Origin of the sequence: Gillisia hiemivivida, assembly GCF_007997295.1 — a bacterium.
GTDB classification, from domain to species: Bacteria; Bacteroidota; Bacteroidia; order Flavobacteriales; family Flavobacteriaceae; genus Gillisia; species Gillisia hiemivivida.
This window is the reverse complement of record NZ_VORY01000001.1, coordinates 346,029-525,729: the sequence shown is the minus strand read 5'-3', so window position 1 is coordinate 525,729 and position 179,701 is coordinate 346,029. Positions and strand designations below refer to the sequence as shown.

145 protein-coding genes and 1 tRNA gene (1 of these 146 running past the window's edge) are annotated in these 179,701 nt (G+C 35.6%); 60 read left to right on the top strand and 86 right to left on the bottom strand.

Going from position 1 to position 179,701, the window contains the following annotated elements; all coding sequences use genetic code 11:
- Positions 1-149: 149 nt before the first annotated feature.
- Positions 150-836, bottom strand: a complete 687-nt coding sequence (locus ES724_RS02245; protein WP_026837286.1) for a zinc metallopeptidase — start codon at positions 834-836, stop codon at positions 150-152.
- A 229-nt stretch (positions 837-1,065) separates the two neighbouring features.
- Here ES724_RS02245 and pyrH point away from each other — a divergent pair, with 229 nt between their 5' ends.
- The 8 genes from pyrH to ES724_RS02205 all read left to right on the top strand — a co-directional run bounded on the left by pyrH (position 1,066) and on the right by ES724_RS02205 (position 12,420).
- Positions 1,066-1,773, top strand: a complete 708-nt coding sequence (pyrH, locus tag ES724_RS02240; RefSeq protein ID WP_026837285.1) for a UMP kinase — start codon at positions 1,066-1,068, stop codon at positions 1,771-1,773.
- 222 nt (positions 1,774-1,995) lie between these two features.
- The gene (gene frr / locus ES724_RS02235) at positions 1,996-2,550 is read left to right on the top strand and encodes a ribosome recycling factor (RefSeq protein ID WP_026837284.1); all 555 of its coding nucleotides are present in this window, start codon (positions 1,996-1,998) and stop codon (positions 2,548-2,550) included.
- A 124-nt stretch (positions 2,551-2,674) separates the two neighbouring features.
- A complete protein-coding gene (locus ES724_RS02230) occupies positions 2,675-5,143 on the top strand; it encodes a DUF5686 family protein (RefSeq protein WP_146928949.1) in 2,469 nt (822 codons plus the stop codon).
- A 218-nt stretch (positions 5,144-5,361) separates the two neighbouring features.
- On the top strand, positions 5,362-7,785 hold the full coding sequence (locus tag ES724_RS02225; RefSeq protein ID WP_146928946.1) for an efflux RND transporter permease subunit: 2,424 nt from the start codon (positions 5,362-5,364) through the stop codon (positions 7,783-7,785).
- 158 nt (positions 7,786-7,943) lie between these two features.
- Positions 7,944-9,386: an asparagine--tRNA ligase gene (gene asnS, locus ES724_RS02220; protein WP_146928943.1), complete on the top strand. Its 1,443-nt coding sequence runs from the start codon at positions 7,944-7,946 to the stop codon at positions 9,384-9,386.
- Between the two features lie 10 nt (positions 9,387-9,396).
- Complete coding sequence (locus tag ES724_RS02215) at positions 9,397-10,251, top strand: RluA family pseudouridine synthase (protein WP_146928940.1); 855 nt, start codon at positions 9,397-9,399, stop codon at positions 10,249-10,251.
- Positions 10,252-10,357: 106 nt separating this feature from the next.
- Positions 10,358-11,815 (top strand): RNA polymerase factor sigma-54, encoded by a 1,458-nt coding sequence (rpoN, locus tag ES724_RS02210; RefSeq protein WP_146928938.1) that lies wholly within the window; start codon positions 10,358-10,360, stop codon positions 11,813-11,815.
- Positions 11,815-12,420 carry a hypothetical protein gene (locus tag ES724_RS02205; RefSeq protein ID WP_146928935.1) on the top strand — a complete coding sequence of 202 codons (606 nt, stop codon included), beginning with the start codon at positions 11,815-11,817 and terminating at the stop codon, positions 12,418-12,420. The genes rpoN and ES724_RS02205 overlap by 1 nt, the downstream gene beginning before the upstream one ends.
- On the opposite strand, the gene ES724_RS02200 is transcribed toward ES724_RS02205, so the two are convergent.
- The 9 genes from ES724_RS02200 to ES724_RS02160 form a co-directional block, all read right to left on the bottom strand.
- Positions 12,415-13,119 (bottom strand): porin family protein, encoded by a 705-nt coding sequence (locus ES724_RS02200; protein ID WP_146928932.1) that lies wholly within the window; start codon positions 13,117-13,119, stop codon positions 12,415-12,417. The genes ES724_RS02205 and ES724_RS02200 overlap by 6 nt on opposite strands.
- A gap of 106 nt (positions 13,120-13,225) precedes the next feature.
- The gene (locus ES724_RS02195) at positions 13,226-13,705 is read right to left on the bottom strand and encodes an ExbD/TolR family protein (RefSeq protein WP_146928929.1); all 480 of its coding nucleotides are present in this window, start codon (positions 13,703-13,705) and stop codon (positions 13,226-13,228) included.
- 31 nt (positions 13,706-13,736) lie between these two features.
- Complete coding sequence (locus ES724_RS02190; protein ID WP_146928926.1) at positions 13,737-14,348, bottom strand: ExbD/TolR family protein; 612 nt, start codon at positions 14,346-14,348, stop codon at positions 13,737-13,739.
- A gap of 3 nt (positions 14,349-14,351) precedes the next feature.
- Positions 14,352-14,789: a hypothetical protein gene (locus tag ES724_RS02185; RefSeq protein WP_146928923.1), complete on the bottom strand. Its 438-nt coding sequence runs from the start codon at positions 14,787-14,789 to the stop codon at positions 14,352-14,354.
- Positions 14,790-14,802: 13 nt separating this feature from the next.
- Positions 14,803-15,597, bottom strand: coding sequence for a MotA/TolQ/ExbB proton channel family protein (locus tag ES724_RS02180; RefSeq protein WP_034919787.1), 795 nt, complete (start codon positions 15,595-15,597; stop codon positions 14,803-14,805).
- A 71-nt stretch (positions 15,598-15,668) separates the two neighbouring features.
- A tRNA-Ser gene (locus ES724_RS02175) sits at positions 15,669-15,756 on the bottom strand.
- A gap of 73 nt (positions 15,757-15,829) precedes the next feature.
- A complete protein-coding gene (locus ES724_RS02170) occupies positions 15,830-16,858 on the bottom strand; it encodes an asparaginase (RefSeq protein WP_146928920.1) in 1,029 nt (342 codons plus the stop codon).
- Positions 16,842-17,984, bottom strand: a complete 1,143-nt coding sequence (locus ES724_RS02165) for a 1-acyl-sn-glycerol-3-phosphate acyltransferase (protein ID WP_146928917.1) — start codon at positions 17,982-17,984, stop codon at positions 16,842-16,844. Before ES724_RS02165 ends, ES724_RS02170 begins: the two co-directional genes overlap by 17 nt.
- Positions 17,985-18,039: 55 nt before the next feature.
- Positions 18,040-18,807, bottom strand: a complete 768-nt coding sequence (locus ES724_RS02160) for a TatD family hydrolase (RefSeq protein ID WP_146928914.1) — start codon at positions 18,805-18,807, stop codon at positions 18,040-18,042.
- A 51-nt stretch (positions 18,808-18,858) separates the two neighbouring features.
- On the opposite strand from ES724_RS02160, the gene ES724_RS02155 reads away from it, so the two are divergent.
- Positions 18,859-19,296, top strand: coding sequence for a retropepsin-like aspartic protease (locus tag ES724_RS02155; RefSeq protein WP_146928911.1), 438 nt, complete (start codon positions 18,859-18,861; stop codon positions 19,294-19,296).
- Between the two features lie 259 nt (positions 19,297-19,555).
- Here the strand turns inward: ES724_RS02155 and odhB are convergent, their stop codons facing one another.
- Both odhB and ES724_RS02145 read right to left on the bottom strand, forming a co-directional pair.
- Complete coding sequence (gene odhB / locus ES724_RS02150; protein WP_146928908.1) at positions 19,556-20,857, bottom strand: 2-oxoglutarate dehydrogenase complex dihydrolipoyllysine-residue succinyltransferase; 1,302 nt, start codon at positions 20,855-20,857, stop codon at positions 19,556-19,558.
- Between the two features lie 75 nt (positions 20,858-20,932).
- Positions 20,933-23,710 carry a 2-oxoglutarate dehydrogenase E1 component gene (locus ES724_RS02145; RefSeq protein ID WP_146928905.1) on the bottom strand — a complete coding sequence of 926 codons (2,778 nt, stop codon included), beginning with the start codon at positions 23,708-23,710 and terminating at the stop codon, positions 20,933-20,935.
- 110 nt (positions 23,711-23,820) lie between these two features.
- Between ES724_RS02145 and ES724_RS02140 the strand changes: the two genes are divergently transcribed.
- Positions 23,821-24,369, top strand: coding sequence for an alpha-ketoglutarate decarboxylase (locus ES724_RS02140; RefSeq protein WP_146928902.1), 549 nt, complete (start codon positions 23,821-23,823; stop codon positions 24,367-24,369).
- Here the strand turns inward: ES724_RS02140 and ES724_RS02135 are convergent.
- A complete protein-coding gene (locus ES724_RS02135) occupies positions 24,366-25,340 on the bottom strand; it encodes a polyprenyl synthetase family protein (RefSeq protein ID WP_146928899.1) in 975 nt (324 codons plus the stop codon). The two genes, ES724_RS02140 and ES724_RS02135, sit on opposite strands and share 4 nt — an antisense overlap.
- 201 nt (positions 25,341-25,541) lie before the next feature.
- On the opposite strand from ES724_RS02135, the gene ES724_RS02130 reads away from it, so the two are divergent.
- The 8 genes from ES724_RS02130 (at position 25,542) to ES724_RS02095 (ending at position 36,513) form a co-directional block, all read left to right on the top strand.
- Complete coding sequence (locus ES724_RS02130) at positions 25,542-26,087, top strand: TetR/AcrR family transcriptional regulator (protein WP_317129737.1); 546 nt, start codon at positions 25,542-25,544, stop codon at positions 26,085-26,087.
- On the top strand, positions 26,087-27,451 hold the full coding sequence (locus tag ES724_RS02125; protein WP_146928893.1) for a TolC family protein: 1,365 nt from the start codon (positions 26,087-26,089) through the stop codon (positions 27,449-27,451). The genes ES724_RS02130 and ES724_RS02125 overlap by 1 nt, the downstream gene beginning before the upstream one ends.
- 22 nt (positions 27,452-27,473) lie before the next feature.
- Positions 27,474-28,634, top strand: coding sequence for an efflux RND transporter periplasmic adaptor subunit (locus ES724_RS02120; RefSeq protein WP_146928890.1), 1,161 nt, complete (start codon positions 27,474-27,476; stop codon positions 28,632-28,634).
- A 13-nt stretch (positions 28,635-28,647) separates the two neighbouring features.
- A complete protein-coding gene (locus ES724_RS02115; protein ID WP_146928887.1) occupies positions 28,648-32,139 on the top strand; it encodes an efflux RND transporter permease subunit in 3,492 nt (1,163 codons plus the stop codon).
- A gap of 162 nt (positions 32,140-32,301) precedes the next feature.
- Positions 32,302-34,050, top strand: a complete 1,749-nt coding sequence (gene aspS, locus ES724_RS02110; RefSeq protein ID WP_146928884.1) for an aspartate--tRNA ligase — start codon at positions 32,302-32,304, stop codon at positions 34,048-34,050.
- Positions 34,051-34,182: 132 nt separating this feature from the next.
- A complete protein-coding gene (locus ES724_RS02105) occupies positions 34,183-35,973 on the top strand; it encodes a chloride channel protein (RefSeq protein WP_146928882.1) in 1,791 nt (596 codons plus the stop codon).
- 3 nt (positions 35,974-35,976) lie between these two features.
- The gene (locus ES724_RS02100) at positions 35,977-36,216 is read left to right on the top strand and encodes a hypothetical protein (RefSeq protein ID WP_146928879.1); all 240 of its coding nucleotides are present in this window, start codon (positions 35,977-35,979) and stop codon (positions 36,214-36,216) included.
- A 99-nt stretch (positions 36,217-36,315) separates the two neighbouring features.
- A complete protein-coding gene (locus ES724_RS02095; RefSeq protein WP_026837247.1) occupies positions 36,316-36,513 on the top strand; it encodes a cold-shock protein in 198 nt (65 codons plus the stop codon).
- 65 nt (positions 36,514-36,578) lie between these two features.
- On the opposite strand, the gene ES724_RS02090 is transcribed toward ES724_RS02095, so the two are convergent.
- Positions 36,579-37,541, bottom strand: coding sequence for an NAD-dependent epimerase/dehydratase family protein (locus ES724_RS02090; protein ID WP_146928993.1), 963 nt, complete (start codon positions 37,539-37,541; stop codon positions 36,579-36,581).
- Positions 37,542-37,688: 147 nt separating this feature from the next.
- On the opposite strand from ES724_RS02090, the gene ES724_RS02085 reads away from it, so the two are divergent.
- Together ES724_RS02085 and ES724_RS02080 are read left to right on the top strand one after the other, a co-directional pair.
- Positions 37,689-38,297: a hypothetical protein gene (locus ES724_RS02085; RefSeq protein WP_146928876.1), complete on the top strand. Its 609-nt coding sequence runs from the start codon at positions 37,689-37,691 to the stop codon at positions 38,295-38,297.
- Positions 38,298-38,328: 31 nt separating this feature from the next.
- Positions 38,329-38,892, top strand: a complete 564-nt coding sequence (locus ES724_RS02080) for a nuclear transport factor 2 family protein (RefSeq protein WP_146928873.1) — start codon at positions 38,329-38,331, stop codon at positions 38,890-38,892.
- 147 nt (positions 38,893-39,039) lie between these two features.
- On the opposite strand, the gene ES724_RS02075 is transcribed toward ES724_RS02080, so the two are convergent.
- The 9 genes from ES724_RS02075 to ES724_RS02040 form a co-directional block, all read right to left on the bottom strand.
- Positions 39,040-39,624: a Pycsar system effector family protein gene (locus ES724_RS02075; protein ID WP_146928870.1), complete on the bottom strand. Its 585-nt coding sequence runs from the start codon at positions 39,622-39,624 to the stop codon at positions 39,040-39,042.
- Positions 39,625-39,666: 42 nt separating this feature from the next.
- The gene (locus ES724_RS02070) at positions 39,667-40,707 is read right to left on the bottom strand and encodes a response regulator (RefSeq protein WP_146928867.1); all 1,041 of its coding nucleotides are present in this window, start codon (positions 40,705-40,707) and stop codon (positions 39,667-39,669) included.
- Positions 40,707-41,081, bottom strand: a complete 375-nt coding sequence (locus ES724_RS02065) for a response regulator (RefSeq protein WP_146928864.1) — start codon at positions 41,079-41,081, stop codon at positions 40,707-40,709. The genes ES724_RS02070 and ES724_RS02065 overlap by 1 nt, the downstream gene beginning before the upstream one ends.
- A gap of 3 nt (positions 41,082-41,084) precedes the next feature.
- The gene (locus ES724_RS02060) at positions 41,085-44,708 is read right to left on the bottom strand and encodes a sensor histidine kinase (protein ID WP_146928861.1); all 3,624 of its coding nucleotides are present in this window, start codon (positions 44,706-44,708) and stop codon (positions 41,085-41,087) included.
- A gap of 32 nt (positions 44,709-44,740) precedes the next feature.
- A complete protein-coding gene (locus ES724_RS02055) occupies positions 44,741-50,560 on the bottom strand; it encodes an ATP-binding protein (RefSeq protein ID WP_146928858.1) in 5,820 nt (1,939 codons plus the stop codon).
- 3 nt (positions 50,561-50,563) lie between these two features.
- Entirely contained in the window at positions 50,564-51,547 is a 984-nt protein-coding gene (locus ES724_RS02050) for a sensor histidine kinase (RefSeq protein WP_246136796.1), read from the bottom strand.
- 53 nt (positions 51,548-51,600) lie between these two features.
- A complete protein-coding gene (locus ES724_RS16445; RefSeq protein WP_170249832.1) occupies positions 51,601-51,753 on the bottom strand; it encodes a hypothetical protein in 153 nt (50 codons plus the stop codon).
- Complete coding sequence (locus tag ES724_RS02045; RefSeq protein ID WP_146928852.1) at positions 51,743-52,066, bottom strand: beta/alpha barrel domain-containing protein; 324 nt, start codon at positions 52,064-52,066, stop codon at positions 51,743-51,745. The genes ES724_RS16445 and ES724_RS02045 overlap by 11 nt, the downstream gene beginning before the upstream one ends.
- A 306-nt stretch (positions 52,067-52,372) precedes the next feature.
- The gene (locus ES724_RS02040) at positions 52,373-52,750 is read right to left on the bottom strand and encodes an endonuclease domain-containing protein (RefSeq protein WP_146928849.1); all 378 of its coding nucleotides are present in this window, start codon (positions 52,748-52,750) and stop codon (positions 52,373-52,375) included.
- 486 nt (positions 52,751-53,236) lie between these two features.
- Here ES724_RS02040 and ES724_RS02035 point away from each other — a divergent pair, with 486 nt between their 5' ends.
- A complete protein-coding gene (locus ES724_RS02035; RefSeq protein WP_146928846.1) occupies positions 53,237-55,309 on the top strand; it encodes a M13 family metallopeptidase in 2,073 nt (690 codons plus the stop codon).
- Positions 55,310-56,266: 957 nt separating this feature from the next.
- Here ES724_RS02035 and ES724_RS02030 read toward each other — a convergent pair.
- The 3 genes from ES724_RS02030 to ES724_RS02020 all read right to left on the bottom strand — a co-directional run bounded on the left by ES724_RS02030 (position 56,267) and on the right by ES724_RS02020 (position 61,898).
- Positions 56,267-57,901, bottom strand: coding sequence for a M28 family metallopeptidase (locus tag ES724_RS02030; RefSeq protein WP_146928843.1), 1,635 nt, complete (start codon positions 57,899-57,901; stop codon positions 56,267-56,269).
- A gap of 354 nt (positions 57,902-58,255) precedes the next feature.
- Complete coding sequence (locus tag ES724_RS02025) at positions 58,256-59,062, bottom strand: Rossmann-fold NAD(P)-binding domain-containing protein (RefSeq protein WP_146928840.1); 807 nt, start codon at positions 59,060-59,062, stop codon at positions 58,256-58,258.
- 583 nt (positions 59,063-59,645) lie between these two features.
- The gene (locus ES724_RS02020) at positions 59,646-61,898 is read right to left on the bottom strand and encodes a M28 family peptidase (RefSeq protein WP_246136795.1); all 2,253 of its coding nucleotides are present in this window, start codon (positions 61,896-61,898) and stop codon (positions 59,646-59,648) included.
- A gap of 202 nt (positions 61,899-62,100) precedes the next feature.
- On the opposite strand from ES724_RS02020, the gene ES724_RS02015 reads away from it, so the two are divergent.
- The gene (locus tag ES724_RS02015) at positions 62,101-62,568 is read left to right on the top strand and encodes a CBS domain-containing protein (RefSeq protein ID WP_026837240.1); all 468 of its coding nucleotides are present in this window, start codon (positions 62,101-62,103) and stop codon (positions 62,566-62,568) included.
- On the opposite strand, the gene ES724_RS02010 is transcribed toward ES724_RS02015, so the two are convergent.
- Positions 62,565-62,912: a hypothetical protein gene (locus ES724_RS02010; protein WP_146928991.1), complete on the bottom strand. Its 348-nt coding sequence runs from the start codon at positions 62,910-62,912 to the stop codon at positions 62,565-62,567. The two genes, ES724_RS02015 and ES724_RS02010, sit on opposite strands and share 4 nt — an antisense overlap.
- Positions 62,913-63,225: 313 nt before the next feature.
- Between ES724_RS02010 and ES724_RS02005 the strand changes: the two genes are divergently transcribed.
- Positions 63,226-63,924 carry an antibiotic biosynthesis monooxygenase gene (locus ES724_RS02005; RefSeq protein WP_146928834.1) on the top strand — a complete coding sequence of 233 codons (699 nt, stop codon included), beginning with the start codon at positions 63,226-63,228 and terminating at the stop codon, positions 63,922-63,924.
- 347 nt (positions 63,925-64,271) lie between these two features.
- Here the strand turns inward: ES724_RS02005 and ES724_RS02000 are convergent, their stop codons facing one another.
- From ES724_RS02000 to ES724_RS01980, 5 genes are all read right to left on the bottom strand, one after another.
- Positions 64,272-65,153, bottom strand: coding sequence for an MBL fold metallo-hydrolase (locus tag ES724_RS02000; protein ID WP_146928831.1), 882 nt, complete (start codon positions 65,151-65,153; stop codon positions 64,272-64,274).
- A gap of 38 nt (positions 65,154-65,191) precedes the next feature.
- A complete protein-coding gene (locus ES724_RS01995; RefSeq protein WP_170249831.1) occupies positions 65,192-66,094 on the bottom strand; it encodes an alpha/beta fold hydrolase in 903 nt (300 codons plus the stop codon).
- A complete protein-coding gene (locus ES724_RS01990; RefSeq protein ID WP_146928825.1) occupies positions 66,091-66,549 on the bottom strand; it encodes a PaaI family thioesterase in 459 nt (152 codons plus the stop codon). Before ES724_RS01990 ends, ES724_RS01995 begins: the two co-directional genes overlap by 4 nt.
- Positions 66,550-66,570: 21 nt before the next feature.
- The gene (locus ES724_RS01985; protein ID WP_146928822.1) at positions 66,571-68,751 is read right to left on the bottom strand and encodes a S9 family peptidase; all 2,181 of its coding nucleotides are present in this window, start codon (positions 68,749-68,751) and stop codon (positions 66,571-66,573) included.
- A gap of 62 nt (positions 68,752-68,813) precedes the next feature.
- The gene (locus ES724_RS01980; protein WP_146928819.1) at positions 68,814-69,392 is read right to left on the bottom strand and encodes a pentapeptide repeat-containing protein; all 579 of its coding nucleotides are present in this window, start codon (positions 69,390-69,392) and stop codon (positions 68,814-68,816) included.
- 235 nt (positions 69,393-69,627) lie between these two features.
- Here ES724_RS01980 and ES724_RS01975 point away from each other — a divergent pair, with 235 nt between their 5' ends.
- Positions 69,628-69,960 (top strand): single-stranded DNA-binding protein, encoded by a 333-nt coding sequence (locus ES724_RS01975; protein ID WP_026837234.1) that lies wholly within the window; start codon positions 69,628-69,630, stop codon positions 69,958-69,960.
- Between the two features lie 98 nt (positions 69,961-70,058).
- Here ES724_RS01975 and acs read toward each other — a convergent pair whose 3' ends face one another.
- From acs to metG, 4 genes are all read right to left on the bottom strand, one after another.
- A complete protein-coding gene (gene acs, locus ES724_RS01970; protein ID WP_146928816.1) occupies positions 70,059-71,966 on the bottom strand; it encodes an acetate--CoA ligase in 1,908 nt (635 codons plus the stop codon).
- A gap of 126 nt (positions 71,967-72,092) precedes the next feature.
- On the bottom strand, positions 72,093-72,995 hold the full coding sequence (locus ES724_RS01965) for a histone deacetylase family protein (RefSeq protein WP_146928814.1): 903 nt from the start codon (positions 72,993-72,995) through the stop codon (positions 72,093-72,095).
- 19 nt (positions 72,996-73,014) lie between these two features.
- Complete coding sequence (locus tag ES724_RS01960; RefSeq protein WP_146928811.1) at positions 73,015-74,406, bottom strand: hypothetical protein; 1,392 nt, start codon at positions 74,404-74,406, stop codon at positions 73,015-73,017.
- Positions 74,407-74,417: 11 nt separating this feature from the next.
- On the bottom strand, positions 74,418-76,487 hold the full coding sequence (metG, locus tag ES724_RS01955) for a methionine--tRNA ligase (protein WP_146928808.1): 2,070 nt from the start codon (positions 76,485-76,487) through the stop codon (positions 74,418-74,420).
- A 229-nt stretch (positions 76,488-76,716) separates the two neighbouring features.
- Between metG and ES724_RS01950 the strand changes: the two genes are divergently transcribed.
- The 7 genes from ES724_RS01950 (at position 76,717) to ES724_RS01920 (ending at position 81,638) form a co-directional block, all read left to right on the top strand.
- On the top strand, positions 76,717-77,292 hold the full coding sequence (locus ES724_RS01950; protein WP_146928805.1) for a hypothetical protein: 576 nt from the start codon (positions 76,717-76,719) through the stop codon (positions 77,290-77,292).
- Positions 77,293-77,352: 60 nt separating this feature from the next.
- Positions 77,353-77,712, top strand: coding sequence for a YraN family protein (locus ES724_RS01945; protein WP_146928802.1), 360 nt, complete (start codon positions 77,353-77,355; stop codon positions 77,710-77,712).
- Between the two features lie 354 nt (positions 77,713-78,066).
- Positions 78,067-78,645, top strand: coding sequence for a hypothetical protein (locus ES724_RS01940; RefSeq protein ID WP_146928799.1), 579 nt, complete (start codon positions 78,067-78,069; stop codon positions 78,643-78,645).
- A 43-nt stretch (positions 78,646-78,688) separates the two neighbouring features.
- Complete coding sequence (locus ES724_RS01935; RefSeq protein ID WP_146928796.1) at positions 78,689-79,414, top strand: hypothetical protein; 726 nt, start codon at positions 78,689-78,691, stop codon at positions 79,412-79,414.
- A gap of 13 nt (positions 79,415-79,427) precedes the next feature.
- Entirely contained in the window at positions 79,428-80,051 is a 624-nt protein-coding gene (locus tag ES724_RS01930; protein ID WP_146928795.1) for a hypothetical protein, read from the top strand.
- Positions 80,052-80,428: 377 nt separating this feature from the next.
- Positions 80,429-81,223 (top strand): hypothetical protein, encoded by a 795-nt coding sequence (locus ES724_RS01925; protein ID WP_146928792.1) that lies wholly within the window; start codon positions 80,429-80,431, stop codon positions 81,221-81,223.
- Positions 81,195-81,638 carry a hypothetical protein gene (locus ES724_RS01920; protein ID WP_146928790.1) on the top strand — a complete coding sequence of 148 codons (444 nt, stop codon included), beginning with the start codon at positions 81,195-81,197 and terminating at the stop codon, positions 81,636-81,638. Before ES724_RS01925 ends, ES724_RS01920 begins: the two co-directional genes overlap by 29 nt.
- Positions 81,639-81,695: 57 nt before the next feature.
- On the opposite strand, the gene mfd is transcribed toward ES724_RS01920, so the two are convergent.
- Positions 81,696-85,109: a transcription-repair coupling factor gene (mfd, locus tag ES724_RS01915; RefSeq protein WP_146928787.1), complete on the bottom strand. Its 3,414-nt coding sequence runs from the start codon at positions 85,107-85,109 to the stop codon at positions 81,696-81,698.
- Positions 85,110-85,287: 178 nt separating this feature from the next.
- Here mfd and ES724_RS01910 point away from each other — a divergent pair, with 178 nt between their 5' ends.
- The gene (locus tag ES724_RS01910) at positions 85,288-86,646 is read left to right on the top strand and encodes a dihydrolipoyl dehydrogenase family protein (protein ID WP_146928784.1); all 1,359 of its coding nucleotides are present in this window, start codon (positions 85,288-85,290) and stop codon (positions 86,644-86,646) included.
- Here ES724_RS01910 and ES724_RS01905 read toward each other — a convergent pair.
- From ES724_RS01905 to ES724_RS01890, 4 genes are all read right to left on the bottom strand, one after another.
- Entirely contained in the window at positions 86,643-87,437 is a 795-nt protein-coding gene (locus ES724_RS01905) for a tryptophan-rich sensory protein (RefSeq protein ID WP_146928781.1), read from the bottom strand. The genes ES724_RS01910 and ES724_RS01905 overlap by 4 nt on opposite strands.
- Before the next feature lie 12 nt (positions 87,438-87,449).
- Complete coding sequence (gene pdeM / locus ES724_RS01900) at positions 87,450-88,085, bottom strand: ligase-associated DNA damage response endonuclease PdeM (protein ID WP_146928778.1); 636 nt, start codon at positions 88,083-88,085, stop codon at positions 87,450-87,452.
- A gap of 13 nt (positions 88,086-88,098) precedes the next feature.
- A complete protein-coding gene (locus ES724_RS01895; protein WP_146928775.1) occupies positions 88,099-90,585 on the bottom strand; it encodes a ligase-associated DNA damage response DEXH box helicase in 2,487 nt (828 codons plus the stop codon).
- A gap of 85 nt (positions 90,586-90,670) precedes the next feature.
- Positions 90,671-91,345, bottom strand: a complete 675-nt coding sequence (locus ES724_RS01890) for a hypothetical protein (RefSeq protein WP_146928772.1) — start codon at positions 91,343-91,345, stop codon at positions 90,671-90,673.
- Between the two features lie 102 nt (positions 91,346-91,447).
- Between ES724_RS01890 and ES724_RS01885 the strand changes: the two genes are divergently transcribed.
- Positions 91,448-92,506 (top strand): hypothetical protein, encoded by a 1,059-nt coding sequence (locus ES724_RS01885; RefSeq protein WP_246136794.1) that lies wholly within the window; start codon positions 91,448-91,450, stop codon positions 92,504-92,506.
- Positions 92,507-92,538: 32 nt separating this feature from the next.
- On the opposite strand, the gene ES724_RS01880 is transcribed toward ES724_RS01885, so the two are convergent.
- Together ES724_RS01880 and ES724_RS01875 are read right to left on the bottom strand one after the other, a co-directional pair.
- Positions 92,539-94,131: an ATP-dependent DNA ligase gene (locus ES724_RS01880; RefSeq protein WP_146928766.1), complete on the bottom strand. Its 1,593-nt coding sequence runs from the start codon at positions 94,129-94,131 to the stop codon at positions 92,539-92,541.
- 6 nt (positions 94,132-94,137) lie between these two features.
- Positions 94,138-95,184 carry a ligase-associated DNA damage response exonuclease gene (locus ES724_RS01875; RefSeq protein ID WP_146928763.1) on the bottom strand — a complete coding sequence of 349 codons (1,047 nt, stop codon included), beginning with the start codon at positions 95,182-95,184 and terminating at the stop codon, positions 94,138-94,140.
- A gap of 164 nt (positions 95,185-95,348) precedes the next feature.
- On the opposite strand from ES724_RS01875, the gene ES724_RS01870 reads away from it, so the two are divergent.
- Complete coding sequence (locus tag ES724_RS01870) at positions 95,349-95,774, top strand: tellurite resistance TerB family protein (protein ID WP_146928760.1); 426 nt, start codon at positions 95,349-95,351, stop codon at positions 95,772-95,774.
- 1 nt (position 95,775) lies between these two features.
- Here the strand turns inward: ES724_RS01870 and fbp are convergent, their stop codons facing one another.
- Entirely contained in the window at positions 95,776-96,786 is a 1,011-nt protein-coding gene (gene fbp, locus ES724_RS01865) for a class 1 fructose-bisphosphatase (RefSeq protein WP_146928758.1), read from the bottom strand.
- 115 nt (positions 96,787-96,901) lie between these two features.
- Between fbp and ES724_RS01860 the strand changes: the two genes are divergently transcribed.
- From ES724_RS01860 to ES724_RS01835, 6 genes are all read left to right on the top strand, one after another.
- Positions 96,902-97,378, top strand: a complete 477-nt coding sequence (locus ES724_RS01860; RefSeq protein WP_026837214.1) for a GNAT family N-acetyltransferase — start codon at positions 96,902-96,904, stop codon at positions 97,376-97,378.
- 75 nt (positions 97,379-97,453) lie between these two features.
- Positions 97,454-97,927, top strand: coding sequence for a GNAT family N-acetyltransferase (locus ES724_RS01855; protein ID WP_146928755.1), 474 nt, complete (start codon positions 97,454-97,456; stop codon positions 97,925-97,927).
- 2 nt (positions 97,928-97,929) lie between these two features.
- Positions 97,930-99,183 carry an aspartate kinase gene (locus tag ES724_RS01850; RefSeq protein WP_146928752.1) on the top strand — a complete coding sequence of 418 codons (1,254 nt, stop codon included), beginning with the start codon at positions 97,930-97,932 and terminating at the stop codon, positions 99,181-99,183.
- 53 nt (positions 99,184-99,236) lie between these two features.
- Positions 99,237-101,036 (top strand): GNAT family N-acyltransferase, encoded by a 1,800-nt coding sequence (locus tag ES724_RS01845; protein WP_146928749.1) that lies wholly within the window; start codon positions 99,237-99,239, stop codon positions 101,034-101,036.
- Positions 101,037-101,138: 102 nt separating this feature from the next.
- Complete coding sequence (locus tag ES724_RS01840; RefSeq protein ID WP_146928746.1) at positions 101,139-101,783, top strand: SDR family oxidoreductase; 645 nt, start codon at positions 101,139-101,141, stop codon at positions 101,781-101,783.
- A 656-nt stretch (positions 101,784-102,439) separates the two neighbouring features.
- A complete protein-coding gene (locus ES724_RS01835) occupies positions 102,440-103,579 on the top strand; it encodes an alpha/beta hydrolase (RefSeq protein WP_246136793.1) in 1,140 nt (379 codons plus the stop codon).
- A gap of 948 nt (positions 103,580-104,527) precedes the next feature.
- On the opposite strand, the gene ES724_RS01825 is transcribed toward ES724_RS01835, so the two are convergent.
- The 13 genes from ES724_RS01825 to ES724_RS01765 all read right to left on the bottom strand — a co-directional run bounded on the left by ES724_RS01825 (position 104,528) and on the right by ES724_RS01765 (position 123,871).
- Entirely contained in the window at positions 104,528-105,475 is a 948-nt protein-coding gene (locus ES724_RS01825; RefSeq protein WP_146928743.1) for an NAD(P)-dependent oxidoreductase, read from the bottom strand.
- A 5-nt stretch (positions 105,476-105,480) separates the two neighbouring features.
- Positions 105,481-105,846 carry a cupin domain-containing protein gene (locus ES724_RS01820; protein WP_146928740.1) on the bottom strand — a complete coding sequence of 122 codons (366 nt, stop codon included), beginning with the start codon at positions 105,844-105,846 and terminating at the stop codon, positions 105,481-105,483.
- Positions 105,847-105,918: 72 nt separating this feature from the next.
- A complete protein-coding gene (mgtE, locus tag ES724_RS01815; protein WP_146928737.1) occupies positions 105,919-107,271 on the bottom strand; it encodes a magnesium transporter in 1,353 nt (450 codons plus the stop codon).
- Positions 107,261-108,130: a 16S rRNA (adenine(1518)-N(6)/adenine(1519)-N(6))-dimethyltransferase RsmA gene (gene rsmA, locus ES724_RS01810; protein ID WP_146928734.1), complete on the bottom strand. Its 870-nt coding sequence runs from the start codon at positions 108,128-108,130 to the stop codon at positions 107,261-107,263. Before rsmA ends, mgtE begins: the two co-directional genes overlap by 11 nt.
- Positions 108,131-108,171: 41 nt before the next feature.
- Entirely contained in the window at positions 108,172-108,480 is a 309-nt protein-coding gene (locus tag ES724_RS01805; protein ID WP_146928731.1) for a DUF4286 family protein, read from the bottom strand.
- 502 nt (positions 108,481-108,982) lie between these two features.
- Entirely contained in the window at positions 108,983-110,767 is a 1,785-nt protein-coding gene (locus ES724_RS01800; protein ID WP_146928728.1) for a tetratricopeptide repeat protein, read from the bottom strand.
- 319 nt (positions 110,768-111,086) lie between these two features.
- Complete coding sequence (gene serS / locus ES724_RS01795) at positions 111,087-112,358, bottom strand: serine--tRNA ligase (RefSeq protein WP_146928725.1); 1,272 nt, start codon at positions 112,356-112,358, stop codon at positions 111,087-111,089.
- 53 nt (positions 112,359-112,411) lie between these two features.
- On the bottom strand, positions 112,412-113,731 hold the full coding sequence (locus ES724_RS01790; RefSeq protein ID WP_146928722.1) for an HTTM domain-containing protein: 1,320 nt from the start codon (positions 113,729-113,731) through the stop codon (positions 112,412-112,414).
- Entirely contained in the window at positions 113,721-114,659 is a 939-nt protein-coding gene (locus tag ES724_RS01785) for a bifunctional riboflavin kinase/FAD synthetase (RefSeq protein ID WP_146928719.1), read from the bottom strand. Before ES724_RS01785 ends, ES724_RS01790 begins: the two co-directional genes overlap by 11 nt.
- Positions 114,660-114,667: 8 nt before the next feature.
- Positions 114,668-115,294, bottom strand: coding sequence for an aminoacyl-tRNA hydrolase (gene pth, locus ES724_RS01780; RefSeq protein WP_146928987.1), 627 nt, complete (start codon positions 115,292-115,294; stop codon positions 114,668-114,670).
- A 182-nt stretch (positions 115,295-115,476) separates the two neighbouring features.
- On the bottom strand, positions 115,477-116,115 hold the full coding sequence (locus ES724_RS01775; RefSeq protein ID WP_146928716.1) for a 50S ribosomal protein L25/general stress protein Ctc: 639 nt from the start codon (positions 116,113-116,115) through the stop codon (positions 115,477-115,479).
- Between the two features lie 111 nt (positions 116,116-116,226).
- Positions 116,227-117,168 carry a ribose-phosphate pyrophosphokinase gene (locus tag ES724_RS01770; RefSeq protein ID WP_146928713.1) on the bottom strand — a complete coding sequence of 314 codons (942 nt, stop codon included), beginning with the start codon at positions 117,166-117,168 and terminating at the stop codon, positions 116,227-116,229.
- 247 nt (positions 117,169-117,415) lie between these two features.
- Positions 117,416-123,871 carry an alpha-2-macroglobulin family protein gene (locus ES724_RS01765; RefSeq protein ID WP_146928710.1) on the bottom strand — a complete coding sequence of 2,152 codons (6,456 nt, stop codon included), beginning with the start codon at positions 123,869-123,871 and terminating at the stop codon, positions 117,416-117,418.
- 375 nt (positions 123,872-124,246) lie between these two features.
- On the opposite strand from ES724_RS01765, the gene ES724_RS01760 reads away from it, so the two are divergent.
- The 16 genes from ES724_RS01760 to ES724_RS01685 all read left to right on the top strand — a co-directional run bounded on the left by ES724_RS01760 (position 124,247) and on the right by ES724_RS01685 (position 140,762).
- Entirely contained in the window at positions 124,247-125,047 is an 801-nt protein-coding gene (locus ES724_RS01760; RefSeq protein ID WP_146928707.1) for a 2Fe-2S iron-sulfur cluster-binding protein, read from the top strand.
- A 64-nt stretch (positions 125,048-125,111) separates the two neighbouring features.
- Positions 125,112-126,098: an FAD binding domain-containing protein gene (locus tag ES724_RS01755; protein ID WP_146928704.1), complete on the top strand. Its 987-nt coding sequence runs from the start codon at positions 125,112-125,114 to the stop codon at positions 126,096-126,098.
- A gap of 22 nt (positions 126,099-126,120) precedes the next feature.
- Positions 126,121-128,301, top strand: coding sequence for a xanthine dehydrogenase family protein molybdopterin-binding subunit (locus ES724_RS01750; RefSeq protein ID WP_146928701.1), 2,181 nt, complete (start codon positions 126,121-126,123; stop codon positions 128,299-128,301).
- 669 nt (positions 128,302-128,970) lie between these two features.
- Positions 128,971-129,435, top strand: coding sequence for a (2Fe-2S)-binding protein (locus ES724_RS01745; protein WP_146928699.1), 465 nt, complete (start codon positions 128,971-128,973; stop codon positions 129,433-129,435).
- Between the two features lie 168 nt (positions 129,436-129,603).
- Positions 129,604-131,727: a xanthine dehydrogenase family protein molybdopterin-binding subunit gene (locus tag ES724_RS01740; RefSeq protein WP_394345063.1), complete on the top strand. Its 2,124-nt coding sequence runs from the start codon at positions 129,604-129,606 to the stop codon at positions 131,725-131,727.
- Positions 131,728-131,740: 13 nt separating this feature from the next.
- Positions 131,741-132,079, top strand: a complete 339-nt coding sequence (locus ES724_RS01735; protein ID WP_146928693.1) for a winged helix-turn-helix domain-containing protein — start codon at positions 131,741-131,743, stop codon at positions 132,077-132,079.
- Between the two features lie 132 nt (positions 132,080-132,211).
- The gene (locus ES724_RS01730) at positions 132,212-133,366 is read left to right on the top strand and encodes a cysteine desulfurase family protein (RefSeq protein ID WP_146928691.1); all 1,155 of its coding nucleotides are present in this window, start codon (positions 132,212-132,214) and stop codon (positions 133,364-133,366) included.
- Positions 133,363-134,517, top strand: coding sequence for an XdhC family protein (locus tag ES724_RS01725; protein ID WP_146928688.1), 1,155 nt, complete (start codon positions 133,363-133,365; stop codon positions 134,515-134,517). The genes ES724_RS01730 and ES724_RS01725 overlap by 4 nt, the downstream gene beginning before the upstream one ends.
- On the top strand, positions 134,514-135,119 hold the full coding sequence (locus ES724_RS01720) for a nucleotidyltransferase family protein (RefSeq protein ID WP_146928685.1): 606 nt from the start codon (positions 134,514-134,516) through the stop codon (positions 135,117-135,119). The genes ES724_RS01725 and ES724_RS01720 overlap by 4 nt, the downstream gene beginning before the upstream one ends.
- Positions 135,116-135,352, top strand: a complete 237-nt coding sequence (locus ES724_RS01715) for a MoaD/ThiS family protein (RefSeq protein ID WP_146928682.1) — start codon at positions 135,116-135,118, stop codon at positions 135,350-135,352. The genes ES724_RS01720 and ES724_RS01715 overlap by 4 nt, the downstream gene beginning before the upstream one ends.
- Positions 135,352-136,377, top strand: coding sequence for a HesA/MoeB/ThiF family protein (locus ES724_RS01710; protein ID WP_146928679.1), 1,026 nt, complete (start codon positions 135,352-135,354; stop codon positions 136,375-136,377). Before ES724_RS01715 ends, ES724_RS01710 begins: the two co-directional genes overlap by 1 nt.
- Before the next feature lie 136 nt (positions 136,378-136,513).
- Positions 136,514-136,957, top strand: a complete 444-nt coding sequence (locus ES724_RS01705) for a molybdenum cofactor biosynthesis protein MoaE (RefSeq protein ID WP_146928676.1) — start codon at positions 136,514-136,516, stop codon at positions 136,955-136,957.
- Positions 136,958-137,854, top strand: a complete 897-nt coding sequence (moaCB, locus tag ES724_RS01700; protein ID WP_146928673.1) for a bifunctional molybdenum cofactor biosynthesis protein MoaC/MoaB — start codon at positions 136,958-136,960, stop codon at positions 137,852-137,854. It abuts the gene before it with no gap.
- On the top strand, positions 137,847-138,839 hold the full coding sequence (gene moaA / locus ES724_RS01695; RefSeq protein ID WP_146928671.1) for a GTP 3',8-cyclase MoaA: 993 nt from the start codon (positions 137,847-137,849) through the stop codon (positions 138,837-138,839). Before moaCB ends, moaA begins: the two co-directional genes overlap by 8 nt.
- Positions 138,839-140,005, top strand: coding sequence for a molybdopterin molybdotransferase MoeA (locus ES724_RS01690; RefSeq protein ID WP_146928668.1), 1,167 nt, complete (start codon positions 138,839-138,841; stop codon positions 140,003-140,005). Before moaA ends, ES724_RS01690 begins: the two co-directional genes overlap by 1 nt.
- Position 140,006: 1 nt before the next feature.
- The gene (locus ES724_RS01685; protein WP_146928665.1) at positions 140,007-140,762 is read left to right on the top strand and encodes a sulfite exporter TauE/SafE family protein; all 756 of its coding nucleotides are present in this window, start codon (positions 140,007-140,009) and stop codon (positions 140,760-140,762) included.
- Positions 140,763-141,815: 1,053 nt separating this feature from the next.
- Here the strand turns inward: ES724_RS01685 and ES724_RS01680 are convergent.
- Positions 141,816-142,340, bottom strand: coding sequence for a hypothetical protein (locus ES724_RS01680; protein ID WP_146928662.1), 525 nt, complete (start codon positions 142,338-142,340; stop codon positions 141,816-141,818).
- A gap of 521 nt (positions 142,341-142,861) precedes the next feature.
- On the opposite strand from ES724_RS01680, the gene ES724_RS01675 reads away from it, so the two are divergent.
- Positions 142,862-143,812, top strand: coding sequence for a Fic family protein (locus ES724_RS01675; protein WP_146928660.1), 951 nt, complete (start codon positions 142,862-142,864; stop codon positions 143,810-143,812).
- A gap of 119 nt (positions 143,813-143,931) precedes the next feature.
- On the opposite strand, the gene ES724_RS01670 is transcribed toward ES724_RS01675, so the two are convergent.
- The 24 genes from ES724_RS01670 to ES724_RS01550 form a co-directional block, all read right to left on the bottom strand.
- On the bottom strand, positions 143,932-144,321 hold the full coding sequence (locus ES724_RS01670; protein ID WP_146928657.1) for a hypothetical protein: 390 nt from the start codon (positions 144,319-144,321) through the stop codon (positions 143,932-143,934).
- Between the two features lie 274 nt (positions 144,322-144,595).
- Positions 144,596-145,924, bottom strand: coding sequence for a capsule assembly Wzi family protein (locus ES724_RS01665; RefSeq protein ID WP_146928654.1), 1,329 nt, complete (start codon positions 145,922-145,924; stop codon positions 144,596-144,598).
- Positions 145,925-146,829: 905 nt separating this feature from the next.
- On the bottom strand, positions 146,830-149,202 hold the full coding sequence (locus ES724_RS01660) for a GumC family protein (protein WP_146928651.1): 2,373 nt from the start codon (positions 149,200-149,202) through the stop codon (positions 146,830-146,832).
- A 2-nt stretch (positions 149,203-149,204) separates the two neighbouring features.
- Complete coding sequence (locus tag ES724_RS01655) at positions 149,205-149,999, bottom strand: polysaccharide biosynthesis/export family protein (protein ID WP_146928648.1); 795 nt, start codon at positions 149,997-149,999, stop codon at positions 149,205-149,207.
- Between the two features lie 713 nt (positions 150,000-150,712).
- The gene (locus tag ES724_RS16865) at positions 150,713-151,840 is read right to left on the bottom strand and encodes a YjbH domain-containing protein (RefSeq protein WP_146928645.1); all 1,128 of its coding nucleotides are present in this window, start codon (positions 151,838-151,840) and stop codon (positions 150,713-150,715) included.
- Positions 151,821-152,618 carry a YjbH domain-containing protein gene (locus ES724_RS16860; protein ID WP_262712789.1) on the bottom strand — a complete coding sequence of 266 codons (798 nt, stop codon included), beginning with the start codon at positions 152,616-152,618 and terminating at the stop codon, positions 151,821-151,823. Before ES724_RS16860 ends, ES724_RS16865 begins: the two co-directional genes overlap by 20 nt.
- Positions 152,619-152,710: 92 nt before the next feature.
- The gene (locus tag ES724_RS01640; RefSeq protein ID WP_146928640.1) at positions 152,711-153,766 is read right to left on the bottom strand and encodes a hypothetical protein; all 1,056 of its coding nucleotides are present in this window, start codon (positions 153,764-153,766) and stop codon (positions 152,711-152,713) included.
- A gap of 51 nt (positions 153,767-153,817) precedes the next feature.
- A complete protein-coding gene (locus tag ES724_RS01635; protein WP_146928637.1) occupies positions 153,818-154,978 on the bottom strand; it encodes an MraY family glycosyltransferase in 1,161 nt (386 codons plus the stop codon).
- Positions 154,979-155,107: 129 nt separating this feature from the next.
- Entirely contained in the window at positions 155,108-156,208 is a 1,101-nt protein-coding gene (gene wecB, locus ES724_RS01630; RefSeq protein WP_146928634.1) for a non-hydrolyzing UDP-N-acetylglucosamine 2-epimerase, read from the bottom strand.
- 169 nt (positions 156,209-156,377) lie between these two features.
- Positions 156,378-157,595 carry a glycosyltransferase family 4 protein gene (locus tag ES724_RS01625; protein ID WP_146928631.1) on the bottom strand — a complete coding sequence of 406 codons (1,218 nt, stop codon included), beginning with the start codon at positions 157,593-157,595 and terminating at the stop codon, positions 156,378-156,380.
- A 35-nt stretch (positions 157,596-157,630) separates the two neighbouring features.
- A complete protein-coding gene (locus tag ES724_RS01620; RefSeq protein WP_146928628.1) occupies positions 157,631-159,094 on the bottom strand; it encodes an alginate lyase family protein in 1,464 nt (487 codons plus the stop codon).
- A 98-nt stretch (positions 159,095-159,192) separates the two neighbouring features.
- Positions 159,193-161,307 (bottom strand): bi-domain-containing oxidoreductase, encoded by a 2,115-nt coding sequence (locus tag ES724_RS01615; RefSeq protein WP_146928626.1) that lies wholly within the window; start codon positions 161,305-161,307, stop codon positions 159,193-159,195.
- Between the two features lie 44 nt (positions 161,308-161,351).
- Complete coding sequence (locus ES724_RS01610) at positions 161,352-162,134, bottom strand: AglZ/HisF2 family acetamidino modification protein (protein ID WP_146928623.1); 783 nt, start codon at positions 162,132-162,134, stop codon at positions 161,352-161,354.
- Positions 162,135-162,137: 3 nt separating this feature from the next.
- Positions 162,138-162,749: an imidazole glycerol phosphate synthase subunit HisH gene (gene hisH, locus ES724_RS01605; RefSeq protein ID WP_146928621.1), complete on the bottom strand. Its 612-nt coding sequence runs from the start codon at positions 162,747-162,749 to the stop codon at positions 162,138-162,140.
- Positions 162,746-163,882, bottom strand: a complete 1,137-nt coding sequence (locus ES724_RS01600; RefSeq protein ID WP_146928618.1) for an N-acetyl sugar amidotransferase — start codon at positions 163,880-163,882, stop codon at positions 162,746-162,748. The genes hisH and ES724_RS01600 overlap by 4 nt, the downstream gene beginning before the upstream one ends.
- A gap of 3 nt (positions 163,883-163,885) precedes the next feature.
- Positions 163,886-164,407, bottom strand: coding sequence for an acyltransferase (locus tag ES724_RS01595; RefSeq protein WP_146928616.1), 522 nt, complete (start codon positions 164,405-164,407; stop codon positions 163,886-163,888).
- On the bottom strand, positions 164,394-165,515 hold the full coding sequence (locus ES724_RS01590; RefSeq protein ID WP_146928613.1) for a glycosyltransferase: 1,122 nt from the start codon (positions 165,513-165,515) through the stop codon (positions 164,394-164,396). Before ES724_RS01590 ends, ES724_RS01595 begins: the two co-directional genes overlap by 14 nt.
- Positions 165,512-166,891 carry a polysaccharide pyruvyl transferase family protein gene (locus ES724_RS01585; RefSeq protein ID WP_146928610.1) on the bottom strand — a complete coding sequence of 460 codons (1,380 nt, stop codon included), beginning with the start codon at positions 166,889-166,891 and terminating at the stop codon, positions 165,512-165,514. Before ES724_RS01585 ends, ES724_RS01590 begins: the two co-directional genes overlap by 4 nt.
- Positions 166,892-166,910: 19 nt before the next feature.
- A complete protein-coding gene (locus ES724_RS01580) occupies positions 166,911-168,146 on the bottom strand; it encodes a Coenzyme F420 hydrogenase/dehydrogenase, beta subunit C-terminal domain (RefSeq protein WP_146928608.1) in 1,236 nt (411 codons plus the stop codon).
- Positions 168,143-169,231, bottom strand: coding sequence for a glycosyltransferase family 4 protein (locus ES724_RS01575; RefSeq protein ID WP_146928605.1), 1,089 nt, complete (start codon positions 169,229-169,231; stop codon positions 168,143-168,145). Before ES724_RS01575 ends, ES724_RS01580 begins: the two co-directional genes overlap by 4 nt.
- Before the next feature lie 92 nt (positions 169,232-169,323).
- Complete coding sequence (gene wzy / locus ES724_RS01570) at positions 169,324-170,727, bottom strand: O-antigen polysaccharide polymerase Wzy (RefSeq protein ID WP_146928602.1); 1,404 nt, start codon at positions 170,725-170,727, stop codon at positions 169,324-169,326.
- A 97-nt stretch (positions 170,728-170,824) separates the two neighbouring features.
- Complete coding sequence (locus ES724_RS01565; RefSeq protein ID WP_146928600.1) at positions 170,825-172,273, bottom strand: lipopolysaccharide biosynthesis protein; 1,449 nt, start codon at positions 172,271-172,273, stop codon at positions 170,825-170,827.
- A 19-nt stretch (positions 172,274-172,292) separates the two neighbouring features.
- Complete coding sequence (locus tag ES724_RS01560; RefSeq protein WP_246136792.1) at positions 172,293-173,744, bottom strand: nucleotide sugar dehydrogenase; 1,452 nt, start codon at positions 173,742-173,744, stop codon at positions 172,293-172,295.
- 463 nt (positions 173,745-174,207) lie between these two features.
- Positions 174,208-174,681, bottom strand: coding sequence for a UpxY family transcription antiterminator (locus ES724_RS01550; RefSeq protein ID WP_146928597.1), 474 nt, complete (start codon positions 174,679-174,681; stop codon positions 174,208-174,210).
- A 325-nt stretch (positions 174,682-175,006) separates the two neighbouring features.
- Here ES724_RS01550 and ES724_RS01545 point away from each other — a divergent pair, with 325 nt between their 5' ends.
- On the top strand, positions 175,007-175,342 hold the full coding sequence (locus ES724_RS01545) for a nucleotidyltransferase family protein (protein ID WP_146928595.1): 336 nt from the start codon (positions 175,007-175,009) through the stop codon (positions 175,340-175,342).
- A gap of 317 nt (positions 175,343-175,659) precedes the next feature.
- Here ES724_RS01545 and ES724_RS01540 read toward each other — a convergent pair whose 3' ends face one another.
- The 3 genes from ES724_RS01540 to ES724_RS01530 form a co-directional block, all read right to left on the bottom strand.
- A complete protein-coding gene (locus ES724_RS01540; protein ID WP_146928592.1) occupies positions 175,660-175,950 on the bottom strand; it encodes a type II toxin-antitoxin system RelE/ParE family toxin in 291 nt (96 codons plus the stop codon).
- The gene (locus ES724_RS01535; protein WP_146928589.1) at positions 175,947-176,180 is read right to left on the bottom strand and encodes a hypothetical protein; all 234 of its coding nucleotides are present in this window, start codon (positions 176,178-176,180) and stop codon (positions 175,947-175,949) included. Before ES724_RS01535 ends, ES724_RS01540 begins: the two co-directional genes overlap by 4 nt.
- A 231-nt stretch (positions 176,181-176,411) precedes the next feature.
- The gene (locus ES724_RS01530) at positions 176,412-177,632 is read right to left on the bottom strand and encodes an ATP-binding protein (RefSeq protein WP_146928587.1); all 1,221 of its coding nucleotides are present in this window, start codon (positions 177,630-177,632) and stop codon (positions 176,412-176,414) included.
- 572 nt (positions 177,633-178,204) lie between these two features.
- Here ES724_RS01530 and ES724_RS01525 point away from each other — a divergent pair.
- Both ES724_RS01525 and ES724_RS16645 read left to right on the top strand, forming a co-directional pair.
- Positions 178,205-178,426, top strand: coding sequence for a hypothetical protein (locus ES724_RS01525; protein ID WP_146928585.1), 222 nt, complete (start codon positions 178,205-178,207; stop codon positions 178,424-178,426).
- Positions 178,427-179,194: 768 nt separating this feature from the next.
- The gene (locus ES724_RS16645; protein WP_246136791.1) at positions 179,195-179,332 is read left to right on the top strand and encodes a hypothetical protein; all 138 of its coding nucleotides are present in this window, start codon (positions 179,195-179,197) and stop codon (positions 179,330-179,332) included.
- Between the two features lie 152 nt (positions 179,333-179,484).
- On the opposite strand, the gene ES724_RS16950 is transcribed toward ES724_RS16645, so the two are convergent.
- Positions 179,485-179,701, bottom strand: partial view of a helix-turn-helix domain-containing protein gene (locus ES724_RS16950; RefSeq protein WP_317129733.1) — the 3' portion only. It continues 161 nt past the right edge of the window; only the last 217 of its 378 coding nucleotides appear in the window; the start codon falls outside the window, past its right edge — the gene reads right to left on this strand; it ends in the stop codon at positions 179,485-179,487.

Genomic DNA, 179,701 nt, shown 5'->3' with positions numbered 1-179,701 from the left:
TATAAAAGGATAAGGTCCTATCTATCGGTCGATATATCTTATGATTATCTAGCCATCGGTTGACTCTTACCCCCTTTCACTTATATCTGTAAAACTAGAAATTTATTCCAAATGCAAACATAGGAGCCATTGGATTATTTCAGTATTCTTTAATCTCTTCCTAAATAAATACTTACAAAATAAAGCAAGGTTGCTAAAGAACCAATTGCAGCAACTACATAAGTTCTAGCTGCCCATTTCAAAGAATCTTCTGCTGCATCGTGTTCTACTGCGGTTAACATATTTTCAGTTTCCAACCACACCAAAGCTCTTTTACTTGCATCATATTCTACAGGTAAGGTTACAAAACTAAACAAGGTTCCCATCCCAAAAAGAATAATTCCAATTAATAATACAGTACTTCCTAAAGAAGTCATTGCCATTAACACCAGTCCACCCATGATCACCCATGTAGAAAGTTTAGACGCTACACTTACAATTGGCACAAGCTGGCTACGCATTCCTAACCAGCTATATGCCTGCGCGTGCTGTATCGCGTGTCCACACTCGTGAGCTGCAACTGCCGCGGCCGCTGCATTTCGTTGCGTATAAACACCTTCACTTAAATTGACGGTTTTTTTCTGTGGGTTGTAATGATCTGATAACATTCCAGGAGTAGAAATTACTTTCACATCGGTTATTCCATTATCAGAAAGCATTTTTTCAGCGATCTCTTTTCCGCTCATTCCGTTTTGAAGATGAACTTTCGAGTACTTTTTAAATTTGCTTTTTAATTTGTTGCTCACATACCAACTCACGGCAAATATGAGTCCTGCAATTATATAATATCCTATCATTTCTTTTTAATTTGTTGTTTTTTACAATTCAAATATAACAAAAACCCGGCCATTTTCATGTGTGTCAGTTCTTAGGGAGAAATGGCTAGAAGCCCAGTATTATCAACTTCAGCAAGATTACAAACTTAAAATTACCCTAAATATCAAAGCTTAATTACAATAGGGCGCCAGAGATTCTTTGCAATTTAAGATATTGTCTATATTTGCACCATTCATCTATAAACAGGATATGCACTACAAAAGAATTCTTCTTAAATTATCAGGCGAATCATTAATGGGCGAAAGACAGTACGGGATAGATCCTGACCGTTTGGCCGAATATGCACAGGAAATAAAAACTGTGATAGATAAAGGTGTTGAGATTGCCATTGTCATAGGAGGTGGAAATATTTTTAGAGGCGTTGCCGGCGCAAGTAAAGGAATGGACAGAGTACAAGGAGATCATATGGGAATGCTTGCAACTGTTATTAATGGACTTGCATTACAAGGATCCTTGGAAGATGCAGGCATACAAACAAGATTACAATCTGCCATCCAAATAAATGAAGTTGCAGAACCTTTTATAAGAAGAAGAGCAATTCGTCACTTAGAAAAAGGGCGTGTTGTAATTTTTGGTGGAGGTACAGGAAATCCATATTTCACTACAGATTCTGCTGCCGTTCTTAGAGCAATAGAGATCCATGCAGACGTTATATTGAAAGGAACCAGAGTAGATGGTATTTATACCGCAGACCCTGAAAAAGATAAAGAAGCTACAAAATTCGATTTTATCACTTTCGATGACGTAATTCGCAAAGGTTTAAAAGTGATGGATACAACAGCATTTACACTTAGCCAGGAGAATGAATTACCAATAATTGTATTCGATATGAATACCAAGGGGAATCTGTTAAAAGTGGTTACAGGTGAGACTATTGGAACTAAAGTAAATTTATAAGTAAAATCAATAACCTCGAGGCAAGCCCGCCTGAATGTTTCGGGCAGGCCTCGGGGAATTAAACCCTCAATGAGGGATTAAAAAATACAAACTTTTTTAAGTTAATTGTTGCCAAGTGCACAAGAAAAGAAATTTGAAAACTAATTTTTAAAAATCGAGGCATCCCGATAGCTGTCGGGTTGGAGAATTAAACACTTATTGAGGTATTAAAGTTTAAATAATATGAACGAAGATTTAAAATTTATTCTAGAGAGTACAGAAGAGAACATGCACAATGCTATTAAGCATTTAGAGAAACAGTTTCTTAATATTCGTGCTGGAAAAGCAACTCCTGCCATGCTTGGAAGTGTAATGGTAGAATATTATGGTAGCATGACTCCTTTAGCACAAGTTGCAAACATCAACACGCCAGATGCGAGAACACTTACTATCCAGCCATACGAGAAAAGCTCGATAACTGCCATTGAAAAAGGGATCATGTTCGCTAATCTTGGCTTTAATCCTATGAACAATGGTGAAAGTGTTATCATTAGCGTTCCGCCTTTAACTGAAGAAAGACGTAAAGAACTGGTTAAGCAAGCAAAAGCTGAAGCTGAAGAAGCTAAGATCGGGATTAGAAATGACAGAAAAGTTGCTAATAACGATATCAAGAAATTAGAGATCTCTGAAGATGAAACTAAAATTGCTGAAGAAAATATTCAGACTTTAACAGACACTCATATTAAAAAAGTAGATGCTAGTTTAGATGTTAAAGAAAAAGAAATCATGACGATCTAAACCTAAGATCCTCTTAAAATATATCAAAATCGGCTTTAGAATATTATATTTGGTTTAACCTAAGTATTATAAATATTTTAAAGCCGATTTTTTTAGGTCAACTAGCCTTAGGAATGATAAATCTATGCGAACACTACTTACCCTAGCTTTATTTATTATTTCATATTCTAGCCTTATCGGTCAAAACACTATTAATGGCCAGGTAATAAATTCTGAAAATGGTGATCCTCTAGCCTATGCTACCATAAAGATTTCAGAAAAAAAACAAACTCTTACCAATATAGACGGAAGCTTTAGTTTACAATTAACTGCACAAGACTCTATTTTGAAAGTTTCTTACATTGGTTTTTCCAGTAAAGAAATTGAAGTCACTAAGTTTTCAGATTTCTACATTATAAAACTGCAGCCATTTACTGAAGACCTTTCGGCTGTGATGTTGTATTCTGAAGAAAGCCCTACAGATAAAATTATTCGTAAAGCGATAGAAAGAAAAGATGACAATGACCCGGAGAAGGCTTTGAATAGCTTTCAATATAAAAGCTACAACAAATTTATTATAGATAATGATGCTTCAGGTATTAGTACCCAAACTGATACTTCTAATATCGAAATTAGGACGATCATCAATCAAGGTCGAGCCTATCTTTCAGAAAAAACTGCAACTCACTTATTTATTAAACCCAATAAGAGAAAAGAATTAGTAGAAGGCATCAAGACGGCAGGTTTTAACAAGCCAGTTTACGATGTATTGGCTTTAAAAGCAGAACCTCTTTCTCTTTACAAGAACAACTATCAATTATTTGATACAGATTATGCAGGCCCTCTTGCAAATGGGGCATTCAATAATTATTCTTATAAAATATTAGACACTACAAGCGTAGAAGGAAGACCTTCTTATATGATCTACTTTAAACCGAAAAGGGAAAAGAAAGTCGCAGGATTAGAAGGTGTTTTATACATAGACACCACGAGCTATGCTATTCAAAAAGCAACCGCACAACTGCTTGGTGCGGTAAATTTAGTGATAGATCATAACTATAATTATTATGATGACCAAGATTTGTGGTTCCCCAGCGGTCAAACCATCACATTAAAACCTGGTACAGGAGGTAAAGATATTTCTGTATTTGGCGGAAGTATTTCTTTAGGAACAGTGCAGCGTAAAAAATCTATTTTAAATACGGTTATTGGATCTGGAGAAGTGGAATCGGGTTTGTTTTTGGAATCCACTACAGTGAATTACGATGTTCAGTTCAACCAAGAAGTTTCCTTTCCAAAATATGCAGCCACTATAAATGTATTAAAAGATGCAAATGAAAAGTCTGTTAATTACTGGGAAGCCAAACGACAAATTCCTTTTACAATAAAAGATGAGCTTACTTCTCAAAAAGTTGACAGTATAATAAGAACTCGAAACATAGAGTCTAAGATCAGATTTAAAAAAGCGATTTCCAATGGTAGTTTACCTGCCGGAATGTGGGATTTCGATATCAGTAAATTTTTTAAATTCAACAATTACGAAGGGATTCGGCTAGGAGCTGGAGGAACAACTAATGCTGATTTTTCTGAAAAAATAAGACTACATGGTTATCTAGTTTATGGTTTTAAAGATGCAAAGTTCAAATATGGAATTGGTGCAGGAAAGTTGCTAAGAAAACGTAGCGACACTTGGTTAGATATTGAATATAGCGATGATATTAGTGAAGTAGGAGCCTATAAATATTTGAAAAGTGTCAATGATTTCTCCATCCTAGAACCCCGATTTGCAAACATTACTTTTTACTACAAGTATAAAGCACTACAAGCTGGACTCACCCATAGGTTCACTCCAAAACTAGCGACAGAATGGGTGATTAATAAAAGTGATATCTCACAAATAGGAGATTATGGTTTTGTAAATAGTAATCAACTATATACAGATTACACCATTACAGAAGCCACACTCGGTTTCTTATATCGTCCTTTTAGTACATTTTTGAATACCCCAGAAAGCAACCAGGTAATTAACAAAGGATATCCACAGTTCACAGGGCAGGTATCAAAAAGTTTTTCGAATATTTTAGGGGGAGATTTTGATTTCACCAAAGTTGGATTAAAAGTAGAATATCAAGTAAATAGGCTGGATCTTTCTAACACTCAATTTACATTAGAGGGAAATTATGCTTTTGGAGATATCCCGCTTACACATGCATTTCACGCCTTCCCGAACAATCCTAATAAAGCAGAAATCTTAAATAGATTCTCCATAGCAGGAAAGATCAGTTTTGAAACGATGTACTTTAATGAGTTTTTTAGTGATCGCCAAGCTGCGCTGCACATTAGACATCAGTTTCGTCCAATAAGAATTACCGATACTTACAAACCCGAACTGGCTCTTCTTAATAGATTTATAATTGGAAACTTTAATAATATTGAGGCGCATCAAAATATCGAATTCAATTCCTTAAAGCACGGTTATTCTGAAGCCGGCTTAGAACTCAACAAACTGCTTGGTGGTTTTGGGCTTAGTTTCGCCTACAGGTACGGCGCCTATCACCTACCAACCTTCAAAGAAAATTTCTCCTTTAAGTTTACCCTGAACCTAAAAATTTAGAAATTAGAATACTTGCTTAAAACCAGATCAAGAACCTCAGGACAAGCCATTCCGAAAGTTGAGGGAAGGCTCATAAGCGATATCTTGATAATAATCAGGATGGAAAATACTTTTGAAAATTCGAGGCCTCGCGACAGCTATCGGGACGAGAATTAAACCCTCAATAAGTGTTTAATACCAAGGCTTTTCTTAACTTTGCCCGCGCTCAAAAAACAGGCATGTCAAAAATTTTTAGTTTTGGATTTTGGAATTCCATCGCTCGGGTTATTCTTAGGAATAGGCTCGTTATTATTGCTATTATTATTGGTATTACCATATTTCTTGCCTTACAATGGCAAAATATGCGATTTTCTTATACCGAGGCAAATCTTTTGCCAGACGATCACGAGATAAACATCACCTATAATAGTTTTCTAGACAAATTTGGGGAAGAAGGGAACATTATAGTTCTTGCGGTAAACGATTCCACCCTTTTTACTCCTGAAAAATTCAATGCCTGGAATAAACTTTCAGAAAAATTACAAACTTATCCCGAATTAGAAAGTGTAATTTCTCTTGGCAACTTAAAGAAATTACAAAAATTCGATGACCCTAAGAGGTTTGAGATGGTTCCGTTACTCAAAAAGGGAAAATTGGATAGTACTCAAGTTGCTGGGTATAAAGATGAGATTTTTAATAAACTGCCTTTCTACGATAATCTGGTTTATAGCAATAATACCAATACCGTACAAACAGCACTTTATATTAAAGAAGAAATAGTTAACTCCAAAGAACGAAAGATCTTTGTTATAGAGGAGTTGGGTCCGCTTATTAAGCAATTCGAGCTAGATAATGACATCAATGTATACGTGTCTGGGATGCCATACATAAGAACATTGAACTCACAAAACATCATAGACGAAATAGGTTTATTTATTGGGGGAGCGTTACTTGTAACCTCTTTGATCTTCTTCTTTTTCTTCAGATCTGTTAGAGCAACTTTAATCTCAATGGTTACCGTTCTTATTGGCGTAATGTGGGCCTTTGGGGTAATTGGTTTATTGCATTATGAGATCACTGTACTTACAGCTCTTATCCCTCCTCTTATCATTGTAATTGGAGTCCCCAATTGTATTTTCCTGATCAATAAATATCAGCTGGAGATCAAAAACCACGGAAATAAGGCAAAGTCCTTACAACGCGTTATCACCAAGGTCGGAAATGCAACCTTACTTACCAACCTAACAACTGCTTCTGGCTTTGCAACCTTTATACTTACAGACAGTAAGCTATTAAAGGAATTTGGTATTGTCGCCTCCATTAACATTATTGCCATTTTTATTTTAAGCCTGGTAATCATCCCGATTATCTATAGCTATATGTCTTTACCAAAAGACAAGCACCTAAAGCATCTCAACAAAAAATGGATCGGCGGATTTGTAGATTGGGTGGAACGTATGGTTCGTGATCATAGGATTGCTATCTATATTGCTTCCATTTCGTTATTAGTATTAAGCATTATAGGTATTTATACCATTAAGACCTCAGGAAGTTTGTTGGAGGATATGCCACAGGATGCAGCTTTTTTCAAAGATATCGAATTTTTTGAAGAAGAATTCAACGGAGTAATGCCATTGGAGATCTTAATAGACACTAAGAAGCCTAAAGGTGCACTAAAACTTTCCACTTTAAAGAAAATGGAAAGATTGGAGAATACTATAGATGAGGTTCCAGAATTATCTTCTCCCCTATCCCTGGTAAGACTCGCTAAATATTCTAAGCAGGCTTATTATAATGGGAATCCAAAGTATTACCAATTACCCACTTCTCAGGAACAAAACTTCATCGCTCCTTATTTAAAAGGAATTTCTTCTGAAGGTAATCTGTTAAATTCATATGTAGACACCACAGGGCGATATGCCAGAATGACTACATTTATGAAGGATATTGGCACAGAAGAAATGGAGCGAATTGAAACCGGCTTATGGCCTCAGATCAATAAAATATTTCCTCCAGATAGATATGATATCTCCCTTACCGGGAAAGCACTGATTTTCCAAAAAGGAACCACCTATTTAGTGAAAAACCTTATCATTTCACTCTCGCTTGCTATATTATTGATTGCATTATTAATGGCATGGATGTTCAGATCTTTCAGAATGATCCTCATCTCGCTAATACCTAACTTGTTACCATTAATTATAACCGCAGGAATGATGGGCTTTATAGGAATACCTATTAAACCGTCTACAATTCTAGTATTTAGTATTGCTTTCGGAATCTCGGTTGACGACACCATACATTTTCTGGCAAAATATAGGCAGGAATTAAAAGCAAACAACTGGAAGATCAAAAGATCTGTGTATGCTTCTTTAAGAGAAACTACAGTAAGTATGTTTTATACTTCTATAGTCTTGTTCTTCGGATTTTCAGTATTTATGATTAGTAGTTTCGGAGGTACCGTAGCCTTGGGAGGATTGGTTTCAGCAACTCTTTTATTTGCCATGTTATCTAACTTGTTGTTATTGCCATCGCTGTTGCTTTCTTTAGAAAAGAGTATTGCCAATAAAGAGATCTTAAAGGAACCTTCTATGCAGATTATCGAGAATGAGGACGATGATTTATCAGATGACGAAAATGATGATCAGATACCTCGAGCTTAGCTTAAGAATCAATGTTCGAAACATAATTAAAATTTCGAGTCATCCCGATAGCTATTTGGATGGAGAATAAAAACCTCAATGAGGGAAAATAAATATGGGGTTCTTGTTAAGCTAGCAAGGAAAAATTATCTTTGAATCCCTATAAAAATATATGTAAAATGATAAAAGCAAAAATTGCTGATTTATTAAACAGCGATCAATTCTTACAGGAGGTTGAAGTAAAAGGATGGGTACGATCTTTTAGAAGTAATAGATTTATAGCCGTAAATGATGGTTCTACCATAAATAACATACAATGTGTTATTGATTTTGAAAACACTCCAGAAGATGTTTTAAAACGAATTACTGTAGGAGCTGCTTTAATGATCAAAGGGACTTTAAAAGAAAGTTTGGGGAGCCAGCAAAGTGTTGAAGTAGAGGTAACTTCTTTAGAGATTCTTGGTGATGCCAATCCAGAAGAGGTGAAATTAACGATCTTGTCTCCAAAAAAACATAGCCTTGAAAAATTACGGGAACAAGCACATTTAAGGATTCGTACCAATACCTTTGGAGCGGTGATGCGTGTTCGTAGCAAGCTGTCTTTTGCGGTACATAGTTATTTTCAGCAGAATAATTTCCATTACGTGAACACTCCAATAATTACAGGTAGTGATGCCGAAGGTGCTGGAGAAATGTTCAAGGTAACTGGAATGGATTTGAATAATCCTGAAAGAGACGAAAAAGGGAATATAAATTATAAAGAAGATTTCTTCGGAAAAGAAACAAATCTTACCGTCTCTGGTCAATTAGAAGCTGAAACTTATGCAATGGGACTTGGCCAGGTATATACTTTTGGACCAACTTTTAGAGCAGAAAATTCTAATACTTCCAGGCATTTAGCAGAATTTTGGATGATAGAGCCAGAAGTTGCTTTTTGTGACCTGGATGGAAACATGGATCTTGCAGAAGATTTTATAAAATATGTGGTTTCTTATGTTCTGGAGAATTGTAAAGATGATCTTGAATTTCTTGAAAACAGATTGAAGGACGATGAAAAGACAAAACCAGCTGCAGAGCGAAGTGAACTAGACTTACTAGAAAAATTAAAATTCGTAACAGAGAATAATTTCAAAAGAGTAAGTTATACTGAAGCGATAGATATCTTAAAAAATTCTAAGCCGAACAAAAAGAAAAAATTCCAATACCCAATTGAAGAATGGGGAGCAGATCTTCAAAGTGAGCATGAACGCTTTTTAGTTGAAAAACACTTTAAATGCCCTGTGATCCTTTTTGATTATCCTGCAAATATCAAGGCTTTTTATATGCGTCTTAATGAAGACGGTAAAACAGTAAGAGCTATGGATATCCTATTTCCGGGGATTGGAGAAATTGTTGGAGGCTCGCAAAGAGAGGAACGTTTAGATGTTCTTAAAGAGAAAATGAAGGCCTTAGACATCGACGAAAAAGAACTTTGGTGGTATTTAGATACCCGTAAATTTGGAACTTGTGTTCACAGTGGTTTCGGACTTGGTTTCGAAAGGTTGGTTCTATTTGTAACCGGAATGACAAACATAAGAGATGTGATCCCTTTCCCTAGAACACCTCAAAATGCAGAATTTTAAAATTATATAATTGAAAATTATCGAATCGCATATTGTTCCTGCAGTCGCTTCCAAAATACGACTGCAGGAATACGCGGTTGGAATATTTAGAATGCTTCCTTCCAAAAGCGGACTCAAAAAAGCCATCAAAAAAGAAGAAATTCTTTTAAATGGAAAGATTGCTCAAACTTCAGATTGGATAGAGGAGCTCCAGCAAATAGATTATATTCAGAAAGAAGAAAAACAACTTAAAATCTTCCAACTTAAATTGGAAGTGGTTTTTGAAGATGAGTATTTGGCAATTATCAATAAGCCATCCGGATATCCAACAAGCGGAAATTATTTTAAAACAATAGAACACGCTCTCCCTTTCAACTTAAAACGCTCCCTTCTTCCCGATGCTTTGCCCTACCCCGTTCCTGTTCACAGACTCGATAATCCCACAAGTGGTCTATTGATCATTGCAAAAACAAAGTCGGCGCAACTGCAGTTGCATCAGGATTTCGAGGAAAAGAAGATCCATAAGACATATTTAGCATTGGTTACTGGTGAAACTCCAATACAAGCATCCATTCAAACCAGTATAGAGGGAAAAGAGGCTTTTACTACTTATAAAACGCTGAAATCCTTTCAACATGAAGAGCGTATTTATTCCTTACTAGAAGTTGCTCCAAAAACAGGGAGAACCCATCAAATAAGAATTCATCTCTCCACTTCTAGCTTTCCTATAGTAGGCGATAAATTATATAGTTCTGGCGAGGACCCCTTCAGAAAAAAAGGACTTTATCTCGCGGCAATAGGTTTAGATCTCCATCATCCTATAGAAAAAATTCCTCTAAAATTAGAACTAAAATTTCCTTCAAAATTCAGCAAGGCAGTTAGTTAGCTTCTCGAGAGCCATTCTTAACAAAATTTTACGAAAGCAATATGAATGCCAAAGCTACAATAGCATGCTTTTTGCTTATTTTTGTGTAAAGCGCAATTTATTACCTATGCTAAAGCAGCAATTAAATTTTAAATTATCTCAAAAGCTCTCCCCTCAGCAAATACAGTTGATGAAGCTTATCCAGTTGCCTACGCAGGCTTTCGAGCAGCGTATCAAGGAGGAATTAGAGGAAAATCCTGCGCTGGAAGATGGGAAAGAAGACCTAGATGCAGAATTCGATGATGAGTTTTCCAACGACGAATATGATAATGATGATAACGACACTATAGATGCGGATATTAATGTAGACGATTATCTAAGTGATGATGAGACTCCAAATTACAGACTTCAGGCAAATAACTATAGTGCAGATGATGAAGAAAAAAATGTGCCTTATGCCTCTGGCACTTCTTTCGCACAACATTTAAAAACGCAATTGAGCACCTTCAGACTAACTGACCTGGAACAGGAGATCTCTGATTTTCTTGTGGGTAGTGTAGATGAAAGTGGTTATATAAGAAGAACTTTACAAGATATAGTAGATGATCTTGCCTTTACCCAGAACGTTTATACCGATGAAGAATCGGTTGAAAAAGTTTTAAAGAAAGTTCAGGAATTAGATCCTGCAGGGGTTGGAGCACGTTCGCTTCAGGAGTGTTTACTAATACAATTGAAGCGCAAGCAAGCAACTAAAGAGGTTTCATTGGCGACAGACCTGCTTGATAAATCTTTCGATCACTTCAGCAAAAAACATTACAACAAATTACTTGCAAAGCATGATATTACTGAAGATGAACTTAGAGATGCGATAGATGTAATCGAGCATTTGAATCCGAAACCGGGTGGTGCTTTTTCTGGAAACTTAAGAATGGTGGAGCATGTAATTCCAGATTTTGCCATTAAAATTATTGATGGAGAATTGGAATTGACCTTGAATGGTAGAAATGCTCCAGAAATGCATATTTCTAATGATTACAGTAATATGCTTAAAGGCTATAAGGAGTCAAAAGAAAAAACAAAGTCGCAAAAGGACGCGGTGATGTTTATAAAACAAAAGTTGGACTCTGCGAAGTGGTTTATAGATGCAATTAAGCAGCGCCAGCAGACTTTAATGGTTACCATGAGTTCTATAATGAATTATCAAAAAGAATTCTTCCTTAGTGGAGATGAGCGTAATTTACGCCCTATGATCTTAAAGGATATTGCAGATGAGATTGGAATGGATGTTTCTACTGTATCTCGGGTTGCAAACAGTAAGTATGTAGATACTCCTTATGGAACCAAGCTTATTAAAGAGTTCTTTTCTGAATCTATGACGAACGACCAAGGAGAGGAAGTTTCTACCAGAGAGATCAAAAAGATCTTGGAAATATCTATTGATGAAGAAGATAAGCGCAAGCCTCTAACCGATGATAAACTTGCAAAGTTATTGCTAGAAAAAGGATACCCTATTGCAAGGAGAACAGTTGCAAAATATAGAGAACAACTGGATATTCCGGTAGCTCGAATGAGAAAAGAGATTTAATGAAGTTCTTGATTAGAAGCGCTTCCTATATTTTTCATCCTTTATGGATGCCTTTTGCTGGGAGTTTATTTTACTTTGTAGTTACTCCAAGATTTTTTCCTTTTTCACTTATACAAGCCAAATTATTAGCTATTGCAATTACCACTCTGTTCATTCCAGTAGTCTTTTATTTTCTTCTCAAAAATTTAGGCAAAGCCGAGTCTGTATTTCTTAAAGATGTTAGCCAACGTCGTTGGCCCTTATTTTTTTATAGTTTACTTATTGGCCTAAACCTCTATCAGATCTTAAATATTTACAATTACCCAGCATTATATTATTTTTTTGTGGGGATCTTGTTTTCAATAATCACAGCATTTATTCTAGCTTGGCTCAAATTAAAAATAAGCCTACATATGTTAGGTCTCTCGGGGATTTTTATGTTCGTATTAGCTCTTAGTATTTACTATAGACTAAATCTAATATACGTTATAGCCTTTTTAATAGCAGCCTTAGGGCTAACCGCAACTTCCAGATTACATTATAAAGCACATACTTGGTTAGAATTATTACTTGGGTTCTTTATTGGCTTTTTACCTCAATTAATAGTACTTAATTACTGGTTATAGAATATAGAACATCAAGCCAAGTTTAAAGGTCGTAATTCCCACTGGAGTGTTATTGAGTTGAGCATCCTTAAAGAAAGGATTTAAGCTATAATACACGTGAAAATTGAAAGTATTGTAACCAAAGGTAAAAGTAGTTCCTAACCGCAATCTATCCAGTTCTGGGACATCGGTTTGAATGACTTGATTAGAGTCTTGTCTATAATTAGACTTAAAATAATAAATATATCCCAATCTAAATCCTGTATATATTCTCCAGAATTTATAAGAGTCTGGAGTAGAAGTTCGCCATCTAAATTCTATGGGCACCTCCAACAGTTGAGTAGAAAATCTATTAAAGTCATAATCCACTTCTGGATCACTTAGATTTCTGAAGATCGTATTATTATTTTCATCTTCCCCAATAAACATTTCTTGACCATAGGAATTTAAGGACCATCCCAATCCAGCTCCTAAAGCTATATTCCGGCGTTTATTGAGAGGAAAATCCCTAATGAAACCAAGATGCAATCCCCCAGAAAAACCTGACTGAGCAACAGATTCTGGGAGATCACTTAAAAGATGAAACGTTAGGCCCACATAAAACTGATCTTCCCTGTATAAACTATCTATTGGTTTTAGAAGAGTATCTACAACAACCGTTTGCGAAAATGAAGGCCACAATGTGAAAAGGCCAAAAGCAAAAAATAAGAGTTTTTTCATTTTCAAAAGCTTAGTTCCCGTAAATATTCAGAAAGTTAAATATAAAAAAAACATCCCATCCGGTAGATCCAGATGGGATGTTTTATAAACAGTAATATAACAGGTATTACCTATTCTTAGCTACCTCTCCAATACGGGTTGTGTAGTTAATTTTAAGTGCTTCTGCTTTTCTTAATTCTTGTTTAATATCAGACACTAATCCCATATTGGTTTCAACATCTACTTTTAAAGCAGTTGTTAAATAAGGAATTAATTCTTCTCGTTTAGTCTCTCTTTCTGCGTAGATAAATTTCTGGATTTCGCTTACCGCTGCAAATTTATCGTTTAACTGAATTCGAGCTTCACTACCAGCTGTTTTTTGATATCTTTCGCTTGGCTTGCCTGCATAAATATAACTTACCAATTCCTTTCTATCCAACTTTTCTACTTGGTCTGCAAAGGGTAACTTATTTTCAATCATCAAAGTATTTTGACGCATTACAGTAGCCACCATAAAAAAGAAAAGTAACATAAAAACGATATCTGGCAATGAAGCCGTATTTACCGCTGGTAATTCACCACTCTTTTTCTTTTTAAATTTAGACATATCTAGATTGAATTAAAAATATTATACTAATCTATGAGCTTTTTGGTTCTGCTTCAGATAATAACTGAGGATACATTACCTTCACTTGATCTATCTGCGTTTCCATCTTCTTCTTATTTCCTCTGAAATTAGGATCATTGTACTTAGCTTCCATTTCAGTAAAATCCATACCAAACAACCTTTGCGATTCTCTATTTCTTAACTCATTGTATGCAGCAACCAGTTCGTTTTGTACAGAAATATAAGTTCTATATTCAGTTTTACGGTCGTTTACCAATGAGATAATAGCTTTCTTCGGATTATCTGATGCTTGTGGATCTCTAGCTCCTTGACAGTAACTACATCCATCTTCACCAACTCCTCCTCCATTATCTAAGAAGGCCTTAGCAGCTTCACGTAGTTCGCTCAGTTCCATTTTTTCATCTTCCACAAATAAATCGTTATTTCTATTAACGATTACAGTAAAGATGTTTTTCTGCTTAATAACTGGCGGCTCAACTTCCTCATCTTGAATAGGGGGCAATTTACGGCTGATTCCCCTATCGGTCTCGATTGTTGTAGTAACCAGGAAGAAAATTAATAGCAAGAATGCTATATCGGCCATAGAGCCGGCATTAACTTCTGGTGCTGATCTTTTAGCCATAATTTATTTTATTAGTTTTCTTATTCCGGAAAGTACCATAGCTCCAACCGCAATTGCTGCTAGAATATAAAACATCACTAATCCGGCACCAACCCAATGGTCTCCGCTTGCAGACAGTGTATCACCATCTTTAAGTTGAACTTCAGTTCCATCAGTTAAGACGTAAGCTATAACTACTACAAGTAAAAATGCTCCTACAGAGATTAATGTGTTCTTAACGTTTCCGGAGAACAAACCTTTAATTACGAAGAAACATACAATTAATATACAAATACCTAGTACAAGATAGCCAACCCACATCATAGGTTCTAGTAAACTATTTTGATCTGCCGCTGAGGCGGAAATAGCATCATCACCAGCTATAATAATTCTACCCAAAAGGATAAGACCTATTACACCAATAACAAGTGCTAAATATTTTAAAACTTTGTGTATGGTCATGATTTATTATTTCTTAGATTCTTTTTTTGTTTTTGTAATCAACCAACATGTCGATCAATAAGATAGAAGCATCTTCCATATCATTTACAATACTATCGATCTTAGCGATGATATAATTATAAAAAATCTGAAGAATAATAGCTACGATCAAACCAAATACAGTTGTAAGAAGTGCTACTTTAATACCACCTGCTACCAATGAAGGTTGCATATCTCCTGCTGCTTCAATTTTATCAAAGGCTTGGATCATCCCAATTACTGTACCCATGAATCCTAACATAGGAGCCAAAGCGATAAATAAAGATACCCAAGAAACATTCTTTTCAAGTTGTCCCATCTGTACACCACCGTAAGCAACAACAGCTTTCTCAGCCGCTTCAATACTTTCGTCTGCACGATCTAGTCCTTGGTAATATATAGAGGCAACCGGTCCGCTTGTGTTTCTACAAACTTCTTTAGCAGCTTCTACTCCGCCATTATTTAATGCATCTTCAACATCCTGAGCTAATTTCTTAGTGTTTGTTGTAGATAAATTTAAAAAGATAATTCTCTCAATGGCTATGGCCAAACCAAGAATTAAACATAAAAGTACGATACCCATAAATCCGGCACCACCTTCTATAAAACGCTTTTTAAGTTCTTGGTGAAAACCTAAATCTTCCTCTTCTGTGTCGAGGCTTGCTTCGTCATCCTGAACAATCGTCTGGATATTATCAGGTAAGATGTTTACATTAATTGTCGCATTAGCTTGTGCTGCTCCAAATAACATAATCGAAGCGATTACCAAAGTTGAAAATAATCTTTTCATTACTGTTTGTCTTAAATTAATTAGTTAAAGGGTTAAAGATATAAAAATAAACTTTTAATAAAAATAAATTGCAGAGAGGAAGGGATTCGAACCCTCGATACGCTTTTGGCGTATACACGCTTTCCAGGCGTGCGCCTTCGACCACTCGGCCACCTCTCTAATTTGTTTATTTTAATTAGTGAGCCAAATAACAAAAAAAATAAATTACCATCAAAATAAGAATCGTTAATATTTATAACATTTCCCCACGTAAGGAAGTCTCATAGATGGTTTTGAATACTTTAGGTGATAATTTTTTTCCTAAAAGGTACATTAATTTTGCTATTGCGGCTTCTGTAGTAATGTCTTTACCAGACACCACTCCTATTTTCTTTAATTGCGTACTGGTCTCGTAATTGCCCATGGCCACACTGCCCGCAACACACTGAGTGACATTAATGACCACTAAACCTTTAGAAATATGCTTTTTTAGTAAGTTAATAAACCATGCATCTGTTGGTGCATTTCCGCTACCAAATGTCTCTAATATGACGCCTCGCAGATTTTTCTTCGCCAAAATATGCGCAACTGTACTTTCCGTTATTCCCGGAAACATCTTTAAAATAAGCACATCTGAGTTGAAATCTTTATGCAATTTCACCCTTTTCCTTCTATTTGTTGACCAAAGAGCCGAATGATTTACAGATAAATATACTCCAGACTCTGCTAAAGGTGGATAATTAGAAGATGAAAATGCCTGAAAATGTTCTGCATTTATCTTCGTAGTTCTATTGGCTCTATATAATTTATATTCAAAATAAAGGCAAACTTCAGAAATAACAGGCCTTCCTTGTTTTTGCAATCCTGCAATTTGAATACTTGTAATTAGATTTTCTTTGGCATCTGTTCTTAAATCACCAATAGGTAATTGAGAACCCGTAAAAACAACTGGTTTTGTAAGATTCTCAAACATGAAGCTTAAGGCAGAAGCAGTATAAGACATGGTGTCGCTCCCATGTAAGACCACAAATCCGTCATAATCCTCGTATCTCTCTTCAATGATTTCTGCAATTCGAATCCAATTCCCTGGGTTCATATTAGAAGAGTCTATGGGCTCCTTAAAACTCACGGTATCTATGGAATGTTCCAGTAGCTTTAACTCAGGAATATTTTGAAGCAATTCACTAAAATTAAAGGCCTTTAGAGCCCCGGTTTCAAAATCTTTAATCATACCAATGGTTCCACCGGTATAGATCAATAAAATATTAGATTTTGTTTTCATTTAGGGCTTCATGATTTATCACAGGATTAGCATACATTAAAAGGTAACTATTAACTTCAAGTGCATTTTTAACGTCCACTCGGCGGGATAACCTTCTCTCGAACTGCCTTTTCTCCTTGTCTGTATATCTGCTGGCGTGAGCTTCAGAATTATTTAGAAGGTCGCAGGCTACATAATTTGCAGGCCAAAGTTTGTAATTTTTATAAATCTTAGAATCAATAGCTCCAGCAATAGCCTGAAGTTGATCGTTAACAGAATGTTCTGTTTTCTCTAATTCATTAAACCAATTTTCATCTAGGATTTCTCCCGCAGTAATATGGATCCTTCCCTTATTACCCAAAGCACCCTTTAAAATAGAGTTGAAATCCTCGTGCTCAGATTTTTTATAAACCACTTCATTTCTTTTAGCCATCAATTCTGGCATTTTAAGAACATCTGTAGGGTCAAACTCGTATGAGATGGAAACTGGAACAATTTTAATTTTTGAAAAATATTCAGAAATACTCATGTCGCCTTTAGCCATAGCAAGCATTTTAAGAACTCCTTGTTGAGTAACATCATTGCCATCTTTGGTGCGACCTTCTCGTTGTGCCATCCAAACAGATCTATTCTCTTCTAGCAATAAATGCCGAATATATTCTGAAAGGTTTAATGAACTGCGAAGCATCTCCCTAGGGGTAAGTCCACGTTGAACAAGAAAATTTCTATTGAGTCTGGATAATAATAATAAAAATGGTTTTTGCACTAGATTATCTCCAATCGCTGAAGCAGTCATCACTAAATCTTGCTCATATAAAACACAATTAATTAGACTGGTATCTAATATGATATCCCTATGATTAGAAATAAACATATAAGATTCATCTTTTTTTAGCTTTTCAAAACCACTATAAGAAAGCCCCTCAGAGCTTTTCTCTAATACTTTTCTTACGGAATGATAAATGACTTTTCCTTGAAAATCTCGGATAGAATGGCAATCGTCTAAGATTTGTTTAATCTCCTCGAATGACATTTCAGGAAATGTAAACTGTAACAACGTTTTAACCATTGGGTGATTAGCATACTTATTTAGAGCAGCTTGCACCTCATTATCATTATAAAATCTTATTTCTTCGAAGTTGGACACGTACAATATTTGGTTAGCTTCACAAATGAACAAAATAATATGTTAATTCCCCACATTACACACCGAATATATCTTTGGAGTTTTTCGTGGTAATAGCAGCAACCTCCTCTAGATCGAGCTCGTAAAGAGCTGCTATTTTTTCTGCTATTATCTGAATGTAAGCACTTTCATTTCTTTTACCTCTGTATGGAGCAGGAGCTAAATAGGGTGAATCTGTCTCTAAAACTATATGCTCAATAGGTGTTTCAGCTAAAAATTTATCTAAACCCCCATTTTTAAAAGTGACAACACCACCTATTCCCAGTTTCATATTATAAGAAAGCGCTTTTAAAGCCTGTTCTTTATTACCGGTAAAACAATGAAAAATCCCAAAAAGATCATCTCCTTTTTCAGACTCCAACACTTCAAAAACCTCATCGAATGCATCCCTACAATGAATTACAATTGGCAGATTCTTAGCTTTGGCCAATTGAATTTGGCGCTTAAAAGCTATTTGCTGATCTTTAAGCAGCGTTCTATCCCAGTAAAGATCTATCCCTATTTCACCTACAGCATAAAAACTCCTTTTTTTAAATTGCTCCTCAATATGTAGCAATTCTTTTTCAAAATCTCCCTTAACAGAAGTTGGGTGTAATCCCATCATTAGAAAAACATTGTCTGGAAATTGAGTTTCTAGAGCATACATGCTTGTTGTATGAGAAGAATCTATAGCCGGGATAAAAAAGCGGCTGATTCCGTTTTCAATAGCCTTATTGATAGCTTCTTCCCTATCGGAATCAAAATCCTTACTATATAAATGCGTGTGAGTATCTGTTAAAATCATAATTGCAAAAATAATTTATTTTGAAGACCTATCTTTGTCAAAACATAACGAATGTCATCCCTTAGGAAATTATTAGAACGCAAAGGCTATTATCGCATTAAATTAAAATATACTGAAACCAATCACTTTGAATTGGTGGCAAAAATAAATGAAGTTCAGGGTAATTTTATTCTAGATACTGGTGCTTCTAGCACCTGTGTTGGTTTTGATGCTGCAGCTCATTTTAAGTTGTTGGGCGAAGAAAGTAAGATTAGAGCCGCAGGAGCTGGCGCTACCAATATGTTAACCCAGATCGCTTTAAAGAATAGTATTGAAATTGAGGGCTGGAAAACCAAAAAATTAGACCTCGTTCTTTTTGATCTTACCCATGTAAATGAAGCCTTAGTAAACCATAAAGCTGAAAAAGTACATGGAATTATTGGTGCAGATATATTAAAAAAGGGAAAAGCAGTTATAGATTACAAAAATAAAGCCCTGTATTTAAAATAATTTATAAAATGGGGAAAAACCCCCATTAAATTATCCATTCTTTCCAGCTAAATTTGAATATGAAAATAGATATCATAGAAAGTTTAGCTAAAAGAAAAGGTTTTACGAATGCGGCATTCGTTTTACTTGCAATAGCAATTATTGCAATACTTCTTTTGAATATACTAACATTGATAGCATTATTTTGATTGAAATAAGCCAAAAAAAAGCTCGCAACTTTGAAAGTTGCGAGCTTTTTTTATTTAATAATCTTATTGAACTATAGTTCCAAGGCTCTCTTCACATCGTTATCCATCAATAATTCCTCTGGACTTTCTAATGCTTCTTTTACCGCAACCAAGAAACCAACAGATTCTTTCCCATCTATCACCCTATGGTCATAAGACAAAGCAACAAACATAATAGGTCTTATCTCTACATGTCCATCTATAGCTACTGGTCTTTCCACAATGTTGTGCATTCCTAAAATCGCACTTTGAGGTGGGTTGATAATAGGAGTAGATAACATAGATCCAAATACACCACCATTGGTAATTGTAAAAGTACCACCCGTCATTTCATCTACGGTAATATTTCCATCTCTAGCTTTTAGGGCAAGACGTTTTACATCATCTTCTACAGCTCTAAAGCCCATATTTTCAACATTTCGCATTACAGGCACCATAAGTCCTTTAGGACCAGATACAGCAATACTTATATCCTTATAATCGAATTTTATTTGGTAATCCCCATCTATCATGGAATTCACATCTGGATATAATTCCAAGGCGCGAACTACTGCTAAGGTAAAGAAAGACATAAAGCCTAAACCAACACCGTGCTTATCTTTGAACTCCTCTTTATATTGTTTACGCAAAGAGAAAATTGCCGACATATCTACTTCGTTAAAAGTAGTAAGCATAGCAGTTTCATTTTTAACATTTACTAAACGCTCTGCAACCTTTCTACGAAGCATAGACATTTTCTTACGCTCTTCGCCTCGTTTTCCAGGCCCTGGAGTTCCCATAGAAGCTTTAGCCTGAACGGCATCTTCTTTGGTAATTCTCCCGTCGCGACCAGATCCGGAAACAGATTTAGAATCGATTCCTTTTTCATCCATAATCTTCTTAGCAGAAGGAGATGGAGTTCCGGTAGCATAAGTTTTATCTTGTACCTGAGAAGGAGTTGAAGGCTTAGAAGGTGTTTGTGTTAAAGCCTCTCCTTTATCGCTATTAGCTTTTGTAGAGGTTTCTTCCCTTTGCTCTTTAACTTCCTCTTCTGCAGATTCATCCTTAGAGTCATCTTTAGATTTAGTTTTTTCCTTAGTGTCCCCGCCAGGTTTTGGAGCATCTGTATCTATTAAACAAACTACCGAGCCAACAGCAACAGCATCACCTTCTTCAGCTTTTAATGTAATTATTCCACTAGCTTCAGCAGGAAGTTCTAAGGTTGCTTTGTCGCTATCCACTTCAGCAATTGGCTGATCTTTTTCTACATAATCTCCATCTTCTACGAGCCATTGAGCAATTTCAACCTCTGTAATAGATTCTCCCGGAGAAGGAACTTTCATTTCTAAAGCCATGATCTTTTATTTTATGTTTTTGAATCTTCCTTATTACTAAGAAAGAATGTTTTATTTATTAGTATTGGAATTTGATTAAACCATAGTTTTATCAAACACACTTGCAATTACTTTTTCATGTCGCTTTTTAAATCTTACTGAACTACCCGCTGCCGGAGATCCATAGAATTTTCTACTACATACTCTGAAGCTCTTTGCTTCATCAAAATGTAATAATAAGTAACTATATGCACCCATATTTCTTGGTTCTTCCTGAGCCCAAACAATATCGTCTGCATTCTTATATTTAGCCATTGCTTCTTTTATCTTCTTTTCAGGTAAAGGAAATAATTGCTCTACTCTAACCAGCGCTATATCATCTCGCTTATTCTCTTCTTGAAACTCTAAAAGATCATAGTAAAATTTCCCGGTACAAAATACTAAGGATTTTACTTTATCAACCTTTGCTGAAGCATCATCTATTACTGTCTGAAAAGTTCCTGTAGCAAATTCTTCTTTAGTTGAAAGAACTTTTGGGTGCCTTAACAAACTTTTTGGAGTAAATACAATAAGTGGTTTTCTATAGTTCACTTTCATTTGTCTTCTTAACAAATGAAACATATTTGCAGGGGTTGTAACATCGGCCACAAACATATTGTCTGTTGCACAAAGTTGTAAGAAACGTTCCATTCTACCAGATGAGTGTTCTGCTCCTTGCCCTTCATATCCGTGTGGCAATAACATTACCAATCCGTTTTGAAGTTTCCATTTATCTTCTGCAGCCGAAAGATATTGATCCATTATAATCTGGGCTCCATTTACGAAATCCCCAAATTGTGCTTCCCAAATAGTTAAAGTGTCTGGACTTGCCATGGCATATCCATAATCGAAACCAACTACTCCATACTCAGATAAAAGTGAATTATAAATAGAGAATCTACCCTTCCTATCTGGAATATTATTATGAAGTATGATCTCTTCTTCACTGTCTTCTACTTTTACAATAGCATGACGATGAGAAAAAGTCCCTCTTTCTACATCCTGCCCACTCATTCGCACACTATATCCTTCAGTCATCAACGTACCATAAGCAAGCAATTCTGCCATCGCCCAGTCTAACTTGTTGGTATCAAAATACATAGTCTCTCTTGCTTCTATAAGTTTTGTAATCTTTCTAAGGAATTTTTTGTCCTTAGGAAGCTTAGAGATCACTTTTGCAACCTTATCGAGCGTCTTTATATCTATAGTAGTATCTACAGGAGCCATCATGGTGTCTTCCCGTACATTCTCAAATCCTTCCCATTCATCTTGCATGAAAGGAGTGATCCTTGTAGTATCTTCTTTTCTGGAATCTTCCAGTTCTTCTTCTAGGTTAGCCTTATATTCTTCTTCCAGCTTTTTAACATAGCCTTCCTCAATTACACCACTTTTTATCAGTTTTTCTGCATAAATATCCCTAGGATTTTCATGCTTTGCAATTGCTTTATAAAGTTTGGGTTGTGTAAATCTAGGTTCATCCCCTTCATTATGCCCGTATTTTCTATAGCCTAAAAGATCTATAAAAACATCTCTTTTAAATTTCATTCTGAAGTCCAACGCGAATAAAACAGCGTGAACTACAGCCTCTGCATCATCTGCATTTACATGAAGCACCGGAGAAAGTGTCACTTTTCCAACATCTGTACAATATGTAGAAGAACGACCGTCTAAATAGTTCGTAGTAAAACCAATTTGATTATTCACTACGATATGGATAGTACCACCAGTTTTATAACCTTCCAATTGTGCCATTTGCACCAACTCGTACACCAAACCTTGACCAGCAATGGCCGCATCCCCGTGCACTATAATTGGGAGCACTTTAGAAAAATCATCTTTATAATGCCTGTCCTGTTTTGCTCTGGAAATTCCTTCTACAACTGCTCCAACGGTCTCTAAGTGAGATGGGTTTGGCGCAATATTTATATTTATTTCTTTACCGTTTGTAGTAGTTCTACAACTTGTCCATCCTAAGTGATATTTCACATCTCCATCAAAAATGTCCTGTTCGTAGTCCTTGCCATCAAATTCACTAAAAATATCTTTTGCACTTTTCCCGAAGATATTGGTTAGCGCATTCAGTCTTCCACGGTGAGACATTCCCATTACAAAATCTTTCACGCCAAAATCTGCAGCTTTTTCTATAATTGTATCCAATGCTGGGATCAAACTTTCGTTTCCTTCCAGAGAGAATCGCTTTTGACCTACATATTTGGTGTGTAAAAAGCTTTCAAAAGAAACTGCATTGTTTAGTTTTGAAAGTATATTTTTTTTCTCAGCGTCAGTAAACTTAGGCTGATTATCGTTTATATTTAATTTTTTCTGAATCCATTCTATTTCCTCAGGCTTTCGGATATACATATATTCTACTCCAATAGACTGGCAATAAATGGTCTCTAAATGAGACACAATATCTTTTAAAGTTGTGGTTCCAATACCAATAATTTCTCCGGCACTAAAAGTTTTATCCAGGTCTTCTGAAGAAAGACCGAAATTCTCTAATGCTAAAGTTGGTACATATTGTCTGCGTTCTCTTACCGGGTTTGTTTTAGTAAATAAATGTCCGCGAGTTCTATATCCGTCTATTAATTTAATTACCTGAAACTCTTTTCTTATGTTTTCCGGTACTTCCGCTAATGTAAACTCCTGTTTTGCAGCATCATTTTCTTGGTGCGTTTCTCTAGAAATCTCTCCATTTTGCTCCATTCCAAAGTCGAAACCTTGAAAGAAAGCTCTCCAGCTAGGTTCTATATTGTCCGGGTTTTGTAAATACTGATCGTAAAGATTGGCGAAATAGGCTGTAGGTGCAGCGTTAAGAAATGAAAATTTATCCATATTTGGAAACTAATGTTTCTTTTGTATTAAACAAAGCAAAAATACAATTTTTAGAATTTATAGCTTATAGAAATTCTTATATTTATCCTCTATCTTATAAGAATTTTAACATGTTTAGCTATACAAACCGCACCTCAAATATATTTTTGTTAGTTTTTATTATCTCTTTTTGTAGTTCTGGGAATCTTATTGCCCAAGATTCAAAGACCACTCAAGTCAAAGGAAAAGATTTTTGGCAATCTGTACGTTTTGGAGGAAGTTTGGGTTTAAATTTTGGCAATAATAGGTTTACCGGAATAATTGCACCTTCAGCCATTTACGATTTTAGTGAGATAGTTTCTGCAGGGATTGGCTTAAGTGGCGCCTACACCAAACAAAATAATTTTACGGCTACCAGTGTGGGAGGAAGTTTGTTAACTATGGTAAATCCAGTGAGATTTTTACAATTTTCTGCGGAATTCCAAGAATTGAACATCAACCGCAACTTAGAGCTAGACTGCGGGAATTCTAGAGAACAATACTGGGTACCTGCCTTATTTTTAGGTGCGGGATTTTCTTCGGGCAATGTAGTAACAGGATTACGTTACGATGTATTGCATGACGAAAACAAGAGTTTTTACAGCAGTGCGCTCATGCCTTTTGTAAGTATCTATTTTTAAACCTCACGCTCCATTAAAGAAGATCCAAAACTACGTAGCAAAGATTTCTTGTCTTCAGGAATTTCTATTTTATCAAGGATCGCAAAAGCCTCTTTCGTGTATTTTTTAATTTCCGCTCTGGTAAGTTCAGCTGCGCCGCTTTGTTCAAAAATAAGCTTTACTGCTTCAATTTTACCTGTTGCATCTACCGGGCTTATTGAGTAAAGATGTTCTAAATTACTAGCTTCATTCCTTTCAGAATTCTCTAATGCTTTTAAATATAAAAAGGTCTTTTTATTCTCTATAATATCACCCCCAACTTGTTTCCCAAAAGTATCTGGATTACCAAAGGCATCCAAGTAATCATCTTGTAACTGAAATGCAATTCCTAACAATCTTCCGTATTGATAAACAGAACGCTTACAATCTTCTGGAGCACCCGCAACTATAGCACCCATTTGCAAGGAAGCTCCCACAAGAACAGCGGTCTTATATTCTATCATTTTCAGGTAATCTTCTATTTCCACATCTTCCCTACTCTCAAAATCTATATCGTACTGTTGACCTTCACAAACCTGAATTGCCGTTTTAGTGAATAATTGTGCCAGTTCTTTAAAAATTGAACCTTCATAGTGTTCAAACAACTGGTAAGCATTTATAAGCATGGCATCACCAGAAAGTATCCCTGTATTGAGATCCCATTTTTCATGCACTGTTGCTTTGCCTCTTCTTATTGGGGCAGCATCCATTATATCGTCATGAACTAAAGAAAAATTATGAAAAACCTCGATCGCTAAGGCTGCTTGCAGCGCTTTTTGGTAAGGAGCATCAAAGATCTCAGCACTCATTAAAACCAAAACCGGTCTCAAGCGCTTTCCTCCCAAGTTTAGTATATAAGTAATGGGCTCGTATAAATTCTTTGGTTCTTTAGTTTCTAGAGTAGTATCTAAATACTCCAAAAAAGCGTCACGGTATTGGGCAATAGTGTGCATTATGCGGATTTTTCGGCTAAAATACCATAAATGAAAAGAATAATAATTCTAAGTGAATGTTAATTGATTTAAAACTAAGGAAACTTTTTTTGTTTTTAAAGTTTCCTTAGTTTATTTTTGCGTCAAAATTAAAAGTTGAGAGACAAGATTTTATTAAAGTCCGTTGAACTATTTTTGAACTTTGGGTTCAAGAGTGTTACTATGGACGACATCGCCAACGAATTAGGCATCTCAAAAAAAACAATCTACACTCATTTCTCTACTAAAACCAAATTGGTAGAAGCCGCATCGATCCATATTTTCGAACTAATTTCTACAGGAATAGATAAAATTAGCGCACAAAAATTAAATGTTATTGAAGAAACTTATGCTGTTAAAGAATTTGCGATGAAAAATTTAAACAACGAGCAGTCTTCACCTCAATATCAATTAAAAAAATATTATCCAAAAATAGCGGAGTTTTTAAGCAATAAGCAATTTTGTGTAATGCAGGATTGTGTTATAGAAAATTTAAAACGCGGAATTGAAACAGGTATCTATAGACCAGATATCCCAATAAATTTCACCTCTAAAATTTATTTTATTGGAATTACTGGAATTAGGGACAACGACATTTTTAACACATCAGAATTTTCGGTTCCTCAATTAATGGAAAATTATTTAGAATATCATATGCGCGCCATTGTTACTGAAAAAGGACTGGACACCCTCAATAAATTTATCAATAAACCAAGCTTAAAAAACTAATGAAAAGGATCTTTTTAATATTCTTTCTTCAACTAACTGCAATTGTTAGCGCGCAGGAATCAACCACTAGTGCTCCTCAAACCTTCACTTTAGAAGAAGCAATTGCCTATGGGTTAAAGAACAGTTATAATGCTGAAATTGCCAGTAAAGATATTGCCATCGCTCTTAAACAAAAATGGGAAATTATTTCGCAGGGTTTACCCCAAATAAGTGGTAATGCAGAATACATAAACAACCTAAAACAACCAGTTATTTTATTGCCTGGAGAAATTGCAGGGGGAGATCCTGGAACTTTTGTGCCCGTAACCTTTGGTACCCAACAAAATTTAACAGCCACTGGCACCTGGAACCAATTGATTTTTGATGGGTCTTATATAGTAGGTGTGCAATCTGCAAAAACTTTGCTTCAAATTTCGGAGAATGCAAAAGTGAAAACAGATTTGGAGGTAAAACTGGCTATTACCAATGCATATAGCAATGTTTTATTAGCTCGGGAAAGCGTAGAAATTTCTAAAAGGAACTTGGAGACAATTCAGAAAAACCTGAACGACACTAGAAAAACTTACGAAAATGGACTCATAGAAGAGGAAGCTGTAGAACAACTGGAAATTACTTTGTTAGGTTTGGAAACAAGTTTAAATAATGCAGAGAGAATGGAGGTAATTGCTTATGATATGCTGAAACTTAGCATGGGAATTCCTGTTAGCAACTATATTGAAGCATTAGATAATTTAGAAGAATTAAGTACAGAGAATTTTGATCTTCAATTACTTAATAAAGAAATTCCAATCGAGGAAAATATAGATTTTAGACTAGCTCAGGATCAAAGCAATCAGGCTGAAATTTTGGTTAAACTGGAAAAAAGCAAGGCTTTACCAACACTTACAGGATTCGTTAACTACGGGGCTCAGGGGAATAGTGATAGTTTCAGTTTTTTTACAAATAATCAGGTTTATTTCGATCAATCTATTTTAGGCTTAAGTTTAAATGTGCCAATTTTTAGCAGCGGAATGCGAAGTGCAAAAACTGCACAAAAAAGAATTCAATATGAGCAATCCCTTATTCAATTAGAGTTCACTAAGAATCAGGTTGAACTTAATATAGAATCGGCTAAAAACGATTATAGGTTTAGTTTAGAAAATTATGCCAATAAGCAAAAGAGTTTGGACTTAGCAGAACGAATAGAAAATAAAAATCAGGTGAAATTTTTAGAAGGACTTTCTTCCAGTTTCGATCTAAACGATGCACAGCAACAATTATATAGAGCACAACAAGATTATTTACAAGCTATGTTGAATGTTGTAACAAATAAAACCGAATTAGAAAATCTCCTTGATACCACCAAATATTCAAAAGAAAATTAGGAATCCCTTCAATTTTAAAAACATGAAAAAGCTATTATATATTTTAAGTATTACTCTTTTAGTTATTTCCTGCGGAGGGAAAACAGACTCTGTAGATTCTTTATTAGAAGGGGGAGATCTTAAAGCAATCAAGGCCAAAAAAGGCGAATTAAACCATCAGCAAAAACTTCTTAGAGAAGATATAGATAAATTGAACGCCTATATCCAAAGCGAAGAAAAAGATGATAAAGCAGTTCTGGTTACTACCCAGGTTGTGAAAGACACCACTTTTAAGCACTTTGTAGAGGTGCAAGGAAATGTAGAAACAGATCAGAACATTATTTTATATCCTGAATACTCCGGAGTTTTAACTAGGGTTTATGTAAAACAAGGCCAAAAAGTAACTAAGGGGCAGCGTTTAGCACTTATAGACGACGGTGGTTTATCCAGCCAAGTTGCTCAACAAGAAACTCAAATGGCGCTTGCAAAAACTACTTTTGAGAGACAAGAACGTTTGTGGGATCAAAAGATTGGATCGGAAATACAGTATTTAGAAGCAAAAGCGAATTATGAAGCTACTAAAAATGCCACAAACCAGTTAAGATCACAATTATCTAAAACAGTTATTACTGCACCTTTTTCCGGAGTTGTAGATAATATCATTGCAGATCAAGGGCAAGTTGTTAATCAAGGACAAACCGAAGTTATTCGACTAGTGAATTTAGACAACATGTACGTTAAAGCATCTGTTCCTGAAAATTATACCAAAACCGTAGAAAAAGGAACTGCTGTGAATGTAAATTTAGCTTCAATAGGGCAAACCTACAAAGGAATTGTGCGCCAAGTTGGTAACTACATTAATCCAGACAACAGGACTTTTGATGTTGAAATTGAAATCCCCAACAAAGATGGTTTTGTAAAGCCTAACTTGATAGCTACTGTTCAATTAAATGATTATTCCAACGCAAATGCTGTAACCATTCCTGCAAACATACTTCAGGAAAACTCTAAAGGAGAGACCATTGTTTTTTTATATGAGGCTGAAAATGATTCGATTGGAATTGCTAAAAAAGTGATTTTAGAAATAGGTTATACCTATGAAAACGAAATTGAGGTTAAAAGTGGTCTAAAACCTGGGGAGACTATTATTATTGAAGGTGCAAAAAGCATAAGGAACGGACAACGTGTAACTACTAATAACTAAGAAATAATTCAAGATGAGTAAAAATCCCTTTAAAGAATTTGGAATATCCTCTTGGGCCATAGACAATAAAATGACTGTGTATGTTATTATTGCTATTATCCTGTTTCTTGGTATTTTTTCCTATTACAGCATGCCCAGAGAGGCTTTTCCTGAAATAGTTGAAACCAAAATCTATGTAAGTTCCATCAACCCTGGAAACTCTGCAGAAGATGTTGAAAAATTTATTACCGAACCCTTAGAACAAGAATTTAACAATGTAGGTGGAGTAAAAGAAATTAGTTCTACAACTCTTCAGGACTATTCTATTGTAATTGTAGAATTTGAAGAAGATGTAGAAATTCCTGTTGCAAAACAGCTTATTAAAGATAAAGTAGATCAGGTAAAATCTGCTACTACTTGGCCAACCTTAGATAATGGTGCTAAGGTAGAGCCAAATGTGTTCGACCTTAATATTTCTGAAGAACAACCCATCCTAAACATCAATTTAACAGGAGATTATCCAGTACAAACGCTTAAGGATTATGCTGAATATCTTCAAGATAAAATTGAACTACTACCTCAAATTAAAGAAGCTAGTATTCGTGGTGCCGAAGAAATGGAGGTTGAAATCGCTGTAGATGTGTACAAAATGTCTGCATCTGTAGTAAGCTTTAATGACATTATTAATGCAGTAAGAGGTGAAAACAATACTATTTCTGGAGGTAACATAACCAGTAATGGTGTAGAAAAAAACATAAGGATCATTGGCGAAATAGACGATCCTAAAGAGCTTGAAAATGTTGTCGTTAAGAGAGACGGGGGCTTAATTTTCTTAAAAGATATTGCAACTATCAAATTTAAGGAAAAAGAACCTACTACTTACGCCAGAGAATATGGGGAACCTGTAGTAATGCTTGATGTAAAAAAGCGTGCAGGGAAAAATATGATTGAAGCCGTAGAGCAAATCAAAGAAATAATTAAAAAAGAACAAGACACATATTTACCTCAGCAATTAAATGTTTCATTAACCAACGACCAGTCTATTAAAACTCAAAACCAAGTAGACGACCTTGTGAACAATATTATATTCGGGGTTATCCTGGTAGTCTTGGTTTTAATGTTTTTCCTTGGGTTTAGGAATGCCCTTTTTGTAGGGTTTGCAATTCCGCTCTCTATGCTTCTGTCACTCTTTATCCTATCATCTTTAGGATTCACACTTAACACCATGGTGTTATTTGGATTGGTTATGGGACTTGGAATGCTGGTAGACAATGGAATTGTAGTGGTAGAAAATGTTTATTCTCTTATGGCCCAAGGTATGCCAAGGATAAAAGCTGCAAAACAAGGGATGGGAGAAATAGCCTGGCCCATCATTGCCTCTACCGCAACCACCTTAGCAGCCTTTTTCCCATTGGGATTATGGCCAGGAACAATTGGAAAATTCATGATCTATTTCCCTATTACCCTTTCTGTAGTTCTTGGGTCTTCCTTATTTGTAGCATTGATTATTAACGCTATGCTTACTTCTAAGTTCATGAAAACTGAAGAAGAATCCTTAACTAAAAAGAAACTTATTAGATGGAGTTTAATTATAGGAGGAATTGGTGTCTTAATGCTTATCGCTGGATTTGCAACAGATTCTGGAGCGCTACGCGGAATAGGGAACTTAAGTATTCTGGCGGCAATTATGTTATGGGTTTATAAATATTTCCTTGCGGGTGCAGTAGATTATTTTCAATTCAAAGCATTAAAAAAACTCGAAAATTTTTATGAAGGAATTTTAAAATTCGCGCTAAGGGGAAAAAAGGCTTATTATTTCTTCTTCGGAACTTTCATCCTACTTATTTTATCTTTTGTCCTTGTTGGGTTGGTACAGCCTAAGGTACTCTTCTTTCCTGAAAATGAACCAAATCAGATAATCACATATATTGAATATCCTGAAGGAACAGATATAGAAAAGACCAACGAACTTACCAAGAAAGTAGAAAATAGAATTTTTGATGCCATTAAAAAATATGAAGATGAGGATGGCTACAATTATATGGTAGAATCTGCTATCTCTCAAGTCGGTCAAGGAGCTGGTAACCCCCAAACAGATGCAGGCCAGTCTAATGAAATGCCGCAAAAAGGAAAGGTCACCCTTTCTATGCGCGACTTTAAATTAAGAAGAGGGGTGAAAAGTAGCACCGTACTTTCTGAAGTAAGATCTGCCGTTAAAGGATTTCCTGGAGCTTCTATAATTGTTGAAAAAGATGCTGCCGGCCCTCCGTCTGGATACCCTATAAATATTGAATTGAAGGGAGAAAACTACGATGAGATGCTCAAAGAAGCGGAAAAGATGAGAGCACACATAGAAGGTCTAAACGTCGCAGGTATAGAAGAACTTAAAATAGATGTAAATAAAGCGAAGCCAGAAATGGAAATAAAAGTTGATCGTGAAAAAGCGGGACAACTTGGGGTTTCTACAGCAAACGTTGGCCAAACATTAAGAAGAGCTATTTATGGGGAAGAAATATCTACCTATAAAGAAGGGGACGATGATTACGAGATAAACGTGAGATTTGCAGAGAAATATAGACATGACGAGAGTGCCTTGTTCAATCAGCCGGTTACTTTTAGAAATAATCAAGGAACCCTAATCCAGGTGCCAATTTCCTCTTTAATTTCCAAAAACAATACCGCTTCATTTAGTTCTATAAAACGTAGAGATTTAAAACGCGTAATTACAGTTTACTCTAACGTCTTAGGAGGTTATAATCCTACAGAACTTGTTGGAGAGTTAAAATCGGAATTAGAAGGTTATGAAACTCCACCAGAGATCACTTATGCTTTCACAGGAGAACAAGAGAAGCAAGAAGAAAATATGAATTTCCTTTTAATGGCTTTATTCTATGCCATGGGAGGAATATTATTAATTCTGGTAGGACAATTTAACTCTATATCTAAACCAATAATCATCTTAATGGCTATTATACTAAGTTTAGCTGGGGTATTTATAGGTTTAGTAGTTTTCCAAATGGATTTTGTGGTTATCATGACGATGATGGGAATAATATCTCTCGCAGGTATTGTAGTAAACAACGCTATTGTATTAATAGATTACACCCAAATTTTAATAGATAGAAGAAAACTGGAACTTGAAGTGGAGGAAGACGAACTATTAACGAGAGAACAATATTTCAATTTAATCGTTGCTGGTGGTAAGTCTCGTTTACGCCCAGTATTGTTAACAGCAATTACAACTGTTCTAGGACTTATTCCATTAGCAGTTGGATTCAACATAGATTTCTTTGGCTTATTTACAGATTATGATCCGGCAATATATATAGGTGGGGACAACGTGATTTTCTGGGGGCCATTGGCATGGACAGTAATCTTCGGACTTATTTTCGCCACTTTCTTAACCCTTATTGTAGTTCCTGTAATGTTCTATCTGGTAAATAGAGCTAAAGTTAGATTTTCAGATAAAAGAAAACAACGGGCTGAAAGAAAAGCGCGAGAAAAAGAAGAACTTGCCACAACTTAATTAATAAAATAAATAATTTTAAAAACCCGAGACCAAGAGTTTCGGGTTTTTAGTTTTTAAAAGAATCCCCACAAATTTTAAACACTGCTAATTTTACACTTAAATCCAAAAAGAAACCACCATATCTTCTTACTTTTGCAAACCAAAATTCAATAGTGCGTTATGTATAGAAGTCATACTTGTGGAGAATTAAGAGAAACTCATATCAATAATGAGGTTACGCTATCTGGTTGGGTTCAAAAGACCCGAAATAAAGGTTTTATGATCTGGGTAGATCTTAGAGATCGCTATGGGATGACACAACTTATCTTTGATGAGGAGCGCACTTCTTCAGAAATGATGGAAAAAGCAGCTCAATTAGGTCGTGAATTTGTGATCCAAGTTACCGGAAAAGTGATCGAACGTGAATCTAAGAACCCGCAACTTCCAACTGGAGATATTGAAATTTTGGTTGCTGAACTTAAAATATTGAATCCTTCTTTAACACCTCCTTTTACTATTGAAAATGAAACCGATGGTGGAGAAGAGCTTCGAATGAAATATCGCTATCTGGACATCCGTAGAAATCCAGTAAAAGAAAATCTAATGTTCCGACATAAAGTAGGAATGAAGGTGAGAAATTACCTTTCTGAGGAAGGTTTTATTGAAGTGGAAACTCCATATCTTATAAAATCTACTCCAGAAGGAGCTCGTGATTTTGTAGTACCAAGTAGAATGAACGGAGGACAATTTTATGCTTTACCACAATCTCCGCAAACCTTTAAGCAATTGCTTATGGTTGGTGGAATGGACAAATATTTCCAGATCGTAAAATGTTTTAGAGATGAAGATCTTAGAGCAGATAGACAACCGGAATTCACACAAATAGATTGTGAAATGGCATTTGTGGAGCAGGAAGATATCTTGAATATCTTCGAAGGATTAACTCGTCATTTACTTAAAGAAATTAAAGGTGTTGAAATAGGTGAATTCCCAAGAATGACCTATGCCGATGCTATGAAGAAATATGGAAACGACAAACCAGACATTCGTTTTGGGATGGAGTTTGCAGAATTGAATGATCTTGCAAAGAACAAAGGTTTTAATGTTTTTGATCAACAAGAACTTATTGTTGGAATTGCAGTTCCCGGAGCCGCTTCTTATACAAGAAAACAAATAGATAAACTTATTGAGTGGGTTAAACGTCCACAAGTTGGCGCCAACGGAATGGTTTGGGCAAAATACAATGAAGACGGAACTTTAAAATCTTCAGTAGATAAATTCTATTCTGAAGAAGACTTAAAAGCTTGGGCGCAAGAAACAGGAGCGAACGCAGGAGACCTTATTTTAGTTATGTCTGGAGATGCTAATAGCACTAGAGCACAATTAAGTGCTTTAAGAATGCATTTAGCTACTGAACTTGGATTGAGAGATTCTAAAGAATTTGCACCGCTATGGGTTGTAGATTTCCCTCTTCTAGAATGGGATGAAGAAACCAATAGGTATCACGCAATGCACCACCCGTTTACTTCTCCAAAACCAGAAGACATCAAATTACTAGAAACAGATCCTGGAACAGTAAGAGCAAATGCTTATGATCTGGTGATGAATGGAAATGAAATAGGTGGAGGTTCTATTCGTATTCACGATAAAGAAACTCAAGCTAAAATGTTCGATTATTTAGGCTTTACTCCAGAAGAAGCAAAAGCGCAATTCGGATTTTTAATGGATGCCTTCCAATTTGGAGCACCCCCACACGGAGGGATCGCTTTTGGATTTGACAGACTGGTTGCAATCTTAGGAGGCCACGAAACTATAAGAGATTATATAGCATTCCCAAAGAACAATTCTGGAAGAGATATTATGATAGATGCTCCGTCAAAACTTGATGATGCACAGCTTTCAGAATTGCATTTAAAAGTTACGGAATAGCGCAAAATTCATTTTAAAATAAGTACAAAAACGAATCAGGAGTTTTATTGACAAAGAATAGAACTCCTAAATCGTTTTAACTTAATATATTAGCACTAATTTTCTCACTGTTCAATAATTTCAACATCCTAGATGTTCGCACGAGCCAAACCCGGTTTTCAAAAATTTTTACTTTGGAAGACCAATAATCTTACTCAACATCAATTCATTTTGATTCTTAGTGCGCTCATTGGTTTGGCCAGTGGATTAGGGGCCGTATTGATTAAAAACCTAACGCACTTTATTCAGGAATTACTAGAAGGAAAATTAATTGCGAATGCACATCATGCATTTTACTTCATTTTCCCTATAATTGGTCTTGCTCTAACGCTTCTTATCCTCAAATACGGACTCAACAAAAAAATTGGTCACGGGATACCTTCTACGCTTTATGCTATTTCCAAGCGAAAAGGCCTTATGAAACCTTTCCAGATGTACGCCTCTTTATTAACAGCACCCATCACTGTAGGTTTTGGGGGATCTGTGGGACTTGAAGGACCAACCGTTGCAACTGGAGCTTCTCTGGGCTCTAATATTGCACGAGTATTTCAGATGAATCAGACTCACCGTACACTGCTAATTGGTTGTGCCGCTGCAGGAGCTATGTCATCTATCTTTAAAGCACCAATTGCTGCAATAATTTTTGCTATCGAAGTTTTTAGTTTAGATCTCACTTTGGTTTCTATGCTTCCATTACTTATCGCATCAGTTTCAGCAATACTCACCTCCTATTTTTTCTTTGGATCAGACATTATTTTACCTTTTCAGCTACAAGATAAATTCCTTATTTCTGAAGTGCCTTTCTATATTATTCTTGGAATTCTAGCTGCTTTTATTTCGATGTATTTTACCAGTGTCTATTTTAAAATGAATGAATTATTCAAAAAAATAGGTTCTCCATTGAAAAGACTTTTAATTGGGGGCATTGGGCTTGGAGTGCTAGTATATATGATTCCTCCACTTTATGGGGAAGGTTATAACGTAATAAATAACTTATTGACTGAAAACTATATAAAAGCCTTGGGCACCAATTTATTTAACGACTATCTTGACAACATCTGGATAGTGATCGCACTTTTAGCAGGCTTGGTGATCTTTAAAATAATTGCAACCTCGCTGACTTTTGGAGCTGGCGGGGTTGGAGGAATCTTTGCTCCGGTGCTTTTTATGGGGAGCGCAATGGGACATGGATTTGCGCTAATTGTAAATAATTTAGGGATCTTAAAAAACCCGATTTCGGTAAGTAGCTTTACCTTAGTAGGTATGGCAGGCCTCATGGCGGGTGTTTTACATGCACCACTTACCGCCATTTTCTTGATTGCAGAACTTACAGGTGGGTATGGCCTTTTTGTGCCTTTAATGATCACTGCTACCATTTCTTATATGATCACCAATCAATTTCAACCACATTCGGTTTATACCATGGAACTGGCAATGAAAGGTGAACTTCTGACTCATGACAAGGATAAAGCAGTGCTTACCTTAATGAATATTAGAAATCTTGTAGAAACAAATTTTATAAAACTGCAGATGGATATGACTTTGGGAGATGTAATCCATAAAGGAGTTACAAAATCTTCAAGAAATTTATATCCGGTATTGGATGATAAAGGTCGTTTTACAGGGATTATATTATTAGATGACATTAGGCCCATTATGTTTGACAGGGATTTATATGATAAGGTTACCGTTCAGGAACTTATGCAGCGAGCCCCGGAAATTATTGATATTAGAAAAGATGGAATGCAGGATATTATGAGGAAATTTCAGGAAAGCGATGCTTGGAATTTACCGGTAATAGAAAATGATAAGTATATAGGCTTTGTATCCAAATCTAAATTGCTCACCGCTTATAGACAGAAATTAATTGAGGTAACAGTTTAAACAATGAAATTAGTAATTAAAATACTGGCAATCTCTATTCTTATTGCCGTTGGAATTGGTTTTTATTTTAGAATGAATGACGACGTGATCTTGGGGGATAGAATTATAGGAATTGCCGTTCTTGCAAGTGCTTTTATCCTGATGCCCATCTTCTTATACGTTCGTTGGAAAGGAAAGAAATTAAGCGATTATACCCTTACAAAAGAAAACATGGATAAAATGCGTGGTAATCGCAGGGAGTAAGGGGATATAATTAAAAATGGTAAAAAATATTCTTAATTGAGCAAAAATGATAAATTATATTATGTAAGTTTGTTCTTTATTAATTTTTATTTTATTACAATGGAAGGTACAGTTAAATTTTTCAATGAGTCTAAAGGTTACGGATTCATTACTAACGACGATACAGGAAGAGACATCTTCGTGCACGTTACAGGTCTTAATGGAGAGTCTTTAAATGAAGGCGACAAAGTTGAGTACGTTGAAGAAGAAGGAAGAAAAGGACTAACGGCTGCTCAAGTACGTTTGATCCACGATTAATATATTTTTATATTTAATTCGAAGGTTTAAAAACCCGTCTAAATTAATTTAGACGGGTTTTTTTGTTACTTATTTTCTAAGGAAAAGGACTCTTTTAATCCCTCTAACATTGCTTGAGTAAGCTTTTTAAGGTCGTATTCGTGTTCCCAATTCCAATCTGCTCTCGCAGCACTATCATCTATACTACTTGGCCAAGAATCGGCAATTGCCTGTCTAAAATCTGGCTTGTAATCTATTTCAAATTCCGGTATTTCCTTTTTAATCGCTTCTGCTAATTCTTTAGGAGTAAAACTCATAGCAGATAAATTATAAGAAGATCTTACTTTAACATTCTCTGCCGGTTCATTCATGATATCTATAGTTGCTTTGATAGCATCTTTCATGTACATCATTGGCAAAGCAGTTTCTTCATTTAGGAATGATGTATATTTTCCAGATCTTAATGCTTCATGAAATATTTCTATGGCATAATCTGTTGTTCCGCCGCCAGGCAAAGTCTTATAACTAATTATTCCAGGGTATCTCATACTTCTAACATCTACTCCAAACTTATTGAAGAAATACTCGCACCAGCGTTCCCCGGTTTGCTTACTAATTCCATACACCGTGGTTGGTTCCATGATGGTGGTTTGTGGAGTATCTTGTCTTGGAGTGCTTGGTCCAAAAACAGCTATACTGGAAGGCCAGAACACTTTTTTAATCTTTTTTTCCTTCGCAAGGTTTAGAATTATGAATAGAGAATCCATATTTAAATTCCATGCTTTCATTGGCATTTTCTCAGCAGTAGCACTTAACATTGCAGCCATTAAATAAACATCTGTAATACTATATTTTTCAATAAGATTTGCAATTCCGTCTCCATCTGTAGCATCCATTATTTCGAATGGGCCACTAGTCATAAGCTCTTCACTACCTTCTTTTATATCACTTGCAATCACATTTTCATTTCCGTGCAGTTCACGCAGTCTTAATGCAAGCTCACTTCCAATTTGACCGGAAGCTCCAATAATTAATATTTTATCTGAAATCATTCTGTAAATTTTACTGCGCAAATATATCCATTTCAGAGATGATGCTATAACATTCTATATAAAAAAGGGAGTTAATCCCTACATCTTTAATGCGTCCTTTTTTGGCAATGCTTTTTCATTAACTTTGCTATACAAGATTAGCTTATGAAAACCTCCTTTTGGATTCTATTTATATTTATAATGGTTGGATGTAACCAAAAAAGTACTGAAAATTCTAATGAGTCAGACAGAAAGGATATTCAGTTGGCTCTCACTCAAAAATTAGAAGCTTCTAAAGTAGAGGTCATTCTTTTGCCCGAGGCTCAAGAGATCACTAATGAGTGGTTGGCTTATATCACTGCCCAAAGTGAGATTGAAAACTTAAAGAATTATACACTAAATGATGTGATCGCTAATACCACTCCAATAACAGAGATCATGAAGTCATTGCAAGAAACGGTGCCAGTAAGATTACAATCCAATGCCGTTAAAGCTAGACTAGGAGTACTTGTGACCAAATCTAAGATCTTGCAGCAACTTGCGGAAAAAAGAGAGGTTGATCCTGAAAAAATTTCTAAAACAGCTAAAGAGTTGCCTCTGGAGTGGAACAATTTTAAAATTCAGATAAATGAACTTTTCCTAAAAACCTTAGAGGAGTTTGAAGAAGAATTGGATGAAATTGAAAATGAAGAAGAGCAATCCCCAAAAAGAGTATTACCTGCATCACGAAAAAGAACGGTAGGCAATAATAGATCACGCGACTCTATATTATAGACACATTTTAAAATTTAACCATTTCAGACATATGAAAAAACTAATCCTTCTTCTTTTAATTTCAACTTTTGCCTGTAATAATACAAACTCTCAAAAAGATGAAACATCTTCAGAAAAATTAGATAATGAAAAGATGGCTTCCGAAGTAAATTCAAAAGAAAAAATAAATACTGCTTTAGAGAATTGGCATAAAGCAGCAGCTAATGCGAACTTTGATGAGTATTTTGGGTTAATGACAAAAGATGGGGTTTTTATAGGAACTGATGCTACCGAAAACTGGCAAAATAAGGAGTTTCGTGAATTCTCTAAACCTTATTTCGACAAAGGTAAAGCATGGAGTTTTACAACTTTGGAACGCAACATCTACACAGAAAAAGATAACAGTCTAGCCTGGTTTGATGAACTTTTGAGTACACAAATGGGAATATGCAGAGGATCTGGCGTGATGGAAAAGGTAGACGGAGCTTGGAAAGTGAAACATTATGTGCTTTCTATCGCTATTCCAAATGATGATGTTTCAGAAGTAACGGAGATGAAGAAACAAACCGATAGTTTACTAATTTCCAAGCTTAAAATGGGCATCCAAGTAAATTAAAACTGATAAAAATGAATTGAAGCAAGCTGCTTTTATGAAAAAATAGGTAAATGCTTAATTCAGCTCTTATTTTGCAAGAATTTTGTCTTGGATAATTTAGATTAAACAATATCCGTGTTTAAGGTAAAACAGAATATTTTAAAATGTTTATAACAGGCTTAGGATAAAATAATACACCGTAGAAATAAATATAATTAATAATCCAAATGCCAAAAACCAAATGGCTCTCTTAACATTGCTGAATTTCCAAGCTGCAATTTTTGAGATAATATAAATTTGTTCCCCCAATTGTTCAAAAAGTTGATCTTCATCAACACTAACCTGGTGAAAGGTTTTAGCAAATTCCTTGATGCTTCCAAACTTGGTGATCACATCCCCAAAAAAGAAAATATTCTTATCATAATCTCTTTCTATTTTTGGAATAAAGCATCTTACACAATTATAGATTGAGATTGCGGTGCATAGAAACCATAGGCCAATCAGCACATAAAAGAAATTGGCATTGGAAACTTCTGAAAGAACCGTTCCTATACTCTTGAATATAAAATTTAGTAAAATACCGTAAAAAGAAAGGATTAGTCCTGCTTTTAATTCAGAGGCCTTTATAAGTGTTGAAATATAGTTGATACTCCCCCAATAATGATCTATAAGATCATCTGTGTATTTATTTTTTGGCGTTAGAGCTTCAGGTATGCCTTGCAGGGTTGATTGTTTAGGTGCAGATTCTTCCATGACTGCTAGTTTAACTTTATTTTGAAACGAGCTTTAAAATTCCTACTCTAAAACTTTATAAATGGTTATTGGTTTTGCTTTATTTTTAAGCATGATGCTTCCAACCTTTTCACATTTAAATGATTCTTTGACTTTTTCGTAACAACTTTCGCAAATGATAATTTCATTTTCTTTTGCTGCATCCTGCAAGCGTGATGCAGTATTCACAGTGTCGCCAATAACGGTATAATCCAAACGTTTTAAACTAGCGGAACCTATATTACCAGAAATCATCTCGCCGCTCTTCATTCCTATAGAAACTTTAGGTTTAAATTTAAGGTCGCCTCCAATGGCAGGAATATTTGCCAACTTATGATTTAAGGCCAATGCTGCATCTATGGCTCGATCGAGATGATATTCCCCTTTAAAAACAGCCATGATAGCATCACCCATGAATTTATCTATATATCCTTTTTGATCAATTATTTCCTTAACCATTTCATCAAAATAACTATTGATGATTTCCACTACCGTATCTGCTGGTACGTTTTCACTTATAGCAGTAAAGCCACAAATATCTACGAACATCACCGTTGCATCAATAGTTTCATTTTCTGTAATGGTAGTTTCATATTCTTTATTTCCCATGAAATTAAGGACATTTTCATCTACGTACATTTTTAGAATATTATTTTCCTTTATGGCTTTTAAAGTTTCTTTTATATGTGTTGCATGCTTAAGCGTTTTCTCTATTGTTAGACTTAGATCTTCAAAATTTATGGGCTTTGTAATAAAGTCAAAAGCCCCTCGGTTCATGGCAGTTCGAATATTTTCCATATCACCATATGCTGAAACAATGACGGTTTTAATAAGAGGATTTGTTTCGCTAATTTTACCCAATAGCGTAAGCCCATCCATCTCCGGCATATTAATATCGCTCAAGATGATGTCAATTTGAGGTTCTTCCAGTAGCCTTTCTAAGGCTGCTTTTCCGTTTTTGGCAAAGTAAAACTGGTATTCTCCACCGCGTATTTTTTTTCGGAATTTCTGCTTGATAAGTGTTTCCAAATCGGCCTCATCATCAACTACTAGTATCTTTGACATTATATAACTTTTATTAATTTTTCTTTTAGTATCTTAAAATCTACTGGTTTGGTCAAAAAATCATCAGCTCCTAATCTTTGAGCAGTTTTATAATTTTCGTCATCTCCATAGGCAGTAATCATAATCACAATGGGTACCGGTTTTTGGAATTCTTGTTTAATGTATTCCAGAAGCTCCAACCCATTCATTCCAGGCATATTGATATCTGAAAGAATCAATAAGGCTTCTTTTTGGTTTTGTTTTAAATATGCAAGTGCTTCTTCCCCCGAAAAAGCAAAGTCAAAATACAGATCGCCATTTTTTATTTCTTTTCTGAAACGTTGCTGAAATAATGCCTGTACATCGCGTTCATCATCAACTACTAATATTTTCATAATCTAATTTTTAGGTAGTTTAATACTGAATTCTGTTCCTTCACCTTCTTTCGTTTTTACTAATATATCACCTAGATGCGCTTTTACAATATCATAACTTAAAGATAAGCCTAATCCCGTTCCCTGACCGCTCGGTTTTGTAGTAAAGAAGGGTTGGAATATTTTATCAAGTACAATCTGGGGCATGCCATTTCCATTATCTACCACGTGTATTTCCACACTATCTTTTAGCTGTTTGGTGCAGACCGAAACAGTAGGTTGATAATCTGGAGAATTGAGTTGTTTTCTTTCATTGACGGCATAAAAAGCATTAACGATCAAATTCAAAATTACTCTGCCAATATCCTGTGGAACTATTTCTATTTTCCCTATAGAATCATCATAATCGGTATTTAAGGAAGCGTTGAAGGATTTGTCCTTGGCTCTCAGCCCGTGATAGGCCAGTCGCAGGTATTCATCGGTCAACTTATTGATATCCACTAATTCGCGTACGCCGGTACTTACACGGCTATGCTGCAACATTCCTTTTACAATGGACTCGGCACGTTTCCCATGAAGATTTATTTTTTGTAAATTTTCAATCACATCATGGACTATTCCTTGGGAATCTTCGATATTGCCTTTCTCAAGTTCTGTTTTCAATTCATCCAACAGTTCTTTACTTACTTCAGAAAAATTATTCACAAAATTTAATGGGTTTTGTATTTCGTGTGCTATTCCTGCCGTAAGTTCTCCCAAAGACGCCATTTTTTCAGATTGGATTAGCAACGATTGAGTTGCCTTTAGCTCTGCAAAAGCTTTCTCAATTTCCCTGGCGTGTTTTAGCTCCTGTCTAATTCCCTTTTGGCGCTCCAAAAACAATACTCGGCGACGCTGAAAAGCATCAACATAATATATTCCCAAAAACAACAGTAAAACATAAAAAAAGTAAGCATACCATGCACGATACCACGGAGGTCTAATTGTAAACTGATATTCCAAAGGTTCGCTCCACACTCCTACAGGGCTTTGGGCTTTTACAAAAAAGGTGTAATTGCCTTCGTTAATATTGCCGAAAGTGGCTGTGCTAGACTGCGTTATAGGGTTCCAGTTTTCGTTATACCCTTCCAACATATATTGATAATTTACCAATTCTGGCCTTGTGGTTTCCACACCAACAAAATCGAAGCTGATGTTGTTTTTAGAATAGGGCAGTTCCAAATTTATTGGGATTGAGAAAAACGCTTGAAGACTGTCAAAGTGCACATTCCGATAGTTATGAACCATAGTGTCCATTGCTCTGGATGTGAGCTTTCTTTTAAAAGTGAGTAATTCGTCGGTAACATGTGAAGGTGTATTGGCGTTCTTCAATTTTACCGGGGTATCTTTTTTTCTAGCCCACTCAAGGCTACGCCAACTTATATTATCGTTGTTTATTTTGACATTTTGAATAAACACCTCTAATGGTTCTGTGTTTTTGCGAACACTGTTGTAATCAAAACGTACAAGTTTATCAACAGTACCTGCCCAAATATTGCCACGTCCACCTATATGCATGCTTTGGTTGTTGCTAATGTCTTTTATAGGGTATCCTGTTTTTTCGTTATAGTTTTCAAAGCCATTCTGCGCTATTTTTCCTACTTCTGAAGCTATGCCTCCCTTTAGTATTGTAAATCCTTTGTTGGTGCCTATTACTATATTACCATTATCGTCTTCCAAAAATTGGTAAACCACATCGTTTGCCAATCCTTGTGTAGTAGAAAAATTTTCAAAAATTGGTTCAATCTGGTTATCATTTGAAAGCTTCAGTTTTTCAAGCCGTTCTTTTTTAATGATGGATACACCGCCTCCCCAACTTCCAATGATTATGTTACCCTTTTTATCCTGGATCACCGCTGAAAGTTTGTTGTCCGGCAGGCCTTGTTCTGTAGTGAAATTCATAAAATTTTTGCCATCGTATCTACTTAATCCTCCTCGAGTAGCGATCCACATAATTCCGTCTTTATCTTCCAAGAAGTACCATACGGTTTTATGGACAAGGCCTTGTTCCGTAGAGGAATTACTAAAGGATTTACCATCGAACACGCTAATCCCACCTTCATAGGTTCCTATCCAAAGTTTGCCTGTTTTATCCATATATAAAGCAGTGATAAAATGATCTGGTAAGCCATTTTTGTTGGTATAATTAGTGATTTCTTTCCCATTGATTATACTAAGACCTTCATTGCTTCCAAAATACAGGTTGCCATCATTGTCTTTCGTCGCAGTGTAATGAGTATTAGCCAAAAGGCCCTGTTCTTTGGAATAAGTTGTGAAGATGCCGCTATAAGCTGAATTTCCATTTTGTTCGTATTTTACGATCCCTGCATTGGAAGGGGCTAGCCATATATTGCCTTCATTATCCTCAGTGGTGGCATAGATGGCATCTCCAATAAGCCCTTGTTTTGTGTTATATTCAATGACGCTTTCCCCATCGTACCTATCTAATCCACCCCCGTAAGTACCAAACCAAAGACTTCCGGAACTATCTTCGGTTATGCTGTTTACTTGGTTGAAGGTGAGACCTTGTTCAACTGTGAAATTTATAAATGATTCGCTGTTTTTATCGTATTTGGAAACACCTCCCTTTGTGCCTATCCAAACCATATCTTGCTTATCTATTGTAATGATCATAACAGCATTATTAACCAAACCATCCGAAACTGTTAGCGGTTTGAATGTTTTTTCTAAAAAACCTGATTTTGCCGGGGCATATCTACCAACCGCGCCATAGGTGCCCACCCAAATTATGCCGGCGTGATCTTCCATAAGAACAGTAGCAACCTTATCCTCTATGCCGAATTTATCTGAAAAATTCATGAACGTTCCTTGTTCTTTTGCACTGGTTGCTGGAATGTATTTCCATACCCCCTGATCGCCGGCAAACCAGAGTTGACCTTGGCTGTCCTCAAGAATGTCGATTACGGAAGCATTTAATAAAACATCTTCTTGGTTGTGGCTTGTTAAAAGCAACTTCCCGTCAGTTCTGTTTTGCGTGAAGCTGCACAATCCTTTTGCCGTTCCAATCCAAAGGGTGCCTTTGCTATCTTCCATTATTTTTAAAACATCAACATCCGGAATGCCATCCTCGGTTGTGAAATTTTGAAAAGTGACACCATCGTATTTGCTTATTCCCCCGTAGGTGCCAAACCAGATATTTCCTTTGCTGTCTTCGGTTATATGGTTGATGAGGTTGTGTATTAACCCATGTGAAGATGTATAATTAGTAAAAGATTTACCGTCATATTTGCTCACCCCATTGCCCGATGTGCCAAACCAAAGATTCCCAGCTTTATCCTTGAATCCAGAGAGGATACTGCTCATTGCCAGTCCTTGCTGTGTATTAAAGTTTTGCATGTTCACATAAAATCCAGCATTGGTTTTTACGGGTGCGGGTTTTTTAGAAAGCAAGGTGATTTTGGGTGGTTCCGTTTCTGTGAGGTAATTGATAATGGGTTTTCCTGCTGGGATGACCGCAGGTGGCGAAATGCTGTCTTGTTTTTCAAAAATGCTGTGCTGAACTTTTTCATGATTTTGATTGCAGGAAATAATAAACACTGCCATAAGACATTGCAAAATAAATTGTTTTATTTTTTTTATTCCTTTCATCTTTTTTATCTCCTAGAATTTTTCATTTTTTTTTAATACATTTTTACAGTTTGCTTTAGTGGTAATTCAATAATAAATTCAGTACCCTTGCCATTTTCTGTTAAAACTTTCAAGGAGCCTCCGTGGCCTTTTGTAATAATATCATAGCTCATACTCAAACCCAATCCAGTTCCTTGACCTGTCGGTTTGGTTGTGAAAAAAGGCTGGTATATTTTTTCCAAAACATGTTTTGGGATGCCATTACCATTGTCTGATACTTTTATTTCAACGCTACCATTATTATCTTTTGTTCCAATAGATACCTTAGGATTGTAGCCTGTTATATTTAATTGTTTTTTCTCATTTACCGCATAGAATGCATTGGTCAACAGGTTTAATATTACACGTCCCAATTCTTGCGGAAAGATGTTTACTTTTGGTAAGTTTTCATCAAAATCTGTTACCAGAGTTGCATTGAACGATTTATCCTTGGCACGCAATCCATGATAGGAAAGGCGTAAAAACTCATCACATAAGGTATTGATATCTGTTGCTTCTTTTACGGCGCTACTTTTTCGGCTATGTTGCAACATCCCTTTAACAATGCCATCGGCGCGTTTACCATGATGGGCTATCTTTTGAAGATTGTGGATAACATCATTCAAAATATCTTTTACACCATCCATGTGGCCAAGTTCCAGCTCTTCTTTGAGTTCGTCAATTAATTCCTGACTCACTTCGCTGAAATTATTTACAAAGTTGAGTGGATTCTGGATCTCGTGGGCAATACCAGCAGTGAGCTCTCCAAGACTCGCCATTTTTTCGGATTGTATTAATTGTTTTTGGGTCGCCTGTAAATCGGTTAGGGTCACTTCAAGACGTTTCTTTTCGGCTAACAACTCAATCGATTGCTTTTCTTTTAACTGAAGGTCTAAGAAACGGGTGTAGGTAAGATCAAATACCTTTGTAAAACGGGTACTTAGCTCAATTAAATCATCGTTGGGCTCTTTCGTAATCAATAACAGATACCCGTGTTTAAAGAAGCCAACATAATAACATTGTTGATCCGGTAAGGTAAGACCAGAATCCTTCATGATCTTAATTGCTTTTGCTACGGAAGGAATTGTTCTTAAGAAAGCGTAATGTTCCTTTAGCTCCTTTCCATTCCATACTTTATTATATGCTGGTTCTTTTCTTAGTGAAGCTTCATAAATATCTTTGTGGGTAGGTTCCTTTTTGTACGGAATGAGCATAGGCGGTAATAAGCCACCAGAATCTGCTCCCATCCATAACTCCACTTCATCGTTTTCTTGCCAGATACAAAAACCACAACTCCAGGTTTCGGTAGCGATTTCTTTTATTTGCTGAAAAAGCACAGCTGAAGTTTCAGCCAACTCATCAGATTTTTGCATCCCCATGGTTCGGGAACGAACTCTTTCTAAGGCAATTTCTATCTTGGCTTCCCTGATTTGTGCTTCTGAGATTTGCAAATCGTTAAAACGGGTATATGTCAAATTGAAAACTGATGCAAAACGTTCCAATAAATCTGTGGTCGATTCAGGCTGTTCTTCAGGAGCTGCAATTCCAATAAATCCTTTTGAAAAATATGCTATTGTTTGAAATCGTTTTTTTTGAGAAAGACCTTTTTGTACTATAATCCCTAGCTCTTCATAAATGTATTTCAAATAAGTTTGAAGTTCCTTTCCTTCCATAGTAAGGTTCAGTGATTTTTGTTGCTTTTTCCAGCCATCAAATATTTTAGAAATAGATTTATTCTTGGTGATGTCAAAATCAACTTTGCTGCCTATTTCAGTTGCATCTTCATCGGTAGCCCACATTTCTATAAGGCCATTGTCTTCTTTAACAATTCCAATATATAAGCGGTTGGGTTCAATACCTAAATCTATTAGTTGTTTGAATACCACGACTGCGGTTTCCGCCAATTCCCCACTCGATTGCATCGCCAATGTCCTGCTACGCACACGTTCCAATGCGGCTTCTATTTGTGATTCCCTTGTTTGCGCTTCTGCTTTTTGGAGATCGAGAAAACGTGTGTAGGTTTGTTCGAAAACTTTTGCAAATCGTTTGAATATGTCATGCGCATCTGGTGCTGGTTCTCTGGTAATAAATAGAAGGTATCCATATTTAAAATAAACTATATGATCAATTTGATACGTTGGGAAACCATTATTTGTTTCCTTTAATTTTTTTAGCACATCGCCTATAATAGGAAGTGAGCTCATATATTCATAATGAGCCACACATGCTTCACCTGAAAACTCCTTTATAATTAGTGACTCACCTTTCTGACCTTTTTGATAATATTCCTTGAATATTCCGGTCCTAGGAACCTTATATTTGGGAAGAACACCAGCTTCATTCCCAAACCATTCGGTAGATTCTTTTTCTCCGTAAATATTGAAGGCGCAACCCCAAGTTTTAATACCTAAACCTCTTACCTGTTGATCCAATAAGAATGAAGCTTCTTGCAATTCGTCACTATGCTGCATAGCCATAGTTCTTGCCCTCACTCGTTCCAAAGCCAGTTCAATTTCAGCTTCCCTTGCCTGTGCTTCTGCTCTTATAATATCTAGATAACGTCTATAAGTAAGTGAAAAAACACTGGTAAAGCGGTATAGAATCTGTTTTGTTTCTTCTGATAAGGCCTGTCTTCGATAAATAAAAATTGCGCCTTCATTAAAATAGAAGCTATTGATAATTTGAGTTTCCGGATAGTTTTCAATTTTTGGGAAACGGTAGTCGGGTGCTTTCTCCAACAGGGCATAATATTTTTTTAATTCCTTCCCTTTAAGTTCATAAGAATAATATTTTTTTTTACCTGACCATGCTTTATAACTTCCTTTTAATAGAGGATGAATATCAGTATTCAGATTGCCTGCGACAATATCAACAACCTCGGTAGAATTGTGCAATAGCGGGGTTGACCAGACTTCTATTACAGGGGTATCGTTAAAAATAGCGATCCCACATCGCTCAAAATCTATTCCCAATTTGCCCAATTCATTAAAAACAACAACTGTTGCCCCCGATATATCCTTACTGCTGTGCATGGCCATTGCTTTGGCCCTAACTCTCTCCAAGGCAACTTCTATCTGAGCTTCTCTGGCTTGTTCCTCTGCTTTTTGAAGATCTAGGAACCGTGTGTAGGTTTGTTGGAACACCTTTCCAAAGCGCATGAGAATGCTGTTTTCTTCATCTGTATAAGGAATACCCTTAAAGTTCTCGATATATAGGCCAATATTGTCCAATAAAACAGTTGAAATCGCAAGGCCTGGACAACTGAGATAATAGTTGATTGTTTCCTTTGGCACACCAGGAATAAGCTTAAAAAGTTGATTATAAAATTTATTTTTTTCTTCAAAAGTTAAATGATTGACAAAGAAATCCATTCCTTTTTCTTTAGCTTCAATAAAACTATTCCAATGGGCAGTATCAAAATAAGGAAAGCTTACCTCGGTAGGGACCTCGTGCAGATCGGCGAGCCAAATATGCATATCCTCCCTTTCCTTATAATCCAAAATAAAACCTGTATGCTCAATGTAAATATTTAATGTAACGAATTGATCATAGACAACCTGGATGACCTCTTTAAGCTCTTCACTTTCTTGCATTCCCATGGAACGACTTCGCACTTTTTCCAAAGCAGTTTCAATATGTGCTTCTCTTGCCTGTGCTTCTGCTTTTTGAAGATCGAGAAATCTTATATAACTCTGTTCAAAAATTTTTCCGAAGCGCTTCAAAATTTCATTATCCGAATCAGATAATTTTCTCCCGTTATGGTTAACGACAAATATTGTTGTGTAATGAGATACAAAAACAGATCTAGTATAATCACCTTCACGAGTCAATACCTGCTCTTTCCATTCAGAAGTAGATGAATTGAACGGAGGATGTTTAAACATGTGTTTAAAGAATTCTATTTTTTCCTCTCTTGTGTATTCTTCAGTAAAAAATCCCTTGTTTGTTTTAATCGCTTTTGCCAAAACAGTATAAATAGGCCGATCTAGAAAAGGAATTGTTGCTTTTTTTAGATAAGTTTCAGCTACGCCTGAAGATCCCCAAAATGTGAATTCTTTATCAATTTCTTGATTAGCAATGGCTATAAAAACTCCAGTTATATCCATTTTCATGCTATGGAATTGCTGAGCAAGTGTGTTCACAACCTCCTGAAGTTCAAATGTATTACGCATTTCCATACCCTTTGCTCTAACTCTCTCTAGGGCAGCTTCTATCTTTGCTTCCCTTGCTTGTGCTTCTACTTTTTGAAGGTCGAGAAAACGGGTGTAGGTTTGTTCAAAAACTCTCGCGAATCGTTTGAATATGTCATGCGCATCTGGAACAGGTTCTAAAGTAATAAACATGAGGTAACCCTTCGAAAAATAGGCACAATGAATAATTTGAAAAGTAGGGAAAGAAAGACCAGCTTCACTTAATTTCTTTACTTCTGGAATAGTTACCAAATACTTATAATGTTCTTCTAGTTCTTTACCTTTCTGTTCAAGAATAAATAAAGATTCGCCTCTTTTTTCTGCTTCGTGAAAAAGAACATAAACGTCCTCAGAAGAATTCGTTTTAAATGGAGGTTGAAGTCTATCTTTACTTGCCATCCACGCAGTAGCAGCTTTTTTATCATCGTCCCAGATATTAAAACCACAGGCAAAGGAATTTATCCCTAATTCTTCAATTTGTTGAAATAGGAGCATAGAAGTATCCGTTAACTCATCACTTCTTTGCATACTCATGGTTCTTGCACGAACCCTTTCTAATGCCAATTCAATATTTGTTTCTCTTACCTGTATTTCTGCTTTTTTGAGATCTTGATGGCGAATAAATGAGAGATGAAAAACCTCAGAAAAACGCTTCATCAAGTATTTAACTTCTTCAGAAAATCCTGTCTCCCTAAATGCAAAAAGACCGCCGGCGGGGAACATCGTACAATGATAATACTGAGTTTCTATGTTTTTATTTAAATCTGGAGCTTCAACGGGAAAGTTTGATTTTGAAGTTTTCTTATAGTAATCTATAAGATCCTTGTCTTTTAATATATAAGATAAATCCTTTTGAAGTAGCCAATGATCATAAATTAGCTCCAAGAGCGGATGTCCTTCTAAATTCTCATCTCCAGATAAATTAGCGATTTTTTCGGATTCATCAGATGAAGCTGTCCATACGTTTACCTTGTTGGTTTCATCATCGAATATGCCAATTCCGCAACGAATAGTATCCAATCCCAATTTCTCCAATTCCTTGAACACAGCGTTAACAGAATTAGTAATGCCTTTACTAGTATACATACTCATTGCAACCGCTCTCACCCGCTCCAATGCTGTTTCAACCTCTAATTCTCGATTTTTTTGCTCTAGTTCTGTGGTTCGCCTTTTTACAGCTTGTCTTAGTTGAAGATTTTCAGCACTTATTTGGTCAAAGCCTATGGTTTCTCCTTCTTGTGCTTTACTGTCTGTTGTAGAGAAATGTTGATAGATAAATCGCCAACCTTCTTTGTTGTTTTTTAATGCATTTGTAAATCGAAATCGTCCATAATAAGACCAGTCTGCTCCATTTAAAAACCAAGCATCAAACAAATGAGTAATAAACACAAGCTCTTCAAACTTCTCAATTATTTTGGTTTCATTTCTTAGTTGGGTTTTTCCAGCTAACTGGTTTGCAGTCGCTTTAAAGAAATTAGTGGTGCCTTTTCGGTTTAAAAACTCTTCGTTCTTGGTAGAGCCAATAAAGTGATAATCGTCATCAAAATAAAAATCGTAAGTTTCTACATCACCATTTAAGTAACTGTGCAGCCAAGTGTCATACACTTTCAGAACTTCTGTTTCTATTTTTTTGGTGAGTTTCATGATTTAGCTTTTGACTGGAATATGGATAGTAAATGTGGTTCCCTTTCCACCTACTGTTTTGACCTTCAACTCACCACCATGATTTTTAATTATATCATAACTCAAACTCAAACCTAAACCTGTGCCTTTTCCTGTAGGTTTTGTGGTGAAAAAAGGCTGAAACATTTTGTCCCGTACTTTTTTTGAAATACCATTGCCATTGTCACTTACTTTTATTTCGATGCCTCCATCTTTCTTTAAGGTACTTACCGAAACTGTTGGTTGATAAGCATCTGTTGATTTCAGCTTTTTCTCATTTACCGCATAAAATGCATTGGTAATCAAGTTCAAAATAACTCTACCTATGTCTTGTGGAACGATTTCGATTTTTCCAATAGAATCGTCAAAGTCGGATTCCAAGGTAGAATTGAAGGCTTTGTCTTTGGCACGTAAACCATGAAAGGCGAGACGTAAATATTCATCGACTAAAACATTAATATCTGTCAATTCTTTAACGCCAGAGCTGCTTCGGCTTTGTTGCAACATTCCTTTTACAATGCTATCAGCTCGTTTACCATGGTGCAGGATTTTCTCAAGATTTTCAATGACGTCGTTTGCTATTTCTTTTACTTCCTCATAGTTTTTGTTAACTATTTCTTCTTTTAATTCTTCTAAAAGTTCTTTACTTACTTCACTAAAATTATTCACAAAGTTCAATGGATTCTTTATTTCATGTGCAATCCCAGCTGTAAGTTCACCCAAACTTGCCATTTTTTCAGAATGAATCAATTGCGCTTTAGCCGTTTTTAATTCTTTAAGGGACTTGCTTAATTCTTGATTTTTTTCTTCAATAGCTCTACGCTTTTGCTCCAGTTCTTGAATGGTCTCTTCCAATAAAATAGCAGTGGTACGTTTAACTCTTTCTGTACGTTCCAGCTTAAATTCTGAAATAATCAAGGCTTTGTCTGCCTCTTTTACTGCTTTATTTAAAGCTGTTTTTTCTTCCATAGATAAATTTGTTTCCATTTCAATAAAATCTAATATGGTTTGTAAATTTTGGTTCATACTTTTTCTTTCAATGCTTCAACACAATTGGTGTTATTATGAAATTCGTGTATTCTGTTTTTCAATTTTCCAAATTCTCCATAGCTAAAAAACCCTATTATGGGTTCATCCCAAACTCCTTTAACACGTTCCAATTCTTCAGATATCATAGTGAGTAGCGACTTCAGGGTAGTTTTTACTTGGATATTCCTCAAAATAAAGCTGAAAATATTCTTTTTTCATATCGAGCAAAAGAATGTCGGCCGTGCCCTTTTCGGTTTCTTCATCTCTAAATTCACCATTGGTGTTGGCTCCAAAAATTTTAATGATTTTAGAATCGGGTAATGCGCGTAATGTGTTTATATCTAGGCTTTTTGAGCAGAAAACGATGGCTAGGCTTGGCTTAAATCCATCTGACATACTTTGAACCAAAGCGGTTTCAATTTCTGCTGTTGATTTCCCTTTTATTGATTTTGATCTCATTTTTACAAAACATTTTTAACAAAATGAATCTTTTGCATTTTAACGGGGGCTGTAAAAATGCATCCTGCGTAGGCTATTTGTAATGAGGTATATAAAGCTAATCAATTAATTTTTAAATATTTAGATCTTTTAAACAAAGGGGGTTATTATTTTAACAAGGTTTGGGAATGAGGTAGATGGCTCGGGGTTCTCCCAGAGGATTTGCTCAATTTCAGTGATAGGAGTTTTTAGTGAGCATTCTTTGGCCGATAGGTCGGAAGAATTTAATTATTTAATTCATTGGTAACCCCCAACCCCTAAAGGGGATTAAGATTCCATCTCTAATATTATTTTTTTAAAAATTTCAGTCATCTGATTATTAACCTGTTCATTTGTAAACCGAAGCTCTTTAACCCCGCATTCCTGAAGAAATTTTGTTCGCACATTATCACTCTCAATTTGTTCTTTTTTTAAATGATATCCACCGTCTATTTCAATGGATAGCTTCAATATATGACAATAGAAGTCCAATATATAAATGCCGCATGGGTGTTGTCTTATAAATTTAACTCCTTGAGGTTTTCCTTTTAGATATTCCCATAATATCTTTTCTTCTTGTGTTTCTCTATATCGTAAAATCCTAGCATTATGGAATATCTGTGGTGTTGCTCCGTAATGCATTCCTGAATAGTTTAAATTTTTCATATCAGAAAGATAGTTATAAGAATAGCTGGTAAACTCCCCTTTAGGGGTAGGGGTTATAATAAATTACATAAATACTATTGATTACAAGAATGAACTTGCCGATGGTATAAAGCAAATATTTGCTAACAAGTCAAAATCTATTACCAAATTCCTTATAACTTTTATCCTTAAACATGCTTTCAATCCTACTAATTATATAACGTGTTTTAAAGTGCTTTACATGAGATTTTAAATTTTGAAGACAATGATGTTTTCAGCATCTCTTTAATTTATGATCATAGTCTGCAGTAATTTTATAAGCTTCAGAAAAAGATGGAAGAATTCTATTGAAAGAATATAATATCTTGTTGAGCTCAAAGTAGAACTGTATTGAAAACACCTTCAATTTTAGCTCTTAAAAACCCCAAAATTTCCAATTCCAAATAATCATTTGTAATCTGTTACTTTTTAGTATTTTAGCGTGAAATTTTAAACTTATTCTTTTAGATGAAAAAAATAACAAATGCGTTTATTTTATCTGCCCTTGCAGCAACGGTAGTAACCGGATGTAAAAGCGACGATAAAAAAATGGATGCTAAAGAAGAATCCCACGGGATTAATTTAGCTTTTATGGATACTACAGTGAGTCCTAGAGAAGATTTCTTTAGATATGTAAACGGTACATGGGCAGATTCTACAGAGATCCCAGATGAATACACAACTTGGGGTAGTTTTAATGAACTAAGAAAAAATACCGATGAGGATGCACTTGCTTTACTAGAAAAAGCGTCAAATAACAAGGATTTAGACGCCAAGAGTGACCAAGCAAAAGCGGTGTTTTTATACCAAAGCATCATGGACACTGTTGCTAGAAATAAAAAAGGAGTAACACCTTTAACACCATATCTAGACAAAATAGCAGCGATCCAAAACAAAGAAGACTTACAGGCATTCTTAACCGAAATGCAACAATACGGGGGAGCCGGATTTTTCGGATTCACAGTGCGTGCAGATGCTAAGGATAGTAATTCCAATGCTGCATATATCTATCCTTCTGGATTAGGATTACCAGATAGAGATTATTATATAATGGACGATTCCAACTCTCAGGAAACCCGAGAGAAATACAAGAAGCATATCACCAGAATGTTGCAATATTTAGGAGATTCTGAAGAGGAAGCTTCTAAAAGTGCAGAAACAATTCTGGCTTTCGAAACAAGTTTGGCAACGCCACAAATGGATAAGGTAGATCGTAGAGATGCGAGAAAAACCTACAATCCAATGGCTGTAGCACAATTGCAAAATCAAGTTTCTGCAATCAACTGGAAAAAATATTTCGACGAAATTGGAGCTTCTAAAATAGATACGGTAATTGTATCTCAGCCTAAATACATGGATGCTTTGCAAAAAACATTTATGGCTAACAAGGTTGCGGACTGGAAAACATATTTACGTTGGAATTTATTGAATGATGCTTCTTCTGTTTTAAGCATGGAAATAGAACAAACCAACTGGGATTTTTACAGCAAAACGCTTCAAGGAGCTAAAGAGCAACGTGCACTTAAAGAACGTGCCTTACAAACTGTAAACGGGACTCTAGGAGAGGCTCTAGGAAAGTTATATGTAGAAGAGAACTTTCCGCCAGAAGCTAAGAAAAAGGCTCAGGAAATGATCGCTAACATCATTAAAGCTTACGAAGGAAGAATAGACAATCTTACTTGGATGAGCGACAGCACTAAAACAAAAGCTAAAGAAAAATTAGCATCTACTACCATTAAAGTTGGATATCCAGATGAGTGGAAAGATTATAGCCAATTGGAGATCTCTTCTCCTAAAGATGCTAATGGATCTTATTTCCAAAATATGATGAATGCCTCCAAATGGAATGTAAAAGAAGACATGGCAAAATTAGGAGAGCCAGTAGATAAGACCGAATGGTTTATGGCACCTCAAATTGTAAATGCTTACTACAATCCAAGCTACAACGAGATCGTATTTCCTGCAGCGATTCTACAACCACCTTTCTACGATTACAAAGCAGATGCTGCTGTAAATTATGGTGGAATTGGTGCGGTGATAGGTCATGAGATCTCTCACGGATTCGATGATAGCGGTTCTCGTTTTGATGCTGAAGGAAACTTAAACAACTGGTGGAGCGATAAAGACCTAGAGTCTTTTGAAGGTCTTGGAGGAGCTTTAGCAGAGCAATACAGTGCTATTGAAGTTTTAGACAGTGTTTACATAAACGGTAAGTTCACTTTAGGTGAAAATATTGGAGATCTTGGTGGTGTAAATGCTGCTTACGATGGGTTGCAAATACATTTGAAAGAACATGGAAACCCTGGCGAAATAGATGGGTTCTCACCAGAGCAACGTTTCTTCCTTTCTTGGGCAACCGTATGGCGCACCAAAATGAGAGATGAAGCTTTAAGAAATAGAATTAAAACCGATCCGCATTCTCCTGGAATGTATCGTGCTTATGTGCCATTACAAAATATAGATGCGTTTTACGAAGCTTTCGAAATTACGGAAGGTGATAAAATGTATGTGAAACCAGAGAACAGAGTGAAGATCTGGTAAGATTTTGAGTTAGAATTAGAGAAGGGCCGCAGTGATGTTGGCCCTTTTTCTTTGGCTGCGTCCGCCAAGCCAAAAAGCGTGGCGGTCGGGCTATTCGCTATAGTCCCAATTGCAAAAGCAATTAAGAGCTACCGCTGCTATCCCTCGCAGGATTTCTAATATTATTATAAATGTCTTTTCGAAGGAGCATTTTCGCGACTGAGAAATCTCTGCATTACTTTTTGCATCCAGTTTCATTGAGATCTCTCCCCATGGTCGAGATGACAAACTAGAAATATCTCGCTAAACAAATTGTCATTTCGAAAGAGCATTTTAGCGACTGAGAAATCTCTTCTTTTCTGGAGACAATCTGTGCTATTGAGATCTCTCCCGATGCTCGAGATGACAAATTAGAAAAATCTGCCTCAAACAACTGTCATTTCGAAGGAGCATTTTCGCGACTGAGAAATCTCTTCTTTTCTGGAGACAATCTGTGCTATTGAGATCTCTCCCGATGCTCGAGATGACAAATTAGAAAAATCTGCCTCAAACAACTGTCATTTCGAAGGAGCATTTTCGCGACTGAGAAATCTCTTCTTTATATAAACATCCAATTCCTTTGAGATCTCTCCCTAGGCTCGAGATGACATTCCTAAAAAAAACCATCAAAATGTCATTTCGAAAGAGCAGTTTCGCGACTGAGAAATCTCTTCTTTTCTGGAGACAATCTGTGCTATTGAGATCTCTCCCGATGGTCGAGATGACAAATTAGAAAAATCTGCCTCAAACAACTGTCATTTCGAAGGAGCATTTTCGCTACTGAGAAATCTCTGCTTTAATATAAATATCTTGTTTCATTGAGATCTCTCCCTGCGGTCGAGATGACAAACTGGAAATATCAAGCTCAACAAATTGTCATTTCGAAGGAGCACTTTCGCGATTGAGAAATCTATTCTCTGCAGTAAACATGGAGATCAATCAATTTTTACCTTGTTGTCTTGCGGCTTTAAACTCACTATCATCATACCACTTTGGGAAATAATCTTCATTTGACAATCTTTTCCCAATTGTGTACAAAAGTTGCGCATCGAACTGCATTCCGCTTAAAACAAAAGTATCGGCATCATATTCATCTGAAGGTTGATGATACTTATTCTGTTCATAATCTTCATTTCTCTTTTTTACGAAATCTTTACCGTGCTCAAAATCTTCATAAGCACCGCTGGCATAAAGTGCGGGAATGCCGATTTTCGCAAAGCTGAAATGATCTGATCTGAAGAAATACCCTTTTTCAGGAACAGGATCAGGAATTATATATCTACCCTGTTTATCGGCGGCATCTTTAGCATATTCGTCCATTTCAGATTGACCATAACCGGTAACAGTAAGATCCTTCATCGGACCGGGGCTTGATAACGCGTCTATATTAATATTGGCTACTGTTTTCTCAGGTGGGTAAATTGGATTAGAAGCATAATATTCGGATCCCAACAATCCTTGCTCCTCCGCAGTTACCGCAAGAAAAACAACAGATCTTTCAGGTTTTTTATCTTTTGTAAAAGCTTCGGCAATTGCTAACATAGCTGCAATCCCGGATGCATTATCTACTGCTCCATTGTATATAGAATCACCATCTACGGGTCTTCCAATCCCAAGATGATCCCAATGAGCCGAATAAATTATATATTCATCTTTTCTGTTGGTTCCTGGTAGCAGTGCTACTACATTTTTGGAAACATCTTTTTTAACTTTATTTTGAATACTTACCGATACGTTTAAACCAAGAGATACTGGTTTAAAGTCTTTGTTCATGGCCATTTCTTTATAATTTTTATCGCCCATACCAGCAGCTTTAAAAATCTTTTCCGTTGCTTCTTGGGTAATCCACCCTCTAACATCTATTTTGGGGGCATCACTTAATAAGGATAATTTAGACCCGCTCCAACTGGATTGCACCACATTCCACCCGTATGAAGCTGGTTTGGTATCGTGAATTATTAGAAGTCCCGCAGCACCTTGCCGGGCGGCCTCTTCGTATTTATAAGTCCAACGACCATAATAGGTCATAGTGTTCCCTTTAAACACAGTAGAATCCTGAGATTCAAATCCGGGATCGTTTACTAAGACTACTGCAGTTTTACCTTTCCAGTCAATTCCCTTGTAATCGTTCCAGCCATATTCGGGAGCCACAATCCCATACCCTGCAAATACCAGTTCTGAATTATTTAATTCTACAACACTATCGGTTTTTCGTGTTACCGCAACAAAATCTTCAAAATACTGTAGCTCTATGTTCTTACTATTTCCAGAGATCTTCATTTTTTCTGAAGGGGTGCCGGTAATTGCAACCATAGGAACTTCCTGAAAATAGCTATCGCCATTGCCGGGTTGCAGCCCAAGTTTTGAAAATTGTTCTTTCAAATAAGCGGTTGTTTTTTCTTCACCTTCAGTAAATGGTTTTCTTCCTTGAAAATCGTCTGAAGCCAGTATTTTAATAGAATTCCCAATTGTCATTGAATCTACTTGAATCGTAGAAGTATCCATGTCTTTAGTATTAGAATTACAACCAACGAATAGAAGAAATAATAGTAAAAGAGGTATAATATTTTTCATAAGCATAAATTTTATTAAATGTAAAGTTTTTAAATGTAAGCTCACAATTATTGTAGAAAACGGATATAAAATACTGAATATTAGGTATATTCAGAAGATAAATTTAAAATCATGACAAAATTCTACTTTAGCTTAGTTCTTTTTTAAGTAGTTGTTTCCAGTAAAGCTCAGAAACCGATTCTAGGTTTACTCCTAAAAATGCAAAAAATCAAGGATTCTGAACTAAGTAGATTGTTCTTAATATATTATTTATTAGATTTAAATTTTTGTACCACCGCTTCACTGTTTCACTCCCTAATTTTTTAACTCTTTCACTTCTTCACTACTTCACTCTTTCACTCTTTCACCTTAGCATTACCAAATATTTTGAACAAACTCATATTGAAGTTCCTTTTGCAACACATTGGAAGAAATCACTTTTCCTTTAGACACAGTATCCTCTTTAAAACTCATGCTGGCCAACCCTTTTTCTACGGCGGTGCTACAATAATAATCTTTGCGAGTTGGATGATCTGGATAAACTCCATGAAAGGTTTCTCCCCAAGCTTCCTTTTCTAAAATTGCTGAAATGATGCCTATACAATCTTCCAAATGAATAAGATTCACTGGTGCCTCTGGATCTTTTAAATCAGATTTGCCAGAAAGATAATTTACAGGATGTCTTCCTGGACCTAGCAATCCACCAAATCTAATTATGCTAGTAACATATCTTTCTGAATCCCTTAAAAGCATCTCTGCCCCTTTTAGCTGAATGGCATTTTCAGCAGTACCATTTGCAGAATCTTCTTCTGTGTACACCGGGAAATCATTCCCATCTTCATACACCGAGGTTGCACTCACAAAAAGCACTTTTTTGATATCAGATTTTTGGATATATGATTTAAGTCGGCCTATTTTTCCAACAAAATTCACTTCCGGATCTTTTCGTAATCCCGGCGGGATATCAATAATAAGCACTTCAGAATCCTTTAAAAAAGAAGTCATATCTCCTTGCACTCCTTCTTCAAAAAGCTGAATTTTATAAGGAATAATTCCTTCCGAAGAGAGCAAATTAATCTTATCTCTACTGGTAGTAGAACCCTTAACTATATGACCAGCTTCAATTAATTTCTTTCCAAGTGGCAGTCCCAACCAACCACATCCTAATATTGAAATATTCATGTTTCTTTTTCGATTATAATTTACGCTTCGACAATCTCAGCGTGATGCTATTTATGGTTAATTCAAAGATTACTTTATTTATATTAGCCTGCTAAAATTTAATTGCTTGCTAAGCAGAACTGATTTTAATAACTGCAGCTGAATTACTAATCACACTTCGACAACCTCAGCGTGACAATCTTCGATCTTCTCGATGAATGGTTCGCCTCTAAATATATCCTAATTGTTTTAAAAACTAATTCTGTCAGACTGAGACCTGTGATAAAAAAAATTATCTAGCGGAGGTTTTGACATATGATTGTTCCTAGTAGGTTTATCTTCTTAAGAAATTCTTTTTTGCAAGTGTAGTAGTTCCACGGCGTAAAATTTTCGAAGCCTTGGAGAAAATTTAGCCGTGGAAGTACGGTTCTAATTATGCGGCAGCATAATTGGAAACACCTACAAAAAAGTGTCCTTTTTTTGGTTCGTTTTTTTGGACACGCAAAAAAATGAACAATCTTAAAAATTAAACAGATCTTTACCGACCAGAGGGAGTGTATTCCAGATTCTTGGAATTACGTCAATGGTAGCTTGTCGAAGTCGCCTATTGCTCAAACTTAATTGTCTTTTTAAGGATCACAGCATCGTTCAGCACAAAAGGTTTCGGCATCTTAGTTTTATCTCTCTTTTTTACTTTCAAGTCTGTATTATCCAACAAATCATAACTGCTTTCATATAGAACAATTTCCGGCGGAGTCTTTTCCTTGGTTGTAAAAATAATACGTAATGTATCGGAATTGGCAGCATGATAAGTCAGTAATCTATTACTCCATCTTTTCTTAAATACATGAAACTTTTCTTTGCCAGACTTTATAGCATCTGCTTCCAAACCATTAACGGTGTAATTTTCAAAATTATAAGAACTATTTAAAAATAATTCCATTCTATTCACCTTTCTATTTGGAGCGATCTTTAAAATATAACTACTGGAATTGCTGAGCGAATCTTCGTTATTTATTTCTTTATAAATAACTCCCGGCGAAGAAATATTTACTACCGGCGCTGGTGCTTTGTATTTAAAACCTGAACCATATTTACTTTCAAAATCATTAGCTGTGATTTCAGATTTGCTCGGGTCATCTCCAAAATACTCTTTATTCCAATCGTCTAATTTAAGATCGTAAGAATTCCAACTTGCAGTATTGTTATCTTCATCTAATACATATACCAAACTATCTGGTCTAGGTCGCTCTTCATTAAAATCTGAATTAAAATGAGCAATAATAAGCATCGTGATCGCACCTAAACCTAATAAGGCCGATAATGTCTTTTTAAATTTAAAATACCCAAAAACAGGTAGAAATAAGGAGAATAACAAGACTGCTAATATTCCTGCTACGAATAAGATCTTAAGTCCCAATGCCACGGGAAAACTAGATATAAAAGGGAGAATTAAAACTAAAGCCGGCAGACTTAAAAGCAACATTAAAAATAAATTCGGCCTTTTCTGGCGGATCATAACCCAGAGTTGTACAATGCCAAAGAATCCTGGGATAATAAAATAAGCTGCACCTTTTAAATAGAAAGCCGTAAGCCCACATATTAGCAGCCAGAAGAAAAGCGGAAAAACAAAAACACTTGCCTGATCCTCCTTTTTGTTCATATAATGATACATATAAAAACTTATCGCCAAGCTCAAAAATATTCCAAAAGCTATATAATAATAGCCATTATAGGTAAAGCCATTCAACATTTCTCCATATTCTGGATAGATAATCATGCAGAACTTCCAAACCAGAAACACTAAAACTCCAGAGCCTATTAAGCTTATAAGAAAAGGTATCGCTGCTTTCAAAATTCTTTTTGGCAGCAGTTTTCTTTTATGAATTCCAAACAGAACAACCGCAAAAAATAATAAAAAACCTATAATTAACATTGGTAAAATCCAAGAAAAAGGATAGCTCACCATCTCTCCCATTGGTAAATTGAAATAGATGAGATCTTCTTCAGAATCAAAACTTACTAGATCTGCATCTTTAAAAAACGCAAGTAACGGCATAAGATAACTTCCTTGATGAGCCAGTGTTTCATTATCCAAATTCGCTGGAATATCATTAGCAGAATGATAATCGAAATGATCGTCTATAAATGCAAAATTAAAACCGTTGATATTTCCTTGTTCTCGTAAAACGGTGAGATCTGTATCATTTGGAAGCATTTTATAGATGCTATATGCCAAGGAATTGGTTACCGGAAATTTAGGGTTTGCCTTTATAAAATCTTGAATAAGCTTAGAGTTCCCACTATTTGTTTCCAATAACATAAAAGAATTCCCTCCACTCCCCCGGGCTTCAAAATTAAGTGCAAGTCCCACTTCTTTCGCCCAAGGATGTTCATTTACAAACAACTCGGCACCATTGAGTCCAAGTTCTTCAGCATCTGTAAATAGAATAATAATATCATTTTTAGGTGAGCTACCATCCGCTAGTAAAGCACGAACACCTTCCAAAATAGTTGCTACCCCGCTGCCTGCATCACTGGCTCCAAAAGAAGAATGTCCAGCAGAATCGTAATGAGACATTAATAAAAGGGCTTTTCCATCTTCAGTTCCTTTAATTCTGGCCAAAATATTTTGTGGTCTGGTGAGCATTCCTCTATTAGTTAAGCTATAACCCTCTTGAGTTTGCACTTCCAATTCCAGATCTTGTAAGGTTCTCACAATATAATTTCTTACCAAACTATGTTCAGGGCTTCCAACAAAATGAGGCTTTTTGGAAATTTCCTCCACATGCTTAAAAGCCCGAGTGGTAGAAAATTCTGTGAGTGGCAGTTCTGCTTCAGATATAGTTCTAGGCATACTAGAATAAAAAAGAAACCAGATGATTAAAGGTAAAAGAATGAGTATTAAAAGCGGAGACAGTTTTTTCAGCATAATAGAAAGAAGTATTGGCGGTTTAAATATAAATAAGATAAGCTGAATAAAATAAATATATGTCTCTGGTTTCAAAAGGCGAAGAAATTGACTATATTAAAGTCTTAATAATCTAAAACTTAGGACTATGGGGATTAAAAGTTTTCAAGGAAAAAGGGCGGAACCCGAAAAATTACAGAGTGCACCAATTTTGGTGGAAGACTATATGTGTCATTCATTAATAACCTTCAAAAAAGAAGATCCACTAAGAATGGTAATTGAAACACTTATGAAATTTAAGATCTCCGGGGCTCCTGTGGTTAATGATCAAAACGAGCTTATTGGGGTGATCTCTGATGGCGATTGTATGAAACAAATTTCTGAAAGCAGATACTACAACATGCCAATTGGCGATAAAAGAGTGGAAGAATTTATGGAAACCAATGTACCAACCATAGATAAAAATGTAAATATTTTTGATTGCGCTTCTCTTTTCTATAAACATGATTGTAGAAGATTTCCTATTATTGAAAACGGAAAGTTGATAGGGCAGATTAGCAGAAAAGATATCTTATGTGCCGCAATGAAATTAAGAGCACAAAATTGGCATTGCTAATTTCGTTTTACCAAAGCGTAATAATCGCTCTCTAAAGGCAAATATCCCAGATCGTATACAAAATAATATACGGTCCCAGTCTTGGTGGTGTAAATACTAGTAAAATATTCAAAATTAAAACCTTTAGCTAATAATTTTGATTTAGTGGTTTTGGTTTTATCTGTAGGATTTAATTCCTGTAGGATCCTGTAATTTTTACGAAGCAGGTTATTTACATTTCTAACAAGGTTGGTAGAGTCCTTATTTATCTTATTATTATACGCATTCCTACAATAGTCACTACAGAATTTCTTATCTGTTCTCCCAACTATTTTCTCTCCACATTCTGGACAAGCTTTTTGCATGAAATAAATATAGGGAAAAGTCTTAGAAAGACCTATTAGCGCTAAATAATAAACAAATTCAGACATCAATTCTATTTTCTGAATATACAGAGGGAAAATATTCAACAAGCTCCCCATTATTATTAAGCATTCCTAAATTCAGAAGTTTTAAAAGGTTTCAGATAAATTTTAACTATCTGATATTCAAATACTTTTGTTTTTTTTGTATTTTTGTTGTTCACTTTTTCACTGTCCTCCCTTGTTCCCTCCTCCCCCAAAAAAGGTTTTTTTGTGTTATAATTTCAAAAAGATCCAACTTTAAAATTTAGAAATTATGGGAATCAAAACACCCGCTTTATCGGTACTTACTTTAATATTTTCAATGGTTCTAATAGCTTGGAAGAATCCCGACATAAAAGGGGCCTCAAATAGCGAGTTTGAGAATGCTGTTTTAACGGAGAACACAGCCAAGTCTTTGATCTATCATAGGGTGAATGATTATGATCTATGGAAAAAAGCCTTCGATGAATTTCAACCAGTACGAGAATCAAATGGTGAATTAAGCTATGAGGTCGGACTTTTGGATGACAAGCCCAACACAGTATATGTACTTAGTACCTGGAAATCTAAAGATCACTATAATAAATTCAAGGAAACCACAGTCTTAAAAGATAAAATGAATGAAGCGGGAGTTAGCGAAGCTCCAACCTTTCTTTATTTAAACCAATTAGAAGGAAGCAAATTTTTAGATAATAAGATCACTGGTGTAATTTATCATGAAGTAGAAGATTATGATAAGTGGAAAAGAGTTTTTGATGACTTTGAACGCACTCGAAAAGAGTTTAAGGAAGTGAGTTATGAGGTAGGAACCATTAATGGGAGTTCTAAATGGGTCTATGTAATGAACCAATGGGACTCTTTAGAAGATCATAAAACTTTTGTAGAAGATGCCAAATTAAAGGAGGCTATGAATAGAGCAGGAGTAATTGGAAAACCCGTATTTCTGGTCTTCAATCCAAAAGAAAAAGGATGAAGAATTAGTTTGTGGCTGTCTAAAATAAATATTTCTAAATGAAAGATAAGATAGAGGTTAGTTTATAATTATAGGAGGTATTGATTTCTAAGCATATAACCTTCCTTAATCTCTAAATTTTATCTTTTAAATCATTGAAATCACTATATTTTAGACAGCCTTTTTTTTGTAAAATATCCAATTGAATCAGGCTATTTATTTCGAAAAAATCAAGAACCTTGGGGCAAGCCCACGGAGTATGTCCCGATGGTTCGGGAGGAAAATCCTTTTAAAAGTTCGAGGCAAGCCCGCCTGAATGTTTCGGGCAGGCCTCGGGGAATTAAACCCTCAATGAGGGATTAAAGTATTTAGTCTTCACTTTTTAAACTATCGTAAAAAGTACCGCGAATTTTAGGCCCGTTTATAAATGCTGTTTCAGCCGCTACATCTGTAATATATTCTTTGGTCAAGCTTTCATCTTCAATAATTTCCACACGGCTTTTTCCTTCAAAAATTGCAGCTTTCACGTTGGTCTGGATGCCTTCTAACATTTTCAAATATTTCTCGTAATCTTCATAAGTTGCTAAAGATCCATGCCCCGGAATAATTTTTGTTTCAGCATTTATGAGTATTAAGCCTGTTTTTGCTGCTTCTATATCGCCTGCAACACTGCCTCCACTCTTTAGATCTATATATGGGAACATCCCGTTAAAAAAAGTATCTCCGGTATGTAACACATTGCTTTTTGGAAAATAAATAAGCGCATCCCCATCTGTATGTGCGTTGTGCACATGCACCACTATAATATTGTCCCCATTTAAATGCAGTTGCATTTTATTATCGAAAGTAATTATTGGCAAACCAGATTGATCTATATTTTTCTCATCTTCTTTTAAGCGTTTTCTAACATTCTCATGGGCAACAATTAAAGCTCCTTCTTTTTCAAAATTTATGTTTCCTCCTGTATGATCGCCATGATAATGTGTGTTCACTAAGAACTTTACCGGTTTATCACTAATAGTCTTCACAGCCTCGATAATCTTTGGAGTTAATGGAGCAAATTGATCATCTATCATGAAAACCCCATCATCCCCAATAGAAACTCCAATATTTCCTCCTGCCCCTTTAAGCATATAAATATTCTCATTTACCGGGATCACTTCAATTTTAACATCTTCCATACCCTGAAATGCAAAAACTGAAGAACTAAGTATAAAACTGAAGGCGATTAATAATGTTGACTTTATCATAATTTCTTTTTTTTAATTTACTAAAAACCTCAACTACCTTAAGAAGCTGTTTTCTGAAGTAGTTCCTGAATGCTTTTCAAATATAATTCCGATTCTTCCAGCCAACCAAAATGACCACTCTTTTCCAAAATCACAAAAGTGGAGTTGCTAAATAGTTTATGAGCCTTTTCACCCAATTCTAACGGAATTATATCTTGAGCACCTTGAATTACGAGTACTGGTTTAGTATATTTTGCTAGGATTGGTTTGCAATCGAAGCCTATCTTTCGCATATCTCGAAAAACCAATCCATTGATTTCCATATTCGTCTGTGCTAAACGTTTCGCTACTTTAGGCATATGAGATTTATCATTTAAATATGCAGATGCCAAATAAGTTCCACGTTGCAATTTCGCATTGTAAGTGGTATCTCCTCTGGCTATTTTTAAAGTCCAATAGAATAAGGAATCTCTGTCTTTTTGAGTTAACCTAGCCGTAATATCAAAATTCGAAATTAATTCCATATCCACACCTCCGGAAGATGAAAGAATAAGTCCTTTAGTTCTTTCCGGATAGTGGGAAGTATAATGGGAGGCTAACATTCCCCCGAAAGAGTGTCCTAAAACCACCCATTTATCAACCTTTAAATACATTCGGATTTTCTCAATATCATCGAGCATTCCTTTCATAGTTATTGTGGATGCATCTGCCTTTTCCGACTTGGATTGACCAGTCCCTCTTTGATCATAAATGATAGCAAGGTTTTTCTCACCAAGTTTTTCTGCCAATGAGTGATAACCCTTGCTGCTCATCCCAGGCCCACCGTTTATTATGAGTATTGGTTCTCCCTCTCCATAGGTAGTAAGATGGATGAGATTTTTACCATCCTTAATATAATGTCCTTCTTGTGACAGCAGTTCACTAGAAACAAAAAGTGTAAGAAATACTATTAAAATTCTCATTTTTCTATTTTGGTTTCTGATATTTTCTTTACTTGAATAAGAGTTGCCTGAGATGCAGCACATAATTTCTCTACCCCATCTTTCACGGTAAAAACATCTGCTCTGCAAATTGTAAGTGTTCTTCCCGATTTTAAAACGTTGGCGCGGGCTATCAGTTTTTCACCAATAGCTGGCGAGATCAAATTCAGTTTAAATTCTACTGCAAGAACAGATGCTTCTTCTTCCATTAGCGAAAAAGCGGCATATCCCGCAGCATTATCTGCCAGGGTGCTTATAATGCCTGCATGTAAATATCCGTTTTGCTGAGTGAGGTTTTCATTGAAAGGCAAATGTATCTCACAAAAACCAGGTTCAACTTTCATTAATTTAGCACCTATAAAATCCATGAATTTCTGAAGCTTAAAACTATCTTCAACATTCTGTTTATAATTTTTAGTTTTAGGTTCAAACTGCATTCTTCTAGTTTATATCTCTAATTAATTCTTACTGAAATCAAATTCTTTTGGAGGAGTTGCTCCCATTAAATGAGTGACAAAATAATCCCATCTTTTTCTCATCATATAGTTACTATCCTGCCCATAACCATGTCTTGCATTTGGAAAGATCACCAGATCAAAATCTTTATTTGCCTTTATCAAGGCATCAACTACCAAATAGGTGTTGTAAGGAGGCACATTATCGTCTAAACCACCATGAGCAAGCATCAGCTTCCCTTGAAGATTTTCGGCTAATACAGCATTCGCTTGATCATCGTAATTAGAATTACCTTCTTCATCTACCTTCATAAGTCCTATATAACGTTCTCCCCAATCATCTTCATAATTTCGGCTATCATGATTTCCAGATTCAGAAATACCAACTTTATAGAATTCAGGATAGTTGAACATTGCAGATGCTGTAGCAAAACCACCCCCGGAATGTCCCCAAATTCCTACTCGGTCCAGATCCAGATATCCATATTTTTCAGCCAATTGCTTGATCCCTGAAATTTGGTCTTTCAAGGTGTTATCTGCCATATTTCCATAACAGGCATCATGAAAAGATTTAGACCTATCTGGGTTACAAGTTCCATCTATAACTACTACAATAAAACCAAGTTCTGCCAAAGCTTGATGATCTCTTCTTACTGGCGCAAAAGATCTGCTTCCTACTCCACCGGCTTGCGGACCTGGATAAATATAATTTACAACTGGATATTTTTTTGAAGTATCCAAATCTGTTGGAACAAACATAAGTCCGTAAAGTTCCCATTTGTCATTGCTAGATCTTACTTTTATTGGTGTTGGAGGTTCCCAACCAATTGCTTCCAATCTTGACAGATCTGAACTTTCTAATTCGGTGATCAATTTTCCATTAAGATCTCTTAATACTGAAACCGGCGCAACATTAGGTTGGGAATAAGTATCTACAAAATAGTTGCTATCAGGAGCAATTGAAACATTATGATTTCCATTTTCTGGAGTTAATAATTTCAGGTTCTTTCCACTGAAATCTACACTATAAAAATGTGTGAAATAAGGATCTCTTCCTTTCTCTTTCCCATTTGCAAGAAAGTATAATTTCCTGTTCTTCTCATCCATTTTTAAAAGCTGAGTAACAACAAAATCTCCTTTGGTGATCTGATTCTTTAGCTTTCCAGTTTCAAGATCATAGAGATATAAATGTCCCCAATCATCCCTTTCAGAATACCAGATCACTTCATTTGTTTTAGGTAAATAACGCCAGTTAATGGCACCTTGACCAGATTCATACTGAGTTTCAACTTCTTCAGCAAAAATAGATCGCACCTCTCCGGTATTGGCATCGGCAATGCGCAAACCCGCAATCTTATGATCTCGGGAAGTAGATACAAAAACTAATTTACTAGAATCCTCATTCCACTGGTTATCGTCAAAACCGCCAGAGCAGGAAATATCGTCGCATAAAGTTCCCCTTCTTGGGTCTGGTGGCAATTGCAAGCGTATCACTTTAGGAGCATCTACTTCTATAATAATTCGATGAATAAGGATTATGTCTTCATCTTGTGGTAAAGGATATTTCCAGCTTTGCAATTTAGGTGCACCAATATTGGTAGACACCAGATACATATCGCTCACATGACGTTGATCTTGTTGATAGGTAGTGATCTTTTTAGAATCTGGAGACCAAAGTAAGATTGGACGATCACTTTTTCTCCAACCCGCATTATCTGTAGCATATCCAAAATTTTCAATTCCGTCTGTGGTAAGTTGAGTTTCTTTTTCAGTTTCCAAATTCACCACCCATAAATTCCAATCTTTTATAAAAGCAGCCTTTTTGCCATCTGGAGAAATAACTGCATTTCGCGGTACATTCTTCATCTCCTTTTCTCCATTTTCCTTAGAAGTTGAAACTAAAGAATCTAAAGTATTTGCTGATTTTCGCTTTCCCGTTTTAGAATCTACAAGAACATATTTCCTTTCAGAATTTACTGTAGTTGTATACCAGAATTTTCCATTTTCCAGCCAATTGGGCCTTACATTAGCCAGATCTGCTAAAGGATAAACATTAGAAGGTAAAAATTTTGCTGCTTGCTGATAATTTTCTGCGGTGAGTACTTTTTCCTTAGTATCCTGAGCATTCATACTAAAGCAAAGCAGTGTAATTAGAAGAAAATTGAAGGATGATTTAATATTCATATAATTTATTCTTGAAGGGTTCTACGTAAATTAAGTTTATTAATGGTTTAAGATACTTATAATTACTGATTAGCTATTTTAAGTTGATATTTATCTAACAGACCAGTAACTGCAGGGATCGAAAAGGAGGCTCCTTTCAACTTATTGTTTTCAGGATCTATAGAATAATTAATCGCGGTGCTAAAATCTGACTTTTCCAGATTACTCCGTTCAAAAATAGCTCCGGAGAGATCGCAATTATCTAGAGTAACTTTAGTCAGATCTGCTTCGGTGAGATCTATATCCTTCATCTTGCAATTTAAAAAGCTGGAGTTTATCAGTTTCACCTGATAAAAAGAAGAATGGTCTAATTGGCAATTAGTAAAATCTAATGCTAATCCGAAGCCATTACAAAGATCGAATCTAATCCCTAACATTTTACAATCTTCAAATTTCACTTCCTGAAATGAAGCACCAAAAATATTTACGGAACTTAAATTACAGCCAACAAATTCACATTCCATGAATTTGATCTTTGACAATTCTGAATTCGAGAAATCACACCCATTAAATGTGCACAATTCATACTCTCCTTTTGGAAGCGCTGTTTCTGTATAATCTACTTTATTGAACTCTTGTTCTTCGATGATTGGGTGCTGCATTTCAAATTTATTAATTATTCTCCACTATAAAACTAGGGATTCCATTTTTTAAAATATTGATCTTATTCAACTGTTATTTCTACAATAAATTACAGCTTATTATCCGACAACAAACGCTTACAAACGAAAGTAAACGAAAACAAATCTTTCACAACCGAATACCGCTGAAGTGCTCATATACATTTGTCCTGTTGAAATGAACTAATGATTTTCAACTGCAATAAATTCTATAGTTATGAGCACTTTAAGAAACAAAGTTCAATTGATCGGGAACGTAGGTAACGACCCTGAAATTCTTCACATGGAGTCAGGAAAGATTCTGGCAAAATTTTCAATCGCCACCAATGAATCCTATAAAAACGCCAAAGGTGAAAAGATCACAGATACCCAATGGCACAATATCGTGGCTTGGGGAAAAACTGCCGAAATAGTAGAAAATTATGTTCCTAAAGGAAAAGAAGTGGGAATAGAAGGAAAATTGACTTCCCGCAGCTATGAAGATAAAGAAGGAGTGAAAAGATATATAACAGAGATCGTTTGTAGTGAATTGCTTCTTTTAGGAAAATAGTTCCAGAGTAAAAAAAATTACAAGTTTATATAATAGAAAGCGCCAAGAGAATTTAATTTCTTGGCGCTTTTCTTTTTAGGTTATTTCAGTAATAGCAATTACAGTTTATTATCTATGATCTCTTGTACCACTTCCGGATTTAACAAAGTACTTGTATCTCCCAAACTATCAGTTTCATTACAGGCAATTTTTCTTAAAATCCTTCTCATTATTTTTCCGGATCTTGTTTTTGGCAAACCTTCAGTAAACTGAATTTTATCCAATTTTGCGATCGGTCCAATATGTTCGGTAATGATCTGATTGATCTCTTTTCGCAAATTATCATGCATTCTAGACTCCCCTGTTTCCTTCAGAATCACATAACCATAAAGAGCATTTCCCTTCACATCATGCGGAAATCCTACAATAGCAGATTCGGCAACAGCTGGATGCTCATTTATGGCATCTTCAATAGGAGCTGTTCCTAAATTATGCCCGGAAACAATGATCACATCATCAACTCTTCCCGTAATTCTATAATAACCCACTGTATCTCTTAATGCTCCGTCTCCGGTAAAATATTTGTTTTCGAAAGCAGTGAAATAGGTGTCTTTATATCTTTTGTGGTCTCCCCAAATAGTTCTTGCCATTCCCGGCCACGGAAACTTGATACACAACCTCCCATCTACCTGATTCCCTTTAAGTTCTTTTCCTTGCTCATCCATTAATGCTGGTTGAATTCCGGGTAAAGGCAAAGTTGCATAGGTGGGAATGGTTGGAGTGCAATATGGAATTGGAGAGATCATGATCCCTCCTGTTTCAGTTTGCCACCAGGTATCTACAATTGGGCTTTTCTTTTTACCAACATTGTCATTATACCAATGCCACGCCTCTTCATTAATTGGTTCTCCAACAGTCCCAAGAACTTTAAGAGATGAAAGATCATGATTTTCCACATAATCCAACTTTTCCTTAGCCAAAGCACGAATTGCAGTTGGTGCGGTATAGAACTGATTTACTTTATGTTTTTCTATGATCTCCCAGAATCTGGAAAAATCGGGAAAATTAGGAACTCCTTCAAACATCAATGTGGTGGCTCCATTTGCTAAGGGTCCATAAACTATATAACTATGACCCGTGATCCAGCCGATGTCTGCTGTACACCAATATACGTCACCAACTTTATATTGAAATACATTTTTAAAGGTGTAGGCGCTATATACCATATATCCTGCCGTAGTATGCATCATTCCCTTTGGTTTTCCTGTAGAACCAGAGGTGTATAATATGAAAAGCGGATCTTCAGCATTCATTATTTCAATTGGGCAGTCCATACTTGCTTTATCCAAAAGCGGCTGCACCCAATGATCTCTTCCCTCTTTCATGTTGATAGGAACTTCAGTTCGCTTTACAACCAAGACCGACTTTATTGTTGGTGTGCTTTCCAAGGCTTCATCTACAATTCCTTTTAGATCTATTTTCTTAGTTCCACGGAAAGAACCATCTGAAGTAATTACCATATTACATTCACAATCATTAATTCTGCTGGCTATGGCAGTAGATGAAAATCCTGCAAATACCACCGAATGAATGGCTCCAATTCGGGCACATGCCAAAATAGAAACTGCCAATTCCGGGATCATGGGTAAATAGATACAAACACGATCTCCTTTTTTGATTCCCTGGTCTTTTAAAACATTTGAAAAAGCACAGACTTTTTCGTGCAACTGCTGGTAAGATATGTGTTGCGCCTTTTCCTTTGGGTCATTTGGCTCAAAAATGATCGCAGTCTTATCTGCCTGTGTCGCCAAATGCCTATCTATACAATTCTCCGTGATGTTTAACTGTGCTCCTTCAAACCATTTCACTTCGGGTTTAGAGAAATCCCAATCCAGCACTTTATCCCATGGCTTTCTCCATACAAAATGTTCTTCGGCTATCTCTGCCCAAAAATTTTCCGGATCTCGTACAGACTTTCTATATACTTGGTAATATTCTTCTAAGTTCTTAATTTGGTAGCTGCTCATACTAAATTCAAAATTTTAATCTGCTTCTAAGATATAGAATTTAAAAGAGTATCAACAAAAGGAACTGCAATTATGAGAGGATAGGTTTATTTTTTTGGAGAAGATTGTTATTTTTTAATGAGAATTTTAAAAATAGATCTTCTGTGCTATTCGAAATGTGTTGGCATGCGCCTCCAATATAGTTTTGATATCTGGAGAATAGCCACCGCCCATACTTACTTGAACCGGGATCTTGAGATTGTGGCAAGTTTGCAAAACAAATCGATCTCGCTCCATACAACCATTTATAGTACAACCCAGTTTCCCTAATTTGTCTGTCGAAAGTATATCCACTCCGCTTAAAAAGAAGATGAATTCTGGTTTCTCTTTTTCTATAAGTTCTGGTAAGGTTTGTTTTAAAATTTCTAGATATTCTTTATCCTCGGTTTGGTCTGACAATTCGATATCCAGATCGGAGGTTTCTTTTCTGAATGGGTAATTGTTCTTTCCATGCATGGAAAAAGTAAAAACTGAAGCATCATGTTGAAAGATCTCAGCTGTACCATTTCCTTGATGCACATCCAGATCTACAATCAAGATTTTTTTTAAACCTTTTTTATTCTGAAGATATCTCGCAGCAATAGCTTGATCATTCAACAAACAAAAAGCTTCTCCGTGGTTAGTGTATGCATGATGTGTGCCTCCCGCAATATTCATAGCAATTCCATGTTCCAAAGCATATTCACAGCCTTTCATAGTTCCGTCTGCAATAATGAGTTCTCGTTGGACAAGCTCCTTGGAAAGAGGAAAACCTATTTTTCTTGCAGCTCGTTTTTCAATAGAAATATTTACAAGATTTTCTACATAATCTTGATCATGCACTGCCAGTATCCTTGTCATTTCAGGAAGCTCCGGTTCAAAGAAGTTCTCTTTTGTACAAGTTCCTTCATGTAATAATTGCTTTGGCAACAGGTCATATTTTTCCATAGGAAACCGATGGCCGCTTGGCAAGGGGTGTTTATAAATGGGATGATTTGCTATTTTGAGCAATAGAATAAATATTTTTTAACTAAAATTCAATCAGTCTAAATTCTTCTGAAGGATAATTATAATAACCTAGAAAAACGGATTCTTGATTTGAATGGACATATGAAGAAATTTTATATCTCTTATTCATTTGATAATCGCTAAGTAAATCAAAATTAGTAGGCTCGATTTCTCCTGATAAATGCTGATAATCTTTATCCAATAACACCCTAATTTGGGTAGACCATTGAGACGGAGTTGTAAAATTGGGATAAGAACTAGCTTCTCTATCATCACTACTTCCGATTTGGATAATAAAATTATTATTCTTTTCTATAACATTTATGCCCATTTCACCCTTCATCAATTTTCTTAGGAACTTTTTAGGCTCTTCCAATTCTCTATTGTACCTGTAATACCCATAGCCTTCCACCATAATTGGTGTGTTAGAAAACTCTATTTTTTCCTGCCCATCATGTAAAGAAAATTGATTTAAAACCTCCCCTTGCATATTTTTAATTTGCAAAATCATTGCATCATTAGAGGCGCTAATTTGATATAAGGTGTTTTTATATAAATAAGAATTATGATCATTATACCTTCCGTACTCATCTTTAATATATGGAATTATATTTTTCTCCATTGTTAAGGATATCAGATCTATAGTGCCTATAGCTGTAAACTCATCTTCAATTTCCATTACAAGGTGAATTATAGACTCATCTTGATAAATTTTTGTTTTTTGGGAAGTAACAGATAAAGAAGTAGGCATCCTGTAATTTATAGCCTGAAGATTTTCTCCGTTAAAGCCTGTAAAAAGATTAAAATCCTGAGTCCTCAATAAATCTGGAGTATATAATTTTTTTAAACTTATTTGTGTGCCAGCATTGTCAAATTCATCAAGTTTAAACTTCTTTAATAATTTAAATTCACCATCCTCATCTAATTTTCTTATAAAAAGAGTGCTTTCTTTATCAGAACTTAAAAGAAAAAAAGAGTTTTTTACCTGAAAAGAGTTTAAATATTTCTCCTTTTTGGAAAACTTAAAGTCAGCCTCTTTTTTTATTAGACTTCTATCATCAATATTAAAGCTGAGAATTTCAAACTTCTTCATTGAGCTATTTGGCGCTATTAAGTCGAAACTATTTTCACGAACTTGATATCCTATAACTTTTTCATAAATCCCATGAAAATTATTGTCTAGTTTAAAATCTAAAACTTTCTTATAATTTTTGTCATACTTATAAACCCAAAGATCTTTTTGATCCCCAAGTAAAAAAATAAGGTCTTCAGTTTCAGAATTAGGAATTGTATGAATATCCATACTAAGCAGGTGGCTTATATCCTCATTTTTAAAAGATATTCGTCCAGATTGAGCTTTGGAAATTGACAATCCAAACAAAATAATTATAACGGTAATTAGGTATTTTTTCATTAAATGTTTGTCTAGCTAATTATAGTCCCGTCCTTCACGTCTTCTTCATCTGGATTCAAGAACACCAGCTTCCCTTCAGCATTTTCAGTCATCAAGATCATTCCTTGACTTTCTACCCCTCTTAATTTACGAGGAGCAAGATTTACCATTACAGTTACCTTTTTACCAATGATGTCTTCAGCCTTAAAACTTTTTGCAATTCCAGAAACTATGGTTCTTACATCAATCCCAGTATCCACCTTGAGCACCAATAATTTATCTGCCTTTGGCATTTTTTTAGCTTCTACTATAGTTCCAACACGCAGGTCCATTTTAGAGAAATCTTCGAAGGTCGATTCCTCTTTTTGTGGTTCTGCTATTTTATTATCAGCTTCGTTAGCGGCTTTTGTTGCCTCCAATTTATCTAATTGTTGTTGAATTTGTTCATCTTCAATTTTACTGAAAAGCAATTCTGCTTTTCCTATTTTATGTCCCGCAAGAATTAAAGAATCTTTTGCTGAAATTTCTTCCCATTTAAGAGCCCCTTCGCTTGGAGAAATATTTAAAATAGTTTTTAATTTTTCTGAAGTAAAAGGCAGGAATGGCTCACTTAAAGTTGCTAAAGCAGCAGAAATCTGAAGCGCTACAAACATAACCGTTTTCACTCGTTCTGGATCGGTTTTCACCACTTTCCATGGCTCCTCATCTGCCAGGTATTTATTACCTAATCTAGCCAAATTCATCAATTCCCCTTGGGCTTCTCTAAATCTATATCTCTCTATAGAACTTGCTATTACTGCTGGATATGCTTTTACCGCAGCTAAGGTTTGCTCATCCACTTCTGTAAAATCTCCCGATGCTGGAACTACTCCTTCATAATACTTATCTGTAAGCACTACTGCACGGTTTATAAAATTCCCGAAGATCGCAACCAACTCATTGTTATTCCTTGACTGAAAATCTTTCCAGGTAAAATCGTTATCCTTAGTTTCCGGTGCATTGGCGGTAAGGGTATACCTCAACACATCTTGCTGATTTGGAAAATCTTCCAAATATTCATGCAACCAAACAGCCCAGTTCTTAGAAGTGGAAAGTTTTTTTCCTTCCAAATTCAAAAATTCGTTAGCAGGTACATTTTCAGGAAGAATGTAACTTCCTTCTGCTTTCAGCATAATTGGAAAAATAATACAGTGAAAAACGATATTATCCTTTCCTATAAAATGCACCATTTTGGTGTCCTCTTTCTTCCAGTAATCTTCCCAGTTCTTTCCTTCACGTGCTGCCCATTCTTTGGTAGAAGAGATATATCCAATTGGAGCATCAAACCATACATATAGCACTTTTCCTTCGCCACCTTCAACAGGAACAGGAATTCCCCAATCCAGATCGCGAGTTACGGCACGTGCTCTCAAGCCTTCGTCTACCCAGGATTTTACTTGCCCATACACATTGGCCTTCCAATCTTTTTTGTGTCCTTCCAGGATCCATTCCCTTAAGAAATCTTCATATTGATCTAAAGGCAAAAACCAGTGCCTAGTCTCCTTCATGCTAGGAACAGCACCTGTTATAGCCGACTTAGGACTAATAAGATCTGTTGCATTCAAAGAACTTCCACAGCTTTCACATTGATCACCATAAGCTTCCGGATTCCCGCATTTCGGGCAAGTTCCCGTAACAAATCGATCTGCTAAAAATTGATTTGCTTCTTTATCATATAACTGCTCGGTAGTTTCTTCTATAAACTTTCCGTCTTCATATAACTTCTTGAAAAATTCTGAAGCTGTTTCATGATGAATCTTATTCGATGTTCTGGAATAATTATCGAAAGTCACCCCAAAATCCACAAAGGATTGCTTAATGATCCCATGGTATTTATCTATTAATTCTTGTGATGTAATTCCCTCTTTCTTCGCCTTCATAGGAATAGCAACTCCATGTTCATCGCTTCCGCATACAAAAGCTACATCTTTCCCTTGCATTCTTAAAAATCGGGCATAAATGTCTGCTGGCACATAAACTCCTGCTAAATGCCCAATATGAATAGGTCCATTGGTATATGGTAATGCTGCAGTAATTGTATAACGTTGTGGCGAATTGCTCATTAGCTTCTAAAATTTAATTAATAACCTTGGGGTAAGCCCACGAGTTATATCCCGAATTCTCGGGAGGAAAATACTTTTAAAAATCGAGGCAGAGCCTCGGGGAATTAAACCCTCAGTGAGGGATTTAAGGCTGCAAAGGTAAGCAACTGTGAAATACTATGCGTTAAATTATTGCAAAAGACAATGCTCATGTCCCCATAGAACTAGATTTTAGCTGAAAATATAAGTTATGCGCAAGTTTTTCTATTTATCGGCCATTTTACTCATAGTTTCCTGTAATTCTTCAAAAAATACAGCAACACCCAGTTCAAAACAACTATTTGTTGAAGATCTATTAGAGATGAATGATACTACTCTTAAAAACACCTTTACAAATGAAGTGATAACTGAAGATGTCGGTTTGTTTGAAGAAGGCACTGAAGAACGCGCCTATACGGTGATCTCTCCAAATACTCCAGATGAATTGCACATTACTTGGAAAGACAAAAATAGAACTCAAATAGAGGACATTAGAATGGATTCCAACGGAAAATGGAAAAGTAAGACCTCAATAAAAATAGGATCTACCTATGATGAATTGACCAAAATGAATCAGAAACCAATTTCTTTTTATGGTTTTGGATGGGATTATAGTGGAGCGGTAGCATGGAATGATGGAAAATTGGAGAAATCCAATGTTCATGTGTTTCTTGCACCAGAAAAGGAGCCAAAAAACAAATTCTACGGAGATCATATCATAACGGCTACTGCTGAAGAAATTAAAGAAATGGATCTTAAAGTGAAAGCCATCTTGTTTAGGGGGTAACCGAAATCCTGTAATCAGCTGAAATAGTGTACATTTAAAACACATTTTAGAAATCAGTAAATGGCATCTCATAACGAGCTTGGTAAAAAAGGGGAAGAATTAGCAGTTGCTTATTTACTTAAACATGGTTACAAAATAGTTGCAAGAAACTTCAGACATCAAAAAGCAGAAGTGGATATTATTGTTAGAAAGAAGGATGTTTTGGCCATAATAGAAGTCAAAACCCGAAGCACTCCCGACTTTGGGAATCCTCAGGATTTTGTAAAAGGAAGACAAATTCAGAATCTAGTAAAAGCTGTTGACTTTTTTGTGAACGAACATAATCTTGACGTAGAAGTTAGATTTGATATCATCGCGATTATCAAAAATCAATCAGGTACCAAAATAGAGCATTTGGAAAATGCTTTTTTGTATTTCTAGACAACATATTTTTTGCTCCTCCCCTATTTTCTAGGGAAGGTGGAATTCCGCAGGTATGACTGAAGGGTAAAATTTAAACCTTCTCCTCTTCCTCCACTTTCACTCTGAAATCTAGAAAGCTCTTATTATTTTTAATTTCATTTTATTGTTGTGATTTTTTCACAGTTAAAAAACAGTGATCCAATACGTCCTATTATTACTTCTTTTAGCAGTACTTCTAATAATTTTTAAAGAAAAAATTTGCGGTTTAGGTATATATATATTGCCTATTCAAATTAACAGTTTTGCTGCTCCGTAACGCGTTTTAACGCCTTCAAGTACGCAATATTTCTAACAATATAAAAGATCCTAAACTTGAAGAAAATTTACGTATTGCTTGCGCTTGTAATTTTTAGTGCCTCCTGTGAAAAAGAAGAAACCCTTGAAATTCACGATGAAAGTTCATCCAAGCATTTTTCAACCGTGTCTCAAAAGGACGCTATCGATTATTTGAAAAATTTTAAGAAAAGCAACTCAAATAAACAGGCAGAACTTGTTATTCATTATGATCAACTTCACTATGATACCATTAATAATAGCACAGAACTATTAACAGTTATCCCAGCGAAATCTAAATATACAGAGGTCGACAGTCGAGTTTTAGTGCTTGAAGTAAACGGAAATATCGAGCCTGTTTTATTTAATCTTGTGCCAGAAATACAGAATAACGATACTTTGTTCACTGGTAAAATAATAATTTCTAACTTGGATTTAAAATTTATAACCGGGTTTAGAGTCAAGAATGGAAATTTAATTACGCGATTTGTAAAGAAAGAAAAGTTTGATAACTCTTCAAAATATGATGAAGGGGGATGGGCAGGTATTGATATGGGATGTAACCAAACTTTAGATGAAGTTATTTTAGAGAGTTCTTCGCCAACCAAAACTCCTTAGGTATCTATCAGCCATATTTATCCTGTTGGTTCAGCGAGTGGCTATGACGGTGGAACTAGCTGGAGCTATCCTAGTAAAGGTGGGGGTAGGTTATACAAGTGCTCCTGAAGAGGAGCACGAGCCTGTTGAAGATAAAATTGATGACTCTGAATTAAATAAAAGAGCCAGGTGTTTATTAGAAAAGTTAAAAATTAATAAGCTTTATGGAAAGACAATTGGCGTATTCGATAATAATGATAATTATAAATTAATTATAAAGGATGGTTATTGTGGTATTGGTAAAGATGGCTGTGCAAATGGAGGTGATATTGAAAACGGAAATGTAATAATCAAAATTCAATCTTTTGGTAATTATTCTTTAGATTTAGCTGCTACAATGCTTCACGAGGGGATACATGCGGAAATTTATAAATATGTATATGAATTCAATGAGGGGATAGATCCTAATCAAAGAAGAAATTTACTTAATTATTATTATCATTATGGAGCAAGAAATGGATTAGACTTAGCTACAACAACAGTCCAACATCAATTTATGGCAGATAATTATGTAAAACCTATTGCACAAGCGATGAGGGAATTAGATGGCTCTAGATATCCTTTGGAACATTATATGGGGTTTGGATGGGATGGATTAAGAGCATACGGATATAATGGTTATTATGATAACGGCGTTTTCAAACCTTTAGATAAAGGTAGGGATTCAGAATATTATAAAAATCAGGCAGCAATTTTAGCTACCACTACTTTTGCCAAAGATTGTTTATAAAAACCATTGAAATATGAGAAATTTGTATCTTAAATATTCTGTATCAATTGTACTGATTGTTTCTTCATGTGGTATAGGAATTGAAGAGAAATTTGAAAATTCCAACGAAATTTTAATTACACTTTACGACACTCTGGCTCTACCTACTCTACAAGATTTTCCTCCATTACTGGAGGGCTATATATCTGAAGATTCCCTGCAAACGGTAAGAACCTTTACTAAACTTAGGGAGGAACAGAGTAGAGAAATTAAAACAGTTGCAATTCCTGGTTATTTAATCTCAGGAAAGAATTTAGAAATTGAAAATTTAAAGCTAGATGAGGAATTTAAAACCTTAGTTTTACAGTTAAAATCTTTGGATGCCCAACCTTTGGATTTGTCTTTAATAAAAACCAAACGGAAAGATTCTATTATTGAATATAAAGAACAGCTGTTAGATCCTCAGGTTTCAGATTATTTAAAATTTGACCTACTAATAAGTTTTTCTAGAATTGCTTTTAATGCAAACAGCGATAAAGCTGTCATTATTGGCACAAGGAGCACAAGCGGATTAGCTGGAAATTCAGCCCTCTATTTTTTCGAAAGAAAAAATGGAAAATGGATTATTGTCAAAAGTATAGGCATATGGATTTCATAATTTTTCGCTTAAGAACCCTTTTATTTTCTTTTTTATAACTAATTGCGGAACCCTTTAATTGCAAAATTTTTTATTTTATAAACAGTGGTATTTTATAAAAAATAATTATCCCAGCGAAATCTAAATATACAGAGGTCGACAGTCGAGTTTTAGTACTTGAAGTAAACGGAAATATCGAACCTATTTTATTTAATCTTGAGCCAGAACCCCAGAATAATGATACTTTATTCACTGGTAAAATAATAATTTCTAAACTAGATTTAAAATTTATAACTGGGTTTAGAGTCAAGAATGGAAATTTAATTACGCGATTTGTAAAGAAAGAAAAGTTTGATAACTCTTCAAAATGTGATGAAGGGGGATGGGCAGGTATTGATATGGGATGTAACCAAACTTTAGATGAAGTTATTTTAGAGAGTTCTTCGCCAACCAAAACTCCTTATGTCTCCATCAGCGCTATTTATCCTGTTGGTTCAGCGAGTGGCTATGATTATGGATCCATTTGGAGCTATCCTAGTCGTGGGGGTGGGGGTGGCTCTACGTATACTGCAGAAGAAGAAGTTGTTGAAGAGGAAGAAGTTGTTGAAATCTCAGTACAATTAAAAGATAAAGAGCTCTGTGTTTATAATCGGTTACAATGGGCGGGAGTCAACCCCACAAACGGTTACATAAACATGATGACTCAATTATTTATCGAGTTCGGTGAAGGGAATATTGGTGGAGCAGATCTTGTTTTTCGTGAAGGGAATTTGGGATACAAAGGGGGAGGAACTGAACGAGGTAATGAAGAGGGTGAATACCATATAATTCTAAGCGGAATGGGAAATAGCTCCTCAATGGAAATTGCAAAAACTTTGGTACATGAAATGGCCCATGCGTTTTTAGCAAAAAAATTAGATCTTCACAATGAATCCTTTAAGGCGCTTTATAAAATATATATGAATAAAAAAGGATTGAGAAATTACAGTCACGCTATTATGGAAGACCATTTTATAAACAGGATGGCACAAATTCTATATGATTATGATTCTGCACTTTTTAGTAGCATGGATGATTACAAAATATTTGCAAGTTATGGAGTATATGAATTGACTGAAAATCAGTTAGCAGATTATAATCTACTTGTGGATTATGCCAAAATTTATGATAAAAGATGTCGAGTTGAAGGATAAAACACTAACATTAAAATGGTTCTCTCTTTCTATAGTAATATTTAGCATCTTATTTTTAGGATGTGAAGAGAAGGAAAAAATATACTTGGACTATAATGAAGCAATTCTTAATTCTAACTACCAAATAAAATCAAATGAAACCAATTTCTTTTATTTATATAATAAGGAGGATACTATTTATTTAGAGGAAATTGAGACTGAAACGCATGAGATAGATTATATAAATAGAGTAAGTATTACTCCAACTGGAGCCGCAATAACAAAACTTTTAATAAATACCTTTGAAAATACTACACCGGAAAAGAATGTAGAATTGCCAAGAATATTTATTATGAAAAAGGATTTTAAAAAAAATAAGCTAAAAATTATTGAAGCAAAACAACGAGTTATTATTATTAGAGATAACTTTCAATAACTGGCTACCCCCGCTTTTCGATTACCCCTCCTAAAATTAGGTGGGATGCAATAATAATTATTCAGCCTTCACCTCTTCCTCCACTTTCACTCTGAAATCTAAAGGCTCCAAAACTTTTAAAGCTCTTTCAATAGAAGAAATTTTTTCAAAGGTCAATAACAATCGTAAACCTGCTCTTGTTTTCTTTTCTTTCATGGTGCAGGAATGCGAATGTGTTTGCACATACTGTAACACCTTGGTGAAAATTGGAGTCTGATAGAATTTGGATTGCTGATCTGCAATAAAATATCCGATCAGTTTTCCTTGCTTCATGATCACTTTCTCTAAACCAATATGAGAAGCGATCCATTTAATTCGAACGCTATTCAGTAGATCTATCGCCTGTGTAGGTAATTCTCCAAAACGATCTTCCAGGTCTGCTTCAAATTTCTGAAGCTCTTCTTCAGTCTTCAAATTATTCAGCTTTGTATAAAGACTCAATCTCTCAGAGATATTATTGATATAATCGTCTGGGAACAACAACTCGAAATCGGTATCTATCTGGGTATCTTTTACAAATACTTTATCCTCGGCAGCAGTGGTGTCCTCATAAAGATCTTTGAATTCATTCTCTTTCAGCTCTTGAATAGCTTCATTCAATATTTTCTGATAGGTATCAAAACCAATATCATTTATAAATCCACTTTGCTCTCCTCCAAGAAGATCTCCTGCTCCACGAATCTCAAGATCTTTCATAGCGATGTTTATTCCGCTTCCCAGATCAGAAAATTGCTCTAAAGCCGTAATTCGTTTTCTGGCATCGTCTGTCATTGCAGAATATGGCGGAGTGATGAAATAACAAAAAGCCTTTTTATTGCTTCGTCCTACTCTACCGCGCATCTGGTGCAGATCTGAAAGCCCAAAGTTATTGGCGTTATTAATAAAGATGGTATTCGCATTGGTAACATCCAGTCCGCTTTCAACAATAGTGGTAGAAACCAACACATCAAATTCACTGTTCATAAAACTCAACATCAGTTTTTCCAACTTTTTCCCTTCCATTTGTCCGTGTCCTACCCCAACTTTAGCATCTGGCACCAAGCGCTGGATCATTCCGGCAACTTCCTTGATGTTCTCGATCCTGTTATGAATAAAGAAAACCTGTCCTCCACGTTGCATCTCATAAGAAATGGCATCACGAATAGTTTCTTCTGAAAAACGAATCACATTGGTTTCAATAGGATAACGGTTTGGCGGCGGTGTGGTAATGGTAGAAAGATCTCTCGCTGCCATCAAACTAAACTGAAGCGTACGCGGAATTGGCGTTGCAGTTAGAGTAAGTGTATCTACATTTTCCTTGATGGTTTTCAATTTATCTTTTACCGCTACCCCAAATTTTTGTTCTTCATCTACCACCAACAACCCAAGATCTTTGAATTTTACTGCCTTGCTGACTAACTGATGAGTTCCAATAATAATATCCACCCTTCCGCTTTCAAGATCTTCAAGGGTTTGCTTGCGTTCTTTTGCAGTTCTAAAACGATTTAAATAATCTACGGTAACTGGGAAATCTTTAAGCCTTTCTGTAAAGGTTTTATGATGCTGAAAAGCAAGAATGGTAGTAGGAACTAGAATAGCTACTTGTTTTCCGTTATCTACGGCTTTAAAAGCTGCACGAATAGCCACTTCGGTCTTTCCAAAACCTACATCTCCACAAACCAAACGGTCCATAGGTCTTGGGCTCTCCATATCTTCCTTTACTGCTGCTGTAGCTGTGCTTTGGTCTGGAGTATCTTCATATAAAAACGAAGCTTCGAGTTCTAACTGCAAATACGAATCTGGCCCATATTGAAAACCTTCCTGAGTTCTACGCTTTGCATATAGTTCAATTAGATTATAAGCGATATGCTTGACTCTGGCCTTGGTCTTCTGTTTTAAGTTTTTCCAGGCATTACTACCTAGTTTATATATTTTTGGTGGTTTCCCATCCTTTCCGTTGAATTTTGAGATCTTATGTAGAGAATGAATACTCAAATACAAAATATCGCGCTCCCCGTAGAATAATTTGATGGCTTCCTGCATCTTCCCTTCCACATCGATCTTTTGAAGTCCGCCAAACTTCCCGATTCCGTGATCTATATGCGTAACATAATCTCCTACTTCTAAATTCGTAAGCTCCTGTAAAGTAATGGCCTGCTTTTTAGCATACCCATTCTTTAAATGGAATTTATGATAACGCTCGAAGATCTGATGGTCTGTATAACACACCATTTTAGAATCTTCATCTATAAAACCTTGATACATAGAAAGCACCAGAGTTTTGTATTTCACTTCCCGCTCTTGATCTTCGAATATATCATGGAATCTCTTGGCTTGCTGCTCACTCACACAAAAGATATAATTCTTGTATCCTGATTCTTGATTTTCTATCAAGTTATCTATCAGTAGATCAAACTGCTTATTAAATGATGGCTGCGGCTTGGTTTGGAATTCTATAATCTCCCCTGCATCTACTACTGCAGTGCTAGATTTCTTGCGTAGATTGGTAAGGTTACCAAGATTTACAACTTTGAATTCTTCTAACTGTTGGGTTAAAAGTCCTGAAGAACAAAATAATTCTTCCGGTTTGTTATGTTTAATATCATCCCCTAATTTGGCAAATGCTTCTTGGGCCTTTCCAAATAACTTGTCCATTTCTCCAGAAAGCAATTCCGGATTCTTGATAAAGACAATGGTTTTTTCTGAAATATATTTCAAGAAACTTTCCCTAACCTCATCCAAACGTTTGTGTTCCACATTCGGCATTACCGAGATCTTCTTTACTTTTTCTGTTGAAAGCTGAGTTTCTACATCGAAACTTCTGATGCTATCCACTTCATTTCCGAAGAATTCTATTCTATATGGCTCATCATTACTGAAGGAAAAGACATCAATAATTCCACCACGCACAGAAAATTCTCCCGGTTCGGTTACAAAATCTACTCGAGTAAATTTATATTCAAAAAGAACTTCATTTACAAAATCTAAAGAAAGCTGATCCCCAACGGCGATCTTCAAAGTGCTCTTTTCTAATTCTTTTCTGGTAACTACTTTCTCGAATAAAGCATCTGGATAAGTAACTATAAGTGCCGGTTTTTTTCGAGAATTAATGCGGTTTAAAACCTCTGCCCTTAAAAGCACGTTCGCATTATCTGTTTCCTCAAGTTCATAAGGCCTGCGATAACTACCCGGATAAAAAAGCACATTCTTATCCCCCATTAATTGTTCTAGATCGTTCAAATAATAGGCAGCTTCTTCTTTATCATTAAATATCAATAGAAATGGTCGTTCTGCAGTGCTAAAAGCATTGGAAAGCACATAGGATAATGACGATCCTACCAGTCCTTTTAATTGAATTTTTGTGAGATTATTTTGGGAAGAGGCAATAAAATTCTCAAGTTTCTGCTGTTGCAGAGACTTTGCAAATGTTTGGGCAATAGTTGCGTTACTCATTGCGGCAAAGATAATCGCTGAAGCTATCCCTCCCAAAATATTAATATTATTTTGTGTACAAATCCAAAATTTAATCGCGTGAAATTTGATGGGCGTGTTAATTTCAGCCTAAAACCGTCTAGAAATCAACATTCTGGTTAATTTTTAATTAATTTCAACTCGATTTAAGAGAATAATTATGTCAAAATTTGAAGAATACGATGTTTTTGTAATTGGAACTGGTACCGCTGGTAAAAAAGTAGCTACAGCATGTGTGAAAGAAGGCTGGAAAGTTGCAATTGCAGACAGTCGTGAATTTGGAGGAACTTGTTCTAACAGAGGTTGCGATCCCAAAAAAGTTTTATTAGGCCTTACAGAAATCATAGATCGTGCTCATAAAATGAAAGGTTTTGGAATTACCAAAATGCCTGAATTCAGTTGGGAAGATCTTATGGCTTTCAAAGAAACTTTTGTAGATGCAGTTCCAGCAGCGACAGAAAAAGATTTTGAAAAACTGGGGGTTACTATGTTTCATCAATCCCCGAAATTCTTAGATAAAAATACGCTATCGGTAGAAGGGAAAACAATTATAGCTAAAAAAATAGTAATTGCAACTGGGCAAAGGCCAATGGAATTAAAGATTCCGGGAAGGGAACATGCTATTGTAAGTGACGACTTTTTAAATTTAAAGCATTTACCCGAAAATATGATCTTTGTTGGAGCTGGTTATATTGGGATGGAGTTCGCCCATATGGCAGCACGCCTTGGAGTAAAAGTAACCATGATGGACATCGCTTCCAGACCTCTCACTAACTTTGATGAGGACATGGTGGGTTATCTTGTCACTGCTTCAGAAAAACTAGGAATAAAATTCATTTTTAATGCTGAAGTTTCAGAAATAGAAAAACTAAGAAAAAATTACCGAGTTACTGCAAAACAAGATGGAAAGGAAATTTCAGAAAAAGCAGAACTCGTTATTAATACCGCTGGAAGAGTTCCATCTATAGAAGAGCTAGATCTTGAAAAAGGGAAGGTTTCTTTTAGCAAAAAAGGAGTTTCTGTAAATAAATATCTTCAGAATCCAACTAATGAAAATGTTTTTGCTTGTGGAGATGTATCAGACAGTGAAGGCCTGCCTTTGACTCCACTTTCCTCCCAAGAAGCACTAATTGTAATTGCCAATCTATTAAACCCAAACAAGCCTGAAGAAGTAAATTTTCCTCCGCAACCTTCCATAGTATTTACACTTCCTAATATTGCTTCCGTAGGGCTTTCAGAAAAAGAAGCTAAAGAAAAAGGATATAATTATAGGCTAGAGCATAAGTTGGTGCCAACATGGTTTAATGCAAAAAGAGTGAATACAGAGGAATATGCTTACAAGACTCTAGTAGATAAAAAAACCGATCTTGTTTTAGGCGCTCATTTAATAGGCCCGGAAGCTTCTGAGATCATAAATATGTTTGTAATGGCAATGTGTGGAAAATTAACATGCAAGGAATTAAAGACTATGATCTATGCGTATCCAACCTGGGGAAATGACATTAAAGGTATGGTCTAAGAATTTCCAGACATCATCTTATGCATTGGATTGCTCTTCCTGTTAACATAACCATGATAAGCTATATTAAGAAAAATTAGCACTGCGGCAATTAAACCTACATAGGCTAATGTAGTATTTTCATCAAGCTGTTTTACATAGATCGCTACCAAGGCCCACACTCCGACCAAAGCAAATTCTCTCATGTTTCTGGTATGGATAATTGTAATATTAATTACAGTTGCTGCGGCAATCATGATCATAGCCCATTGAACCTCGGTAAATAAACCACCATCCCATCCTAATTTAGCCAAATACGCAGTTATATTGGCTATAGTAGCTACTGTAATCCATCCGGAATACAAACATATTGGCCACCAGTAAAAACCAATGATCCTAATTGGTGCATCCCAACGTTCCATATTGGTTTTTATAATAATTGCGATAAGACTGGTTAACATTATAAGCATCAAAATTACCGAAATCAAAGTATACTCATAAAGCCACGCGAATACCCATGAAGCATTTGCGAAATTTGCAATATAAAACCAAGGCCCGGTCTTGAACTCATTTCCATCCTTAGGCTCATCAGAATAAGATCTGTAAACCTGATAAATTGAAAATATTAGCAGCGCTATGTAAATAGGTCCCCAAATAGCAAAAGCATAACCTGCAGGAGTGAAAAGATTTTCATATTCGGCACTTAAACTACCTATTGTATTCCCATTAATTCCGACTAGCTGAGAAAAATAACTGGCTAGAATAGCGGTTATTACCGATAACAAATTGACAATAGCTAATCTTTTGTACATAATTTCTCAAGTTTAAAAAACTGAAATAACTTCAGTTTTGGTTATTGCAAAGATACGGTCTCCCTCGCTTGGTGAGATCCAGAAATTTCCTGTAAACTCCCCAAATGCGGGTAATATTAGCTGCTCTTTATTTTGATAAAAACAACGTAACTGAAGCGTTTGCCTTCCGTTCCCTCTTAATTTGAATCCGGGGTGAAGGTGTCCGCAAATATTAAAGAAGCCTTTTCTTTCTTCAGGGTGGTGCGTTAGCAAGATTTTTCCCAATATCATTTCAGAATAGATCTTCACTCCTAAAGCTTCATATTTCAATTCAGAGATAATATCATGATTTCCCGCAACCAGGATTACAGGAATTTCGATAGTTTCCATCCATTGTGTAAATAGATCCCATTCCATATTCAACGAACTATGAAAAAGATCGCCCATAAAAACAATACTTCTTGGTGAAAAGAATTCCACCACCTGATCCATTTTTCTGAAATTTTCTGAAATAGCAGCCTGCGGAACAGCGCTTCCATATTTTCGGAAATGCGAGATCTTTCCAAGATGCACATCGCTAATAAGCAGCATTTCCTGCTCCTCCCAAAACATAGTGCCGGAAGGATGCAAAATAAATGTTTGATTGGCTAAGTGTATCTTTTCTATCACCTCGTAAATTTAATCACTTTTCTAATTGTTTCAGCATTTTGCGGATACGGTCTTCCACTTTTTCTGAAGTCAATTTCTCCCGAAGCCTATCTGTAATTATTGGAAATGAAAAGGGAGTTGCTTTCTCACAGGCTTTCCAGACTATTTCCTGATGCGAGATGCGTTCTAAAGCTTGTCGTAATCTACCCTCCTCTAATTGATGTTCAAAAGTTTCTCGAAAAGCCTGAAGAAATAAAAGATTATCAGGCTCATAATCTCTAAAAACACTAAAAAGCAATTGCGAATTAGACTGAAGGTGTTTTGTTTTTATAAGTTTATTGGGATAACCCGTAAAAACCATACCGGCAATAACTGCCACATCCCGAAACTTTCTTCGTGCCATTTCAGTAGCATTTAAACTTTTATAAAGATCGTCCATCAGGAACTCCGCTGAAAAAAGATTATTATCGAGAACCTGTTCCATATTTATCTCTTGATCTGAAAGCAACTCAAATCCATAATCATTAAATGCAAGCGTAAAACTTATTGGCAATAATAAACTGATCCTGTATGCCAGTAAACTTCCAAGAGCTTCATGCACAAATCTACCCTCAAAAGGATAAAAAATGGCGTGATAGCCTTCTCTTGTCTTAAAAGTTTCGATTAAAAACTCATCGCTTTTCGGGATTATAGATTCTCGTAATTGCCTTTCAAAAATGGGTTTTAGGGCTTTTAATTCTTCTGAAGTTTTCTTAGCTTTTCCTTCAGTATCTTTTTCCATTGAAGCGGCAGCTTCGTACATTTCCTCTCGCAGTAATTCGCTCATCTGTGCAGAAAATGCCATTCTTCCTCCCTGCCAGCTGGGAACTTTGGAAGTTTTACTTTTTGATGACCTAACAATCACTTGCATATTCTTTATATGCACCAATTCTAAGTTTCTTCCTGCAAATGTAAACACATCACCAGGCTTTAATTTGGAAATGAACCATTCTTCTATGCTTCCAATAAAGCCCCCTTTCATATATTTTACAGTGAGAACAGCATCACTCACAATAGTTCCAATTTGCAACCTATGCCTCATGGCAACTCCCTTATCATTCACTTTAAATTTACCGTCTTCCTCTATTTCCACCTTTTTATATTCGTCATAAGCCTGCAAACTCTGACTTCCCTTGGTAATAAAATTCAGCACCCATTCCCATTGTTCTTCGGTTATTGCTTGAAAACAAAAAGTAGATTTGATCTCTGGATAGATCTCGGCAGGGAAAAATCCGTCTGAGACAGCAAGAGTTGTAAGGTATTGCACCAAAACATCGAAACTCAGTAAATACGGAATTCTATCTTCCACGACAGTTTTATTCACTGCTTTTTGCAATGCGGAAGCTTCAATTAACTCGATAGCATGCGTGGGTAAAAAGTAAATAACACTTTGTTTTCCTGGCTGGTGTCCGCTTCTTCCCGCCCGCTGAATAAATCTTGCTACTCCTTTTGGGCCACCAATTTGAATGATAGTTTCTACAGGTGCAAAATCAACTCCAAGATCTAAACTAGAAGTACACACCACCGCTTTTAAAGATTCGTTTCTAATGGCTTGTTCTACCCAAAGTCTGGTTTCCTTGTTTATGCTTCCGTGATGCATTGCCACGTCCCCGGCAAATTCAGGATATTTCTCCATTAATTTCTGAAACCAGAGTTCGCATTGTGAGCGTGTATTGGTAAATATTAAAGTGGTTTTTGAATTGTTGATAATTGGGACCACCTCAGCAATTAAATGCAAACCCAGATGTCCTCTCCACGGAAACTTTTCCATTTTCTTCGGAATTATAGAGCGAACATCTATTTTCTTCTTGAGATCTGCCTTGATCATTACCGAGTTTTTATAAGCAACAGATTCTGGACCCAATAAGACCTCTCTTGCTTCCTGAAGATTTCCAATTGTTGCAGAAATCCCCCAGATCTTTAATTTTTTTGAGATCGATTTTAATCGGGATAAACTTAATTCAACTTGAACACCGCGTTTTGTCCCCAATACTTCATGCCACTCATCTATTACAATGGCATTAAGATCTTTGAAAGTTTTGTCGTAGCCTTTGGATGACAATAATAATTGAAGGCTCTCAGGTGTAGTGATAAGTAGATCCGGCATCATTCGCTTTTGTGCTGCACGTTCTTTTTGCGAAGTATCTCCAGTTCTAATTCCAACAGTTAATTGAGTGCCCATTTCCTCTGCAAATCTCTTGGCAGATTGTTCTATTTCTACTGAAAGCGCTCGTAACGGGGTAATCCAGATTGCTTTAAGTCCTTTTTTATGTTTGGTTTTATAGTCTGGATTATTCTTGATGTATTCTAAAACAATAGGAACCCACAAAGCATAGGTCTTTCCGCTTCCTGTAGGAGCGTTTAATAATCCATTTTTATTTTGAAGATAATTTTTCCAGGTGTCCCTTTGGAATTTAAATGATTTCCAGTTCTGCTCAGCAAACCAGTTCTCTGCAAGTTTTATAAGTTCTGCCCTGTTCAATTTAAAAAACGGAATATTTAAAAGTTATAAATAAAATGATGTTTTCTCTTAGCCTTAGTTTCGATCTACCTCACTTATGAAAGAATTAGCGCTTCAACTTAAAATTATTAAGATTGATATCGTCTACCCCAATATTATCAAAAGGATATTCCAATTGATTTTGGATATTATATAAAGAAATCAATCCAAACTGGGTCATTAAAACAATAAAGTAGGCAATCCAATCTGCGTCATTTACGCCCAAGTTGTAAATTATGGTAGGAGCATAAATAAGAGGAAATATATATATAAAAACTTCACAGTAAGCCATTAAGCTGATGGGAGTTCTATGAATATGGATGGCATGTAAATTTTCTATAGACTCATGGGTGTCCTTCATAAATTTAAAAACCCTATCTCTTAACTTATAAGGGATTAGGTTTTCCTGATTTGAAATAAAATCATAGACTTGATGCACAATTTCATCCAATCCCTTGATATCTGCATTTTTTTTAGACAAATGCTCTATGGTTTTTAAATTTATTTCGCTTAATATTTTGTCTATTTCAGCTTTTCGCTCTTCAAGAAGTTTATCGTTGCTACTAATGTAATACTGAACCGTTTTTAAGGAGCTCACAAATTTACTTAAATGTTCTAAAGCCTTTTCTCTTCTTTTAAAAGAGCTTCGAATGGTAAATACTAAGGGGAAAATAATCGCAATGCTAAGCAAGGTAAGGTCTACATTAAAGTCGATCTCAAACCTAAAGAACAAATACGTCATTATTGCCGAAAGTGATAATGTAAGAAATGTTCTATAATTTATTATAGATAAATATTTTCTAATAGCCTGTTTTTTAATATCTTAGTTAAATATACGCTTATTATGAGTAAATTTGCTATCCTCAGTATTTTGCTCCCCACAGTTTTATTTATAAATATTTCTATTGCGCAGGATTCTATTAACGACCTGCCAAAGACTTCATCTGCTCTATTTATTAATAATGAGGTGATGCACATTTCCCTTAAGTACTCCAATAAAGATATTAAAAAAGAAACCAACGATTCCACATATATAACAACCTTTCTAAAATTTAAAGAGAAAGAGCAAAGCTGGGATTCTTTGGAGGTGAGATTACGAAAACGCGGAAATTTTCGTCTTAAAAACTGTTATTTCGCTCCAATCAAAGTGAAAATTAAAAAAAAGGAGAGAAATAACACCCTTTTTGAGGGGCAAAAAAACTTAAAATTAGTCTTGCCCTGTTTATTGCAACGTGGATCTAACGACAATGTTATTAAAGAATACTTAGCCTATAAATTATATGAAGTTGTATCTCCATATCATTTTAAATCTAAATTAGTGCACCTGAGTTATGAAGAAATAAAGGGGAAGAAGATAAAAAATCATGAAATATTTGCGATTCTTATTGAAGACGACAAACATGTAGCAAAACGTATTGGAGGGAAAGTCCTGAATATAAAAGCACATCCTTTAAATCAAGTGCCGCTTGAGTGCGTTAGAAATGCCTTTTTTCAATACATGATTGGTAATACAGATTATTCAACCGCCTATCAGCATAATATTAAATTAATATTTTTAGAAAAAACGATCATTCCCGTTCCGTATGATTTTGATATGTGTGGATTGGTGAACACTAGCTATGCTGCGGTCTCTCAAATTAATGATGATCTTTTATCCATTGAAAATGTTAGGCAACGACTTTATAGAGGATTCAAAAGGGATCCCAAAATATTTGATGACGTTAGATTAGAGTTTTTAGAAAAGAGGTCTGATATTCTGGGAGTTCTTAAAGAATGTGAATTGTTATTTGAAAATAGAGTCGAGTATATTTCTACAGTAGAATATATAGAGGAGTTTTTTGAAGTTTTGATTAATGACAGAAAGTTTGAAAAAGAAATAGTAAATAAGGGTAGAACAAATTAAATACCGCCTGTATACTATGAGAATAAAAAACATTAAGGTATAAGTGCCTTCAGGTCCTCTAAGGTATTAGCATCCTCTATTTTCTTATCCTGTCTCCATCTCAGAATTCTTGGGAATCTCGTAGCTACTCCACTTTTATGCCTTTTAGATTCTGCAATTCCCTCGAAAGCAATTTCAAAAACATGATGTGGAGTTACACTTCTAACCGGCCCGAATCTTTCTAGTGTATTTTTCTTGATCCAGGCATCCACTTTTCTAAATTCCGCATCGGTGAGGCCGGAATAAGCTTTGGCAAAAGTCACCAATTCATTTTTTTCCTCATCCCACAATCCAAATGTATAATCTGTAAATAGATTAGAGCGTCGCCCGTGACCGCGCATCGCATAGGTTAGCACAGCATCTATAGTCAAAGGATCCACCTTCCATTTCCACCAGTCTCCTTTTTTTCTACCTACTAAATATGGAGAGTCGAGCTTTTTCAGCATTAAACCCTCAGATCGTTCTTCCCTGGCACGTCGACGTTCTTCTGCAACTTCCTCCCAACTATTAAAAGCAAGACTTTCTGATAAGTACAAAGGAGTTTCAGAAATATCTTTATCTTGAACCAAGCTTTTCAGCGACTCTCGTCTTTCTTTATATGAGCTATTCCGTATATCTTTTCCGTTCCATTCCAAAAGATCATACACCTTTAAGATCACCGGTGTTTTTTCCAGCAAGGCTTTGGAAACTGTCTTTCTCCCAATTCTGGTTTGCAAGTCGTTAAAAGTTCCTATTTCACCTTTAGGAAAAGGCAAGATCTCTCCGTCCATAACCGTACCGTTAGGAACGGCATTAATAAAAGCCTGAAATTCTGGATATTTATCGGTTACCAACTCTTCTCCACGGCTCCATACAAAAAGTTCATTATTTCTAATGATCACCTGAGATCGTATTCCGTCCCATTTATGTTCAACACTCCACTCGCTCACATCACCCAATTCCTTTACTTCATTTTCCAAAGCATAAGCCAGATAGAATGGATATGGTTTTGAGAGATAATCTTCTTCGTTTTCTTCTAAAATAAGCTGTGTATAGGAGATCTTAGAAGGCTCCCAATTTCCCATCAATTTATAAGCGAGTATATCTTCATCTATATTGGTAGCCTTAGAAAGCGCTCGAGTCATTAACTTCTGACTCACACCTATTCTAAAACTTCCTGTAATTAATTTGCTGAAAACGAAACGTTCATAATAATTGAGCTCCAGCCAATTCTCGTGTAAGTATTCTTTTTTCTCCATGTCAGTAAGCTTCTTCAACTCAATAATTTCCTGAAGAAATTGATTCAGACTTTTATCAGAGGTAGCATCGGATGCAGGAATGATCAGGGCAATGGTTTCTGCCAGATCTCCGACAATATGATAGGATTCTTCAAACAACCAAAGAGGAATATTGGCAAGTTCTGTAGCCCATTCTCTTAACAAGGTGGTATTTACAGGTCTTGGCGGCCGTCTATGAGAAAGAATAGCAATGGCCCAAACCTTATCCTTATCTGGAGCAATTTCAAAATAATGGGTTAGCGCTTCTACTTTTAAAGTAGTCTTATTAGTGCTGTCCAGAGTTCGTATTAATTCGGCGAAAAGTTTCATAGGCTCTCAGGTGCTTTTTTTTACAATTTCCAGATCCTTTTCTATTTCACTCTTCGCTTCTAATTCTCCTATCTCCCCTTCGTATTGAGTTTCCTCGGTTCTGGCATCATATCCTTTTTCTCTTAAGAATCTTGAAAAGATCTCGGTATAACCATGAGTACAGATCACTTTTTCACAACCTGTTCCTTCAATTGCCTGTAACAAGCCTTGCCAATCACAATGATCTGAAAGCACAAAACCTTTATCGATAGCTCTTCGTCTTCTGGCTCCCCTAAAGGTCATCCAACCACTTGCCGACGCTGTTACAAATGGAACCATTTTTCTAATCCACGGAGTACCTTGCGCGCTTGGCGGTGCTAGCACCATACTCCCTTTTAATTCTTCTTTTTTGGTGTCTCTGGTAATTCTAATTGTTTCGGGCATGCTCAACTGTGGTCTCAACACCTCCGTCATGTTTTCAATAGCTCCATGGGTATAGATCTTTCCTATACTCGGATCTAAATATTTCAACAAACGTTGTGCTTTTCCCAAAGAATATCCAAATAGAACGGAAGTTCTTCCATCTTCTCTGTTTTGCTGCCACCAATTATTCACATCTGTCATTACCTGATCTTGAGGCACCCACTTAAAAGCAGGCAAACCAAAAGTACATTCAGTAATAAAAGAATGACATTTTACAGTCTCGTATGGTACGGCAACTCCATCATCTTCCATTTTATAATCTCCAGTGAATACCCAAACTTCCCCTTTATATTCCACTCGAATTTGAGAGGAACCAATAATATGTCCCGCCGGGTGAAGTGAGAACTTAACACCATTTATGGTAAAAGTTTCATTCCACTCCTTACCTGTAACTACTATTTCACCCAATCTGTGTTTAATAATTGGGACATTAGAATGGTGGGTAATATATTTTTTGTGTCCCCATCTGGAATGATCTGCATGCCCATGTGATATGATGGCGTGGTCTACCGGCTTCCAGGGGTCTAAATAAACCTTGGCTTGTTCGCAGTAGATGCCTTTTTCATTGAATATCAACAAAGGATTGCTCATAATAATTCTTTTCTTTTAGCTTAAGAAAGTTAGGGTTTTTGCTTTTTTTGATAAAGCGATTAAGAAAAGATTAGCTAATGTAGAGTCCTAAATTAATAATGATATAAATTGATTTCACATCCGTAGAGGTTTATCTATATTTGCATCAATAAATTATATAATATATGTCATTTGTAGATTTGTTTGACTCGGGAGAGCATTTACGTAATTTAGGTCACTTTGCTGCTATCGTTAACCTAGCAGCAGTAGATGGCGAAATAAATGAGAAGGAAGAAATTCAACTTCAAAGATTTGCCAGAAAACTGGATATCGATGAATCTGAATATACTAAAGTTTTGAAAAACCCTTCCTCGTTTCCAATTCAGCCGCCTAATACTGTAGAAAGAAGATTAGAAAGATTACATGATCTTTTTACGATCATCTTTTCAGATCACGACATAGATGATGAAGAAGCAGAGCTTATCAAAAAATATGCTATCGGACTTGGTTTTTCTGAAGAATCCTCCAAAGCAATCATAAAGAGATCTATAGAAATCTTTGGTGGACGTTTAAGTTTTGATGATTACCGATATTTATTAAATAAAGAATAGACTAGCGGTCTTTCGCAGTCATAAATTCTTCAGCTTTTTCTACCATTTTTGTACTTCCACAAAAGAAAGGAACTCGCTGGTGCAGTTCTGTTGGCTTTATATCTAAAATTCTCTCAAAACCATCACTGGCTTTTCCATTTGCTTGTTCAGTAATAAATGCCATTGGGTTACATTCATATAACAGCCTTAATTTCCCAGAAGAATTCTGGGAACATTTAGGATAGATAAAAATCCCCCCTTTTATCATATTTCTATGAATATCACTTACCATAGATCCTATATATCTTGAAGTATAAGGTCCTTCAGGTTTTTCTTGTTGGCAGTACTTAATATAGTCTTTTACACCCTGTGGAAAATGAATATAGTTCCCTTCGTTTATAGAATAGATAGTCCCAGTTTCAGGAAATTGCATTTGCGGATGTGATAAATACCAAGAACCTAAGGCGGGATTCAATGTAAATCCGTTCACTCCATTTCCTGTAGTATATACCAACATTGTTGAAGTACCATAAATAATATACCCAGCAGCAACTTGTTTATTCCCTGCTTGTAAAAAATCCTCTTTTGTAACCGGAGTTCCCACTGGAGTAACCCTTCTATAAATAGAAAAAATGGTTCCTACAGAAACATTCACATCTATATTAGAACTCCCATCCAAAGGATCCATGAGCACCACATATTTATTTTTGTGATCTTTCTTATGCCCTTCGATGGTTATAAAATCATCATTTTCTTCGGAAGCGATTCCACAAACAATTTCCCTATTAGTAAGGGTCTTTATAAAAGTTTCGTTTGCATAAACATCCATTTTTTGCTGATCTTCTCCCTGAATATTGGTCTCTCCATATGCCCCAATAATATCCACCAAGCCAGCTTTATTCACTTCATGATTTACCACTTTTGCGGCAAGCCGAATAGAATTGATCAATCTGGACAGCTCTCCTGAAGAGTATGCGAAATCCGCTTGATTTTCTATTATGAATTCACCTAAAGTCTGATTTTTCTTGGACATTTTAATGGGATAAGATTAATTTGCGGCAAAAATATTCAAAATATATAAGGTACTATAACGTTTTCGTATTTTAAATATTTGTAAGTTCCTTCTTTTTACAATAATTAACATGATTATGAAATTTACAATTCGAAAAGCTGAAACGAAAGATCTTCCACAAATTCTAGAATTAATTCAGGAACTGGCAACTTTCGAGAAAGAACCTGATGCAGTAGAAATAAATGTAAAAGACCTTGAAAAAGCAGGTTTTGGTGCTGATGCATTTTATACTTGTTTTGTTGCTGAAGCAAATAACAAAATTGAAGGAATGGCTCTGGTCTATTTTAGATTCTCCACCTGGAAAGGAAAAACCGTTCATTTAGAAGATCTTGTAGTTCGAAAAGGAACGCGTGGTATGGGCATGGGAAGCGCCTTATACAAAAAGGTGATCGCTTATTCTTTAGAGCAAGGCGTAAAACGAACAGAATGGGTGGTTTTAGATTGGAACACTCCTGCGGTAGAATTTTATGAGCGCAGCGGCGCAAATGTTTTAAGGGATTGGGACACAGTACAAATGGATGAAAATGCCATGAAATCTTATTTAGAAAGGTAATTATTGCAGTATTCTACTTTAACATTTCTACCATATATAAGAATGGTTTGCTAAATTTGTGGAAAAGCACCAATTATGGAATATACAATTAGAGAAGCAAAAAAAAATGATATGCCACAAGTCCTTGAACTCATAAAAGAACTTGCTGCTCATGAAAACGCATCTAATCAAGTAGAAATAGAAGTTGCAGATCTGGAACAAGAAGGTTTCGAAAACGGAAATTTTAAATGTTTTGTGGCCGATGTTGGTGGAAAACTACAGGGAATGGCACTTGTATATTTCAGGTTTTCCACGTGGAAAGGCCGTACCGTTCATTTAGAAGATCTTATTGTAAGAAAAGAGATGCGAGGAACAGGCCTTGGAGGTGCTTTGTACAAAACAGTTGTGCAATATGGGCATGACAATGGAGTAAAACGTGTAGAATGGGTAGTTTCCGAAGGAAATAAAAACGCAATCGAGTTTTACGAAAACTCCGGAGCCGACATCAAGAAAAACTGGTACACAGTGCATATGGATGAAACTGGTATTCAAAAAAATATTGAAAAATAAGAATGGATATATACAAGTTTGGTGGTGCCTCTGTTAAAGACGCTTCTTCTGTCCAGAACGTTTTAAAGGTGCTCAAACTATCAGGTGCTAAAGATAAAGTCATCGTTATTTCGGCAATGGGAAAAATGACCAATGCTTTTGAAGTGGTCATCAAAGACTACTTAAGTAATTCAAAAGTAATTCCCGAAAGTCTTTCAGAAATTAGATCTTATCATCTTGAAATTATTAATGGTTTATTCCATTCTAAACAAGCTTCTATTTATAAAAAATTAGAAACGCTTTTTGAGGAGATCCAGAATTTCATGGTACATAACAAATCTAATAAGTATGATTTTGTTTATGACCAACTGGTTTGTTTTGGAGAATTGATCTCCTCTACGATCGTAAGCGAATATTTTACTCAAGAAGGAATCAACCATACTTGGGTTGATGCCCGTACCCTTATAAAAACCGATAATATTTATCGAGATGCTTCCGTAAATTGGGAAGAAACGCAAAATAGAATTTCGAAAAATATTAAAAAGGAACATCTCTATCTCACACAAGGATTCATTGCCGGAGACACCAATAATTTTACCACAACTTTAGGAAGAGAGGGAAGTGATTATACTGCAGCCATTTTTGCTTATTGTTTGAATGCTGAAAAAGTTGTGATCTGGAAAGATGTTGCCGGTATACTTAATGCCGATCCTCGTGTTTTTGAAAATCCACAGCTTTTACATCAAATCTCTTATGAAGAAGCGATAGAACTGGCATTTTATGGAGCCTCTGTAATACATCCTAAAACGCTTCAGCCATTACAGCGAAAGGAAATACCCTTATTCGTTAAATCTTTTATAGACCCTTCAGGAAGTGGTACAGCCGTAAGTAAAGGGCAAACTCTAGTTCCAGCCATTCCTTGTTTTATAGTTAAAAAAGACCAAGTGCTTATTTCTCTATCTTCTTTAGATTTCTCCTTTATGGTAGAAGAAAACATAAGTGAGGTCTTCAGGCTGTTTCATTTGTATCAGATAAAAGTAGACCTTATTCAGAATTCTGCTATAAGCTTTGCGGTATGCGTAGATAATAAATTCAATAATCTCGAGAAACTTATTCAGCATTTAAAAGCGAGATATAAGGTGAGTTATACAACAGGTGTTTCCCTTTATACTATCAGACATTTTGATGAAGGAGCTATAAAATCTTTAGAAAAAGATAAAGAGGTGCTTTTAAAACAAGTCATGCAAAACACCGTTCAAATAGTAACAAAGGCTTAAACTGAGGCGAAAGTCCAATTCGCTATCTTTGTTAATAACCTAAACTACGTTTAATGGGAATTGTTACCGCGCAGGAAGTAGCCAAAGTTATGAACCTCCAAAAATTAGGGCTAATAGGAACAGCAATTGGCTGGATCGTTCTACGAAGCACAAAGCTTTCTACCTTAAACAAAGAATACGATTCCAGAAAAGATTTAAACGGGGTTGACTTTATAAATTCAGTTCTGGAAGGATTTGAGATCGATTTTGAGATTCCGGAAAAAGACTTAAAAAGAATTCCAAAAACAGGTGCATTCATAAGCATTGCAAATCATCCCTTAGGAGGAATAGATGGAATGATCCTTTTGAAGATATTATTAGAAAAACGTAGTGATTTTAAAGTGATCGCCAACTTCCTTCTTCATCGTTTAGACCCTTTAAAACCTTATATAATGCCGGTAAATCCTTTTGAAGATCACAAGCATGCAAAATCCAGTTTAGGCGGGATCAAGCAATCTATTGCGCATTTAAAAGAAGGTTGTGCCTTAGGGATCTTTCCGGCAGGAGAAGTTTCTACGTATAAAGATGAAAAACATATTGTAGATAAACCTTGGGAGCCTGCTGCTATGAAGCTTATTCAAAAAGCTAAGGTTCCCGTAGTTCCTATTTATTTTCATGCTAAAAATAGCACCTTTTTTTACCGTTTAGCCAGTATGAGCGATATTTTAAGGACCGCTAAGTTACCTAGTGAAATGCTTTCCCAAAAGAAAAGGAAGATCGTGGTGCGTATTGGTAACCCAATCTCTGTGGAAGACCAAACGGCAAATCCAAATCTCGAAGCTTTTACCGCATTTTTGCGTAGAAAAACTTATATGTTGGCCAATTCTTTTGAGAAGAAAAGTCTTTTTGATAATATTCCTAAAAGCCTAAAGTTACCAAGAAGCCCAAAAAAGATTGCAGTGCAAGCAAATCAATCTTTAATGGAAGAGGAAATAGAGACTTGCAGAAGATTAGATAAGCGCCTTTTGGAGAGTAAAAATTATGAGGTCTTCTTGGCCAAAAAAGAAGTGATTCCAAATATCCTTAATGAAATTGGAAGGTTACGAGAAATTACTTTTAGAGAAGTTGGAGAGGGAAGTAATAATTCTATAGATCTGGATCCTTTTGATGAATATTACTATCACTTATTTCTTTGGGATAAGGATACCAAAAAAATAGCAGGAGCATATAGAATGGGAATGGGGACAGAAATATTTAAAGCCTATGGTATAAATGGATTTTACCTTCAGGACCTTTTTAGGTTTGAACCAGAATTGTACGATATGATGAGTCAATCTATAGAAATGGGAAGGGCTTTTATTATAAAGGAATATCAATTACGGCCTATGCCTTTATTTTTGTTATGGAAAGGAATCGTGCATTGCACATTGCGCTTCCCTGAACATAAATATCTTATTGGCGGAGTGAGCATCAGCAATAAATTCTCAAATTTCTCTAAATCCCTGATGATAGAGTTTATGAAATCCAATTATTATGATCCTTTTGTGGCACAATATATAAGACCGAAAAAAGAATTTAAGGTGAAATTGAACGATGCCGATAAGGATATTGTTTTCGACGAAAGTGAAGCTGATCTAAATAAATTCGATAAAATAATTGATGAACTGGAACCGGAAAGCTTAAGACTTCCCGTTTTAATTAAAAAATATATAAAACAAAACGCGCGCGTGGTAGCATTTAACGTAGATCCGTTATTCAACGATGCCATTGACGGCCTTATGTATATTAAAATAGCAGATCTTCCTGAAAGCACCGTAAAACCAGTGATGGAAGAGTTTCAGAAAGAACTGGAGCAGAAGCATGCGCATATCTAGATCTATACTTTCTGCAAGTTGTTAATTTCCTGTTATACCATCAGTATAATTCGGAATTGAACAATTTCATAAGTATATTAAAATTTATTAAAAAGAAATAAAATGGAAAGAGTATTAGTAGTGGGAGCTACAGGACAGACAGGAAAAAGGATTATAGAGATATTGAACAGCTCTAGTACCTTCGAGCCATATGCGATGATCAGAAAAGAAGATCAGAGACAAATGTTTGAGGATATGGATGTAGAGACTGTAATGGGAGACCTTGAAAAGGATGTAGAACAAACAGTTCAAGGAATGGACAAAGTGATCTTTGCTGCAGGTTCTGGAGGAGAGACAGGAGAAGAAAAAACCATCGCTATAGATCAAAATGGAGCGATAAAAATGATAGATGCATCTATAAAGGCGAAGGTTAAAAAATTCGTGATGTTAAGTTCTATGGGGGCAGATAACCCTGAATCTAATAAGGATCTAAAAGTGTATCTGGAAGCTAAACAAAATGCAGATGAGCATTTAAAAAACAGCGGACTCGCTTATACCATTGTACGTCCCGGGGCATTGAATGATGATCTTGGATTGGCAAAAGTGAAACTTGCTGAAAAATTAGACGAGAGTGGAGAGATCTCCAGAGATGATGTTGCCTTTTTATTGGTAATGAGCCTTGCAGATCCTTTGGTGAAAAATAAAACTTTTGAAGCCTTGGAAGGAAAAGAGTCTATAAAGAATGCTATTATAGATTTGAGTAGATAATATTTCTGTATGTCCGCTTTTGTTCCAGTAAATAGTTTTTTATTAATTAATTACAGGTTGTTACCGTCATGCTGAACTTGCTTCAGCATCTCAAATATGTGGTATAAGACCCTGAAACTCCCGATGCTTCGGGATTGGGTGACGCGACCATTTCAGATAGGATAATTTGGTCACTGGACTCTAAACGGATATACAATTAATATTTTATATCATTGTCGTCCGACAAAAGATATAAGATCGCTGCGCTGCTAGATTCAAGACGTAAGACTTTATTCCAACTAATTGAAAATCAATATTTTAATCTGTATAAATTTTTGAAAAAGGAAAAAATAATTCTGTGTTCCAATAGCAAGCTCCTAAACATTGAAAACAGTCTTAATCTGCGCTACTTCTAGCCTCACCGAAATTCTGAATTTTTTTACCGGACAATACTAATTTTATATTTATAACCACTACATGACCTAGCTCTTAGCTAGGTCATTTTTTTGAGAAATTTTGAAATTATAAAAATTTGTTATAGTTCTCACAAAAACAGTTAAGTAGTCTAGTAACGAGTGTTTTAGAAAGTAATTTTGTTACTAATATTAATGACTAACGACTTTTTTGACATGAATAATTCTAAACAAAACCAAAGTTTATTTTCTTCCAAAAATGCAATGAGAAAGATTCTATTTGCATCTGGACTTGCTCTTTTTTTAATCGCTCCCACTGTCTATTCTCAAGATAAGGACGATAAAAAAGAAATGAAAATGAAAGAAATGAAAATGAAAGATCCGAAAGTGAAAACCGGAGATCCAATGAAAATTATGCCGAATGGACCTCAGCCAGATTGGGCCCCAAACATAGATCCTCAAATGTTAGCTGTAATTGAACAGTTTCAGTCCTATGAAAACCCATCGTTTAAAGGAGCTACTGGTTTTCAGTATCGTAATATTAAATTACCTGCAAATGCCGTAATGGACATTTTACATCAAACCGGAGTAAAACCGACGGAAAGTAAAGTGGATATTAGCCACAAAATTCTTCCCGTTGGTGAAGAGGGTGTACTTGTTAGAATGTATAAACCAAAAAACACAGAAAACGAAAGCTTACCTGTGATCGTTTATTATCACGGAGGTGGATGGGTAATTGCAGATTTAGATACTTATGAAGCTTCCCCTATGGCGCTAGCAGAAAAAGCAAATGCAATAGTTATTTCTGTAGCCTATAGACAGGGACCAGAAAACAAATTTCCAACTGCCCACGAAGATTCATTTAATGCTTATAAATGGGTTGTAGAAAATACCACTGAAATTGGAGGAAATCCTAATATGATTGCTACTGCCGGAGAAAGTGCTGGTGGAAACTTAGCAGTAGCTGTGGCAATGATGGCCAGGGATCGCGGAGTTAAATTACCAGTTCATATTGTATCTGTATATCCAATTGCAGATGGGGATATAGAATCTCCGAGTTATGAGAAGTATGCGAGTGCTGTTCCATTAAATAAAGGTTTTATGAAATGGTTTTTTGATCATTATGTACCAGATTGGAGTACTAATAATGATCCTTTAATCAACTTAATAGATGCAGATTTATCTGGTCTTCCAGCTACCACAATTATCAATGCAGAAATAGATCCTTTAGAAAATGAGGGTATGGTGTTGGCTGAAAAAATGAAAGCTGCGGGTATTGATGTAGAGCGTAAAATGTATGAAGGAGTAACCCATGAATTCTTTGGAATGTCTGCGGTATTAGATCAAGCAGTAGATGCTCAAAAGTTTGCAGCAGATAGATTGATGAAAACTTTTAAAAAATAATAATATTACATTTCGACAAGCTCAATGTGACACGTTTAACAATGTCATCCTGAGACCTGTGATAAAATTATCTAGCCTAGGGAATTGACGTATGAAAGATGCTGAAACTCCCGATGCTTCGGGACAGCATGACGGCATTTTAAAAAGTATCGTCACCCTGAGACCTGTGATAAAAAAATTTATCTAGCGGAGGTTTTGACATATGATTGTTCCTAGTAGGTTTATCTTCTTAAGAAATTCTTTTTTGCAAATGTAGTAGTTCCACGGCGTAAAATTTTCGAAGCCTTGGAGAAAATTTAGCCGTGGAAGTACGGTTCTAATTATGCGGTAGCATAATTGGAAACACCTACAAAAAAGTGTCCTTTTTTTGGTTCGTTTTTTTGGACACGCAAAAAAATGAACAATCTTAAAAATTAAACAGAACTTTACCGACCAGAGGGAGTGTATTCCAGATTCTTGAAATTACGTCAATGGTAACTAGTTTCAGGGTCTCTTATTTCGGGCAACGAAAAATACGTCAATGGTAGCCTGTCGAAGGATTAATCGAGTTTAAATTGTTCCACATTGCGACAAGCTCAATGTGAAAAACTAAATATGACAAGTTCTTGAATGTCATCCTGAGCTTGTCGAAGGATCTCTAGTAAAATAATTTTGCATTAGAAGAGATTCCTCAATGCTTCGGAATGACATTTATTTAGATAATTTTGATGGAATGCTCAAAATAGTCGGTATCATCTTTAAAAGGACTCCATTGTGTAGAACAGTCTTTGACTTCATTATCCTTCCACCAAAAAGTAAAGCCCCATTGGTCAGTATTTAATCCAAAATGATCACAATACTAATCTTTTACTGCTTTTGGATCTTTAGTTTTAAAGATTATGCCGCCAATACTGTAACTCGTTTTTTCATTGTCTTTATATTCAGAATAAGTGCGCTTTTTAATTTTTGCTATACCCCTACTCCAAATTTATCTATGATCTTATAGGCAATGGTAGAGGCCAATTTTTTATGTGATTCCTCTGTCCAGCCTGCAATATGGGGACTTAACAACACATTTTCGAAAAACATAAGTTCCTTTAGGTCTTCAGGGATTTGATGGTCCTGAAATAAATGCTCGAAGGAATCTTTTTCATATTCTAGAACATCTAAACCAGCTCCTAGAATTTTTCCTTCAATAAGTCCTAAAACGAGATCGGCCGTTACCACACTTTTTCCACGGGCAGTATTAATAAACCAAAAGGGTTTTTTAAACCTATTTATAAAATTGGTAGTTATCATCTTATTGGTTTCTGGTGTCCAAGGAGTGTGTAAGCTCAATACTTCAGCATTATCTTGAAGTTCTTCTAAACTAACTTGAGTAGCATTTTCATCTCCTACTCCCTTTAAAAGATCATAACAAAGCACTTTAACATCAAAACCCCTAAGTTTTTTAGCAAAGGCTTTCCCCATATTCCCATATCCAATAATTCCTACTGTTTTTCCATCTAACTCTATTCCGCGGTTCTCTTCTCTATGCCAATATCCTTGATGCACTTCCCTATTCGCTTTGTTCAATTTATTCAGAAGCGATAACAGCATCCCTAAGGCATGTTCTCCAACGGCATTACTATTTCCTTCTGGTGCCGCAAAAAGCTCAATCCCTCTTTGCTTTGCATACTCCACGTCTATACTTTCCAAACCGGCACCAACTCTCGCAATAAACTTTAAGTTGGGAGCTGAATCTATAAAATCCTTATCAATTTTAAATCTGCTTCTTATTATAATTCCGTCATACAGATGCTGATTAGCAAGTATTTCCTCTTTACAAACATCATAGGCTTCAATATTATGATAGCCTACTTTTTGTAATTCTTTTATCAATAAAGGGTTATTACTATCGGCATGTAGAACAATCATGATTTCTAAATTTTAGGATATGTATTCACCGTTAACTCACTTTCAACATTACCGGTATGTTTTACAGATAGTTTTTCGAAAAGCATCACATGAACTTCTTCATCGTTCTTAGTAAAAGGGCGATGCTCTACTCCTTTGGGAACTACAATTAATTCACCTTCTTTTATCTCTACCGTTTTATCTCTAAACTGTATGTATAAGGTGCCCTTTACAATCTGAAATAATTCATCTTCCTCCTCATGGCTATGCCAGATAAATTCGCCTTTTAGCTTAGCAAGAAGAACTTGCATGTCATCTACCACCGCAATTTGATGAGGATTCCAATTTTTACTGAATTTTTCAAATTTTGATTGAATGTTAATGCTTTCCATAGAAATAAATATACAGGTAAGGTGAAAAAGAAAACGTTCTGGTGGGAGGGATTGAAAATTGCTTCTACTAAGTTAGAAACCTAAAATGAGTTTTGCAATACTAAAATATATTAATATTCCACAAATATCATTACTGGTGGTAATAAATGGACCCGTTGCCATTGCTGGATCTATGCCTTGTTTGTCTAAAATAATAGGAACGAATGTTCCTATTAGAGATGCAATTACTATTACAGAGATCAAGGAAATTCCAATTGTTAATCCAAAATTAAGATCGAATCCCAAAAGGAAAATGCCTCCTACAATTAGCAAAATTGCAAGAACTACCCCATTAAAAAGACTTAAAACGATCTCTTTTAAAAGCCTTTTAATTAAAGATCCCTTTAAGCTTTTATTTGCTAAACCTTGTAAAACGATTGCTGAAGATTGTACGCCAACATTCCCTGCCATCGCAGCAATTAGAGGTACAAAAAAGAAAAGTGCTGCATGTTCCTTCATCGCAGCATCAAATGTTCCTAGAACAGATACACTTATAAAGCCTCCAAAAAGAGCTAAAATAAGCCATGGAAGTCGAGCTCTGGTAAGCAACCAGATACTATCATCTGCCTCTACATCTTCAGAAATACCCGCTGCCATCTGATAATCTTTCTCCGCTTCATCTTTCACAAAATCCAAAATATCATCAATGGTAATTCGGCCTACGAGTCTTCCCATTTCATCTACCACAGGGATTGCTTCTAAATCGTATTTCTGCATGATCCTAGCCACTTCCTCTCCGGGTGTATGCACATTTACATAATCTACCTGCGGGATGTATACATCGCTTATATGTGCCTCACTTGGGGCAGTAAGAAGATCTTTTAAGGATAACCTCCCTTTTAATTTGTTTTTATCGTCCACTACATAAATAGAGTGAACTCTAGTAACATTCTCTGCCTGATTTCGCATTTCGCTCATGCAACCGGTAACGTTCCAGTTTTCATTTACTTTAACCAATTCTTTCGCCATAAGACCACCGGCAGAATCTTCATCATATCGAAGTAATTCCACGATATTATCTGCATGCTCTTCATCTAAGATCTGGGCAATAACCTTTTGTTGTCGCTCTTCAGAAAGTTCTGAAATAATATCCGCGGCATCATCGGTATCCATTTCTTCCAGCTCCTCTGCAATTTCTTTTGGAGACAAACTGTCTAAAATACGCTCCCTAACCCCTTCTTCCAGCTCCATTAAAGCTTCAGAAGTTTTTTCGCTATCCAGTAATTTTACAATATAAGTAGCCTCCTCAATATCTATTTCCGAAAGAATCTCGGCGATATCTGCAGGGTGAACTTCTTCTAAATGCAACAGCAGTTCCGCATCGTTCTTTTGCTCGATGAGGTATTCAATCTTTTCAATTAATTCTTCGGTTAATTCAAATTGCATCCTGCTGAATTTTTTCTGTAAGTTCTATAAAATCTTGTACACTTAGCTGCTCTGGTCGTTGTCCAAAGATAGCATCTTCCCTTAAATTATCCGATAAATCAAGGGTTTTTAGACTATTCCTTAAGGTTTTCCTTCGTTGCTGAAAAGCTGTTTTTACTACTCTGAATAATAATGCTTCGTCACATGACAGAGTGAAATTTTCTTTTCGTGTCAATCGTATCACTCCACTTTCCACCTTAGGCGGCGGATTAAAAACCGTTGGTGGCACGGTAAACAAATATTCTACATCAAAGAACGCTTGAGCCAAAACAGAAAGAATTCCGTAGGTTTTATTACCATGGGGCGCTGCAATTCGCATGGCCACTTCTTTTTGGAACATACCCGAAAACTCCGGGATAAGCTCCCTATTCTCTAGGGTTTTGAAAACGATTTGAGTAGAAATATTATAAGGAAAATTACCGATGATCGCATAAGGTTCTTTCTCAAAAATCTGGGTGATATCAGTCTTTAGAAAATCCTTCTCAAGGATCTTACCTTCCAATTGGGGGTAATTTTCACCCAAATAAGCCACACTATCCCTATCTATTTCTATAACGTGAAGATCCACGTCTTTTTTAAGTAAATATTTGGTGAGGACGCCCATTCCCGGACCAATTTCCAGAACATTCTTATATCCCTCATACCCTAAAGTATCAGCAATTTTACTTGCTATTCCCTCGTCGGTAAGAAAGTGTTGCCCTAAGTGCTTTTTTGCTCTAACATCGCCATCTGAACTAAAAGCAGCTTTCCCGGGAGCGTATTTACTTTGCTTAAATTTATTATCCTTTGAATTGAAAGGATTCTTCTTATTCTTTTTCATGCAGGGGTTTTTTACTGCTAACTATAATTTGAAAGTACGGCTTATTGCTCACTTACAATTTCCATCTCGGTTCTAAATGCTACGAATTTGCCTTCATAAGGTTTAGATTTTGCTCTTAATGTAGGAGCATCCTCTTGAAGATATTTTTGCAACATCTCTTTATTCTCAGTGGTATATTGAACAGAATAGGTGATTCCGCCCATTTCTTCCTTTACCATCACTCTACTCATCAATGCTTTTTTAAACTTTCCTGTATTCAACATCTCAGGAATATGCTCGGTTTTCATCCAGTTAAGCCATTCTTCATGGATCTCTTCCTGAACGTTTATAGTTACGTTATATATGTACATTTTATAAAATTTATAATTACAATTAGTATTGTCCGGTTCGAGACAAAAGATCGCTGCGCTGAAAGAAACAAGACTTGAGACTTGAAATTAACTTATTCATTGACAGCAAAAAAATAATCTTCGACAAGCTCGAACTGACATAACTTTATCTAAACTTTGGCTTCGCGCAAATGAACAAAAATATTAAACCAGTTAAATTTTAATACTCATCTGTCAAACTGAGCGTGTCGAAGTTTGCTTTCAACACTAAATTAGTCTTCGACAAGCTCAGACTGACATCATTTTTATGCGAAACTTTGGCTTCGCTACCATTGACATATTTTCAAAGCTACTCCGAATAATAGACCCTGAAACTCCCGAAGAATCGGGACAGGGTGACGATACTGGTTTTAACTTCTGTCATGCTGAACTCGTTTCAGCATCTTTCATACGTCAATTTACTCCGCTAGATAATTTTTTTAGCATGGATCTCAGGGAGATAAAATAATATTCTTTTCTTTTATTACTCCAATTCATCGCCCCTTAAGAAACGATATTTTTTACGAGCATCTACAAAATAGATACTATCTGGAAAATTAAATATGATCTGTTCGTAATATTGTTTCGCTTTTTCGGGGTTTTCTAACTGATCATCATATAATTCTGCCAACAAAAAAGTAGCGTTATCTGCCAAAATATCTTTCCCGTAAAACTCCAAGATCTTCAGATAATTTTCTTCAGCCTTTTGCCAGTTTTCAGAAAGTTTAAACAATTCTGCTTGTTTTAGCAAAGTTTCATCTTCAATTTTTTCGCCTTTATGATTCTTCAAAATATCATCTAACACGGCAATAGCTGTCTCGGTTTTATTCTGAAAAGCTAATAAATCGGCCTTTGCATATAACTTTAGAGCAGTTTGGGTGGAATCTTCCAAGCTGTTTTCTTTAATTAAAAGACTCAACTCCATAGCATCATTTGCTATTAATTGAGTGGTAGAAGCTTTTAATACATTTAGCTGTGTAAGCGCCCATTCGAAATCTCCTTTAAAATAACTGGTTTTAGCCACTTTGAACCGAGCATTTTGGGCAATCTCATTATTCTTCACTAAAGTCTGAATCTGCGAGTAATAGATAAGCGCCTGATTGAATTTTTGATCCAACACCAAAATATCTGCCAAGGTCATTTTTATGGCAGCTTGTTGAAAATTATTTAATGGACTCTCAGAAAACGTATTCAATAATTGTTTAGCTTCTTCAATTTCAGTCATTTTAAAAGCTAGAAAATTGGCATAATCTATTTGAATAGCCATCGTTTCCAATCCAGTTCCAAACTCGGAAAGCACCTTTTCAAAATCTTTTTTAACACCTGTAAAATCTGAAGCTTTTGCAGTGCTCAACTTCATATCCAGTAATAATTGATTCGCTTGAATAAGTATGTTTGGCGAGGTAGTTTCAGCAATAATAAATGAAACTATTTCCTTTGCTGTTTCAATATCACCTTCAGACTTAGCCAATACCGTAAGTTGAATAATACGTTGTAGATCTTTATCGCTTCTTCTAAAAATTGCTTTTTCCTGAAGAAAAGCTTTGTCAAAATCTTTCTGCTGAATAAAAAGCCAAGACAATAATTCGCTATAAGTAAGCTCCTGAGTTTTTTGAATCTTTTGAAGCAACTGTTCTCTAAGAGCGATATTTGCCAAATTGGAAGCATCTTCCAAGATATAGCGATCAAATTCCCGCATGAGATTAATAGCCATCTCAGGCTGCTTAGTAATTAGCTCTAAATAGGCGGCAAACATCTCGTCTAATTTTCCTTGCTCGCCATAAATTCTGGCAAGTGGCAGGTCAAAATTCATTTCAGGATTTAGCTGCATTCCCAAAACATAGGCTTGCTCTGCATAATCCAATAAACTATATTTTTCGAAATTACGGGCGATCGAATAAGCGTAATTCGCTTTTTCATTTAATGCACTCAGAGCTTCTGAATAGTGCTTTTTAGCTAATTCCATTTTGTTTTGAAGCTCGTAATTGTGACCTAATTCAATTAAAATACTTGGATTGTTATTGGTGTTTTTCAGTCTTTCCTGTAATAAACTTTCTGCCATTGTAAAATCCTCTAACTGTTGGTAAGAGGTAACCAATCCCATAAAATAATTAGAATTTCCGGGAGCTTCTTTTACCAGGTTTTGATAGACACTAAGAGCTTTGGAATACTCCCCTTGATCCAGATATTTTTGCGCCAATTGATCTGACTGGCAAAAAACGCTCTGAATACCTATAATGAATAAGGCTATATAAAGAAAACACCGCATTTTGTAAAGATAACAAAATGCGGTGTTTGGAATTAACTATATAAGATTAAAAGCAAGCACTGCTTGCCTTTTTTAAATTTTAATTCTCAATTTATATAACGCCTGAATTACAAAGGAACCCCCGCTTGTCATTCTGAAAAAAACGCAGTGGATTGAAGAATCTCAAAGGAGCAAGACGTAGGATAGAAGTTTGCAAGAGATTCCTCCTAACGTCGGAATGACAAAAGGTTAAACTTGTCATCCTGACGAAGGAAGGATCTCAAAGAGTTACAATCTTCACTTTTGAGAGATTCCTCCTTCGTCGGAATGACAAAGTAAACTAATCGATCATTTTAAATCCTGTATACTTCACCAATACTTCCGGTACTTTAATCCCTTCCGGAGTTTGATAATTTTCAAGGATTCCGGCCAGTACTCTTGGTAATGCCAAAGCACTTCCATTTAAAGTATGCACCAGTTCCTTTTTACCGTCTTTATCCTTGTACCTTAACTTCAATCTATTGGCTTGAAAAGTCTCGAAGTTAGAAACAGAACTTATTTCTAACCAACGATCCTGAGCAGTAGAAAACACCTCAAAGTCGTAAGTAACTGCAGCTGTAAATCCAAGATCTCCACCACACAGTCTTAAAATTCTGTATGGCAACTTTAAATCTTGCAATAGATCTTTAATATGATCTACCATTCCATCTAATGCCGCATAAGAATTCTCAGGCTTTTCGATGCGTACAATTTCCACTTTATCAAATTGATGCAGCCTGTTCAAACCTCGAACATGTGCTCCATAAGATCCAGCCTCTCTTCTAAAACAAGGGGTGTGGCCAGTACAAGAAATAGGCAGATCTGCTTCAGTAAGCATTCTATCTCTAAAAAGATTGGTCATTGGCACCTCTGCAGTAGGAATTAAATAAAGATCATCTTCAGTAACATGATACATCTGCCCTTCTTTATCTGGTAATTGTCCAGTTCCAAATCCTGAAGCTTCATTTACCAATAATGGTAATTGAAATTCAGTATAACCAGCATCTACAGCTTTATCTAGAAAATATGTGATCAAGGCTCGCTGTAACCTTGCTCCTTTACCTTTATAAACAGGAAATCCTGCACCCGTAATTTTATTGCCTAACTCAAAATCTATAATATCATATTTCTTCGCCAATTCCCAGTGAGGCAAAGAACCTTCCGCCAATACAGGAATATCTCCTTCATTAAAGATCTCTTCATTGTCATCTTCGGTAGTTCCTGCAGGAACCAGATCGTTGGGAATATTGGGTACTGTATAAAGCAGTTGCTCTAATTTGGCCAGCGTTTCATTAAAACTATCTGAAAGCTCTTTAGACTTATCTTTTAATTGAGAAGTTTTCTCTTTTAAAATATTCGCTTTTTGCTGCTCACCAGATTTAAACAACATTCCAATTTCCTTGGAAAGCTGATTGGATTCGGCCAAAGTTTCATCTAATTGCGTTTGTGTGGAGCGGCGGGATTCATCTAATGTTAAGATCTCTTCAAAGACATCTTCAGCATTAAAATTTCTCTTTTTAAGGGCTTGGATATACCCCTCTTTATGCGCTCTAATATTGCTAACTTGTAACATAAGGCCAACTAATTTTTAATAAGCAGCAAATGTAACAAAAGCAAGTAAAAATATCAGTCTAATTTAGAAGGTAAAATCCAGTCGTGGTGCTTAAAGTGATGCCACTTCTCATTTGCAAGATCCACCTTAGGATCTATGAATTGTTGATAGGGTCTTCCATTTACACTTACTTTAGAGTCTACAAAAATCTGCACGTCTTGACCTTTCTTGGCATACTCACGTTTTAAACGCTGTGAAAATTGCCAGATCATGTCTGGCTTAGAGCTTATAGCTCTTAATTGTTTGTTGGATAAAAATTTCGTTTTATCTATATACTCCACTTTTTTAGTGTCTTTATCTACCACCCTAAAAGCACTTCTCCCGCTTTTACTACGCAACATCATTCTCCAAGAAAGACGGTGCCCCTCCTCTGTCCATAATACATCATCTTCATAAAACCAATGTCTTAATGGCAATCCTAACTGAAAAATAAACCAAATAGAGATCACTGCTAAAAAGGCATTTCTATATTTCGGAATAATGATTTCCTTCTCATCATAATATTTCTTTTTCCCTCTTAGAAACCATTTGTTTATTTTTTCTGAAGGGAAAAAGAACAAGATCAATGCGAGCGAGAGATATGGGAAGATCCCAATATGAAAAATAAAACTATTAAATAAGTGGAAGAAAATGGCTGCAATAAATACTGGAACTCTGGTTTTTTTATAGAGTAATAGTGGAATTATTAAAAGATCGAATAAAAACCCAAACCAAGAAATACTCATGTGTGCCCATCCCTGCTGAAGCAAATCTCCTATGAGCCAATAATCTGCTTTAGAACTCATCAAGAGCCTTGGAAACTCACCATTAAACCAATCTGGATATAATTTTGCTACCGATGCGTAGGTGTAAACGATCCACATTTGAAATACAATAAAAAGCCAAACCCAACGAGGCATTGAGATTTCCCGAAGCGATGCATTTCTCCATGCATCTATAGAAGCATTTTTATGTGCCGGCAAAAAGAACATGATCCCACATAAGAGCATCAATAAATAATAATGATTGTTATAAGAGGATTTTTGCATCAGGTAGACCGATGCCCACATGATGGTATAACAAAATATACTGAATCTATATTTGTAACCTACCATAACCAATAAGCCGAACAAGCCCATCACTCCATAGTAGTATAGCATCCCATTTCCGGGAAGCGGTTGTAAAAATTCGAAACCAATAAAATTGAAAGTTTCCTGCGGCTCTATAAGTGTACGTTTTATCCAACCTGTAGCAATACTCCCAAAAGCTTCTAATGCTATTAACAGCCCAAAAAATACACGGAAAACTACCAATGCAGAATTATCTATCCGGGTAAAGAGGAACCTATTCAGCATAGTTGTCTTTGATAAACTGCGAACTAAAAGCTTCATCTTGTTTCATCGCTCTTTTTAAAGATTCTATAGAATCGAAACTCTTTTCATCTCGAATTCTGGTAAGCAACTCGATTTCCAACTTTTGTCCGTAAAGATCCTTATCCAACATAAAAAAATAGGTCTCTATAGTTTGCTCTGTGCCACCCACTGTAGGATTGGTTCCAATATTCATCATTCCAAAATATGGAATTTCATCTATTACTGCACGTGCTATATAAACCCCGTTTTTCGGAATCAATTTATAATTTTCTTCAATTTTTAAATTAGCCGTCGGGTATCCAAAATCTTTTCCCAGTCCTTTTCCTTTTACCACAATTCCTGTTAGCATAAAGGGTTGTTTAAGATAGCGATTCGCTTGTTCTACATTCCCTTCCATCAGGGATTTTCTGATTTTTGTAGAACTTACTGCGACATCTTCTATCTCTTGTTTACCAATTTCCTCTACCTCAAAGTCATATTCCTTCCCAAATTCCTTTAAGGTATTGATATCTGCAGTTCTATTTCTTCCAAATCTATGATCATAGCCAATAATGATCTTTTTGGCATTCAGTTTATTTACAAGAATATCGCGTACAAATTCTTGTGCTGTAAGTCTGGAAAATTGATGGGTGAACGGATGAATAATAAGATGATCTATCCCAGAATCGGAAAGAAGCTTTTTACGCTCGTCTATGGTATTGATGAGTTTAATATCGCTTTCCTTTTGCAATACCATCCTTGGATGTGGAAAGAAGGTAAGAATCGCCGATTCCATATTGCTGATCTTCGCTGTATTTACCAGCTTTTCTATAATCTTTTGATGGCCAGCATGCACCCCATCGAAAGTGCCAATGGTTATTACCGTTGGGTATTCACTTTTAAAAGTATATGCTCCTAGATGTTCTTTCAAGTGACTTTTTATTTACCGTTAAAAGTATTCATTGTGATATTTATTCCTGCAGTTGCAAAGGATTTTATAAGTTCAGCAGCTTTTTCTAAGCGTTCGGGAAGATTTTTTTCTTCTTCTGAAGACCAATCTCCCAAAACATAATCTACCTGACGCCCTTTAGAAAACTCATCGCTTATCCCAAACCTAAATCTATTATAAGTAGTTGTGTTTAGCTGAAGTTGAATATCCTTTAATCCATTATGTCCGCCATCACTTCCTTTGGTCTTAACCCGAATAGCTCCAAAATTAAGATTAAGATCATCTGTTACTACCAGCAAATTCTCCAAAGGGATTTTTTCCTTGGTAAGCCAATAGTTTACCGCTTTCCCACTAAGATTCATATAAGTGCTAGGTTTTAGTAGAATAAAGGTTCTCCCCTTAAATCTGAAGCTTGCAATATCTCCAAGCTTATCGGTTGCAAAGGAAACCCCCTCTTTTTCGGCTAAGTAATCTACCACTTTAAAACCAATATTATGTCTGGTATTGTGGTACTTGGGACCTATATTTCCAAGCCCAGCAATCAAAAATTTCTTCATAGGGTCTACTTGTTCCTCTGATGGTTTTTTGCTAAATATTCTTCCGAAGAATGCCAACATGGAATTTGTTTTGGTAAATATAAAATTAATAATATTCTTAGCCTTACCAATTTTAGATGACACTTTTAATAGCATCAGAAATAATATAACGCGTATAAAACTATTTATAAATAAAAAAGCATTCCGAATCCCGAAATAATCGGAATAGGAATGCTTTTAAATTTTGTGCTATATATGAAAGATTACTCTTTTACAGCAGCAGCATCATCTACCTGAGTAGATTCTACCTCATCTGCAGCAACTTCATCTTCTTCCTCATCAAGTTCAGCAGTAATATTACGAGATGTCTTAACTTGACAAACCACAGTATTTTCTGGATGTTGAATTATAAAATTATCACTTGCTAAAGCAGTTACATACAATTTGTTTCCAATCTTAAGAGGGGTCACATTGGCTTCAACAAAATCCGGAAGATTTCCTGGAAGACCTTTTACTCTTAAACGACGCAAGTTGTAACGTAAAACCCCACCATTTTTAACTCCACGTGGCACACCTTTAGTGTGTACAGGAATTTGCATAGTGATTTCCTTGTCGTCAAATATTTGATAGAAATCCATGTGTAGGATAGCATCGGTTACTGGGTGAAATTGGATGTCCTGAAGAACAGCGTCAATTTTCTCTCCACCTTCCAAAGTAATTATCACTGTATGCACATCTGCTGTGTATACAAGGGGTTTGAAGGCAGTTTCATCTGCTGAAAAATGTAATGGTTCGCCTCCTCCGTATACTACGCAAGGTACCTGTCCAGCATTACGTAAGGCTTTAGTTTCTTTCTTGCCTACGCTTTCTCTTTTAGATCCGTTGATCGTGATTGATTTCATTATAAAAAATTTTAGTGTGCAAAGGTGCGACTTTTTTCGGTAGTATAAAATACTGAAATGGAAATAATTAAACGTCTTTTGCTTTATTAAGTGTTTTAGCTAAAAATAAGATTACATTATAAATTTAGAGCTGATAGATTTATTGTTGTGTACGCGAGACATAACATCAGCAAAAAGATCAGCACAGCTTACTACTCTAATTTTATCGCATTTTTGTTTTAAAGGGATAGAATCGGTTACAATTAACTCCAATAGTTGTGAGTTTTCAATTCTCTTATATGCATCTCCGGAAAGTACCGGATGTGTACAAATAGCTCTTACACTAATAGCGCCTTTTGCCATCATTACATCTGCTGCTTTGGTAAGTGTACCAGCAGTATCTACCATATCATCTACCAAAACCACATTCTTACCAGTTACGTCGCCAATAAGTTCCATATGGGATATTACATTGGCTTTAGCACGTTGTTTATAACAAATCACCACATCGCTTTCCATAGCTTTAGAATAGGCATAGGCTCTTTTGGAACCACCCATGTCTGGAGAAGCTATAGTTAGATTATCTAAATTTAAACTCCTTAAATAAGGCAAGAAAACTGTAGAAGCAAATAAATGATCTACTGGTTTTTCAAAGAATCCCTGAATTTGATCTGCGTGAAGATCCATTGTTATAATCCTAGTGGCTCCGGCAGTCTCTAGGATACTCGCTACCATTTTTGCAGCAATAGGAACTCTAGGTTTATCTTTTCTATCCTGTCTAGCCCATCCAAAATAAGGCATCACCGCTGTAATATGTCTTGCTGAAGCTCTTTTTGCTGCATCCAACATCAATAACATTTCCATAAGGTGATCTGCTCCAGGATGTGTTGAGCCAATAATGAACACACGAGAACCCCTAACAGATTCTTCGAAAGAAGGCTGAAACTCTCCATCGCTATAAGTACTGGTTATAACTTTTCCCAGTGGTGCTCCGTAGGCTGCAGCTATTTTTTCTGCAAGTTCTCTACTTTGGGTGCAATTAAAAATTTTTGCTTCGGGAATTAAATTTGGCATTTCGTGGTATGTTTTTAAGTTGAAAACTGTGGTTTTTGTTGTGTGCCCCAAATTTAGAAATTTATTCCCTGCTAAGCTTAAACTAGTTCATAGAATGTTCTTAAAATTTTCATGAATTGAAGAGACTACTAAAAATGAATAAGGCAATTGTAAAAAGATTATTATTAGATTGATGTTGATAATTGTTTTAAGAACAAAACCCCTTCAAATATTGATAGGGTTTTTACCGTATGAATCTAAAGTATATTTATTCTTTTATTTTAACGCTAATTCCCTGAGTGTGTCCCGAAAATTCTGGTGCATACATACTCTCAATAAGAGTGATACCATTAGAGAAGCTTCCAATATTATTTGCTCTAACAGTATATTCCAATACGTACGTGCCTTTTCTTAAATTATCGAAGAAAAAGTGAGTTGCAGCATCTCTTGTGCTTTGATAGTAATATGTATTGTCTTGCGACTTATACTCACTTAAAACATCGGTAGGTTCAAACCCGCTTGCCCGCATATCTTTTAAATGAATAAATTCCATATCTGAAGTAGTTCTCACTATTAATCTAATGGTAATTAAATCTCCTAATTTTATTGGTGTTGTTTCACTTATTTGCTGAAGTACATCACCCGGATTATTTAAATAAAGTTCCTTTTCTATATTTAAAGGACTCTCGGTATGATCATTAATCTTATCAAGGTTTTCAAAATATTGCCAATAGGCTCCTCCATACCCTGCCGTAGTATTATTATTTTCAATTGTTATTTTTCCAAAATCTTCAACTATCTCCTCTCCTTTCCAGTTAATTTTTAAATATCCCGTGCCCGCTTCCTTTTTAATTTCTTCCAATTTCATAGGATCAATTTTCTCACCACCAAGTTTAATCTCTGTATTATCAGAAACACTTAGCCAATCTCCACCTTTCATTAATAACGCATAACTGGCAGCTGTGGTAGATTTAGTCGTAGCCCAATGATTGGTTCTTTTATTTTGTAATAACCAAACCTTCATTTCTTCAACAGCGCTTTGGTCATTTAACACATCACTAAAAGCTTCAATTAATAGTGCCTGGGTTTCAACAGGAGTTCTATTATAAAACCAAGTAGCTTGATTTTCTTTCCAATACATACCATAATTTTCAGAGTACACCGCAGTCTCTTTTAAGGAATTTAATATTTCTGCTGCAACATCTTTGTGTCCAAATTGATTTAAAGTATAAGATAAAATCCCTTTATTATAGAGACTCTTCTGAATCCAATTTTCCTTTTGAACTTCAATAACTTCATTGGCTAATAGTACTAATTCTTTAGATAATGGATATGCCTTTAAGTGGTAGCTTCGGGCATATAAGTAGTAAAGGCTATAATTACTTTTGCGAAAACTTTCTTCAGATTTAAACATTTGTCTATTTGTCTTAGCGTTCAAAAATTCATTATCTAAATATCGTATTGAATTCGCAAGAACTGTAGATGCATTAGTATCAACACCTAATTTCTGAAGCCGACCAAAGCCCTCTACGATATGTCGAGTAATAAAATAACTATCTCTTCCTCCTGAAAACCATGGAAATGCACCAGATGAATTTTGCATTCTCAATAGCTTAGACATACTTTCATTATTTTCTCTTTCCAGTTTTTGAATCTTGAATAGGTTAGCCACCTGCTTTTTTTGTGCAGTTTCAGATTCCGCATCTCTTACCCAAGGAGTTTCTGCTAATAAGATGGATTTAAGTTCTTCATTTTTATCCAAATTACTAACCAAAGAACTATCCTTTTCCCATTCCCGAAACACATCTGCAATTTTTGGCTGTGAATTCACAATCTTACTACCAAGGCTATTAGCGAAAATTCGGGAAAATATCTGCTCCGAACATTCATGCTCATATTCCATTAAGTATGGTAGACTTTGTATGGCATACCAAGCCGGATTTGAGCTATAAGTAATTGTAAATTTGTGGTTCTGAAGACTCTCAGATTTATTATCTAAAAGACTTTCAAAGAAATAATCTTTCTTCTCTCCGGCTCTAACAAAAAACGGGATACTTTCTTTTACCAACATCCGGTTTTTTAAGACTGGTAATAAATTCTCTTCTCCATCTGAAAAATTTCCAGCCTTCGCAAGAATTCGGTAGGTGACTGCCGGAATATCTTCCGGCACAAATAATTTCCAAGAAACAGCATGACTTTGAGAAGCACCCATCTTAAAGATTTTTAAATTATCTATATTACCCATTATTGAATCTATAGGTTCCATAGTAACAGCATTAAAAAGTTTTAAGATCGCATTACCTGTCATGCTCTCCGAGGAAAGGTTGCTTACTTTCGCTTTAAAAACTATGCTATCGCCCTCTCTCAGAAATCTAGGTGGATTTGGAATAACGTTTAGTTCCTTTTGGGTAATAACGTTCTTTTGAAGTTTTCCAGTAGACCAGTTTTTAGTATGTGCTAAAAGACGAAACTTCCAACTGGTTAAAGCTTCTGGAGAAGTAAAACTGAATTCTAGGTTACCGTCTTCTCCCAATATCAAATTGGGAAAGAAGAATGCTGTTTCATCAAGATTTTTTCTGGCTTCAACTTCACCAAGTTCAGCAAGGCCTTTTTTTGTGGTAATAATAACTGCGCCATTAGAAGCTGCAGTACCATAAATAGCAACAGCAGTTTCGGCTTTTAAAATTTCTATATTTAAGATATCTCCAGAATTGAGATTATATTCCTCGACTTGCTTTCCATCTACTATAAAAAGTGGAGTCTTACCATCTTTAAGGCTTGATTCTCCCCGAATCATAATCCTGTTATTTTTTATCTCAACTCCAGCAACTTTTCCTTGCAATACCGAAGAAATATCAGTTTCCACTAAAGCTTCCTCATCTGCTACGATTCCGTAACCTATAACCACGACCTCATCTAATGCTGAAGAATCTTCTTCTAACATTAAATAGACATTGTCTCTGTTTAAAACCTTGTATTCAAAAGTAGTGTAACCTATGATTGAAATCGTTAAAACATCTCCAATATTTACATTTAACGCAAACTCCCCATTGAAATTTGTCTGGGTTTCTGCTCTGCTATCTTTAATGATTATGTTCACACCGGGAAGGATCATTCCCTGTTCATCTATTATCCTTCCTCTTAAATTACCTTCTAATACAGGCTTGTCATTTTCGATTTTCTTCCTTTGAATATAGTAGCGGTAATTATAGGAATTAGGCCTTCCAAAATAAAACCCAAAATCATCAAGCTTATCAAAAAATAGTTTTTGTGGTCTATATCTCCAAGCAGATCTAATATTGGAGGTTAACTGTGAAATGTCTCCAACACTAGTATTTTGATAATTTGGGAAATCGGATCTATAAAATGAGAAATTTGGATTGGTTTCCCATGTTCCGATTTTGAATTGATCTAATGAAACATCGTACATAGATGCTAGAATTTCGGCATCTGGAATTTCATTTAATTCGTTTTTGATATCGAAGCTCCAAGTTTCATCCAGTCCAGGTTTAATTTTATTCCGAAACGTTTTTGTGGTTATGCTCAGTGAGTTTATTTTATTCTCTAATGGTATATCAATAGTTTCTTCAATAACTGCATTATTCTTCACACCAGAGACCAATATTCTTATTTCGGGAGCCAGAATAACCCCAACCGGAATCTTAACTTCTCGGCTTCCATCTATCTTCAAAAATTCATTAAAGATCACCGAATTACCATTAAAAGCTGAAACTTGTAAATTTAAATCTTTATAAGCTGTTTTTATAAGTAAATTGGCAAATCCATCTTCACGTATGTCCTTATTCTGAAGCTTAACTAGAAGTCTTTCTTTATTTGCTGCATTATTATTTTCTTTTTTGTTTACTGCAAAAATCTTTTTGGAGATAGTAATATTGTTATTATTCTCTACTTCCAATTCAACTAAATATTTCCCCTCTTCCCAGTTGTTTTGTACAGGGATTGTTTCCTCAAATATTCCATCGCTATCGAAAGAAACCTGAAAAAGAATCTGAGATTTTGGCCATTCCTCTGGAGGCAATCCGTCCTTATAAGGTTCTTCTGGAAATAATTTTATAAACTCTTCTTCAGAAATCAGGTTGAACTCTGGAGCCTCCCATAAACGATTTTGTAGTATTCTGTTGGGAGACTTTAATTTGAATATTTTCAATACACCATTTACAGGGACTAAATTGTCATTTAGATTGTTGGTTTTTGCTGTTATTTTAAGGGTGTCACCTGAAACTACATTTTCCTGAAGTTGTAAATTAGCAACTAAGTTTTTATTACCAATCCTAATCTCTTTAGATTCACTTCTTGTCTCTCCCGTAATATCTGTTGCAGAAGCATCAACCGTATACCTATATATGAGATCAGGATTTAGAATATTACTTTCTTCAGCTTCAGCGATAAAACTTATCCTGAAATTTCCATCTTTATCTGTTTTCACCGAATCCCGATATATGACTACGGCATTCTCGTAATATCTATACCACCAAGAATTTATAAATCGTTCTCTCTTAACTTCAAATTTCACCTTAGCATCAGAGATTTTAGCTCCCATAAAAGATTTTACGGTTCCACTTATGCTTACAGAATCTTTAAGCTTGAAACTATCTTTTATTGTATCAAATGCAATTTTAAATGTAGGTCTCTTATATTCTTCAACGTTAAAAACTGTATGATTTTCATAGAATTCGCCATCATCATATATTTTATTCCAAAACGGAGTTTCAGATTCTGAATCCTTTTCAGTATAAATACTAAACTCGCCAGTAATACCATCTTTTGGCAGTTTGAAACTACCCGTAAAGGAGCCATATTTGTTTGTCTTTAAACGGAAATCTGCTATCTCCTCACCATTAGGATCATCAACGTAAACAGGTACATATTCATTTGGAACCGTTCGCGTACTGTCATTTTCATGTTCCAGTAAAACACCTTTAAAAAATACCGTCTGTCCTGGTCTATATATAGATCGATCCAGATATATCATGGTTTTTGATATTAACGGTTGTTCTGTGTTACTTCTTCTATAATATCCGCGATTATAATTAGTTATTAGGGTGTCTTCTTTATATGAGAATCTCATTGAAGAATTGCGATATCCAGAACCTGTATTTTTTATAGTAAGCACTCCATTGGAATCCGTTTTTTCAGTAAGAATCAACTTTTCTTTTCCATATAAATCAAACTTGACATTTTTCAGATTTTTCCCTGATTTTCGATCAACTGCATGAAAAATACTCTTCGTATTAAATTCGAGTTTAGAGACCGCAATATTACTTACCTGAAAGAAACCGTAACTATAGTAGTTATCAAATGTGGACAAATAGACCAAGTAAGTCCCCGGATCTTTACCCTGAAAAGCGATTTCGGTAGAATGTAAATTATAATCTTTTAGGCCAGGTAATACTATTTGAGTACTTGCCTTGTGTTTTTCTGCTAAAGATTTAATATTGGAATCTCTTGTTTTATAACTTAAACTTGAAGAAAAGTTTTTAGTAACCTGAATGATTTTATAATTAAGAGTATCTATGTTCTTGAAAGAAATGAATATTCGCCCAGGTTCATTTACAGCTAGGTATGATGGTACTTTAGAATTTAACACTGGAGCTTTAATAGTAGACTTAAGACTTACTGCGTTCTGGGCACTAGAGGTGTTAGGGAAATTGGCAATTAAATGATCAATAATATCAATCGCGTTCTTAAGGTAATTTGGATATAACAGTGCTGCTTTTCTATTTATATTTGTATTTGTGCTTGTATCGGAACGGCTATAATAATGGTAAGCAATCTCGTATAAGATAACTGCTTCAACATCTTTATTTTTATAATTTTTAGAAAGCTCCTTTAGAGCATTTAGATAAAGAATATCACTTTTCTCTTTATCTAACTTATTCTTCAGAAATTTCAATCTTTCAATCGTCCAATAAACCAAGGATTGTGGGTCTTTATCTTGCAAATGAAGACGTTCTATTTGCTGGTATAATTTTAAAGTTTTTATTTCCGAAGACTCTATTTCCAGAATACTAATGGCTGAGAACTCCAAAGAAGTGGAAAATAATTTTGGATTCCCCCAGTTGAATTCAACCTTCGCAAATTCATTAGTAAAAAAACTGGATTCTGAGTAAAATTCTATCAATCGACTTACTAAAAGATCATAAACACTAGGATGATATTTTCTAGTTAATAAGTTAGAATCCAATAAAAGTGAAATCTCAGAATTTGATGTGGCTATAAGCACTTCTTTTTCTACCAATGATCTTTCAAAAGTGTTTTTAATAGTATCGTGAAGTGTTTCCATAGACCACGTTTCCAATTCATTCTCTTTTGGATTATCAATCTTACTTCGGTTTTTTAATTTCCATCGGTTTTGTCTATAATAATCCATTATAAAATCTGCCTTATAACTTCTAAGAATATTTTTATAAGGAGAGGGCACTTTTGAAATCCATGTGTTCAGATCATTTAAAATGTATTGGTTAGAATCTTCATGATTGATCTGATGAAATTTATAATGGAATAATTTACCTTTCAATAAATTAGAATATTCCTTATTATTTGCTGCAACCACTATAAGTTCTTTAGTGAACTCATTCGCAGAATCAGTTTTACCAATGATCTCTAAAGAATCTATTTTCTCCCATAGTTTATTATATTCTGTTTGCTGAGAAAAGGATAAAAAGGAGAATAGGAAGATAATTCCCGTTAGAAATTTATTCATGTATAAAGATTAAATGTGTTTGGCAGGACCTAAATATTTTGGAATATACTAAAAAGAAAAAAACCCTTCCACATTATGAAAGGATTTTCGCTGATCGACCTGGTAGCACTATCCTTGAAAATTTAGAACTACTTTATAATGTAAAACAAGTTAAAATTCCGCTTAAATTATTTATTAACAAGCCTTTGTCATCACTAATCACAACTGAGGATTAATGTGCTAACCCTAAAAATAATTCCGAATCATTTATTCTTTTATCGTTAGACACTTCTTAAATTTTATAAATTAAGAAATGTTTTAACATATCGATAACTTTTCAAAAGTTAAATTTCTTTACTTTTAAAAATACTGAATATCCTCCCTAAAACATTGTTTATGAAAGATATAGATAAGTGGAATGAAGCTGTAGATCCAGATAATTTGAGTGATGACGAGAATATGATTCTCGATGCTATGGGACTTAATGGAAGTTCAAGAAGAAAATTCTTAAAACAAGTTTCCGCAGCAAGCTTGAGTATTTATGCTTCTTCTTTTTTTACTTCAGAATTATTTGCCAGCACTATGAAAGATTTGCCAGAGAAAACAACAGCACTTTTAAATGAGGTTAAAGTGAATCTTAGGGTGAATGATATGGTTAAGCCATTAACATTAGACTCCCGAACTTCTTTGCTTGATGCACTTAGAGAAAGACTTGGACTAACCGGCACAAAAAAAGGCTGTGATCATGGACAATGTGGCGCCTGCACTGTAATTATAGAGGGAAAACGCAATCTTTCTTGCCTTACGCTTGCAGCTACATGTGAAGGAAAAGAGATCACAACGGTAGAAGGATTAGCGAAAAATGGCGAAATGCATCCAATGCAACAGGCATTCCTAAAACATGATGGCTTCCAATGTGGTTATTGTACTCCCGGACAAATATGTTCTTCTGTAGCACTATTAGAAGAAGCCAAAAATGGAGAAGCTAGCTATGTAACAGAAGATCTTAAGAAAATTCAATCTGGTTTGACACTTTCAGAAGAAGAAATTAGAGAAAGAATGTCTGGAAATATTTGTCGATGCGGTGCTTACAATAATATTGTACAGGCCTTTAAAGAAGTCCATACCGGGAATGATGAAATGCCAACTTGGGAATTTGCTACACAGGAACAAATGGATAAGGCTAAGAATGCCTAAACAGGTAAGATTATCCTTAAAACCAATGAATTTGAACATTTCAAGACTTTAAAATTAATCAACCATGAGACCATTCACATATACCAGTGCAAAAAATAAAGAACAGGCGCTTCAAGCTTTCACAGCAACTTCGCATTATCTCGGGGGTGGGACAAATCTGATGGATTTGATGAAAGAAAATGTGGAGCGGCCAGATCAACTTATCGATGTTACTAATCTCGATTATAAGAAAATAACTTCTAATGAAAATGGCGGATTAACACTTGGCGGAATGCTTAGTAATTCTGAAACTGCCAATAATAAGGAAGTAAGAACCAATTACCCCTTACTATCCATGGCTATGTTATCTGCTGCCACAGCACAGATAAGGAATATGGCTAGCAATGGAGGAAATTTGTTGCAGCGCACACGTTGTCCTTATTTCTTTGAAGTTTCTATGCCATGTAATAAGAGAGAACCAGGTTCAGGATGCGGAGCCTTGAATGGAATGAATGCTTTACATGCGATCTTTGGATATAGTGATAGCTGTATTGCAACAAATCCATCAGATATGTGTGTGGCTCTTGCGGCCATTGGAGCAACTGTTGAAGTTCAAAAACCTGACGGGACCTCCAGAATGATAGAATTCACAGATCTTCATCGTTTGCCGGGAGATCAGCCTGAAAAAGATACTACTCTTATGCCAGGTGAATTGATCACGGCGATTCATTTACCAAAACCAGAATTTTCAGATCATTATTACTACTTAAAGATACGCGAACGTTCCAGTTATGCTTTTGCATTGCTATCGGTTGCTGCCGGATTACAAGTCGAAAGCGGAGTGATCAACAAGGTTGGACTTGCCATGGGCGGAGTTGCTCATATCCCATGGAAGCTTACAAAAGCTGAAGAATTCCTTGTAGGGAAGAAACCAAATCAATCTAATTTTGAAGCGGCTGCAGCATTGGAGATGAAGGATGCTAAACCATTTGAAGCGAATAAATGGAAAGTAGATATGGGTAAAAACGCAATTGTAAGAGCGCTTACCCAGGCATATGAAAGAAAAGTATAAGCCAATCTCAAAAAACAAAATTATGACGAAGTCAATAAATACATCCGGAGTTGGAAATGCTATAAATAGAGTGGAAGGTCATCTAAAGGTGATGGGAAAGGCTAAATATGCATCTGAATTTCCAGTAGAAAATAAAGTTTATGGACAAGGAATCAACTCTACGATCGCCAAAGGTGAGATTGTTTCTATAGATACTTCTGAAGCTGAAAAGCTTGAAGGTGTCTTAAAAGTGATTACTTATAAGAATGCAGAAAAGCTTAAGACTTTAGAAGGAGTAAGGCCAGAAATTGCCACAGATAGTATTGCGCCAGTATTGCAAAGTAATAAAGTGCATTATTATGGGGAATATGTTGGTCTTGTGGTGGCAGAGACATTCGAACAAGCACAATATGCTGCTAGCTTAGTAAAGTTTGAATATAAAAAAGATCCCACTGCAGTTATCGACTTTGAGAAGTCGAAATCCAAAGCCTATACTCCAGATAATGGTTCAAATTATTCAAGAGGAAATATGGAGCAAGGGTTTTCTGAAGCTGATATGGTAGTGGAGCAGACCTATAATACACCAATTGAACATCACCATCCAATGGAATTGCATGCCGTAATCGCTTCCTGGGATAATGGAAAAGTGACTGCATATTCAAGTCAGCAAATAGTTGAAGATGCTAAAATAGCTATCTCAGGTACATTCCAGATTCCAAAGAAAGATGTGCGTGTAATATCTGCTTTTGTAGGTGGTGGATTTGGCTCAAAACTAAACCTAGATCAACATGTGATTTTGGCGGTAATGGCATCTAAAATGGTTGGAAGACCCGTGCAGGTTACTGTAACTAGAACCCAAATGTTTACCAATACGAACATGCGTCAACAGAACGAGCAAAAAATGCGTGTAGGTGCTAAAAAAGATGGTACGCTCACAGCGCTTTCTCATGAAACGCTTTCACATACTTCCACTACTCAGGAATATCAGGAACCTTGCGGAATGGTGTCCAAGATGTTGTACAATGTGGCCAATAATGAGGTAACCTATAAGTTGATCCCGATGAATATTCAAACTCCGTTTGCTATGAGAGCACCTGGAGAAGCAACGGGAAGCTTTGCATTGGAATCTGCTATGGATGAAATGGCATGGAAGTTAAAAATGGATCCTTTAGAATTCCGCATAAAAAACGATACTCAAACAGATCTTCATGAGAACCGACCGTTTTCTTCCCGCTTATTGGTGGAATGTTTGAGAATTGGCGCTGAAAAATTTGGCTGGAAAGACCGAAAATCAGAACCACGTACTAATAAAAAAGGTAATTGGCTTATAGGTTACGGTGTAAGTTCCGCCTCCAGAAATTCTCCATATCTGAAAACGCATTCGAAAGTAATTCTGGAATTGGACGAAGATAAAGTTTTTGCTACTATTCAAATGGATGCAACCGACATAGGTACTGGTAGTTATACTATTATCGCACAAACCGCTTCAGAATATTTAAAGATCCCGGTAGAACAAGTAAATGTAGAATTAGGTGATTCCGATTTCCCCATAACACCTGGCTCTGGAGGTTCTTGGGGAGCAGCTTCTTTTTGTAATGGAGCCCGCGCTGCTTGTGAAAATGCTATAAAAACACTTAAGAATAATAGAAATATAGCAGAAGATAAAGAAGTTGCTGTTTCTGAACTTCTAAAAAAGAATCAACTAACCAAATTCGAAGCTGAGGGAATAGCTGAACCATCTGCGGAATTCGGAAAATACTCAGTATTCTCTTTTGGAGCTAACTTTTCTGAAGTTTGGGTTGATAAGGATACGGGAATGTACCGAATTAAGAGAATGGTGAATGTAGCTTCAGCAGGAAAGATATTAAATCCAAAAACCGCTTACGGGCAGATCATAGGAGGTTTAACAATGGGTGTAGGCATGGTGATGGCTGAACAGACTAGGGTAGAACCTAATTTTGGAAATTTTATCACCCGTTCTTTTGCAGATTATCACGTACCAGTAAATCTGGATTTGGCCAATATTGAGGTGATCTTCCTTCCGGAAGAAGATAAGATCGCCAATAAAATGGGTATAAAAGGAATTGGTGAACTTGGAATAACCAGTGTAGCTGCTTCCATATCAAATGCCATATTTAATGCAACCGGAAAACGAATGCGAAGCCTACCTATCACTCCAGAAAAGCTGATCGAAGCTGGTCTTGAAGAAGGTGTTACAGCTTAAAAATAACTGAAAGAAATTGTCTGTAAAGATATAAAAACGTCATTCTGGATTTATTTCAGAATCTTAACAATCGGATTTTCAATCAAAGTTAGAACCTGAAACAAGTTCGGGTTGACGAAAAGAATCTTTTCAGATAGCCTCTTTTTCATTTAACAGATAATAAGTCACTACTATCCGGTAGATGGTTTTTTTTAATCCTTTTTTGTAGAATATTTGCTGACATTCCCCAGATTCAGGAACGAAGATTTTTTTAATCGTTGTTCCACGGAAATTTCAGGAAGGTTTTTTGCTTTTTTGCCAAAAACCTTCCTCAAAAAAGGCGTCTTTCCTGCCCGAAAAGTTCAGGCGGGTTCTTTGCTTCGTTTCTGACTGCTTCCGACGAGTGAAGCGAGAGGAAAGCATAGCACAAGAAACCGAAGGTTCACGAACTCCATTAAAATAAAAACAGTGAGATAAATGAAGGGCAGATAAAAATAGACAATGAGTTTAAGATTTTTAAACCAAAAATAATGGGTTGTTTTCCTGAGATAAAAAGAGTGAGTATTAATCCTGCTTACAAAATCACTTTTTCAAGTTTAAGAAAAAACTTTCGGATGATACAGATAATAAGTATTCTAAGGTTAGGATTGTAAGCAATTAATTTCTTAATTTTTAGAAAAATTTAAGATCATGGCAGAATTCAGTATTACCATCAACGGTAAGAACCTATCGGTAGATGTAGATCCTACTACTCCCCTACTTTGGGTTTTAAGAGACCATTTAAAATTGGTTGGAACTAAATATGGTTGTGGTATTGCCCAATGTGGAGCCTGTACAGTACATTTTAACGGAACTGCTGTAAGATCTTGTCAACTTCCAATTTCAGCAGCTGCAGACAATAAGATCACAACGATTGAAGGGCTTTCAGAAAATGGAGATCATCCGGTTCAAAAAGCATGGTTGGAGCATGATGTGCCGCAATGTGGTTATTGTCAGGCAGGTCAAATTATGTCGGCTTCTGCTTTATTAGAACGTAATCCTAATCCTAGCGATAAAGATATTGAAAATGCCATGAGCGGAAATATTTGCCGTTGTGGTACATACACCAGAATAAAAGCAGCCATTAAAACAGCTTCAGATTCTCAAATAGCCTAATTATCAGTTTAATTCAAAAACATAAAAATGACTAAAGTAAAAACATCATTAGGCAGAAGATCATTTATCAAAAGTGTGTCTTTAGCTGGAGGAGGACTGATAATAGGATTTAATTGGCTAGCATGTAAGGGACCTGCAGAAGAAGGAAGTGAAGAACTGGCAATGCAAATGCCTGATGAATGGTTTGAACTAAATGGATATCTAAAAATTGGCGATAACGGAATTGTAACTATTTATTCCCCAAACCCGGAAATTGGTCAGAACGTGAAAACTTCAATGCCAATGATCGTTGCTGAGGAGCTGGATGTAGACTGGAATAATGTAGTGGTAGAACAGGCTCCTTTAAATACTGAAATTTTCACCCGTCAACTTGCAGGTGGAAGTCAGTCTATACGTCAAGGCTGGCAATCATTAAGAACAGCCGGAGCAACAGCAAGGCAAATGTTGCTAACTGCTGCAGCAAATCAATGGGAAGTTCCAGTTTCTGAACTTAGCGTGGAAAATGGAGTTATTAAACACCAAGGCACCGATAAAACTATTGGATATGGTGAGATCGCAAAAGCCGCCGTGAATGTTGAGATACCCGAAGAAGTGGAATTAAAAAATATCGATAATTTTAAAATTATTGGAACATCCCGTAAAAATGTAGATGCCAAGAAAATAGTTACAGGTCAACCTTTATTTGGAATAGACACTTACAAAGAGGGAATGCTTATCGCTATGATCGTGCAACCTCCAGCTTTTGGAATGGAATTCAAAACTATGGATGCGGAGAAGGCGAAAGGAATGCCAGGCATAAAAGATGTTTTCACCATAGACACCTATCCTGAAGATATGGAGAAAGAATGGAGCGATGTCGCAGCGTTTTCCAAACTTGTTGTAGTAGTTGGCGAAAGTACATGGCAGGTTATGCAAGCTAAGAAAGAAGTAAAGGTGGAATGGGATTTAAGTCCGGAACTAACTAAACAAATTGAGATCCTGGAGAAATCTGCAGGAATGGATGGTGTCAGCGGATTGGAAAGCACTTCGATACATGCTTCCCTTATGGCAGATGTAGGTTCTAAAAAATCTGAAATTGTTAGACGAGATGGGAATCCTGAAAAGGCATTTAAAAATGCAGCTCGGGTTATTGAACGTTCTTATACCTGTCCGTTCCTGTCTCACAACTGCATGGAACCAATGAATTTTTTCGCAGACGTTAGTGGAGATAAAGCCGAATTATTAGGTCCAATCCAAACCCCGGAATATGCTGAATTAAGTGTAAATAAACGTTTAGGATTTGACCTAGAAAATATAGACATTCAAATGACCAGAATGGGTGGTGGCTTTGGTCGCAGACTTTACGGTCATTTCCTTGTGGAAGCTGCTGTGATTTCCCAAAAAATGGGAACACCCATCAAACTTGTTTATTCACGAGAGGATGATATGACCAACGGGGTATACCGCCCGGCTTACCACGTAACTTATCGTGCAGCCCTTGATGGCAATAATAAACTAACCGCTTTTCATGTTAATGCAGGAGGAATCCCTGAAAGTCCGCTTTTTGCGAATCGTTTTCCGGCAGGAGCTATAGATAACTATTTAGCTGAAAGTTGGAGTATGGAGTCGAATATTTCAACTGGAGCATTTAGAGCTCCGCGATCTAATTTTATAGCTGGCGCAGAACAGTCTTTCTTAGATGAATTATCCGAAGAAATGGATCAGGATCCTATTCAATTTCGTTTAGATCTATTGGATCGGGCAGCAAGCAATCCTGTTGGTGAAGAAAATGATTATGATGCAGCCCGTTACGCTGGGGTTCTAAAGCTAGCTAGAGACAAATCTGGCTGGGATAACACTACCGGATTGAGCAGAGGTGTTGCTGCCTACTATTGTCATAACTCTTATGTGGCGCAAATTTTAGACCTATCGGTAAAGAATAATCAGCCATTGGTAGATAAAGTGACCTGTGCTGTAGACTGCGGAATTGTGGTAAACCCAGATGCTGCTAAAAATATGGTTGAAGGCGGAACGATAGACGGAATTGGTCATGCCCTATATAGCGAGATGACCTTCAAAGATGGAGTGCCACAGCAAAGCAATTTTGATACTTACAGACTTATAAGACATAAAGAAGCACCGAAAACTATAGATGTTTATTTTATAGAGAATGGCATAGATCCTACAGGTTTGGGAGAACCGCCATTTCCGCCAATTCAGGGTGCTTTAGCGAATGCGCTTTACAAGGCAACCGGAAAGCGATTTTATGATCAGCCATTTATTTCACACATGCAGGATGATTTAAAGACCTAAAGATGCCGCTTGAATGAAGCAATTAAAGATCAAATGCTGGATAGAAGCAGATGGAGAAAAGTATTACGGACCGGGACCACATGAACTCCTTAAACAGATTCAAAAGGAAGGTTCCCTTTCCAAAGCTGCTGTGAAAATGCACATGTCCTACAAAAAAGCCTGGGCAATGGCTCAAAGACTGAATCAATTTTCAGAAGAGGCATTGGTAATTTTGAAAAAAGGAGGCCAACATGGAGGAGGTGCTGAAGTAAGTCCTTACGCATTAGAAATCATGAAGGAATATGAGGAGCTTCAATTGAAAGTAAGGCAACAGATAGATCAAAAGGACAAATCACTGAAGATCTTAAAATAATATTAAAGCTTAAGAAAAATACTTTTGAAAATTCGAGGTACCTAGATAGCTAGCTATCGGTACGGAGCATATAACCCTCAATGAGGGATTAAATTTATAAACCGATATGTTTTTAAATACACAACGCTTTTAATGAACACTAAAAATAAAATATATCTGGATTACAATGCGACCACACCGGTAGATAAAAGAGTGGTGGATGCAATGTTGCCTTATTTTACTGAAATATTCGGCAATGCCAGTAGTGATCATGTTTTTGGATGGGATGCTGAAGAAGCTGTTGAATTCGCAAGGGAACAGGTTTCCAATCTGGTAAATTGTAAACCTACAGAGATCACGTTTACTTCAGGTGCTACGGAAGCTGCGAATCTTGCACTTTTCGGTTTTTGTAAAAGGAACAGCTCAAAAGGAAAACATATTATTACTTGTAAAACTGAACATAAAGCCATTCTGGATACCATGCAGGCGCTGGAAAATGAAGGTTTCCAGATCAGGTATCTGGATGTGGATGCTGAAGGAACTATCGATCTTGAGGAATTAGAGCATGCCATTACTTCGGAAACGATTCTGGTTTGTTTGATGCTTGCTAATAACGAAACCGGACTCATTCATCCAATACAACAGATCGAGAAAATTGTTCATTTGAAAGGGGCAAAGTTGATGAGCGATATCACTCAGGCGGTTGGGAAGATTCCTGTAGATCTGAAAGAACTGAATTTAGATTTTGCCATTTTCTCTTCTCATAAACTCTACGGACCTAAAGGCGTTGGTGCGTTATATATTAATAAAAAGAATAAAGTAGAGGTTGATCAAACCGTTTTTGGCGGAGGTCAAGAAAAAGGAATGCGTCCAGGAACTTTGAACGTACCCGGAATTGTTGGTTTTGGAAAAGCTGCGGAAATTGCTTCTGAAGAAATGCAAGAGGAATCCATCAGAATATCAAAATTAAGAAATAGGCTTGAAGCGCTTTTGGAAGAACTAGAAGAAGTCCACATTAATTCGAAGCATAGCGACCGACTTCCAAATACAACGAATGTCTCTTTTGAAAACAGTGATGGAAATCAATTAATTCGAAAACTGAACAGTCTAGCTGTTTCCCGTGGTTCTGCTTGCACATCGAATTTGATAAATCCATCCCACGTATTAAAAGCGATGGGATTAAGCGATGAGCTTGCATTATCCTCGCTTCGAATTAGTCTTGGTAGAACTACTACGCTAGCCGATATTGAATTTGCTTCGGACGAGATAAGAAATACAGTGGATCAATTAAAAAAAGCGGTGGTATGAGAGAGTTGGATTTCATCATATCGCAATACGAAAATTTAAGATCTCAGGGAATCGGATGCGTGCTGGCGACCGTTGTTCATGTGGAAGGTTCTTCCTATAGACGTGCCGGAGCGAGAATGCTGGTGGATGAATTTGGGAATATTACCGGAGCCATCAGTGGTGGTTGCCTGGAAGGCGATGCGCTTAGAAAAGCTTTACACGCCTTGCATCAGCAGAAAAACAAACTGATCACGTATGACACCAGTGATGAGGATGATGCTTTGATAGGTGCGCAGTTAGGTTGTAACGGCATCATTCAGGTGTTGTTTGAGCCTTTGGATTATGAGGATAGCCTAAACTCATGTGAACTGCTCAAATCTGTCCTTGCACAGAAAAATTCTTTAGCAATCGCAGTTCAGTTCAACTTAGACAGATCTAAAGAGCAAACGGGAACAATTTTGTTGATCGATGAAAATTCAGAATATACAGGTAGAAAACCGGAAAACGAACTATTAGACCTTATTCTGGAGCAAGCTCAATTAACTCTGGAAAATAAGAGATCACATTTTTCTGAATTTTCTATTAACGGAGAAACGCATCATTTATTCATTCAGAATTATCAGCCTCCAATAAAATTGATCATAGTTGGAGCCGGGAATGATGCTCAGATCTTGGCACAACAGGGAGATTTACTTGGATGGGAAGTGATCGTCACTGATGGCAGACCAACGCATGCGAATAAAGAACGTTTTACCAGTTCTTGTCAGGTAATTGTAACAAAACCTGAACAAACGCTGGAACAAATAGAGATAGATCAACATAGTTGCTTTGTGCTGATGAGTCATAATTATAATTATGATCTAGCGGTGTTGAAACTTTTGCTGACTGAAGACCAAATTCCATATATCGGAATTTTAGGTCCATTGAAGAAATACGAGCGGATGCAAAATGATCTGGAAAATGAGGGTATTGAACTTTCTAAAGAAAATAGGAATAAGATCCATGCGCCTATAGGTTTGGAAATAGGTGCAGAAACACCTGCAGAAATCGGACTTTCAATTCTATCTGAAATCCAATCGGTATTGACACAAACCAGTGCAAGACCATTAAGAGAGAAGTCGGAACCTATTCATGAGAAGAAAAACAATCATTTCAAAGAAATAAAGGTTTGATAAAGAATGCTAAAATAGGAGTTGTGATTCTTGCGGCAGGTTCTTCCAGTAGACTTGGATATGCCAAGCAATTGGTAAAATTCAAAGGCAGATCATTAGCGCAACATGCGATTGATATTTCAGATTTGTTGGATTTTGACATCAAAGTTTTAGTGCTGGGAGCAAGGAAAGAAGAAATAGAACGTAAAATAGATTTAAAGGGATTTGAGATTTTGATAAATGAGAACTGGGAAGAAGGAATGGCTTCTAGCATCAGGGAAGGCGTGTTGAGGTCTCAGGAATTATTAAATGAGTTGGACCATATAGTGATTTTACTTTCAGATCAACCTTTTGTGAGCAGAGAAAGTATTGAGGCATTGATACAGGTTCAGTTGGACAAAAATAGTCAAGCTACCTTTTCAGAATATGCCGGAGATATTGGAGTTCCTGCAATTTTTTCTGCGGAAGTTTTTCATGATTTGAAAGAATTGAAAGGAGATCAGGGAGCCAAAAAACTCATTCATGATCAGAAATTAGATTTCGAGATCGTGAAATTCGAAATGGGAAATTTTGATGTCGATACTGCGGAAGATGTAGAACTTTTAAAACAAATGGAAGAATGAAAGTGACCTTAAAATATTTTGGAGTAATCGCTGAATCTGCCGGTAAAAGCGAAGAAGTTTTAGAACTACAGCAGGGATTATCTGTTAGAGATCTAAAGAATCAGCAGATCAAAAAATATCAGATTCAGGATGCAGAATCGGTACAAATTGCCGTGAATCAGAATTTAGATAAAGAAGTAGAACTAAAAGAGGGCGATGAGGTGGCGTTTTTACCACCATTTGCAGGAGGCTGATGAGATACGACAGGCAAATAAAATTAGATGAAGTTGGAGTTTCCGGACAGGAAAAACTCCGCAATGCCAGCATATTGATCGTTGGCGTGGGCGGACTTGGATGTCCTGCAGCCCAATATCTCGCAGGTGCTGGTGTAGGAAAGATAGGATTGATGGATCATGATAAAGTTTCCATTACCAATTTGCACCGTCAGGTTTTATATAATGAGGATGATATTGGAAAGTCAAAAGCATTAGTTGCTAAGGAAAAGTTACAGCAATTGAATAGTGAAATAGAATTGGTTGCGATCGAAAAAGCTTTAACTATTGAAAATTCGGAAAAGCTTTTCAGTCAGTATGATCTTATCCTGGATGGTACCGATAATTTTGAAACGAAATATTTGATCAACGATGCCTGTATTTTAACAGGGAAACCATGGGTATACGCATCGATCTATAAAAATGAAGGACAGCTTTCGGTTTTTAATTATAAAAATGGGCCTAGTTACAGATGTCTTTTTCCGAAAACGACTAGGCAAAATGTAAGTTGTGAGGCAACCGGAGTTTTAGGAGTAGTTCCAGGAATATTTGGAATGCATCAGGCGATGGAAACTCTCAAGATAATTTTGGGTGTTGGAAATGTGCTTTCAGGAAAACTGAAGTTGTCGAATCTGCTGTCTGGATCAGAACAAATTTTGAATATTCAGAAAAAACCGGAAGAGATCGAAAAAGTGAAAAAAAATGGAATTATTCCGGTGAAAATTGAATGCAAGATAAGTGATGAATCCAGGTTGTATTTAGATATCCGTGAGATTTTTGAACAGCCTAGAATTAATTCAGCAAAAGTAATTCAAATCCCACTCAGCGATCTAGATGAACGCATATGGGAAATTCCTAAGGAGAAAGAGATATCAGTCTTTTGCCAGTCGGGTAAGAGAAGCAAAAAAGTTGTGGATCTGTTGAAGGCTGAATACGGCTTCGAGAATCTTACAAATGTAGAAGGAGGAATAGAAACTATAATTTCAGAAACTACTTTTGATAGTTAAAATTTGCTTGCGTCATGCTGAAACAAGTTCAGCATCTTAAAGCGAAAATCAAAGAAGTAATTCAAAATAGACCCTGAAACTCCCGATCCGTCGGGACAGGGTGACGATAAGAAAATGAGAGTTTAAAGAATAATTAATGGATAAGAAAAAACCTAAGAAAGTATTCGTTCAAGGCGCCATCCCGCCAGAAAAGATCGCCAATTCTATAGCGAATCATCAGTCCAAGACCAATATTGGTGCGCATAGCATCTTTCTGGGACAAATTCGTGCCGATGAAATCGATGGTAAAACGGTAAGCGCTATTGAGTATTCGGCTTACGAAGAAATGGCTGAAAGTGTTTTTCATGAGATCAGGGAAGCGGCATTTTCGAAATTCGATATTACCTGCGCACATATTTATCATAGTCTGGGCCCTGTGAAAACTGGAGAGTTATGTCTTTTTGTATTTACCTCTTCGGCACACCGAAAGATTGCGATAGAAGCTTGTAATTATTTCGTGGAAGAGATCAAGGCCAATGTACCCATTTTCGGAAAAGAGATTTTTGAAGATGAAACCCACCAATGGAAAGTGAATAAATAGATGGTTGATATTACCCATAAAATAAATACGCTGAGGGAAGCTACTGCGATTGCGATAGTAAGGACGTCCAGTGAAGAAACGATAAAGGCATTACAGGAAAATAGAGTTCCGAAAGGGAATGTGTTTGAAATGGCCAAAGCTGCAGGATTGCTCGGAGTAAAGAAAACTCCGGATCTTTTGCCAGATTGCCATCCGCTACCTATTGAATATACAGGAATTGAATATGAAATCAACGGACTTGAGATCCAGATTTCGGTTAAGGTGAAGACCATTTATAAGACTGGTGTTGAAGTGGAAGCCATGCATGGAGCAAGTATTGTAGCACTTACTATGTATGATATGCTGAAACCTATAGATAAACATGTGGAAATAGGGATGATAAAACTTCAGAATAAAAAAGGAGGAAAATCTTCTTATAAAATAGATGCTGAAGGACTGACTGCTAAAGTAGTAGTTTGTTCAGATAGCATTTCGAAAGGACAAGGAGAAGATAAAGCAGGCAAGGCCATCGTTTCAAAACTTGCAGAATTGGGAATTAAAGCTGAACGGATTATTATTCCAGACGAACCTGAAGACATAAGATTAGCTTTAAATTCTGCAGATGCAGATATTGTGATTTTTACGGGAGGAACTGGCGTTAGTCCGCGAGACATAACTCCTGAAACTATAGAACCAATGCTGGATCTTAAACTGAAAGGCGTTGAGGAGCAAATGAGAAATTACGGTCAGCAGCGCATGCCTTATGCGATGCTTTCCAGATCTGTAGCAGGTATAAAAGTCGGAAAAGTAGTCTTGGCATTACCAGGATCTACCAAAGGAGCTGCAGAATGTATGGATGCGATATTTCCGCACGTATTGCACGTTTTTAAAGTGATAGAAGGAAAAAGACATGATTGAAGAAAAAAAGAAAATAGTAGATAATTTTGGAAGAGCACATACGTACCTTAGGATCTCCCTGACAGATCGTTGTAACCTGCGTTGTTTCTACTGCATGCCAGAAGAAGGGATAGAATTGATGGAGAAATCCAATATCATGACCATTGAAGAGATCATTGCACTTGCTACAACATTTCGTGATCTGGGAGTGGATACTATTCGCCTTACCGGTGGGGAACCCTTGGTGAGAAAGAACTTTGGTTATCTGGTAGATGAACTTGCAAAACTGGGAGTGACCCTAAAAATCACTACTAATGGAATTATGCTGGATAAATATCTGGATCTATTTCAGAAGATAGGTTTGAAAAAAATCAATCTAAGTCTGGACACTTTGGATAAGGCAAAGTCGGTTTTCATCACGAAACGGGATTATTTTGAGCGCATCCTGAAGAATATCGAGATGGCGCTGGAAATGGATATGGAAGTGAAGTTGAATATTGTCTTGATCAAAGGAGTGAATGACAATGAGATCAATGATTTTATTGAACTGACCAAGAATAAGAATCTTACCGTGAAATTTATAGAATTCATGCCTTTTAAAGGCAATAAATGGGACTGGAGCAAAGGTGTCGGAAAACAAGAGATTCTGGATATCGTTTCTGAACGTTTTGGAAATATAGAAGAGTTAAAGAATCCAAAGCACAGCACTTCCTCGAATTTCAAGGTGAAAGGTCACACAGGAAGTTTTGCAATTGTAAGCACTATTACGAATCCCTTCTGCGCAGATTGTAACCGTATTCGAGTAACTGCCGATGGAAAAATGATGAATTGTCTTTTTGCAAATTCTGAAACTGATCTTCTTACTCCTATGCGTAATGGGGAGGAAATGAATGATCTTATTATTAACGCGATTAAGACCAAGAAGTTTTCCCGTGATGGCATGGATGTGAAAATGGATGCCGATCATTACGAGCAGAACAGATCTATGATCTCAATAGGAGGATAATGGTAACAATTGAAGAAGCACATAAGATTATCAAAGCTCAGAAGGTTAAGCTGAAAACAGAAACAAGGAAACTTAGTGACTGTTTAGGTTTTTCAATTTCAGAAGAGCTTAATGCTCCTTTCGACATGCCTTCTTTTGACAATTCGGCTATGGATGGATATGCTTTATGTGGAATTTCTCAGGAATATACCATTGTAGGCGAAGTTGCAGCCGGTGATAAAAAGAAGTTTCAATTGAAGAAGGGAGAAGCTGTGCGTATTTTTACCGGAGCGAAGGTTCCAGAAAAAACTTCGGCGGTAATGATGCAGGAGAAAACCAGGGTAGTAGGAAATAAGCTTTCTCTGGAACAAATTCCGAAGGAAGGGCAGAATATCCGTAGGAAAGGAGAAGAGTTAACCCAAGGACAACTTGTTTTCGAAAAAGGATATACGGTCACTCCGGCTGGAATAGGGTTGATAGGAAGTCTGGGAATCCAGAAAGTTGAGGTTTTTAGAAAGCCACTTATTAATTTAATCACTACCGGAAATGAATTGATCGAGCCCGGAAAACCAAAGGCGGAAGGACAGATCTATGAATCAAATAGCTATGCTTTGGCTGCTGCCTGTGAGCAATTCGAATTTAAATGTGGTAATAAGAAGCAGATCGAGGATGATTTTGAAGTAATCAAAGCAGGAATCAAAGATTCTCTGGAAACTGCAGATGTATTGATCCTTTCTGGTGGAATTTCAGTTGGAGATTATGATTTTGTAAAGCAAGCACTTGAGGAAAATGGCGTGGAAGAACAATTCTATAAAGTCTTTCAGAAACCAGGGAAACCGCTCTATTTCGGAAGAAAATCAGAGCAATTTGTATTCGCTTTACCAGGAAATCCTGCATCTTCCTTAAGCTGTTTCTACGTGTATGTATTGCCTTTTCTTTATCAGCTTAGCGGATCAGAAAAACGCGGATTGGAGCGATATTCTTTCCCTATTTCCCATGATTTTGAGAATAAAGGCGATAGGCCTTCCTTTCTAAAAGCGAAGATCAATAATGGAATAGTCGAGATCCTGGACGGGCAAGGTTCATCCATGATATTATCGATGGCACATGGAAACGCTATGGCTTTTATCGATGCTGAAACTTCGCTTAAAAAAGGGGAAAAGGTAGAATGTCTTCTAATCTCATAGTATGCCTATAGAATATTTGCCATTTATCTTTTTCTTTATCGCTTTATTCTACAGTTCGGTTGGTTTTGGAGGAGGATCCAGTTATCTGGCAATCTTGAGTCTGGTAATTACCGACTTTTATGAGATACGTTCTACAGCTCTGATTTTAAATATCTGTGTAGTTACAATAGGAACAATTGTTTATATTAAAAATGGAGTTTTAAAGCCGAAACTGCTTTGGCCTTTTTTTATACTCAGCATCCCAATGGCATATTTAGGAGCGCTGGTAAAGCTTTCGCAAAATGCATTTTTCTTGTTGTTAGGTAGTGCTCTGCTCTTGGCAGGAATTTTTATGCTGCTGAAATTTGTTCAAAGTAGAATAGAATCTGTAGAATTTTCCAATCCTAAGAAGCTGTTATTAGGAGGAAGTATTGGTTTGCTTTCTGGTATCTCTGGAATTGGGGGAGGAATATTTTTGTCTCCTATATTAAACCTTTTAAAATGGGCAGATCCAAGAATTATCGCTTCGCTTGCTTCAGTTTTTATATTGGTTAATTCTCTTGCCGGACTTGTTGGCCTAAACGTAGCGGGAACTTTTCGTTTGGACTACGATCTTGTTTTTAAACTTATTATTGCAGTTGTACTTGGTGGAAGTCTTGGATCTTATCTTTCCAATAAAAAATTCAACTTAAAGATTTTAGGTGTTCTTACGGCGGTATTAGTGTTTTATGTAGGTCTAAAACTTATTCTTGATCATGGATTTGGCATTTTGATCTAATTTTTATTTCTTTTGGTTTTCCTCCTCTTATCTAAAAAATATAACATGTTTTCTCTTGATTGTATTGCACTGGGAATTTTTCTGATTTGCCTTTCCAGCAATTATTATAATACTCTGAAGTTTTATGAAGATCTAAAATAATTAAATGATAGTTTTTCTAATTGTATATCCGTTTAGAGTCCAGTGACCAAATTATCCTATCTGAAAGGGTCGCGTCACCCAGTCCCGAACGATCGGGAGTTTCAGGGTCTTATATCACATATTTGAGATGCTGAAACAAGTTACCATTGACGTATTATATAAGCTGCTGATTTATAGGTAATTGACACACCCGATTCTTTGCAAGTTTTTAATACGCTTTTTGTTATCATTGAGGTGATTTCAAGAATTTGGAAAACACTCCTTTTAGTCGGTAATGATTTGTTTAATTTTTGAGATTGTTCATTTTTTTGCCTGTCCAAAAAAACGAACCAAAAAAAGGACACTTTTTTGTAGGTGTTTCCAATTATGCTACCGCATAATTGGAACCGTACTTCCACGGCTAAATTTTCTCCAAGGCTTCGAAAATTTTACGCCGTGGAAGCACTACACTGCAAAAAAGAAGTTCTTAAAACAATAAATCTGCTGAGAACCATCTTACGTCAATTTCCTACGCTTGATAATTTTTTTATCACGGGTCTCAGATGACGGTAACAAACTGTAATTAATTAATAAAAAACTATTTACTGGAACAAAAGCGGATATCAAGATTTTTTTTATAAATGAACAGGTCTTTCTTGAAATAAGGATGCTAGATTTAGATGTTATTACCTCTTCAAAAAAAAATAATTTAGAGCCTTATGACCGAGAAATCAAGTTGGATAAAATCAAAAAACCCCATCAAAATATGAAGGGGCTTTTTAAGTACTCGAGGCGGGAGTGCTGTAAGTTTCGCTTATGCCATTAAATATGGGCCTTCCCATCTGTTCATTATGGAGTGTCACCGAATTAGACACCTTTAACTAAGTTTTAACATTTAATAGTGGCTTTGCGACAGTACTAATATTAATAATTTTATTCTCCATTCAAAATTCTATTCTTTAATTCTTTTAATGCTAATTCTTTTTCTCGTGCTTTACCAACTCTTACAGCATCTACTAAGGCAAGCATTTCATACAAGGACTCATCGTTTTGTATTGCATCTACAACAGCAGGATAAAGAGGAATAATACTTTGACCTTTTAATTTTCCTTTTCCCGAGGGCCATACAAAATTTTCACTACTATTGATTATGTCACTTAATGGTTTAGCTGAATGTGCAGTTGGAATTCCACGAACGATTGCTCCTGGTTGCTGAGGAAAAGCATATCTAATGCCATATTGTAGAAAATCCATAAAAGCTAATTTCATTATTTTTTTACCAGTTGGATCAAGCAATCCCGCAAATTTTGAACGTGCAACGGATTTGCTAATTTCAGATTGACTCAGTTGTAAAGCTTCTGCCAGTGGTTTTTGTTGCCACGATGAATTATTAACACTTGCAATTTTAAGCAAAACTGCAATATCTAATGGATTTAAAGTAATCTGATTTCCTTTCATATTCTAAATTCGAATATGTAATATTATAATTAAAATATCTATATATCAAATATTTATATATAAATATTCTGAATTCCAATAAGGAATATGTAGTTTAAAAAAAGAACTATTCCGGAGCCAGCATCTGTAATATGACAATCAAAAAAACCCATTATGACTTGTACATAATCTTTCGTAATCTAATATTCTCTGATATTGCAAAAACTGTATTGTCATTCCTAAATCACAACTACTATAATATATCAGGCTTTACTCACAAAGAAACAAACCAAGCGCTAAATAGTGTTGCCGATTTTTGAAGAAAAATTTTGTTGTTTTATTTTTAATAGAGCTTAGCATATTATAAACTTTATTTCTGAACAGATAAAAAATTTACTCCAGACAATTTCCGAAAAGGGAGTACCGATAAATTTTATAATTTTGAAATAATCTAAATAAAAGTTGTCCCATTAAAATTAAGATTAGCCTTCGACTAACAAGTAAATGATCTTATCTTTGATAATATCAAATGATAGTATCAAATGAAACCACCTTACGATATAACTCCTGACATTTTAAGATTGATAACTTCAATTTCTGAAAAAGTTGGAGCAATTAATGCAAACTATCTTAACAAACCTTCTCCCAAACTCAGAAAGGAAAATAGGATAAAGACAATTCACTCCTCCTTAAAGATTGAGGGTAACACATTGACTGAAGAACAGATTACTGCGTTAATTGAAAATAAGAGAATAATTGGCCCAAAGAAAGACGTTAAGGAAGTTTTGAATGCAATTAAGATTTATGACCATTTAAAGAATTATAAACCATTTAATGAAAAATCATTCTTAGAATGCCATAAACATTTAATGGAAAATCTAATTGAAGATGCAGGAAAATATAGAAGACAAGGTGTAGGTATTATGAAAGGTTCACAAGTGGAACACTATGCTCCGCCATATGAAAATGTCCCCTTTTTGATGAAAGACTTATTTAACTATTTACAATCATCTGAAGAAATTGAGTTAATAAAAAGTTGTGTCTTTCATTATGAAATGGAATTTATTCACCCGTTTTTAGATGGAAATGGCAGAATGGGTAGATTATGGCAGACTTTAATATTAATGGAAAAATATCCTGTTTTTGAATATTTACCCTTTGAAACATTAATAAGCAAAGACCACAATAAATACTATAAAGCGCTATCCGAAAGTGATAAGTCAGGAAATTCAACTGCATTTATCAAATATATGCTTGGAGTAATCAATAAATCTTTAGAGGAATTATTAGATTTCAATAGCCGCATATTGACTGAAAAAGACCGACTTGAATATTTTGTGTCACTTAATAAAAGAGAGTTTACTAGAAAGGATTATATGGAGATTTTCAAAGATATCTCTGGTGCAACAGCAAGTCGAGATCTGAAAAAAGGAGTAGAACTTAAATTATTTAAAAAAAATGGAGATAAGAATAAAACTAAATATTCGTTATAAAAAGTCACAACATCTGTAAACAGCAAATAGAGGTAATGGTATAAAAAATACATAAAGTTAATTTCCGATAATTGTTCCGTACTCAAACAAGCTACTCTAAAAATTATTAACCGACACGGTTAAAACACTATACCAGAATTTATCAACAACCAAATCAAAGTGATACCCAGCAAACTTCCGCTAATTAGAAGCATCCAAAGATTATTGGATAGGACGCCTGTTTCTTTTTTCTTTGCATCAACACTATTACCATCATTTAATTTAGCCCTTTTATGATAATACATAAAACTGTCCTGTTGGATCACTTCTCTGCCTTCTTCAGAAATGGTATAAAGATCCTCCTGTACCTTTATAAAACCCGCTTGTAAAAGATCACTTAAAACCTCTTCTTTCCAGGCTTCATATCGCCTGTTTTTCGAGATCCCTTTTTCATCACGAATCTCATAGAGAACATTATCCATTTTGTTGTAAGAAGAAAGTATAGAAGATTTATTTGCCAGTGCTGTCATATTCTGGAATGTTAGGGTTCGTACATTTTTCAATAAAAAATAAATTAACAAAATTTTAAGATTGAAAACAAATCTTGAAGTGTTAAAATTACCGGGCTAATGAAATTTTTCTCTGAGATATAGGATCAAGCTTATTACCAAAATTTGGGGTCAATACAAATATTGTTTTGTACCCATCAGGTTTGAAAAAAGAAAATCCCCACAAAATTGCAGAGATTCGATTAACAAAATATTAGGTATTTAGAATTTCACTAATATAAAAACTCTTACGACTTTAAAATCGTTTCGAAATCTTCAAACCAAGGCCGAGGATTGGCGAAGCATCTGAAGTTAATTCCAGGCCGGCCTGAACATCCAAATTGATAAAATTTCGTAAAACCCCAAAATCCGAATACAAGTAAAAAGCCTGCTGTCTAGATATATATGGTTTTGAGAGGGTTCCCCCATTGCTGCGATAACTCAACAAAAGACTATAAGGAAAAACATTGAAATAATCGGAGAATTGCCCTCCTATCCCTATATGATGAGCAACAAAACTATTGTTAACTATACCATCCCCTTCAGGGGAAACAGTAAAAAAAGGAGACCCCAAGACTCTGTTTTCATAGGTCCAGCCAGACTTATAAATCCCATTATTGAAATAATCTTCGATCGCGCCACCAAAATAAGATCCCTGGTTACGTGTATAGGTGAATTCGTATATAAAAGAGTTAACTATCCTGTCGCGTTCCTTATTCTCAAAAAAGATCCCATATCGACCGTCAGGTATATTTTTTATTAAAATACCGGAGGCGCTTTCAAATAAATAATTATAGAAAAATTCCAGACTAAAATCCCTGAAATTTCTTTTCACATGGGCTTCAAAACCACCAATATGCCTACTCGAACCCCCGGATAGCACTGATAGTCCAGTGATATTCTTAATATAATCTTTGAATTTTTCAGGTTGGTCTCCCCGGGTCTTTGAAGTTCCACCCCATTTTACAAAATGCTGACCTCCTGCTTTAAAGGTCCATCTTTCATTAGGTTGTAACACTAATACAAATCTTTTATGGTGTAATTTTGCCGCACTCACATGGCGGTCTGCATCGAGGAAATATTCATTCCACGAACCTTCAAATCCTAAAACGGATCTTTCAGACAGAAAAATGGGTTTCCTGGTTTTAATCTGAAGCCCGGGAATAGGTCGCGCGTTTAGAGACCACAGTATATTTTCATTAGAACTACTTAAACCATTATAAAATTCATCTTGCTGCTTTCTTCCCGCGATTATCTCTAGCCAATTGTTCTTGAACTGCAGGTAAGACTCATCCAAAAAAACCTGGTCTGCTATTCCATCCTGGTACAATATCCCCACGCTTCCTTCCAAAGTGGAAGTAGCATTAAGCTCATAGATCGCTCTTCCGGTGATCCAGCCTCCTGCATTGGTGTTTCCTGAGATCCTGCCCCGACTATTTCTATACATCCAGAATGGCAGATCTTCACCAGTAGAATACATTCCCTGCAAATTCACCTCTCCCGAAAATTCCAATTGAGAATAAACGGGTGCGGTCCCTAAAATAAATATTAAAAGAAATTGTAAGTTTTTTATTGTAAAATTCATTTGAAAAAAAAATGAGGTGCTGCACGAACTCAGTAATTACAGCAATAACCAACAACTTAATTGAATATAACAGTCGCTAATTCTAAAAAAAAATCCTTCGAAGGTTGAAATTTCGAAGGAGATTTTTCTCGACTGAGAAGTCTCAATAAATTAATATAACTCGCTGCTTCCTTGAGATCCCTCACTTAGTTCGAGATGGCAGATCTAGTGTCATTGTGAAGGTGAATTTTCTCAACTGAGAAATCTCAATAAATTAATGTAACTCGCTGCTTCATTGAGATCTCTCCCTCTGGTCGGGATGACAATTAAATCCGTTTGTCATTTCGAAGGAAGCTTTTCGCGACTGAGAAATCTCAATAAATTAATGTAACTCGCTGCTTCGTTGAGATCTCTCCCTCTGGTCGAGATGACAATTAAATCCGTTTGTCATTTCGAAGGAGATTTTTCTCGACTGAGAAGTCTCAATAAATTAATATAACTCGCTGCTTCGTTGAGATCTATTCTCCCGATTGCTATCGGGAGGAGATGACAATTAAATCCGATTGTCATTCCGAAGGAAGCTTTTCTCGACTGAGAAATCTCAATAAATTAATGTAACTCGCTGCTTCATTGAGATCTCTCCCAATGGTCGAGATGACAATTAAATCCGTTTGTCATTTCGAAGGAAGCTTTTCGCGACTGAGAAATCTCAATAAATTAATATAACTCGCTGCTTCGTTGAGATCTCTCCCAATGGTCGAGATGACAATTAAATCCGTTTGTCATTTCGAAGGAAGCTTTTCGCGACTGAGAAATCTCAATAAATTAATGTAACTCGCTGCTTCGTTGAGATCCCTCACTTCGTTCGGGATGACAAATCTACTGTCATTTCGAAGGAGGTTTTTACCGACTGAGAAATCTCAGCTTTAAAAACTAGATTTCAGCTTTTCCCAAAAACCTTCTTTTTCAACCCCATAAGCATAACCATACTTATTACCATATCCAAAATTGGAAAGTTTTACATCGTTCAGCACAAAACTAACATCATGTAATTTCCCATCTTTCTTAGCATCTAGTGCAAATTCAATAAGTTTCTTTTCTGTATATCCAGCTCTAACTACATATAGCGTAAGATCTGCATATTTATTGATCAAAAAGGTATCTGTAACCAGCATCACCGGTGCGGTATCTACCACTATATAATCATATTCAGATTTTAAATCCTCGAACATCGTGTTTGCTTTTGCTGTTCTCCATAATTCCGAAGGGTTTGGAGGAATACTTCCAGATGCCAGTAGATCTAAATTAGAATGCAGCTGGGATTGCTTAATTAAAGATGGTAGTGAAAGCGAAGCATCTACCAGATAATCGCTAATACCTTTAAGATCTTTGGAATCCATTTCATATCGTTGCAATTGCGGGTTTCTAAGATCTCCACCCATAATAAGGACTTTCTTTCCAGAATTGGCAAGGGTTAATGCCAGATTAAAGGCTGCAAAGGTCTTTCCCTCTCCCTTAACCGTAGAGGTAACAAATAATACATTGGCTCCCTCAGTATTTCCAGAATTAACTAATAGGTACTGCAAATTGGTATGCAAGATCCTAAATGCTTCAGAGAGTACAGAACGATCATTCTTGGCAATCAATTCCTCTTCTTTTCTGGCAACTTTAGGAATCTCTCCTACCAAAGGAATCATTTTGATAGCCCGTTGCATATCTTTCTGACTTTCAATTTTATTGTTGAGCAGTTGTTTCAGGTAAATAAATATAAATGGTATTAAAACCCCCAAAATAAGCGCAGCAAGCATAATTATTTTACGCTTGGGAGAAACTGGTTCTTTCAAGCTGTAGGCTCTATCTACAATTTTAGCCTTTGGCGCAGTAACCGCTAAGGAAAGACTGGTCTCTTCTCTTTTTTGCAATAGAAATAAGTAAAGCGCTTCTTTAATATTTTGCTGACGTTCTATCCCTCTATATTGCTTTTCTTTACCCGGAACAGAAGCTATTTTAGATCCCATAGTTGCAGCTTGCTGATCCAGATCTCCTTTAGCAATTCGCAAATTAGAACGCATACGTTGCAAACTTTGAAGCACATTTGCTTTTATCTGCTCAATTTGAGTGTTCAGATCTATGACCACAGGATTTTTAAGCGTAGATCCTCTTAGAATTCTATTACGTTCTAAGACCAAAGTATTATATTCTGAAATAACAGAATTAACTCCAGATTCTGAAATACCTAAATTTGAAGGTAAAAGATCTGATTCTGAGTCTTTAGAAAGATAATCCAACATTGCATTACTCAACTCTAGTTGAGTATTAATGTCTTGCTTCTTTTTATTAAAATCGCTGGCATTCTCAATAAATATTTGAGATTCTGCCTGTATATCTGTTAACTGATTTGATTCTTTAAATTCTTCTTTTCCTGTTTCTACAGAATCTAGCTCCCCGGTAATAATATCCAGTCTGTCTTCAATAAAACGAGCTGTATTAGTTGCTACTAAATTTTTATCTTCTATTGCCTGACGGTTGTATTCCAGAATTAACTGATCTAGAATTTGCTGTGCTTTTACCTTAATAGGATCATTCAAATTTAATTCTATTAAACTTGAATTTTTGTCAGTTAGATTTAACTGAATTTTTTCTCTGTAATTATCGGCTACCGCAGCTACTGTAGTAAAACTTATCTGCAATAGATCGTCGAATTTCCCTGTGTAACCTTCAGCTTTATTAATTACAATGGTGGCAAAATCTAAGTTTACAGGTTCCCCGAAGTTTAAATTCAGCTCTTCCTCTGTCAATTCATTTTGTAAAGTTAGACCGGTTTCAGTTTCATTAATAATACTGTATATCTGGGCTTCTATTAACTCCTCTTCATTTTCTTGAAGGATCTGAATTTCAAAAGGTCTATTTTCATAGATCTCGGTTGTATTAACATCTCCTTCAGCATAAAAACGAACATTCAATTGCAATTTCTTGGTAACGTCAGTGATAAGTTGCTTGGAACGCAAAATTCCCATTTCATTTTCAATACTATTGCCTCCACCCATGCCGCTTAAAATCCCCATGTCTTCAAAAGCAGAAAGTTCAGACATGATGCCGCCTTTCTTTTCATCTTTAATGATGATGGTAGCTTTTGTTTGGTAAATAGGTGTAGAATATCTTAAATATAAAAATGCGATAACTATACAAATTAACATACTAATCAAGAACCAAGGCCAGTATCTCAGATACTTTTCCAGCTCTTCGCGCAAATTAATCTCTTCTTCTTGTTGGTTGTAGGGTGTAGGCTGTTGTGACATAATTATCTTGCTATCAATACGATTAGGGAAATTAAAACGGAGGCTACAGAAATATAAACGGAAGCGTTTCTATTATAACTGGCGCCTTGTTTTAGTGCATTATTTGGTTCTATATAAACCACATCATTCTGCTGCAAATAATAGAAAGGAGAATTAACAATGTTAGCATCTGTCATATCTAAATAGGCATAAGTTTTAGCACCATTTGTTTCCCGCATCACTAATACATTTTTTCGTTGCCCATAAATACTCATATCTCCTGCAAGGCCTAAAGCTTTAGGAAGGCTTAAATATTCGTCTTGTACGCTAAATGTTCCCGGCCGGTTCACCTCTCCTAAAACACTGACCTGGAAATTCACAATACGAACATTTACAATGGGTTCTTTTACATACTCACTGATAGAAGCCTTTAATTTTGCCGATAATTGTTGCCTGTTTAATCCGGCAACCTGAACAGTTCCTAATTGCGGAAATTCAATATTCCCATCGCTGTCCACCAAAAAAGGCTGAAGTTGCGGAGTACCTGCCACTCTTAATCCTGCATCTGCCCCTCCTATAGACGCTCCAACTACAGGAAGATTAAAAGGCATAGCCGCCTCCATATTATAGGCAGAGACTGAAATTGTTAAAAGATCGTTAGGTGAAATTTGCAAACCATTCTTTGATTCACTTACCTTTTCCTGAATTTCATCTAAGCCCTGAAAATAGGTGATCTCTTTTCTAGAGACACAAGAGGTGATAGAGAGCGTGGCCAGAAGTGCCAGAATAACTTTAGGGAAAATATTTGAAAACTTCATTTTTTAATATTTGCTGCGAAAATAACTAAATTGATTTAACTAAACTTTAAGAATATATAATAAGATGGGTAAGTGCTAAGAATAAACTGCAATAGATAATTAATTTTATATGTACGCTTTGTTCCAGTAAGTAGTTTTCAACTAATTAATTATATTGTTTCCGTCATGCTGAACTTGTTTCAGTATCTCATTTATGTGGGTATAAGACCCTGAAAATCCCGATGGTTCGGGACAGGGTGACGAAACTGTTTTTGACTTCCGTCATGCTGAACTCGTTTCAGCATCTTACATACGTCAATTTCCTACGCTAGATAATTTTTTTTATCACGGGTCTATCATTGACGTAATTAATTAACTATTTGAATATCAAATAATTAACCTAGTCCTTTAATAGTGTCTTTTTTCATTTTCTTTGTTGTGTATTCCTCTCGCTCTGCTCGTCGGATACAAGAGAAAACGAAACAAAAGAAAAGGCGCTTTTTCAAGAGGTATTTTTCAGCAAAGCTGAAAACCAGTTATGTTTTGCTAAAATCTTTCCAAGGCTTCAAGATTTTTTAACGCAAAACATAACTTATACTGCGGAAAAAGATTTCAAAGCGCTGCTTTGGAAAGTCAACAACGCCTTTTTTCAAAGTTTTTGAATGGGGTCTCAGGGTGACGCAAGCATTTTAAATAGCATAATTGCCCATTGGACTCTAAACGGATATACAAAATTACTTTAAAGAATTGAGGTAGTTTTGATTGTATTGTCTTAAAATATCCGACAATCTCGGCATTCCGATTCTAAAATTCTGGGCTACCGGATCTACATTGTTATAGGTGTATTCCCATCTAAACTCTTCTGTGGTTCTAAGTTCCACTTTTCTGCTTCTAAAAATTTTACCTGGGAATAAAGCGAATGCAAATTGAAAGCCAGTAGTAGCACCTGTATCTGTTGCAGAGGCAAAGAGTCCAATTTCAGCCGCCGCAAATTGTTTTATAAGATCGAATCTAACTCCCTTGTCTTTAAATAAAAACTGACCCGCGGTTAATTTAATACTCAAGTTTTCTAAAGGCAATCTATATTCCACATCTGCAGTCGCATAAAAATCTTCCAGTGGTTCATTATAAAGGCTCAAACCATTTAACCTGTAAAACCCGGTTAATCCAGTGGAAACACCATAACTCCATCTTTTACTAAGATTGGCATGTCTAACTTCAAGATCTAGCCCGTACCTGTTATTATAAAAACTACCCAGACTTAAGGAAATGAAATTATGATTCCAGGGCTGATTGAAATAATGCAGCATAGAAGGTGCAAGACGTAATTGCATGTCCTGATTATCAAGATTATTCACTATGGGAATAACGATTCCTGTTTGTATACTCAATCCCCGTGCTATATAAAATCTGCTATCCAGATTTATATTGAATTTAGTTTCAAATGGATCTGTATAAAAGCCAAATCTTGAAATGACTTCCGGATGAAGTCTTAAACTGAATCTATAATTTTTAAAAACTTTATTTTGTTCCTTGAAATATTCTGTTTCAGATCTTGAAAGCGATGAATATTCAAAGCTTTCACTATTATATTTCCCAATCGGGACATTGTGGTAAATTGGAATAAAGTTTAATTCTGAATTATTTTCAGAAGAATTCTTATTAATTAATAGTGCTGCATACCGCATACTATGAAAAGGATTTCTAAATTCCCGATGCTCAAAAAACAGATCTAAGGTATCATTAGATCTTAACACTTGAATATTCTCAAAACCTGCTTGTGCTAGTGTGTCTTGAAGCTCCTGCGCTTGAGAAGCTAGTGCGAAAAAGCAAAGAAAAAATTTAATCCAGATCTTTCTCATAGCTTCTTAAAGTTTTTGGAGCAAAATCGAGAGAAAAATTAACAGAAGTGGTAAATGCTATTTCTTTAGCTTCAAAAGTATAGGCTTGCAGATACAACCAATCTTTTATTTTAATAAATGCGCCGGCATTGATGGTTTTTGTATCATATTCCATCATTATTCCAGCAAAATTCACAGGCATAAAGGAAAAACCTCCATAGAAACCAGTTAAGTATTTTGCTTTTAGAAATTCATCTTTTTTCTCAATACTTAAGTCTAGAAAATTACCCTCTGGTTTTTTTACAAAAACATAGGGAGATCCATAACCTAGAGTAGTTGAAAACTTACCAAATGACGTATTGAAATGTTTAGTCGCAACCAGATAATCATGTGCTAAAATAGGCGATACAGATCCTGGAGGAGTCCATCCTATCACAATTGCTGGCCAGTATTCTTTTTCTTTTAATAACCTAAATCTAAAATCCAGCTGCCTGTCTCCTACTCCAATTTTATCTGAAATTTGAGGTCTGTAAGCAATGCTTAAGTTCACTTCCATAAAGGAGGTAAAGCTTGCACGTACGTTATAAAAATTGATTGTATTCTTATCTACTGGAGATTCAAATAAAGAATACTCAGTAGGAACATAAGAAAATGTAAAACCTACTGGTTTTTGATCAAACCATTCTGCTGAAGGAGTTGTCATATAGCCGGGTTTTCCCATGATATTCACCTGAGCCTGAATTTTTATAGCTGCAAGCATCACAAACAAGCAAAATAAAAAAGAAAATTTAGACTTCATAGGCATTGTGAAGGGAGGAATTACTTATAGAATAAGTAATAAAACAGGCTTGCCTTTTTACAGACAAGCCTGTAATTATATTTTATTAAGATCTAGCTTCCAGATCCTTGGTTATGACATTTAGAGTTAGCAGCAGTTAACAAAGCATCGGCTTCAGCTTTAACAGCAGCAAAATTGCTTTGAACTAATTGAGTTTTCTCAGTCTTAATGGTCGCTATTCTTTCAGTTTCTGAAGTTAAAGTATCCGCTATAAGGCTTGTAGCTTCAGTTTCAAAAGTATTGATAAGCACAGTAGATTTCACAACATATAGCAATGCGAATTCTCTTAAACTCAATGCCAAAGCTGCATCTGTATCACTAATTGAATCTGCATAAGTTAAGATAGCACTTGCGCTATTTGCCACAAGAGCTCTATTCTCCTCTAACATGCTGTTTAAAGCTGCAGTTCTATCATCATTTCTTGAGTTAGCTGCAGTAATTCTAGCATCGAAATTCGAATTGATTGTTGCCAATTGTGTATCACGTTTTACGATTGGAGCTTCCAATGCAGTATTATAAGATGCCAAAGCAACATCAAAACAAGGACCAGTTCCAGCCTGACTCATAAGATCTGACATGAGATCGTTAATTATAATTCCATCTTTATTTTGCTCTTGTGCTCTGTTATAATCATCGCTAAATGCTATACTTGGAAAAAGAGCAGCAACTCCTGCGGGAAGATTTTCTAGCTCAGTCGCTAAAGCAGCGTAATCCCCTGTTAATTCAGCTGAGTTTAAAATTTCTTCAATTGTAGCAGCATCAAGAGCCTGAGCTTCCTCCTGAATATCGGTAACTAACCCATCAGAAAAATCATCTACTGTAGTCAGATTATCTTTAGTGGCATCACTTAGATCTCCAGATCCATCTTGAAAATCGGCTACCATTGCTTTGGTAGCTTCAGAATCGTTTACAGACCCTAAATCTGGTTCAGTAAATTCAGGTTCTGGATCGTCAACCTCTGGTAATTCACTTAAATTTTCAAATTCCTCAAATTCAAAAACTTCTGGTGCGTCATCATCATTGCTACAGTTAACGAGGAAAAGAGAAAAAACGGCAAGAGCCATTAATTTGAAATGTTTTTGGGATAAAAATGTAAAATTGGTTTTCATAAAATGATTGTTTGATTAGTGAAAAATGGTTTAAATTAGAATTAATTGAAATTATTGTTGATCTAAGCTTTCCACAAAGCTATTTGAATAAAATCTTCTAGCTCTGCTTCTGCTTATATTCTTAAATTGAGCAAAGAGTAAAAATCCACACCCATAAAGCAATACTACAATTAAGCTCAACCACAAAGTGCTTAATATTGTAGAAAAATATAGATAAGCGATTATAACTATAACGTTTATCAGAGCCAAGGAAATACTCGCTTTTAAATGAGAATATCCGAGATCTAGTAAAACATGATGTGCATGATTTCTATCTGCAGTAAAAGGACTTTCTCCACTAAAAATTCTGATGATCATCACTCTTAAGGTATCAAATATCGGAACAAAAAGTATACACAACAATAATAATGGTCTTGATGCTGGTTCAAAACTATTAAATATTTTGGAAGTTGTAGGTTCCATAACCAGGAACTTAATACTCAAAAACGCTAATAACAGACCAATGATCAAGGAGCCACTGTCTCCCATAAAGATCTTTCTATGGCAGCGTGAAAAATTGAATCTTAGATAAGCACTTAATGTTCCTGCTACGCTTACACTTAGCAACACATAAAATGGATTGTTAGTAGTATAAAAGATCCAGGCATAGATCCCAGAGATCACAATTCCAATAATACCCGCCAGACCATCTATCCCATCTATTAGATTGTAAGCATTAATAATTGCAATCACAATAAAGCCGGTGATCATAATTCCAATAGATTCTGGAATCTCATAAAGTCCCAAAAATCCATGTAGATTGGTAAGATGAAGTTCTGGAGAAAAAATTATAAAACAAGTAGCAGCTATCTGTCCAAAGAATTTAACTCGGGCAGTAGAAACTACCAGATCATCTTTTAGACCTACCATAAACAAAATAGTGATGGCTGCTATTAATTGATTTCCTACATGGGTTAGGCGCAAAGACTGGATGAGTGCCAACACCAGGATAATGCACATAAAAAATGCTACTCCCCCAAAGGAAGGAGTTTCCACTTTGTGCGAACTACGAGAGTTCACCGAAGCAGTTAAATTCTTTTCCTTACTCACCCATAATACTTTGGGTATTAAATAATAGGTTAATCCCGCTGTGCCAGCAAACAGCGCCAAAACAAAGAACAAATAATTATGCCGGAATAGCTCCAGAATTACTTCTTGATCGAATAAATTCATATTGATTTGTAAAAAAGTTAGTAAATGAATGATTTACCAATTGTAGGGGTATGGTGGATATAAAATTTCAAGATTTATAAAAACCTTGCTTGTGAACCATTTTGGACAAGTTTAAAATAAGTAAGCCGATTAATTAGAATAGATCTTTAAAAGATCCTGAACAATACGATCTGCAGTTTTCCCATCCCAAAGTGGGATCTCTCCTCCTTTTTTCCAGGTTCCGGAAAGTACTTTTTCCAAATAGGGTTTTAAATTTTCAGGCTTTGTGCCAACAAGTTCGTTAGTGCCCAGAGTGATTGTTTCAGGACGTTCGGTATTGTCGCGTAGGGTTAAACAGGGAACACCCATTACTGTGGTTTCTTCTGTTATTCCTCCGGAATCTGTGATCACGGCTTTGGAGTTCTTTACTATATAATTGAATTCCAGATAGGAAAGTGGCTCAACATAATGTAAGTGCTTATGGGAAATTCCCAAGCCGGTTAATATTTTGGCAGTTCGCGGATGCACAGGAAATATTATTGGATGATCTCCAGTGCCATCCATGATAGCCTGCATCATTTCCTGTAGCTTACCTTCTTCATCTACATTAGCGGGACGGTGTAGCGTTAAGACGAAATAATCCTGATTTTCTAATGGCTTGCCGTCAACTTTAATTTTTGGATCTATCAGATTATCCATATTAGAAAGCAAGGTATCTATCATGGTATTTCCCACAAAATGGATACGATCTTCTAATATACCGGCTTTTCTCAAATTCTCATTCGCTAATTCTGAAGTTGTAAAGAATTGGTCCGTAATAGCATCTGTCACCATCCTGTTGATCTCTTCAGGCATACTCAGGTCACCAGAACGTATTCCGGCTTCTACGTGTACTACCTGAACATTTAGTTTTTTAGCGGTTATACTGCAGGCCATTGTAGAAGTCACATCTCCCACTACCAAAACTACATCTGCGGGATTTTCCATGAGTTCTTTTTCAAACCTAACCATGATATTGGCCGTTTGCTCTGCCTGACTTCCACCTCCAGCTTCAAGATTGGCATCTGGTTCTGGAATCCCAAGTTGCTCAAAAAAGCTACCAGACATCTTTTTATCATAATGTTGCCCGGTATGCACCAATCTGAAATCGATATCCTTATTCTCAGTTTTAGCTTTCTCAATTGCTTTTATGATAGGAGCAATCTTCATGAAATTTGGCCGAGCTCCGGCGATAATGGTGATTTTTAGCATGATTCGTTGATTCGTGATTTGTTAATTTGGGATTCGTTGAAACGTCATTGCGAGGGAGCTTTTTTTTGCGACCGTGGCAATCTGTTGTTATTTAACTTGGGATCTGTTTATACCTTGGTTCGTGTGCTGGATTTCACGTATCGGGCGCAGCGAACGCTGCGAGAATTTTCTATTTGTTATTTACTTCCTTTAAGCATTCTAACATCTTCGCTGCAATTTTGCTGCGATCAAAATCCTTTACAAGTTTTTTAGAGCCCTCTAAAGTTTCCTGGTATTTTTCCTTTCCGGTTATACTTTTAACTGCTTTAAAGAAAGAATCCTGATCTTCGGGAGTGAAACATACTCCGGCATCATATTGTTCAATAATTCCTTTTGTTTCACCTTCCAAGCCTAAAAGTATCGGTTTCTCCATAGCTGCAGCTTCAAATATTTTGGAAGGAATAACCGTTTTAAAGGTATCGCTCTTTTTAAGGTTCACTAGAGCAACGTCCATCACACTCAAATAATCCACTATCTGTTTTTTAGAAACTGAATCCACAAAAACCGCATTTTGGAGCTTTAAATCCTCTGCTTGTTTTACTAATGTCTTCTTTTCTGCTCCGTCCCCAATAAAAAGAAATGCAAATTCTGGATGAGATTTCTCTAGCGGCTTAATAGCATTTAGAATAAAACTTAATCCATGAGCCATTCCGTGAGTCCCTATATAAGCGAAAACAAATTTATCTTTTAATCCCAATTCATTTTCCAAAGCAGTGTTTTTTGCCTGTGGTTTAAACAGTTCCAGATTTGCACCATTTTTATAAACAGAGATCTTATCCGGATTAATTCCTCTTGCGGCAATTTTCTTTTTAAATGTATCGGTTACCACTACAATATGATCTGCAGATTGATAGAGCTTTTTCTCAAGCCATTCAAAAATCCGTATTGCCCTGTTTCGTTCCATAGCTCCCACCGCAATAATAGATTCCGGCCAAAGATCGCGAACCTCAAATACCCACTTTTTCCTTTTGAAAAATGCTAGGCCACATCCTGAAACTGCAGTAAAAAATTGTGGAGAGGTGGCTATTATCAAATCTGTTTTTATAAATAATCCTGCAAAAAAAGAAGTTATTGCAAAACTTATATAATCCAGAATTCGTTTCACGAAACCCTCGTTAGCGGTAATATAACTCCATACTCGGATGACTTTAATCCCATCGATGGTTTCTTTTTGATATAATTTATTTTTATAACCATCATAAACTCTTCCTTTTGGAAAATTTGGATTGCAGGTAATTACGGTAACATCAACTCCCTTCTCTACCCATTCTTTGCAATGCTCGTAAGTTCTGTTTGCAGGGGCATTTACTTCCGGAGGGAAGTTATCGGTTAAAAAAAGTAATTTCATATTTTTTGTCTGTACGAGTGCGGTCGAGAACTCTTTTAATAAGTAGATAATGGTTTAATTGAAATCTCAGCATTATTTGTGAAACTGTAAACCAGTTTTTTAGCAGCGATCAGTTTATTAAATCTTTCTGCAAATTTATAGTCCTGAATTTCAAACTTGAAATTTTCTAAAAATTCAATCTGTAAATAATTATTTAGAAAAATTTTGTTTCCTGAAATCTCAATTTCTACATCAGGATGAAAATGTAAATGACCTTTAGCTTCTATATTAGTATCACTAATTATTTCTTCAATTACTTCAAAGTAATTTTCAATTTTTGAAAATGTTCTTTTATGGACTATTGCTTGCTTTGCATAACCATTATGAGATGCTTCAATAGAATTGGCTGACTCTTTTTGGATGGTAACTTTAGCTCTTCTGGCAACTCTAAATCCTCCCCAAACTTCAGAAGAATTAAGATCATTTATCGTTACAGTGTTATGTGAAGCAGTTGAACGCTCTAATTGCCTTCGCTCATTTTTCTCATATGTCGAAATTCCAGTGTCGACTATTATTGGTTGATCATTGTATGACATTAAAAACTGTAAACTATCAGCATGAGAATGACCTGGCTGATATGTTGGAGCTATCTGGCCTACATCCATCAAAATTTCCAGTTTATTTATTTCAAATTTTCTATAACCGGAATCGCTTAATTCAATTTTCGAAGCTTTAATTCCTAGGCTTTCAGCAAAGTGCTTTAATTCCTTGGTGTTTGGAGCGATCCCATTTGCAGCATCATTTAACTTCGGGATTTCACCATTTTTAAAACTAATCTCTTCTAAAAAACCCAACATCTTTTCAGCCTTGGTCATTAATAAACTTAAAAGTTCGTTCCTTTTCCAGGAATTCTCTCCAACCAGATTTATACAATCCAAAACTCTATGCAGAATTATTTGATGATACATAGGGCTCAACTCATAATGGGCGCCATCATTTAAGATTTGCTCATTTAGTTCACCGACTATAATTTGCTTTGCTTTAGAATAAAAGGCCTCATTTTTAAAGTAATAAGCCCCAAATAATAATGAAAATCCATTCTCTAAAAGATGATTAGCCAAAAGATGATATTCCAAATTTTCAGAAAGCCTTGAATAATCTTGAAATAGGCAATCGTTTATTTCTTCATTTTTGATCTCATTATGAGCTAAAAATTTAACCCAGTTAATTCCCCTTAATGATATAGGATAAGGTTCCAATCCATCCTTTAATATTTCCTTTTTGGAAATATAATCCCAAATTAAATTCAGTCCCTGTTCTTTGGTTATTTTCTCCTGATTTAAAAACTCAAAGTAATTGAGATTGTAGGTCCATAATTTTCCGTTTTCCGCAAAATTCCAGTCAATATTTGAAAAAGACTTTTCAATGTTCAAAAATGAAAATCTCTGGCTTCCTAAATAAGTGTTGGGGTAAAGTATACCCGATTGAAACTTCAATGGAACAACTGTTTCCGGCTTCATTGAAAATTCCTTGCTAAAAAATCGATTCTTCAACCTGTAATACACCTGATGGTAAAGCTGGGTTGGCTTTACATGCTTAAGGGTATTGAAATAAATTTTTATACTACTGATATCCACTTCCCCTGTTTTAAACTCTCAATTGCCGCAAAAGAAGCCATTGTTGTATTATAAGTTTCTTCAAATGGGACAATTGCTTTCCCTCCCTTTTTTAAAGAATCCACTAAAAGTTTAAACTGTGCTTTATGCCCCTTGTCCTGTTTAGTTTTCATTTTCGTGAAACCTTTCACCCCATAACCTTTCAGACTTCTCCAGTTATCTAAAACTAAAGTACGTTCCTGGCTATGTGCTTCTATTCGTTCTTTAGCATAAGATTTACTACCATTTGAAAAATAATTTATTACCGCATTGGTACCGTTTTCATATTTTAAAAGAATAGAAGCATTGTCTGTGTTCTCTTCCGGGTCTGTGCCTAAAGCATTCATACAAACCGAAAGCACTTTGCTACCTGCCAAATAGGTACAAAGGTCTATATAATGGCAAGCCTCGCCAATAATTCTTCCTCCACCGACTTCCAGATCATGGATCCACACATCTGCAGGAATAAATCCTGCATTCATAGTAGCAACAATATTTTTAGGCCCTTCTCCCAACAGACTTTTCATTTTCACTGCTAATGGCGCAAAACGACGATTGAAACCAACCACCACCATTTTATTTTTTTCCTCTGCCAGGCTTGAAATCTCTTCCAGTTCTTCTGCTGTAAGGCATAAAGGTTTTTCCACAAAAACATGTTTACCTGCTTCCAGAGCTTCTTTAGCCATTGAAGCGTGAAGATTATGACGGGTAGTGATCATTACCATATCTACCTCCGCATCTTCAAGGATCTCTTTATAATCTGAACTAGCAAAGGCTACTTCTCCTTTTTTCGCCAGCGTTTTAGCCGAAAGTCCCCCAGCACTAGCTATATATTTTAAGTTAGCCTCAGCTGTATTCATTCCGGGTATAATGGTAGAAGACGTGAAATTTCCTGCACCAATTATTCCAAAAACTCCCTGTGAAGCTTTAAAACTTTTTTCTGAAACTTTTACTTTGGAATCCCGCACAGAATCTTCTGGGAATTCCAGAATAGATGCGATGGAACCCTGCTTACGCATATCCCCATAGATCTCCTGGAAATTTTCAAGTTTAATTCGCTCTGTAATTAAGGTTTGCACATCCAACTGATTCATGGAAAGCGCTTGAAGCACGGCCTCAAAATTTCGTTTTTCTGTCCAGCGTGCGTAGCCTATTGGATAATCCTGACCTTTTTGTTCATAATTATCGTCATAACGACCTGCTCCATAAGAACAGGAAACCTGAAAGCTCAATTCTTTTTCAAAAAAGTCTGCTCGTTGCAGGTCAAGACCAATTACCCCTACAAGAACAATTCGTCCCTTTTTACGGCTCATCTCTGCAGCCTGGTGAATTATGTCATTGCTTTTAGAAGAAGCGGTGATGATTACACCATCAGCTCCAATTCCACCGGTGATTTCCTGAACAAATTTAACAGGATCTGTACCCGCACCAGGATTAATTGCAACAACGCCTTTGTCTTTTGCAAGATCTACTTTTTGTTGATCAAAATCCAGACCTATCACCTTACAACCATTTGCTTGAAGCAATTGCACTGTTACCAAACCAATAAGCCCTAAACCAATTACCACGATAGTTTCTCCAAAGGTTGGATTTACCAAACGTATTCCCTGTAAACCAATAGCACCAATAACGGTAAAAGCAGCCTCTTCATCACTAACGTTCTCAGGTACTTTAGCAACAAGATTTTTTGGGACAGAAACAAATTCCGCATGATTCCCATTGGAAGCTACCCGATCTCCTAACTGAAATTCTGAAACCCCTTTGCCAACGGCAACAACCTTCCCTACATTACAATAACCCAAAGGTAAAGGTTGATTTAATTTGTTAAAAACGGCTTCTAACGTGGGCATTACGCCATCGGTCTTCATCTTATCAAGTACCTGCTTCACTTTATCTGGTTGCTGTCTTGCTTTAGAAATAAAATTTGCCTTTCCAAATTCCACCAGCATGCGCTCGGTTCCCAGAGAAACTAAGGTGCGTGTAGTTTGTATTAACACCTGCCCGCTTTTTACTTGTGGTGCAGGGACTTCTTCTAATATTGTGTTACCTTGTTTAAGGTCTTGTATGATTTGTTTCATTTATTGTATGATTTGAGGAATAAAATTTCCTCGAAAGAATATTATTAAATTATAGAAGAGTGAGGCATATTTGATATTGACAATTTTTCTTCTCTATTAGGATAGTTAATTAAGACTGCTCTGTATTTACCTTTAAACACAAAAAGACTACCCGCAGCTGCACCTATAATTTTATACTTGTCTATTAACTTTTTCATGTCATCGAGATTTCCGGCACCTCCCAGAACCGTTAATGGAACATCACAAAGATTCCTTGTTATTTCAACTAGATCCTCATCATAACCTTTCATCTCTCCATCTCGATCTATGGAATTTATGACAATTTCACCCACCCCCATATCATTTAGCTGTGCAACAACATCTTTAAAATTGCCTTTATATTTCTTTGAACCATTTAATGTATAAATGTCGTAACCTCCTAACAATTTTTTTTTGACATCGAGGACCACCACGACACTTTGAACCCCAACGGCTGCGCCTAATTTCTTCACTAAGGTTAAATCTTTTAGAATCGCTGAAGAAATTGCCACCTTTTCAGCTCCTAAATTTATAATTTGTTTGGCTTGTTCAATTGTTGAGACTCCACCACCATAACAAAAAGGCATTCTACATTCCACCGCCAAATCTCTAATAAGATTAAAATTTGGTCCTCTTCCTTCTCTACTGGCATCAATATCTAACACCATTAATTCATCCACTTCTTTTTCGTTGAATATTTTTACAGCATTAATAGGATCGCCAACATACTTGGGATCCTTAAATTTTTTCGTTTTTACTAATCCCTTATTATGGACTAATAAACAAGGTATAAGTCTTGATCTAAGCATCGTTTATAAGCTAGCAAAATTTTTCAATAATTTGACACCGTTAGAATGGCTTTTCTCCGGATGAAACTGCATCCCGTAGATGTTTTGATGTTTTACAGCACATGTAAATTTAGCGCCATAGTTAGTTGTTCCTAAAACATTCTCAGAATTCTGGCATTCAAAATAATAACTGTGAACAAAATAAAACCCCAAAGTTTCTTCAATATCAGTAAAGATAGATTCATGTAACGGTTTCAAAACATTCCATCCCATATGAGGTAGATATGGTTTATGTACAAAATTTGAAGTATCAATTTTCTTAACTTTTCCTGGTATCCATCCTAATCCTGGCAGAAGGCCTTCTTCACTAGAATCAGCTAAGATTTGCATTCCAACACATATACCAAGCACAGGACGTTTCTCATTAAGCACTAAGTGATCCAATTTTTCTTTAAGTCCAGACTCGAGCAATTGTTCCATTGTGGCATCAAAGGCGCCCACCCCAGGTAATATTAATTTATCGGCTAATTCCAATTCAGATGGATTGGCAATAATTTTGCATTCAAGATTTAAGTTTTTATATATGGTAGCGATCGCTTGAACATTTCCAGACCCATAATCAACTATTCCGATCATCGCTTACCTCCTTTTTCCATGCCTAACATTCGCATCACTTTTGCACCTATTTTATAGATATCTTCCTGAGATTTGTAGTCCTTATATGTTTTATTCGGTTCGTCCATATATTGCTGAAGTTCACTTACAGTGATTCCCAACTTAGTAGCTATATATTCAAAATCCTGATTGATCGTTTCAGGATCATATGCCGGCTGTTCAAGTTCTTTTAAGGCTTCATCCCTAGTCATTTGATTAGTAAGAATCAAACTTGAGAATTGTACTTTTCTGGTATCAAATCCAAATTTTTCTGGTAGCCAGTACCCCTCATAAAATCTAGTAAATCGGGATTCGAAATGTTTCTGAGGATATTTTTGATATCCAAATTTATCTACAAGAAATTGCATCGCTTCATCCTTATGATACGGAATAAAATCTAATGGTCTTATAAGTTTAATTTTCTTGAAATATGGCAAATAAACTTTATGCCAGAGAATATTAGTAACTGGATAATCTTTCAGTTTCCCAGTTCCATGTTTTTTGTAAATATCTTTCAACTGAATTGAATCAGATTGATAATACATCCATTCCAAAGGATTCCTAACACATTCTGTAGAATAATTACCCCCTGTAAGAATATATTTAATATTATGTTTTGAAGCAAATTTATACATAGTCGCAAAAAAGGCATGATCTTGAGGAACATCTATATGTGGCACGCCAGATTTAAAGAAAGCCAATTGTAAGTCCTTAATCTCTTCCCAATTAATAACTTCGGTATATAGGTCAAGGCCTAAACCATCTACTAAGCGTTCAATATTATTTACCGCAATCTGCGAATTCCATCCCGCATCAACATGAAACACTAATGGACGAAGGCCAAATTTTTCGGTCATCATATAAAGCAGGTAGGAACTATCGATTCCTCCACTCATCCCCATTAAACAATCGAAATCCTTACCCTCTCCTTCCTTTTTTATTTTAGCAACATACTCTAAGAGCGCTTTTTCTCCACTTTCACCGGTATGCCAGAAAGGTTCTATATCTTTATAAAAAGTATTGCAGTGATCACAAACTCCATTTTCATCAAAAGTAATTTTTGAATCCGTAGTGTCCATTACACAATTTGTGCAAAGCTGAATTTCTTTACTCATGACTTATTCTCTTAATTTAATTAGTTTAGCTGGTACACCTCCAAAAATAGCATTTTCAGGCACATTTTTAGTCACAACACTTCCTCCTGCAATGACTGCTCCTTTACCTATAGTTACCCCCGCAGTAATGATACAATTCGCACCAATCCATACATCTTCTCCGATAACAATTTTCTCATGTTTATCTCCTGAAATGGGAAATGGTTCCCCTAATGGAGGTATTGTGTGATTTGAAGAAATTATTTGTGTCCGATAGCCTATTAATGTTCTATCTCCAATCTCTACACCTCCACTTGTTGTAATGAGCACATCTTTAGCCAAATCCACATGATTACCTAAAATTAGATTTCTTCCTGGAGCAACCCAAACGCCAGGGTAAATCACCACTCCTTTCCCAACTTTTGCTCCCATAATTCTCAATAGAGTAATCTTAAAAAAGATAAACAGCCTGTACCGTGGAAGACTGAAAAGTGCGTTCATCACAGCCTCATAGGATACAACAACAAACGACTTAATGTGATTCATATATTTCCCTTATGTAGTTCAATTCTTGATTCGTTTTTTCATCAATTGATGGATAAGAAGTGAGCTCCTCAACACCTCCATGAACGAAAGATTGATAAGCTTCCTTATCCGATAATTCTACGATAGCATCAACAATTCCTTTAATGTTATTTCGATTAACATACTTGGCAGCTTCTTTACAAATCGAATTTGACCATTCTTCATCTGCCAAAATTAAAGGGCGTTTAAAGAACCAAGACTCGATAATATTGTTACTGAAACTTTCCAGCTTACTTAAGAGGAAAACAAAGTCAATTTGATCATATAATGAGGCAATTTCATTCTTTTTAACTTGACCAATTACAGATACCATGTCTTTTACATCAAGTCTTTCCAAGTTGTTTTCAAACACAATGAACTCCTCTGAATTATCGTTCGGTGCAGTTAAAATGAAATGAAAATCAATTTTTCTATTCTTTAGTTCTTGCGCCAAAGAAGGAATTATTTCATAGTTCTTATTCTTCTGCCACCCACAAAAAAACAATCCTTTCTTTGAAGATGCAGGAGCATTCAGCCTGAATACATCCTTTTCAAACTGATTATCAATTGAAGGTTTAATAAAAATTGTATGTTTTAGATTGAATAGTGTCTTTGATCGTATCATCATCGATTCGTTCTCAAAAACCACTGCAGTAGATCTTTTTAAGGCAAACACCCTATATTTGTCAACAATCGTCTTTTTGAACCGAGCAACTCCTTTATAGTCCTTCCAAAAATCAACTTCTGGAAAAAAAATGTTTGAGTCAGCCGAGCCAGATACCTGTTTAATTCGTTTTGGATAAAGTCCAATTCCAAATATGGTGTATATAATATCAATTTTCTGTTGACGTATTAACTTCCCTCCTTTGAAACGCTCAAAGAGCATTCTTCGAAGGGGACTTTGAGGAACAACAGTATAATTAGAAATACTACTTGCTTTCAAAAAAAAATCAATCTCACTACCTTCAGCAATAACAAAGTAATAATTGGACAAATCATGACTATTTCCGAGTAATGATCTGAGAAAATTTAAGCCAACATTTTGTCCGCCTCCTTTTTTCAAGGTAGCAAGATTTACTAAAACCTTCATTTTCTTTCTTCCATTTTAAAAGAGATACATTTTTCGATAATTTCACCTGATACTGAAAGCTCTGTTTTTATTCTAACATTTAAATCTTTCAATTTTTGAGAAATATCTTCTTTATGACCGTACATTTCAGTGAGTTTTTCAAAACACTGATCAACATTTGGTTTCTTTAGACTATAGATATAGTCTCCTAATCCCATTTGCTCACGGAACATCCCCTGAACTCTTGTGTCTTTATCCGATGCTAAACTTAAAAATGGCGTACATACACCTACGGCACCAATAATTGAGTGCACTCTTTCAGCAACTAAGAAATCTGCTCTATTGATCAACCCCTTTAGATCTTTTGCTGTCAAATCAGTACGCAGTAATCGAACTCTTTCATCTTTTGCTAATCCAGATTTATTGATTACATCTTCTGAAATCAAACGATCATCCATTTGCTTATTAGGTCCTATCGTATGTGGCAAGAACAATACATTCACATCCATAGTTGAATGAATTTTCTTCAATAGGTCGCTTAAAAATTGTCTATGTGCTGCAATTTTTTGTGAAGCTCCCACTTTATCTTCGAATGAATGTCTTGAAATCGGTGCTGGTTCTGCCGTTGTTACCATGATCACAGGTTTTTCAAACAGTTTTTCCAAGGCGTTTTCTTTGATAATTTGATCAACTCTTTCATGCGATTCTGGAATCATACCAAAAGCTGGATCTGGATTTAATACGAATTTAAGATCTGGAAAGTGTTTCAATGCCCATCTATAACCGATTGGATTTCTAGCGATGTTAAACAACGAACTTTCGAAAGCTTTATGGAATACATTCAAAATTGCTTTCTTGTTTACATTTGGCTTCATCGAACTTCCAAAAACTCCAAAAGGAATGTTGATTGTATGTAGTTCATTTACGATGTGACAAACGTATTCGTCCAGCCCACCATTATGTCCAGCTATAATGAAATCAACTTCTCTAAGTAGCTCAATAGATTGAGCGTACTTCTGTGGCACTTTTTTCTCTCCACTTAAATATTTTTTAAGATTTCTAGCTTCTTTGTGTGGATTTCTAATCCAGAAAGGAAAAAACTTATTTAAAAAGTTGCGAAGTAATGAACACGAAGAGGAATATAATTGTTCGAATGATGGTCCTAAACCGAATTCACGGCTTCTCCAATCAGAAAAGAACAAGCGTCCTGGATGTACATGCAAACCATTCGTAAATACGTATTTATCAGAATTCATATCCACAATATGATACTCACAATGATCACTATTATCCCCATAAATAACGTCAATCGTTCCTCTAATAATTGCCTCCTCTCCTTTGTTTTCCAAAGGGACATATTCAGGACATAATATGTGTATTTTTTTAATCTCAGTCATTATTTCTATTTTGGGTTTACTATTTTATTCTTTTAATTAACCTTGCTATAGGCGTGTATAGCTTTATTTTTTCTAAAAACAAGAAAATATTATGAGACGTGGCAACCTTTAATTCAAGCTTAAGGTTAGTATCCTTCTTGCTGTAACCTCCATCAAAAGCTGGAATTCTAACTCCCAAAAATTCATACAGTTTATTTCTAGAATTCTGTCTTTCTTTTTTAGTATTTATGTTTCCAGACTGTGACTCAATTAATTCTTCCTTGCTAATTTCCGAATGATGAAATAAATTGTCATCAAACATTTTCTTTAAAACAGATCTTCCTGTTTCTGTTCTGGAAATGAAGAAAGACCATTTATTTCCAGAGTTCAAATATTTCGGCATCCAGGCATCCCCAAAAGATAAATCACTTAACTCTCCTGTTGCATCCACACATAACCTGCATCTTTTGTATTTTATATGTCCCGTAAGTCTTGCGTAATCAGGATAAGGTAAATTAATTTCATCCTTTTTCGCTTCTTTAATTAACATTGAACCAGGTTGACCTTTACCCCGATAGGTAAAAAATTCAATATTTTTTTTGTTAATTCCTTTTAATTCAAAAATTCGTTCCGTTTCTCGGTAATCTCTATAACCACCACAAAAGTTGGTAATGGTGAATTTTATTTTCTTATTTAATTTGGAGTTTACTTCCTGTAACATTCTCAATCCTGCAATTTGACATGGAGTCCCAATCACTGCTAAATTTCCGTCAAAATTAATTACGTTGTCGATATTTTCGAAGAGAGGTATTGGCCTATATTTTGATCCCTGGCTCGATATCAAATCAGAAAGATTGGTTGCAATAAAAGGTTTTGGTTCTGGGCCATTTTTTGTGTAAATAGTTTTTACCGTTAGCACTCCGTTTACAATATTATTTTCCAACAAATAATTGGCAACCGCGGGTATCATACCTCCAGAGGTTGAATTTTTAGTTATCCGATCATCCTTACTACGAGCTGCCCCAATCGAATTATAGTATCCTAACCTGTAATCGTGCTGAATATTTTCATTTAAAGATTGTTTCTCTCCCATTTTAACTATAGGATAGCCTTTACCAGGGCATATATCGTAAAGCTCTTTCTTTTCCTTTGTATCGAGTTCATTATTGAATTTAGGAATGTTGATCCCTTTGACCATTTGCATTGATGCATTCCCATTTAGAGTGCATATTCCACAAGAAATACAAAGATTATCCTTTATTACACTGTCTATCATAATTTTTCTAAAACGTTTTTATATTTTTCTACCATAATTTCCAGAGAATATTTGTTAACAGCTAAATCGCGGGCTTTATTAGAATAATGTTCAAGGTTTTCTCGTATAATTTTTATACCCTCGGCAACTTTTTCAACCAGCTCATAGTCATAAGCATATTTAGGCTGATCAATTGAAATGCCTGCGTCACAAATTAATTCAGAAGCACCACCCCATTCAACACAGATAACAGGATTTGAACAAGAGAGGTTTTCCAAAACTGCATTTGGACAAGCATCACCAAAGGTTAAATGAAGTGAGATATCAAGCTCCCCTAAAATGCTAGGGAGTCTCTCAAGATGTACAGTACCGGTAATAATAACCTTCCCAAAAATTCCCTGGTTTTTATTCACCCAGTTGTCTACAAAACATTCAACCTCTCTGGTCATTGTTCCTATTAGGTGTATTTTAGTTTCAGGATTTTTACTTTGATATAAAAGAAAAGCTTCCAATCCGGTGCGAACAATATCTATATCTCTAAGGGTACCGTAGATACCAAGAATTAATTCGCCGGGGTTCTTCTTCGGAACCGGTTTAAAGAAATTAGTATCTACTCCATTATTAATTATCGAATATTCATTTACTCTTGTAAACAAATATTCATCTGCAATAGTTTTGGAAAAATAAGATTGATATATAACAAAATCACTTTTTAACAAACCTATTTGCATTTCCTGGTTGGTCTTGATTCTTTGGGGTGTGAAAATTCGCTTTTCTCTATTTACATGGTCTTTATTATCGTATAGAAAGGGCAAGCTGAAACCATCTACTCTTAAGACCGTTCTTATTTTACGTTTTTTACAAAAATTAAGAAAACTTGGCGGAGCAGAAGATATTATTAGGACAGAACCGCACTTGCTAAGCAATCGTCTTTCTAGGAATAGCTTATACTTTAATAAACCTTTTTCTAAATTATACAAGAATCTACCAGGCCCTGTAATGTTATTTTTATTCAAAATACTTACGAAAATGGTTTTTTTGGATAGAAAAGGCACGAAATAAGTAGATTGGATAAGAAGATATTTTAAATACTGTTTATAATCCATTACAATGCTGTTTGTTTAACTATCATCATTATTAAAGTCGTTTTCACCTACTTCTCAAACCATGTTTCTGATAATTTCTTAATTATCAGAGTTTAAAATTCTATATATTCACGTTTCTTCTTAACAAATAGTAAAGTAATTGCTAAACTCCAAATCAAGGGTCTGAGCATCATAACAATACTTCCTCGACCCAAATAAAAACTAAAGCTAGCGATTATAACAGCCATTAAAATCCAATTTATATTATCTGGATATTTTAATGAATTGTCTGCTTTTTTTGTTAATATTCCAAAAAGAAACATAAAAAAGAAAACACCCCCTACACCAAAATTTAGATAAATATCGGCTATAACTGATGTACCCTCTCCGGATGTAGGATTTTTCCCGTATTGTAAATAAGTTATATATTCAGCAGAACTTAGTTCATAAGGATTGTCTTGGGTTAAGTCTAAGTAAATGGATTGAGCAAAAGGAATAGGACTCAAAAACCCTCCTAACCATAATTTTCCATAAAAGAAATCATGATTTTTCGGTATTTCAGAAACCGATTTATAAACTACTCGTACACTATTAGCTAAATTCAAGGTTATATCATAACCTGAAGATATTTCGAGATTATTGTAACCAGCTATAACTACATTGGTATTTGAATTTATTGCTCTCCCTATACCTATAATAGTCATTAAAAAAGATCCCAGAATACAAGTTATAACGAATTCCTTCAGTTTTATCGGTCTAACAAAATACCCAATTAAAATTGAAAATGTTATAATCAAGGCAAGCGGCCCCCCTCTATCACCAATAGCTAAGAAAACCAAGATATATACAAGAGATAAAACAAGGTATACCTTATCGAGGCCTAAGACCCATTGCAATAAATTACCTTTATACCTATCCTTAAATTCAAAAATCACAAAAAAGGTTAAAACTATAATACATATAGAGAAAAGTAATTGCAGATAAGCTGCTATTCCTGAGCCGTAATTTCTTTCGTCTGTACCCTTATATATTCCTCCACTTAAAAACTCCCTTCCAGCGGTAAGTAAAAATAGGATAAACAGGAAAACAGTAAAATATAATAATTTTGAGTATTTAAAATGATAGCCAAAAGGTTTTTCTATTTTCTTGCGTTTGATAAAAGAAAGTCCTAGTAAAAATGCCATTCCCCCTACAGCTGAAAGCCAAGTTCCAAAGTTAACATATTGTTCGTCTACCCAAATATTATAATTTGCAATATCAGTGGAAATATTGCTAAAGACATACATTACAGGCCACTGGAAATGGACTATAATAAATCCTAATAAAAAGATTATTTCAACTCGAAACCAGTTTTGAATCTTTTTTCTATTCGCGAAAAAATATAAGACAACCGAGAATCCAAAAAGTAGGGATATTCTAGCTAAGTGATTATTATCTAACGGGCCTTTATAATCGGGTGCTGAAAAAAATAGAAAGATTAGGATTACTATAAATATAACTTGATAAAATCTTTGCACTTATATTTTTATAAAAAATTCAATTGAAAACACAAAAAATAAAACAATTAGTTTTTGACTAAAAAGTAAAATAGAAACTAGACAAATTGTTTCAAATTCATCTGCCTTTGTAAATTCGGATAACTTTTTTTGCTTCAGTTAAAACATTAGAAACTCCAACAGTTTTTAAAAGAAAAAAGTAAAATAGTATGATTATTGGTAAAATCCAAAACGAATAATAGCCATTAAAAATGGTGAATTTCTCGACGGCTAGACTACCTAAAACTGTTAGACCACTTACTGTAAAAACCTTTATAATCAAAGCTAACTCGTACCAAGAAAAAGAATCATATATTTTTCTTGAATAATAATAATTGATGAAATAACTAATTACACTTGTGCCTAAAAAACCAAACAAAAGGAATTTAATGCTCAATAAATAAACCCCAATAACAACTGTAATTAGCTGTATTATTTTTTTTATAATTTCCAGATGTAATATTTTTTCGGTCCTATCAAATACTTTAAAAATTATTCTATTGAAAGTTTCCTGTAAAAAAAAGAAAGATGCAACAATTAATACTTGAACATAAAATGTCGCCCCTATCCAATCTTTACCGTACAATACGAGGATTATATTTTCAGCATAGAAAAATATAAGTAAGCAAATCAAACCTACAGCTATAGTAAACATTTTGGTTATAAGATCGTATGTAGCTTTAAATTGAGGTTTATCGTTTTGAAGTTTTGACAAGGAAGAAAAAACAACTCCTAAAGCCGTAGACTGGATTACTCCTACTGGAACTTCCTGTAGCCTTTTTGCCTGAAAGAATAAACCTGTTTGAGTGATCGCAAAGTATTTTCCCAACACCAATTGATAAATATTATCAAAAGCAGTATTTAAAATAGATGCTAGAGTCGTATTCACGCCAAATTTATATAAAGATTTAAAGGATTCAACGTCGAAAATAAACCTTAAAAAGGGCCCTTCAAAAATCCACAGAAGCAGAGTTAAAATGAAAGATGTAGCTATTTGCATCACAACTATTGACCATACCCCAGCATTAGAAATTGCCATAAATATGCCGATTATAGAGGCAAATAAGATGGATAAAAACTCATATACAGCTTTTCTTTTAAAATTGAGATTTTTAATTAATTTAGCTGTTTGGGTTATTTGAAATGCATTAATCAACAATATGGTTGATGAAACAATTAATATATTTTTCAGTTGGGGATCTTCATAAAAATTGGCAATATTCCCTGAAAAGGACATTAATAGCATCATCAAGACGAATGATACTGCTAAGTTGAAAACAAATACAGTAGAATAATCTTCTTTTTTTGCTTCCTGTTTCCTAATTAACGCTCCTGAAAGGCCAGATTCGGTGAGCACCTTGGCAATTACTATAAAAAACATTATGATTCCAACTTGTCCGAACTCATAAGGAGAAAGCAATCTGGCTAATACTATATTAGCAATCAATCCAACTACTAAGTACCCACCTCTCCCTACAAAAGACCAAAAGAAATTGGTTAATATATTTCTTTTGAAATGATCATCCATATGATATTAGACTGATAGGTTACAACTTAGCATTCGCCCATTCATTAAGAACCCCCTTTACGTCATATACCACAGAATGTTGCTTTTTAAAAACATCCAAATCCATAGTCAGGAATTCTTTGTGTGCCACCGTTAAAACAATCGCATCAAATTTTTGAGTTGGAATTGTTTTCGTAGTTTCAAGATTATACTCATGCTTTACTTCTGCTGGATTCGCAAGGGGATCATAAATTGTAACCTTTGCTCCATATTGCTGAAGTTCTTTTACAACATCTACAGCTTTGGTATTTCTTACATCTGGGCAATTTTCTTTAAAAGTGATTCCCAAAACAAGAATGTTCGCTCCTTTTACTTTTAGGTCATTTTTAAGCATCAATTTAATAACTTCAGATGCTACATATTGTCCCATAGAGTCGTTCATTCTTCTACCTGCCAAAATGATCTCCGGATGATAGCCTAACTCCTGTGCTTTTTGAGCTAGATAATAAGGATCTACGCCAATACAGTGCCCTCCTACCAATCCCGGTCTAAAATTTAAAAAGTTCCATTTTGTTCCTGCTGCCTCCAACACATCATTGGTATCGATCTCCATTTTATTAAAGATCTTCGCCAGTTCATTCACAAAAGCAATATTAATATCTCGCTGAGAATTCTCTATAACCTTTGCAGCTTCGGCTACTTTAATAGTTGGCGCTAAATGGGTTCCTGCTGTTATTATAGAAGCATATAAAGCATCTACTTTTTTTCCAATCTCTGGGGTAGAACCTGCAGTTACCTTTTTGATCTTTTCTACCGTATGCTCTTTATCTCCCGGGTTGATACGTTCTGGTGAATATCCTACAAAGAAATCTTCGTTAAATTTGAGTCCGCTATATTTTTCCAACACCGGTACACATTCATCTTCGGTCACGCCCGGGTAAACAGTAGATTCGTAAATCACGATATCTCCTTTTTTCAACATTTTGCCTACACTTTCACTGGATTTATAAAGCGGCGTAAGGTCCGGGCGGTTATTCTTATCTACAGGGGTTGGAACTGTAATGATGTAATGGTTGCAGTCCATTATGTCGCCGAGATCGCGGGTAACGTATAAACCATTCTCAGGTCCATTCATGTTAGACCCTGAAACAAGTTCAGGGTGACGTTCTTCATCTGCGTTAGACCTTGAAACAAGTTCAGGGTGACGGTCTTCCTCTAAATTGTCTAAAGTACTACGTCCACCGCCTGCCATTTCCATTACCGGCTCTCCATTGACAAGCTGTTTTTGAGCCAGGGGATAGGTCTTTAGCAATACGCTTTGAAGTACCTCGTCTTCTACTTCCAGGGTGGAATCGTGTCCTTTTTGAAGTTCTTCTATTCTTACAGAATTGATATCAAATCCTACTACTGGATATTTGGTTGCAAAAAGTCTTGCTAAAGGAAGGCCTACATATCCTAAACCTATTACTGCTATTTTAATATTTGAATTCATAAAATTTGACATAGATATTGCTTTGGAAGAATTGAGTAGGGATCCTCCATTATAATTAGTTTGATAAAATTTTTAAAGAAACTTTAGGCCGTGATCGCCTGGATAGAGGCCATAATCTGCTCTCTACGCCTCCTGTTAGAAGGACGTGTATAAACTGCTGCATTAAATAAGTAGGAAAATTAATCTTTTAAAGTAGGGCTAAAAAAGAAGTAAAACAATTAATTTAGGGCGCTAATCTCACGGCTTCGCCGTTCTAAGTCCCATTTCCTGGGCTTAGCTATTCTGTATATTTTTTTGCTTTTTGTAACAAAATGCAAAACTATTATTATTTAAATGATGCCTATTACGGGATGCCGTAATCTCATAAAAACAATGATTTTTCAAGTCGGCAAATCTAAAAATTCTGTTAACAAAGCACTAACATAAAATGTTAATTTTATTAACATTGTTTCAAGTTCGAAAATTATAAGATTTCTTTAATTTTAACATTGATGGTAAAGCCCAATAATGGTAAAATCAGTTTCATTCGTTGTTTCCCAATCTCCTTAACAACAGCTTCTTGTTCTTTAAAATTACCGTTTGCAATAATTATTTTATCGCCAGCGCTAATTGCTGAAACCCGAGCTTCATCCACCTGATCATTACTCATCCATTCTTTTAAAACTTCAATTTCAGAATCCCTCACAACGGCTGGTTTTCTTAACCAGAATAGGTATCGGGAATTATTAATAAACTCGAAAACCTTCTCCCGGGAATTTTCGGCAATATTGATAAATACAAAGGAGTTGAACAAGGGGGTTTTCACCCTTTTTTTTCTATCGCTCCATTGTCTTGTAGAAATTATGGAAGGACAATACACCTCAAATCCATTGTTTTCTAAAGTTTCTGCTACTTTAAATTCCGATTTAAACTTTGTACATATTACAAACCAAGGCATAGTATTCTATTATTCTTCACAAAATTGTGAGTTAACATTCGGCTAAAATATTTCGGAGTAGGGCTTCGAAAAGAACGAGAGAAAGCATATTTGGTTCTCAAGCCGCGAATATATTAACATTATTTAAAAATAGTTGTTTAATCCTACACCCCAATTGTTTCCGATTTTCTCAATAGCCTATAAGCCAGTTATTTAATTAATAATCTTAACATTTAGCTGCAAATACAAATTTTAAAAATCTTACAATTGAAAAACGTTAGTAACAAGCTAATTACACGTACAGAATCAGTAATTACGTTCCATCAGAAAAGATTAAATTAGCTTTATGAAAATTAAAGATAGCATACAGGCTAATTTGATTGATTTTACCACATTATGTAAATTATATAATGTGAAAAATTTATATGCATTTGGTTCTGCTACTTCAGATCTATTTGATGAAAATTCAAGTGATATAGATTTATTGATTGAAATTGAGGAAAATGATCCTTTAGAAAGAGGAGAAAAACTTTTAGCTATCTGGGATAAATTAGAAGAATTCTTCCAAAGAAAAGTGGATTTGTTGACTCAGTCTTCCCTAAAAAATCCAATCCTAAGAAAAAATATTGATGCTACAAAGATTTTAATTTATGACGGAAAAAGGCAAGAAGTATCTCTCTGATATACTTATGGCTACCGACTTGATTGAAAATTTTATAGCTGACACAACAGATAGTATCAATAATGCAATAGTTTAGGTTGTATCAGTGTGGAGTGAGGAGTGAACTTAATTGTTAATTGTTTATTGTTTATTGTTTGGGTGTAGCTTGTTGGGCTGTAAGTCAAGGTGGCAATCAGTGAAGAGTGAGTTGTGAGGAGTATAATTTAGACTTCTTTTGGTTTATTGTTAATTGTTCATTGGTTATTGTTTATTGTTTATTGTTTATAGCTTTTCTAGGCGGTAAGAGGTATACTATTCTTGCTTAAAGCTTGAAAATATTATTTCAGCTTCTTTTTTGGGTTCTGCCTAACATCGAAAAAATTTAAAATAATAATTCTTTGCAGGCTTAACCTATAGAACAATCGTGTATGTTTTGTGAGAGGAAATCCGCGAATTTGCTTTTCTTTAAGCTCTATTGATCCTATTTCAGGGAATTGCTCTAGGAGATCTAAAAATTGAATTGTTTTTTCCTCAAATGCAAGTGCTACTTTTTCGTCCCACTTTCTGTATAATAGATTTTTAATAGAATGATAATTCTTTTTAGCTCTTTTGGTAAAGAGGATTTTCATTTTGAGGAGGCAAAAAATTGACTTCTATCTATTAAATTTTCTTCCACCTCGGAATCGGTATAAGCCATTAAGACTTCCTCTTTTTGCTCTGAAGTTAAAGAAGCCCAAAGATTACCGGATTTTGTAGTTTCTCTGGATTTTAAAAAATCATACAAACTAGCCAACAGATCTTCATTTTGAATTTTATCGATTATTTTGTGAAGATCGGATTTTAATTCTATAGCGCCCATATTGATTAATTTGAAATGTAATTTACAAAATCCAGTGGATTTAAAGAATAAATTATTGGTTCAAATTTCACTTGTTTCTTTTGAGCTGCCCATTGATTATTGTTTATTGGTGTAGCTTGTTGGGCTGTAAGTCAAGGTGGTAATCAGTGAAGAGTGAGTTTTGAGGAGTATACTTTAGACTTCTTTTGGTTTATTGTTAATTGTTCATTGTTTATTGTTTATTGTTTATTCCTAATTCAGTAAAAAACTTCTCAGATTTTGTGTCTCGATTCCTGCCACAGTATTCCCCGAAAAGCTTTCCATGGTAACCACCTTTTTGGGATAGTTGTCTTTAATTTGTTTTAGATTGCCAAATTCACGTTCTAGCGTATCGGGATTGTTAATACTCAATGCGACCTGTACATATAGCTTTTCCCCTTCCTTTTCTGCAATAAAATCTACTTCTTTGTTCCCCAGCATTCCTACCTGAACTTTATATCCTTTAAAAATGAGATGGTTATATACTACGTTTTCCATGATCTTCCCCCTATCCTCCAACCTATATCCCCAGAGTCCGTTGCGGATGCCCAGGTTTTCAAAATAATACTTTTCACCTATCTCAAACATACGCTTCCCGATTAAATCGTAACGACCTACTTTATGGACTAAAAAGGCATTTACTAAATGTTGTATATAATTCTGTACCTGGTTGGGTGCCATCTTTATGTGTTGGGACTTTAAAAAATCACTGATCTTTTTTGCAGAAAATATACTTCCAGTATGTGCCGCCAAAAACAAAACCAACTGTTCCAGAAAATTAACATTACGAATAGCATAGCGGTTAATGATATCCCGGTAAACAATACTCTGGTAAATATTTTTTAAATATTCAAATATCACTTCATCTTTTAATTCCAAATGAATGAGGTAAGGAAGCCCGCCATATTTTAGATATTTATTTAAACTCTCATCATTTTCTATTAGCCCATGGAAAGATATAAACTCTGGATAAGCCAGGCTGAAGACCTCTAAGGCAATATACCTGCCACTGAGATGTCCTGCGATATCGCCAGATAATAAATTAGCGTTGCTTCCGGTACAATAGAGATCAAGATTGGTCTGAAGTAATAAGGAGCGTAGGGCATCTCCAAAATTTTTAATATCCTGGATCTCATCAATAAAAACATAGGTTTTTCCAGATTTCGCTTTATGAGCCAATACATATTCATTTAAATCGCCGGCAGTTTTTATAAATGAAAAAGCCAGATCTTCTTTATTGATATAAATAATCGTTGCGCTATTATCATTTTCTTTGATCCATTGTATGATCTGAAAGAGTAAATAGCTTTTACCTACATGGCGTTGACCTGTTAATAACTTGATAATATTCTGCCCGATGAATGGTCGTATCTTCTCCAAATAATGAGAACGTTTATGAATTTTATTTGGAATCACTAAATTATTTACTGTCATTATGATTATAACTTTTGACAAATATAGCAAAAGTTATAAGTATGTTTATATGTTTTAGGCTGTAATCAGTGGGGTCAAGAAATCACACTTTAACTTACCACGAATTCACGAGTGCTATTCTATCTTTAAGGATAGTGAAATCTCGATTGTTAATGTAACTCGCTGCTCCATTGAGATCTCTCCCTATGGTCGAGATGACAATTAAATTCGTTTGTCATTTCGAAGGAGACTTTTCTCGACTGAGAAATCTGAATTAAAGATAAACCACTGCTTCTTTGAGATTCCTCAATCGCTCCTAATAGTCACTCATGTCGGGATGACAATCAAATTCAGATCTCTCCTCCCGATAGTTATGGAGCGAGTTCGAGAAATTTCTATATAACCTTCCACTAAGCCACGAATATTTTTATATTGGGATCGGGTGAAGTATTTGTCACATTTTTTCCCAAGGAATCGAGATCTCCAAATGTGCTTATCAACACACATAAAACACCTTGTGAAGGATTTAAAACAAAGGGAATTCAACTTCATTTTAAGGAAGAATCCTTATTTTTGTTATAAATGGTCAAAAAATGAATATTCAAGCTGAGAAAATAAAACTGGTAAAAATGTTGCTGAATACCAACAATCCTAGAATTATTCAATCAATTAAGCAAATCTTCAAGAAGGAAACTTCCTCTGATTTTTTAGACGACCTAAATTCTGACCAAATAGCAGAAATCAAAAAAGCTTCATTAGAAATAAAGGAAGGTAAAACTACTGATTACGAGACCTTTATGAATAAATATAGATAATGAGTAGAAAGGTCATTATTTCAAAAACGGCAGGAAAGAACTAAAGCTCCCTATTTAAATCCCTCATTGAGGGTTTAATTCCCCGAGGCTTGCCTCGAGTTTTTAAAAGTATTTTCCTCCCGAACCATCGGGACATGCCTCGTGGGCTTGCCCCGAGGTTCTTGATTATTTACTTGAGAATTGGTCTGCAAAAGTTAAATCTAATTTCATTGAAAAATTAGAGCGTAATATTGAAATAATAAGATTAGAACCTGAGGCATTTCCTGAATCTCGAAAGGATCTTGGATTGCGGAAATGTGTAATCACAAAGCAAACAACTTTGTATTATAGATTTGACTCCAAGCATATTAAAATTGTTACCATATTTGATACTAGACAAAATCCGAAAAAACTAAAAGAGGGTTTGTAAAGAAAAACCGCAAATTAGTAACCGATAAATCTCGAAGTGTGCTTATCAATAATTTGTCATTCAGAGCAGCGCGAAGAATCTCCAGTAAGCACTAAATACTATATAATATAGATCCTTCCTGCGTCAGGATGACAAGATAGAAAGTTTTGGTTAAAAACATTGCTAGTTGATTTGTCACATCGAGCTGCGGCGGAACTCCATAATAATTTTAGGATTGAATTAGAATTCGAATTTTTTTTAAAAAGGTCGTCGAAATGGATTTACAGTCAAGAAAAATAGAATTCATCCAAGAATTTTTATAACTACAAAGTGAGGAAGCTATTTCCTGGCTTGAAAAAGTTTTAAGAAAAAAAAAGAAAATGACTATAACTAAAGATTTTGAACCAATGTCTTTGGATCAATTCAACAAGAGAATTGACAAATCTTTGAAAGATTCTCGTGAAGGAAAATTAACACAAGTAAATGATTTAATGTCTGAGATTGAAAAGTGGAAATAAAAATATTCAGCTTGAAAAGGTGTTTTTTGAAGAGGTAGGGTTAAACTAACCGCTTTCTTAATGTTGCTTTATAAATACCTTTTATCATATTCAAAAAATTAGCCTCATCGTTCTCTGTGAGTTTTATAGCTAGCGATTTACCTATTAAAATTTTAGTTTGTCTCATTAATTATAGGTTGTGGTTTTAATGTAGTTCCAAAAAATAGCAATACATGATTTACCTTATTAGTCATCAAGCTGGGTTTACCTTGTTCCAGATCGCGAACAAAACGCAAGCCAACACCAGTTGAATCGGAGAGCTCTATTTGGGTCATTTTACTAGCTTTCCGCTGCTTTCGCACATATTCACTTATAGGGTTATTACGATTC

Bases quoted from the DNA above. Each gene is read 5' to 3' on its own strand.
- ES724_RS02245 (WP_026837286.1), bottom strand. From the start codon at position 836: ATGATAGGATATTATATAATTGCAGGACTCATATTTGCCGTGAGTTGG.
- pyrH (WP_026837285.1), top strand. From the start codon at position 1,066: ATGCACTACAAAAGAATTCTTCTTAAATTATCAGGCGAATCATTAATG.
- frr (WP_026837284.1), top strand. From the start codon at position 1,996: ATGAACGAAGATTTAAAATTTATTCTAGAGAGTACAGAAGAGAACATG.
- ES724_RS02230 (WP_146928949.1), top strand. From the start codon at position 2,675: ATGCGAACACTACTTACCCTAGCTTTATTTATTATTTCATATTCTAGC.
- ES724_RS02225 (WP_146928946.1), top strand. From the start codon at position 5,362: ATGTCAAAAATTTTTAGTTTTGGATTTTGGAATTCCATCGCTCGGGTT.
- asnS (WP_146928943.1), top strand. From the start codon at position 7,944: ATGATAAAAGCAAAAATTGCTGATTTATTAAACAGCGATCAATTCTTA.
- rpoN (WP_146928938.1), top strand. From the start codon at position 10,358: ATGCTAAAGCAGCAATTAAATTTTAAATTATCTCAAAAGCTCTCCCCT.
- ES724_RS02205 (WP_146928935.1), top strand. From the start codon at position 11,815: ATGAAGTTCTTGATTAGAAGCGCTTCCTATATTTTTCATCCTTTATGG.
- ES724_RS02200 (WP_146928932.1), bottom strand. From the start codon at position 13,119: ATGAAAAAACTCTTATTTTTTGCTTTTGGCCTTTTCACATTGTGGCCT.
- ES724_RS02195 (WP_146928929.1), bottom strand. From the start codon at position 13,705: ATGTCTAAATTTAAAAAGAAAAAGAGTGGTGAATTACCAGCGGTAAAT.
- ES724_RS02190 (WP_146928926.1), bottom strand. From the start codon at position 14,348: ATGGCTAAAAGATCAGCACCAGAAGTTAATGCCGGCTCTATGGCCGAT.
- ES724_RS02185 (WP_146928923.1), bottom strand. From the start codon at position 14,789: ATGACCATACACAAAGTTTTAAAATATTTAGCACTTGTTATTGGTGTA.
- ES724_RS02180 (WP_034919787.1), bottom strand. From the start codon at position 15,597: ATGAAAAGATTATTTTCAACTTTGGTAATCGCTTCGATTATGTTATTT.
- ES724_RS02170 (WP_146928920.1), bottom strand. From the start codon at position 16,858: ATGAAAACAAAATCTAATATTTTATTGATCTATACCGGTGGAACCATT.
- ES724_RS02160 (WP_146928914.1), bottom strand. From the start codon at position 18,807: ATGATTTTAACAGATACTCACACGCATTTATATAGTAAGGATTTTGAT.
- ES724_RS02155 (WP_146928911.1), top strand. From the start codon at position 18,859: ATGTCATCCCTTAGGAAATTATTAGAACGCAAAGGCTATTATCGCATT.
- odhB (WP_146928908.1), bottom strand. From the start codon at position 20,857: ATGGCTTTAGAAATGAAAGTTCCTTCTCCGGGAGAATCTATTACAGAG.
- ES724_RS02145 (WP_146928905.1), bottom strand. From the start codon at position 23,710: ATGGATAAATTTTCATTTCTTAACGCTGCACCTACAGCCTATTTCGCC.
- ES724_RS02140 (WP_146928902.1), top strand. From the start codon at position 23,821: ATGTTTAGCTATACAAACCGCACCTCAAATATATTTTTGTTAGTTTTT.
- ES724_RS02135 (WP_146928899.1), bottom strand. From the start codon at position 25,340: ATGCACACTATTGCCCAATACCGTGACGCTTTTTTGGAGTATTTAGAT.
- ES724_RS02130 (WP_317129737.1), top strand. From the start codon at position 25,542: ATGGACGACATCGCCAACGAATTAGGCATCTCAAAAAAAACAATCTAC.
- ES724_RS02125 (WP_146928893.1), top strand. From the start codon at position 26,087: ATGAAAAGGATCTTTTTAATATTCTTTCTTCAACTAACTGCAATTGTT.
- ES724_RS02120 (WP_146928890.1), top strand. From the start codon at position 27,474: ATGAAAAAGCTATTATATATTTTAAGTATTACTCTTTTAGTTATTTCC.
- ES724_RS02115 (WP_146928887.1), top strand. From the start codon at position 28,648: ATGAGTAAAAATCCCTTTAAAGAATTTGGAATATCCTCTTGGGCCATA.
- aspS (WP_146928884.1), top strand. From the start codon at position 32,302: ATGTATAGAAGTCATACTTGTGGAGAATTAAGAGAAACTCATATCAAT.
- ES724_RS02105 (WP_146928882.1), top strand. From the start codon at position 34,183: ATGTTCGCACGAGCCAAACCCGGTTTTCAAAAATTTTTACTTTGGAAG.
- ES724_RS02100 (WP_146928879.1), top strand. From the start codon at position 35,977: ATGAAATTAGTAATTAAAATACTGGCAATCTCTATTCTTATTGCCGTT.
- ES724_RS02095 (WP_026837247.1), top strand. From the start codon at position 36,316: ATGGAAGGTACAGTTAAATTTTTCAATGAGTCTAAAGGTTACGGATTC.
- ES724_RS02085 (WP_146928876.1), top strand. From the start codon at position 37,689: ATGAAAACCTCCTTTTGGATTCTATTTATATTTATAATGGTTGGATGT.
- ES724_RS02080 (WP_146928873.1), top strand. From the start codon at position 38,329: ATGAAAAAACTAATCCTTCTTCTTTTAATTTCAACTTTTGCCTGTAAT.
- ES724_RS02075 (WP_146928870.1), bottom strand. From the start codon at position 39,624: ATGGAAGAATCTGCACCTAAACAATCAACCCTGCAAGGCATACCTGAA.
- ES724_RS02070 (WP_146928867.1), bottom strand. From the start codon at position 40,707: ATGTCAAAGATACTAGTAGTTGATGATGAGGCCGATTTGGAAACACTT.
- ES724_RS02065 (WP_146928864.1), bottom strand. From the start codon at position 41,081: ATGAAAATATTAGTAGTTGATGATGAACGCGATGTACAGGCATTATTT.
- ES724_RS02060 (WP_146928861.1), bottom strand. From the start codon at position 44,708: ATGAAAGGAATAAAAAAAATAAAACAATTTATTTTGCAATGTCTTATG.
- ES724_RS02055 (WP_146928858.1), bottom strand. From the start codon at position 50,560: ATGAAACTCACCAAAAAAATAGAAACAGAAGTTCTGAAAGTGTATGAC.
- ES724_RS02050 (WP_246136796.1), bottom strand. From the start codon at position 51,547: ATGGAAGAAAAAACAGCTTTAAATAAAGCAGTAAAAGAGGCAGACAAA.
- ES724_RS16445 (WP_170249832.1), bottom strand. From the start codon at position 51,753: ATGATATCTGAAGAATTGGAACGTGTTAAAGGAGTTTGGGATGAACCC.
- ES724_RS02045 (WP_146928852.1), bottom strand. From the start codon at position 52,066: ATGAGATCAAAATCAATAAAAGGGAAATCAACAGCAGAAATTGAAACC.
- ES724_RS02040 (WP_146928849.1), bottom strand. From the start codon at position 52,750: ATGAAAAATTTAAACTATTCAGGAATGCATTACGGAGCAACACCACAG.
- ES724_RS02035 (WP_146928846.1), top strand. From the start codon at position 53,237: ATGAAAAAAATAACAAATGCGTTTATTTTATCTGCCCTTGCAGCAACG.
- ES724_RS02030 (WP_146928843.1), bottom strand. From the start codon at position 57,901: ATGAAAAATATTATACCTCTTTTACTATTATTTCTTCTATTCGTTGGT.
- ES724_RS02025 (WP_146928840.1), bottom strand. From the start codon at position 59,062: ATGAATATTTCAATATTAGGATGTGGTTGGTTGGGACTGCCACTTGGA.
- ES724_RS02020 (WP_246136795.1), bottom strand. From the start codon at position 61,898: ATGCCTAGAACTATATCTGAAGCAGAACTGCCACTCACAGAATTTTCT.
- ES724_RS02015 (WP_026837240.1), top strand. From the start codon at position 62,101: ATGGGGATTAAAAGTTTTCAAGGAAAAAGGGCGGAACCCGAAAAATTA.
- ES724_RS02010 (WP_146928991.1), bottom strand. From the start codon at position 62,912: ATGCAAAAAGCTTGTCCAGAATGTGGAGAGAAAATAGTTGGGAGAACA.
- ES724_RS02005 (WP_146928834.1), top strand. From the start codon at position 63,226: ATGGGAATCAAAACACCCGCTTTATCGGTACTTACTTTAATATTTTCA.
- ES724_RS02000 (WP_146928831.1), bottom strand. From the start codon at position 65,153: ATGATAAAGTCAACATTATTAATCGCCTTCAGTTTTATACTTAGTTCT.
- ES724_RS01995 (WP_170249831.1), bottom strand. From the start codon at position 66,094: ATGAGAATTTTAATAGTATTTCTTACACTTTTTGTTTCTAGTGAACTG.
- ES724_RS01990 (WP_146928825.1), bottom strand. From the start codon at position 66,549: ATGCAGTTTGAACCTAAAACTAAAAATTATAAACAGAATGTTGAAGAT.
- ES724_RS01985 (WP_146928822.1), bottom strand. From the start codon at position 68,751: ATGAATATTAAATCATCCTTCAATTTTCTTCTAATTACACTGCTTTGC.
- ES724_RS01980 (WP_146928819.1), bottom strand. From the start codon at position 69,392: ATGCAGCACCCAATCATCGAAGAACAAGAGTTCAATAAAGTAGATTAT.
- ES724_RS01975 (WP_026837234.1), top strand. From the start codon at position 69,628: ATGAGCACTTTAAGAAACAAAGTTCAATTGATCGGGAACGTAGGTAAC.
- acs (WP_146928816.1), bottom strand. From the start codon at position 71,966: ATGAGCAGCTACCAAATTAAGAACTTAGAAGAATATTACCAAGTATAT.
- ES724_RS01960 (WP_146928811.1), bottom strand. From the start codon at position 74,406: ATGAAAAAATACCTAATTACCGTTATAATTATTTTGTTTGGATTGTCA.
- metG (WP_146928808.1), bottom strand. From the start codon at position 76,487: ATGAGCAATTCGCCACAACGTTATACAATTACTGCAGCATTACCATAT.
- ES724_RS01950 (WP_146928805.1), top strand. From the start codon at position 76,717: ATGCGCAAGTTTTTCTATTTATCGGCCATTTTACTCATAGTTTCCTGT.
- ES724_RS01945 (WP_146928802.1), top strand. From the start codon at position 77,353: ATGGCATCTCATAACGAGCTTGGTAAAAAAGGGGAAGAATTAGCAGTT.
- ES724_RS01935 (WP_146928796.1), top strand. From the start codon at position 78,689: ATGACGGTGGAACTAGCTGGAGCTATCCTAGTAAAGGTGGGGGTAGGT.
- ES724_RS01930 (WP_146928795.1), top strand. From the start codon at position 79,428: ATGAGAAATTTGTATCTTAAATATTCTGTATCAATTGTACTGATTGTT.
- ES724_RS01925 (WP_146928792.1), top strand. From the start codon at position 80,429: ATGGGATGTAACCAAACTTTAGATGAAGTTATTTTAGAGAGTTCTTCG.
- ES724_RS01920 (WP_146928790.1), top strand. From the start codon at position 81,195: ATGATAAAAGATGTCGAGTTGAAGGATAAAACACTAACATTAAAATGG.
- mfd (WP_146928787.1), bottom strand. From the start codon at position 85,109: ATGAGTAACGCAACTATTGCCCAAACATTTGCAAAGTCTCTGCAACAG.
- ES724_RS01910 (WP_146928784.1), top strand. From the start codon at position 85,288: ATGTCAAAATTTGAAGAATACGATGTTTTTGTAATTGGAACTGGTACC.
- ES724_RS01905 (WP_146928781.1), bottom strand. From the start codon at position 87,437: ATGTACAAAAGATTAGCTATTGTCAATTTGTTATCGGTAATAACCGCT.
- ES724_RS01890 (WP_146928772.1), bottom strand. From the start codon at position 91,345: ATGACGTATTTGTTCTTTAGGTTTGAGATCGACTTTAATGTAGACCTT.
- ES724_RS01885 (WP_246136794.1), top strand. From the start codon at position 91,448: ATGAGTAAATTTGCTATCCTCAGTATTTTGCTCCCCACAGTTTTATTT.
- ES724_RS01880 (WP_146928766.1), bottom strand. From the start codon at position 94,131: ATGAAACTTTTCGCCGAATTAATACGAACTCTGGACAGCACTAATAAG.
- ES724_RS01875 (WP_146928763.1), bottom strand. From the start codon at position 95,184: ATGAGCAATCCTTTGTTGATATTCAATGAAAAAGGCATCTACTGCGAA.
- ES724_RS01870 (WP_146928760.1), top strand. From the start codon at position 95,349: ATGTCATTTGTAGATTTGTTTGACTCGGGAGAGCATTTACGTAATTTA.
- fbp (WP_146928758.1), bottom strand. From the start codon at position 96,786: ATGTCCAAGAAAAATCAGACTTTAGGTGAATTCATAATAGAAAATCAA.
- ES724_RS01860 (WP_026837214.1), top strand. From the start codon at position 96,902: ATGAAATTTACAATTCGAAAAGCTGAAACGAAAGATCTTCCACAAATT.
- ES724_RS01855 (WP_146928755.1), top strand. From the start codon at position 97,454: ATGGAATATACAATTAGAGAAGCAAAAAAAAATGATATGCCACAAGTC.
- ES724_RS01850 (WP_146928752.1), top strand. From the start codon at position 97,930: ATGGATATATACAAGTTTGGTGGTGCCTCTGTTAAAGACGCTTCTTCT.
- ES724_RS01845 (WP_146928749.1), top strand. From the start codon at position 99,237: ATGGGAATTGTTACCGCGCAGGAAGTAGCCAAAGTTATGAACCTCCAA.
- ES724_RS01840 (WP_146928746.1), top strand. From the start codon at position 101,139: ATGGAAAGAGTATTAGTAGTGGGAGCTACAGGACAGACAGGAAAAAGG.
- ES724_RS01835 (WP_246136793.1), top strand. From the start codon at position 102,440: ATGAGAAAGATTCTATTTGCATCTGGACTTGCTCTTTTTTTAATCGCT.
- ES724_RS01825 (WP_146928743.1), bottom strand. From the start codon at position 105,475: ATGATTGTTCTACATGCCGATAGTAATAACCCTTTATTGATAAAAGAA.
- ES724_RS01820 (WP_146928740.1), bottom strand. From the start codon at position 105,846: ATGGAAAGCATTAACATTCAATCAAAATTTGAAAAATTCAGTAAAAAT.
- mgtE (WP_146928737.1), bottom strand. From the start codon at position 107,271: ATGCAATTTGAATTAACCGAAGAATTAATTGAAAAGATTGAATACCTC.
- rsmA (WP_146928734.1), bottom strand. From the start codon at position 108,130: ATGAAAAAGAATAAGAAGAATCCTTTCAATTCAAAGGATAATAAATTT.
- ES724_RS01805 (WP_146928731.1), bottom strand. From the start codon at position 108,480: ATGTACATATATAACGTAACTATAAACGTTCAGGAAGAGATCCATGAA.
- ES724_RS01800 (WP_146928728.1), bottom strand. From the start codon at position 110,767: ATGCGGTGTTTTCTTTATATAGCCTTATTCATTATAGGTATTCAGAGC.
- serS (WP_146928725.1), bottom strand. From the start codon at position 112,358: ATGTTACAAGTTAGCAATATTAGAGCGCATAAAGAGGGGTATATCCAA.
- ES724_RS01790 (WP_146928722.1), bottom strand. From the start codon at position 113,731: ATGCTGAATAGGTTCCTCTTTACCCGGATAGATAATTCTGCATTGGTA.
- pth (WP_146928987.1), bottom strand. From the start codon at position 115,294: ATGTTGGCATTCTTCGGAAGAATATTTAGCAAAAAACCATCAGAGGAA.
- ES724_RS01775 (WP_146928716.1), bottom strand. From the start codon at position 116,115: ATGAAATCAATCACGATCAACGGATCTAAAAGAGAAAGCGTAGGCAAG.
- ES724_RS01770 (WP_146928713.1), bottom strand. From the start codon at position 117,168: ATGCCAAATTTAATTCCCGAAGCAAAAATTTTTAATTGCACCCAAAGT.
- ES724_RS01765 (WP_146928710.1), bottom strand. From the start codon at position 123,871: ATGAATAAATTTCTAACGGGAATTATCTTCCTATTCTCCTTTTTATCC.
- ES724_RS01760 (WP_146928707.1), top strand. From the start codon at position 124,247: ATGAAAGATATAGATAAGTGGAATGAAGCTGTAGATCCAGATAATTTG.
- ES724_RS01755 (WP_146928704.1), top strand. From the start codon at position 125,112: ATGAGACCATTCACATATACCAGTGCAAAAAATAAAGAACAGGCGCTT.
- ES724_RS01750 (WP_146928701.1), top strand. From the start codon at position 126,121: ATGACGAAGTCAATAAATACATCCGGAGTTGGAAATGCTATAAATAGA.
- ES724_RS01745 (WP_146928699.1), top strand. From the start codon at position 128,971: ATGGCAGAATTCAGTATTACCATCAACGGTAAGAACCTATCGGTAGAT.
- ES724_RS01740 (WP_394345063.1), top strand. From the start codon at position 129,604: ATGCCTGATGAATGGTTTGAACTAAATGGATATCTAAAAATTGGCGAT.
- ES724_RS01735 (WP_146928693.1), top strand. From the start codon at position 131,741: ATGAAGCAATTAAAGATCAAATGCTGGATAGAAGCAGATGGAGAAAAG.
- ES724_RS01730 (WP_146928691.1), top strand. From the start codon at position 132,212: ATGAACACTAAAAATAAAATATATCTGGATTACAATGCGACCACACCG.
- ES724_RS01725 (WP_146928688.1), top strand. From the start codon at position 133,363: ATGAGAGAGTTGGATTTCATCATATCGCAATACGAAAATTTAAGATCT.
- ES724_RS01715 (WP_146928682.1), top strand. From the start codon at position 135,116: ATGAAAGTGACCTTAAAATATTTTGGAGTAATCGCTGAATCTGCCGGT.
- ES724_RS01710 (WP_146928679.1), top strand. From the start codon at position 135,352: ATGAGATACGACAGGCAAATAAAATTAGATGAAGTTGGAGTTTCCGGA.
- ES724_RS01705 (WP_146928676.1), top strand. From the start codon at position 136,514: ATGGATAAGAAAAAACCTAAGAAAGTATTCGTTCAAGGCGCCATCCCG.
- moaCB (WP_146928673.1), top strand. From the start codon at position 136,958: ATGGTTGATATTACCCATAAAATAAATACGCTGAGGGAAGCTACTGCG.
- moaA (WP_146928671.1), top strand. From the start codon at position 137,847: ATGATTGAAGAAAAAAAGAAAATAGTAGATAATTTTGGAAGAGCACAT.
- ES724_RS01690 (WP_146928668.1), top strand. From the start codon at position 138,839: ATGGTAACAATTGAAGAAGCACATAAGATTATCAAAGCTCAGAAGGTT.
- ES724_RS01685 (WP_146928665.1), top strand. From the start codon at position 140,007: ATGCCTATAGAATATTTGCCATTTATCTTTTTCTTTATCGCTTTATTC.
- ES724_RS01680 (WP_146928662.1), bottom strand. From the start codon at position 142,340: ATGAAAGGAAATCAGATTACTTTAAATCCATTAGATATTGCAGTTTTG.
- ES724_RS01675 (WP_146928660.1), top strand. From the start codon at position 142,862: ATGAAACCACCTTACGATATAACTCCTGACATTTTAAGATTGATAACT.
- ES724_RS01670 (WP_146928657.1), bottom strand. From the start codon at position 144,321: ATGACAGCACTGGCAAATAAATCTTCTATACTTTCTTCTTACAACAAA.
- ES724_RS01665 (WP_146928654.1), bottom strand. From the start codon at position 145,924: ATGAATTTTACAATAAAAAACTTACAATTTCTTTTAATATTTATTTTA.
- ES724_RS01660 (WP_146928651.1), bottom strand. From the start codon at position 149,202: ATGTCACAACAGCCTACACCCTACAACCAACAAGAAGAAGAGATTAAT.
- ES724_RS01655 (WP_146928648.1), bottom strand. From the start codon at position 149,999: ATGAAGTTTTCAAATATTTTCCCTAAAGTTATTCTGGCACTTCTGGCC.
- ES724_RS16865 (WP_146928645.1), bottom strand. From the start codon at position 151,840: ATGAGAAAGATCTGGATTAAATTTTTTCTTTGCTTTTTCGCACTAGCT.
- ES724_RS16860 (WP_262712789.1), bottom strand. From the start codon at position 152,618: ATGAAGTCTAAATTTTCTTTTTTATTTTGCTTGTTTGTGATGCTTGCA.
- ES724_RS01640 (WP_146928640.1), bottom strand. From the start codon at position 153,766: ATGAAAACCAATTTTACATTTTTATCCCAAAAACATTTCAAATTAATG.
- ES724_RS01635 (WP_146928637.1), bottom strand. From the start codon at position 154,978: ATGAATTTATTCGATCAAGAAGTAATTCTGGAGCTATTCCGGCATAAT.
- wecB (WP_146928634.1), bottom strand. From the start codon at position 156,208: ATGCTAAAAATCACCATTATCGCCGGAGCTCGGCCAAATTTCATGAAG.
- ES724_RS01625 (WP_146928631.1), bottom strand. From the start codon at position 157,595: ATGAAATTACTTTTTTTAACCGATAACTTCCCTCCGGAAGTAAATGCC.
- ES724_RS01620 (WP_146928628.1), bottom strand. From the start codon at position 159,094: ATGAAGCCGGAAACAGTTGTTCCATTGAAGTTTCAATCGGGTATACTT.
- ES724_RS01615 (WP_146928626.1), bottom strand. From the start codon at position 161,307: ATGAAACAAATCATACAAGACCTTAAACAAGGTAACACAATATTAGAA.
- ES724_RS01610 (WP_146928623.1), bottom strand. From the start codon at position 162,134: ATGCTTAGATCAAGACTTATACCTTGTTTATTAGTCCATAATAAGGGA.
- hisH (WP_146928621.1), bottom strand. From the start codon at position 162,749: ATGATCGGAATAGTTGATTATGGGTCTGGAAATGTTCAAGCGATCGCT.
- ES724_RS01600 (WP_146928618.1), bottom strand. From the start codon at position 163,882: ATGAGTAAAGAAATTCAGCTTTGCACAAATTGTGTAATGGACACTACG.
- ES724_RS01595 (WP_146928616.1), bottom strand. From the start codon at position 164,407: ATGAATCACATTAAGTCGTTTGTTGTTGTATCCTATGAGGCTGTGATG.
- ES724_RS01590 (WP_146928613.1), bottom strand. From the start codon at position 165,515: ATGAAGGTTTTAGTAAATCTTGCTACCTTGAAAAAAGGAGGCGGACAA.
- ES724_RS01585 (WP_146928610.1), bottom strand. From the start codon at position 166,891: ATGACTGAGATTAAAAAAATACACATATTATGTCCTGAATATGTCCCT.
- ES724_RS01580 (WP_146928608.1), bottom strand. From the start codon at position 168,146: ATGATAGACAGTGTAATAAAGGATAATCTTTGTATTTCTTGTGGAATA.
- ES724_RS01575 (WP_146928605.1), bottom strand. From the start codon at position 169,231: ATGGATTATAAACAGTATTTAAAATATCTTCTTATCCAATCTACTTAT.
- ES724_RS01565 (WP_146928600.1), bottom strand. From the start codon at position 172,273: ATGGATGATCATTTCAAAAGAAATATATTAACCAATTTCTTTTGGTCT.
- ES724_RS01560 (WP_246136792.1), bottom strand. From the start codon at position 173,744: ATGAATTCAAATATTAAAATAGCAGTAATAGGTTTAGGATATGTAGGC.
- ES724_RS01550 (WP_146928597.1), bottom strand. From the start codon at position 174,681: ATGCCTTGGTTTGTAATATGTACAAAGTTTAAATCGGAATTTAAAGTA.
- ES724_RS01545 (WP_146928595.1), top strand. From the start codon at position 175,007: ATGAAAATTAAAGATAGCATACAGGCTAATTTGATTGATTTTACCACA.
- ES724_RS01540 (WP_146928592.1), bottom strand. From the start codon at position 175,950: ATGAAAATCCTCTTTACCAAAAGAGCTAAAAAGAATTATCATTCTATT.
- ES724_RS01535 (WP_146928589.1), bottom strand. From the start codon at position 176,180: ATGGGCGCTATAGAATTAAAATCCGATCTTCACAAAATAATCGATAAA.
- ES724_RS01530 (WP_146928587.1), bottom strand. From the start codon at position 177,632: ATGACAGTAAATAATTTAGTGATTCCAAATAAAATTCATAAACGTTCT.
- ES724_RS01525 (WP_146928585.1), top strand. From the start codon at position 178,205: ATGAATATTCAAGCTGAGAAAATAAAACTGGTAAAAATGTTGCTGAAT.
- ES724_RS16645 (WP_246136791.1), top strand. From the start codon at position 179,195: ATGACTATAACTAAAGATTTTGAACCAATGTCTTTGGATCAATTCAAC.